At 47.4% G+C, this 230,686-nt stretch carries 200 protein-coding genes, 8 tRNA genes, 5 pseudogenes and 1 riboswitch (1 of these 214 cut by a window edge); of the genes and pseudogenes, 157 read left to right on the forward strand and 56 right to left on the reverse strand.

Annotation, left to right across the window (positions count from 1 at the left end):
- Nucleotides 1–132: 132 nt before the first annotated feature.
- The 8 genes and pseudogenes from RCO25_RS00005 to RCO25_RS00040 form a co-directional block, all read left to right on the forward strand.
- Nucleotides 133–963 (forward strand): annotated as a pseudogene (locus RCO25_RS00005) (extracellular solute-binding protein); the annotation flags it as partial.
- A gap of 89 nt (nt 964–1,052) precedes the next feature.
- Nucleotides 1,053–2,003: a carbohydrate ABC transporter permease gene (locus RCO25_RS00010; RefSeq protein WP_374992040.1), complete on the forward strand. Its 951-nt coding sequence runs from the start codon at nt 1,053–1,055 to the stop codon at nt 2,001–2,003.
- Nucleotides 2,000–2,839 carry a carbohydrate ABC transporter permease gene (locus tag RCO25_RS00015; protein ID WP_308994103.1) on the forward strand — a complete coding sequence of 280 codons (840 nt, stop codon included), beginning with the start codon at nt 2,000–2,002 and terminating at the stop codon, nt 2,837–2,839. Before RCO25_RS00010 ends, RCO25_RS00015 begins: the two co-directional genes overlap by 4 nt.
- 314 nt (nt 2,840–3,153) lie before the next feature.
- Nucleotides 3,154–4,014: an AraC family transcriptional regulator gene (locus tag RCO25_RS00020; RefSeq protein ID WP_308994104.1), complete on the forward strand. Its 861-nt coding sequence runs from the start codon at nt 3,154–3,156 to the stop codon at nt 4,012–4,014.
- 89 nt (nt 4,015–4,103) lie between these two features.
- Complete coding sequence (locus tag RCO25_RS00025) at nt 4,104–4,466, forward strand: VOC family protein (RefSeq protein WP_308994105.1); 363 nt, start codon at nt 4,104–4,106, stop codon at nt 4,464–4,466.
- A gap of 86 nt (nt 4,467–4,552) precedes the next feature.
- A complete protein-coding gene (locus tag RCO25_RS00030; RefSeq protein WP_308994106.1) occupies nt 4,553–4,966 on the forward strand; it encodes an NUDIX hydrolase in 414 nt (137 codons plus the stop codon).
- 126 nt (nt 4,967–5,092) lie between these two features.
- On the forward strand, nt 5,093–5,800 hold the full coding sequence (locus RCO25_RS00035; protein ID WP_308994107.1) for a DNA alkylation repair protein: 708 nt from the start codon (nt 5,093–5,095) through the stop codon (nt 5,798–5,800).
- A 457-nt stretch (nt 5,801–6,257) separates the two neighbouring features.
- Nucleotides 6,258–6,782: a P-loop nucleotide/nucleoside kinase family protein gene (locus RCO25_RS00040; RefSeq protein WP_308994108.1), complete on the forward strand. Its 525-nt coding sequence runs from the start codon at nt 6,258–6,260 to the stop codon at nt 6,780–6,782.
- 171 nt (nt 6,783–6,953) lie between these two features.
- On the opposite strand, the gene RCO25_RS00045 is transcribed toward RCO25_RS00040, so the two are convergent.
- A complete protein-coding gene (locus RCO25_RS00045; RefSeq protein ID WP_308994109.1) occupies nt 6,954–9,470 on the reverse strand; it encodes an S-layer homology domain-containing protein in 2,517 nt (838 codons plus the stop codon).
- A gap of 293 nt (nt 9,471–9,763) precedes the next feature.
- Between RCO25_RS00045 and RCO25_RS00050 the strand changes: the two genes are divergently transcribed.
- The 3 genes from RCO25_RS00050 to RCO25_RS00060 all read left to right on the forward strand — a co-directional run bounded on the left by RCO25_RS00050 (nt 9,764) and on the right by RCO25_RS00060 (nt 14,395).
- Nucleotides 9,764–12,058 carry an AraC family transcriptional regulator gene (locus tag RCO25_RS00050; RefSeq protein ID WP_308994110.1) on the forward strand — a complete coding sequence of 765 codons (2,295 nt, stop codon included), beginning with the start codon at nt 9,764–9,766 and terminating at the stop codon, nt 12,056–12,058.
- A 60-nt stretch (nt 12,059–12,118) separates the two neighbouring features.
- Complete coding sequence (locus tag RCO25_RS00055) at nt 12,119–13,717, forward strand: extracellular solute-binding protein (RefSeq protein ID WP_308994111.1); 1,599 nt, start codon at nt 12,119–12,121, stop codon at nt 13,715–13,717.
- A gap of 177 nt (nt 13,718–13,894) precedes the next feature.
- Complete coding sequence (locus RCO25_RS00060) at nt 13,895–14,395, forward strand: shikimate kinase (RefSeq protein WP_308994112.1); 501 nt, start codon at nt 13,895–13,897, stop codon at nt 14,393–14,395.
- A 109-nt stretch (nt 14,396–14,504) separates the two neighbouring features.
- Here the strand turns inward: RCO25_RS00060 and RCO25_RS00065 are convergent, their stop codons facing one another.
- Together RCO25_RS00065 and RCO25_RS00070 are read right to left on the reverse strand one after the other, a co-directional pair.
- Complete coding sequence (locus tag RCO25_RS00065; RefSeq protein WP_308994113.1) at nt 14,505–15,401, reverse strand: helix-turn-helix domain-containing protein; 897 nt, start codon at nt 15,399–15,401, stop codon at nt 14,505–14,507.
- 47 nt (nt 15,402–15,448) lie between these two features.
- Nucleotides 15,449–16,222, reverse strand: coding sequence for a phytanoyl-CoA dioxygenase family protein (locus RCO25_RS00070; RefSeq protein WP_308994114.1), 774 nt, complete (start codon nt 16,220–16,222; stop codon nt 15,449–15,451).
- A gap of 366 nt (nt 16,223–16,588) precedes the next feature.
- Here RCO25_RS00070 and RCO25_RS00075 point away from each other — a divergent pair, with 366 nt between their 5' ends.
- Nucleotides 16,589–17,515 carry a phosphotransferase family protein gene (locus tag RCO25_RS00075; protein WP_308994115.1) on the forward strand — a complete coding sequence of 309 codons (927 nt, stop codon included), beginning with the start codon at nt 16,589–16,591 and terminating at the stop codon, nt 17,513–17,515.
- Nucleotides 17,516–17,530: 15 nt separating this feature from the next.
- Here the strand turns inward: RCO25_RS00075 and RCO25_RS00080 are convergent, their stop codons facing one another.
- Entirely contained in the window at nt 17,531–18,037 is a 507-nt protein-coding gene (locus tag RCO25_RS00080) for a cupin domain-containing protein (protein WP_308994116.1), read from the reverse strand.
- 174 nt (nt 18,038–18,211) lie between these two features.
- On the opposite strand from RCO25_RS00080, the gene RCO25_RS00085 reads away from it, so the two are divergent.
- The gene (locus RCO25_RS00085) at nt 18,212–18,508 is read left to right on the forward strand and encodes a 4a-hydroxytetrahydrobiopterin dehydratase (protein WP_308994117.1); all 297 of its coding nucleotides are present in this window, start codon (nt 18,212–18,214) and stop codon (nt 18,506–18,508) included.
- 288 nt (nt 18,509–18,796) lie between these two features.
- Here the strand turns inward: RCO25_RS00085 and RCO25_RS00090 are convergent, their stop codons facing one another.
- The 6 genes from RCO25_RS00090 to RCO25_RS00115 form a co-directional block, all read right to left on the reverse strand.
- Nucleotides 18,797–18,931 carry a DUF6254 family protein gene (locus tag RCO25_RS00090; protein WP_308994118.1) on the reverse strand — a complete coding sequence of 45 codons (135 nt, stop codon included), beginning with the start codon at nt 18,929–18,931 and terminating at the stop codon, nt 18,797–18,799.
- Between the two features lie 89 nt (nt 18,932–19,020).
- Entirely contained in the window at nt 19,021–19,875 is an 855-nt protein-coding gene (locus RCO25_RS00095) for an SDR family oxidoreductase (RefSeq protein WP_308994119.1), read from the reverse strand.
- Nucleotides 19,872–20,963 carry a mannonate dehydratase gene (gene uxuA, locus RCO25_RS00100; RefSeq protein WP_308994120.1) on the reverse strand — a complete coding sequence of 364 codons (1,092 nt, stop codon included), beginning with the start codon at nt 20,961–20,963 and terminating at the stop codon, nt 19,872–19,874. Before uxuA ends, RCO25_RS00095 begins: the two co-directional genes overlap by 4 nt.
- 20 nt (nt 20,964–20,983) lie before the next feature.
- Nucleotides 20,984–21,661 (reverse strand): GntR family transcriptional regulator, encoded by a 678-nt coding sequence (locus RCO25_RS00105; protein WP_308994121.1) that lies wholly within the window; start codon nt 21,659–21,661, stop codon nt 20,984–20,986.
- Between the two features lie 154 nt (nt 21,662–21,815).
- Nucleotides 21,816–21,986, reverse strand: a complete 171-nt coding sequence (locus RCO25_RS00110; RefSeq protein ID WP_308994122.1) for a hypothetical protein — start codon at nt 21,984–21,986, stop codon at nt 21,816–21,818.
- 118 nt (nt 21,987–22,104) lie between these two features.
- The gene (locus RCO25_RS00115) at nt 22,105–22,986 is read right to left on the reverse strand and encodes an alpha/beta fold hydrolase (protein WP_308994123.1); all 882 of its coding nucleotides are present in this window, start codon (nt 22,984–22,986) and stop codon (nt 22,105–22,107) included.
- 217 nt (nt 22,987–23,203) lie between these two features.
- Between RCO25_RS00115 and RCO25_RS00120 the strand changes: the two genes are divergently transcribed.
- The 6 genes from RCO25_RS00120 (at nt 23,204) to RCO25_RS00145 (ending at nt 26,817) form a co-directional block, all read left to right on the forward strand.
- Nucleotides 23,204–23,368: a DUF1328 domain-containing protein gene (locus RCO25_RS00120; RefSeq protein ID WP_308994124.1), complete on the forward strand. Its 165-nt coding sequence runs from the start codon at nt 23,204–23,206 to the stop codon at nt 23,366–23,368.
- Between the two features lie 94 nt (nt 23,369–23,462).
- Nucleotides 23,463–23,870 (forward strand): YflT domain-containing protein, encoded by a 408-nt coding sequence (locus RCO25_RS00125; protein WP_308994125.1) that lies wholly within the window; start codon nt 23,463–23,465, stop codon nt 23,868–23,870.
- A 249-nt stretch (nt 23,871–24,119) separates the two neighbouring features.
- Complete coding sequence (locus RCO25_RS00130) at nt 24,120–25,253, forward strand: fused response regulator/phosphatase (protein ID WP_308994126.1); 1,134 nt, start codon at nt 24,120–24,122, stop codon at nt 25,251–25,253.
- A gap of 99 nt (nt 25,254–25,352) precedes the next feature.
- Nucleotides 25,353–25,967, forward strand: coding sequence for a hypothetical protein (locus RCO25_RS00135; RefSeq protein ID WP_308994127.1), 615 nt, complete (start codon nt 25,353–25,355; stop codon nt 25,965–25,967).
- Between the two features lie 80 nt (nt 25,968–26,047).
- A complete protein-coding gene (locus tag RCO25_RS00140; protein ID WP_308994128.1) occupies nt 26,048–26,380 on the forward strand; it encodes an STAS domain-containing protein in 333 nt (110 codons plus the stop codon).
- Nucleotides 26,377–26,817 carry an ATP-binding protein gene (locus RCO25_RS00145; RefSeq protein ID WP_308994129.1) on the forward strand — a complete coding sequence of 147 codons (441 nt, stop codon included), beginning with the start codon at nt 26,377–26,379 and terminating at the stop codon, nt 26,815–26,817. The genes RCO25_RS00140 and RCO25_RS00145 overlap by 4 nt, the downstream gene beginning before the upstream one ends.
- Before the next feature lie 73 nt (nt 26,818–26,890).
- On the opposite strand, the gene RCO25_RS00150 is transcribed toward RCO25_RS00145, so the two are convergent.
- Nucleotides 26,891–27,787, reverse strand: a complete 897-nt coding sequence (locus tag RCO25_RS00150) for a CheR family methyltransferase (RefSeq protein ID WP_374992041.1) — start codon at nt 27,785–27,787, stop codon at nt 26,891–26,893.
- Nucleotides 27,760–30,519 (reverse strand): response regulator, encoded by a 2,760-nt coding sequence (locus RCO25_RS00155; RefSeq protein ID WP_308994131.1) that lies wholly within the window; start codon nt 30,517–30,519, stop codon nt 27,760–27,762. The genes RCO25_RS00150 and RCO25_RS00155 overlap by 28 nt, the downstream gene beginning before the upstream one ends.
- A 161-nt stretch (nt 30,520–30,680) precedes the next feature.
- Between RCO25_RS00155 and RCO25_RS00160 the strand changes: the two genes are divergently transcribed.
- From RCO25_RS00160 to RCO25_RS00170, 3 genes are read left to right on the forward strand one after another with little or no spacing between them, the layout of a single operon-like run.
- Entirely contained in the window at nt 30,681–31,109 is a 429-nt protein-coding gene (locus tag RCO25_RS00160; RefSeq protein ID WP_308994132.1) for a DUF948 domain-containing protein, read from the forward strand.
- A 38-nt stretch (nt 31,110–31,147) separates the two neighbouring features.
- A complete protein-coding gene (gene rsbW / locus RCO25_RS00165) occupies nt 31,148–31,588 on the forward strand; it encodes an anti-sigma B factor RsbW (protein ID WP_308994133.1) in 441 nt (146 codons plus the stop codon).
- Nucleotides 31,585–32,367: a sigma-70 family RNA polymerase sigma factor gene (locus tag RCO25_RS00170; RefSeq protein ID WP_308994134.1), complete on the forward strand. Its 783-nt coding sequence runs from the start codon at nt 31,585–31,587 to the stop codon at nt 32,365–32,367. The genes rsbW and RCO25_RS00170 overlap by 4 nt, the downstream gene beginning before the upstream one ends.
- Nucleotides 32,368–32,445: 78 nt before the next feature.
- On the opposite strand, the gene RCO25_RS00175 is transcribed toward RCO25_RS00170, so the two are convergent.
- Nucleotides 32,446–32,586 carry a hypothetical protein gene (locus tag RCO25_RS00175; RefSeq protein WP_308994135.1) on the reverse strand — a complete coding sequence of 47 codons (141 nt, stop codon included), beginning with the start codon at nt 32,584–32,586 and terminating at the stop codon, nt 32,446–32,448.
- A gap of 4 nt (nt 32,587–32,590) precedes the next feature.
- A complete protein-coding gene (locus RCO25_RS00180; protein WP_308994136.1) occupies nt 32,591–32,947 on the reverse strand; it encodes a YtxH domain-containing protein in 357 nt (118 codons plus the stop codon).
- A gap of 423 nt (nt 32,948–33,370) precedes the next feature.
- Here RCO25_RS00180 and RCO25_RS00185 point away from each other — a divergent pair, with 423 nt between their 5' ends.
- The 14 genes and pseudogenes from RCO25_RS00185 (at nt 33,371) to RCO25_RS00250 (ending at nt 53,027) form a co-directional block, all read left to right on the forward strand.
- Nucleotides 33,371–33,964 (forward strand): hypothetical protein, encoded by a 594-nt coding sequence (locus tag RCO25_RS00185; protein ID WP_308994137.1) that lies wholly within the window; start codon nt 33,371–33,373, stop codon nt 33,962–33,964.
- Between the two features lie 35 nt (nt 33,965–33,999).
- Complete coding sequence (locus RCO25_RS00190; RefSeq protein ID WP_308994138.1) at nt 34,000–35,481, forward strand: methyl-accepting chemotaxis protein; 1,482 nt, start codon at nt 34,000–34,002, stop codon at nt 35,479–35,481.
- A 265-nt stretch (nt 35,482–35,746) separates the two neighbouring features.
- A riboswitch (guanidine-I (ykkC/yxkD leader) is annotated at nt 35,747–35,845 on the forward strand.
- Nucleotides 35,846–35,922: 77 nt separating this feature from the next.
- Nucleotides 35,923–37,284: an APC family permease gene (locus tag RCO25_RS00195; RefSeq protein ID WP_308994139.1), complete on the forward strand. Its 1,362-nt coding sequence runs from the start codon at nt 35,923–35,925 to the stop codon at nt 37,282–37,284.
- Between the two features lie 143 nt (nt 37,285–37,427).
- The gene (locus RCO25_RS00200) at nt 37,428–38,027 is read left to right on the forward strand and encodes a PadR family transcriptional regulator (RefSeq protein ID WP_308994140.1); all 600 of its coding nucleotides are present in this window, start codon (nt 37,428–37,430) and stop codon (nt 38,025–38,027) included.
- On the forward strand, nt 38,011–39,837 hold the full coding sequence (locus RCO25_RS00205; protein WP_308994141.1) for an ABC transporter ATP-binding protein: 1,827 nt from the start codon (nt 38,011–38,013) through the stop codon (nt 39,835–39,837). The genes RCO25_RS00200 and RCO25_RS00205 overlap by 17 nt, the downstream gene beginning before the upstream one ends.
- Before the next feature lie 33 nt (nt 39,838–39,870).
- Nucleotides 39,871–41,634, forward strand: coding sequence for an ABC transporter ATP-binding protein (locus tag RCO25_RS00210; RefSeq protein ID WP_308994142.1), 1,764 nt, complete (start codon nt 39,871–39,873; stop codon nt 41,632–41,634).
- Nucleotides 41,609–43,492, forward strand: a pseudogene (locus tag RCO25_RS00215) (ABC transporter ATP-binding protein). The gene RCO25_RS00210 and the pseudogene RCO25_RS00215 overlap by 26 nt, the downstream one beginning before the upstream one ends.
- Nucleotides 43,493–43,568: 76 nt before the next feature.
- Nucleotides 43,569–44,512 (forward strand): annotated as a pseudogene (gene cysK, locus RCO25_RS00220) (cysteine synthase A).
- Nucleotides 44,513–45,088: 576 nt separating this feature from the next.
- Nucleotides 45,089–46,021: an AEC family transporter gene (locus RCO25_RS00225; RefSeq protein ID WP_308994143.1), complete on the forward strand. Its 933-nt coding sequence runs from the start codon at nt 45,089–45,091 to the stop codon at nt 46,019–46,021.
- A gap of 136 nt (nt 46,022–46,157) precedes the next feature.
- On the forward strand, nt 46,158–46,850 hold the full coding sequence (locus RCO25_RS00230; RefSeq protein ID WP_308994462.1) for an ABC transporter ATP-binding protein: 693 nt from the start codon (nt 46,158–46,160) through the stop codon (nt 46,848–46,850).
- Nucleotides 46,834–47,859 carry an efflux RND transporter periplasmic adaptor subunit gene (locus tag RCO25_RS00235; protein ID WP_308994144.1) on the forward strand — a complete coding sequence of 342 codons (1,026 nt, stop codon included), beginning with the start codon at nt 46,834–46,836 and terminating at the stop codon, nt 47,857–47,859. Before RCO25_RS00230 ends, RCO25_RS00235 begins: the two co-directional genes overlap by 17 nt.
- A 58-nt stretch (nt 47,860–47,917) precedes the next feature.
- Complete coding sequence (locus RCO25_RS00240) at nt 47,918–50,797, forward strand: ABC transporter permease (RefSeq protein ID WP_308994145.1); 2,880 nt, start codon at nt 47,918–47,920, stop codon at nt 50,795–50,797.
- A 3-nt stretch (nt 50,798–50,800) separates the two neighbouring features.
- Nucleotides 50,801–51,685 carry an ABC transporter ATP-binding protein gene (locus RCO25_RS00245; protein ID WP_308994146.1) on the forward strand — a complete coding sequence of 295 codons (885 nt, stop codon included), beginning with the start codon at nt 50,801–50,803 and terminating at the stop codon, nt 51,683–51,685.
- Nucleotides 51,686–51,911: 226 nt separating this feature from the next.
- Nucleotides 51,912–53,027 (forward strand): NADH:flavin oxidoreductase, encoded by a 1,116-nt coding sequence (locus RCO25_RS00250; protein ID WP_308994147.1) that lies wholly within the window; start codon nt 51,912–51,914, stop codon nt 53,025–53,027.
- Between the two features lie 202 nt (nt 53,028–53,229).
- Here RCO25_RS00250 and RCO25_RS00255 read toward each other — a convergent pair whose 3' ends face one another.
- Nucleotides 53,230–54,162, reverse strand: coding sequence for an ArsR/SmtB family transcription factor (locus RCO25_RS00255; protein WP_308994148.1), 933 nt, complete (start codon nt 54,160–54,162; stop codon nt 53,230–53,232).
- A gap of 292 nt (nt 54,163–54,454) precedes the next feature.
- Here RCO25_RS00255 and RCO25_RS00260 point away from each other — a divergent pair, with 292 nt between their 5' ends.
- The 4 genes from RCO25_RS00260 to RCO25_RS00275 are packed head-to-tail and all read left to right on the forward strand — an operon-like array spanning nt 54,455 to nt 59,491.
- Nucleotides 54,455–55,216: an SDR family NAD(P)-dependent oxidoreductase gene (locus tag RCO25_RS00260; protein WP_308994149.1), complete on the forward strand. Its 762-nt coding sequence runs from the start codon at nt 54,455–54,457 to the stop codon at nt 55,214–55,216.
- A gap of 17 nt (nt 55,217–55,233) precedes the next feature.
- Complete coding sequence (locus RCO25_RS00265) at nt 55,234–57,105, forward strand: cache domain-containing sensor histidine kinase (RefSeq protein WP_308994150.1); 1,872 nt, start codon at nt 55,234–55,236, stop codon at nt 57,103–57,105.
- On the forward strand, nt 57,102–58,391 hold the full coding sequence (locus RCO25_RS00270; protein WP_308994151.1) for an ABC transporter substrate-binding protein: 1,290 nt from the start codon (nt 57,102–57,104) through the stop codon (nt 58,389–58,391). The genes RCO25_RS00265 and RCO25_RS00270 overlap by 4 nt, the downstream gene beginning before the upstream one ends.
- Before the next feature lie 14 nt (nt 58,392–58,405).
- Nucleotides 58,406–59,491: a LacI family DNA-binding transcriptional regulator gene (locus tag RCO25_RS00275; RefSeq protein ID WP_308994152.1), complete on the forward strand. Its 1,086-nt coding sequence runs from the start codon at nt 58,406–58,408 to the stop codon at nt 59,489–59,491.
- A gap of 109 nt (nt 59,492–59,600) precedes the next feature.
- On the opposite strand, the gene RCO25_RS00280 is transcribed toward RCO25_RS00275, so the two are convergent.
- A complete protein-coding gene (locus RCO25_RS00280) occupies nt 59,601–60,242 on the reverse strand; it encodes an HAD-IA family hydrolase (protein ID WP_308994153.1) in 642 nt (213 codons plus the stop codon).
- A 297-nt stretch (nt 60,243–60,539) separates the two neighbouring features.
- Here RCO25_RS00280 and RCO25_RS00285 point away from each other — a divergent pair, with 297 nt between their 5' ends.
- The 7 genes from RCO25_RS00285 (at nt 60,540) to bioC (ending at nt 67,474) form a co-directional block, all read left to right on the forward strand.
- Nucleotides 60,540–61,271 carry a class I SAM-dependent DNA methyltransferase gene (locus tag RCO25_RS00285; protein ID WP_308994154.1) on the forward strand — a complete coding sequence of 244 codons (732 nt, stop codon included), beginning with the start codon at nt 60,540–60,542 and terminating at the stop codon, nt 61,269–61,271.
- 231 nt (nt 61,272–61,502) lie between these two features.
- Nucleotides 61,503–62,876, forward strand: coding sequence for an adenosylmethionine--8-amino-7-oxononanoate transaminase (bioA, locus tag RCO25_RS00290; RefSeq protein ID WP_308994155.1), 1,374 nt, complete (start codon nt 61,503–61,505; stop codon nt 62,874–62,876).
- A complete protein-coding gene (gene bioD, locus RCO25_RS00295; protein ID WP_308994156.1) occupies nt 62,873–63,622 on the forward strand; it encodes a dethiobiotin synthase in 750 nt (249 codons plus the stop codon). The genes bioA and bioD overlap by 4 nt, the downstream gene beginning before the upstream one ends.
- A gap of 5 nt (nt 63,623–63,627) precedes the next feature.
- The gene (gene bioB / locus RCO25_RS00300) at nt 63,628–64,626 is read left to right on the forward strand and encodes a biotin synthase BioB (RefSeq protein ID WP_308994157.1); all 999 of its coding nucleotides are present in this window, start codon (nt 63,628–63,630) and stop codon (nt 64,624–64,626) included.
- 13 nt (nt 64,627–64,639) lie between these two features.
- On the forward strand, nt 64,640–65,818 hold the full coding sequence (gene bioF / locus RCO25_RS00305; protein ID WP_308994158.1) for an 8-amino-7-oxononanoate synthase: 1,179 nt from the start codon (nt 64,640–64,642) through the stop codon (nt 65,816–65,818).
- Nucleotides 65,815–66,615 (forward strand): alpha/beta hydrolase, encoded by an 801-nt coding sequence (locus RCO25_RS00310; protein WP_308994159.1) that lies wholly within the window; start codon nt 65,815–65,817, stop codon nt 66,613–66,615. Before bioF ends, RCO25_RS00310 begins: the two co-directional genes overlap by 4 nt.
- Nucleotides 66,590–67,474 carry a malonyl-ACP O-methyltransferase BioC gene (bioC, locus tag RCO25_RS00315; RefSeq protein ID WP_308994160.1) on the forward strand — a complete coding sequence of 295 codons (885 nt, stop codon included), beginning with the start codon at nt 66,590–66,592 and terminating at the stop codon, nt 67,472–67,474. The genes RCO25_RS00310 and bioC overlap by 26 nt, the downstream gene beginning before the upstream one ends.
- Before the next feature lie 40 nt (nt 67,475–67,514).
- Here the strand turns inward: bioC and RCO25_RS00320 are convergent, their stop codons facing one another.
- The 4 genes from RCO25_RS00320 to RCO25_RS00335 form a co-directional block, all read right to left on the reverse strand.
- Complete coding sequence (locus RCO25_RS00320; protein ID WP_308994161.1) at nt 67,515–67,901, reverse strand: hypothetical protein; 387 nt, start codon at nt 67,899–67,901, stop codon at nt 67,515–67,517.
- Between the two features lie 319 nt (nt 67,902–68,220).
- Complete coding sequence (locus RCO25_RS00325; protein WP_308994162.1) at nt 68,221–69,396, reverse strand: glycoside hydrolase family 130 protein; 1,176 nt, start codon at nt 69,394–69,396, stop codon at nt 68,221–68,223.
- A gap of 14 nt (nt 69,397–69,410) precedes the next feature.
- The gene (locus RCO25_RS00330; RefSeq protein ID WP_308994163.1) at nt 69,411–70,622 is read right to left on the reverse strand and encodes an AGE family epimerase/isomerase; all 1,212 of its coding nucleotides are present in this window, start codon (nt 70,620–70,622) and stop codon (nt 69,411–69,413) included.
- A complete protein-coding gene (locus RCO25_RS00335) occupies nt 70,619–71,593 on the reverse strand; it encodes a glycoside hydrolase family 113 (RefSeq protein ID WP_308994164.1) in 975 nt (324 codons plus the stop codon). The genes RCO25_RS00330 and RCO25_RS00335 overlap by 4 nt, the downstream gene beginning before the upstream one ends.
- Nucleotides 71,594–71,908: 315 nt before the next feature.
- Between RCO25_RS00335 and RCO25_RS00340 the strand changes: the two genes are divergently transcribed.
- The 5 genes from RCO25_RS00340 to RCO25_RS00360 all read left to right on the forward strand — a co-directional run bounded on the left by RCO25_RS00340 (nt 71,909) and on the right by RCO25_RS00360 (nt 77,933).
- Nucleotides 71,909–73,228, forward strand: coding sequence for an ABC transporter substrate-binding protein (locus tag RCO25_RS00340; protein WP_308994165.1), 1,320 nt, complete (start codon nt 71,909–71,911; stop codon nt 73,226–73,228).
- 94 nt (nt 73,229–73,322) lie between these two features.
- Nucleotides 73,323–74,213 (forward strand): carbohydrate ABC transporter permease, encoded by an 891-nt coding sequence (locus tag RCO25_RS00345; protein WP_308994166.1) that lies wholly within the window; start codon nt 73,323–73,325, stop codon nt 74,211–74,213.
- Between the two features lie 3 nt (nt 74,214–74,216).
- On the forward strand, nt 74,217–75,047 hold the full coding sequence (locus RCO25_RS00350) for a carbohydrate ABC transporter permease (RefSeq protein ID WP_308994167.1): 831 nt from the start codon (nt 74,217–74,219) through the stop codon (nt 75,045–75,047).
- Between the two features lie 177 nt (nt 75,048–75,224).
- Nucleotides 75,225–75,986, forward strand: a complete 762-nt coding sequence (locus RCO25_RS00355) for a response regulator transcription factor (protein WP_308994168.1) — start codon at nt 75,225–75,227, stop codon at nt 75,984–75,986.
- A 138-nt stretch (nt 75,987–76,124) separates the two neighbouring features.
- Nucleotides 76,125–77,933 (forward strand): ABC transporter ATP-binding protein, encoded by a 1,809-nt coding sequence (locus RCO25_RS00360; RefSeq protein WP_308994169.1) that lies wholly within the window; start codon nt 76,125–76,127, stop codon nt 77,931–77,933.
- Nucleotides 77,934–78,029: 96 nt separating this feature from the next.
- Here RCO25_RS00360 and RCO25_RS00365 read toward each other — a convergent pair whose 3' ends face one another.
- The gene (locus RCO25_RS00365) at nt 78,030–78,869 is read right to left on the reverse strand and encodes a LysM peptidoglycan-binding domain-containing protein (protein WP_308994170.1); all 840 of its coding nucleotides are present in this window, start codon (nt 78,867–78,869) and stop codon (nt 78,030–78,032) included.
- Between the two features lie 233 nt (nt 78,870–79,102).
- On the opposite strand from RCO25_RS00365, the gene lacZ reads away from it, so the two are divergent.
- Complete coding sequence (gene lacZ, locus RCO25_RS00370) at nt 79,103–82,210, forward strand: beta-galactosidase, LacZ type (RefSeq protein WP_308994171.1); 3,108 nt, start codon at nt 79,103–79,105, stop codon at nt 82,208–82,210.
- A gap of 50 nt (nt 82,211–82,260) precedes the next feature.
- On the opposite strand, the gene RCO25_RS00375 is transcribed toward lacZ, so the two are convergent.
- The 4 genes from RCO25_RS00375 to RCO25_RS00390 all read right to left on the reverse strand — a co-directional run bounded on the left by RCO25_RS00375 (nt 82,261) and on the right by RCO25_RS00390 (nt 85,058).
- On the reverse strand, nt 82,261–82,950 hold the full coding sequence (locus RCO25_RS00375; RefSeq protein ID WP_308994172.1) for an AIM24 family protein: 690 nt from the start codon (nt 82,948–82,950) through the stop codon (nt 82,261–82,263).
- Nucleotides 82,947–83,414 carry a hypothetical protein gene (locus RCO25_RS00380; protein WP_308994173.1) on the reverse strand — a complete coding sequence of 156 codons (468 nt, stop codon included), beginning with the start codon at nt 83,412–83,414 and terminating at the stop codon, nt 82,947–82,949. Before RCO25_RS00380 ends, RCO25_RS00375 begins: the two co-directional genes overlap by 4 nt.
- Before the next feature lie 132 nt (nt 83,415–83,546).
- Nucleotides 83,547–84,545 carry an aldose 1-epimerase gene (locus RCO25_RS00385; protein WP_308994174.1) on the reverse strand — a complete coding sequence of 333 codons (999 nt, stop codon included), beginning with the start codon at nt 84,543–84,545 and terminating at the stop codon, nt 83,547–83,549.
- A gap of 150 nt (nt 84,546–84,695) precedes the next feature.
- Nucleotides 84,696–85,058 (reverse strand): LytTR family transcriptional regulator DNA-binding domain-containing protein, encoded by a 363-nt coding sequence (locus RCO25_RS00390; protein ID WP_308994175.1) that lies wholly within the window; start codon nt 85,056–85,058, stop codon nt 84,696–84,698.
- Between the two features lie 166 nt (nt 85,059–85,224).
- Between RCO25_RS00390 and RCO25_RS00395 the strand changes: the two genes are divergently transcribed.
- The 7 genes from RCO25_RS00395 (at nt 85,225) to RCO25_RS00425 (ending at nt 98,170) form a co-directional block, all read left to right on the forward strand.
- A complete protein-coding gene (locus tag RCO25_RS00395) occupies nt 85,225–86,322 on the forward strand; it encodes a lactonase family protein (RefSeq protein WP_308994176.1) in 1,098 nt (365 codons plus the stop codon).
- A gap of 67 nt (nt 86,323–86,389) precedes the next feature.
- Nucleotides 86,390–87,619 (forward strand): MFS transporter, encoded by a 1,230-nt coding sequence (locus RCO25_RS00400; RefSeq protein WP_308994177.1) that lies wholly within the window; start codon nt 86,390–86,392, stop codon nt 87,617–87,619.
- A 140-nt stretch (nt 87,620–87,759) separates the two neighbouring features.
- Nucleotides 87,760–89,121, forward strand: coding sequence for a DUF2087 domain-containing protein (locus RCO25_RS00405; RefSeq protein WP_308994178.1), 1,362 nt, complete (start codon nt 87,760–87,762; stop codon nt 89,119–89,121).
- A gap of 35 nt (nt 89,122–89,156) precedes the next feature.
- Complete coding sequence (locus RCO25_RS00410) at nt 89,157–90,407, forward strand: MFS transporter (protein WP_308994179.1); 1,251 nt, start codon at nt 89,157–89,159, stop codon at nt 90,405–90,407.
- A 144-nt stretch (nt 90,408–90,551) separates the two neighbouring features.
- A complete protein-coding gene (locus tag RCO25_RS00415; protein ID WP_308994180.1) occupies nt 90,552–90,707 on the forward strand; it encodes a hypothetical protein in 156 nt (51 codons plus the stop codon).
- A 36-nt stretch (nt 90,708–90,743) separates the two neighbouring features.
- Complete coding sequence (locus RCO25_RS00420; protein WP_308994181.1) at nt 90,744–91,733, forward strand: S-layer homology domain-containing protein; 990 nt, start codon at nt 90,744–90,746, stop codon at nt 91,731–91,733.
- 242 nt (nt 91,734–91,975) lie between these two features.
- Nucleotides 91,976–98,170: an Athe_2463 domain-containing protein gene (locus RCO25_RS00425; protein ID WP_308994182.1), complete on the forward strand. Its 6,195-nt coding sequence runs from the start codon at nt 91,976–91,978 to the stop codon at nt 98,168–98,170.
- Nucleotides 98,171–98,343: 173 nt separating this feature from the next.
- Here the strand turns inward: RCO25_RS00425 and RCO25_RS00430 are convergent, their stop codons facing one another.
- Nucleotides 98,344–99,510, reverse strand: a complete 1,167-nt coding sequence (locus RCO25_RS00430) for an ROK family protein (RefSeq protein ID WP_308994183.1) — start codon at nt 99,508–99,510, stop codon at nt 98,344–98,346.
- A gap of 231 nt (nt 99,511–99,741) precedes the next feature.
- Between RCO25_RS00430 and xylA the strand changes: the two genes are divergently transcribed.
- Together xylA and xylB are read left to right on the forward strand one after the other, a co-directional pair.
- Entirely contained in the window at nt 99,742–101,055 is a 1,314-nt protein-coding gene (gene xylA / locus RCO25_RS00435) for a xylose isomerase (RefSeq protein ID WP_308994184.1), read from the forward strand.
- Between the two features lie 20 nt (nt 101,056–101,075).
- The gene (xylB, locus tag RCO25_RS00440; RefSeq protein WP_308994185.1) at nt 101,076–102,572 is read left to right on the forward strand and encodes a xylulokinase; all 1,497 of its coding nucleotides are present in this window, start codon (nt 101,076–101,078) and stop codon (nt 102,570–102,572) included.
- 97 nt (nt 102,573–102,669) lie between these two features.
- Here xylB and RCO25_RS00445 read toward each other — a convergent pair whose 3' ends face one another.
- Nucleotides 102,670–103,575, reverse strand: a complete 906-nt coding sequence (locus RCO25_RS00445; protein ID WP_308994186.1) for a helix-turn-helix domain-containing protein — start codon at nt 103,573–103,575, stop codon at nt 102,670–102,672.
- Between the two features lie 181 nt (nt 103,576–103,756).
- Between RCO25_RS00445 and RCO25_RS00450 the strand changes: the two genes are divergently transcribed.
- A complete protein-coding gene (locus tag RCO25_RS00450; RefSeq protein ID WP_308994187.1) occupies nt 103,757–104,164 on the forward strand; it encodes a hypothetical protein in 408 nt (135 codons plus the stop codon).
- 77 nt (nt 104,165–104,241) lie between these two features.
- On the opposite strand, the gene RCO25_RS00455 is transcribed toward RCO25_RS00450, so the two are convergent.
- Nucleotides 104,242–105,498: a BaiN/RdsA family NAD(P)/FAD-dependent oxidoreductase gene (locus RCO25_RS00455; RefSeq protein WP_308994188.1), complete on the reverse strand. Its 1,257-nt coding sequence runs from the start codon at nt 105,496–105,498 to the stop codon at nt 104,242–104,244.
- 63 nt (nt 105,499–105,561) lie between these two features.
- Here RCO25_RS00455 and RCO25_RS00460 point away from each other — a divergent pair, with 63 nt between their 5' ends.
- The 11 genes and pseudogenes from RCO25_RS00460 (at nt 105,562) to RCO25_RS00510 (ending at nt 114,409) form a co-directional block, all read left to right on the forward strand.
- Nucleotides 105,562–106,398 carry an alpha/beta hydrolase gene (locus RCO25_RS00460; protein ID WP_308994189.1) on the forward strand — a complete coding sequence of 279 codons (837 nt, stop codon included), beginning with the start codon at nt 105,562–105,564 and terminating at the stop codon, nt 106,396–106,398.
- Nucleotides 106,399–106,519: 121 nt separating this feature from the next.
- Nucleotides 106,520–108,184 (forward strand): ATP-binding protein, encoded by a 1,665-nt coding sequence (locus RCO25_RS00465; RefSeq protein WP_308994190.1) that lies wholly within the window; start codon nt 106,520–106,522, stop codon nt 108,182–108,184.
- A gap of 120 nt (nt 108,185–108,304) precedes the next feature.
- Nucleotides 108,305–108,757 (forward strand): GNAT family N-acetyltransferase, encoded by a 453-nt coding sequence (locus tag RCO25_RS00470; RefSeq protein WP_308994191.1) that lies wholly within the window; start codon nt 108,305–108,307, stop codon nt 108,755–108,757.
- Nucleotides 108,758–108,841: 84 nt separating this feature from the next.
- The gene (locus RCO25_RS00475) at nt 108,842–108,982 is read left to right on the forward strand and encodes a hypothetical protein (protein ID WP_308994192.1); all 141 of its coding nucleotides are present in this window, start codon (nt 108,842–108,844) and stop codon (nt 108,980–108,982) included.
- Nucleotides 108,983–108,997: 15 nt separating this feature from the next.
- The gene (locus RCO25_RS00480; RefSeq protein WP_308994193.1) at nt 108,998–109,393 is read left to right on the forward strand and encodes a DUF3905 domain-containing protein; all 396 of its coding nucleotides are present in this window, start codon (nt 108,998–109,000) and stop codon (nt 109,391–109,393) included.
- Nucleotides 109,394–109,471: 78 nt separating this feature from the next.
- Nucleotides 109,472–109,906, forward strand: coding sequence for a BrxA/BrxB family bacilliredoxin (locus RCO25_RS00485; protein ID WP_308994194.1), 435 nt, complete (start codon nt 109,472–109,474; stop codon nt 109,904–109,906).
- A gap of 15 nt (nt 109,907–109,921) precedes the next feature.
- Nucleotides 109,922–110,731, forward strand: a complete 810-nt coding sequence (gene nadE / locus RCO25_RS00490; RefSeq protein WP_308994195.1) for an ammonia-dependent NAD(+) synthetase — start codon at nt 109,922–109,924, stop codon at nt 110,729–110,731.
- A 139-nt stretch (nt 110,732–110,870) separates the two neighbouring features.
- Nucleotides 110,871–111,716 (forward strand): P-loop NTPase family protein, encoded by an 846-nt coding sequence (locus RCO25_RS00495; RefSeq protein WP_308994196.1) that lies wholly within the window; start codon nt 110,871–110,873, stop codon nt 111,714–111,716.
- A gap of 15 nt (nt 111,717–111,731) precedes the next feature.
- A complete protein-coding gene (locus RCO25_RS00500) occupies nt 111,732–112,118 on the forward strand; it encodes a ribosomal maturation YjgA family protein (protein WP_308994197.1) in 387 nt (128 codons plus the stop codon).
- Between the two features lie 20 nt (nt 112,119–112,138).
- Nucleotides 112,139–113,090: pseudogene (locus RCO25_RS00505) on the forward strand (hypothetical protein).
- A gap of 128 nt (nt 113,091–113,218) precedes the next feature.
- Nucleotides 113,219–114,409, forward strand: coding sequence for an MFS transporter (locus RCO25_RS00510; RefSeq protein ID WP_308994198.1), 1,191 nt, complete (start codon nt 113,219–113,221; stop codon nt 114,407–114,409).
- A gap of 67 nt (nt 114,410–114,476) precedes the next feature.
- On the opposite strand, the gene RCO25_RS00515 is transcribed toward RCO25_RS00510, so the two are convergent.
- A complete protein-coding gene (locus tag RCO25_RS00515) occupies nt 114,477–114,695 on the reverse strand; it encodes a hypothetical protein (RefSeq protein WP_308994199.1) in 219 nt (72 codons plus the stop codon).
- A 165-nt stretch (nt 114,696–114,860) separates the two neighbouring features.
- Between RCO25_RS00515 and RCO25_RS00520 the strand changes: the two genes are divergently transcribed.
- Complete coding sequence (locus RCO25_RS00520) at nt 114,861–115,205, forward strand: DUF3243 domain-containing protein (protein ID WP_308994200.1); 345 nt, start codon at nt 114,861–114,863, stop codon at nt 115,203–115,205.
- A 146-nt stretch (nt 115,206–115,351) separates the two neighbouring features.
- On the opposite strand, the gene RCO25_RS00525 is transcribed toward RCO25_RS00520, so the two are convergent.
- Complete coding sequence (locus tag RCO25_RS00525) at nt 115,352–116,500, reverse strand: SGNH/GDSL hydrolase family protein (protein WP_308994201.1); 1,149 nt, start codon at nt 116,498–116,500, stop codon at nt 115,352–115,354.
- Nucleotides 116,501–116,663: 163 nt separating this feature from the next.
- Here RCO25_RS00525 and RCO25_RS00530 point away from each other — a divergent pair, with 163 nt between their 5' ends.
- From RCO25_RS00530 to RCO25_RS00550, 5 genes are all read left to right on the forward strand, one after another.
- Nucleotides 116,664–118,295, forward strand: a complete 1,632-nt coding sequence (locus tag RCO25_RS00530; RefSeq protein WP_308994202.1) for a hypothetical protein — start codon at nt 116,664–116,666, stop codon at nt 118,293–118,295.
- A 144-nt stretch (nt 118,296–118,439) separates the two neighbouring features.
- The gene (locus tag RCO25_RS00535; RefSeq protein ID WP_308994203.1) at nt 118,440–119,501 is read left to right on the forward strand and encodes a DUF4198 domain-containing protein; all 1,062 of its coding nucleotides are present in this window, start codon (nt 118,440–118,442) and stop codon (nt 119,499–119,501) included.
- A 9-nt stretch (nt 119,502–119,510) separates the two neighbouring features.
- On the forward strand, nt 119,511–121,577 hold the full coding sequence (locus RCO25_RS00540; protein WP_308994204.1) for a CopD family protein: 2,067 nt from the start codon (nt 119,511–119,513) through the stop codon (nt 121,575–121,577).
- A 90-nt stretch (nt 121,578–121,667) separates the two neighbouring features.
- Complete coding sequence (gene acpS / locus RCO25_RS00545; RefSeq protein WP_308994205.1) at nt 121,668–122,066, forward strand: holo-ACP synthase; 399 nt, start codon at nt 121,668–121,670, stop codon at nt 122,064–122,066.
- A gap of 60 nt (nt 122,067–122,126) precedes the next feature.
- On the forward strand, nt 122,127–122,354 hold the full coding sequence (locus tag RCO25_RS00550) for a hypothetical protein (RefSeq protein WP_308994206.1): 228 nt from the start codon (nt 122,127–122,129) through the stop codon (nt 122,352–122,354).
- 105 nt (nt 122,355–122,459) lie between these two features.
- Here the strand turns inward: RCO25_RS00550 and RCO25_RS00555 are convergent, their stop codons facing one another.
- Nucleotides 122,460–122,816, reverse strand: a complete 357-nt coding sequence (locus RCO25_RS00555) for a c-type cytochrome (RefSeq protein WP_308994207.1) — start codon at nt 122,814–122,816, stop codon at nt 122,460–122,462.
- Between the two features lie 171 nt (nt 122,817–122,987).
- On the opposite strand from RCO25_RS00555, the gene RCO25_RS00560 reads away from it, so the two are divergent.
- The 5 genes from RCO25_RS00560 to RCO25_RS00580 all read left to right on the forward strand — a co-directional run bounded on the left by RCO25_RS00560 (nt 122,988) and on the right by RCO25_RS00580 (nt 128,065).
- Complete coding sequence (locus RCO25_RS00560) at nt 122,988–123,869, forward strand: AraC family transcriptional regulator (RefSeq protein ID WP_308994208.1); 882 nt, start codon at nt 122,988–122,990, stop codon at nt 123,867–123,869.
- A complete protein-coding gene (gene mutY, locus RCO25_RS00565) occupies nt 123,869–125,089 on the forward strand; it encodes an A/G-specific adenine glycosylase (protein WP_308994209.1) in 1,221 nt (406 codons plus the stop codon). Before RCO25_RS00560 ends, mutY begins: the two co-directional genes overlap by 1 nt.
- A gap of 28 nt (nt 125,090–125,117) precedes the next feature.
- Complete coding sequence (locus RCO25_RS00570) at nt 125,118–125,750, forward strand: bifunctional 4-hydroxy-2-oxoglutarate aldolase/2-dehydro-3-deoxy-phosphogluconate aldolase (protein WP_308994210.1); 633 nt, start codon at nt 125,118–125,120, stop codon at nt 125,748–125,750.
- Between the two features lie 19 nt (nt 125,751–125,769).
- Nucleotides 125,770–126,687, forward strand: coding sequence for an alpha/beta hydrolase (locus tag RCO25_RS00575; protein WP_308994211.1), 918 nt, complete (start codon nt 125,770–125,772; stop codon nt 126,685–126,687).
- Between the two features lie 193 nt (nt 126,688–126,880).
- The gene (locus RCO25_RS00580) at nt 126,881–128,065 is read left to right on the forward strand and encodes a transglutaminase domain-containing protein (protein WP_308994212.1); all 1,185 of its coding nucleotides are present in this window, start codon (nt 126,881–126,883) and stop codon (nt 128,063–128,065) included.
- A gap of 316 nt (nt 128,066–128,381) precedes the next feature.
- Here the strand turns inward: RCO25_RS00580 and RCO25_RS00585 are convergent, their stop codons facing one another.
- Complete coding sequence (locus RCO25_RS00585) at nt 128,382–129,536, reverse strand: virulence factor (protein WP_308994213.1); 1,155 nt, start codon at nt 129,534–129,536, stop codon at nt 128,382–128,384.
- A 267-nt stretch (nt 129,537–129,803) separates the two neighbouring features.
- Here RCO25_RS00585 and RCO25_RS00590 point away from each other — a divergent pair, with 267 nt between their 5' ends.
- The 8 genes from RCO25_RS00590 to RCO25_RS00625 all read left to right on the forward strand — a co-directional run bounded on the left by RCO25_RS00590 (nt 129,804) and on the right by RCO25_RS00625 (nt 141,184).
- The gene (locus RCO25_RS00590; protein ID WP_308994214.1) at nt 129,804–130,907 is read left to right on the forward strand and encodes an MBL fold metallo-hydrolase; all 1,104 of its coding nucleotides are present in this window, start codon (nt 129,804–129,806) and stop codon (nt 130,905–130,907) included.
- Between the two features lie 215 nt (nt 130,908–131,122).
- Complete coding sequence (locus RCO25_RS00595) at nt 131,123–132,190, forward strand: Gfo/Idh/MocA family protein (RefSeq protein ID WP_308994215.1); 1,068 nt, start codon at nt 131,123–131,125, stop codon at nt 132,188–132,190.
- Between the two features lie 236 nt (nt 132,191–132,426).
- Nucleotides 132,427–134,046 carry an ABC-F family ATP-binding cassette domain-containing protein gene (locus RCO25_RS00600; RefSeq protein ID WP_308994216.1) on the forward strand — a complete coding sequence of 540 codons (1,620 nt, stop codon included), beginning with the start codon at nt 132,427–132,429 and terminating at the stop codon, nt 134,044–134,046.
- 273 nt (nt 134,047–134,319) lie between these two features.
- Nucleotides 134,320–135,324, forward strand: a complete 1,005-nt coding sequence (locus RCO25_RS00605) for a LacI family DNA-binding transcriptional regulator (RefSeq protein WP_308994217.1) — start codon at nt 134,320–134,322, stop codon at nt 135,322–135,324.
- Between the two features lie 302 nt (nt 135,325–135,626).
- Entirely contained in the window at nt 135,627–137,024 is a 1,398-nt protein-coding gene (locus tag RCO25_RS00610) for an ABC transporter substrate-binding protein (protein ID WP_308994218.1), read from the forward strand.
- 207 nt (nt 137,025–137,231) lie between these two features.
- Nucleotides 137,232–138,314 (forward strand): carbohydrate ABC transporter permease, encoded by a 1,083-nt coding sequence (locus RCO25_RS00615; RefSeq protein WP_308994219.1) that lies wholly within the window; start codon nt 137,232–137,234, stop codon nt 138,312–138,314.
- A 1-nt stretch (nt 138,315) separates the two neighbouring features.
- Nucleotides 138,316–139,407: a carbohydrate ABC transporter permease gene (locus RCO25_RS00620; RefSeq protein ID WP_308994220.1), complete on the forward strand. Its 1,092-nt coding sequence runs from the start codon at nt 138,316–138,318 to the stop codon at nt 139,405–139,407.
- Nucleotides 139,408–139,516: 109 nt separating this feature from the next.
- On the forward strand, nt 139,517–141,184 hold the full coding sequence (locus RCO25_RS00625) for a glycoside hydrolase family 13 protein (RefSeq protein ID WP_308994221.1): 1,668 nt from the start codon (nt 139,517–139,519) through the stop codon (nt 141,182–141,184).
- Nucleotides 141,185–141,374: 190 nt separating this feature from the next.
- Here RCO25_RS00625 and RCO25_RS00630 read toward each other — a convergent pair whose 3' ends face one another.
- Genes RCO25_RS00630 through RCO25_RS00640 form a run of 3 tightly spaced genes read right to left on the reverse strand, consistent with a single transcriptional unit; the run spans nt 141,375 to nt 144,303 of the window.
- The gene (locus RCO25_RS00630) at nt 141,375–142,193 is read right to left on the reverse strand and encodes an ABC transporter ATP-binding protein (RefSeq protein ID WP_308994222.1); all 819 of its coding nucleotides are present in this window, start codon (nt 142,191–142,193) and stop codon (nt 141,375–141,377) included.
- Between the two features lie 54 nt (nt 142,194–142,247).
- On the reverse strand, nt 142,248–143,294 hold the full coding sequence (locus tag RCO25_RS00635) for a FecCD family ABC transporter permease (RefSeq protein ID WP_308994223.1): 1,047 nt from the start codon (nt 143,292–143,294) through the stop codon (nt 142,248–142,250).
- A gap of 1 nt (nt 143,295) precedes the next feature.
- Complete coding sequence (locus tag RCO25_RS00640; protein ID WP_308994224.1) at nt 143,296–144,303, reverse strand: FecCD family ABC transporter permease; 1,008 nt, start codon at nt 144,301–144,303, stop codon at nt 143,296–143,298.
- Between the two features lie 240 nt (nt 144,304–144,543).
- Between RCO25_RS00640 and RCO25_RS00645 the strand changes: the two genes are divergently transcribed.
- From RCO25_RS00645 to RCO25_RS00660, 4 genes are all read left to right on the forward strand, one after another.
- The gene (locus tag RCO25_RS00645; RefSeq protein WP_308994225.1) at nt 144,544–145,542 is read left to right on the forward strand and encodes an ABC transporter substrate-binding protein; all 999 of its coding nucleotides are present in this window, start codon (nt 144,544–144,546) and stop codon (nt 145,540–145,542) included.
- Nucleotides 145,543–145,691: 149 nt separating this feature from the next.
- Nucleotides 145,692–146,018 (forward strand): L-rhamnose mutarotase, encoded by a 327-nt coding sequence (locus RCO25_RS00650; protein ID WP_308994226.1) that lies wholly within the window; start codon nt 145,692–145,694, stop codon nt 146,016–146,018.
- A 215-nt stretch (nt 146,019–146,233) separates the two neighbouring features.
- Complete coding sequence (locus tag RCO25_RS00655; protein WP_308994463.1) at nt 146,234–147,151, forward strand: cation diffusion facilitator family transporter; 918 nt, start codon at nt 146,234–146,236, stop codon at nt 147,149–147,151.
- Between the two features lie 326 nt (nt 147,152–147,477).
- Nucleotides 147,478–148,497 (forward strand): C40 family peptidase, encoded by a 1,020-nt coding sequence (locus RCO25_RS00660; protein ID WP_308994227.1) that lies wholly within the window; start codon nt 147,478–147,480, stop codon nt 148,495–148,497.
- A 62-nt stretch (nt 148,498–148,559) separates the two neighbouring features.
- Here the strand turns inward: RCO25_RS00660 and RCO25_RS00665 are convergent, their stop codons facing one another.
- From RCO25_RS00665 to RCO25_RS00675, 3 genes are all read right to left on the reverse strand, one after another.
- Nucleotides 148,560–149,204 carry a YqaA family protein gene (locus tag RCO25_RS00665; RefSeq protein ID WP_308994228.1) on the reverse strand — a complete coding sequence of 215 codons (645 nt, stop codon included), beginning with the start codon at nt 149,202–149,204 and terminating at the stop codon, nt 148,560–148,562.
- A 457-nt stretch (nt 149,205–149,661) separates the two neighbouring features.
- A complete protein-coding gene (locus RCO25_RS00670; protein WP_308994229.1) occupies nt 149,662–151,077 on the reverse strand; it encodes an NAD-dependent malic enzyme in 1,416 nt (471 codons plus the stop codon).
- Between the two features lie 83 nt (nt 151,078–151,160).
- The gene (locus RCO25_RS00675) at nt 151,161–152,276 is read right to left on the reverse strand and encodes an MGDG synthase family glycosyltransferase (protein ID WP_308994230.1); all 1,116 of its coding nucleotides are present in this window, start codon (nt 152,274–152,276) and stop codon (nt 151,161–151,163) included.
- A gap of 202 nt (nt 152,277–152,478) precedes the next feature.
- Here RCO25_RS00675 and kapB point away from each other — a divergent pair, with 202 nt between their 5' ends.
- The gene (gene kapB, locus RCO25_RS00680; protein ID WP_308994231.1) at nt 152,479–152,874 is read left to right on the forward strand and encodes a sporulation phosphorelay system protein KapB; all 396 of its coding nucleotides are present in this window, start codon (nt 152,479–152,481) and stop codon (nt 152,872–152,874) included.
- Nucleotides 152,875–152,880: 6 nt separating this feature from the next.
- Here the strand turns inward: kapB and RCO25_RS00685 are convergent, their stop codons facing one another.
- Nucleotides 152,881–154,215, reverse strand: a complete 1,335-nt coding sequence (locus RCO25_RS00685) for a stalk domain-containing protein (RefSeq protein WP_308994232.1) — start codon at nt 154,213–154,215, stop codon at nt 152,881–152,883.
- Between the two features lie 421 nt (nt 154,216–154,636).
- Here RCO25_RS00685 and gltB point away from each other — a divergent pair, with 421 nt between their 5' ends.
- Together gltB and RCO25_RS00695 are read left to right on the forward strand one after the other, a co-directional pair.
- On the forward strand, nt 154,637–159,241 hold the full coding sequence (gene gltB, locus RCO25_RS00690; protein ID WP_308994233.1) for a glutamate synthase large subunit: 4,605 nt from the start codon (nt 154,637–154,639) through the stop codon (nt 159,239–159,241).
- A gap of 213 nt (nt 159,242–159,454) precedes the next feature.
- A complete protein-coding gene (locus RCO25_RS00695; protein ID WP_308994234.1) occupies nt 159,455–159,625 on the forward strand; it encodes a hypothetical protein in 171 nt (56 codons plus the stop codon).
- Here the strand turns inward: RCO25_RS00695 and RCO25_RS00700 are convergent.
- Nucleotides 159,588–159,956 (reverse strand): helix-turn-helix domain-containing protein, encoded by a 369-nt coding sequence (locus tag RCO25_RS00700; protein ID WP_308994235.1) that lies wholly within the window; start codon nt 159,954–159,956, stop codon nt 159,588–159,590. The two genes, RCO25_RS00695 and RCO25_RS00700, sit on opposite strands and share 38 nt — an antisense overlap.
- A 130-nt stretch (nt 159,957–160,086) precedes the next feature.
- Between RCO25_RS00700 and RCO25_RS00705 the strand changes: the two genes are divergently transcribed.
- The 5 genes from RCO25_RS00705 to RCO25_RS00725 all read left to right on the forward strand — a co-directional run bounded on the left by RCO25_RS00705 (nt 160,087) and on the right by RCO25_RS00725 (nt 164,590).
- Nucleotides 160,087–160,527, forward strand: a complete 441-nt coding sequence (locus tag RCO25_RS00705; RefSeq protein WP_308994236.1) for a PilZ domain-containing protein — start codon at nt 160,087–160,089, stop codon at nt 160,525–160,527.
- Nucleotides 160,528–160,573: 46 nt separating this feature from the next.
- Nucleotides 160,574–161,956, forward strand: a complete 1,383-nt coding sequence (locus RCO25_RS00710; protein WP_308994237.1) for a sugar phosphate nucleotidyltransferase — start codon at nt 160,574–160,576, stop codon at nt 161,954–161,956.
- An 11-nt stretch (nt 161,957–161,967) separates the two neighbouring features.
- Nucleotides 161,968–162,429 carry a S24/S26 family peptidase gene (locus RCO25_RS00715; protein ID WP_308994238.1) on the forward strand — a complete coding sequence of 154 codons (462 nt, stop codon included), beginning with the start codon at nt 161,968–161,970 and terminating at the stop codon, nt 162,427–162,429.
- A 453-nt stretch (nt 162,430–162,882) separates the two neighbouring features.
- Nucleotides 162,883–163,803, forward strand: coding sequence for an ABC transporter ATP-binding protein (locus RCO25_RS00720; protein ID WP_308994239.1), 921 nt, complete (start codon nt 162,883–162,885; stop codon nt 163,801–163,803).
- Nucleotides 163,796–164,590 (forward strand): ABC transporter permease, encoded by a 795-nt coding sequence (locus tag RCO25_RS00725; RefSeq protein ID WP_308994240.1) that lies wholly within the window; start codon nt 163,796–163,798, stop codon nt 164,588–164,590. The genes RCO25_RS00720 and RCO25_RS00725 overlap by 8 nt, the downstream gene beginning before the upstream one ends.
- Before the next feature lie 83 nt (nt 164,591–164,673).
- Here RCO25_RS00725 and RCO25_RS00730 read toward each other — a convergent pair whose 3' ends face one another.
- The 3 genes from RCO25_RS00730 to RCO25_RS00740 all read right to left on the reverse strand — a co-directional run bounded on the left by RCO25_RS00730 (nt 164,674) and on the right by RCO25_RS00740 (nt 168,583).
- The gene (locus tag RCO25_RS00730; RefSeq protein WP_308994241.1) at nt 164,674–165,120 is read right to left on the reverse strand and encodes a bactofilin family protein; all 447 of its coding nucleotides are present in this window, start codon (nt 165,118–165,120) and stop codon (nt 164,674–164,676) included.
- 5 nt (nt 165,121–165,125) lie between these two features.
- Nucleotides 165,126–166,139, reverse strand: a complete 1,014-nt coding sequence (locus RCO25_RS00735; RefSeq protein WP_308994242.1) for a peptidoglycan DD-metalloendopeptidase family protein — start codon at nt 166,137–166,139, stop codon at nt 165,126–165,128.
- A 182-nt stretch (nt 166,140–166,321) separates the two neighbouring features.
- Complete coding sequence (locus tag RCO25_RS00740; protein ID WP_308994243.1) at nt 166,322–168,583, reverse strand: O-antigen ligase family protein; 2,262 nt, start codon at nt 168,581–168,583, stop codon at nt 166,322–166,324.
- Nucleotides 168,584–169,109: 526 nt separating this feature from the next.
- Here RCO25_RS00740 and RCO25_RS00745 point away from each other — a divergent pair.
- From RCO25_RS00745 to RCO25_RS00815, 15 genes are all read left to right on the forward strand, one after another.
- On the forward strand, nt 169,110–169,895 hold the full coding sequence (locus RCO25_RS00745) for an ABC transporter permease (protein WP_308994244.1): 786 nt from the start codon (nt 169,110–169,112) through the stop codon (nt 169,893–169,895).
- Between the two features lie 10 nt (nt 169,896–169,905).
- Complete coding sequence (locus tag RCO25_RS00750; protein WP_308994245.1) at nt 169,906–170,649, forward strand: ABC transporter ATP-binding protein; 744 nt, start codon at nt 169,906–169,908, stop codon at nt 170,647–170,649.
- Between the two features lie 20 nt (nt 170,650–170,669).
- Nucleotides 170,670–171,545, forward strand: coding sequence for a glycosyltransferase family 2 protein (locus tag RCO25_RS00755; RefSeq protein WP_308994246.1), 876 nt, complete (start codon nt 170,670–170,672; stop codon nt 171,543–171,545).
- 1 nt (nt 171,546) lies between these two features.
- Nucleotides 171,547–173,784, forward strand: coding sequence for a glycosyltransferase (locus tag RCO25_RS00760; protein ID WP_308994247.1), 2,238 nt, complete (start codon nt 171,547–171,549; stop codon nt 173,782–173,784).
- A 70-nt stretch (nt 173,785–173,854) separates the two neighbouring features.
- A complete protein-coding gene (locus tag RCO25_RS00765; RefSeq protein WP_308994248.1) occupies nt 173,855–174,322 on the forward strand; it encodes a hypothetical protein in 468 nt (155 codons plus the stop codon).
- 21 nt (nt 174,323–174,343) lie between these two features.
- Nucleotides 174,344–175,087: a sugar phosphate nucleotidyltransferase gene (locus tag RCO25_RS00770; RefSeq protein ID WP_308994249.1), complete on the forward strand. Its 744-nt coding sequence runs from the start codon at nt 174,344–174,346 to the stop codon at nt 175,085–175,087.
- A gap of 15 nt (nt 175,088–175,102) precedes the next feature.
- Complete coding sequence (rfbC, locus tag RCO25_RS00775) at nt 175,103–175,666, forward strand: dTDP-4-dehydrorhamnose 3,5-epimerase (RefSeq protein WP_308994250.1); 564 nt, start codon at nt 175,103–175,105, stop codon at nt 175,664–175,666.
- Nucleotides 175,667–175,669: 3 nt separating this feature from the next.
- Complete coding sequence (gene rfbB, locus RCO25_RS00780; protein WP_308994251.1) at nt 175,670–176,692, forward strand: dTDP-glucose 4,6-dehydratase; 1,023 nt, start codon at nt 175,670–175,672, stop codon at nt 176,690–176,692.
- Between the two features lies 1 nt (nt 176,693).
- A complete protein-coding gene (gene rfbD, locus RCO25_RS00785) occupies nt 176,694–177,542 on the forward strand; it encodes a dTDP-4-dehydrorhamnose reductase (protein ID WP_374992037.1) in 849 nt (282 codons plus the stop codon).
- Nucleotides 177,543–177,550: 8 nt separating this feature from the next.
- Complete coding sequence (locus RCO25_RS00790; RefSeq protein WP_308994252.1) at nt 177,551–178,495, forward strand: glycosyltransferase family 2 protein; 945 nt, start codon at nt 177,551–177,553, stop codon at nt 178,493–178,495.
- Between the two features lie 92 nt (nt 178,496–178,587).
- A complete protein-coding gene (locus tag RCO25_RS00795) occupies nt 178,588–179,994 on the forward strand; it encodes an undecaprenyl-phosphate glucose phosphotransferase (protein ID WP_308994253.1) in 1,407 nt (468 codons plus the stop codon).
- Nucleotides 179,984–180,955, forward strand: coding sequence for a glycosyltransferase family 2 protein (locus RCO25_RS00800; protein WP_308994254.1), 972 nt, complete (start codon nt 179,984–179,986; stop codon nt 180,953–180,955). The genes RCO25_RS00795 and RCO25_RS00800 overlap by 11 nt, the downstream gene beginning before the upstream one ends.
- Nucleotides 180,956–181,107: 152 nt before the next feature.
- Nucleotides 181,108–182,532 (forward strand): cardiolipin synthase, encoded by a 1,425-nt coding sequence (gene cls / locus RCO25_RS00805; protein ID WP_308994465.1) that lies wholly within the window; start codon nt 181,108–181,110, stop codon nt 182,530–182,532.
- Between the two features lie 118 nt (nt 182,533–182,650).
- Nucleotides 182,651–182,833, forward strand: a complete 183-nt coding sequence (locus RCO25_RS00810) for a hypothetical protein (protein ID WP_308994255.1) — start codon at nt 182,651–182,653, stop codon at nt 182,831–182,833.
- 53 nt (nt 182,834–182,886) lie between these two features.
- Nucleotides 182,887–183,072 carry an H-type small acid-soluble spore protein gene (locus RCO25_RS00815; protein WP_308994256.1) on the forward strand — a complete coding sequence of 62 codons (186 nt, stop codon included), beginning with the start codon at nt 182,887–182,889 and terminating at the stop codon, nt 183,070–183,072.
- 298 nt (nt 183,073–183,370) lie between these two features.
- Here RCO25_RS00815 and RCO25_RS00820 read toward each other — a convergent pair whose 3' ends face one another.
- The gene (locus RCO25_RS00820) at nt 183,371–183,682 is read right to left on the reverse strand and encodes a dehydrogenase (RefSeq protein WP_308994257.1); all 312 of its coding nucleotides are present in this window, start codon (nt 183,680–183,682) and stop codon (nt 183,371–183,373) included.
- Between the two features lie 79 nt (nt 183,683–183,761).
- Complete coding sequence (locus tag RCO25_RS00825) at nt 183,762–184,211, reverse strand: cupredoxin domain-containing protein (RefSeq protein WP_308994258.1); 450 nt, start codon at nt 184,209–184,211, stop codon at nt 183,762–183,764.
- Between the two features lie 168 nt (nt 184,212–184,379).
- Here RCO25_RS00825 and uptA point away from each other — a divergent pair, with 168 nt between their 5' ends.
- From uptA to RCO25_RS00855, 6 genes are all read left to right on the forward strand, one after another.
- Complete coding sequence (gene uptA, locus RCO25_RS00830) at nt 184,380–184,988, forward strand: undecaprenyl phosphate transporter UptA (protein ID WP_308994466.1); 609 nt, start codon at nt 184,380–184,382, stop codon at nt 184,986–184,988.
- Nucleotides 184,989–185,054: 66 nt separating this feature from the next.
- The gene (locus tag RCO25_RS00835) at nt 185,055–185,621 is read left to right on the forward strand and encodes a thioredoxin family protein (protein WP_308994259.1); all 567 of its coding nucleotides are present in this window, start codon (nt 185,055–185,057) and stop codon (nt 185,619–185,621) included.
- A 19-nt stretch (nt 185,622–185,640) separates the two neighbouring features.
- A complete protein-coding gene (locus RCO25_RS00840; protein ID WP_308994260.1) occupies nt 185,641–186,294 on the forward strand; it encodes an MBL fold metallo-hydrolase in 654 nt (217 codons plus the stop codon).
- Nucleotides 186,295–186,317: 23 nt separating this feature from the next.
- Nucleotides 186,318–188,576, forward strand: a complete 2,259-nt coding sequence (locus tag RCO25_RS00845) for a Tex family protein (protein ID WP_308994261.1) — start codon at nt 186,318–186,320, stop codon at nt 188,574–188,576.
- Between the two features lie 101 nt (nt 188,577–188,677).
- Nucleotides 188,678–189,124 (forward strand): RrF2 family transcriptional regulator, encoded by a 447-nt coding sequence (locus RCO25_RS00850; protein WP_308994262.1) that lies wholly within the window; start codon nt 188,678–188,680, stop codon nt 189,122–189,124.
- A gap of 175 nt (nt 189,125–189,299) precedes the next feature.
- Nucleotides 189,300–189,971, forward strand: coding sequence for a nitroreductase family protein (locus RCO25_RS00855; protein WP_308994263.1), 672 nt, complete (start codon nt 189,300–189,302; stop codon nt 189,969–189,971).
- A gap of 184 nt (nt 189,972–190,155) precedes the next feature.
- Here RCO25_RS00855 and cmpA read toward each other — a convergent pair whose 3' ends face one another.
- A complete protein-coding gene (cmpA, locus tag RCO25_RS00860) occupies nt 190,156–190,299 on the reverse strand; it encodes a cortex morphogenetic protein CmpA (RefSeq protein WP_308994264.1) in 144 nt (47 codons plus the stop codon).
- Nucleotides 190,300–190,378: 79 nt separating this feature from the next.
- Nucleotides 190,379–190,741, reverse strand: coding sequence for a hydrolase/acyltransferase (locus tag RCO25_RS00865; protein ID WP_308994265.1), 363 nt, complete (start codon nt 190,739–190,741; stop codon nt 190,379–190,381).
- A gap of 130 nt (nt 190,742–190,871) precedes the next feature.
- On the opposite strand from RCO25_RS00865, the gene RCO25_RS00870 reads away from it, so the two are divergent.
- The 11 genes from RCO25_RS00870 (at nt 190,872) to RCO25_RS00920 (ending at nt 193,417) form a co-directional block, all read left to right on the forward strand.
- Nucleotides 190,872–191,351 (forward strand): SprT family protein, encoded by a 480-nt coding sequence (locus tag RCO25_RS00870; RefSeq protein ID WP_308994266.1) that lies wholly within the window; start codon nt 190,872–190,874, stop codon nt 191,349–191,351.
- 27 nt (nt 191,352–191,378) lie between these two features.
- A tRNA-Asn gene (locus tag RCO25_RS00875) sits at nt 191,379–191,454 on the forward strand.
- Between the two features lie 5 nt (nt 191,455–191,459).
- Nucleotides 191,460–191,550 (forward strand) — tRNA-Ser (locus tag RCO25_RS00880).
- Nucleotides 191,551–191,656: 106 nt separating this feature from the next.
- Nucleotides 191,657–191,731: transfer RNA gene (locus tag RCO25_RS00885), tRNA-Glu, on the forward strand.
- A 49-nt stretch (nt 191,732–191,780) separates the two neighbouring features.
- A tRNA-Lys gene (locus RCO25_RS00890) sits at nt 191,781–191,856 on the forward strand.
- A gap of 52 nt (nt 191,857–191,908) precedes the next feature.
- Nucleotides 191,909–191,993 (forward strand) — tRNA-Leu (locus RCO25_RS00895).
- A 179-nt stretch (nt 191,994–192,172) separates the two neighbouring features.
- Nucleotides 192,173–192,490 (forward strand): hypothetical protein, encoded by a 318-nt coding sequence (locus RCO25_RS00900; protein ID WP_308994267.1) that lies wholly within the window; start codon nt 192,173–192,175, stop codon nt 192,488–192,490.
- A 113-nt stretch (nt 192,491–192,603) separates the two neighbouring features.
- Nucleotides 192,604–192,678: transfer RNA gene (locus RCO25_RS00905), tRNA-Glu, on the forward strand.
- Between the two features lie 51 nt (nt 192,679–192,729).
- Nucleotides 192,730–192,805: transfer RNA gene (locus tag RCO25_RS00910), tRNA-Lys, on the forward strand.
- A gap of 55 nt (nt 192,806–192,860) precedes the next feature.
- A tRNA-Leu gene (locus RCO25_RS00915) sits at nt 192,861–192,945 on the forward strand.
- Nucleotides 192,946–193,114: 169 nt separating this feature from the next.
- Nucleotides 193,115–193,417 carry a Gfo/Idh/MocA family protein gene (locus RCO25_RS00920; RefSeq protein WP_308994268.1) on the forward strand — a complete coding sequence of 101 codons (303 nt, stop codon included), beginning with the start codon at nt 193,115–193,117 and terminating at the stop codon, nt 193,415–193,417.
- A gap of 98 nt (nt 193,418–193,515) precedes the next feature.
- Here the strand turns inward: RCO25_RS00920 and RCO25_RS00925 are convergent, their stop codons facing one another.
- Both RCO25_RS00925 and uraA read right to left on the reverse strand, forming a co-directional pair.
- On the reverse strand, nt 193,516–193,854 hold the full coding sequence (locus RCO25_RS00925; RefSeq protein WP_308994269.1) for a L,D-transpeptidase: 339 nt from the start codon (nt 193,852–193,854) through the stop codon (nt 193,516–193,518).
- Between the two features lie 339 nt (nt 193,855–194,193).
- On the reverse strand, nt 194,194–195,495 hold the full coding sequence (gene uraA / locus RCO25_RS00930) for a uracil permease (protein WP_308994270.1): 1,302 nt from the start codon (nt 195,493–195,495) through the stop codon (nt 194,194–194,196).
- 142 nt (nt 195,496–195,637) lie between these two features.
- On the opposite strand from uraA, the gene RCO25_RS00935 reads away from it, so the two are divergent.
- Both RCO25_RS00935 and RCO25_RS00940 read left to right on the forward strand, forming a co-directional pair.
- Nucleotides 195,638–196,066, forward strand: a complete 429-nt coding sequence (locus RCO25_RS00935; RefSeq protein ID WP_308994271.1) for an NfeD family protein — start codon at nt 195,638–195,640, stop codon at nt 196,064–196,066.
- A gap of 6 nt (nt 196,067–196,072) precedes the next feature.
- The gene (locus RCO25_RS00940; RefSeq protein WP_308994272.1) at nt 196,073–197,002 is read left to right on the forward strand and encodes an SPFH domain-containing protein; all 930 of its coding nucleotides are present in this window, start codon (nt 196,073–196,075) and stop codon (nt 197,000–197,002) included.
- Between the two features lie 260 nt (nt 197,003–197,262).
- On the opposite strand, the gene RCO25_RS00945 is transcribed toward RCO25_RS00940, so the two are convergent.
- Nucleotides 197,263–199,104 carry an extracellular solute-binding protein gene (locus tag RCO25_RS00945; RefSeq protein ID WP_308994273.1) on the reverse strand — a complete coding sequence of 614 codons (1,842 nt, stop codon included), beginning with the start codon at nt 199,102–199,104 and terminating at the stop codon, nt 197,263–197,265.
- Between the two features lie 240 nt (nt 199,105–199,344).
- Between RCO25_RS00945 and RCO25_RS00950 the strand changes: the two genes are divergently transcribed.
- Nucleotides 199,345–202,368 carry a carbohydrate-binding protein gene (locus RCO25_RS00950; RefSeq protein ID WP_308994274.1) on the forward strand — a complete coding sequence of 1,008 codons (3,024 nt, stop codon included), beginning with the start codon at nt 199,345–199,347 and terminating at the stop codon, nt 202,366–202,368.
- 98 nt (nt 202,369–202,466) lie between these two features.
- On the opposite strand, the gene RCO25_RS00955 is transcribed toward RCO25_RS00950, so the two are convergent.
- The gene (locus RCO25_RS00955; RefSeq protein WP_308994275.1) at nt 202,467–204,230 is read right to left on the reverse strand and encodes a sensor histidine kinase; all 1,764 of its coding nucleotides are present in this window, start codon (nt 204,228–204,230) and stop codon (nt 202,467–202,469) included.
- A gap of 15 nt (nt 204,231–204,245) precedes the next feature.
- Nucleotides 204,246–205,829, reverse strand: a complete 1,584-nt coding sequence (locus RCO25_RS00960; RefSeq protein WP_308994276.1) for a response regulator — start codon at nt 205,827–205,829, stop codon at nt 204,246–204,248.
- Nucleotides 205,830–206,022: 193 nt separating this feature from the next.
- On the opposite strand from RCO25_RS00960, the gene RCO25_RS00965 reads away from it, so the two are divergent.
- The 4 genes from RCO25_RS00965 (at nt 206,023) to RCO25_RS00980 (ending at nt 211,763) form a co-directional block, all read left to right on the forward strand.
- Nucleotides 206,023–207,012 (forward strand): ABC transporter permease, encoded by a 990-nt coding sequence (locus tag RCO25_RS00965; RefSeq protein ID WP_308994277.1) that lies wholly within the window; start codon nt 206,023–206,025, stop codon nt 207,010–207,012.
- A 23-nt stretch (nt 207,013–207,035) separates the two neighbouring features.
- Nucleotides 207,036–207,923, forward strand: a complete 888-nt coding sequence (locus tag RCO25_RS00970; protein WP_308994278.1) for a carbohydrate ABC transporter permease — start codon at nt 207,036–207,038, stop codon at nt 207,921–207,923.
- Nucleotides 207,924–208,023: 100 nt separating this feature from the next.
- Nucleotides 208,024–209,637 (forward strand): ABC transporter substrate-binding protein, encoded by a 1,614-nt coding sequence (locus RCO25_RS00975; RefSeq protein WP_308994279.1) that lies wholly within the window; start codon nt 208,024–208,026, stop codon nt 209,635–209,637.
- Nucleotides 209,638–209,708: 71 nt separating this feature from the next.
- Nucleotides 209,709–211,763, forward strand: coding sequence for an alpha-galactosidase (locus RCO25_RS00980; RefSeq protein ID WP_308994280.1), 2,055 nt, complete (start codon nt 209,709–209,711; stop codon nt 211,761–211,763).
- A 208-nt stretch (nt 211,764–211,971) separates the two neighbouring features.
- On the opposite strand, the pseudogene RCO25_RS00985 reads toward RCO25_RS00980, so the two are convergent.
- A pseudogene (locus tag RCO25_RS00985) lies at nt 211,972–212,630 on the reverse strand (transposase); the annotation flags it as partial.
- A gap of 610 nt (nt 212,631–213,240) precedes the next feature.
- A complete protein-coding gene (locus RCO25_RS00990; RefSeq protein WP_308994282.1) occupies nt 213,241–214,140 on the reverse strand; it encodes an AraC family transcriptional regulator in 900 nt (299 codons plus the stop codon).
- Nucleotides 214,141–214,301: 161 nt separating this feature from the next.
- Between RCO25_RS00990 and RCO25_RS00995 the strand changes: the two genes are divergently transcribed.
- From RCO25_RS00995 to RCO25_RS01040, 10 genes are all read left to right on the forward strand, one after another.
- On the forward strand, nt 214,302–215,606 hold the full coding sequence (locus RCO25_RS00995) for an alpha-L-fucosidase (RefSeq protein WP_308994283.1): 1,305 nt from the start codon (nt 214,302–214,304) through the stop codon (nt 215,604–215,606).
- A 35-nt stretch (nt 215,607–215,641) separates the two neighbouring features.
- On the forward strand, nt 215,642–217,279 hold the full coding sequence (locus RCO25_RS01000) for a hypothetical protein (RefSeq protein WP_308994284.1): 1,638 nt from the start codon (nt 215,642–215,644) through the stop codon (nt 217,277–217,279).
- Between the two features lie 10 nt (nt 217,280–217,289).
- Nucleotides 217,290–218,282 carry an aldose 1-epimerase gene (locus tag RCO25_RS01005; RefSeq protein ID WP_308994285.1) on the forward strand — a complete coding sequence of 331 codons (993 nt, stop codon included), beginning with the start codon at nt 217,290–217,292 and terminating at the stop codon, nt 218,280–218,282.
- Between the two features lie 89 nt (nt 218,283–218,371).
- Complete coding sequence (locus tag RCO25_RS01010) at nt 218,372–219,508, forward strand: Gfo/Idh/MocA family protein (RefSeq protein ID WP_308994286.1); 1,137 nt, start codon at nt 218,372–218,374, stop codon at nt 219,506–219,508.
- Nucleotides 219,505–220,407: a sugar phosphate isomerase/epimerase family protein gene (locus RCO25_RS01015; protein ID WP_308994287.1), complete on the forward strand. Its 903-nt coding sequence runs from the start codon at nt 219,505–219,507 to the stop codon at nt 220,405–220,407. Before RCO25_RS01010 ends, RCO25_RS01015 begins: the two co-directional genes overlap by 4 nt.
- Before the next feature lie 97 nt (nt 220,408–220,504).
- Nucleotides 220,505–221,602: a fatty acid desaturase family protein gene (locus RCO25_RS01020; RefSeq protein WP_308994288.1), complete on the forward strand. Its 1,098-nt coding sequence runs from the start codon at nt 220,505–220,507 to the stop codon at nt 221,600–221,602.
- Nucleotides 221,599–221,916, forward strand: a complete 318-nt coding sequence (locus RCO25_RS01025; protein WP_308994289.1) for a MocE family 2Fe-2S type ferredoxin — start codon at nt 221,599–221,601, stop codon at nt 221,914–221,916. Before RCO25_RS01020 ends, RCO25_RS01025 begins: the two co-directional genes overlap by 4 nt.
- A 37-nt stretch (nt 221,917–221,953) precedes the next feature.
- The gene (locus RCO25_RS01030) at nt 221,954–222,940 is read left to right on the forward strand and encodes an aldo/keto reductase (protein WP_308994290.1); all 987 of its coding nucleotides are present in this window, start codon (nt 221,954–221,956) and stop codon (nt 222,938–222,940) included.
- The gene (locus RCO25_RS01035) at nt 222,918–223,802 is read left to right on the forward strand and encodes a creatininase family protein (RefSeq protein ID WP_308994291.1); all 885 of its coding nucleotides are present in this window, start codon (nt 222,918–222,920) and stop codon (nt 223,800–223,802) included. The genes RCO25_RS01030 and RCO25_RS01035 overlap by 23 nt, the downstream gene beginning before the upstream one ends.
- Before the next feature lie 120 nt (nt 223,803–223,922).
- Nucleotides 223,923–224,996, forward strand: coding sequence for a Gfo/Idh/MocA family protein (locus RCO25_RS01040; RefSeq protein WP_308994292.1), 1,074 nt, complete (start codon nt 223,923–223,925; stop codon nt 224,994–224,996).
- 151 nt (nt 224,997–225,147) lie between these two features.
- Here RCO25_RS01040 and RCO25_RS01045 read toward each other — a convergent pair whose 3' ends face one another.
- Both RCO25_RS01045 and RCO25_RS01050 read right to left on the reverse strand, forming a co-directional pair.
- A complete protein-coding gene (locus RCO25_RS01045; RefSeq protein ID WP_308994293.1) occupies nt 225,148–225,927 on the reverse strand; it encodes a response regulator transcription factor in 780 nt (259 codons plus the stop codon).
- A gap of 30 nt (nt 225,928–225,957) precedes the next feature.
- Nucleotides 225,958–227,802, reverse strand: a complete 1,845-nt coding sequence (locus RCO25_RS01050) for a cache domain-containing sensor histidine kinase (protein ID WP_308994294.1) — start codon at nt 227,800–227,802, stop codon at nt 225,958–225,960.
- A 215-nt stretch (nt 227,803–228,017) separates the two neighbouring features.
- Between RCO25_RS01050 and RCO25_RS01055 the strand changes: the two genes are divergently transcribed.
- The 3 genes in view from RCO25_RS01055 to RCO25_RS01065 are tightly spaced (at most 36 nt apart) and all read left to right on the forward strand, a layout consistent with a single transcriptional unit that may run on beyond the window.
- A complete protein-coding gene (locus RCO25_RS01055) occupies nt 228,018–229,385 on the forward strand; it encodes an ABC transporter substrate-binding protein (RefSeq protein WP_308994295.1) in 1,368 nt (455 codons plus the stop codon).
- A gap of 36 nt (nt 229,386–229,421) precedes the next feature.
- Nucleotides 229,422–230,297 carry a carbohydrate ABC transporter permease gene (locus RCO25_RS01060; RefSeq protein ID WP_308994296.1) on the forward strand — a complete coding sequence of 292 codons (876 nt, stop codon included), beginning with the start codon at nt 229,422–229,424 and terminating at the stop codon, nt 230,295–230,297.
- A protein-coding gene (locus RCO25_RS01065; protein ID WP_308994297.1) for a carbohydrate ABC transporter permease crosses the window boundary here: on the forward strand, nt 230,294–230,686 show its start. The gene runs 429 nt beyond the window's last position; 393 of the gene's 822 nt are visible here — the first part of the coding sequence; it begins with the start codon at nt 230,294–230,296; its stop codon lies beyond the right edge, outside the window. Before RCO25_RS01060 ends, RCO25_RS01065 begins: the two co-directional genes overlap by 4 nt.

Here is a 230,686-nt window from a genome sequence, read left to right on the forward strand (position 1 = left end):
ACACTCTCACTTTACCAAACGAAGCGGTGTTTTTCTATTTTTCAATATCTGTATTGAACTCACCGTATATTTAGTCACATCATGCTGTTAAGCCGGTTTTCGCTCTGCGAAAGTTGAGTTAATAAGACGGCGGCTGACAAGCTGGGTGTACCGACCGACATTCAATGGGACTGGGACAGATTGTACGAGGAAGGGAAAAAACTGCATGAGAAGGACAACTCGAAGTACTTGATGCTTGCCGATCATGGCGTGTTGATGCAGGATTTCACGAATATGCTGAAGCAGCGTACGGGTGCGCAATGGATCAATGAAGATTTTACGTTGGGTTTCACGACAGAGGAAGCGACCGAAGCGCTCGCTTGGATCGATAAAGCGATGAAAGCGGGGGTTTATCAGCCGCTTGGTGAAGCGGATCTGTTTATCGGCAAGACCGAACAAAATACGAAGTGGATCAATCAAGACATTCCGATCATCTCGGCTATGAGCAGCACGCTTCAATCGCTTCGTTCCGTATTACCGGATGACGTAGAAATCACAACGGCGCTCCCGGTCATTGACAAAAACGCAAAAAACTCGGCTGTCTTGGTTCGTCCATCGCAATTGATCACCGTGAACGGCAAGTCGAAGCATAAGGAAGAAGCAGTTAAATTTCTTAACTGGCTGATGAACGACGCGGAAGCAGCCGTTATTCTGGGAGACGTTCGCTCCATACCTGCATCGTCCCCGGCACAGAAAGCGGCAGTCGAAGCAGGAAAGATCGACCCTTCGATTACGAATGCAGTCGAGATGGGACTGAAGAACGCAGGCATCGTCGATAACGCAATCGCAATGAACTCGGAAGTATCAGCTATTCTGCAGGATGTCATCGAACAGGTGGCCTTCGGCAAGTCCTCTCCGGAAGCGGCAGCCAAGGAACTTGCGAGCAATCTGGAGAAGAAGCTGACCGAGCTGAAGAGCAGATAGTTAAATGACAAATAGGTGAATTGTAATTTTAATTAGAGCGGTACGCCGGATTCGGCGGAATTTAAATGGGCAACATGATGCAATATGCTATGCTGCCGGCGTGCCAACTCTTGATAACGATCGGAAAGAAGGAGCGTGAGCCTGTGTTCAGAAGAAGAAGCAACTATCGCTATATCGGACTGTTATACGTTCTTCCATGGATTTTGGGGCTGCTCGTTTTTCAATTGTATCCGTTTATCGCATCGTTCTATTATTCCTTAACGGATTACAATATGGTCAATCCCCCGAAATACATCGGTCTGGACAATTATAAACAAATTTTCACAGCGGATCCCGGCTTCACGAAGTCGCTTAGCGTAACGTCGATTTATGTGATTCTTGCCGTTCCGGTCAAGCTGGCATTCGCGTTATTCATAGCATTGATCCTAAGCGCAAAGCTGAAGGGAATCAATTTGTTCCGAACGGTCTATTACTTACCCTCAATATTGGGAGGCAGCGTAGCCATATCGGTATTGTGGCGCTTCCTGTTCATGAAGGAAGGGGTTGTAAATAGTCTGCTTGCTAATTTCGGCATCAGCCCTGTAGATTGGCTGGGCAATCCGGATATCGCACTGTACACACTCGGCTTGCTATCCGTTTGGCAATTCGGCTCGTCAATGGTGCTGTTTCTGGCGGGTATACAACAGATTCCGGGAGATCTGTACGAAGCAGGCGCGATTGATGGCGCATCGAAGACCCGTATGTTCTTTAGAATAACGGTACCGCTGCTGACGCCAATTGTATTGTTCAATCTGGTTATGCAAATGGTTAACGCTTTTCAGGAATTTACCGGCGCATTCGTCATTACGAACGGTGGTCCTATGAAATCAACTTATTTGTATGCCTTGAAGCTATACGAGGAAGCCTTCACCTTCTTCAGGATGGGGTACGCGTCGGCGTTGTCATGGGTATTGTTCGCGATCATAATGATCGTGACCGGCATTATTTTCAAAACCTCTAACCGCTGGGTGTACTACGAAGACGGAGGTAAATCGAAATGATGCATGCTCGCTCGAACAAATGGCCTTCATATTTGCTGTTGATATTGTTAGGTTTTGTGATGGTATATCCGTTAATATGGCTGTTCGTATCTTCATTCAAGACGAATCAAGACATTTTTGGCTCCAGCAAGCTGTTCGCCGATACCTATGTCTGGAACTCCTATTCGTTAGGCTGGGCTGGTACCGGGCAATATGGATTTCAAGAATTCTTCTTGAATACAATGAAGCTCGTCGTGCCAACCGTCGTGTTCACGATCCTATCGAGCGTTATCGTCGCTTACGGATTCGCAAGATTCAACTTCCCGCTGCGCACGCCGCTGTTCTCCATCATGATGGCGACTTTGATGCTGCCGGATGCAACGGTGATGATTCCGAGGTACATCTTGTTCAATAAGCTTGGCTGGCTGGATACCTATCTTCCGTTTATCGTGCCATCGTTATTTGCAACTTCGGCCTTTTTCGTCTATATGCTTATCCAGTTTTTCAGAGGCTTGCCTCGTGACTTAGACGAATCAGCTACGATCGACGGTTGCAACTCGTTCATGGTTTTAGTAAGGGTACTCCTGCCGTTATGCAAGCCTGCAATTTTTTCTGTAGGTATTTTCCAGTTCATATGGACCTGGAATGACTTCTTCAATTCAATCATTTACATTAGCAGCGTTAAGAAGTTCACGGTTTCTCTTGGCCTGCGCCTATCGCTCGACGCTTCCTCTGCTGTGTCTTGGAATCAGGTGTTGGCAATGTCCGTCGTCAGCGTCGTTCCTTGTATTTTATTGTTCTTCTTGGCTCAGAAATATTTCGTTGAAGGAATTTCGACCACCGGATTAAAAGGATAAGAAGGCAAGAATGAATATTACAACCTTAGCCCGGTACTCAACCGGACTAAGGTTGTTTAGTTTTTTCTGAAAACGCTCGTTGTTATAAAACTGTAATGCTGGAATGATAGAGATAAATATAGACAAAGCGTAGTATTAACTTTGGAAGATTTATATAATATTGCTGAGCCAACAGGCAGTTTATTTTAATATCAAACGCAGTAAAAGGTTTACTGGAGCTGTTTTCATGTCAGCGTCTGTCAAACGACCGCACACAATGACAGGATGGTATCACCAAACCCTGATAACATGTTCTTAGAGAGGAGCTTTTGCGAATGGAATGGCTGAATCGAATGATGTCGGCGCTCGACTTGATGGAAGCGAAGATGGAAGAGCCGTTGGATATCGCAGAGCTTGCGAAGGCAGCGTACTCCTCACCTTATCACTTCCAGCGCATGTTTTATATGCTGACAGGCATGACTGTGGCTCAGTACGTAAGGAAACGACGTTTGACCTTGGCGGCGCAAGAGCTTGCTCTGTCCGGTCCGAAGGTGATCGATATCGCGATGAAATATTGTTACGATTCACCTGAGTCGTTCTCCAAGGCGTTCCGCAAGCTGCACGGCATTTCACCTTCTGACGCCCGGCATCCCGGCATTCAACTGAAGGCCTTCCCTCGCATCTCCTTCCACCTATCACTGAAGGGAGACAAAGAAATGGACTACAGAATTGTGCAAAAAGAGGCGTTTACCGTCGTAGGAAAATCGATCCAAACATCCACTATGGAGGGAGAGAATTCAACGGAAATCCCGAAATTTTGGCGAGATAGTCATGCGGACGGTACTGTCGGAAGAATTGCTGCCCTAGGAAAAACCGACGAAATGCTTGGACTCTGCTATGATACGCAGCAGGATAGCGGGGGCTTTAAATACGCGATTGCGGTAGAGATTGATGCGGCAGTGTCCGACAACGGGTTCGAATTAATACAGATTCCGGCAGCCACGTGGGCTGTATTTAGTTCCATCGGTTCGATGCCTGGTGCGATCCAAGAGGTTTGGGGCCGCATCTACCAGGAATGGTTCCCCACTACGGGATATGAACAGGCCGAGGGGCCCGATTTCGAGCTTTACCCGCCGGGAGATACGATGTCGGAAGATTATCGCTGCGAGGTATGGGTTCCGATTGTAAAAAAATAAAAACGAAGCCCGGTGTCCTGAACTTCAGGAAACCACCGGGCTTTAAACATCGGAATCTTTGGTTATTAGGCCTAAAAGGGAGGGAACTTGTGAAGGTTACTAAGCTTCGGCCATTTATTCCATCAGGCAAAGATTATAAACTTGCACAGAGTTTTTTTGAAGATCTTGGTTTTGAGAAAGTCTACTCCGACGACGGATTGAGTATCTTTCGAATTGGGGAACAGGAATTCTTTCTTCAAAATTTTCATAATCAAGAATTCCAAGATAACTACATGGTAGAACTCGTAGTTGAGGATTTAGACGGTTGGTGGTCACTCATACAAACCGTTGCTTTAGAGAAGAATTATCCTATTAAGGCAAAGGAACCCACAATGTATCCATGGGGAAAACGTGAGATCAATCTGATAGATCCCTCTGGTGTATGCTGGCATATTTCAGAAGTAAAGAAATAAAGATTACGAAAACGATCTTGAAATTGAACTATCGGGTAACTGTTAGTTTAACCATCAGGATATCTTTTTTGTTGGGTGGTTAAAAAATGGATGAAATCGCTTATGGAGGAATCGTTTTTAATAATGCCGGTGAGGTGTTGATGAGAAGTCCCAGCGGATTCTGGGGAGGGTACGTTTGGACTTTTGCCAAAGGGGGAAAGGATCCACAAGATCAATCTCCTGAATACACAGCATTGAGAGAAGTGCGAGAAGAAACGGGATATGTTTGTGAAGTTATTGCACCGATCCCAGGGGCGTTTGAATCAGATACCTGTGTTACAAAGTATTTTTTATTAAGACCAACAGGAAGAGTACATAATTATGATCATGAAACACAGGAAGTTCGATGGGTAAGCAAGGCAGAGGCATTTGAGTTAATAAGTCTGACTAGAACTGAAAAGGGACGATTAAGAGATACCAACGCTCTTAAAAGTGCCATAGAAGTATTGCAGTCATTTTAGGGCATCCATTAGCACCAATAAAGCAGTGAAGAGTCTGAAGAAGACAAATGCAGTACACTATCGCTGTCCAGTATGTGTTTATGATAAAATTAATAAAATCCTTCAAAAATAAGGAAGTGTTAAATAATGAATTTCGAAATGGTTATGCAGGAGCTTGAAGCTCTCGGCAAGGAACGAACCAAGAAAATCTACATATCAAATGGCGCGCATGAACCACTTTTTGGTGTGGCTACAGGTGAAATGAAGCCCATCGCCAAAAAAATTAAAAAAAACCAACCGTTGGCTGAGCAGCTTTACACAACGGGGAATTACGACGCCATGTATTTTGCTGGCGTAATTGCAGATCCGAAAGCAATGACTGAAGCTGATTTTGAGCGTTGGATAGATTCGGCTTATTTTTATATGCTTTCTGATTATGTAGTGGCAGTAACCTTGGCAGAAACAGATATTGCACAAGAAGTTGCCGATAAATGGATCGCAAGCGGCGAAGAGCTGAGAATGTCAGCGGGCTGGAGTTGTTACTGCTGGCTTTTGGGTAACCGACCGGACGGTGAATTTTCCGAAAGCAAACTTGCCAATATGCTTGAAATTGTGCAAAATACGATTCGCGATTCTCCCGAACGAACAAAATACGCTATGAATAATTATCTTTACACAGTGGGGGTATCCTATTTGCCACTCCATGATATGGCGGTCGAAATCGCAAAGGCAGTAGGTCCAGTAGAAGTGAATCAGGACAAGAAAAAAAGTAAGTTTATATTCGCTTCAGGAAATATTCAAAAGGCAGTAGATAAAGGGCAAATTGGTTTCAAACGCAAATATGTAAGGTGTTAAACTAATTAGAAAGGAGCACTTTGCTGCGGCAATTGCTCCTTTGCTTTATTAAGCTGACTGGCAGATTAGTTTGAGGAGGAGAATTTTATACTTATTAGAAAACTTATTGAGGAAGATCTAGAACACTGTATATCCTTATTTATTGAAATATTTAACCAACCTCCTTGGAATAATAAATGGACATTCGACGTTGCTAAACAATTGTTCAAAGACTTTTGAGAGACACCTATTGCAACGATACTCGGGAAAGAAAAGCAATGGTGGAGAGGTAAGGAATATTTACATTTGCACCAGCCTACAATTTCTATTTAAGAAGAGAATTCAAAGAAAATCAAACAGTAAGACTGTTGTATAAAAATATCTGAGGTCCTGATAAGTTATTCAACTAACGGGACACGATAGCAATACCGAAGAGATGTACTAGACAATGAAAAATAGGATCGAGAGGATTTTAGAAATGAAAGAAGAAGATAAAAAAAACATGATATATCTTATATCTGGTCCGTTGGGGGTTGGTAAATCCACGACTTCGAAAGAACTTGCTCGCAATGTTAAGCATTGCGTTCTTATTGAGGGTGATGTGCTTCTTCATATGTTTAAAGGTGAATTACAACATTCATGGGAAGAACGCTTAAGTCTTACATGGGAAAACATCTTGGCTTTAACGAGAAATTTTATTCAAAATGATTTAAATGTAGTAATTGATTTTGTAGTGGAGGATGAGCTTGATTGGTTTTGTAAACATTTATCAGATTTAAATGTGAGACTAAAGTATGTTGTACTGATAGCAGATAAAGAAAAGTTAATCGAACGTCTAAGCATAAGGGGGGACATTGATTCCTTAGAACGCTCTTTATTTTTATTGAACAAAATGCAAATGTCACATTCTAATAACAAATTTATTTACGACACCACCCTAAAACAACCAGCAGAGACGGTAGAAGAAATCATCAATAACTCTGGTTTTAATAGGTTTGGTTGAACTGACGAAACCAATACCAGTTAACAAAAGCTCCAGAAACGATACTATCGAATTGTCTCTTCAAGGCATTGAATGAGAGAAGGCTAATGCGAGGGTCTATTAATAAGACAAAGAGCGAGATGGCTCGTCGTTAAATGAGCCATCTCACTTTTCTTTGTTATTTAGGACTTTTTATAACCCTTCAATTAACGCCTTGATCGAGCTGTCGCTCTCTAGAGCTCGGATAATGAGCGTCACCGCTTCAGCGCGAGTAGTCGTGCTATTAGGTGCGAATAAAGAGGTTGAAATCCCTTGTACAAGAGTGGCTGAAGACGCCAGCTCAATTTCATTCGCAGCCCAGTAGGTGTTGCTCACGTCTGTAAAGTTGGTTGGCTCGCCGGTCGCTAACACGTCAAGGTTCAGCACGCGGGCAATGATCACCACCATCTCGGCACGGGAGATAGCTTCGCTAGGTTTAAAGCTGCCATCCGCATAACCGGTTACGACCTCCTTCTCCGCCAAGGCGCCGATGTAACCAATGGCCCAATTAGAGCCCGTATCGTTGAAGGTAGCCGAGGCTGGATTTAATGTCAGTGCGAATGCACGGGCAATTATGCCAGCGAACTCTGCCCTTGTGATAGACGCGTTCGGACGGAACGTATTATCCAAGTACCCAGTTATGATACCCAGCTTCACTGCTTTCGCAATGGCGCTGCTGCCCCAATGATTGCTAACATCGATGAACGATTTGTTACCATTATTCGTTGCTGCGATGGCGTCGCTCACCGCTTTCAGTACCGCTTCCCGGCTAACAACGTTGGATTGGAACGGATTCAATTTAGTCTCAGGCTTCTGTGTGCCTTCGGTCTCATTGTCGTCCGTGCCGTTAGAGGAACCTGAACCTGGAGTACCCGTCGAGGTAGTAAGGTTCAGCACAATCCGGTCGGATTGGTAAACAACCGTAGCATTATACGAGCTTGGCAAGCCATAAACCTTAACAGCGGAGAATTGTCCGGTCCGTTGATCCACGTCATGGCTGATCAAGGTGATGTCTCCCGTGCTCGGCACGTAGTTGTCTGTGAAGTTCACTTGCAATTTCCCGTTCACATTGACCGCACCATTTGCATCAAGCACATCACCTGCGCTGGCCATATTCAGTTCGAGAGTACCTTCGGCAGCTTGAGTGAAGCTTCCACCAAAAGTCATCTTGCCCGTTACATTCTCCATAAGTGTACCACCGTTATTCAGAACATCGCCGCTGCCGAACGCCGTCGCGGATTTTCCCTCGAGCGTACCGGCATTTAGCTCAGTGCCTCCGGAATACGCATTGCTGCCCGTCAGCGTCAAAGTGCCATTTCCTTCTTTCGTCAGCTTGCCTGCACCGGCGATATCGTTCTTCCAGCTATCTGTTGCATGGAAGCCGTCTTTGTAGGCATCCATCGTCACGGTAACGTTGCTGTTAAAGGAGCCATATCCATCTGCAGCAGCAAATAGATTCAGACGTCCCCATCCTTCTGGATCATCGAGCACCGGATAGCCAGACGGCAGGCCGGTTGTAGCCAGAACTTCGCGGCGCTGCTCGTCGCTCAAGTAAGGTTGGCGAGTCTCCAGCAGCACCTCGGCGCCCTTCGGAACGACTACGGCTTCCGTTGTGGAAGCGATTGGTGTGAATCCGTAGGTCAGACGCTCTGTATATTGCTCTTTATTCCTCTCGTAATCGCTGAAGCGATCTTCTGCCGTACCGGTTTCTTGCAGCAGAATCTCATGAGCCTGATCGTACGCGGCTTGCTTAAGCTCTGCATTATCCGGGTCCGCTAAAGTGGCGGCTGCCAGCGCCGTAGCCAAGACGCGTCCGCCCATGACATCAAGCGGCGAGTGCATGCCGGCAACGACCCGGTTGTTGCCCATCTCGGAAGCGCGGGTCAGCATCTCTTGGAACCGTTCAGGCACAGTATAAGCTAGTGCCAGCGAGGCGAGATATGAGGCGTTCGTATGACCGCTCGGGAAGCCGCCATCCGTTTCCGGCTTGGTGGTATTTCTCGCAGGAACCAGCGTAGGCACGATGACAGAAGTATCAAGCCAACGCCATGGACGCATATAGCTGTAAAAGTTTTTAGCCGGCGTAGTCGAAGCATAGTTGCCGCGCAGCGTGCCAATCAGGTCGACCATTTTGCCGAGCTCGGAGTCCGAATTGCCGCCTTTATTGGCACCGTTCCCGTCATCGTACTTGACCGTCGTGGCGTCGTCCGGGATGCTCGTAATCGTGGTGAACGTTCCTGTTTTCTCTCGGTACACATCTGCAAGCGTTCCAAGACCGTCAAAGGCACCGTAGGTTTGGTTGCGTCGGTCGTCGTAATAAGCTGCGATCTCATCTTCCTCCGTACGGGCTTCAGCTAGATCAGCCACGTACTGGATATTGTAGTCCAGAACTTCGCTGTTCAGCTTGGTGCCGTTATCCCACGAAGATCCTGGCGTCCAGAGATCCAGGAACCCGGACAGCACTCCAATCGTCGGGTTGGACTCGACCGTTATATTAGCGGAGGAGTTGTTCTTGTAGCTATCGACAAAGTGTCCCCATGCCGGAGCTTGGGGCAGTCCGACAGAAGATTCGGCCGGAGCGGCCATGGCGTAACTTCCTGCCACGGGATTGAGCAGCAATAACACGCCCATCGTAACAGATAACAGCTTTTTTTGGGATTTGACTTTCAAATCGAATCGACTCCTGTCTTTTGATATTTAGAACCGATTCATAGGAAGGGGTGAACGACCTGTGCCGCTCTGCATCACCTTGCCGAATGGGATCGGAATCGGTCTCAATGTAGCATTGGGGCGCGCCATACATCAATATAACAATTTCTCTTTTATATCAGTTTGGGAGGAATAGGGATAATATTTTACACTCACCTAATAAAATGCGGATAGTATTTTACATTGGTTTAATAAAGATGCAGGATAATTGAGTTAATGACGAAGGAAACTCTCAGAGGGATAAGGGGGACAATATGAAAAAATGGAATTCCGTATTTGCTAACCTAGCTATTTCCTATATATCCATTGTTCTCATCATCGTGCTCCTGCTCTGTTCTATCTTCTATGTTTACTTCTCGAGAAACTATAAGGAAGAGTTGCGCGACAGAAATCAGCTGATTCTGGAGAACACGGCCCAAACGATTGAAACGGCAGTGTTCCAAAGAGCTCAGCAGATTTATTTGGATATTTCCCTTAACCAAAACATAAATGTACGACTGCTTGCTGACTCTTCCTTACAGAGCAATCATAGCAAGGTGATTGACCTGCAAGAATTTCTTAAATCGGAGGTCATCAGCAACTCGGACGTCGTACAAGCCGTGCATCTGTATTACCCTGGACAAAATGTCATGTTATCGTCGCTCTATGGGTTGAATTTCAATGTCGACCAAGATAGCCGCATCGCTAACCTAGCGGACTGGATTGACGGGATGCGAAGCAATAAACAGAGCAGCCTCTGGACGCCGACGCGCTTGGTCCCTAAGGATATTTATTCGAACCTATCTGACGGTGGAAGCAATGCATTGATGACTTACGCACATAGCTATCCCTTCCAAGTGTCAGGCGAGAACAGCGACGTCATCATTGCGATTGACGTGAAGGAAAGTGCAATAAGCGCGATTATTCATAATATGATGCCTTCACAATATGAAGGTACGTTTATTCTGAATCATTCCGGTAACACGATATCGGATGCGGATAAAGGAAAACTAGTACAGGGTAATTATGACACCAGTAAGATCAGGGGGGAGGCCAAGAGCTATAGCGGAACCATTGACCAGAATTCCCACGTCGTTTCCTATCAAACCTTCCCATCGACCGGATGGAAAATTTTTAGCGTCGTGCCTTCCAGCTCTTTCTATGAAAAATCGATTTTCATACAAAAGCTGATCCTGAGCATCTGTTTGTTGGCCATTCTGGTAGGCATCGTATTGTCCGGAATTCTGGCTAGGGCGAATTACAGCCCAATCAAACGGTTGACGGCCAAAATAAGAGGGTTAATGGACCACTCGTCCGAGCATGTCACCAATGAGTACAGGCTGATCGACACGGCCTTCGTCAAGCTGAATGATAAAGTCAATAGCCTGGAAGAGACGCTGGAAGCCAATAGCTCGGTTATCAAGCACAATGTCGTCCTCAACTTGCTCCACAATTGCTATACGCGTGAGGAATGGGTTGAAGAACTTTCATTTCTAGGCCTCTCGAGCGAATACAATCGCTACTGCTGCTTAATTCTGGATTCGAGTGAAGCTTTCTCACGGTTAAGCTCCAGGAATATGCAATATGCAGTGTACCGGATTATCAACCAGTTGGAGGCCGCGTCCCTGTCTAATAGCCGCATCATTGCCGAAGCGCTTCCGGACAAGAAGGTTGTCATCATTGTTTGCGCTAATCAAGAGAGCGAGGATCTTTTGGAACAAATATCTCAATTTGTAATATCGGAGGGTCAAGAGCAGTTCTGCTTGGATGTCCAAATCTCGTGGGGTTGTTGGGTGCATGAGATGACCGATGTTCATAGGAGCTACATTGAGGCCCAAACCTTAATGAAATACGTTTATTTTCTGCCAGATACCTCCATCCTGAAGGATCGCAAGCTGCTCAATCGGGAGAACAGCCTGGATCAAATTCCGCAAGCTATTTTGGCAAAGTTCAAAGATAAATTGCACGCTCGGCAGCCGCAGGAGCTTGTAACGGCTATAGAGCAGTTGGTTACGATTATGCGGGAAGGAATGTATGCGGCAGATCATTGCCGCTTTGTTCTTGCCAATACCGTGTTCGTCTATTCCGATTATTTGAAGAGTGTTCGATATAAGCACCCCGAGCAGGAGAATCTGGATCTCTTCAACCAGTACGTCGGGCTGCACAATATCCTTTCTTTTCAAAAGTGGCTGGTGGATTCGGCAACCGGCTTTATCGCTCATATGGAGAATCGCAATAGCGAGCGTGCGGTCTCCAGTATAGAATTGGCCAAGCAATACATTCATGACCATCTCTCGGGGGATCTGTCCCTGGAGGCGGTCTCCACGAAGGTATTACTCAGTCCTAAATATTTAAGCACACTATTTAAGGAAGAGATAGGCGTCACCTATACCGAATATGTCACCAGTCATCGAATGGAGAAAGCCAAAGCCTTACTTGGGCAAAACAACATGACAATCGAGCAAATTGCAAATACGGTCGGCTACGCAACGGCTGCTTATTTTATCAAGAGGTTCAAAGAAATGCATGGGTGCACGCCGGGGAATTACTTGCGCAACATTGCTAAGTAAGTATAGTCGCTTCAGCCCGATGGAAGCAGGGGACTGATGGTAAGGGAGAGAGGTTGTCTGATGGCAAAGAAGGAATTACGGTGCAATATGATCATTTATCTTATTGGTACAGTTTTGTTGGGCATTGTTAGCGGCTGTGCAGGAACCACGTTGTCCCCCTCTGCAGCAGAAACATTGCAGGCCCCCACAGCTTCTGGCGCCACCCGGTATGATATCTCCTGGACGATGCATCAGAACCTTCCCGTCTCCGAAGATGCGGAGATGGTTCGGTATGTAGAACAGAAATTTAATGTCAATCTGGACTTCTGGAATCTGGAGAACAATAAATATGAAGCGCTTCTGGACATCAAGCTGGCTCAGGGCTCGATTCCCGATTTGTTCAGGATCAGACAGCCTCAGGATATTCTCAAGTATCAACAGCAAGGCGTGCTGGCCGATATTCCGGAGGAGATGCTGGATAAGTACGCTCCGAACATAATGAAGGCTATTAAGGAAAATGCGCCCGACTATCAGGATTATGGAAAAATTAACGGGAAATATTATGGCATTCCTGTCATTAATCCTACGAACATTTATCGGATCCCCATCGTCTATCGCAAAGATTGGTTGGATAAGCTCGGCCTGACGGTTCCTGAGACGCTGTCCGATTTCGAGAAGGTCATCTATGCATTCACGAATGAGGATCCGGATGGCAACGGCAAAAAGGATACCTATGGTCTGTCCAGCGAAGGCATGAACGTCGTCTTCGGCGCCTTCGGGCAGATCGTCTTTGCCGACCAGCTCTATTTTGGAGTAAAGGAAAAGGAGTTGGTTATTGGTGCCTTGCAGCCGGAGATGAAGGAGGCGCTACAATATCTTAGCAAATGGTATCGGGACGGTGTCATTGATCCGGAGTTTATTACTGGGGAGAACAAGGGAGGCTACAAGCATCTCTCTCATTCCTTTATCAATGGAACGATCGGCATGACATCCATGGGCAATTATTATCATTGGATTCAAGAAGGTGATTATCTAATATGGAATTCGAATGGCGAGGAGACTCCTGTAGAAGCGGCATTTAACGTGAAGGAATTAACCGCTATAAATCAGCACGCCCAAATCGTGTTCGGTCAGCCCTTTAGCGGACCGGATGGCAAACGAGGCTCAAAAGCCTATGATATGCTCATGAGCTTTACGGCGATCGGAGCCGACGCCGCCAAAGAGCCGGGCAAGATGGAGATGATCCTTCAAATCCTTGACTATGTCAGTGCAAATCCCGACCAGGACGAAGCTGCTTCAATGAAGTATGGGGTCCAGGGAACGCATTGGCAATGGGCTAACGCCTCCAGGGAAGATGTTATTCTGGTTTCTCCTTATGACAAGACGTTCAGCTATCAGAACACGATTGGTACCGGTTTAGGCATGACTGTTCCCCTTATGCCTACGGAACCAAGAGAGAAATGGGCAGCAACCTTGGGCTTAGATCAGGACGGAATCTACAATGCGTTGGAGGTAGCGACACCCTCCCTAATCCAATCGGGGCCTGAGTTAATAAAGCTAAAAAACAAAGCCTACATCTCAATTATTACAGGGGACAAACCATTGGAGTATTTCGACGAATTCGTTAAGGATTTTATGGCGGCCGGTGGAACTTGTGTGTTGCAGGAAGCAAATGACTGATATAGCCAGTAGACCATGATACCCAATTAACAGACAGCCGTTATAATCTCATTATTGCTTATGTGCTCAATATGGAATCGCTAAAGTGCAGTATAACGTTATTCTGTGAAGGATATTTTTGGGGAATTTCGAATGGTTTAACGACACTAATACCAGTTAACAAAAGTGAGGAAGAATATGAATATAGTTCTTATAGGTATGTCCGGAGCTGGTAAAAGCACTTTAGGAGTATTGCTTGCAAAAGCTTTAGGAATGGATTATGTGGATACAGATATTGTTATACAACAACATGAAGACAGGTTGTTACAAGATATCATTGATAATGATGGTATTGAAAAATTTATGGAAGTCGAAGAAAAAATTGTGTCTGAATTGCAACTGGAAAATTGCATTATATCTACAGGTGGAAGTGTTATATATTCAGAAAAAACAATGAATGTCCTTAAACAGGAGGGACAGATTATTTATTTACATGTTCCATATGAAGAAATCAAAAGGAGACTAAAAAACATAACAACCAGAGGCATTGTAATAAAAAAAGGAAATAGTCTTAAGGACGTTTACGAGGAAAGAGTTCCTCTATACATCAAGTATAGTGATAAAACTTTTGATTGCTCAAATAAGGATATAGAAAATTGTGTTAGTGAAATTATAGAGAAAATGAAGTCATTGCGATAATATCTCTTAACATTAATGACGAAATAAATCTAATCAGTGATATTAAATCATACTCTTCTTTGTAGTACTGTTCTCCGATTCATGCGACCTCTCCTATCGTGTAGATTTTTTACTTAGAGATCGTTCTATTTGGTTGCTTGCGCAGCTGACCGGGGGTAACCCCGGTCTTTTTTTTGAATTGCTTATTAAAGAAGCTAAGGTCGTCGAATCCGACATTCTGCGCAATTGTGGCGATTTTGTCGTCGGTGTACAGGATGGCTTCCTGGGCGATACTCAAACGGATTTCATTACGATATTCGATGAAGGTTCTCCTTGTGTACATCTTGAATTTGGCAGAGAACACAGACGCACTCATGCCGCAAATATGGCTAATTTGCTCCAACGTGAGAGGTTGGGCGTAGTGACGGTGGATGAAATCGACGATCATCTGCAGACTTTGTTCGTCGGGAACAGCTTCCTTGGGACGCTCCATCTGTTGATAGTAACGGCTTAAAGAGATAAACAGCTGGATCATGGATGTCTTGATCATCGTTTGGTAGCCTAAACTCCGGTTGTTCTGCTCTGCGATCAGTTTGTCCAGAATGCTGCTGATCTCTAGCTGCTGGCTCGTTCGCAGACTGAGCCGCGATACGAATCGTGCATTGTTGCGGAGGAAGGGTTCGACATAGAAGAAGTCGACGAAGGGCGTAACCGAAGACATGGTGTCCAGCTCGTTCTTGAGCAGAGATGGCATGAACAAGACGTTGCAGATAACGAGCTTCCCGGCGGGCCCGACCCGGTAGGCATGCACCATATCGGGCTCGATAATGAACACGTCGCCAGCGCGAATGGCATAGTAGTCCCCGTGGTTATAGCTGTGCTCACCGGAGCCTTCCGCCACGTACGCCAACTCGGTAAATTCGTGGGAGTGCTCGGCAACCGCTTCGTCCGGCGCAATGACGTAGTATCCTGCGTAAAACGGAAAGTCGGGGTTGTCGAAATATTGTTTGCTAAGAATCCGGGTCATAGGCTTCACTTCATTTCCGAAGAAGATCGCTTGTCGCGGCCCGCCGGTTATTTGGCCAGCAGGGGCAACGTTCCTGCTTTGATTCTAGCATTGATTTCGAGTCCCAGTCCATCAGTGACAATATGCTTCTTCCCGTTGTAGGTCGTTCCGTCCGGCATGTAGATGATTGCCAGCACGCGACGTGGCCTATCTGACTGATTGGAGTGGGCATAGTGGAAAGTCTGCCCGTGATGGAACGTGCAACTCCCCTTTTTCAACGGAACGACGACCGGCTTTACATGCTCCAGCTCCGTGCCGTTGACAAAATCGAAAATATTGTGCGGGTTAACTAGGTCGATGCCGGTTAATTTGCCGACTTTGTGCGAGCCGGGGATGAACATCATGCATCCGTTCTTCTCGTCGACGTCGTCGACTGTGATCCAAGCGGAGAGCGCGCCAGGTTCGTTCATTGGCCAATAGGGCAGGTCCTGATGCCAGGGAGTTGGCTTGGAATCGTGTGGCATTTTCCAGAGAGCGTGGTCGTGGAACAGGCGAACGCTCCCGCCACAAAGCTCCTTGGCCGCTTGGGCGATTCTGGCATGCAGCGAATATTTAGCCATGATGCCGTGGTCACGCCAAACGTTGACCTTCTGGTTAAGCACCTTGTAATAAGAGCCGGTGCTGACATCTGTTGCAATGGAAAGCTGAGAGCGTTCAACCATCGCTTCTTCCATCGCCTCTGTGAGCTCCGCGACCTCTTCTTGACTTAGGATATTGTCTACCTGAACGAAACCGTTCTTCTGATAGAATTCAATTTGCTCTTGCGTTACGACATGAGTCATCCGCCATCCATCCTTTCGATTGTTATGGATTTAGTGTACCACGGAGCCTCTGCCTGCTCTTGGGGGATCTTATCAGCTATTAGGTCAATCTTCTTCGGCGCATGATTACCGGTGGCTCGAGCAGCCCGGAGGGGATGAGCATATAGATTTCTTCACTATAACAGTTTAATACCAGCCACCAATAAAATTTGAATGGTAAAATAATGCTGTTGGTCACAAGTTTTATAAGGAAATCTAAGGTAGTAAGGCGGTATGGGGACCTAAATAAAATCAAACCGCTATGCAGTATCTGATGAGGTTGGGATGCCGGCTAAATTTACTCCAGTAATCAGAAGCAGACATTCTAAGGGAGAGGTGTGGGGATAGATGACTATTTACGAAAAACCAAAATTGGAGATACCAGAAGTAGAAGTTGTATTGAGTAAATATTTTGGTTCAGATGTATCTAGGGTAACGCAATTGAGTGGGGGGAATTTATGCGCTGTATTCTCCTTCTCGTCTAAAGAAAAGGAGTACGTCATCAAATTCAGTGATTTAAGCGGGGAATTTGATACGGAACGCTTTATCGCAGCTCTCTTATCGTCACAAGGCATCCCATTTCCTCATTGTCTCGGGCTAGGGAGCTTTAAATCATTGAACTACTTGATATCTGAAAAGATCAGTGGACATAATCTATCAAACTGCTCTCCTGAGCAACAACGCAGCATAATTCCAGAGCTTATTCGGATTTTGACACGAATGAATCATGTTGAACTAGGAGAAACAAACGGTTATGGAAAGATAGATTCGATTGGGAATGGTACATATCGTTCGTGGAAGGAACATGTAATTTCTTCTTTTTCTGAAGATGCAGCAATGACCTTCTGGGATGGGTGGTACAGCCTATTCCAAACCACCTGCCTTGAGAAAGATGTGTTTGATGAATGTTATAATCGTTTATTGGCTTACTCCACCTATAATGAACCGCATCGCTATTTTATCCACGGTGACTTCCATCAATGGAATATTTTATCGGATGGACAACGGATAACCGGAATTATTGATAGCAATTGCAAATATGGTGATTTTCTTGTCGATCTTGCAACCTTAGATTGGCATATGAAGGATCTCGGTGTGATCCAAGAATATCAGAATTATCAAAAACAAACGGGTATTATCATTCCTAATTTCAAGGAAAGATTAATTGGAGCCAGGTATTATAACGGTTTGATCGGATTACGTTTCTATGCGAAGATGGGGTGGAATGATACATATTTCCAACTTCGCAATGAACTTTTAAACTTGATCAATTGAGCTATTTTTAGACTTTTACTCTTTATGTTTCCATAACTCGATTAACGGACCCGCAGAGCCATAAACAGGATCCGTATCCGGTATAGGAACCTTGCGGATTTCTTCTAACACCTGCGGTCGTTCTCCATCTTCGCCGCGCCTCAGATTGTAATCCATGCCATTCGGGTAGGCACCCACGACTTTGAATTCAGGACTGGTATCCAAGCGTTTATGTCCCGTACCTGCAGGAAGGATGATGATATCTCCGGCATGGATCGTTAGGGTTTTTCCATGTTCGCCGCCTGCTTGGATCGTTGCTGAACCGCTTTGGACACCGAGCACCTCATGAGCGTTGCTGTGATAATGATGGTAACCGAAAACCCCGTTTGTCCAACTGTTCCGCCAATTATTGTTGTTGAATACAGCTTCGATTTGGTCTAATTTCTCTTTTAGAGCTCCTGGGTATAAAATAAGCGGCAAGCTCGGATGATTAGGAATGCGACCATCGTCTGCAAAATAATAAGTGTTAACTATTGGATTCATACCTTGTTTCACTCCTTAATTCACTAAGAGCAAATACCTGCATACTCCAGCAAGGCAAAGCTATAAGCCTTAAGCCTTTAGAACGTTTATTTCATGCTTATCCGTATTATACCCTATTGAACGAGTGAACTATCGTATAATAGTTGTAATTGAACGAGAGAGGGAGTGAAGACTTTGAAGCTTTCCGAGGCGGAAATCGAGCAAGGCTTGACGAAGATCGATGGCTGGAAGCGGGAGGACGGAAAGTGGCTTGTGAAAAAATATCGCTTCCCGACTTTTCCGGAAGCCATAACATTCGTGAACGAAGTAGCAGAAGCTTCAGAGCAGTTAAATCATCATCCTTTTATTTCCATTGATTATAAAATGGTGACGCTTCGAATGACAACTTGGCGGGACGGGGGCCTTACTGCACTTGATTTTCAAGCCGCTGCAGCCTTTGATCTGGTTTATACGCGTGATAAAGTTCAATAACGGTTAGAGTGAGAAAGCCTCCATCCCTATGTTAACAAGGGACGAAGGCTTTTATTCATATATAAGAATTTATAAGTTTTCACTTATAAATGTGCTTATATATCACCGCGAAACATCAGTTTTTGCCACAGAGGACGGCGACAGCCGTTTACGCTTGATCTGTAACGATTTATTAATTACATTTATAAATGCGTTTAGAAATGTCCGCGAAGCGGCTGCTTTTTGCCGTAAAGGACAGCGGCGAAAGCAGCCGCTTGCACATGTGACCGTTACTTGTTCGGCTGGGCCTTATGAATCTTGTTTGGCTTTCGTATCGTTGTCTTCTTGGCTCAGCTCTTCGAGTGACTTCACTTTGCCATGGGGCTGCTGCGTGTGCTTGCGCTGATGCCACGCATTTTCACGGCGGCTTTTGGATGATGTCATAACGAGATCCCCTCCTTTCCTACTGTAGGTTGGCATAATGCTGCCCATCTCATACAGGTTAGTGAGGGAATTTGAAGATCAGCTTAAGATTAAACGCCCGAATAGGCTAAAAATCCACCGTCAACCGGAATCGTTGTTCCGGTAACAAATCCGGATGTCGTCTCATCAGCGAGCCATAATAAAGCGCCAAGCAAATCCTCAGGCTTTCCGAAGCGGCGCATCGGCGTATGGGAGATGATTTTGCCCGAGCGCTCGGTCAATGAGCCGTCATCATGCAAGAGCAGCTTGCGGTTCTGCTCCGTTAAGAAAAAGCCGGGAGCAATCGCGTTAACGCGGATACCCGATTCCGCAAGATGTACCGCGAGCCACTGCGTAAAGTTGACAATAGCTGCTTTGGCCGCGCTGTAAGCCGGCACCTTTGTCATCGGGGAAGGGGCGCTCATAGATGAAATATTGATAATGACTGCGCCTTGGCGCTCAAGCATTTGCTCTGCAAAAATTTGTGTAGGAATCAGCGTTCCGACAAAGTTAAGATCCATGACGTTCCGGAAGCCATCCACACTTAAGTTAAACAGCGTGGTCATATTTTCCGCATGCAGATGTTCAGGCTTGAAGGTCTCGTTTGTCGTATTTGCACTCGGATGATTGCCTCCCGCGCCATTGATCAATATATCGCAGGGTCCGAGCTGCATAAGCACGGCAGCGCCGGCTGCTTTCGTGCTTTCCGCGTTTGTCACATCGCAAGCCACGGAAATGGCTGTTCCGCCGGCTGCTTTAATTTCCTCGGCAACCGCTGCCCCTTTCTCAGCCGTGCGATTCAGTATAGCTACCTTGGCGCCTTGACGAGCGAGCTCAAGCGCCATCACCCGGCACAATACGCCTGCGCCGCCTGTGATTACAGCTACTTTGCCAACAAATGATTCATGCTGCGGTAATCCTGTCATGATCGAACCTCCTGTTTTCCGGTAGATGCGGTTGAAAGTTGGCAAGCATCCCAAAGTCCCCACAAATACATAATGCCGAGCGCACGATCGTAAAGCCCATAACCAGGCCTGCATTGTTCATCCCAGATGTGCCGTCCGTGATCAGGCCTTGCATAGCCGGTAAACCCGATTTCATGATATGCCCTGACGATACCTGCAATATCAACCGAGCCGTCCTGCGTGCGGTGCGAGGTTTCGATAAAATCTCCGTTTTCGTAAACGCGGACGTTACGGATATGGGCGAACGGAATGCGGTCCGCAAACTCATGAATCATTGCAATAATATCGTTATCGGAATTGGCGCCAAGCGATCCGCTGCAAAGTGTAATGCCATTGTAAGGGCTGTCATAAAGCTTCAAGAAGGTTCTGAAGTTTTCTTGGCATGTCATAATGCGCGGCAAGCCGAATACCGGCCATGGCGGATCATCCGGGTGGATGGCCATTCGGATGCCGCTCCGAGCTGCAACCGGAATGATTTCATTTAGAAAATAGCGGAGGTTTTCCCACAAATGAGCTTCCGTAACACCTTGGTAAGCTTCAAACAAGCTAGTTAAATGCTGCAGCCGCTCGGGCTCCCAGCCTGGCATGGTAAGTGCCGAATTCGCATTTATCTCATCGACCAATTGGAAAGGATCGGCGTTTTCGATACGGCTGTTCTCATAAAATAACGCGGTCGCGCCATTACCCATTGGTTTATGCAAATCGGTGCGCAGCCAATCAAAGATTGGCATAAAGTTGTAACAGATGACTTTGACGCCAACGCTGCCCAGCTTCTCAATGGTCCGCTTGTAATTCTCGATGTACTGATCACGAGAAGGTAAGCCGAGCTTGATATCCTCGTGTACGTTAACGCTTTCAACGACATCAATATGTAAACCGGTATTCTCGGCTTGCTGTTTAACCTCCAGAATCCGCTCAATCGGCCATTCTTCACCGGCCGGCACGTCGTGGAGTGACCATACGATGCCGTCGGTTCCAGGAATTTGCTTAATATAGTTGAGGGGGACGGTATCATTACCCTCGCCGAACCATCTAAAAGTCATCTTCATGCGTATTTGACCTCCTGCGTTCATTTGTAATAATCCGGATACTTTTCTTTCAGAAGAGCTTGGTCAGCGATATTTAAAGAAAGATGTTCGGTCATTAATTGCTGAGCCGTTTGGCTGTCCTGTTTCTTTATCGCTTCTGCCATTTGGCGGTGCTGCTCATATAGAGGCTCCCAGTTATGGTCATCCACCAGCCTAAGCATGCGGCTTCGATTCAAATGCGCATTCATCTGCTGCATGATCGACCATGTATTGCTCTTACTGCAGCCGTCAAACAAAATACGGTGAAATGCCTCATCAAGCTCAAACATACTCTTGTCATCCTTGTCACGTACGCAAGCTTGCTGCTGACGTAGATTTTCTAAGAGCGCTTGCATGGATTGTTCAGGAAAATGCGAGCAAGCGAGCAAAATGACGGCTTTCTCCAGCTGCTCCCGCATAAACCTTGCCTCCTCAACGAGGACGGTGTCGATTAACGATACAAACGTACCGCGTTGGGGAAGAACCTGCACAAGCCCCTCCCCAGCAAGCCTAAGGAAGCTTTCCCTCACAGGCGTGCGGCTGACCTTGAACAGGAGAGACGTTTCGTTTTCCGAAAGCGGCGTTCCAGGCGGCAGCTCGAGCTTTAATATTTGTTCTTTCAACTGCATGTAGACAGCATCCCTGGTCGAAGCAGGCTGCGGAGGAAGATTGAAATTCATTTGCTCATTCCTTTCGGATTTACACTACCATACTACCATACAAGTTAATCGGAGTGAAGTATGTATACCTAAAAAAACAGAAAGCTGCCCCAAAAAGTAGATGGTCTACTTTCTGAAACAGCCCTTCAATAAGGTTGAAATCTGTTATTTTACGCTAATTGGCGGCACTCCAAGTTGTTTCATTACCGCTAATAGGACAAGCAGGGAATGTTTCTCCCTCTTGCAGCTTATTTTCCTTGCCTGATTCTGAAATGTAGTTACCAGCATGCTTAACAATTTCTCCCGTTCGATAAGAAGTATTCGTACTACTCTTTGTATTGCTCATAGTCACTAGCACCTCCAGTTATTTGCGGCGGACAGATAGGGGGATCATCCGCACATTCTTATATACCCGTTTAACTTGATATTGAAACAAGGTTCAGCCATCTAGCCATCCAGATGTCTTATTGAGGCGCCGGTAATTCCGTTTTTCCCTCGGTTCTTGTTTTCTCGCGTTCTTCCAATGTCTTCAAATAAGTAGACATCACCCGTGCAAGCTGATCAGAAACCTCCATGAGACTCATGTGTGCGACATCCTCGAACGTCGTTTCAAGAATATGCGGGTATTTGTAGGTCGTTTCCGGTTGATCCAGACTTGTAACCGTGAAGGTATCATCAGGTTTAATGACGGCATCCTCGGCACCCGCAACAAGTAAGACTGGATATTTAGCCAGTGCCAGCACATGGCTGCGGTCAGGACGCTGCATTATTCCCTCTAATGTAGCAATGACTGCGTTTTCTTCCATTTCTTGACCTACGCCAATGAGTTCATTGACCTCTTCGCGCATTTCACCCAGCTTCGCATCGGTGAACAAATTCGGGATAATTCCGTAAAGGTATTTTGAAATCCCTTTTTCACGAATCGCTTCAATATCCTCTAGTCGTTTTTCCTTTGTTACCTCTGAATCCGCAAGTACGGTTGAATGGATGAGCGCGAAGCCTGTAAGCTTTTCCGGGTACTTATCTGCAAAAGCAGCCGTTACGTAACCTCCTAAGGAATGTCCGAACATGACCACCTTCTCGATATGAAGCGCGGTTAAGAGCGCAGCTATATCCTCTGCCATTAGATCCATTGTGTAAGTCCCATCGGGAGCCGATGAGCCGCCGTGACCGCGAAGGTTCGGTATGATGACACGATAATCGTCACTGAGCGACGGACATATTTTTTGCCAGTATTGAGATGAGCCGCAAAGGCCGTGGAGCAATACAATGACTTTCCCATTACTACTTCCACATTCTTCATAGACTAAATCGATGCCGTTAACGTATACACGTTGTTTTTCCATCGATCATCACCAGCCTTTTCTATTATCGATTTGTTTGGTGTAGTCTCTTAACCTAATCCAGCGCTTCTGAAACATCAGAAAAAGGATGTATTTATTTCTTCATTAATAGGCGCCGTTTCGGGAACAGCGCTTATATATTCCCTGTTTCAAAGGGCTGATGGCTGGTTAATAACATGACAAGTTAACAAAAACAGTATTTCAGGGAAGGATGATTCCAATGTTAGGATGGGCATTATTGTTTTTCATCTTTGCAGTCGTCGCAGGCATATTCGGCTTTCTAGGAATTGCTTCCGCATTAGCAGGAATCGCAAAAATACTATTTGTAGTATTCATCGTTCTGTTTATCGTTTCTCTCATCGTTGGCAGAAGACGAGTCAGTTAACTTCGTTTAGGGAGATGTCGTCCATTTCTGGGCAATACGCTGGCTGCTGTAATGAAGCAGGACAACGACTAATATGAAAACAGGAGGAATTATAATGAATAATTTAAACAATCTAAACAATACGAAGGTACACACCGTAAATAATGTTGTCGAGGTTCAAGAACAGGTTTATAAGTTTCAAACGGAAGGTTATGCGAAGGACAAAATCTTTGTTCTGACCCATGATAAGGATCGTACAAAAAGGATCGTCGATAATACGGATGCCGAGAAAATCGGGATTGCCGAGGAAGGCTTTGGATCTGCGATTGCGAATATTTTCCGCTCGAACGGGGATGAGCTTCGTGCGAAGATGAGATCGCTCGGTATTTCTGAGCAGGAGTCGCAGCGTCTTGAACGCGAGATGGACCAAGACAAAATTTTGGTCATCGCTTGGGGAGGCAGGGAATATTCCGGAGAAGAATTTGACCCTGCCGTTTATTATTATCCTCACTACGTCGTTTAGGAGCTGGATCCTCTACTTCGCAGGTGATAATTCAAGACCTATCCGTGAGGGTAGGTCTTTTATTGGTATATAAGATTTTATAAGTTTTCACTTGTAAATCAGCTTATATATCTCCGCGAAACGAGCTTTTGCCGCCAAAGGACGGCTAAAGCCGTTTACGCTTGGTCATTTGTCCTATAAAAAGTTGACTCAGTTACCTGTTACGCTCAGAATATAGTTAGCAGGTAATGGAGTTAAAGGAGCCTAAATATGAGTATTATAATCGTAGATGATAATGCTACAAACCAGATTATTATTAAAGCTATTTTAAATAAGGAAGGCTATGAGGATCTAAAGATCGCTTCTTCGGCGATGGAGCTTTACGACTTATTGGACATAGATAGTGAATGCACGGCTGAAACGAATGTAGATTTAATCTTGATGGATATGATGATGCCTGAAATTGACGGGCTCGAGGCATGCAAACGGATTTTACAAGTTGAGCGCTTTAAGGATGTTCCGATTATATTTGTTACAGCGCTTGGCGATTCAAATAAAATGGCAGAAGCGCTTGATGCAGGCGCGAGTGATTACGTGATGAAGCCGATCAACAAGATGGAGCTGCTCGCACGTATTCGCTCATCCTTGCGATTGAAGCAGGAGATTGATTGGCACAAAGAAAGAGACAAGCAAATGAAGGCGAAGCTTGAGCTGGCCAAAAAAGTCCAAAGGAATGTATTAAGTCAGCCTATAAATGATGACAATATAGCAGTAAATGCGGTTTATCAGCCTTCTTCTGAGCTTGCAGGCGATTTTTATGCTTGGTACCGCATTGAGGAGAGCCGTTACGGTGTAATTTTACTCGATATGATGGGACATGGGATTTCGTCCTCTCTCGTATGTATGTACATATCCTCGGTTCTTAAAGATACCATCAAGCGAATTACAGAGCCGGACCTTGTAATGCAGGAACTTAATCGGTACATGAACCAGCTGTATAAGAAGGAAGAACTGCTTAATTACTATTTCACCGCTATTTACTTAGTGCTCGATACCAAGAACCGTATCATTGAATACGTGAATGCCGGGCATCCTCCAGGCAAAGTTCTCGCGGGCGGCCAAGTAACTCTGCTCACAGAGGGCTGCTGCGCAATTGGATTGTTTGATCGCATTGAAATTCAGAAAGGCGTCATTCCTTATGACGAGCCTATGAAGATCTTTCTTTACACGGATGGATTAAGTGAATCTATTGGAGATGATGAAGCAAACCTTGATTCGCTTATTGAACATCTGGCTCGTGAGGAGCCTTCCGAGCACGCCTCAATCGTGAGCGGGTTTGTCTCAGAGTATAATAACGAAATCCAGAAAGATGATATCTGTTTAGTGATGATCGAAACAAAATAAAATAAATGCAAGCAGCCTGTTTCAAACTCTCGGGTGCGGTTTAAATGTACTTATAAAGTAAGTAAGATGATGGACTATCCCGCATAGGAGGGAGATCATATGAAGAATTTTATTTTAATCGGCTGTTTAATTGGCGGGATCTTTGCTTTTCCAGATGATCTTGGACATGTCGCTCCTACGTATTCGTTAGCGATGGATTCAAGCTCTGTGGAGTCAGAAGCTCCTGCTAAATCAGCGAACAAAATAGTGACCGCTTCTATGCCTCCCTCAACCGTAATCGAGGTTACCTATGCAAAAGCAGAAGCAAGTGCTTCCGAGGTGGAAAAACCAAGCTTCAAGCTTCAAAGTGTTAATGGCGTATCGCTCTATGATGATCCAACAATCGTAGTCAAGAAGCTGGGAGAGCCTATGAAAATCACGAAAGATCCATACTTGAAGGAATTGATGACTTATCATTATCCGAATATGGATGTTGTCTTTAGTGATGACATGATTTATTCCGTTGAATTAGCTGAAGGAACAAAAACGCTGGACATTGATGGCGTTAAAATCGCAGCTACGATTGAATCGGTTAGAGAAGCACTTGGTGGGCCGGATTACATTACAGAGGATGGAATCGTATTCGAACGAGGTGATGCCTTGCTAAAGCTTTTTATTGATGCAGATACTGGCAAGTTGACGTCCATTCATTATTTCGATAGCTTCTCAATGTAGGAATTTATTTGTACTTCTTGTACAATGAGAAGAATCTTGTTCCTATTTATTATTAAACAAACGCGAGCGGAGTGAATTGAATGAAAGCTGAGCAATTTCAAGTGATACAGGAAGAGAAACAAGATCAATATATTCTTCATGTAAGCGGAGAGCTGGATTTGTCTATGGTGCCGCAGCTGCGAGCTGCTTTAGAGCCGGTGATGAACCGTACGGATAAGGCCTTGGTTTTAAATCTTAAACAATTAAAATATATCGATAGTACCGGAATTGGCATTATCGTTTCGGTGCTGAAGCTGCGTGATGAGCTAAAGGCTCCGTTTTTTGTACGTGAAATCCCTGCGAGCGTCAAACGATTATTTGATCTTACGGGCATTTCCAGATATCTAATAGAAGGGACAGAGGCTCAAGCATGAATGCCATTCGTTTACAAATACCGGCCCATGCAGACTATATCGATATGGTCAGAATCTGTCTTTTTGGAATCGCCTCAAAAATGAATTATGCCTTTGAAGAAATGGAGGATATGAAGGTAGCTGTTTCGGAGGCTTGCAATAATGCGGTTATCCATGGCGCCCAGGGTGCCACTGAGGATGTAATCGACATATACTTCGAGTCCAAGGATTCCGGTCTCACGATAAAAGTGAAAAACAGCGGACCTTCATTTCTTCCTCCAGCCGCGCTGGAGAAGGCTGCACCGCTGCCTGAGGTTGATGTAAGCGGGCTTAAGGTTGGCGGGCTGGGCATTTATTTGATGCAGGCGCTGATGGATGAGGTAGAGGTTAATGCATCTGAGAACGGCACAGAAGTCGTACTGACGAAATATTTGGATACTAAAGCAGCGCATCGGTAGGGCCTTCAGATTATTCCGATCATAAGAAAAGGGAAATGACATTATTGTCATTTCCCTTTTCTTATGATCGAATCTAGCCATTCGAGCTGAATTTCCTAAAAATACGCTCGGTCGGGTTAAAGTCCTCATATTGTGCTTTATGGACGGAAATCATCGATTCCATGTTTCCTAACGCCAAGAAGCCTTGACTCGCCAGGCTTTCATAAAACAAATCATGCACGCGGCGTTGGAGTTCCGTATCGAAATAGATCATAACGTTTCGGCATAAAATCACGTGAAACTCATTAAATGAACGATCCGTTGCCAAATTATGCTGCGCAAACATCATATTTTCTTTCATGTAAGGATGGAACATGGCAAATTCATAATCGGCTGAGTAGTAGGAGGAGAATTCCTTAGTGCCGCCAGCCTGCAGGTAGTTTTTCGTAAATGTCTGCATGCGCTTGATCGAGAATTTTCCTAACTTGGCGCTCTGGATTACTTGCTCGTTCATATCAGTAGCGTAAATTTTTGTTTTATCGAGCAAGCCTTCCTCCTGCAGCAGTATGGCCATCGAGTAAACTTCTTCTCCTGTCGCGCAGCCCGCATGCCATATTCGAATTTCGGGAAGGTCACGGAGCATAGGGATAACCTCATTGCGGAAGGAGGCAAAGAAGCTTGGGTCACGGAACATTTCCGTTACTTTAATTGAAAAATCATTTTGCAGCTTTTCCATAAACCCAGGTTCATGAAGCACCTTCTCCAGCAGCGAGGTTATCGTAGGCAGGCCTTCGAGATTCATCCGATGCTGAATGCGTCTGCGCAGCGAGGAACGCAGATAGTTCCTGAAATCGAAGCCATAGACGTTATAGATGCCATCCAAAAGCAGATTAATTTCTATGGCTTCCAGCTCATCAAATGATATTTCATCGAGAATAGGATCATCCTCATTCCACTGACTGCTCAATTCCCCACCTGCTTTGTCAGCCATACCCGCATAAGCGAGAACAACTGCTCCATATTTAGCGGTTTGCTGATATAATCCGATGCGCCGGCCTCCAAGCATTTCTCGCGATCGCTCTTCATTGCTTTGGCTGTAAGCGCAATAATCGGTGTATTTTTGATATCTGAGTCTTGGCGCATCGCTTTCATGGTTTCATAACCATCCATAATGGGCATCATAATGTCCATGAGTACAAGGTCGAAGTCTCTTTGTTTCTCAATGATTTCAAGAGATTGCTTGCCGTTATTAGCGACTGTAACATCTATGCCTTTGTTCTCGAGCGCTTTGACAACCGCAAATACATTGCGTGAATCATCCTCTACAAGCAGTACTTTCTTGCCTTTAAAGAGGGAACCTTCAAAATCCGTTGGTTCGGTTACTTTATAATCGATAACGTCGGGTGCAGAGACCGTTGTCCGTTCTTCCGTTAATGGCTCTGCGCCTGCGGCGACTTCCTGATTAAGAATCACGAGCTGTTCCTTCTCCATATTAGGGAGACTCGGTACCAAAAGGGTAAACGTGCTTCCTTTCTCAGGGATGCTCTCAAGGATTATGCGTCCATTCAGCAGCTTGGTAAACTCATTACATATGGACAAGCCTAAGCCTGTACCGCCGTATTGTCGATTCGTTTCGCCGTCTACCTGTTGGAAGGCTTCGAAAATAAGCTGTTGTTTATTTAATGGTATGCCTATGCCGGTATCGGTTACTGAAATAGCGAACACGTTGTTATCTAAGTGAGCAGGAATATATTTTTGAATGATTTGCTTTTCAGCTTTTTGAATCGTTAGGGTAACCGATCCTTTTTCCGTAAATTTAAAGGCATTGGATAAAAGATTTTTCAAAATTTGCTGCAGACGCTGACCGTCTGTGTACAGCAATGGCGGCACGTCATCCTTCAGATCGATATGGAAGGCGATGTTCTTGTTCTCAGCCACAGGGTTAAAGAGCAGCTGCATATGCTGAGGTATTTCACTGACATTCACTTCATCCTTCGTTAAAATAACCTTACCCGCCTCAACCTTGGATAAATCAAGAATATCATCAATGAGTGTTAATAAGTCATTTCCGGAAGTATGGATGACCGAAGCATACCCTTCTTCTTCAGAAGTCAGCGTTTTATTTTCATTTTCGGCGAGCATTTGCGAAAGTATTAAGATACTGTTTAACGGCGTCCGAAGCTCATGCGACATATTGGCCAAGAAATTGGATTTGTATTGCGAGCTTCTTCTTAGCTGCTTGGAGTAATTCTCTAGCTCTTCCTTCGCTTTTTCGAGTTCCTTGGTTTTCTGTTCGGCAAATAGATTTTGCTCCTCTAGATGCTCGGTAGTCATGCGCATTTCCTCTTGCTGCATTTGCAGCTCCTCGGACTGGGTTTGCAGCTCTTCCGTTTGTGTCTGAAGCTCTTCCGTTAACACTTGGGATTCGCTAAGCAATCTTTCCACTTCCATGCGCCCATCGACATTATTAATGGCGACGCCAAAATGGCTTTCAATTTGTTCCAGCAGCTTTAAATGCTGGGTAGTGAAGGATTCAACGGAAGCAAATTCAACGACAGCCGCCACCTTGCCTTCAAATTCAAAAGGAACGATGAGGATGCTCTTTGGTTCTATCTTTCCAAGGCCGGAGGTCAGGCGTACCGGATGATCCGGAGCGGTGTTCAATAAAAAAGTGCGTTTCTCGAGCGCCGCTTGGCCGATTAACCCTTCTCCGATACGGAAGCTATCATGGCCAGTCTCGTCCCCGTGAGCAGCATAGGTGGCTGTTTTGACAAGCCTTTGCTGCTCTCCGTAGCCTTTGCGAACATAAAATACGCCATAGGCCGCCCCCAGAATGGGTGCCAGCTTGGTGAGAAAGGAATCCGCTAAAGTTTTGATATCATTGACGCCTTGATTCATCGTCGCAATTTCAGCAACCTTTTCTTGTATCCAATATTGGTCATTTAGATTATCAAGCAGGTTGTTTGTCGCATCAGCAAGATCCTTGATCTCATCCCGGGTATTTACTTTAATCCGAGTCGATAAATCCCCGCCGGAGGCTGCGATACCGGAAATGGTTTTCACGACGTCTTTGATTGTTTTGACAATTGTGCCAGAAACATAGGAGACGATGATGAAAGCGATAATAGAAATGATGATCAGCATAAGATACAAGCTGATTACGAGCATATCGTTGCGGTTTTTTAATTGCAAAATATGATTTTTAGTTGTCGTTATTTCTTTTTGACGCATCGTTTCTAATTGTACTCGTAGGGCGTCAATATCCTGTTTCCCTTTATCCTCATTAAAAAAATCAATAATGCCTTGAGTATTATTTGCCTTTCGCATCGCAATGGTAGGTTCGCCAGCTGTTTTAATCCAATTTTGAATGGTCAGCTTAATTTCCTCGAGGTTTTTACGAGAAGAGGGATCATCCGCAAGATATTGAAAAAGCGTATTATAATTGGCTTCCCATTCCGCTTTCCCGCGGTTATACGGCTCTAAATAGATCTCGTTGCCGGTGATGACAAAGCCGCGCTGGCTTGACTCCATGCTGACAGCATTGTATCTGATGGTAGAAATAAGATTGTGGACTTCAATGTCGCGGGTGGTCATCGTTTCGATTTCGGTCTGTAAAGAGGAAATTCTATTGCTCACGACAAGGATAGCAGCGCCCAGACAGCATATTATCAGAAAATAGCCGATTAATATTTTCCAGCGGATATTTATTCGTAGATTATGCAATTTGATAGGCTCCTTTTATATAAAAGATCATTATTATCGTTCCCTCTATTATAACATGAATGATCCAAAGGACAATTTTCTTCCAACTATTGAATGATGCTCCTAGCCTGTTTCAAATAGACGGGCAGCGGGTAACTTATGAAAAAAAGGAAGTGATGAGAATGGATTTGTTAATGCAAATCAGTATTGCTGTAATAGCAATTGCGTTCCTAGTTCTATTGTATTCTCTTATTCAAACGTTGAAGGTACTGCGAGGCGCGCTGGATGAGATGCGTCAAACCGTGGGCTCACTCCGAACGGAGGTTACGCAAATTAGCGTCGAGGTGAAAGAGGCCATTCATAATACGAATGCGATGACGCTGGATGTTCGAACGAAGCTAAGCTCCCTGGATGTTTTATTCGCATCGGTTAATGATCTAGGGCATGCGTTGCATTCGTTTACCGGTGCTGCTAAGGAATCGGCGGCAAGCGTGGTAGCCTCAATCAAAGGGCATAACAATAAGCCCGTGGGGGAACCTGGATTAATCAGTACGGTGTATGATGGCGTTATTTCCACTATTAGGGTTTGGAACAAAGTCAAGAAAATATAAGCTATAATAGGAACATACAGGAGAGGACAGAAGAAACTATGAACTCATTCATTCATTTGACGATTCCTGCCCGGGCGGAATTTATTGATATTGTTAGGCTTACATTGTTCGGCATTGCGAACAAAGCAGGTTTTTCCTATGAAGAAATCGAAGATATGAAGGTAGCGGTAACAGAGGCTTGCACTAACGTAGTGCTTCATGCGTACAGTAATTCGCGGCACGGGGATATTGAAATAAGCTTTGAGCTTGAAGAGAACGGGATTACGATTCGGATCAAGGATGAGGGCAGCAGCTTTAAATATGAGCCGGCTGAGAGCAAGTCCGTCACTCTTCACGATAAGGAACTAAGCGAAGTGACTTCGGGCGGACTTGGGCTATTTATGATGCATGCGCTAATGGATAAAGTTGAGGTATTCTCCGGGAGAGGTACCGAGGTGATTCTCACCAAGCTTATTGGTAGGAAAGAGGAGATGGCATGAACGCGAATTCATCCTTCCTGGATCCAAAAGAAACCATTGAAAAAATGAAAGTGTATCAGGATACGAATTGCAATGATGTGGCTACGGAATTGCTGCAGCATTATGAACCAATCGTAAAGATGGCAGCCGCTAAAATGTCCCGAAGCCGTCCTGATCTCTATGAAGATTTGTATCAGGTGGGCCAACTGTCCATGCTTCGCTTGTTTAAGCAATTTGACAGCTCGCGGGAAATTCCGTTTGAGGGTTATGCGATGAAAAGCATCATCGGCCATCTGAAAAACTATTTACGCGATAAGTCATGGTATATCCAGGTGCCAAGACGAATCAAGGAAAAGGGCCTGCTCATTCAGCAGGCTATCGATCACTTAACGGTAGAGCTTGGGCATTCGCCCAAGATGGAAGAGATTGCAGGCCATCTTGGCCTATCGGTGGAGGAAACGATCGAGGTGCTTTCTTGCAGGGAATCCTATCATTATGTTTCGCTGGACACGCCTTTATCCAGCGAAGGGGAAAGCGCCGCTACAATAGGCGATCTCATTGGATCAGACAAAGACGATTATCAGCATGTCGATAATCGTCTCGATCTGGAAGAAGCGCTCGATCAATTGAAAACAGAAGAAAAGACCGTGCTGCTGCTCGCGTATCACAATGGTAAGTCGCAGCGTGATATTGCCGATGAGCTTGGCGTATCGCAAATGAGCGTATCCCGCATTCAGAAGCGTGCGATCGATAAGCTGAAGCTGCTGTTAGCGGATCAGCATCCGGAGTTCGGTACTTAATATCATTTTATTAATAATAAAAACCACCCTTTCCATCTCAACGATGGAAAGGGTGGTATTTTGTTTGTGCTTCAGCCGTTATTGAGCGGGATCGGGAACCATTCCGTTTTCGATAACCTCTGCATTCGTTTCCATTTTCTCCATGTCCTCACCGAGTTTAATCATTTCTTCCTCGGTAGGGGCCATTGAGTTTGTAGTCGTCTCGAGATCGACTTTCATTGCATTACCTCCCTGTGGTGGCAAGTCCATCCTTAACCTCTTCTTTTGTGGAGGAAAGAGAATCCATAATATTTTCATTTGATTTTTTAGCGTGATCCATCAAATCGCCGGCTTCGTCTTTAATGTTAGTTGCCAGGTCCTTTGTGTTTTGACCAGCCGTTGTTGCCAATTCTTTTGTTGTTTGTCCTACTGTAGTGGCAATATCCTTTGTTCTCTCGCTAATGGCTTTGAACTTATTCGAGAGATCCTCTCGAAGGTTTGCGCCTGTTTTTGGTGCAAAAAGCAGAGCCGAAATGGCACCGATGGCACCTCCTACAATTGCGCCTACCAATACGCCGTTACTAGAGTTTTCTCGTGACATTTAACATCTCTCCTCATTCTTTATTTGTTGATCTTGTTGATCAACTGTTTGGATTTCTTAGTTATATATAAACGAAACCACGCTTTTTGAAACAAAATCAAAAGGAAATGATTGACAATTAGCAGGTGTTGATGCTACGATTTGTTTCAATTTCGCACTTAACTGCTAGGAATTGTGTGAAATTAGCGGAAGCGAATAATGATGAATATTGCGGGTTATTCATTTTATATGAAATCAAAGGAGGACTTTTACAATAATTAAAAAGCGTATATGGGATGAGATGTGATGTTCGATTTAGAAAACATTATGATTATTCTGTGAAAATGGTAAATTTTTGAGTAAATTATTCCGATAAATAGGTTGCCTGCATATTTTACCTGCGAAGAAACCTACGAGAAAATAGAGAGAAAAAGGAGAAAAATCATGTTTAAACGAGTGGAGAACGAGCTGGAGTTAGCCATGTTTAACGGCATTTGGACAACCGTCTGGATGGAGAAGGGGTTTGAACTTGAATTTTCTAATCAGACTCTTGAGAGATTTATCGTTGTGACACCGGAAGGACATTATGTAGGAACCTCTGAAATTAAGCCCTATAGCTTAACTTCAAGCTCTATTAACGCTGCGGGTCCCTTTCAAACGAACCCCAAAGTCGTTGAAGCAGACGGTGCAGTTGCAGAGATCGATAAGATGGCTCTGCTTAGACCGTACCGCGGACGCTATATTTCAGATTTGCTTTCTTCGGCTGTGTATATTGCGGAGAAGCTGCATTTGAAATACTTTGTTTCGCTGCTGGAGCCGAAATTTCTGAGGGCGCTTCGAATTTCGTATCAGGTTCCGTTAGAGAAGGTGGGAGAGAAGGTTTTCTACAAAGGCGATGATGTCGTTCCGGTTTTGTTCGATATGGAGCAAATGTACCGTAACAAGCATCGCTATGATTGGCTTGTCTATCCGCTGGAGTCGGTCCTTGTTGCAAACGGAGCGGGAGGTGCTGGGCAAAGCGAAGCAATTAAGCTTTAGAAACGAATAGTTTACTCAGAAAAGGCGGAAATGTCATGAAAAGAGAATTGACAGAACTAGACAAACGAAATCGATTGTTAATAAAAATTCTATGGAGCCTCTTAGCTCTTGGGATCGCTACAGATCTGGCTATCGGACTCGGTGCGAACATGGTTCTCCTGTTGGCGGGTGTCGGAACATTTTTGTGCGGAGCAGCTACTTTCATGACATACCGTGGAATTTTAACGGGCTATATTAAATATGCCGTACCGTTTATTTTGACCATCATCGTCAGCTTATTGATTGTGTCGGACCCCAATCCGATTGTAAGCACCTATTTCTTGGTGTATGTGAATCTTGCAATCATTACATTGTATGCCGATTATAGGCCTATCATTTTGACTGGGGTACTCGGAGCTGCGTTAAGCACTTATCTGTTTCTTGATCCCGTGCTGCAGCCAAAGCTGTTTCCGGATGAATCGCTTGTCTACCTGTACCTGTACTTAATATTTGCGACGGCTGCTCTTGCATTCTCCGCCGGTTTTAGCGGTAAGCTTCAGCGGCAGGTGACGGACAAGCAGCGTGAAGCCTTAGCTTCAAAGGATATGGCAGAAGCGCTGCTGGCTAAGCTCAATTCCTCCATTCAGGTATTGACGGAATTCAGCAGCAGCCAACAGACGACCGTTCGTTCCACGGGTGATATCTCGAAAGAAGTAACCGCTACGTTCTCCGAAATGTCGGCAGCGATCGAGAAGCAAACAGGGACAATTCTAAACATCAGCGAATCCTCGCAGGTCATTGACGCTTCTGTGAAGCAGCTGTTGGAAGGAACGGAGCTTTTGCAGCAATACTCCGCAGACAATGCCGAATTAACCGTTCAAAATCGCGAGCAAATGACGGCTTTATCAAAAGAGGTCGAGAGCGTGCGTTCCATTATCACGCATACGGTTGAAATGATGGCGCAGCTCAACGAACAAAATGATCGCGTTAGTTCGATTGTCGGCACCATAGGCGACATTGCCGAACAAACGAATTTGCTTGCGCTGAACGCGGCAATTGAAGCAGCCCGCGCCGGCGAACATGGCCGGGGCTTTGCGGTAGTATCCGGCGAGGTTCGGAAGCTTGCGGATAACGCAAGAGAGGCAACGAAAGAAATATCCGATATTTTATCGGGTATCCGCTCTCAAATTAGCGCCGTTCACGAGCAGGTTGAAAACGGACAGGCTGCGGTAACGACAAGCAGAGATGTTTCAAAGCAGGTGCAGCAGCTTATCGATCGCATTAATGACAATACGGAGCTTGTCAAACGTCATTCTGATGCGGTAGGCAGCTCAGCCAATGAGCTCCATCTTCGGTATTCCAATATGGCGGATGAAATGGTCAATATTGCGGCTACGACGGAACAAAATATGGCTTCGGTAGAAGAAGTTCACGCCAGCATGGAGACGCAGGATATCAAAATCCATACGATGGTTGAAGAGTATGCGCAGTTGGATCAATTATTATCAGAGCTTAAGCAAATGGCAGAAAAGATTTAAAATCTTGCTTCGGCGAAATTCAAGGTAGCTTAACATAACCGCCTGAGTTGATAATAACGTCATTTCGCTAAATTTAAGTTAAAAGAAAGACCTATGTATCCCTAACACGGCCGCATAGGTCTTTTGGCATTTTATCATCATTCGAAAAACAAAATCTTTAAATACAGAACAGACTATGTTATATTATTTAACATAATCAAGACAATGTGAATAATCATTCGTATTTTAGGGTTGTTTGTCAGGTAACATGTCATAAAATCAAATAATAATAGTTTTCTAGGGTTCCGCGAACCATTTGTTCGGACTGGACCAAGAGGGAACGCACAGCTTGCTGTGTTCACGGAGGGATAAAAGCCCGGGAGGTTGTCTAACGACAATACCTCCCGGGCTTTTCTTGTTTTATTACCCACAAGAAATAAAAACAATATGGCAGAGGTGTAAATGATGGAAGAAAAAGTGACGTATAAAAAGACGTTAACGTTGTTTCAGGTTGTTGCCCTGGGTTTGGCGTGGATGTCGCCTATGATTTATTTTACCGTATACGGTCTTGCCTACGAAGGCTCTAAAGGCATGATGACGGGCTCGTACAGCATGGCGGCGGCAACTATTCTATTAACTGCAATAAGTTATATCGTAATGTCCAAAAGATTTACATCCTCTGCCTCGGCTTATACGTATGTCAAAAAGGCTATCCATCCGTATGCGGGCTTTTTGGTCGGGTGGGTCGTGCTGCTCGAATATATATTTTCCCCTGTCATCTCTTGCCTGACATTTGGTCTTTATATGCATGCGCAGTTTCCGGATATACCGGCATCGCTATGGATTATTGCGATCAATCTTATTTTTGCTGCCGTGAACATCGTGGGGATTAGGTTTTCGGCAGGCATCAGCAAAATATTTGTGGTTGTACAAATTTTGTTTATTGCCGTGTTTTGCTCTTACTTACTTAAAGGACTGGCCGGTGGCGCTGCAGCGGTTGCCGTACAGCCTCTGCTGCCCCAGGGTGATTGGGGAATCTCGACGATTCTGACCGGCGCGTCATTGGTCTGCTTTTCCTTTCTTGGCTTTGACACGGTTACCACCTTGGCGGATGAAACGATTAATGCCCGCAAAACGATACCCCGCGCCATTATGCTGATCGTTCTTATTGCATCCGTCATGTATATCGTCGTTTCCGCTCTAACAAAGCTGGTTTTTCCAAGTCTTGTTTTCTCGGATGCGGATGCAGCGGGCTTTGAGCTTATGAAGCTGGTCGGCGGGGCAGGGCTTCAATCGATTTTCATTTCGGTGCTTATCCTGGCTGTGTTTACGCAGGGGGTTATTGCCGTAACGAGCGCATCCAGATTGCTGCATGTTATGGGGACGGACTCGACGCTGCCCAAACGATTTTTCGGAAAGCTGCATGCCAAATATAAAACGCCGGTCAACAGTATTGCGGTTGTATGTATAGTATCCTTGCTTGCTCTGGTTCTAAACTTGGAAACGGCGATCAAATTCGTTAGCCTCGGCGCGTTAACGGCATTTGTGTTTGTGAACGGATCGGTCATTGTACAGTTGTATGTGAAAGAGAAAAAGCGATCTTTTAAGCAGACGATCGTTTACCTTGTTATTCCGCTTTGCGGCGCCTGCTTCGTTGGCTGGCTGCTCACGCTGCTTGATCGAACTGCCTTATACATGGGGCTCTGTTGGCTGCTTATCGGAGTCGCTTATCAACTGTACCGCTCAAGGCTGACGGTTACCGCTATTTTGCTTCGAATGGGTTTAGAGAAATCGCCATCTTCCGTAAAGCGGCAAAGGACATAAAAAAGGTTTGTTTTGGAAAACCGGAGGTTTAGCTTATAAAGCTAGGCCTCCTTTTTTTATACGCAACTAATGATTGCCAATTAACGATATATCGTATAGTATTCTAATTAATACGATATATCGTTAACGGAGGAGATTGCGGAATGACAGAAGTGTGGCAGCCAGAGGAACGATTATTTTTGCATCATGCAAATGAAAGAGATAACAGTGGTTCAGGCAGGCGCTATTTCAGCCGCGGCGGAGTAAAATATGCGCTGCTGGAGCTGCTGGGGAAAGAGAGCATGCATGGCTATCAAATGATGAAGGCGCTCGAAGAGCAATCGGGAGGCACTTATAAGCCAAGTGCAGGCTCGATATATCCAACCCTACAAATGCTGAGGGATCAGGGATTCGTGGAATCCTCGAAGCAGGACGGCAAGAAGATATTTGAAATCACGGAAGAAGGCAGGGTTTATTTGCTTGAGGAGAAGGAAAGCGCCGTTGATGCTTCAGACCGCCGGGAGTTTAGCAGCCCGGATGAAGAGGGAGTGCCATGTGATCGAAACAAGCCCAATCGGCGGTTAACGCCTGCGGGCAAGGAGCTGCTTCATTTACTGAAGGCAGCTGAGCGGACGGCCGTGAACGATGCCGGCAAAGCGGTGCAGCTCCGTATCGTGCTCGATCAACTGCGTCTCGCGCTTCGCCAAATCGCTGTTGAAGCAGAAAGCAATGGCGAGGGGGATGCCTATGAGCAACAACCTTAACTCTGCTCCCACGTTCAGGCAGGGCGGCGGCATGAGAAAATTTGGAACGGGCGAGAAGGCAAAGCCGGCAAGCATATACAGCATGTTCATACGGATCTATAAACATGCCCAGACGCAGCTGCCTCTATTGATTGCTGCGATAGCCTGTGTTATTGCCATTTCGCTGCTGGAATTCATCGTGCCGCAATTGACTCGTTATACGATCGACCATATTATCCCGAACCAGCTGTTCAGCAAGCTTATTCTGATTGGCGGAGGAGTATTGGGCTCGGCTGTCGCGTTAGGCGCCCTGCGGTATATCAGTACCTCGCTTATGGCCTCCGTCGGGCAAAAAGTGCTTTACAATCTTCGAAATGAGCTTTACCGGCATATGCAAAGCTTGGATGTTTCCTTCTTTGACCGCAATCGCACCGGCGATTTGATGTCACGCGTCACGAACGACGTAAGCATCCTCCAGCAGATGATTTCCTCCAGCATGATGCAATTATTTACCGATTTTTTTACCTTTACAGCCATTGCGATTTATATGCTTTGGATAGACTGGAAGCTTACGCTGCTGCTGCTTGCGACCTTCCCTTTTATGATTTTGACGACGAAAGTCTTTGGCAAGAGAATGCGATCGTCGTTCCGAACGGTGCAGGAGTCCGTGGCCGATGTCAGCGACCATTTGCAAAATACGCTGACCGGCATAAGGCTAATCAAAGCGTTTACCGCTGAGGAATACGAGTCGGAGCGGTTCTCCGAACGAACCCAGCGGAACATGGATGCGAATATTCAGGTGACCCGCCTGCGGGCTGCTTATGAACCTATTATCGATTTTCTTAATTTTCTTGGTCTCGCTATCGTACTGGTCTTCGGCGCATGGCTGGCTATGAAGGATCAGATGACAGTGGGCACCATTGTTGCGTTTATTGCTTATTTGCGTTTATTGCAAAATCCGGTTCGTCATTTTAGCCGCATCATGAACACGATTCAGCAATCGGCTGCCGCGTACGAGCGCATTATGGAAGTCATGAACACGAAAGCCGAGATCGTTGAACGGGAAAATGCAAGCAGTCTTCCTGTTGTAAGCGGGCATATCGTTTTTAATCATATCGATTTTGCTTATTCGAGCGATTCAACCGTGCTCAAAGATTTTCAATTGGAGCTGGAGGCTGGCAAGGTGACCGCGCTTGTCGGATCATCGGGTTCGGGCAAAACAACGATTGCGCATCTCATCGCTAGATTTTATGATCCGCAGTCTGGAGAAATAACGATTGACGGTTATTCATTAAAGGATGTCACGATAGCCTCACTTAGAGAGCAGATCGGTATTGTGTCGCAGGATATCGTCTTGTTTAACGGTTCGATTGCTGAAAATATTCGTTACGGCAATCATCATTCGACGGATGCCGAGGTTATCGCGGCGGCTGAAGCGGCGAATGCTGCCGGCTTTATCGATTCCTTCCCGCAGGGCTATGAGACGCAAATTGGCGAACGGGGAGTAAAGCTGTCAGGAGGGCAAAAGCAGCGGCTTTCTATTGCTAGAGCTATTCTGAAAAATCCCCGGATTATCATACTGGATGAAGCTACGGCTTCGCTTGATACAGAATCGGAGCAGCACATCCAGGATGCGCTGGCGCAATTGCTCCAAGGCCGGACCTGTCTCGTTATTGCGCATCGTTTATCTACCATTCAGAAGGCAAATCGGATTTACGTACTGGAGCAGGGGCAGATCGTTGAACATGGAACGCATGACGAGCTGCTGAACCTCCAAGGCCGTTACAGCCAGCTGTATGAATTGCAATTCCCGCAAACCGATGAAGCGTAACAAAAATACTCCATTTTAGGAAGTGATCGTTTTTTGAAATCAAAAAGAATACTGGCAGATTTTTTTCGGAAAACGTGGTATATCTACCTGATCTCGATTTTTTTCCATTTGATTTCTAACTTGATCAATGTTTTTTTTCCAAAGGTGCTGGGTCAGTTCACGGATAAGCTGCAATTGGGCGGATTAACGAGCAAGCTGATTGTGGACTACAGCTTGCTGCTGCTGCTGATTGGTGTCGGTCATGTGCTGTTTAACGGCTTAGCGATGTATTTGGTTATGTATGTGGGAAGAAAATTCGAGTTTCTTGTACGAAGGGGATTGTTTAAGCATTTTACCGACATGAGCGAAAAGTTCTATTCGAAGAATGGCGTCGGCAAGCTGCTCAGCTACTTTATGAATGATGTCACCGCGGTTCGCGAGTCCATCTCTATGGGCGTCAATTCGACCGCAAACGCGACGATGCTGCTGATCGCGGCGATAACCATGATGCTGCTGAGCCACATACCCTATTATTTAATATTGGCTTCTGTCTTCCCGCTGTTGCTGATCCCGGTCATCGTTGTCTATCTCGGTCCGATTATTAGAAAGAGGTCGCTCGAGGTGCAGGAAGCGCTGGGCACGATGACGGAAACCGCGGAAGAGCAATTCGGCGGGATAAGGGTGACCAAGAAATTTGCGGTCGAAGACATTATGAATGAGCGTTTTGGCAAAACCGTAGAGCAAATCAGGCATAAGCAATTGCGTCTGGTGCGGGTTTCATCATTCTTTCAGGCGTTGATTCCATTTCTGGGGGCAATCGCTTTAATTATCGGGCTTGCTTTTGGCGGCTATTTGACGATTACGAAGCAGATTACACTCGGTAATTTTGTTGCCTTAACGCTCTATATCCGAATGCTGATGAATCCGCTTCAGCAAATTGGTAACGTAATCAATTCCATTCAACGCTCGCGCGCTTCTCTGGAGAGGTTGAACGGCCTGCTCGCGCAGCAATCGGATATTGTCGAGCTGGATCATGCTAAGGCTGTAAATTTGGAGGATGCAGGGATCACTGTTCGGAATTTGACGTTCGCTTACGATCCAGGTTCGAATCCCGTCCTGCGAAATATAAGCATGAATGTGAAAGCCGGTACGACCCTAGGCATCATCGGCCGAACAGGCAGCGGTAAGACAACCTTGATGAAGCTGCTGCTCCGCACCTTTGATCCGCCTCCCGGCACCATCGTGTACGGGCAGACGGATGTGAGAGAGATGACGCTTGCGAGCTTGCGCAATCAAATTGCCTATGTACCCCAGGATGGCTTCTTATTCAGTACGACGATTAAAGAAAATATCGCTTTCTCTAACAGAGAGCTTGATCTTGACGCCGTTGAGGCTGCTGCTAAGCATGCCCAAATCTACGATAATATCATTGAGCTGCCGAATCAGTTCGAAACCAGGCTCGGGGAGCGCGGCTTAACCTTATCGGGCGGCCAGCGCCAGCGAACGAGCCTTGCGCGGGGAATCGTCAAGAATGCTCCTATTATGATTTTGGATGATAGCGTCAGTGCGGTTGACGCGGTGACGGAGAAGGGCATTATTGAAGCGCTCCAAACCGATCGAAACGGCAAAACGACGATCATTATTGCGCACCGCATCAGTGCAATTAAACATGCGGATGAAATTATCGTACTGGATGACGGTATGATCGTACAGCGGGGAACGCATGCTGAGCTGCTCATGCAGCAAGGACTCTATGCTACGCTTCATGCCATACAGGAGGAGGGGAGTCAACATGCGACCGGCACAAGCCATTCATAATTGGCAGGCGGATCAGAAGGGTGATCCTAATCAGCCGGAACAGAAGCCGGAATATGTATCTGCCTTCCGCACGCTGTTCGGCTATGCAAAACCGCATTTGTGGGCATTCATCGGCGTATTTTGCTGTACATTGATAGCCATTTTATCGGATTTGCTGCAGCCTTTTTTGATGAAAATTGCGATTGATGATAATTTATTATCCGGCAAAAACGATTTCAAAGGCCTGCTTACGATTTGTTTTATTTATTTTGGTTTATCTTTGTCGAGCTTGCTTTTTACTTATTTTCAAAACAATTTGCTCCAAAATATCGGCCAAAGCATCGTGTCGCGTATTCGCAAGCAGCTGTTCGGACATATTTTGAAGCAGTCGATGCGCTATTTCGACCGCATGTCGAGCGGCAGTCTCATTACGCATGTCTCGAGCGATACCGAGGCGCTGAACCAATTTTTTAATCAAGTGCTGCTGAGCCTGTTCCGAGACGGGTTGACCCTGATCTTCATTATCGTGATGATGTTTCAGCTGGACACGAAGCTTGCGCTGTATTGCTTAATCCTGCTTCCGATCATATGGGCAATCGCCATTGCCTTCCGTTCCTTCATGCGTACGACCTATCAGCTTGCAAGAACGAGATTGTCCCGTTTGGTGGCTTTTGTAGCGGAGAATTTGTCCGGCATGAACTTGGTGCAGGTGTTCCACCAGCAAAAGGAGCAGGAGAAACAGTTCAATGAGCGAAACGGCTTGTATTTCAAGGCGAATCTACGGGAAATCCGCACGAATGTCGTGTTTGGCCGGACCTTTGATATTTTGAGCAATTTATCGATTGCGTTCGTAACGTGGATCGGCGGTAATGCCGTGCTCGGGCAGCAGCTTGAATTTGGGGTGCTGTATGCATTCATTACGTATATCCGCCAGTTTTTTCAGCCGATTAATACGATCACGCAGCAGTGGAATACGCTCCAGTCGGCTACGGTGGCCGTTACCCGAATTTGGAGCGTGTTTGCGAATAAGCCGGATGTGACGGATCGCGAGCTGGACCATGTGGATCTGCGGAAGGAAGAGCTGGGTGAAGACGCTGATGAACATCAGGCTTCTATGTCGAACCTCTGCCTAGAGCAGGTAAAAGGCCGGATCGATTTTAACAGGATCTCCTTTTCCTACGAGGAAGGGATACCGATTATCCGCGATCTGGACCTGCACATTAATTCCGGCGAGCTCATTGGCGTGGTGGGGACGACCGGCGCAGGCAAAAGCTCGCTGATCAGCTTGTTATGCCGCTTTTAAGATGTGAAGGAAGGCAGCATACTTATCGATGAGACGGATGTACGAGACATTCCGCAAGCCACGCTGCACCGTCTGGTCGGGCTCGTGCAGCAGGAGCCGTACCTTTATTCGGGCAGCATTATCGAAAATATAAGGATGTTCGATGAGTCGATCTCCCGCGAGGAGGTTATTCGCGCCTGCGAATTTGTTGGAGCGGATACGATCATCAAGAAGCTGAAGGACGGCTACGAGACGAAGCTGTCGGAGCGCGGCAGCGGCTTGTCGGCAGGCGAGCGCCAGCTCATCTCCTTCGCTAGAATTATCGTTTTTAAGCCAAAGGTACTTATATTGGATGAGGCGAGCGCGAATTTGGATTCCCATACGGAGCAGCTGATTCAGAATGCTCTTCAAGTCGTGTCCCAGGATCGGACGACAATTGTCATCGCGCATCGATTATCTACCATCATGCAGGCCGACCGTATCATTGTCATGAGCCACGGTGAAATCGTGGAGCAGGGCAATCATCAAGAGCTGCTCGAGCATGATGGTCACTACAAGGAGCTTTATGAGCATTCGCAAGGAAATGTTGCGGTGTAGCTGCCAGTTAGCTACATCGCTCCACAAAGAATCGGCACGTGCCGCAGGGCCATTACTATAGCAGGAGGTAGATGTCATGAGTCTCGTTGTAAGCAACATTACCGATTTAATAGGGAGTACGCCGCTCGTTCGATTAAACAAAGTGGTGCCGGAAGGCAGCGCGGAAATTTATTTGAAGCTGGAGTTTTTTAATCCCGGCAGCAGCGTCAAGGATCGCATTGCGATTAGCATTATCGAAGAAGCTGAACGTGAAGGAAAGCTGAAGCCAGGGGATACGATTATTGAAGCAACAAGCGGCAATACGGGCATTGGCATCGCTCTGGTCGCAGCGGCCAGAGGCTATAAAGCGATTCTGGTTATGCCTGAGACGATGAGCTTGGAGCGCCGCAATCTGCTGCGGGCTTACGGGTCGGAGCTGGTGCTTACCCCGGGATCAGAAGGGATGAAGGGGGCGATTCGAACGGCGCAGGAGCTTCAAGTGAAGCATCCTGAATATTTTCCGGCGCTGCAATTCGAAAACCCGGCCAACGTGAAAATTCATCGTGAAACGACCGGTCCCGAAATCGTAAGAGCGATCGAGTCGCTTGATGGCAAGCTGGACGGCTTTGTAGCGGGGGTAGGTACCGGCGGCACGATCACGGGCGCGGGCGAAATATTGCGCGAGCGGTTCCCATCCATTCAGATTGCGGCTGTTGAACCGACCTCCTCCCCCGTTTTATCGGGAGGATCACCAGGGCTGCACAAGATCCAAGGTATTGGAGCGGGCTTCGTTCCATCGATTTTGGATACAAAGGTGTATGATGAAATCATACAGGTAACCAATGAGGATGCCTTCGAAACGGCGAAAGAGTAGCGAAGGAGGAAGGCATTTTAGGCGGCATCTCTTCAGGGGCGGCTGTGTTTGCAGCCATTCAATTGGCGCAGAAGCTGGGCACGGGCAAACGGGTTGTCGCGGTCATCCCGAGCAACGGCGAGCGTTATTTATCGACGGTGCTGTATCAGCAGGAGCAGCAGCTCTAAGCGTATTCAAAGATGAGAATCACGGACAGCTAACGGCTTCATACGCCGGAAGGCTGTTCGTTTTTTTGTTTATATCCGCAGCCATTAATCGATAATTGTTAGTCGTTAGTCGTTAGTCGTTAGTCGTTAGTCGTTAGTCGTTAGTCGTTAGTCGTTAGTCGTTAGTCGTTAGTCGTTAGTCGTTAGTCGTTAGTCGTTAGTCGTTAGTTGTTAGATCATGATAGATGGAATTTCTCCCTTTAAAATGATAGATTTCCGCTTTTAAAGGAAATTAGATGGAAAAGTTCCATCTAATTCTGTGCAATTAGGAGAGTCTGATGCGAAATTGATGAATTAACATGAAAAATTCCAGTTATTTCAAAATTTCAGCTGAATATAGCTAACTTAGCTGGAGAAATTCCAGTTAATCGATAGAGTGGGAAAATCAGAAATCTGATACGGGGCAACAGCATCAGTAAGACCGGCCTACAGAAAGCTTGCCTAATCGATCCGTAACCTATTAAAATGAGTGAAGCGAACATAGGGCCGCACTGGCCGCTTTCTCAAACTCTAGAATAGAAAGAAGCAGATGCAGCAATGAGTATTTTCCTTCATATCCTCATGACAAACGTACTTCCGATGGCCTTTATGATCGGTCTCGGCTTCATTATTCAAAGAGCGTTCAAGCTGGATATCAAAACCTTGTCCAAGTTGAACTTTTACTTGTTTTCGCCGGCAATCATGTTCGATCTGCTTTATAAAACCGATATTTCCGCGCAGGTGATCGGAAAAATCTTGTTTTTCTTCCTGATTTTCATGCTTGCGCAATATGTCATCGTTGAGGCTGTCATTCGAATTAGAGGCTACCAGCCCAGCATGAAAAGCGCGATGCGCAACAGTGTCTTGTTCTATAACAGCGCGAATTACGGCATACCGCTCAATCAGCTGGCTTTTGCGGGAAATGAAAAGACGCTCGCCATCCAGGTATTAATTATGATGGTGCAATCGCTGGTGCCGAACACGTACGGCATTTATAATGTCAATGCGCATAAAGCCGACATGCGCGCCATTTGGCGGACTATATTGTCCATGCCGATCATTTACGTCATTCCGCTGGCTTTCTTATTGCGGGGCTTCGAGGTGGCGATCCAGCAAACGCTGGCTACGCCGATCGAATATTTATCATCTGCCTTTATTGGCACGGCGCTAATTACATTAGGCGTTCAGCTTGGCAATATGGAATGGAAAATCAAACGCTCCCTTCTCATCGACGTCAGCTTATCGGGTATGCTGCGGCTTGTTGCGGGCCCATTGCTTGCTTGGTTGATTGTGTGGCTAATGGGACTCGATAAGCTGACGGCTGCTGCACTTATCGTTTCCTCTGCCGTGCCGACATCGCTAAGCAGCGTTTTGCTGGCGGTAGAGTTTGATAATGAAGCGGAATTTGCTTCGCAATCGGTATTTGTTTCCACGATTTTGAGCATTATTACGGTCACGGCTGTCATTTTCTTTTTAAAGTTGAATGTATAATGCCGGTAAAGTCTATTAGTCTAGCGAAGCTAGTCTGATAGGCTTATTTTTTTGCTTGTACATCAAGATGGGTGAGGTTAAAATGGAAAAAGATATAAATGTAAACGTTTTATTGGAAACGGAGGTTTACCTTAAAATGCTGCCAACGACGCATGATATCATTCATGCAAGCGCTTTAAAAAGAACGTTCGGACGTGGAATGGGAGCAGTCACCGTATTGAAAGAGGTGGATTTATCCATACCCGCCGGCAAGCTGATCGCGTTTAAAGGAAGATCAGGCTCCGGGAAAACGACGCTTATCAATTTGCTAAGCGCCTTGGACCGTCCCACAGAAGGGCAAATCACGTTTGCAGGCCGCGATTTGACAGCGATGTCGAATCAAGAGAGGGATAAGGTTAGACGCAATGAAATGGGACTTATTTTTCAATCCTTCGCTCTCATTCCTCTTATGTCTGCCTATGAAAACGTGGAATTCATATTAAGAGTTTCCGGTATGGCGGCGAACGGCCGGAAGGAAGCAGCCGTTGAAGCCTTGGAGCAGGTCGGCTTGAAGGGACGCATGCATCATCGGCCTTTCGAGCTCTCGGGCGGGGAACAGCAGAGAACCGCAATCGCAAGGGCGATTGCCCATAAGCCGAAGCTTCTGCTGGCCGATGAGCCTACTGCCGAGCTGGACAGCCGCACGGGCCTGCAAATTATGAAGGTATTTCGCGATTTGGTAGAGACGGCAGGCATGACGATCATCATGACGACGCATGATCCTGCCATTATGGAAATTGTTGACCATGTTTATGAATTGGAGGATGGACAAATTGTCGCAAAAGCTTAAGCCGCTGCTAGGCTGGTCATTCGCGCTGCTTCTTAGCGCTTCACTTACGGGGTGTTCCTTGCTTCCTGCTGAGGAGGAGGCATTAAAGCCGCCTCTCATCAAACCAGCGCAAGAAAATTATCGCACGGTCACAGTTGAGAAGGGGACGATTACGCAGGAAATTAAAGGAAGCGGCAGCCTTGAATCGACGAAGTCCGAGATTGCCCAGTTTACGGGCCAAGGCGGCCGAATCGCGAAGATGATGGTGACCGCCGGCGCACAGGTGAAGAAGGGCGATGTCCTTGTTCAGCTTAACGTTGACGGATTAGATATTCAATTAAAGGAGCAGCAGCTCGCGGTTGCGAGGGCGAAGCTGTCGTTTAAGCAAGCCAAAGCAGGCGCAGACAGCGATGCGATCAATATCGCTAAGCTACAAATGGAGATCGAGGAGCTAAAGCTGGAGAGGTTGATGGCCACCTTCAATAGCAAGCAGCTTGTTGCCGGTATGGACGGACAAGTTACGTTTGTTGAGGAACTGGAGGAAGGCGATTTTGTTGAGGCGTATCAGACGCTTGTCATTATTTCCGACCCCTCGAAGCTACGGGTTGCGCTCAGGGTTGAGGCAGGCGCAGAAATTAGCAGCGTAGATGTGGGTTTCCCTGCTGTCGTTACCTTTGGCACACAAGAGCTTCAGGGCAAAGTGGTACAAACGCCGTCATCGGCTCCAACGACCTTGAACGAGCAGCTGCAGGATCGTTATTCCAAGACGCTGTTCATCGAAGTGCCAAAAGTGCCGAGCGACGCGAAGATCGGGGCGTTTACCGATGTGAAAATTATTTTGCAGCAGCGCGATGATGTCTTGAAGATCCCTCGCAGCGGCGTGCGCAGCTTCCTTGGCAGAACATTCGTCAGAACGCTGGAGGACGGCAATAAAATTCGCGAAATCGACGTGGAAACGGGAATTAAAGGATCGACCGAAATGGAAATTACGAAGGGTCTCGAGGAAGGCGCGGTCGTCGTGCTGCAGTAATAGAACGAGCTTTTGCCGATTGCTTATCTACAGCCGTTGACGCTTGGGAGGTTTTGAAGTGGCTTTGTTTGTCATGATTATACGAAAAATGGTGCAAAATAAGTGGTTGGTTGCTAGTTTGTTTATCGGCCTGGTGATGTCAGTCGCACTCGTCAGCAGCATGCCGATTTACTCAGAGGCTATTTTGTCGCGGATGCTGGTCAAGGACTTAGAGAAGATGCAGACCCAGAAAGGCGTTTATCCCGGAAACCAATATAATAAATTGTTTTACACGAAAGAAACACCGGAGAAAATGAATAAGATCTATACGCAAGTGGACCGCTACATTCATGAGCAGGCCCAGGCCAGCTTTCAAATTCCGGTGCAGCAGCTTGTCGTGGATATGCAATCGAAATCAATGAAAATCAGGCCGCAAAACGATCCTGATCCGAGTTCGAAGAAGTCGGTTAAGACCATGACGCTGCGCTCTTTCTCTGATCTAGAAGAGCATATCAAGCTGACTGACGGCAGAATGCCGGCAGAGCAGCAGCCAGTCGACGGCGTTTATGAAGTGCTTGTTACGGAACGGGGCCTTATTCAATTCAAAACGGTTCTGGATTCGGAATTTTTTGTCGACGACGATAAAATTGCCGGGGAAATAAAGTTTAAGCCGGTAGGTGTTTTTCAGAAGAAGCTGGATGATGATCCGTATTTCAGAGATACGGACCTGAGCGAGCTGAGCGGAAGTTTTGTTATCAGCGACAAGCTGGCGCAGCAGCATCTCATGCAGGAAGCCCGTTTTCCGGTAGCTTCGGTAGGCTGGTTCTTCGTGCTGGATTATTCCAAGCTTGAGCTTAGATTCGTAGATGACTTCATTCAGACGACCAACAAAATCCGCAACGTGATGCTAAACAACGTAACGCTTTATCAGACCGTTTCGGAAACGCCGGCGCTCGACACTATCTCCAAGTATTTGGAGCGGGCGGAGCAGTTGAGAACGTTAATGTGGTCGCTGAATGTTCCCGTATTAATTATGCTCGGCTTTTATATGTTTATGGTATCGAATCTTATCGCCGACCGGCAAAAGAACGAAATTGCCGTCCTGCGCAGCAGAGGAGCGGCGCGCTGGCAGGTCATTACCTCCTACGCGGTGGAAGGCATTATTTTATGCGGCGTCGCATTTGGCATAGGTCCATTGCTCGGCGTAGCATTGACCGAATTGCTCGGCGCATCGAATGGGTTTCTCGAATTCGTGCAGCGCGTCCGCCTGCCTGTCAGACTGACGGAGGAGGCTTACCGCTATGGAGCAATCGCATCCGCTGCCTGCTTTGTCATTATGCTTATTCCGATTATTATGGCGACCCGCGTCTCCATTGTCGGACATAAGCAGCAATTAGCCAGACTTTTGAAATCTCCGCTATGGCATAAAATGTTTCTAGATGTCATTGCGCTAGCCCTGGCTATTTATGGATTATACACATTCAAAAAAAGGCTGGCCGATCTGCAAAGCTTAGGATTGAATGCCGATGATTTGAACATCGATCCGCTGCAGTTTGTCGTACCCGCGTTGTTTATTATGGGAGCGGGCTTACTCTTGCTCCGCTTGTATCCATGGGTGCTTAGGCTAGTGTACTGGATCGGTAAGAAGTGGTGGCCGCCATCCGTATACGCGACCTTGATCCAAGTCGGACGCTCCAGCACGCAATATCAATTTCTGATGATCTTTCTCATCATGACGATTGCGACAGGCGTATTCAGCGCTTCTGCGGCACGGACGATCAACAATAATACTGAGGACCGAATCAGGTATGGCAACGGCGCAGAGATCGTTTTGACGTCGCAGTGGACAAATGACGCCCCGCCTCCTCCAGCTCCAGGGGCGCCGCAGCCGGAAACACCGGTCACGCAAGCGCCTGTACATTATTTGGAGCCCGCGTTTGAGCCTTTTAAGACGATTAAGGGCGTGGAGCATGCGGCAAAAGTGTTCAAAAAAGAAACTGCCTTCAGCGTGAATGACAGCTCGGGGGCTGCAACGCTTATCGGCATTGATACCGATGAGTTTGGAGAAACGACTTGGTTTCGCGACAGCTTGCTTGATTATCCGATCAATGACTATTTGAATTTGCTCGCAGGCGACTCGCAAGCCGTGCTCATTTCAAAGACGCTTGCCGAGCAAAACAAGGTGAAGCCTGGCGATACGATCTGGGTGGGCTGGAGCGATGTGCCGCAGCAGCCGTTTAAGGTGTACGGCATTATCGATTATTTCCCTACCTTTAATCCAAACCCAGCCGTAGGCAGCGTGGATGCGAGCGATGAGTCGTCAACCGGTAACGCGCCTATGCTGATCGTAGGACATTTGCCGCGCATACAGGTGCAGCTTGCCCTCGAGCCATACGATGTCTGGATCAAGTTGAAGCCCGAGGTAAGCACGGCTGAGTTTTATGAAGGACTCAAGGAATCAAAGCTTCCGATTACGAACATCGTGAATACGAGAGAAGCGCTCGTGAATGCCAAAAATGATCCGTTTCTGATGGCGTTAAACGGAATTTTGACCTTAGGCTTCGTACTGTCAATTCTCGTGAGCTTTATCGGGTTTTTATTGTACTGGGTATTGTCACTGCGAGGCAGAACGCTGCAAAACGGTATATTGCGGGCGATTGGCTTATCGCTTAAACAGCTTATCGGAATGCTTGCGGTTGAACAGCTGCTAACCTCGGGCGTTGCCGTTCTCATTGGAATCGCAGTCGGAAACGTGGCGAGCCGATTGTACGTGCCTAATTTTCAAATTGCCTTTAATCCGAGCAGCCTTGTACCGCCGTTCAAGGTCATGTTCGACGCTTCGGATTTAATGCGCATCTATCTGCTTGTCGGCTTCATGCTGGTCATTGGGCTTGGCATACTGGCGTACATGCTGTCGCGCCTGCGTATCCATCAAGCGATAAAGCTAGGGGAGGATTGACGGATGATACATTGCGAAGGGCTTGTCAAAATATACAAAACAGCCGACCTAGAGGTATTCGCCCTGCAAGGCCTCGATCTTCATATTGAAAACGGCGAGCTGATGGCCATTATCGGCAATAGCGGCAGCGGCAAATCGACGCTTCTAAATATGCTGGGCGGATTGGACCGCCCAACGGCCGGCAAGCTGACTGTTGACGGAAGAGATATGCTGAAGTTTAAAGAGCGCGATTTCGTGCGTTATAAGCGGGAAAGCGTCGGATTCGTCTGGCAAAATAATGCAAGAAATCTTATCCCTTATTTGACGGCGCTTGAGAACGTGGAGCTGCCGATCCTCCTTACGGGGAGCCGCAAGCGTTGGCGGGCCAAAGAGCTGCTTGATGCGGTAGGTCTTAGCCACCGGGCTTCGAACAAGCTGTATGAATTATCGGGGGGAGAGCAGCAGCGGGTCGCGATCGCTATTGCGCTGGCGAATCATCCCAAGCTGCTGCTTGCTGACGAGCCGACCGGATCGGTGGATTCGCGTATGGCCAATCAGATCCTCGACTTGTTCCGCGAGCTGAATCGAACGATTGGCATTACCGTTGTCATCGTTACGCATGACCCTGAGCTGGCGAAGAAGGTGGATCGCGTAGCCGCTATCCGCGATGGCAAAATTTCTTCAGAGATGCTGCGTAAACGCTCGTATCTAGAAGAGCTGGCGGAGCTGGAGGAAGCAGATGAGGAAGAGGGAACCCATGTGGAGTATGCCGTGCTTGATAAAGCAGGCCGCTTACAGGTTCCGGCCAACTATCTCGAATCCATCGGCGTGAAAAACTCCAACAAGCTGCGCGTAGAGCTGGGAGAAGGCAGAATCGTGCTGCTGCCTCCGGAGGTGAAAGCTGAGTAAGAAAACAGAGGGAGATCAGCATGAGGCAAGGAAAATGCTGATCTGCCATTAAAGGCTGTGCGAGGCGGAAATCGACCTTTGCTCAGTCTTTTTTTTATGTTTATAAGCGGCTAGATGATAAAAATTAATTTTAATTATAGGACTGGGAATACAAGGGAATAAATGCTATTATAAAGAAGGGTAAACTGTAACTAAATTATATACCGAATATAGAGGAGGAGTCCATATGTCTAATGCCAAAAGTGAAACGTCGGTTGAAGCGTTGTTTAAGCCTTTCTCATCCAAAAATCTAGAGGTTGCCAATCGAATTGTTATGGCGCCGATGACCAGGGGGTATTCACCGAACGGAGTGCCCGGTGAGGATGTCGCTGCTTATTACCGTCGGAGGGCGGAAAACGGAGTTGGCCTGATCATTACGGAAGGAACGCTTATAAATCATCCCGCCGCAGGAGCGAGCCCGAATTGGCCTAGCTTTCACGGAGAGACTGCTTTAAGTCATTGGTCAAACGTAGTGAACGCTGTGCATGAGGCTGGAGGAAAGATTATTCCGCAGCTGTGGCATGTGGGATTGACGCGTAAAATTGGAGATCTTCCTAATCCGGAGGCATTGCCGATCGGACCATCGGGACTAAATCTTTCCGGAGAAAAAGTAACAGAGCCGTTAACGGAAAACGAGATTGCCGACGTGATCGCCGCGTTTGCGCAGGCTGCGGCCGATGCCGCTAGAATCGGCTTTGACGGCATTGAGCTGCATGGCGCGCACGGTTATTTAATCGATCAGTTCTTCTGGGATAGAACAAATAAGCGTACAGATCGTTACGGCGGTGATTTGGCAGCCCGTACACGTTTTGCAGTTGAGGTTGTGGCGGCGTGCCGCCGTGCTGTCGGAGCCGAGTTTCCGATTGTGCTGCGTTTTTCCCAGTGGAAGGGCGGACATTATACGGCGAAATTAGCCGAGTCGTCCCAGCAGCTTTCGCAATTTTTGACATCGCTCGTTGATGCGGGAGTCGATGTATTTCATAGCTCTACGCGCCGTTACTGGGAGCCTGAGTTTGAGGGTTCCGAATTGAATTTGGCAGGGTGGACAAAGAAGCTGACTGGAAAACCGACGATAACCGTCGGCTCAGTCGGTCTCGACAATGAGTTTGGAAGCAGCACAGGAAATACGGCAAAGCCATCTTCTTTAGCCGGATTACTGGAAAGGCTGGAAAACGAGGAGTTTGATCTCGTGGCAGTCGGCAGAGCGCTGCTGGCCGATCCGGAGTGGGCGGCAAAAATACGCGACGGTCGTACGGATGAGCTGCAGGATTTCGATACGAATGCTTTAAGATCTTTAAGCTAATATTGCGGACGGAAATCCAACGGTTTTCTCTATTACGCTGAAAAGAAGAGCTGTGCGCCCCCGAGGCGCACAGCTCTTCTTTTAAAATATAAGAAAGTATCAATTTTAACCTTATACAATGCTTATATTTCATCGCGAAACGAGCTTCTGCCGCTAAAGACGGCATCAGCCGTTTACGCTTGACGCTCTATTATAATCTTCTTTAGGCCAGCGTCCGATCTTCTTGAGCCACCTTCGTATAATAGAGCTTAAAGATGAGATCCTGATTATAGTTGCCAAAGCCAGACCCGAATAAGGTGAAACCCCCGATGTGCTCGGCATCCTCAAGAATGGCAATACGGAAGGTCCAGTGGCTGTTGCTGATGTCAATCTCGTCGAGACTAACATCGGAAAGCTTGAGACCGTCCATATAAGTCCCGTCTTTCTTAATAATAAGCCGCTTCAATAATCCAAATTGGTTGACATCGTCAAACCACCATGGGGGATTAAGCTTGCCCTTTCCGCCGTAATCGGCAGGACTCGTCCACATGCCGACTTTGACGCCATTAAAGAAGAACGTAAGATCCGAAGGCCAATTCATATTGGTAAGCGGTGCTTCCGACGAGATTTCCATTGAAATTTCGAGCTCTTCCGGATTTTCGCTGCTGAGAAGGAAGTTCGGAATTTTATATTCAATGTAGCCTTGTGAGAACCATAAAATTTTGGCGTTGACGCGGTCCGGATCAAGAAAGTAACGCGGATCGTCGAAGATGCCGATAACTTTCTCGGTCGTGCATATGCCGCAGGTAGGAACAATGCTTAGGTCGGTATAGTGGCCAATGGATACTTCCGTTCTTCTGGATTCGCGATGAACGACATCCTTGCGCGGAAAAGCGATTTCAAGTCCGTCCATGCTAAGGGAGCACACCTTCTGTGCGGCACCGCCTTTGCCTGGCGTCATTTCGGAACGGATAATGCCCGCCTTTTCCAGCTTCTTGACATGCATAGTCATAATCGCGCTGCTTAGCCCTAATGCTTCGGCAAGCTCACGAATGTTCATTGATTTTTTGGATAACAGATGAATAATTTGGATACGAACATTACTTGAAATCGCCTCAAATATGGGCAGGCTTTGCTCTGATAGCTCGATTTTCAATGGATAACCTCCGAATGAGCGATATTATTAATACATATGTGAATGATTAGTTGGTGTGTATAGACTGTAATATACATGAAAACAGTCTAAATCACAAGGAATATTGCTAGAAACACCCGGATTTCATAGCGTAAAAAGATAACCATATTATAAATTAATTCGTTATGTCGTTTACTTGTAGGCAAATCCGCCTTTTTTTTGAATACGCTTTATAAAACATTGATTTTTTGGTAGCATAATTTATGATAAATGATATAACAAATCTCTTTTCATAAGAAGGGTGAACAATTGCATGCAAATTAATCTATCGAATAAAACAGCATTAATTACAGGAGCGACCGGCGATTTGGGTCGGGTAACGGCACGTGCGCTTGCTAGCTGCGGCGCTAACATCGTGCTTCATTATAATAATAACGAAGCTAAGGCGAGAGAGCTTTTGCAGGAAATTACCGATCTCGGAAGACAAGCGATGATCGTGCAGGCGGATGTAACGAACGAGCAGCATATTAATGAAATGAAAGCAAAGGTAACCGCGGAGCTTGGACATGTAGATATCGTTGTCGCGAACGCGGTTATCCAATATCAATGGACAAGCATACTGGAGCAGCCTATTGCCGATTATGTCAGCCAGTTCGAATCCTGTGTGCTGCAAAGCGTCTATTTGGCCAAAGCATTCGTGCCTGCGATGATTGAACGGAAAGCAGGCAGGGTGATCGGCATAAATACGGAATGCGCGATGCAAAATTTTGCGAACCAATCGGCTTATACAGCCGGGAAACGCGGGATGGACGGCGTTTATCGCGTACTAGCCAAGGAGGCAGGGGAGCATCAGATTACGGTTAACCAGGTGGCGCCAGGGTGGACCATCAGCGATCGCGACCGTGCAAGCGGCATTGATGAAAACAATCCTTATGCGCAAAGCGTGCCGCTGAAGCGCAGAGGCACCGATCAAGAAATTGCCAATACGGTAGCATTTCTGGCTTCCGATTTGGCAAGCTTTATAACAGGCGCCTATATTCCTGTAAACGGCGGAAACGTCATGCCAGCCATCTAGAGAATGAGGGAGTGAGGATGAGTGTGAAAAAACGATTGTGGCGCATATGGGCGGCTTTTGGCGGAATGAGGATGGAGAGGAAGCTGTTTATCGTCTTCCTGCTTCTAATTACGCTGCCGCTGGCGTTTATCGGCTACATCTCCTATAGCAATTATTCACGCTCGATCGAGGAAAAGACGATTGTCTATTCAACCAAAATGCTTGAAAATATGATGGTTCGAGTGGATGATTACATCGAGGACATGGTTCGTATTTCTTCGATTCCGGCTTATCAAGACGACATAAAGCAAAATTTAATCCGCTCGAATGCTTATTATGATCAGCGGCAGCAAACAGCTGGAAATAACAGCAGCCAGCTGCCGGATGATTTTGACCAGCTGCTTCTCATTCAGCGGGGGATAGAAGGAAATATATCGTTCATCAATACGATAAAACGCGGTGCAAACTCCGTTTATATTTTTGATACGTACGGGAACGGCTACTATTCAACGGCAGGCGGCGGAATTCGGCTTAATGTAAAGGAGAGCTACGACTACTGGCGCGAGCGCGTGAAAACCTCGGGCGGCGAAGCATTGCTGTTCAGCACCCAGAAGTATACAAGCAATTTGCAGAGCGTCAGATATGCATTTACCGTCGTCCGCAAGGTCATCGACAAATCGCTTAAGCCGATTGGCTTGATTGCCGTTGATGCGAATATTAGCGTCATTGAAGACCAAATGAGCGAGCTAGATAAGGTAACGAACGGGAAATCGGTTATTATCGATGAGCTTGGGAATGTCGTATACGACAGCGACAAATCTCGCATGGCAACGAATATTGCGGATGATAGCGCGGTTGGACTGGCAAAGGGCGCCAAAGGCAGCTTTTATTTTGAACGCGACGGTGTAAACCAATTATATATTTATACGACATCGCCTAACACGAACTGGAAGGTTATGACCGCAATTCCTGACAGTGAGCTCACTAAGGATACGATTGTAATACGCAGAGTGACTTGGATTGCAACGATTGTTACTATAATCGTCGCGCTCTTCATTTCATTTGTCTTTTCGTTCGCGCTAACGAATCCGCTGCGCAAGATGATGCGCTTGATGAGAAATGTGCAGGAAGGCGATTTTAACGTACAGTTCCAGGTTAAATACCGTGACGAGGTTGGACAGCTGGGTACGCAGTTCAATCGGATGATTGTTCGGATCGATCATCTCATTCAAGATATTTATGTGATCGAGAAGAAGAAGAAGGAAGCAGAGCTGCATGCGCTGCAGAGCCAAATCAATCCGCATTTTATGTATAACACGCTGGAGTCGATTCGAATGGCAGCTGAGCTGAACGACGATCAGATCGCCGCGGATATGATTGCGATACTCGGAAAGCTGCTGCGTTACAGCATTAGTGACCTGCATGAGGAAGTTACCTTGGATAAAGAGCTGCTGCATATGCGTAATTATGTGGAAATGCTCAATTATCGGTATCCGAATCGCTTTCGCTTGGTTACCCGCGTGCCGGAAAACTTGTTAAGCTATCCCATTATTAAGCTTGTGCTGCAGCCGATTGTCGAAAATGCGATTTATCATGGCATGGATGACAACAAGCCGTCCATGCGGATCGAAATCAGCAGCGAGCAGACCTCCCAAATCATTTGGCTCCGGATCAAGGATGACGGGCTCGGCATGGACGAGGAGACTCTAGAGCGCCTAAATCGTTCTTTGGCTGGGGCAGAGGAAGCGGTTGTGAAACGGAAATCAGGCGGTATTGGCTTGAAAAATGTTAACGAACGCATCAAGCTCCACTATGGAAATACCTATGGACTGAAGGTAACGAGTGAATGGGGCATAGGCACCGAGGTGATTTTACAGCTTCCAATAGAACTAGGGAGAGAAGCAGAATGAACAAATACAGGTCCATTATAATGCTTGTGGTTCTGTTATGCGGCCTGTGTATCGCAGGCTGCGAGAACAATTCACCTGGCAACGGAGCGGGAACCAAACCTGAGAACCAGACCGAGCAGGAAAACCGGAATGTGACGCTTAGAGTGCTGACCAATCGCGTTGATCTTGTGGAGAACGGCGTATTCAAAAAATATGCAGATCAATTCGCCGAGCTCCATCCCGGCGTAACCGTGACCTTCGAAGGCGTGCCGAACTATGCGAGCGATATTATGGTCCGGTTGTCCACTCGCAATCTGGGTGATGTGCTGCTGCTGCCAAACAATATTAAAAATGAGAATTTGCCCGATTATTTCGAACCGCTAAATGACAGCCTGTTTGAAAATATCCGCTTCGCTGATTTTAAAGCTTATGCCGGAGCCCGTTACGGCATTTCTACGGGTGCTTCGACGACGGGGATCGTCTATAACAAGGATGCCTTTAGAAAGGCCGGAATCACGGAGATTCCTTTAACGCTGGATGCGTTTTATGCTGCTTGCGAGCAGTTGAAGAATGCGGGTATCCTGCCGGTATATTTGAACTATGGCGCCCAATGGCCGCTTATGACATGGGGCGAGGATTTGGTCAGCTATATGACAGGCGATGCCGATTATTTAAACAATATGGTAAACGAAGATGCGCCTTGGCAGATTGATAACCCTTGGGGTCAAGCGATTACAATCGTAAAAACGCTAATCAATCGCGGTTATGTAGAGAAGCAGATGATGTCAAATCAGTGGGAAACCTCCAAAACAGAGATTGCAAACGGCAGAGCGGCCATGTATTTAATGGGCAACTGGGTCATTAATCAAGTTATCGCTGCCGGAGCAAAATCGGAAGATATCGGTTTTTTTCCGTTTCCGTATGACAATAGCGATAAGCGTTATGCGCCATTAAGCCCGGATTGGTTTGTCGGCGTAAGCAAGTTTAGCGACAATAAGCAGCTGGCTGAGGCGTGGGTGAAGTTTTTTGTAAATGAGTCCGGCTATGTCGATGACTCCGGATTTTTGCCTGTCAACGAGGAGCAGCGGCCTTCCTTGCCGCAGTTCCAGCAGTTTTTATCTTATAATATCGAGCTGCTGGAGCGCCGGGTTCCGAATGATTTATTGCTCGAGATTGCGAATTCGGCGCAAATTTCTTTGTGGTCAGGCGATTTTATTCAGGAATGGATTGCCGCTCCTGATTTGCAGAAGGCATTCGATAAATACAACGAGCTATGGAAAGCAGCACGAACCATTACCGAAAGTTAAGGTGGAGTTTTGTAATGTCAAAGAAGGTCACGATGCAGCAAATTGCCGATTATTTGGGTGTATCCAAGTTTGTCGTCTCCAAGGCGCTCTCCGGTAAAGGCGGAGTCAGCGAGGCTACGCAGGAGCGGGTTATTCAAGCAGCATCACAGTTAGGCTATTTTTCCCAAAAGAACGCTTATGTTAAGACGATGAAGCTGGAGCAGCTGCCCAAAATCCCTGCTGCGGGTAAACAGTCGGTGCTCGTGCTGATGCCGAACATTCGCTTTCAGACGAAGGAGTCGCTCTATTGGGGACGCATTCTAGACGGCATAGCTTCCAGATTGGAAGAGGGCGGCTACGGCATGGTTATTGTCTCGGAGCAGAGCGTCGATCATTTCCTGCATTTCTTAAACCCTAACGGTATATTGGGGCTGGTCGGCGTGGGTGAAATCTCGACACCGCTGCTGCTGGAGGTGCATCGAATTGGCCTGCCCATGGTTCTCGTCGATCATGAGGACATGCTTATTCCTAGCGATACGGTATTTACGAACAATTATGAATCAATGTACCGCCTTACGAAGCATTTAATGGGCAAGGGGCATACGCAGCTATGCTTTATCGGTGATGTGAACTATTCACGAAGCTTTAAGGACCGCTTCTTGGGCTTCCGCAGCGCGCTGGAGGAGCAGACAGATGAAGTGTCCCGTTTCGCCATCAGCAGCGAATGTTATTTGCCGGTTGAGGGATTCGAGCATGAACAATTTCTAGAGCCGATTAAACAGTGGGCCATGAAACGGATAAAGGCGAAGGCCCTGCCTACCGCTTTGCTTTGCGCCAACGATATGATTGGAATTGGCGCGGTAAAAGCGCTGCAGGAGCTCGGCGTATCGGTGCCCGAGGAGGTATCGGTCACGGGTTACGACAATATTGATGACTCTTTCCGGATGACACCCGCTTTGACAACCGTGCATGTGCCTAAGGAAGCGCTTGGGAAACGTGCGGTTGATCGCCTTATCAGCCGAATCGAGAGCAAGCAGGAACCGATGGAGAAACTTCTGGTTGCGGGAGACCTGCTTTATCGGGAGTCTACGGGGCAGGTGAATCCAAGTTTTGTGAGCTAGCAGATGGAGAGAAAAGAAGACTGTCTAGAAAGGCTGATTGCCTTTTTTGGACAGTCTTCTCGTTTTATAGGTGGCGGAATGCCAGTGCTGCGCGGTGAAGACAGGCGCTTTATAAACTTATCGTCTGAAAAAGACCAGCAAATTCTTCAGGAGAATCGCATAAAAAGTCCGGTTTTGCTGCAGCCAGCAAGGTGGCGGAATCAAATCCCCACGTAACTGCAGCGATCTTCACCCCAATCTTCTTGCAAGCTTGTACATCACGTTGTTCATCGCCTACATAAAGCATGCGGCTGCGGTGAATCTGTAATTTTCGAGCCATGCTTGTAATTGCTTTATGCTTACCGAAAAGATTCGTGGCTGAATGAATGAAATCAAAGGAGGGAAACTCATTAAGGTCAAGAAACTGCTGGATATTTTCCGATGTGTTGGACGAAAGAATCCCAAACGAATAACCATTTTTTTTAAGTGAGAAAAGAACATCTCTTATACCCTCAACTGGCTGCAAGTGAACAGCTGCCTTCTTATATTCGCGTTTCCCTTCGATAACTAACGCTGGGAGCTTCCGTAGAGGAACATTTAGAGATCGTAAACGATCTGGAATAGATAAGCCTGAAAGATATGCAATATCTTGGTTACTAATTTTTCGTCCACCATAGCTTTCTGAAAGCTCATTAAAAAGTTGGATAGCCAGCTTTTTCGACTGAACAAGCGTTCCGTCAAAGTCAAAAATAAGATAGGGTTTCAACATCATACACCTAATTCCCATGTGTTTTTCATATTAACTTTACTAGACTCAATAAACATCTACAAGGCTGCTGATAGGATCGACAGCCTTTGTTCCCCCTAACGGTGTAAATAAAATCTATTAAGAAAAGGAATGAAAGAGGAGTACATAACCCGTTTCGAGGAACACCTGCAGGTTATTACGTTGAAGCAGAGAATATTCAAGAAGTGAAAGATAAGACCCAAAAGCGGGCTAAAGAAATACATCTTCGTGCATCCCCCTAATATCTTAGGCTATATACAAAGTAGGTCAGGAGGTATTCGTTTGGAATACAAAGGGTCATCCGCTTATGACAACACTGATTTTTTTGTTAACTACTTATCGAGAAGAAACCGCGCAGACAGTCCAAACAACATCATTGAAAAGCCTGTACTGCTTGAGCTTATTGGCGATGTCGCCGGTAAACAGGTGCTTGATTTGGGTTGTGGGGATGCTGGCTTCGGATACGAGCTGCTCAAGCTGGGATGCGGCTTCTATGAGGGTGTGGAAGGCTCGGTTAATATGGTAAATGAGGCGAGGAACAAAGTAGATTCAGCCAATAGCAAGATTCATCATGCTGTAATGGAGAGCTGGAATTATCCCGCTCAGCAATACGATTTGGTGATTTCACGGCTGGCATTACATTATTTGCAAGACCTAAAACTAACGTTTGATCAAATCCGCCGTGCATTAAATTCCAAGGGCAAATTTATTTTTAGCGTACAACACCCCGTCTTAACTTCATCGATGAAAAGTGCTGCAGCATCTGGAAAGAAGTCGGACTGGATAGTCGACGATTATTTTGAAATGGGTAAGCGTACTGAACCTTGGATTGGTGAAAGTGTAATCAAATACCACAGAACCTTCGAGGAATATTTTCAGTCGTTGAAGCGCGCAGGGTTTCAAATTGAGGATGTTAGAGAATGCACGCCGAATCACCAGATGTTTAACAGCGAGGAAGAGTATCAGAGAAGGATGAGAATCCCGCTTTTTCTTGTTTTCAGCTGCACAAAATAATTCCAAACCAGGATCGGGAAATACAGATTCTGTGACCATCCTATAAATACTTCCAAAGAACCCTTCTGCAGCTATTGCAGAAGGGTTCTTTGATGAATAGGGGAAGTGCGGAGCCAATTCAATCTTTCATTTTGAATTCTCTTTACAGGGGCGTTCTTGATTGATAGAATAATCTCACCTAATTGTTAACCTTCAAAATTAAATTTTGGTTAACAATTAAATGATAGATGGATGGTGATCATTGTGGCAACGGATTACGAACGGCTTGCATCCCTAAACAAGAACCACTTATGGCTTCCTTTTACTCAAATGAAAGACTACAACAGCTCTGACCCGCTTGTTATTGAACGCGGTGAAGGCATTATGCTGTATGACGTCCATGGAAGGGCGTATTATGACGGGTTCTCATCCGTTTGGCTCAACGTGCATGGACATAACGTCCCGGAGCTGAATCAAGCGATTACGGAACAGCTCGGGAGAGTCGCTCATTCCACCCTTCTCGGGATGGCCAATGTACCGGCAATCGAGCTTGCAGAGAAGCTGGCGGAGATCACGCCAAAAGGTTTAAACAAAGTATTTTATTCCGATTCGGGGGCAACGGGCGTTGAGATAGCGATCAAAATGGCGTTTCAATACTGGCATAACAAAGGGATAAGGAGCAAGAAGACATTTATCACCATGAATCAAGCGTATCACGGAGATACGATCGGTGCGGTAAGTGTCGGTGCGATTCCTCTATACCATGATCTGTTTCGCCCTATGCTATTTCCCTCGCATGTGATCCCTTATCCCTACGCCTATCGCCATGAGGGAGGTGAGGCTCAGGCATTGGAGGCTACGCTAACCGCGCTGCGTCAATTGCTAGAGACCCGGGCAGATGAGATTGCGGCTCTTATTGTAGAGCCGATTGTACAAGGAGCAGGCGGCATCGTTGTCATGCCGCCTTACTGTTTACGAGAGATGGCTGCGCTTTGCCGTAAGCATGGCGTGCTGCTTATCGCCGATGAGGTAGCGACCGGATTCGGCCGAACGGGCGAAATGTTCGCTTGTGATCTCGAAGACGTATCGCCTGATTTGATGGTGATCGGAAAAGGGCTTACCGGCGGCTATTTGCCTGTGGCAGCGACGCTTGCGACCGATGAGGTATATAACGCGTTTTATGCAGATTACCAAGAGCAGAAAACATTTTTTCACGGTCATAGCTTTACAGGGAATCCGCTCGGTTGCGCCGTTGCTTTGGCCAGCCTGAAGCTGTTTGAAGAGCGGAGCATTATAGAAGGAGTGAGAGCAAAGGCGGCATTCGTCGAGCATAAGCTCGCAGACCTGAAGGATCGCCCGCATGTCGGTGAAATCCGGCAAAAGGGACTGATGATCGGAATTGAGCTCGTCCGCGATAAAGCATCACGCGAGCCGTATGATTGGGCAGAGCGGGTAGGCGTTCGGGCAAGTCTGCGTGCCAGAGAGCTCGGGATGTTAACAAGACCGCTTGGCAATGTGATGGTTTTCATCCCCCCGCTAGTCAGTACTGAGGCCGAACTCGAAGCCATGACGGATATTTTGGCGGAATCGATTGTTAGCGTTACCGAAGGCGGTTCAGTTACATGAGCTGTATAAACGCTGAAACAACGATACGCGGAATATTTGTGACAGGAACGGATACCGGCGTGGGGAAGACGGTTGTGACGTCAGCCATAGCCGCAGTGCTTCGCGCCGAAGGGATGAATCCCGGTGTCTGGAAGCCGGTCCAGTCGGGAGCATCGATTGGCAGCGGAGTGACCGATGCTGAACGGCTGCTGCAAAGCACGGGAATCGATGACCGGCCGGAGGCGGTGGCTCCATTTTCATTTGAAGCTCCGCTTACGCCGCTGCTCGCAGCCAAGCAAGCAGGTGTGACCCTTACGCTAAAGGAGCTGATCGCCGCCGGCATCCCGCTCGCCAGCCGTTATGAGGCGCTAATTATTGAGGGAGCGGGCGGTGTCGCTGTTCCGCTAACCGATGACGCGCTGGTAGCTGACTTGATCTCGGAGCTTCAGCTTCCTGCGCTCATCGTAGCCCGTTCCGGCCTCGGTACGATTAACCATACGCTGCTGACGGCGTCATTCCTGCAGCATCGCGGAGTACCGATTGTAGGCGTCATCCTGAACGATGGCGTAATAACGGAGCCGCATGACGATCCGAGCGTGGCCACGAATACGGAACTAATCGAGCGTTACAGCGGCCTGAGGGTGCTCGGCCGAATTCCCCGCATGCACCGGGAAGAGCCTGGAAATACATGGATACATAAAGTGAGAAAATCAGTGCAATTCGCGCCTATTAGACAGGCAATAAAAGTCCAAACTATGGGAGGATAATAGAGATGAAAACAATTACGGCGGATATGGAATGGCAGTCGCTTGCCCAAAAAGCATTGAATGGAGAATGTATCACGATAGAGGAAGGGCTCGCAGTGCTCGACTCCGAAAACGATGAGGTATTGCCGCTGATGCATGCTGCGTTTAGAGTGAGAAAACATTTTTACGGAAAAAAAGTGAAGCTGAACATGATCATCAATGCGAAAAGCGGGCTTTGTCCCGAGGACTGCGGATACTGCTCGCAATCTATTGTTTCTACGGCAGCGGTAAACAAGTATACCCTGCTTAATAAAGAAACGCTGCTGGACGGCGCCCGTGAAGCGATGGCACGCCAAGCCGGAACTTACTGTATCGTAGCGGCAGGTAAAGGCCCGACAGACAAGGAGCTGGAACAAGTGGTGGACGCGGTTAGAGAAATACGTGAGACGATGCCGCTAAAAATTTGCGCATGCCTGGGCATTCTGAAAGACGGGCAAGCAGAACGTCTTGCTGAAGCTGGCGTACATCGCTACAACCACAACCTGAACACCAGCAAAGCCAACTACCCATCCATCACGACGACCCACACCTATGACCAGCGTGTCGAAACCGTAGAACAAGTAAAGGCATACGGGATGTCCCCGTGCTCCGGCGTCATTATCGGCATGGGTGAGACAAACCAAGAAATCGTTGAAATGGCTTATGCGCTTCGCGAGCTGGATGCAGATTCGATTCCGATCAATTTTCTGAACGCGATTCCGGGAACTCCTCTGGAAAATGCAGGGCGTACGCCGTCGATGAAAGCATTGAAGGTACTGGCTTTGTTCCGTTTCATCTGTCCTTCCAAAGAAATCCGCGTGGCGGGCGGTCGCGAGGTCAATCTTCGTACACTGCAGCCTTTGTCTCTGTACGCTGCAAATTCACTGTTTGTAGGTGACTATTTGACAACGGCAGGGCAAGACGTTTCGGCCGATCATCAAATCATTGAGGATTTGGGCTTTGAGATTGAATTAAACGCCCTTTAAGGCGGTGCCGACCATGAACTGGATGGAAAAAGAACTTGAATTATTGGCTGACGCCTCATTGGAGCGTTCCTTGCGCGAGTGCAGTCCGGTCTCCGAATCTCCCGGTTATACGATGCGCGGAGATCGAAAACTGCTCAACTTGTCCTCCAATGATTACCTTGGTCTCTCGCAGCATCCTGCAATAATTGAAGCGATGCGCGAGGTACTTCTCGCCGAAGGCGCCGGATCAGGTGCTTCCCGTCTTGTGACAGGCAACCGGGTGTCGTACAGCCGCCTTGAAGAGGCTCTGGCCGAATGGCAAAACCGCGAAGCGGCACTAGTTTTTGCAAATGGCTATATGGCTAATTCCGGTGTTATTGGCTCATTAGTAAGCAGAGGTGACGTTGTGTTCAGCGATCAATTGAATCATGCAAGCATTGCGGACGGCGTTATACTCAGCCGTGCGGAGCATGCCCGGTACCGTCATAATGATATGGAGCATTTGCGCGCGTTATTAGATAAGCACCGGGATAGACGGAGAAAGCTGATCGTAACCGATGCGGTTTTCTCCATGGACGGCGACCAGGCGCCATTGCGCGAGCTCGCTGCGCTCAAACGCGAGTACGGTGCGATGCTGATGGTAGATGAGGCGCACAGCGGGGGGATTTACGGGAAACGCGGCGAGGGTTTATGCCATGAGCTTGGACTGCAGGAAGAAGTGGATATTCATATGGGGACGTTCAGCAAATCATTCGGTGTCTACGGCGCTTATGTTTGCGGAAGCCGCATGCTCATTCGATGGCTGGTCAACAAGGCTAGGCCGCTCATCTATTCGACTGCTCTTCCTCCCACTATCACAGCAGGTGTATCCGCGGCATTAGCTTTGGTACAAGACGAACATTGGCGCCGCGAAAGGCTTTTCGCTGCCGGCAGGTCATTTCGTTCCTTGCTTGGCTCTTCTGGTTTTAAAATCATTGCCGGAGACTCTCCGATTGTGCCTGTGATCGTCGGTGATAACGATGCGGCTCTGCGCTTTAGCGGCGCTCTCGAATCTGCTGGCATTGCTGCAGTGGCCATTCGGCCGCCTACCGTTCCTGCGGGTACGGCGCGAATCCGCTTCTCGTTATCAGCCGTCCATACGGATAAGGAACTAACCGATGCAGCTTCGCAAATTCGCATCATAGGGCAGCAATTAGGAGTGCTGAGTCCATGATGGCAGCAGCTGCCCAATTAAAGAATCAGCAGCAGGAGGCAGTCGGCACGATCTTGTGGCTGACAGGCTGGAGCATGCCGGAAACGGTTTTCGATCGGCTTCGAGAGCAGCTGCCCGATTTTCATCATATATTCGCTGATTATAAGGAGGCCGATTCTCTAGAGAAAATGCTGATGCTGACTGAAACGGCGGTGGAAAATTTCCGATCTTCGCGTGCATTAAACTGCAATACAAGGGGGTATGGTCCGCTGTTGATCGGAGGCTGGTCGCTCGGCGGATTACTGGCACTGAAATTAGCGGCCAAAGGCTGCGTAGATGGCCTTGTGTTGTTTGCGGCAACCGCTCGTTTTACCCGTTCAAAGGAAGAGACGGACCTCGGCTGGCCGGATGTATTTGTTAGACAGATGATTAAAGGGCTTATGAACGACCGGCAGTGCGTTGAAATGAAATTTCGCCGGAATATGTTTACCGGGGCCGAATGGGAATCTGGATTGGGTAATAGCCTTCCTGGTAACGGCAGTTGGACAGCCTCGGCATTAATTGCCGGACTCCAGCTTCTGCGAAGCGAGGAATGTTTGTCTCAATTGCCGGAAATTAAATGCCCGGTTCTTCTTGTCCACGGCACGGCGGATCAGATCTGCCCTTTCGGAGCTGCGTCAGAGCTTGCTGAGAGAGTACCTCAAGCGGAGCTGCTTGCGATACCCGGCGGCGGGCATGTTCCGTTCTTGGGAAGAGAAACAGACATGGCTGAGAAACTGAGGAGATGGTGGGATGAGCAGCAGAACAGCGGCTATTAAGCGTCAATTTAACCGCAGCTCGGCGGGTTCGTATGACGTTCACGCCCATGTGCAGCGCAGCATGGCAAACCGGCTAGCCAAATCTCTTAAGGATAGGGAGCATGTGAGTGATAGAGACTGGTCTAATATTCTTGAAATCGGCTGCGGCACGGGCGCTCTGACTGAAATGCTGGTGAAGGATTGGTCCAATGCGTCGATTACTGCACTCGACATTGCGCCCGATATGATCAAAGCAGCAGAGCAACGTCTTCTATGGAATGCAGTAAACCAATCCGATAGCAGCAAAGAAAAGACGACAAGTGTAAGCTTTCTTCAAGCAGACATTGAAATATGGGCTCCTAATGCTCCGTCAGCCTCGTTTGATCTCATCGTCTCGAGTGCCTGTTTTCAATGGCTGAGCAATCCGAAGCAAACACTGGACCATCTTCGCCGGATGCTTCGTGCCGGGGGCTTGCTGTTGTTCACCACCTTCGGGCCCGATACGTTCCATGAGCTGCATAAGGCTTTTCATGAAGTTTACCGAGCCAATGGAATGGAGCCGCAGCGGCACGGACTGTCGTTCCAATCGGCAGACCAGTGGAAAAGCCTGCTCAAGGAATCAGGTTATTCAAGCATCCAATATGAGCATTCCATCCAGACGGAAACGTATGCTTCCGTAAGAGATTTTCTGATTTCGGTAAAAGCGATGGGTGCAAGCACTTCGGAAGCCGTTGCCATGCGCGGCCTCAGCTCGCGACGCCTGTTCGCTGACATGTATAAGGTGTACGAGGAGCAGTTCAGCTTAAATGGAGGCATTGCTGCCAGTTACGAGCTTCTATTCCTACACGCTTGGGCAGAGGGGAAGAGCAGCTATAACTAAGAGGTTTTTTAGAATTCCCACAGAATAATTATGATTACGTCTACCATGGTATAGCTGGTTTTACGATAGCTTCATAGTATCTGCAATGTATTAAAAATGAATCTTTTCGAGCACAAACTGTGCCGGTATTTTTTAATAGAACGTAAAGAATAGCCGTAGAGTTCAAGCAGCAAACATGTAAAGCGGGCGGTATGTAGAGGTTGCCGAAAAGTTCTCGACAACCTGCTGCTAAGTTAGCTGCTATTTCCATGTTAACCGTTGCTTTGGTTACCGCGTGAACCATTGCTTTGGTTACCGGGTGAACCATTGCTTTGGTTACCGGGTGAACCGTTGCTTTGGTTACCGGGTGAACCGTTACTTTGGTTACCGCGTGAACCATTGCTTTGGTTACCGGGTGAACCGTTGCTTTGGTTACCACGTGAACCATTGCTTTGGTTTCCTGGTGAACCGTTACTTTGATTTCCTTGCGAACCGTTGCTGCGGTTTCCCGATTGATTTCCAGTTGAACCTAGTTCTGGCATATAATCAACTCCCTCTTTAGAATCTATACATGCTATGTAGCGAATCTATCAAAGGATCTAGTCGTACGCTCATTTATTAATAGAGAAGATATGAACGCTTCTAGATGGCTTTGAAGTTCCAAGAGGAGAAGGGGGAAGTCATAAGTGAGAATACATAAAGAAGAGGGAGCTCTTCCTAAGCGTCTGTTAAGACGATAGGAAGCACTCCCTCTTTTGGTTGAGAAATTAAGATTGCAGCTGCAGGTTGCGATCAATCAAAGCGATGCGCTGTTCTACGCAAGCGTGCGAACGAAGCGGATCTTCCGGTGTGTTCAAGCAATAGTCAAGCAGCTGATCGACTGTCGTTGCGGCTACATGGCAGCGCGTATCGGAGGAGGCGTAATAAATAAATACGTCGCCATTATCCTGTGCGATGACGCCGTTACAGAAGGCAACATTCGATACGTCGCCTACGCGTTCGATGCCTTCAGGCGCAAGCAAATGCCCGCCTGGGCGGTGCGTAACCTTGTTTGGCTCATGTAAGTCGGATAGGAAGGCGTATAACACATAACGGAGGCCTGCCGCAGTGTTGCGAACGCCGTGAGCGATATGAATCCAGCCTTTATCCGTCTTGATTGGAGCAGGGCCTTGGCCGTTCTTTACTTCTTTTATGGTGTGGTAGTGACGCTCGTCGATAATAATCTCGCGTTCCACAACCGCATTTTCAATCGTATCGGATAGTCCCCAGCCAATGCCGCCGCCTGAGCCCGTGTCGATGAACCCATCCTGAGGACGAGTGTAGAATGCATATTTGCCTTCCACAAATTCAGGATGAAGCACGACGTTACGCTGTTGGTTCGATGCGGTTTTCAGATCGGCAAGGCGTTCCCATTGCTTCAAATCCTTCGTTCTTACGATGCCGCATTGCGCGATAGCGCTCGAGAGATCTCCCTTCGGCGCGGATGGATCTTTTCTCTCCGTGCAGAACAATCCGTAAATCCAGCCGTCTTCATGCTGAACGAGACGCATATCATAGACGTTTACATCAGGAACGCTTGTCTCCGGAAGCAGGATCGGATGATCCCAGAAGCGGAAGCCGTCAACGGGGCTGTCGCTTTCAGCAATCGCGAAAAAGGACTTGCGGTCATTGCCTTCGACACGTGCGACAAGGTGGAATTTACCGTTTAAGAAAATCGCACCGGGATTGAAAACGCAGTGGATGCCAAGGCGTTCCATGAAAAAGGGATTTGTTTCGGGATTAAAATCATATTTCCAAATAAGCGGAGCATGCGCTGCCGTGAGAACAGGATGCACATAACGGTCAAATACGCCGTTGCCAAACGTTTCAGGCTCGTTTTTGCGTTGAACAAGCGCCTCAATGCGCTCAGTCAGCAATTGCTTGCGTTCATTAAATTTGCTCATAAGAATAACCTCCATTAGTGTGTTGTGGATAATCCGTTCAGACGTTCGATCATTTCAAAGCAGGCGCGTCCATTGTGATAAGGACATTTCCAAGGGCTGACCTTTTGAACGTTATCACTTGGCGAACCATCTCGATTTACGCTCCAGTGCCATTCCCCATGTTCCTTGTCAACGATAAAGCGCTCGATGAAAGCCCATGACCGAACGGCAGCCTCGCGATATTTCTCTTCGCCTGTCATTTGGTAAGCATTATAGAAGCCAACGACCGCTTCTGCTTGCGGCCACCAATCTTTATGCGCATCAAGCAAGCCCTCCGGGCCTGCTTCGTTTAACAGACCGCCATCGTCGTCCACGCCTTCGTTCAGCGTAGCATCAGCCATTCGGATTGCTGCTTCTTTCGCTGCGGCAAGCAGAGCTTCGTCACCTAGCACCTCGGCAGCTTCAACTAACAGCCAACTGCCTTCGATATCATGGCCGAATGAGATATGCTCGGATTTGTAGTTCCATTGCTCATCGAAAAATAAAATGAAGTGCGCGTTAACCGGATTAATGATGTGCTTGATCGTTATTTCGATAAGCTCCTTCAGCTTGGAGCGAAGCTCGTCTGATTTCCATACCCGGTAAAGGTTCGTATAACCCTCCATGACATGAAGATGCGTATTCATGGACTTCTTTTCGTTTAAATCCTTCTCGCTTAGGCTGTTATCGTCGGTTTCCTGCCATTCGCGCGTCAGCGCTTCGAAATAGCCCATAAATTGATCATCATAGCTGTAACGCTCAAGCGTGTGAAACAAATCGATCGCTTTCTGAAGCGCAGCCTTATTGCCGGTTGCCCGGTAATATTCGGAGTAAGCGTAGATAGCGAAGGCTTGACCGTATACTTGTTTTTTCGTTTCAGCAGGCTGGCCTGCCGCATCAACCATCCAGTACAATCCGCCGTATTCCGGATCTACGAAATGCTCATTTACATATTCATAAGCGCGATCAGCGATGTTTAAATAGTGCTCATTTCCCGTAATCCGATAGGCGGAGGCGAAGGTCCACAAAATGCGCGTGTTAAGCACTAGGCTTTTGCCTGCTTCAGGAATAATCGTAAGATCCCGGCTTATGTAGCCGTAAAAGCCGCCGTTCTTCTCATCGACGGTATGCTTCATCCAGAAACCGAGAATGTTCGATTCCAGCTCCTGCTTGATGCTGGCTAACCACTGCTGGTTATTTTCGCTCATTTAACAGAACCTCCTACGGCTTTCTTTGAAATTTTCGCCCCGTAATAGCTGCGGACGGTTTGCTCAGCTTGTTTGCCGTACATGCAGTAATCATCGTTTGCGGCTGCTTCGCTTTCTTCATATAACCGTGACGGCCAATCCCATAGCATAAAGCCGCCGACCCAGTCACGCTTATCGGAATGAGCAAACATCGTCTCGTAGAAAAGGCGCTGCACCTCTTCGCTCGGCGCTCCTGGAAGCCCCCAGTCATTAGGGATATGCTGCGAGCCTTCACGGCTAGGGCAGCCTGCTTCCATGAAGAAAAAGGGCTTGTCGTATTCAGTTATAACTTTTTCAATACGGTCAAGCTGCTCTTCCCAAGAATCGATAGGGTAGTAGCCGCTTGAGGAAATGACGTCAACCGCATCCCACCATTTGATTTGGCCTTCTTGGTATTTATCGCAGTTGTAAGTAACAATCCCGGAGTAAACCTTGCGAACTTCGGCAATTAACTGACGCCATTCGGATTCACGGCGATCGGTTTGTACCATCTCGCAGCCTATGCAGTACATTTCACACCCGGTTTCTTCGGCAATTCGTGCATAGTGCAATATAAATTCTGTATAAGAAGCGAACCAATCAGACCACTTGGGCTCACAGGGAACATCGAGATCGAAGAAATTGATATGCGCACGCCATGTCCCGTCAGCACAATTGACGACCGGTTTCAAGCAAACGTTAAGATCAAGCTCTTTCGCTTTGCGAATCGCATAACGAACCTCTTCATCGGTAACCGTAGGCTCTTCACGAAACTTAATTTCAGTCGCGTGCGCATGATCCTGAAGAGCGCCCAGCGCGATAGCTGTCCAGTTTACGTTTAAGCGTTCGGCCATGAGCTCCATGGAACGATCTGCTTGTTCTCCAGACCATGTGCCGCGGATGCCGGTCCAGCCCCATGTCATACCGCCAATATAGGCTGTTTTACTAGTCATTTGAGTCGCCTCACTTTAATTTGGTATTTTTGTTATTGCTAATTTATGATTTTGTTATATAACAAGTAAACATGATTCGAGGGATGTTTGCAATACCTTTCTTCGTATGGGGCTTATTATATAATTTAGCTTCATTTAATAACGGCAAAATGTGCGGATGAAAACAGAAAAACGAGTAAAATAGCCAAGGGTAGCGTTTTCACTCGATGTCAGTTTAAGACTATAAATAATATTTTAAACCATTTTAGAACTGTTTTTTATGAGGTATTATCGTAATGTAAGCGGAATCAAAAAGAGCTGAGGGGGATTTAAAAAATGAAAAAAGTCATTTCGTTAGCGCTTGTTTCTGTGGTTATGCTAACATCGTTAGCGGCGTGTGGAGGCAATAACACAAATTCGAACGGAAATACGACTACTAACAAGCCGAGCACGAACGACACAGCTGCAAATAAGCCGGAAAACGGCGGTACCGAAGAAGCTTCAAAAATTACGGGTGATGTTGTTTTCTTAACAAACCGTACAGACATGATCGATAAGCAGTACGTTGATTATGAGAAACGCTTTGAAGAAAAATATCCTGGCGTAGATCTTAAATTCGAAGCGATTACTGATTATGATAAAACATTGAAAATCCGCATCGCTTCAGGCGATTTCCCTGATGTTGTGTTTGTGCCGACGATTCCAAACGCAGAGCTGGCTAATTATTTTGCTCCGCTTGACGATATCACGTTTTCCGGCGACATTCACTTCAAAGATTTGAAAGCAAACGAAGGCAAAATGTACGGTATTTCTTCCGGCGCCTCGACAGTAGGCATCGTGTATAACAAAAAGGCTTTCGAAAAAGCAGGTATCACGGCTCTTCCAAAAACATACGATGAATTCCTTGCAGCATCGCAAAAGCTGAAAGACGCAGGCATCGTGCCGCTTGCTTCGAACTTCAAAGACAAATGGCCGCTTGATGCTTGGGTATATGATGTACCAACGCTTATCGGCTCTGCTTCCGATCACCAAAACAAACGTGCTGAAAGCGACACGCCTTTCACGCTTGACAACGCATACGGAAAATCATGGAGTATCCTGCGTGACTTGTATACAAAAGGGTTCCTGGAAACAGACGTAAACTCGACGAACTGGGAGCAATCGAAAAAAGACGTAGCATCCGGTAAATTCGGTATGTACCTGCTTGGCAACTGGGTAATCAACCAAGTTATCGAAAATGGCGCGCCTGCTGAAGACGTTGGTTTCTTCCCATTCCCTGCCGACAACTCTGGCGAAGCAAAAGCTCCACTTAACCCAGACTTCTTCTACGCGGTTAACAAAGGCGGCAATGTAGAAGCAGGCAAAGCGTTCGTTCAATGGATGATAGAAGAATCGGGCTTCGACGATTTCGCAGGCTTCATTCCTACGCTGAAGGACAAAGAATCGAAGCTTCCTCAGCTTGCTGAGTTCAACAGCTTTAACCCTAAATTCTTCGAGCCGGCAGCACCGGTAGATGCTGCTACGCAAATCCAAAACAAAGCGCAGCTTGATCAAGGCGCAGTTGTTCAAGAGTTCGTATTGTCTAAAGATCCGCAAAAGGTTCTCGACAAAGTGAACACGGCTTGGGCGAAAGCGAAAAAAGATCTAGGTCTGTAAGAATAAGGATGGCATGCAGGATGGATGATCCGCTAAGCGATTATCCATCCTGCGCAATCCGATTAGAAAGACGCAGGGAGGATGGGATTGTTCCATGTTTAGCAGATTGCCTTTCAAAACACAAAAGAACTTTGTAATCATTGGATTTGTCGCATTGCCGCTGCTGCTGCTGCTGACATTCGCCTATTATCCGGCGCTTGAACTCATTCGTTTAAGTTTTACAAGCTGGGACGGATTAAGTCCTGATAAGGCATGGATTGGTTGGTCAAATTATAAAGAAGTATTTGCTAATCCTGAAATCTTCGGTGTCTTCAAACATAACTTTGCCTATTTCGCTGTAGGAATCGTACAAAATATTGCCGCGATTTATTTTGCGGTGGTGCTAAACAGCAAGCTTAAAGGAAAAAACTTTTTCAGGCTGCTGCTATTTTTACCGTACATCCTAAACGGCGTTGCTGTAGCATACTTATTCGGTTACGTATTTGATACAACAAACGGATCATTGAACTATCTGCTTGGACAGCTTGGTTTTGATGCTTTGTCGAAAACGAGCTGGCTCGGTAACGGATCGTTCGTAAACTACACGCTTGCTTCCATTGGCTTCTGGCGTTTCATGGGCTTTAACATGGTTATTTATTTGGCCGCGCTTCAATCCATACCGAACGATATCTATGAAGCAGCTTCAATAGACGGCGCAAACGGGTGGCAAAAGTTTATCAGCATTACGCTTCCTAACATCTATAAAATTATAGAGCTTAATTTGTTTCTGACCGTTACCGGGGCGCTCGAGGTATTTGATCTGCCTTATATCTTGACCAAAGGCGGACCGGCGGGTTCAAGTGAAACCTTCGTTATGAAAATCGTCGAGACGGCCTTCCAATTTAACAATTATGGCTTAGCATCCGCGATGAGCGTAGTCTTGCTGCTCTTTGTTATTATTGTATTGTCGATTCAACGCTTTTTATTGAAAGGAAAGGGGGAGTAATCGATGAATAAATCCAATAAGCTATGGGACACAATCAAATATATCAGCCTCGTATTGGCGGCATTTGCGATTTTATTCCCGCCTTATATCATCGTCGTCAACGCGTTTAAGACGAAGGATGAATTCCATGACAAATCGACCATTGCGATGCCGGACAGCTTTCTTTATTTGAAAAACTTTGCTCAAGCCTTCAAGCAAGCCGATATGCTGCATGCATTCGGAAACACGTTATTCATCATCGCAATAACGCTAATCTTAAATATTTTGATCGGATCAGCGTTTTGTTATGCAGTCGGGCGCTTCAATTTTAAGTTTAAGGGACCGATTGTTGGACTGTTCTTATTTGCTACGATTATTCCGGCTATTACAACGCAGGTCGTCAACTACAAAACGATTCAAGCGCTTGGCTTGACGAATAATCTAATGGGTCCCGTACTAATCTATGTCGGCGCGGATATCTTGCAAATCTACATTTACCTGCAATTCATTCGGAACATTCCGAACGAGCTGGATGAAAGCGCAATGCTGGAGGGAGCTTCATTAATCCGGATTTTCCGCTCGATCATCTTCCCATTGCTTGCTCCGGCAACGGCGACTATCATTATTTTGAAAACAATCAGCATCTATAATGATATGTTCATTCCGCTGCTTTACTTGCCTAGGGCCGAACATGTTGTCGTCTCCACATCGCTCATGCGTTTCTTTGGGGTTAACAGCGGTGATTGGCAAATGATTTCATCTGCCATACTCATTATTATGATACCAACGGCAATCATGTATATTTTCTTGCAAAAGTATATATTCGCGGGTGTAACAAGCGGTGCGGTTAAATAACCGCCCGCTTTTTTTCAAATATAAGAAAGTATAAATTTTAACCTTATACAATGCTTATATTTCATCGCGAAACGAGCTTTTGCCGCTAAAGATGGCGTCAGCCGTTTACGCTTGCGTTGCAGCGGTACCGAATTTAGCGCAAACTAGAAGAGGCGCACGCGAAAGGAGCGAACAGGCATGAACATTATAATCGCGGATGATGAGGAATTTATACGATTAGGCCTTGAAAAAATACTAACGAAAATGGATTTGGACATTACGGTCATCGGCTCGTACAGCAACGGAATGGATGCTTGGGCGCATATTTCGAAGCTTGGCGAAGGTGAGTTGGATGTGCTTATTACCGATATAAAAATGCCGATGATGGACGGCTTGAGGCTCATCGAGCATTTGCGCGACAAGACGATAGCGACGATCGTGCTCAGCGGCTTTAGCGAATTTGAATATGCCCGAAAGGCGCTGCGCTACGGCGTGCGGGATTATTTGCTCAAGCCGGTCGATAAAGCGAATCTATATGACCTCCTGATTAAGATTAAGCAAGAGCGCGATGAGAGCATGCTTGCAGGAGATATGAACGAGCCTATCCTGCCGCAGGAGTCGATTTCAAAAGAAAAAGAACATCATGTCATCGAGCAGATGAAATCCATACTAGAGCAGGAATACGACAAAAACTTCGAAATGGAACGAATGGCCGAGACGGTTGGCATGAGTGCCAATTATTTGAGCCGTCTATTCAAGCAGGAAACGGGCATGACGCTGACGGATTATTTAATCGATATTCGGATCGAGAAGGCAAAGCAGTTTCTGACGGATCACCCGAATTTAAAAAACTATGAAATATCGCAGCTGGTGGGCTATAGCGATCCGGTCTATTTCAATAAGCTTTTCAAGAAGATGACGGGAGAAACGCCAAAGGATTATAAAGGCAAGCATCGATAGCCATTTAGCCAAAATGAATATAATAAGTGCAAAATCCAATATTTACAGCAGCACAATATGAGCGTAATATTGTGCCGTAGCGCTTCGAATGAACACGTGTTTACGAGCGAGATGAGCTGCAGAGGGATGGAGAGCGCAATGTCAGAGAGGGTAGAGAAAGCAAGGCTTGGAGCGGCTGCAAGAGGCCTGGCCAGCACATTTGAAAATGCATCTTTAGAGGAGGACGCGAGTCCGTTAAGATTTTTGTTATCGCTATACAAAGGGAATTTCGCCAACCTGCTGGTTTCCTTATTGTTTTTATTGATTAAGAGTGCGCCAGTCTACGTGCTGCCGATCGTAACCGCGAATATTATAAACATCGCTACGAATCCGGGAAAGTATCCGATTAGCGGCATCTGGGTTAATTTTATCATTATATTAATTGTTATCTTGCAAAATATACCGACGCATGCCGCTTACATATCCTTTCTAAGCCGCGCGGTAAGATACGTTGAAGCGGGGCTGCGAAGCGCGCTGGTGCGGAAGCTGCAGCAGCTGTCCATTAATCAGCATCGCGAACTGCCGGCGGGCAAGCTGCAATCAAAGGTGCTTCGTGATGTAGAAGCGGTTGAGATGATGTCTAAGCAGTTTATGATCGCATTGGCTCCTGCCGTCGTGAACATCATTGTATCGTTCGTCATTACGCTTAACAGCAGCTGGATCGTGTCCTTGTTTTTTGTGCTGACGATTCCGATGTCCATTACGATCGTAACCATTTTCCGCCGCAAAATTAGAAAGTCGAACAAGGAATTCCGCAAGGAGATCGAACAAATGTCGTCGCGCGTCTCGGAAATGGTGGAAATGATTCCGATCACTCGTGCGCACGGTCTGGAAAAGGTAGAAATTGCGCGTATAGATTCTACTCTGCGCAACATTCAGGGCAAGGGTTACCGCCTTGATCTGGTTGAAGCTTATTTTGGCTCAACGAACTGGGTTACCTTTCAGATTTTTCAAGTGCTTTGCCTGATCTTTACGGCTTATCTTGCTTACCAAGGCGAAATACAAGTAGGCGATGTAGTTATGTACCAAGGCTTCTTTTCTATGATTTTGGCTTCGGTTACCGGTCTCATTAACATTTATCCGCAAATCGCAAAGGGTCTGGAGTCCATTCATTCGATTAAAGAAATATTGGTATCGACGGATATTGAAAACAACAGCGGCAAAAGAAAGCTGGATGGCGTGCGCGGCGAATTTTCGTTCCAAGGGGTCGAGCTTTCGTACCCGGGGAGCGAGCATCATGTGCTGGAGGACGTTACGCTGAATGTGGAGGCAGGCGAATGCATCGCCTTTGTTGGCGCATCGGGCGCGGGCAAATCTACGGTGCTCAATCTCGTAATCGGCTTTCTTCAGCCGACAGGCGGGAAGGTGCTGATGGACGGCATCGACTTGGCTGATATCGACCTTCGCAGCTATCGCAAACATTTGGCTGTCGTGCCGCAGACGAATATTTTGTTTTCGGGGACGATTCGCGACAATATTACGTACGGACTTCGCGATATCACAGATGCGCAGGTTAAACGTGTCGTTGAGATGGCTAACCTATCGGAGTTTATCGGGCTGTTGCCTGACGGATTGGATACGATGGTTGGGGAGCATGGCGGCAAGCTGTCCGGCGGACAGCGCCAGCGTATCGCAATCGCGAGAGCGCTTGTGCGCGAACCGAGCATCATTATTTTGGATGAGGCGACCTCAGCACTTGATAATGAATCGGAATTTCATGTCCAGAAGGCGATGCAGGAGCTTATTAAGGGCCGCACCACCTTTATCGTTGCTCACCGATTGTCGACGATTCGCGATGCTGACCGTATCGTAGTCATGAAGCATGGACGTATTGCCGAGGTGGGCACCTTCGACGAGCTGATGGCAAGCAAGGGCGAGTTTTATAACCTGAAGCAGCTGCAGCTGTAAGAGGGCATATCGGAGGATAAAGAAAGGTTGATCAGGACATCGAGCCCGATCAACCTTTTTTGAATGATAAGACATTATAATTTTATCCATATTCGGTTACAACGACCACCATTTGAGAAACAGATAAGGATCAATCGCATGATAGCTCGGCGATTGTTTGTAGATGCCGAAATGGAGGTGAGTGACGAATTTTCCTTCCGTTCCTTCAGGGCCGTAGCCGGTGCTACCCACATAGCCGATCAATTGACCGGCAGCAACTTTGACGCCTTCCTTTATGCCGGTCGCGTATTTGGATAAATGCGCGTAATAAAACTCGGTATTGTCGTCGACGCGAACCGTTATCCGCCAGCCGCCGTATTCATTCCAGCCTGCTTTGACAATCGTACCGCCCATCGCACTGTATACCGCTGTTCCTTTGGGCGCTAAAATATCCACACCTTCATGAGCGCGTACCGCAGTACCGTCTGCCGACCACGAACGGGCTTCCGCATAGCTGTTCGAGAATGGCGTATATTTACCTTTTGCGATCGGAAACACGCCATTCAAATATTGCTTAGGCGATTTGGGGATTCGAATGCTCAGACCTGTCCAAATGTTGTTTGGGTCGGGCAGTTGGGGATTAGCCGCGATCAGCTTAGGAAGCGGAACATTGTAGCGCTGCGCGATTTTCCACATCGTATCATCTGTGAGAACGCTTGCAGAAGTAAATTCTGGCGGATCAGGCACAAGCAGTCTCTGTCCAATAATGAGCGAATCCGAGGTAAGTCCGTTTAGTTTTTTCAATTGCGCGGCGGTCGTGCTGTACTTGGTGCCGATTATCCATAGGGTATCGTTTTTCTGAACCGTGTAGGATGCGGCAGATGCCGTGAAAGGCAGAGCGGTTATGAGAGCTAACATGGCGGTACTGCAAATGAGCTGTTTCATTCTCTTTTTCATGCTGATTGATCCTCTCTATGTAGAAGAATGGCCTGCTTTTCCATTTTAATAGAGAAAGCGCTTTATATTTAGCGGTAAATACTGGTCGCCTACGGCTGCGCTTAGGACTTCGCTCCCCTAAAATATATTCATATTTTGATAGGTCATATTAAAATTCTTTTATTAAACGTGTAATCGGAATGCATTATAATGTGAATATCATTTAATAAAACAATAACGAGGTGCATACATTTATGCGGAAAAAGCTCATTTATACGCCGCCGGCTAACGGTTATCCGGAGTGGAACAACAATCCTGAAATCTATCGAATCAACCGCATGGACGCGCATGCTTCGTTAATGCCCTTTGACACGCTTGAAGAAGCCTGGGAAGGAAGCCATAACAAATCCTCTAACTATTTAACGCTGAACGGCGAGTGGAAATTTGCGTTTGCGGCTAATGCGGAAGCCCGAATCGCCAACTTCTATGAAGAAGGCTTCGATCACAGCGAGTGGGACAGCATTACGGTGCCTGCCCATTGGCAGCTGCAGGGCTATGATTATCCGCAGTATACGAATGTCAAATACCCATGGGATGGCAACGAGGATATTAAAGCGCCGTTTGCCCCGACTGCGTACAATCCGGTTGGCTCGTATGCGCGGACATTTACGGTGCCGGAGAGTTGGGGCGGCAAGCCCGTGTTTATCAGCTTCCAAGGCGTCGAGTCGGCATTTTATGTGTGGCTGAACGGCGAGCTTGTCGGATTTAGCCAAGATACGTTTACGCCATCTGAATTCGATTTAACCCCTTATCTCGTTCAAGGCGAGAACAAGCTTGCCGTAGAGGTCTATCGCTGGAGCGATGCAAGCTGGCTGGAGGATCAGGATTTCTGGCGGATGAGCGGAATTTTCCGCGATGTGTATTTGTATACGACGCCTGAGACGCATATTTACGATTATTTTGTGAAAACAGAGCTGGATGAGCAGTTCAAAGATGCGGAGTTCATCGTTGATGCTAAGCTTCTCAATTATTTCGTTAAGCCGCTAGGGGCCATTACAGTCGAGGCTGCGCTTTACGATGCGAAGCGCGTTCCCGTATTTGAAGCGCCGTTATCGATCCGGACGGAGGTTGCGGGAGAAGGGCTTACCGCCGTGCAGCTGCGCGCAGCAGTAACAAATCCGCTAAAATGGAGCGCGGAGCAGCCGAATTTGTATACGCTTATTCTCAGCTTGAAGTCGGAGGATGGAACGCTGCTCGAGGCGATCAGCTGCAAGGTGGGCTTCCGCAAGTTCGAAATCAAGGATGGGCTCATGCAAATCAATGGGCGGCGCATCATGTTCAAAGGGGTGAACCGTCATGAGTTCTCCTGCGATACAGGCAGGGCGATTAATGAAGCGGATATGCGCAAAGATATATTGCTGATGAAGCAGCATAACATCAATTCCGTTCGGACCTCGCATTATCCGAATAATTCGCTCTGGTATAAGCTGTGTGACGAATACGGCTTATATGTTATCGATGAGACGAATCTGGAGACGCATGGCGCATGGTCTTATGGCCAGCAGGAGCTGGGCGCGACGGTTCCGGGTAGCTTGCCTGAATGGACGGGTGCGGTGCTGGACCGCTGCAATTCGATGTTCCAGCGTGACAAGAACCATGCGTCGATCGTCATTTGGTCGCTCGGCAACGAAGCGTTTGGCGGCGACAATTTTGTTAAAATGCATGATTTCCTGCGTGAAGCGGATCCTTCCCGCGTCGTTCACTATGAGGGCATCTTCCATTGGCGCGCCTCGGAAGCCGCTTCGGATATCGAAAGCCATATGTATACGAACCCGCAGGGTGTTGAACAATACGCGCGCAACAATCCGAAGAAGCCGTTTATTTTATGCGAATACAGCCATGCCATGGGCAACTCCTGCGGGGGCTTGCATGTGTATTGGGAGATCTTCGAGAAATATCCCGTTCTGCAGGGTGGCTTCATCTGGGATTGGATTGACCAAGCGATTCGCGTGACTGATGAAAACGGCACTTCGAAAATGCTGTACGGCGGTGACTTTGGCGAGTCGCCGCATGACGGAAATTTTTGCGGGAACGGCCTTATTTTCGCTGACCGTACGATATCGCCAAAGCTCCAAGAAGTGAAGAAGGTATACCAGAACGCGAAGTTCGAAGCGGTTGATTTGAAGCGCGGCGAAGTGAAAGTGTCAAACCGCCATTTATTTAGTACGCTCGATCAATTTACGTTTGCTTGGCAGGTAGCGGTGAATGGCGAAGTTGTGGAAGCGGGCAAGCTAGAAGCTGCGACACAGCCGGAAGCAGAGGAAACGCTGGCGATTCCTTATACGCTCCCACTGCTGACGAGGGCTGAAGATGAGGCTGTGCTTACGGTTCAGCTTCTATTGAAGGAGCAAACGCTTTGGGCGGAGGCAGGGCATGAGATTGCATTTGAGCAATTCGTGCTGCCGGCCCCTGTTAAGCTATTCATCGGTTCCGGAGCAGCTAAGCCGGCGATCCAAGCGGAGCAAACGGCTGAAGGGCTGCTCGTACGCGGCAGGAGCTTTACCGCGAAGTTCGACCTATCGAACGGAAGCCTTGCATCCTACAAATGGAAGGGCACTGAGCGGCTGTCCAAAGGTTTAACGCCAAACTTCTGGCGCGCTTATACGGATAACGACCGCGGCAATAAGCAGCATGAACGCTGTGCCACCTGGCGCGATGCGGGTGCTGAGCGAATATTGCGTGCCATCACATGGGAAGCACAGGAAAGCAGCCTGACCATTCGCGTGCAATTCAGCTTGCCAACGACTTCCGTTTCCTTGTTGTCGTTGATTTATACGGTTAACGGCGACGGAGAGATTAGTGTGTATGAAGAGCTGCAGCCGGGTGCAGGTTTGCCGGAAATTCCTGAGGTCGGCATGCTGTTCCATATGCCTGCTGCCTTTGATCAAGTAAGCTGGTACGGCAAAGGGCCGGACGAGACCTACTGGGACCGTCAGACCGGCGGCAAGCTAGGGCTTTATGGCGGCAAGGTTCGAGATCAGCTTGTGCCTTATATCAGGCCGCAGGAATGCGGGAACAAAATGGACGTCCGCCATGCTGCCGTAACGAACGCGCAGGGCGAAGGGCTAGTGCTTAGAGGTGAGCCGCATTTTGAGCTGAACGTACTGCCATACACGCCGTCCGAGCTGGAAGCGCATGACCATATCTATTTGCTGCCGGAAAGCGATAAAACCGTCGTCCGAGTAAATCATAAGCAAACAGGTGTTGGCGGACATGACAGCTGGGGACAGCGCCCCGAGAAGGAATATATCTTATATGCGAACCAAGTTTATACGCATCGGTTTTCGATTCAGGGCATTTAAATAAAGAAGAGGCTGGTCTGCCGTCTGTTGACGGAGGTCCGGCCTCTCTTTTATTTAATGTAGATTCCGCCAAAGGGCAGAACCTCGCGAAGAATACGCTTGAGAAAACCTCCGTTCTGGAGCTGCTCCTCAAGCTCGGCATCCCGTGATCCGGTTTGGATAAGCACAGGACCCGTGCCGCGAATTTCCCATTGGACATTCATATGCTGGCTGGCAAGCTTATTGCCATAGACCGAAAGCTGGATAGAGGCATGCTCCGGGTAAGCGACCAGTGCGCCTGTCTCTACGTATAGCGGACGATCCGGCTGAAGCTGAATCGATTTCACGTCACCGGCCGTAATAATGCCCAGCCTGCCGGGACCGGTGAAGCGCATACGGACAAATTCTTTCGATATCCATGCGTTTTTCAGCTTCTGTACAACGGATTTGAGCTTCATGCCTTCCGAGAAAAAGATGACGTGACGGAAGTCGAACAGCAAATCGCTCTTCTCTTCGATTTGAACTGTTTCAAGTGAGCAGCCTGCCGGCAAACCGATAATGAACTCGGACGGACCCGAGAGGATGGAGCGGATCCATCGTTTTTTGCGGTACATGCCGGCAAGGTCCATGAAGCGGTCCTCGCGATTGTGGGGATCGCCTTGATAGGCGATAATGGATTTGGGATGCAGCACATGAAGCTTGTCCTCAGCTTCAAGGCAGATATGCACATGCCCAGTCTGGGCTGGAACGGTGATGTTCATCCGCTAATTCCTTTTCCGCCGGTGCTTTGCTGCTTACGCCATACCATATATCGCCATACGCGTATAGATACGATATAAGCAATAAAAACAACAGCGATAACAATAACCGTGTTGATGAGCTTGCTGATCAAGGACTGGCGGTCATGCTTCATCCGGTCCATTTCGGCTTGCAAATCGGCGTTCTGCGAAATAAGCTGTTCGTTTTGTGCAAGAAGCTCTTGCTGCCTGAGCGCATACTCCTCTGCTGCTTTGGCCGACTCCTCAAGCTTCTTCTGCTGCACGGCAAGAGCTTCCTTCGCTTCGATATACTGCTGCTCCAGCTCGCTAATCTTTTCCGGGGTATTGTAAATGTCTTTGATTCGATCAAAGAAGCCCGCATGTGCGGCAGGCTGCGGAATGGCTATATGAATAAAGGATAAGAAACATACAATGGCGAGAACTTTCCAAACGGGCTGTCGCATCATAGTCTCCCTTCAATTTTCGACATAATCGGAGCTGATGCTTTTATTTTACAGCCTTTCTCGACATTAGTCACTCTTGTCCTTATATCAAAAAAAGGATAGCAGCCTGATACGCTGCCATCCTTTGGGTATGTCCTATTTTCTAACGTACAAGCGGCTCGTTTCTTCCCAAATTCCGCCTGGCTCAAGCGAGACAAGCCCGATTTGCTCAGCCGGCAGATTAATATTCGGCGCGTTGACAAGATTGAGCTGCGGCTCTGGACAGAAGAAACCTGGCGTTGCATTGTTGTTCCAGATCATCCACTGCTTGTAGGCTGTTCCAATATCGTAAACAAGCGTTACACCATTTCGAGTGTCGGTAAGCTCCATCGCATTGCGGCCGTTTTGCGGCTCGGTTGTGTAATGGTTGTCCATCGACTCCCAGAAAGGCGAGATCCCGGTTGTTTTCATGGCTTCCTCGTCCGCAACAAGCGGCTGGTAGTTACCTGTCGGCAGCATGCGCTCGTTCAGCTCCCAGCGTTTGCCGGTTGTGAGGGTGAAGCGGTAATCGTCAGCTGTGCTGTTCGGAGCGAACGGCGCGTTGATCGTCGTATGGAAAGCAATCAAGCAAGGCATCGCTTCCGTTCCTTCATTATGTACCGATACATGCTGAAGCAATCCGGTATCATTCAAAGCGTAACGAAGCTTCAAGGTGAAGCGGTGAGGCAAATAAGTATATATCGGGTGAGTCTCATCGATTGAAATTTTGAGAGAAACGTAGCTTTCGGTTTTGTTTGTGCCAAAATCCTCTACGCTCCATGCAGCTGTATGGAAAAATCCGTGCAAATGATTGCCGGTTTTGGCTTCGTTAACAGGAAAGTTATAAGTTCTGCCGTTCCAAGTGAAGGTACCATCTTCATAACGGTTGGGCGGGAACAGCACAGGAATGCCGTGAATGCCCGGATTAGCTCTAAAGCCGTCCATTTCCTCAAGCGATGGCTCGCGCAGGAATGTATAGTTGTTTACTTTATCGCGGAAAGCGATGAGGTTGGCACCAACTGCCGGCAATACTGCTGCTTCATAAGCTCCCCATTGCAGCCACACAGCTTGTTCGTCATTGAATAATTGTTCGAATGCTTGTCCTTGCGTAGACATGAAAATCCTCCTAAAAAGTATTTGAAAAAAGCTTAACACGTCAAAGCATGAGCTGGAAAAATCATATTCAACCTAAGAATAGCAGGACAGAGCAAAACAAACAACCGCCCTATTCCGCATATTGCTGAATGAGGGCGGTTGTTTATGCGTTTATGGCGTTATGCGTAAGTCTTTGCTTGATGCACGCTGCGAGAACAGCTGTTGAATGACGTATTGCTTGCGGCGATTGACTGAAACCTGTTTGGATTCGGAAATATCAGAGCCGAAGAAAATGGTGCCGCCCTCGATCGTCTTGATTTTTCCGATATTAATGTAGCAATTGGAGCTGATCGGATAGAAGCTGCTTTCATTCGTTAGCTGAGCAATCTGTTCGGCAGTCATTCTCTTCTTTATATTATAGTTTCTGCCATGGAAGCTTACGAGTCCCTGCATACCGAGTTTAAAGTAAAGTACATCCGACTCCAGCTCAAAATCCTCATACACGTTCCGTTCGCTCAGTACAACATTCATCATCTCAATTTCCCCCTTTAGAAATGTGAACCACTGAATTGTTAGCGCTTACATTGTAACATGTTACAATAGTATTTGTGAAGTCTTTTATAAAAAAAAGACATTGTTTGCTAGAGCGGCATGTGCTATGGTCACTGTAATGCCAAAAAGTCAGAAAGGTTGGGTATATATGAGCAATCAAAATGGACAACCGACATCGAGTAAGATCCTCTATATCGGGTCATATGGAGCGGCGGAAGATGCGACCGTACATGTTTGCGCGTTTGATGAAAAGACAGGCGAGCTCACTGTCATTCAGCGGTTAACCGGTCTGGAAAATGCTTCGTATTTAGCATTTCATCCAAATGGAAAACATTTGTATGCAGCCAGTGAGACGGAGGTGACAGGAGACGCAAGCGGAGGCTCCGTAGCTGTATTTGAGATTGATGGACAATCGGGAACGCTGACGGCCACAAGCAACCGCGTACTTACGCACGGCGCACATCCCTGCTATATCAGCACGGATAAGACGGGGCAGATGCTGTTCGCAGCTAATTATACGGGCGGCAACGTTGCTTTGTTTCCAATAAAAGCAGAAGGCCAGCTAGCCGAGGCAGCAGCTGTAGAGCAGCATTCCGGCGAGCTGGGCCCGAATGCGGCAAGGCAGGATGCCCCGCATGCGCACTGCATCGTGCCGCTCGGAGATTCTCCCTATGTATGCGCCGTCGATTTGGGAATTGACGCTGTCGTCATCTATCGATTCGATGAAGAGAAGCTTTCGCTTACTCCGCATGGGATCAGCAAGGTACACCGCGGGGCCGGACCTCGACATTTAATTTTTCATCCGGCAATGCCTGCCGGTTACGTGATGAACGAGCTGGATTCCACAATCACGGTGCTGAAGGTGGATGCTGAGCAGGGCGTATTGACGGCAGGGCAAGCGATTTCGGCGCTGCCGGCAGATTACATCGGCTATAATGATGCTGCTGATATTCATTTGGGTCCGTCAGGTCGTTATTTATACAGCTCTAACCGCGGTCATAACAGCATCGCTGTGTTTGCCGTTAATCAAGTAACAGCGGAGCTTACGCTAATTCAACATATTGATTGCGGCGGCGAGTCGCCGCGAAATTTTGCCATTACACCTGATGGCGGTCATTTACTGGTGGCTCATCAGAAAACAGGGAACATTGCAGTCTTTACGGTAGATGGAGAGAACGGGCTCTTAGAGCAGAGTGCTTCGTCGCTTCAATTGCCAAGTCCGGTTTGTATTAAATTTGCAAAATAATAATGGCCAGCATGATCCGAACTAGGAGATGAAGGCTTTTCGTTAAGAAAGGCAGGTCCTGTTTATTATGTCAGCACCGCTTACAACAAGTCGCATCAACAAAGAAGCGATAAAATCAGCTACCGTATATTCCATATTAATATGCATCAGCTCCGTCCATCTCATGAATGATATGATGCAGTCGGTCGTATCCGCTTTATTTCCTGTTTTAGAGCAATCGCTGCGGCTAAGCTTGGCGCAAATCGGCTGGATTGCTTTTACGCTCAATATGACCTCGTCGGTCATGCAGCCTGTGGTTGGCTTGATTTCGGATAAAAGACCCGCGCCATGGATGCTTCCGGTCGGCATGTTCTCAAGCATGATTGGGATGGCAGGCCTAGCCTTTGCCCCGAATTTTTACTTAGTGCTGCTTGCGGTTGTGTTTGTGGGTCTTGGTTCGGCGGTATTCCATCCGGAGGGCTCGCGCGTCGTGCATTTGGCCGCCGGCCCCCGCCGAGCGTTCTCCCAATCGATTTATCAGGTCGGCGGCAATTTTGGTCAAATGCTTGGGCCTCTTATGACGATGCTGATCTTTTTGCCGTTTGGCCAAAAGGGCGCAATATGGGGTACCTTGCTCGCTGCTACAGCAATCATCATCCTGTTAAAAGTCGTGCCTTGGTATAAGACGCAGCTAGCGGTGCAGGATGGCAAAAAACAGCAGCGAAAAGCCGCAGGCAGTATGAAGGCTGCCCTTTCGCCTAAGGTGATCGGATTCGCGCTTGCGATACTGTTCGCCATCGTTTTCGCCCGTTCATGGTATGCTGCCGCCATCGGCAATTTCTATCAGTTTTATGTGGTGGAAACGTACGGCTTGTCCATCAAGCATGCGCAAATCCCGCTGTTCTTGTTTATGGCTGCGGGCGTAGCCGGTACGTTTCTTGGAGGAATTCTGGCGGATCGGATCGGACGAAAAAAAATGATGCTTTTATCCATTCTCGGGGCCGCGCCTTTTGCGTTGGCACTTCCGCATTTGCCGCTTCCTTGGGTTTATCCGTTAATCGTATTGCTCGGCTTCATCCTGCAATCCGGCTTTTCCGTCAGCGTCGTATACGCGCAGGAGCTTATGCCTGGCAAGGTAGGAACCGCATCGGGACTTATCACCGGTCTTGCGTTTGGAATGGGCGGCCTCGGCGCAGTCGTGCTTGGCTATTTGGCGGACAGCCGCTCACTTAGCTTTGTGATGATCGCTTGCAGCGTTCTGCCGCTTATCGGATTGCTGGCGTTTCTGCTTCCTAAGGATAGAAAAGAAGCAGCGTAAGAATTTTATGAAAGAACAGCCGTTTTAAGGAGCAATCCTTAGGGCGGCTTTTTTTATATAAAAGTAACGATTGATAAAAAGCAAACATAATTATATAATGTTTATTAAATAAGCAAACGAAATAAAGGGGTGTTTGTATAATGGAGAGCGAAGAACGGTTTTGGGCATCGTCGATAGAAGAGCTGAAGCTAGGTTATTTGTATGAAGAAGCGGAAGGCAATTATTATTGTCTGATTTGCGGAGAGCGCTTTGAGGATGGGGAGGTTTTTCGCCATGAGCAATCCGGACGGTGGTACGAGGCTCGTAAATATGCTGCCCATCATGTCCAGCAGGAGCATGGATCGATGCTCGATTATTTGCTGGAGCTGGATAAGAGGCAGACGGGACTGACCGATTTGCAAAAAGAGCTTATACGCGGATTTGCCGATCAACTGTCCGATCAAGAAATGATGGCCCGCACGGGCGTAGGCAGCGCTTCAACCATACGAAACCACCGTTTCGTGCTGAAGGAAAAGGCGAAGCAGGCGAAGCTGCAGCTCGCGATTATGGAGATGATGGAGCTGGGTTCTGCTGCGGCACCGCGCTTCGTGCCTGTGCACCTTACCGCCACACAAGTGGATGAACGATATGTGATTACGGAGGACGAATACGCGGCGCTGCTAAAGCAATATTTTCCGAAGGGACCTGAAGGCCCGCTAGCCTCATTTCCTCGTAAAGAAAAGCGTAAAATTGCGATACTGCGGCATATTTCTTCTAATTTTAAAAGCGGAACGCGCTATACGGAGAAGGACGTGAATGAGCGGTTAAGCCGCTTCTGGGAAGAGGATTACGTAACTTTGCGCCGTTATTTGATCGAATACGGGTATTTGGATCGTACGGACGATGGCCGGTCGTATTGGGTGAAGGGTACAAACATCGGGGAAAAGCAGCTTGAGCAGTATACGGTAGAAGCTTCAAAGGAGCATAGTGAATCTTCGAAGGCGGGCAGCAAAGGGAAAAAAGGAAAGTCCGGAAAGGCGAAGCCGAAGGGGACTTTACCGGAGCAAGTGGATGAACGAAAGGAGGAGTCAAATATGGATAAGGAAAAGCGTAAGCAATTGACGGTGGAATATCAGGAACGCGAACGGCTGATGGGTGTTTTTCAAATTAAAAATAATGCCAATGGTAAAGTTTATATTGGAGGCTCGACCAATCTAGATGCGCTGTGGGGAAAAGAGCAGTTTGTTCTTAATATTGACGGGCATGCGAACAAAGAACTGCAAAAGGAATGGAAGCAATATGGCAGCGAAAATTTTTCGTTTCTCGTTCTCGAGACCGTTAAATTGGATCAAAAGATTCGTTATGATTATAAAGACGTTACGGATCCTGAGGGCCGGCAACCCGTTGATATGGTACGCCAATACAACCGGGAAGTCGCTGAATTAAAGGAGCAGTGGGTAGAGAAGCTAAGGCCTTATGGCGAGAAGGGTTACCATGGCGCAGGTGAGAACGCAAAGGATTAAAGATTACTGTTTAATGAGGGAGCGTGTACATTAACATGTCTGCAAAAGGAATAAAGGGAGCCGGAGCTGGAAATAGCTTGCTCCGCAATACTTTTTTTCAAACGATCTTGCTGTCAAACGTACTGCTGCAAATCGGAATATGGGTACGGAATTTTGCTATCCTAATGTACGTGACAGATAAGACAAACGAAGACCCGTTCGCCATTAGCTTAATGGGCTTTGTGGAATTTTTGCCGATTTTCGTATTCTCGTTCATCGGCGGGACGTTTGCGGATCGCTGGAAACCGCGCCTTACGATGATTTGGTGCGATTTCTTATCCGCGTTATCCGTATTTATCGTGCTGATTACGCTTCTATACGGATCATGGCATATGGTTTATTTTGCCACGTTTGTGTCCGCGATTTTATCGCAATTCTCGCAGCCGTCCGCGATGAAGCTGTTTAAGCAGCATATTCCGGCGGAGCAGCTGCAATCCGCAATGGCGATGTTCCAGTCGCTTATGGCGATATTTATGGTGCTAGGACCGTCCCTAGGCGTGATTTCGTATCAAAAATTCGGCATTGAAATTTCAATCGGCGTAATGGGCGTAGCCTTCTTGTTATCGGCTGTCGTCTTGTTCCGAATCCCTCGCGACCGTGAGGTGGAGAAAACGGATGCCGTTGTTGAACGCCAATTCTGGCAGGAATTAAAAGCCGGCTTTGCTTACGTATGGCGCAGTCCGGTACTGAAAGCACTGGGTGGAACGTTTGCGCTAGCAGGAACGGCTGTCGGTATCGCGCAGACACTCGGCTTGTTCATCGTGCTAGAGCGCCTGGGGCAGCCGAAGGAGTTTTTGCAATACATGCTGATGGTTAACGGAATTGCAATGCTCGTTGGCGGCGGTGCAGTCATGGTCGTAGCCAAGAAGGTTGCTCCGCAAAAGCTGCTGGCGATTGGGTTGCTAATCAGCTCGCTGACGATGATCGGTACAGGATTATCAACAAGCATTCCTTTAACGCTGGTGCTGCAGTTTATAGGCGGACTAGGCTTCCCTATGATTCAAATCGGTATTAGCACCATGATTCTGCAGTGGTCAGAGGAAGCCTATACGGGCCGCGTGAACGGCGTACTTACCCCAATGTTTATGGGCATGATGGTTATCATGACGCTGGTTGCCGGTCAGCTCAAGCTGGTATTCCCGCTTGTCGGCATCTATACCGTAGCAGGGTCCATTATGTTCTTAGGAATGCTGCTCCTTGTTCCATTGTTTAAGCAAAAGCCGCTGATCGCCCAAACGAACTCCTAGCAGCTTCGGGATATTGACAGAAACTTCCTTGTGAAGTAACATCTATTTTAGTTGATACAAGGTATGGCGAAGCACGCTTACACCCTCGTAAGAGGGAGGGGCGTGCTTTTTTTGTTGTTTCGGTGCTGTCCTTGGGAGAGTGGCATGCCGAAAAGGGGAGGAAGCGAGCTGTTGGTTTTGAGGAATGTTGGGGTCAGAGAGGATGAGGTAGAAGGGAAAAGAAGGAAAAAGCTAAGCGCAGCAAGAAATGATAGGAAGGCTGTAAAAAAATGTGTATTTTTGACGAAAAAAGACGTTTGATCATATGCAGATTAATAAATAATGGGAGTGGTTGATATGATGCAAAAAATAGGACGAGTATTTCTAGCGCTGACATTACTGGTGACGATGCTGATGGGTGCACAAGCAGCTTCCGCTGCGGCTGCGTTTACCGATATGAAAAAGCATTGGGCAAAGGAAGAAATATCGGCAGCTGTGAATCAAGGTTGGATTAATGGCTACAATGCAAAAACCTTTAAACCGAATGCCAACATGACGCGGGCTGAATTTCTAAAATCGCTGGTAGCAGCATTGAAAATAAAAGCAGCCGATTCCGATACGCCGTTTGTTGATGATACCGGTTGGTTTCGTGCTTACATTGCTACAGGGTTGAAGCAATCGATAATTAAGGTTGGAGATTATGAAGAAAATAATTTTGAACCAAATAGCGTGATTACGCGTGAGGAGATCGCGCGAATGACGATTCGGGCGCTTGGTAAGGATGCAGAGGGCGTGAAGTCTGGGTATTTAGCTGTGGCGAAGAAGCTTGAGATTATGCAGGGGTATCCAGATGGTACGATGGGCGGGGACAAAAATGCTACTCGTGCGGAGGCTGTGGTGATGGTTATGAATACGTTGACTGCGAAGAATCCTCCTGCACTAGTGGTGGCTTATCCAAAAACAAAGGAGCAGCTAAATACTTTAATTCAATCTCTTCCTAGTTTTAAAGGCACTACAACGTATGGCCGAAATGGGATTATATTAGTTAACAGTAAAGGTTCTGATAATTTCGCAGATAATACACTAGTTGTAGAATATGACAGCAATTTGAAAGCAACCATCATTAACGTTGCTGATCCAACTACAGAAAATCAATCTATTGTTAAAGATCTTTTTAAAACATATTATCCAAGTTCATTCGAAAAGGCTTATTCCGCGTATATAAAAGTTAGCAAAGCGGCAGATTCAGATGACAGCTCCGCAGTTAAAACAAAATACGATAATCGCAGCTTCGAAGCATATAAAGGTATTAATACGAAGAGAGTTGTAATATGGATTGGAGCGTGAATATCGTGAATTCTTTTAATCAAAAAAATGCTCTAATTGCTTTAGTTTTTCTGCTTTTCTTTTCGCTAATTTCGTATCAACAACCAATACAAGCTGCCGGTATTCAAGATTGCCCTTTACCAACCAGTTATGATGCCGATTCGTTAATTTTAATCGATCAAAATAACATTCCTACATCAATTAACAATAGTAAATACAAGCTGAATGGTAACTATCTATCAAATAAATGTGGCTTAGGTTCTATGGCTGTTGTATATGGATCACCCGCAAGTGTAGCTGATAACCAGTTTGATCAAGGACAATGGCGTTATCTCGGGTACGATATTAATGGAACTGTTTACCGTAACTGGTTATTCCGTAGTGATTCGAGGGCGACTTTAAACGTTACTAAAAACTGGGTAAAAGAACCTTGGAAAACTTCTACTGGTATAAGTAAAAGGATACAAGCAACACCTGAATTAACAGCAAACCCAGACGCAGTAAAATGGTTGGAAGCAATTGTTGATCCCTACAAAGAGACTCCAACTTTTATTCAAAGCTACAATAAACGAACTGGTAAGGGATGGACAGGGGATACGTTGATAGATTATGTAATTATTCAACAAATACCTACAGATTTTAGTCCTGGCATTGTCCAGATGTGGAATATATGGCAACCTGACGGATCTTGGTGGTATGAGATGTTTTATATTCCTCCATTAAATAAGTTGGAGATTAAAACACAACCCGATCTGATTATTAGTGCTATAGCCAATCCACCCGACGCCTGGCTCAGCGAATCTGTCCCTATTAAAATTACAACAAAGAACCAAGGGAAAACAGACAGCGGTCCCTTCACAGTGGGCATTGTCGGAACAACAACAAAATCGGAGGTCATCTCAAACATACCTCCCGGCCAAATCAAAACCGTGACCGTCCATGTTTCCTCTAACGTAAGCGGCATAAAAAGCTTCACAGCAAAAACAGACTTCGGGGAAGCTGTAACCGAGTCAAATGAAAATAACAACACGAAAGACTTTAAAATCGCTTTTAACAAAAAGAATGAACCCACCATTCCAATAGCCGTCATCTCCCATAATGAAGGCGATCATCGAACAACCCCCGAAATGACCATTAAGCCGGCGGCAGAGCCGAAGCTTGATGACAAACTCTCCTATTCACCAGGCAAGGAAACCATCACCATCCGAGAATGGAAATATAAGACCCCAACAGGTACCACGATTTTCACAAAACCGTTCGCAAAGGATTTTACGATTGAAGGAACATACCTCGTAGAGCTTCGCGTAACGAATAGCGCTAAAAAGGTATCTGAGTGGGCACAACTGACCATTCGTGTAGGAGAACCAACACCGCCTAGTCCTACTTTACCGCCGCGACCGGAATTAAAAGCAGGCCTTCGATTCGTTCCTGACATTATTTTTGCAGGGGAAACGTCATCACTGCTGAATAGCTCGTACGGATTTGACAGCTACGAATGGAAGTTTTCAACCAATTTAGATCCTATATTCCCGGATAAGAGTAAATACGAATACATCAATCAAACCTTTACGCAGGCAGGCACTTATCGAGCGACGATTAAGGTGAGTGACAGCAGCGGATCCTCTTCGGCAGAAGCTGCATTAACGGTGATCGATCCGAAGCCCATTGCCATTGTTGCTGGCGCTACAAAAATCATAGAAGGAAGAGCATTTCCTTTTCCTTATCACTTAAATAACTCTTACACCCCGCTAGCCGAGCGAGATGTGACCATTGATCACAGCAGATCAGAAAAAAGGTACAAAAGAGTAGGAGATGTTGGTTATACCATCGATTTTCCAACAACGAATAATTTGGCAGTAGGGCAGTATTCCCTCGAAGGAAAGGTATACGACACGACGGGAAGAGTTAGTGAGTGGGCAGATTTAGTAGTGGAAGTTGTTCCTGACCTGCCTCCGGCAATCGAAGTGACAGCGCCTGAAGAAACGTATCGCAGCAGCAGTTTCATGCTTTACATGGAAGCAGAAAGTTCAGATGCGGATATTCTGGAACATTTATTTATTGAAGAGAGATATGACCAGGATGATGACGGTAATTTTGAGGAGGAAGCTTGGACAACGCTTTATGACGGTGCCTTCAAAACAACGCATTCTCTCAGCTATACAACCGTTGGCAAACGGCAATACCGTGCTGCCGTTACAGAGGATTACGGTAAATCAGCGGCCTCTTCACTTGCAATGACGGATGTTCGCAACTATGCGCCTTCGGTTAATTTTAACGTTTTTGGCGTCACGCAGCAGCCTGAACAAGGAGAAGAGAGTGGACCACCTGTCATAAACTATACAGCACAATCCATTTTTCGCTCATGGTCATCTAAAAAGCCGTATGTAGGCGGAGGTGCAGATAAGCTTGCTTGGAAAGCAGACGCAGCGGCAATTAGCACGAAAAATGGACAAATGGTCAATTTCAATCTGAAATATCCAAACGCGGGAAGCGGGCTTAACTCACGCAATAAGTATGCTTTAGCTAGTGATCTTCAATCGAAAACGAGATGGCAAGTCCAGCCCGTAGGCTCTAACGGATACTATGACCAGGACTACGGATTAGCTTCAAATTCAATTTTTAACCCTAATCGGCTGTACACGTACCATAAAACCAAAAGAGTGAATGCAGAAGGAACAGCCTATGAAAATGTCTTTTCCTATACCGAAAGAGATGCTGTAACAGGGGCTGTACGAAGACCTTCCTTTAATTTAGAAGATTCACTCAGCGGAGAGCTGATGCCGGATGAGAAGTTCTATTCAAAAGAAGTCATCAACAAGAACAGCATCAGAATTACCGTTCACGACAATCATGGGAAGAAAGTAGATGTGTTTTCTTTTGGGCTAGTCGGAGTCGATTCCCGGAACTTTACGTATTCGCTTTTTGAGATGACGCCGGATTTAAAGTATCTCGTTATCGGTATGACTCATTTCGGAGCATTTAATGACGATACCTATTACTATAAATATTCTCTCGAGAATCGCCGCTTGGAATGGGCAGCAGCAGGATCCTCCGTGTCCAGATATGAAGCGAATGGGAACTATACTTTTTTTAATAAAATGTCCGTTGATCCGAGTGGCACAATTTATATATCCGGAAAAGTTATAACTAAAATCACACCGAACGGGTCGCGAGTGGACTCGCAAGTCGTATCGGGCACGGGAGATGGTTCGACGGTTTCGGTTAGCGACGATGGAAAATACTTATACCGTTTAAATTTTGGTTCGCAAAGCGGCGACAGCCACGATATGTATTTGACGACTTACAACGCCGTAGACTTAAGCATCGTGAGTACTTATAAAAACTTCCTAATGAGGTCGATCTATACGAGTGTTGCTCCTTATTCCTATAACCCAATCGTGCGGGAAGACGGTACGGTGGTCATATCCGATTATAATAAAGTGTATTTTTTCTCCCAAACGGGCGCATTTTTATTTAGCTCGGATATACCGAATTCACCGTTCTTGGAATTTTATCAAGCAGGACTATTGCCAAACGGAGATCTATTCAGTCCTTATTTTGATAGGATGACCTTCCGATATGGCATTTACAATATTACGTCTAGAACATCTATGGTCCAAGAGGGCGCCAACGGAAATCAGTATTACGGAACTAGCGGTGCAATAGGAACGCCTATACTGCCGAACGGATCTATATTCTTTATCGAGAAGACTTCTCCCATTTCTGTCCTGCCGTTTGTTTCAGCATCAGGCAATGCCAATCTTCAGGATGTAGATGCAAACACCGTAGGCATCTTCGATGATAATTGGGGCGGATTGCTCTATGATTCAGGAAGCGTCATGAAAAATTATGCGTTAGAATTCAGCGTCAGCGTGAACGACATTAAGAATTATAAACCCATCGGCGCGGGCTTCCACATTCAAAATGAAAAAAATATGTACGCGGTAGAATGGAGCAAGGACAAGATTACGCTCTACAAAGCTGTAAATGGTTTGAAAACTACCTTGCAATCCGCATCTTTAGCTCGTTCACCGTTTACTGCGTATCCGTTCAAGGTTGAAGTTGTAAATGGTACGCTGCGTGTTTTCGTTAACTACGCCAAGGTTATCGAGATAACCGATGGTACGTTTACAAAGGGCGCTGCAGGCTTAATGTCACTTGGTCAATCTTCAGCTTCGTTCTCGAACGTGAAGAAAACCAACTTCGGCGATACGTATACGCAAGAAACTTATGATACCGTGCTGGTCAACGACCCAATATCCTACGAGAAGCTGTTTAACGATATTGAAAAAGACCCCATGACGGTTGAAGAATGGAGCTACAGCCATAATCCGAATTTTTTCGAAAATCCGGAAGGGTTAAGCGTTCATAGCGGCCAAACGTACGGAACGACGATCAACGCCTTAGCAAAGGCAGGGGTGTATGAGATTAGTTTTCGAGCAAATGACAATCCCGGGTTAGCGGCTTATGGCAAATGGTCGGAGCCCGTCAAAAAGCTGCTCTATGTCCATCGAAGGCCAGTTGCCAAACCTGAAGTCAGGTTCACCGGAAAGGTGTACGCGGAGGGGGAGTCCCTAGATTACGAAACGCTTGATGCTTCTTATGATCCCGACATTGCGCACATTCTATCGGACAAGCTGTTTAGAACACGCTGGGCTGATGAGTCAAGCTGGAAAACAGGCAAGCGTGAGTATTACAATCGTCCTGGCGTGGAACTTATCGTGCAGGAGCAAGTCCGAGATCTACACGGCGCATGGTCATATTGGGGGCAATACATCGTTTATAAGGATGCTTTATCGACTGTAAACCAAACCAAGCCAGTAATGACGATCACTTATCCTTCTGGATCAACGGCAGCAGCACCAACTGTTTTGGTCAAAGAGCCGGTTATCAAATGGACATACGCTGATGCCGATAACGATCGGCAGGAGCAATATCGTTTATCCTTAACGTATGCTGATCATAATGAAACGGCGTTGTTCATCGAGCATGAAGGCAGCGCGCTATCATATCCGGTATTAGAGGGCACAATTGAACCAGGCCGCGTTGTGCGGGTGCAAGGTCAGGTCTACTCATCGGGTGTTTGGTCTAATCTAAGCAATAGCAAATACTTTGTGCTGGATCTCCCGCCGCAAACGTTTTTGCTTTCTTTTAATGGCCCGGATGCAGACCACCCCATCTATACGAATTCAAATCGTCCGCAGCTGCGAACCTTTACCGTCGATCCTGAAATACACCCGATTACGTCCATTGATTACGAAGTTTACCGTGCAGCAAATGGAACCAAGGTCGTTGATACTGAATCGTCCATAATGGCAGCAAGCTATACACCGGCAGCTCTTGCGGAGGGACTGCACTATTGGAAAGCGAGAGCAAACGACAGCTACATATGGGGGCCTTATTCAAGCAACGGCTTTTTCTTTGTAGACACGGTCAAGCCTGCCGACGTAAATGAGCAATTAGAAGTGGAGCCGACGGCGGTATCGGTAACCTTTAATGCTTTTAGCGATGCGGAGCCATCTTCCGGGCACGCTTCCCGAGCCTTTTATTTGCAAAAGGTGAACGCGAACGGGAGCGTAACGAACATCGATTTGAATGGTGACGGCCAATCGGAATACAGCATGCCGTTAGCGCTTGAACGTCAGTCCATTCGGGTCACCGGACTTGATGCCGGACAGGAATATCGTCTAACGGTTATCGATGCTGATCTTGCAGGTAATGAAGGGATCTTCGCCTACATTCATTTCGTGACCAATCGTTCGCCAGCAGGCGATTTTGACTGGTCTCCAAAGCCAGTATATGTGGGAGATATGGCTTCATTTATGTCAGACGTAAATGACCCAGACAGCAATACACTTTCGATTCTGTACGAGCTGACCAGCCCGCTTGGAGCAAAAAGCAGTTACAGCTACACCGTGAACGGTCCTGCTTATCCAGCACGAGGGCCTTCTCTAAGGCTGACTGATGACGGCACTTGGACGATGAAAATGACCGTAAGCGATGGCATTGCTGATCCGGTGAGTGTTACGAAATCGCTGCAGGTGCTTCCGCTTCAGCTCTTCGGTTTTGTAAAACATACGGAGCTTTGGGAGCAGCATCGCAAGGCATTCAACGTAAAAGCATCCGGGAAGGAAGATGCACCGCGGGGCTTTGCTGTATTTTGGGCAGGCGAAAAGTTTGTGCTCGAAGCGGATACGACCATGACGGGAACCGCGACGAGAGCAGATCGGGTAGAGGTGCGGATGGGCAGTTATGAAGCTTCTTTAAAACCGATAGGTCTCGCACAAAATAAGTGGAAAGGCGAGCTTTGGGAGGAAGAATTCGCAAAGCTGCTAAATGGTACGATCTCATTCATTTTTACTGCTTACTATAATAATGGAACCGTGATTACGACTCAGGTTGACGTATGGATCGATGGTCAAACGTTACAAATCGTAAGCGTACATCGCATCCAATAAATCAAATGATCAAAGTGGCTATTATTCACGCAAAAAAGACCGGAGGCTCCGGTCTTTTGCTATTAGTATTGGGCGGTTGCCGCCTCGATTTCTTACATAGGGTTCATGTGGTTATCTGCTTTGAATCACGCTTCTTCATAAGAAGCTTTTGAACAAACCAGTCGTCATGTCAATCATTGTCCGCTTTTGATCTTTTCAAAAAACGCACTGATCGCGTAATAAGCCGCACCGCGAACAGCGGATTGATCCTGCAGCTCGGCGAACAGAATACGCATGCGTTCCCGGTGGTAAGGGAGCGTGCGTTGATCGACGGCTGCTTGAACAGCGGGCTCCAGCCATTCCGCCGCCCGGCTCATCCGATTGCCGATGATGACCACGTTTGGGTTAAAGACGTTGACGATATTGGCAATGCCTGCGCCCAAATAATCACCAATGGAGCGGATGAGCTCGATGACGCGCTCATCGCCGGCAGTTGCGGCCAGCAGCAGCTCCTCCAGGTTCTCGAAGCCGAGCAGCGCCGCTCGCTCCAGAAGCGCGTTCTCGGAGGCATATAGCTCCCAGCAGCCACGGTTGCCGCAGCTGCAAGGCTTGCCGTCATACTCAATTGAGAGATGGCCAAGCTCGCCGGAGAAACCGGAAGCCCCTTTGTATAGCTCCTTATTCAAAATAATTCCGGTCCCGATTCCTATCCCGACACTGACATAAATCTGGTTGGGAATCCCGCGGCCGGCTCCATATTTCTGTTCTCCCTGCGCGCCGGCGTTCGCTTCGTTGTCAATGGTAACCGGCAGGCCGAAACGTTCTTCAAGCTGCCGCTGCAGCTCGACCTGATGCCACTTCAAATTCGGAGCAAACAGAATGATGCCATTGTCGTCCACAATACCCGGAACGCCGACGCCGATTCCTACAATCCCGTAAGGACTCTCAGGCGCTTCGTTCATAAGCAGCTCAATACAGTCTGTTAGCTGCGCGATTGCCAGCTCCGCATCCTGCTGCTTAAGACCGCGCTGATGCTCGGCAATGACATTGCCCTCCATATCGACGAGCAGTCCGCGGATATAATTGACGCCAAGATCGATGCCGACAGCATACCCAGCCGTACCGTTAAATAGAAGCATGACGGGCTTTCGTCCGCCGCTGGATTGTCCAGGTCCGTTTTCAAGAACAAGATGGCTGTCGATCAGATCTTGAACGAGGCTGGATACCGTTGCTTTATTAAGTCCGGTGAGCTCGGATATTTGCGCCCGCGAGAGGGGGGCATGCACCAGTACGGCTTCGAGTACAATAGCCGTATTTATTTTCTTGATGAGCGCTAAGTCTCCTGTTGGTTTGATTTTCAAAAAAGAAAGCCTCCGTCCAAGTCACAATATCTATCATTGTATCACGAAATATCGAATATACAGCCTGCATGCTCCACATACTGAATACGGCGCTGCAAGCAAAAATTAGGATAAGGCTAGTTTAACACAAAAACTTAGTTTGTTTAATAGACAAACTAAGTTAAGGCGTGTTATTCTAAATGTAAGCACTAACAAAAATATCGAATTCCGTGAAGGAGGATTTTGTTTTCTATGAGCTATTTCAAAAACATTAATACAATCCAGTTTGAAGGTAAGGGCTCCGATAATCCGCTGGCATTCAAACATTATGATCCTAACCAAGTCATTATGGGCAAAACAATGGAAGAGCACCTTCGCTTCGCGGTTGCATACTGGCATACTTTTAACGCTAATGGTACAGACCCTTTCGGCTCAGCTACTATGGTTCGCGGCTGGGATCAATATAACGGCCTTGACCGTGCGAAAGCGCGCGTTGAAGCTAACTTCGAATTCATGAATAAATTGAACATTCCTTTCTACGCATTCCACGATGTGGACATTGCGCCAGAAGGCGAAACTTTGCAAGAAACGAACAAAAACCTGGATGTAATCGTTGCTCTATTGAAGGACAACATGAAATCCTCCGGCAAAAAGCTGCTATGGAACACGGTTAACATGTTCTCCAATCCGCGTTTTGTACACGGCGCAGGAACAACTTGTAACGCTGATGTTTATGCTTATGCTGGCGCGCAGTTGAAAAAAGGTCTTGAGGTCGGTAAAGAGCTTGGCGCAGAAAACTATGTATTCTGGGGCGGCCGTGAAGGCTACGAAACGCTTCTTAACACAGACATGGGCTTTGAACTTGATAACCTTGCACGCTTGTACCATATGGCAATCGCATATGCTAACGAAATTGGTTTCGATGCGCAATTCTTGATTGAGCCAAAACCGAAAGAGCCAACGAAACACCAATATGACTACGATGCAGCAACAACGATCTCCTTCTTGCAAAAATACGGCTTGAAAGACCACTTCAAACTTAACCTTGAAGCAAACCATGCAACGCTTGCAGGCCACACGTTCGAGCACGAAATCCGTACTGCTGCAATCAACGGCATGCTTGGATCGCTTGATGCGAACCAAGGCGACTTGCTGCTTGGCTGGGATACGGACGAGTTCCCAACTGACCTTTATTCTACGACATTAACGATGTTCGAAGTATTGAAAGCTGGCGGCATCGGCCGCGGCGGCGTTAACTTCGATGCGAAGGTTCGTCGCGGTTCGTTCGAAGCAGAAGATCTGTTCTTAGCGCATATTGCTGGTATGGACAGCTTCGCTTGGGGTCTTAAAGCGGCTGCGAAATTGACGGAAGAGAAAATTCTCGACAATATCGTAGACAACCGTTACCGCAGCTTCAAAGAAGGTATTGGCGCTGAAATCGTGTCCGGCAAAGCGACGCTTGCATCGCTTGAGCAATATGCATTGCAAAACAATCCGATCAAGAACGAGTCCGGTCGTCAAGAACGTATCCGCCTTATACTGAGCGAAGTTATTTTCAGCGTTTAAGTCGGGAGGATCATGGGCAAATGAGCTATGTAATCGGTATAGATTTAGGTACGAGCGCCGTTAAAGTGCTGCTCGTCGACCGCAATGGCACGGTAGCTGGGGAAGCATCCCGCAGCTACCCGCTGTTCCACGAGCATTCCGGATGGAGCGAGCAGCGGGCGGATGATTGGGTAGACGGAACCGTAGAAGCGCTGCGTGAGCTGACGTCTGCTGCCGGCATCGATGCCAGCACGATAGAGGGAATCAGCTTCTCCGGCCAAATGCACGGTCTTGTGCTGCTGAACGGTGAAGGAAATCCGATTCGCAATGCGATCCTGTGGAATGATACCCGCACGACGGAGCAATGCCGCGAAATCGAAAGCAAGCTTGGCGACAAGCTGCTTAGCGTAACGCGCAATCCAGCCTTGGAGGGCTTTACGCTTCCCAAAATTCTTTGGGTACGCGAGCATGAGCCTGAAGCCTTTGCGAAAGCGAAGCTTTTCCTTCTGCCGAAGGATTATCTTCGTTACCGCTTAACCGGCGAGCTGCATATGGATTACTCCGACGCTGCGGGCACGCTTCTTCTTGACGTGGCTGGCAAAGCATGGAGCAAAGATGTGTTAGACGCAATTGAGCTTCCTGCGAGCTTCTGCCCGCCGCTGGTTGAATCGCATGGCCTTGTCGGAACCTTGCTGCCGCAATTTACGAAAAGCACAGGTCTTCCGGCAAACACTAAAGTGTTCGCGGGCGGCGCTGACAATGCGTGCGGCGCGATCGGCTCAGGAATTTTATCCGAAGGCTTGACGCTTTGCAGCATCGGTACGTCGGGAGTTATTCTCTCCTATGAGAATGATAAAACGAAGGATTTTGCGGGCAAGGTACATTTCTTTAATCACGGCAAAGAAGATTCCTTCTATGTGATGGGCGTCACGCTGGCGGCAGGCTACAGCCTCAGCTGGTTCAAGAAAACATTTGCTCCGAATGAGAGCTTTGACCAATTGCTTGAGGGCGTGCGCGATGTGAAACCGGGAGCGGGCGGGCTGCTGTTTACCCCGTATCTTGTCGGCGAACGTACGCCTCATGCGGATTCCGTTATTCGTGCGAGCTTCATTGGCGTAGACGGTTCCCATGAGCGGATCCACTTTGCTCGTGCGGTAATGGAGGGAATTACCTTCTCGCTTAACGAGTCGGTCGACATGTTCAGACAAGCGGGAAAAACGGTTGATACGATTATCTCTATCGGCGGCGGCGCTCAAAATCCGGTATGGCTGCAAATGCAAGCCGATATCTTTGATGCGAAGGTCGTTGCGCTTGAGAATGAACAGGGACCTGGACTAGGTGCTGCTATGCTTGCTGCATACGGCGCCGGCTGGTTCGAGAGCCTGGAGTCCTGCGCAGATAAATTCGTGAAGCATGCGGATTCTTATTCTCCGCAGCCTGATGCGGTTGCTGCTTATGCCGGAATCTTTAAAGTTTACCAGCAGGTATATGCGCAAACTAGCGCTTTGAATGAAGCGCTAGCGCCATATCGCGGCTAACTATATAAACAAGAAGGGACTGTTAACCTCTTAGGAGGCGAACAGTCCCTTTTTGATGTTTGCTATTGCTCCGGGATGCCGCTCATCAGAATAGCGATCAACGCTTGAAGCTGCTCCATATCATTTCCGGCCTGACCCCAAGCTCACCAGCAATCAATTCAGCCGTAAGGCGCTGGGGCTTTTTTATTTTTCCGTTGCGAATTTTGGAAATGGTCGTAAGAGAGATAAGCGTAGACTGGGCGAGCGAGGTTACGGATATATTTTTGCTAAGCATAAGCATGCGGAGCTTATAGGAGGGATCTTCCTCCTTGCTGTTCGCGTAAAGGCTGGTTAGCACGACAACAAAGTTTTTAAAGCTCCGGTTGCCGTTGTAAAAAGGCTGAATAACGGCTTCAGTGCTGTAACAGCGATCGCCAAGCTTTAGCTGGAAGTCGACGGTTTCGGTCGTACGATTGGTTTTGGCAAAATCGAGTACCCGTTTCAGCTTATTCCGCTCATGTTCGGCAACGAGATCAAATATCGATTTGTTTACATATGAAGAAGAAGGCTGCTGCACAGGGGCGTAATAATGTTTTAAGCTCATTATGTTAAAACGCTCATTGACGATTGAAGTTACCATGATTTTATTATGTAAAATATATTCATCTATCCATTTTGCCTCGCGCAAATCTTTGCAAATGAGAACGTATACAGGACGTTCTCCAAGCTGAAGCTTACGGCAGGACATACGTACGTCCGCCGGAGTAGAGGCTTTCGTTACCAACTTGCATTCGAGCAAGGAAGAGACGGCTAACTCATCGGTAAGCTGATGAATGGCTTGTTCGAAGGTTAACGCTGTGTCCTGAACGGAATTGATCGTAGATGGATCAAGAAGCATAAGATCTGATTTCTTAAAGCCGGAAAAGACCGCAAAGGCTTGATTGACATCGCGAATTGACCAACGGGATTCGTCGGATTCGACGATGAGCATAGGTTCAGAAAGCAAATAAAATAAATGATTCATCGATGACACCCTCCCATCCGTTTGCGTAGTGATGATACACATGTAATGATTATGTCATAAAACCTAACATATTGACATAGTTATTTGTGAATAAATCATGTCATGTTATTTTTTATTCCTTGTTACATGTATTTTCATAAATTGGACAAGCTATACCAAACATGAGAAAGGATGATCGTAAATGTCTGCGAACTCAGCCCTACTATTTGATTTTAACGATGCGCAAAGCGCAGCGCTCGCTTGCGAGACGCTTCGGGAGCTCGGCTATGAAACGGTTCTCCATGATGGCAGCCGCATGCATGTACATATTGAAGGAAGCGATTTGACTTCTGCGCTCGAAATTGCGCAATCGCATGGGGGGCAGCTTGCCCAGCAAGCCCAGATTGATGCCGATGCAGTGACGGATAGCGCCTATTCTCTTGACGCCATTGCGATACCTGCGCATCTCGTAAATGAGGATTGGGTTTTGTCCGATGGGGAGTCAAATCCAGAGGGATTGCGCAATCGTGATGAAGATGCGGATTACAATGAAGAGTTTCTGCCGGACCCCGGCACGTATGATCACTTTTCGGGTGATGTGCGGATATAAACTGCTGTTTGCACAAAACGCAAACAAGGCTGTCCGTTGTCTAATGACAAGTGCGGACAGCCTTTTTGGCGTATGGATTATTGGAGCACCGCGTTTAGCCCCGCCGTATAGCCAGTGGAAAAAGCCGCGGTAATGTTATAGCCTCCAGTGTAGCCGTGAATATCTAATATTTCGCCGCAAAAATAAAGCCCGTCCATCAGCTTCGATTTCATCGTTTTTGGATCGATTTCCTTTAAATGAATACCCCCGCCTGTAACGAATGCGTCTTCTATAGAAAGCGAGCCGTATACGCGTATAGGAAAATGCTTAATGAGCTGCGACAAAGAGATCCAGTCATGCTTGGGAATGTTGTCATAAGTAAGAGCCTCAGGCAAACCAGCCTTTTGAAGCAAAATCGGAATCATTTTTTCGGGTAAATAGCTCTTTAACACGTTTTTAATCGTTTTTTTGGATTCGAGCTCGGCGAGCTTCAGCGTCTCTTTGTAGACCTCATCCTTGCTCTTGCTTGGCACGAGATCGATCGCTACTTCGATATTTCCGGTGTTATATTGCTTAAGCGCTTTTACCACAAACTGACTGCAGCGCAGCACGATAGGGCCCGAGATGCCGAAGTGGGTAAACAGCATGTCGCCATGATGCTCAATAATTTGCTTGCCCTTCGGATTCCAAACGGATAGTCCGACATCCCTTAGAGAGAGTCCTTGGAGCTCTTTGCTCACAATAAAAGGTTCATTTGATGTGAGCGGAACCTCGGTTGGAAATAGCTCCGTTATGGAATGCCCGGCTTTCTCTGCCCATGCGTAGCCATCGCCGGTCGAACCGGTTTGAGGCACTGATTTCCCGCCTGAGGCAACAATAACGCTCCTGCTGTGGAAAGTTTCGCCTGATTTTACGCGCACGCCCGTGACTCTTCCGTCTCCGAACATGATATGATCGACAGGAGCGTTCAAAATAATTTTGACGCCTTGCTTGCGAACTTGATTAACAAGCGTGTCTACGACCGTTTTTGCCTTGTCCGACACGGGAAACATTCTCCCGTTATCTTCTTCCTTGAGAGCAATCCCGAGATTCTCAAAAAAGGCAATGATATCCTTGTTGTTGAAATTAGAAAAGGTGCTGTGAAGAAAACGCCCGTTTCCCGGAATATGCTTGATAAGCTCGTCCAAATCTTTATTGTTCGTCACATTGCATCTGCCGCCGCCGGAGATGCCAAGCTTGCGGCCTAATTTTTCTCCTTTGTCGAGGAGAAGCACCTTAGCGCCGTCCTTGCTTGCGGCAATGCTGGCCATTAATCCGGCTGATCCGCCGCCTATTACAATTGCATCATACTGCATCGCGTTCCACCTGCTATATTTATTAGTAGATCTATAATACCACAAAAGAAAGGCGGCGTTAGGATGCTTCGTGAGGAATGGCAAATAACAGGTGCAAAAGGAACCGTATTGTTTCTTAGGGAGTGGAAGCCGGAGACAGCGGCGGTCAAGGCGGCCGTTTGCCTCGTTCACGGCATGGGAGAGCATGGCGACCGATACGCGCATGTCGCGGCTCGCTTCACGGAGGCGGGCATTGCCGTTATTGCGCTTGACCAGCAAGGGCACGGCCGCTCATCAGGGAAACGGGGACATTTGTACTCTCTCGGCGCAGCAGTAAGCGATGCCGCTTTAATGATCGAGGCAGCTGCATCGAGGCACCCTGGCGCGCCTATTTTCTTGTACGGTCACAGCATGGGGGGCAATGTCGCGCTGAACTGCGCGCTGCGCCTTCATCCTGAAGTGCAGGGACTGATTCTGACTAGCCCTTGGCTGCGGCTTGCCTTTAAGCCGAATCCGGCAGTGGAATGGTTTGGGCGCAGGCTTGCTTCTATTATGCCGGCGCTGCAGCAATCGACTGGCTTAAATCCGGCTGATTTGTTCCGTCCCGGCTATGAAATGGCGGCTCCTATTGCAGAGGATCCGTTATGCCATACAAAAATTACGCTTCAAGCCTTTAAGGAAATCACTTCAGGCGGAGAGTGGGCGCTTGCTAACGCAGGAAACCTGCAGATTCCGCTGTTGCTTATGCATGGAACCTCCGACCGCGTGACTTCCTTGGAGGCCAGCCAGCTGCTTGCGGAGAAGCTTGGCGGAAAATGCCATTTTAGGCGCTGGGACGGTGGATATCACGAGCTTCACAATGATATTGAAGGCGAAAAGGCGATTCAAGAGATAATAAAATGGTTGGAAGAACAATTGTAAATACATGTATTTTATGTTTTAATCGGACTAATAGATTCTAAATATTTGGTAACGCTTTATTACTTCAACATAACTAAATATGTGGCATGCATTCGAAGCGCGGCAGGGGGAACCGATCGTTTTGTTAAAGGAATTGCTGTTACAATTCATTGTAGCTTTATTACCCGTTTTCGCTTTCCAGCTCTGGTATAACAAAGAGCAGGGCTGGAAGGGAATGCCGATTTTCATGGGTATTTTTTGCGGTGCATCGATGATATTGTGCATGCTGACGGCAACAAGTGTATTTGGCTATGAAGCTGATTTTCGTCTTATTCCGTATTTGATTGGCTCGCTTTATGGAGGATTGCCAACGTTGGCTGTATTATCGGCAATCTATGTTGGTATTCGGATTCCAATGCTGGACAGTGTATGGGAATTGTTCAGCTTCATAACGTTTATTATTGTTTTCGCAACGCTAATCGTATTATCGATTCATCATTTTCAACAGGCTTCAGCCCTTCTCAAGAAAAGAAAAGGCCTGCAATTGATGTCAGGGATGATGCTTTATTACATCATTACGATTACGGGATTCATTTCATTTAGTAAAGAGACATGGACGTTTGAGATGTTTTTGGCGCTCTTGATTTCAACAACGGCGACATTGACCGCAACCTGGTTGTTTATTTTTATGATTGAAAGCGTAAAGGAGAAGCAGCTGCTCCATGAAGAAGTAAAGCGAATTTCGGTTAATTATCGGAATGAAGTAGAGAAGCTGCAGCTGTTCATTGACGAGACCTCGTTCGGGGTAATCGTCGTAGATTGCGCAGGGCGAATCACACATTCTAACGCTTTGGCGAAGACCGTGTTTAATCTGCATACGAATTTCATAGGTGATAAGGGGCTGCTTGGCGTCGATTTTCCTCTTATATTCCAGCACGGGCATGGCGACACTTGCGTGAAGATGTTAGTTCAAGCGCTTAACGGTAAGAAGTCTTCGCTAGTTCCATTCGTCAATAACGATAAGATTTTGCTTTTAACGACAATTCCGCTCAGGACATCGGTAAATGAGCATGCAGGGGCGGCGCTTCTTGCTCAGGACGTGACGGAGCTGCGCCATCTTCAAGACGAGGTTGGCCGAATGGAGAGACTAAGTTTAGTCGGTCAAATGGCTGCCAGCATTACGCATGAAATCCGTAACCCAATGGCTGTTATCCGCGGCTTTGTCCAGCTCATCCAAGAACGAAGTCCGAAGAGCCAAGAGGGGTACTTCCGCATTATTATTGAGGAGCTTGATCGCGCCAATATGATTATCAGCGACTTTTTGTCACTTGCTCAAAATAGAGCGCTTATCATGGAGCCGTCATCCTTGCACGAAGTCATTAACGAGCTTGTGCCGCTGCTTCATGCAGATGCGAATTTGCGCGGACAATCAATCGACGTCAGCCTTTGCGAGCATCTGCCGTTGATAATGATGAACGATAGGGAGATCAAGCAGCTGCTTCTCAATATTGCCCGTAACGGTATGGAGGCAATGGGCAATAAAGGATCCTTAAATATTAGCACCCGCTGCACCGGGAGCAAAGTCGAGCTGCGTATAGCGGACCAAGGAGTTGGCATACCGCCGGAGCAGATGAAGCACTTGTTCGAGCCGTTTTTCACAACAAAGACGCAGGGAACAGGGCTTGGGCTCCCGTTATGCTTAAGTATTGCAGAAAGGCATAATGGACGGATTGATGTGGAATCGCAAGAGGGGGAGGGAACGGCTTTTATCGTTACCTTCTTCCTGCCGGAGGCTCGCGCTTGCTAATGGATTAATCGCATGAAATGCGGACTGTAAATGAACCTTTGTTCATTTACGGTTTTTTTTGTAACCGAAGTTCGTTGATGCAGGTGCTGGGTAAAATTAAAGGAAGCAGAGGAGATTAATGTGGAAATACGAAAGCTGCTTGCAACAGAGCAGCCACCGATGGAGCTGCTTCTGTCAGCGGATCCTTCCGCTTTGCTGGTTGAGGAATATTTGAAGCGCGGGGAATGCTGGGTAGGTATTATTGATAAAGAAATCATAGCCGAATATGTCCTGCTGCCGACAAGGCCGGAGACCGTGGAAATTGTGAATGTTGCCGTAGATGATACTCACCAAGGGCAAGGGCTTGGCAAAAAAATGGTGATTCATGCGATTAAGCAGGCGAAGCAGCTTGGTTATAAAACAATTGAAATCGGAACGGGGAATTCGGGGGTAAGTCAGCTTGCCTTATATCAAAAATGCGGTTTTCGCATGACAGGCATTGACCGGGACTTTTTCATTAGACATTATACGGAAGCGATATTTGAGAACGGGATTCAGGTTGTTGATATGGTCCGTCTTTCTCAGGATTTATAAGGAAGGGCTCTCCTGCGCATACTACCTTTGGAAGCTAACCTGTTCTATCGGTTAGATTTTTTAAAATGGGAGGAGGCGTTAGTGTTGACACAGCATAATGAAGAAAAAAGCCGTTCGGCTGAGCAAGCTCAGCAGGACGCTAAAAACGCAGCAGATAACAGCAAGTCGCCGGAGTCCGCCGGTTATGACAAAAAGCTCGATGGACCTAATCGTCCATCCGTCTAGGATGGAGGTAGTCTTGTGACTGATCATAAGCATGAGGCGAAGTTGCATGTCGACGATCCGGCGCTCGATCCGTATGAAATTGAATTTTTGCCGCAGTTTCGTGAAGGCCGCGGAAGCCGAGCTCCGTTTGTAAATCAATATGGCATCGTGATCGGCGATCATAACTATGAGTCACCTGATTCGCCGTTGTCGCAGTGGAGCGAGGATACGGACCCAGCCATAATGGCAGGCGATGAATGGGTTCATCCCTATAAGGACATCGGCTTTTTGACGGCCGAGAACCGGGATATTTTCGAGAAGGGCCTGCCGCCGCAGGGAGACATATTCACGCATCCCGATAAAAATACGGCATACGGGTTGGAAAAACCGGAGGATTCTCCAATATTAGATGAAAAAGAACAACCGGAGTGAGCGCGCTCCGGTTGCTTTATTTTGACTACGGACGGTATAATAGTAGCTAAAATAAAGTAATTAAAGGAGTGTGTTTCGATGTCGATGTCATTCGAGAGATACATGTTAGATATGGTACAGCCTATGCGGGACGATCTTACCCGTATTGGCATTCAGGAGCTTCGCACGCCTGAAGAAGTAGAAGAAAAATTGCCAAACGCAAAAGGCACGGCGCTTGTTGTCGTGAACTCGGTTTGCGGTTGTGCGGCAGGCCAATGCCGTCCAGGCGTAGCAGAAGCGCTGCAGCATGATATCACGCCTGACCATTTGTATACTGTATTTGCAGGACAGGATAAAGAAGCAACAGCGAAAGCTCGCGAATATTTTGCTCCATACCCGCCATCCTCCCCTTCGATCGCTTTGATGAAGGACGGAGAACTAGTACACTTTATCGAGCGGCACCAGATCGAAAATCGTTCCGCAGCGGATATTGCAGCCGATCTGTCTGACGCTTTCGATCGGTTCTGCCGATAACTTAGGACGGTGTCTATGAGCTTACAACAAGAAATTATTGAAAGACTCGGCGTAAAGCCGGAAATTGATCCAGAGGTCGAGATTCGCAAACGGGTTGCTTTCTTGAAGCAATACGTAACGCAATCGGGCACGACGGGATTGCTGATTGCGATCAGCGGCGGGATCGACAGCGCGGTTGCAGCCGGACTTTGCAAGAAAGCTACGGATGAGCTTAGCGCGGAGACAGGCCGGGAGTATATGACGCTTGGCGTGTTCCAGCCTTATGGCACGCAATCCGACATTGCTGACAGCTATGCGGTTGCTGAAGCTTTCCAACTGAAGCATCGTGCGGAGACGAATATTGCGGAAGCAGTGGACGAGATCGCGATTGAAGTGGAGCACAGCTTCAAATCATTAGGCATTCCGCGTCATCTGAGCCGTGGAGGCAAAGGGAACGTGAAGGCAAGAACGCGTATGGTCATGCAGTACGCGCTTGCGTTTGATTTAAACCTGTTAGTTGTCGGTACAGACCATGCGTCTGAAGCGATTACGGGTTTTTACACCAAATGGGGCGATGGCGCGGTGGATGTTACTCCGCTCAGTACGCTTAACAAGCGCCAGGTCCGCCAGCTAGCCTCACATATTGGCGTACCGCAAAGCGTGCTGGATAAGGCGCCTACTGCAGGCCTGTGGGACGGACAAACCGATGAGGATGAGCTGGGCATCACCTACGGTGACAACAGCGATTATCTCGAAGGCAAGGAAGTTAATGCGGAAGCGCGAGAAAAGCTTGAAAAACAATATTTGAAAACCGAGCACAAACGTTCCCCGATTCCGGGTATTTAACGTCTGCACGGGTTTACTTACGATACGAAGACTGTCCTAAGACCGAGCAATCGGAGCAGGCAGTCTTTTTTCTTGCAGTAATTACTGCGTAAGAAGGAGTATATAGCAGTATAGAGAATTAACTAAGCAGTGAAAGGAAATGTTTATGGTAAATACCAAGCTGATTTTAGTGGAAGGCTTGCCCGGCTCTGGCAAAACGAGTACCGCTCGCTTCGTACAGAAGTTATTGGATGAACAGCAGATACCGAATCGATTATTTTTAGAAGTAGATTTGGAGCATCCTGCCGATTACGAGTCAGTGGCTTATTTTACGGAGGCGCAGTTCAAGGCCCTCCAGCAAAGATATGCGAATAATGAATACCTGCTCAGTCAGTATTCCGAAGCGGAAACGGGCGGTGTTCTGTTGTATTACGGCAAGCTTATGAAGGTGACGGATGCTTTCGAAGCTTTCGAAGGTGAGGACTTCGGCGCTTATGACGTATACAGCCTGCCTCTTGAGAAGCATCAGCAAATCATCCGAAAAAGGTGGAGCACATTTTCAGAGCGGGTCATGAGCGGAGATTTAGTGTACATATTGGAATGCTGCTTTTTGCAAAATCCGTTAACGGTCATGCTGGTACGTGATAATCGGACCGAAACGGATCTAACCGATTATATCCATTCCTTATATGGCTGCATACAAGCGTCGAACCCTAAGTTGATTTATTTACAGGATGAGAACTTTAAACAGTCCTTCTCCAGCGTAATCGCGGAACGTCCAGAGGAGTGGTTAACCTTTATCACTTGGTATTATACTGAGCAGGGCTACGGGAAAGCGAATAACCTTAGCGGAGCAGATGGATTGCTTGAGGTGCTTGAACAACGCAAGAAAGTTGAATTAGCGATTTTAGAAACGCTTCCGATGGATCAGATTATGCTTAATAAAACCAGCTTGGACTGGGATGCCATACATAAACAAATCAGCTTGTTTTTGCAATCTGATTAAGAGGATGTGTAAGGATTGACAGCAAGGGCTCCTTATTTCATTGCGATGGTTACCGCGTTGATACTCGGGTACAGCTCTAGAAGCTTTGCCGAGACGCTGCCGGAATTCGTTGCCACGCATTTTGGTGACGCGCTTTGGGCAAGTATGGTTTATTTTGGCACTCGAACGGTTTGGCCGACGATGGAAATCATTAGGTCTGCACGGATAAGTTTTATCTTTTGTTTTGGCATCGAGTTAAGCCAGCTGTATCAGGCGGAATGGATCAATGAGCTCCGAAGCACGTTTTTGGGGGCTTTAGTGCTCGGCAGCGGTTTTTTGACAGTGGATTTAGTAAGGTATACAGCGGGAATCGCGCTGGCGATAGCGGCAGACAGATGGTTTGTTCGCAAACGAACGATTTAACATAGGGAGAGTGGATGAGCATGCCGGATCAAAAATTGTTGGAGGAGGGGCTTGCCATCCTGTCGCAATGCAAAAAAGAAACCGGCGATATTTGGCATGCCCATTTCGGCGCGGCGGCTATCGCCGGTTATTTTTTTGCGAAAGATAATAAGCTGCCTGGCGAGTTGTCCATTAACATAGAATCGCAAGTAATAGCGATGCTCGAAAAACAGCGCTTAAACGAGTTTAAACCCTCGCGTTCCCGTTGCGGGTTTGAGTATGCGGAGACGATTATTCTTGGAGCGCTGGATAAAACGATCGACGATCTCCACTGGGTTGGTCATAATGTCATTTATAGCGCGGTCGGCTTGCTGGCGATCCGCGAATTAAAAGGCTGGGGAACCGAGCAGGAGCTCATGGGGATATCGGAGCTCATAAGCTCATTCCATAAAACGATTCCGGGGCGGTCATGGATTGGCTATTCGACCTCCGAGGTGAAAAAAATCATGCTGACGGAGAAAGATCAATTCCGGGGCGTAGAAAACCCGAATGAGCTTTCTCATTTCGTGCTTGAGCAATTAGCGAATTTTCCTGTCATTTACCGGGCAGAGTCGCATCATGACTTGATCGGCCACATGCTGACTTTTTCCCATGCATTGAACCTTTTAGATGACATGGGCTGCCGCTCGTTTTTCCATAGAGGTCTAGTGCCGCTGTTCAAGCTGATTAAAAGTGCTCCAAAGCAGCTGCCGGATGAAACCGGGAGATCCGGTAGTCCTGCATTCTCCAGTAGATCGCCTGCCGCTGCAACAAGCGGTTCGATCCTCATTTTTACCCACCGAGCTCGGCTACTGGGCTGAGGATAACGACGCAAAGCAATGGGATTTTGGGCATGTCTTTAAATTTCCTTTCAGCTTTTACGATCATTTAAGGAGAGCTGGGAGCGGTAAAGCTTCCTCCGTCGAAAATTTTCGTTATATTATCGGCCAATGATCCGAGGTAGGGGGACGGGCTGGCGAGTCAGCTCCCAATGAATGGGCGGTTGTCAGGCTCGGACTTCACGTATACAATGTGTAAGGTGAAAAAAAGATCATTTGTTTAGGTAAGGGAGTGCATCAGGTTTGTCATCAGGTGCTATTGCTTCAGCTTCACTTTCTATTTTTCGTTTTCGATTAATAACCCTGCTGCTCGTCGTCGTTGTTGCGGGAATGAGCCAAGGGCTTCTGCTGCCTCTGCTGTCGATTATGCTGGAGGACGCGGGCGTTTCGTCAGATATGAATGGCATAAACTCAGCTGCTATGTATATTGGGATCTTCTGTACGATGTTTTTTGTGGAGAAACCAGTTTTGCGCTTTGGTTACAAAAAAGTAATCGTAGCAGGCATCGCGTTAGTTACGGTTGCCAGCCTCATGTTCCCGTTTACTCATTCATTGGCGGTTTGGTTCGTCTTGCGTCTACTGGTTGGCGTCGGCGACAGCTCGCTTCATTTTGCGACCCAGCTATGGATTGTAAGCTCCAGTCCTGCGGATCGGAGAGGCAGATATATATCGTTATACGGCATGGCGTATGGACTTGGCTTCAGCCTAGGACCGCTCGGCATTAACTTGCTTCCGCTTGGCAGGGCTGTCCCGTTTATTGTCTCCTGTATCTTCTTCATTACAGTGCTTTTGCTGGTGCTGCGGATGAATAATGAGCTGCCCGAACGGTCAGTAAGAGATGCGGCGACCGAAAACCGATTCGTAAAAACCTATCGAATCGCTTGGTTCGTGCTCATTCCGGGCTTTCTATACGGCTTGATGGAAGCTTCAATGAACAGCAGCTTTCCGCTTTACGGCTTGCGAATTGAACTGGGCCAGCATTGGATTTCGCTTCTGCTTTTGTCATTCGGCGTCGGAGGCCTAATCCTTCAGCTTCCGCTTGGCATTTGGAGTGACCGTATTGGGCGGAAGCCTGTGCTGATAGCATGCGGCATAGTGGGTTCCCTTGCGTTCTTCGCCATTCCGGCTGCCGGAAGCAATACGGCACTTTTGTTTGTTTTATTCGCTGTTGCCGGCGGGGCGGTAGGTTCGTTTTATTCTTTGGGACTTGCGTATGCGGCGGATATATTACCTCGTGCCATTTTGCCGGCGGCAAATGTCATTGCATCCATCCATTTCAGCATTGGCAGTATCATGGGACCCACTCTCGGAGGCTACGGCATTCGCTATGTTTCCTTGTACAGCATCTTTTTGTTTATGGGTGCCGCATTTCTCGTTTTTGCGCTGCTTGGTTTCGGTTTTCGTCCGAGCGAACAGGCTGTTGAGGCGAAGTAGCTTTTGTTTATACGATAAAGAGGACGCCGGATTCATTCGGCGTCCTCTTTGCTGTTTGTTCACGCTTTTACTTATATTTATTCCCGCTGGATGACTTATGCTTCGTCTCTTCCTTGCGCTTCTCGTCTTCTACCTGAAGTTTGAGGTCTTCAAGGGGAATCGGGTCGACCGTTTGCTGACTTTTGAATTTATCGAACAAGCTCTCATTCTCCGTCGGGTACTGCTCGGGGTGATCGCGTATGCCCTTCTTTACCGCGCCGTCTGCATCCTTCTCAAATTCATTCATGCTTGTCCACCTCTTTTCGTTTGATTACCATGTATTTACCCATTTCGGAGCGGGGTCAAACAGGGGACTCCCTGGAGTGGCGCGATTTGAAGCAGATGTTTGGTTCAGGTCATGAAGGGGTATAAATAGACCGATACCAAATTTACCATACCGGGAGGAATATATATGTCAGAAATTAAACATGTTGTGGATAAAGATGGAGAGCTGGAGCTTGGGAATATCGATCAAACCTTGGATCGTATGAACGCGGAGACAAAAGATGATATTTTACAAAATTTCGACCAATTCAAAGGTTATCTTGCCAAACGAATCGAGCTTGCTGAAAATATTGGTTTAAATGAGGAGCAGCTAGCATTAGTAGCGCAGAAGGTAGCGGGATACTTAGCGAAGCATGAGGAGCCGCGCAACCGCGAGGAAAAGCTGCTGCAGGAGCTGTGGAAGGTTGGCAACGAAGAAGAGCAGCATAAGCTGTCCCATCTGCTCGTGAAGCTGGCGCATGCTAAGGCGTAAGCACAATTGCACCTACTTATACTTTGCGCAGGCAAAGGCATAGGGCAAATAAAAAGGAGGCTGTCCCTGAAGGCGTTATGCCTTTCGGAGACAGCCTCCTTGCTTTTAGTCATTGCCGCCCGTAAGCTGAAACCCAGTGGCCTCAGCTATTTCGTATGCTTCAAATACCAGGCCAAGAAGGCTTCTGCAACCGCAGTGCCCGCAAGGCCGTTCGGATGGGGATCGTTATGCGGACTCATATAGGCGCTCTGCAGCAGCTGGTCATTCGGTGCTGCTTGCCCTAGCACCTTAGCGATGTCGAAGATACCGGCTGCTCCGACTGCTGAGCCTCCACGGATCCAATCGTTTACGGTGCGCCACACAAGCTCGTGTTCACCTTCGAAGTTGAAAGCAGGCAGCGTGCACAGCCAGATGGCAAGATTCGGTTTGTTGCTAAGCAGCTGCTGGATGATCGCCGTTAAATCAGCTATCAATTGCTCAGCGCTGCGATTGGCTGTTCCGATATCGTTAACGCCAAGACAGATAACCACTTCGTCGCCTTGTTTTGCTTTGGATAACCACGCGCTATCATTGACTAAATCATAAGCGCGGGCCCAGCCGCTGCCAATATTCCATACCCCGATATCAGCACCCAAACCAGCTGCAATTTTTGCGGCCCAGAAGGCATAACCATCCTGCTCCGTCCGTACACCCTGCGTTATGGAATCCCCGAGAAACACGATTTTCTTCGATACGGCCTTCTCGTACGCAAGCAGAGAAGGAAGGACCTGACGATTGCCAGCAGGCACAAAGAGGTTTTCTGACGCTTGCCCAGCAAGGTCTCCCTCTGCTTCATATGCGCTTGCAAGCAAGGTCTCCGTATTGAACGGGATTCCATTCTCAAAGCCGTCTACCGTAATGGACCAGCTGAATGCCAGAAAATGATGTTCGGGTATATTCACCGACACCTGGTCGCTCCAAAACTGCTCGCCCTTCTCCACATTCTTTGAGGTCTCTCCGCCAAACGTGACACGTCGCTCGCTGCCTTGAGTGACGCTGCCATCCGGCTGCATGCCGCCGTCAGCCACGAAGCAGGATTCGATCCGCCACTGTCCGCCTTGATCATTGGCCTTTGATTCCGAGCCGTCCGCCCATGTCGAATCTACGGTATTGCTATGCCAAAGCTTGAACAATAGCCCGCCATATTCCCGCGGCCGGATATAGGTACGGAAGGTCAAGGTCGTTGCTTTCTCTGGCCTCCACATAAAATTTGATGCACTGGACAAAGAGGTAAGCGAGGTGTAGCTTGTATGCAAAATTTTCAGCTCCTTAAACGATCAATTCGTCTCCCACGGGGAGAGACAGCATTCTCTCAAAACTATCATTATTTTTAATAGAAAACAATGCTGAGGTTTCGCGCTAGCAGTTGAAATTATATATGATTAGAAGAAAAATATAACATTTAGGGAGACCGGGACTATGGGCTTTACAGCCAGGCAATACGAGATTGTGCTAAAAATAGCTACTGCAGCGCAGAAGCAGCCTGTTCTAAGCAGCGGACTATGGTTTCATCACGATATTCGCGATAACTTTTATTATGCGTCCTATTTGTTCTCAGCTGCAGTGGAGCAGCCGGAGCAGCTGACCTTCGAGGCGAAGAGCGCCAAAGAAACGGCCGAAGCCATATTACTGGAGGTGCTGGCTCTTCAGGACCAAAATCCAAGCAGCGTCACCTATGGACATTGGCCGCTAAACTTAGGTACGTCACCGCGAGCCGCCGCCCCGAATATTTTGCCCGTGGAGCTGATGGGCAGCTTGATGGCTTTTTTCGCGAGCCGCTACAGGTCTCATTTTGACTCAAAGCTTCAACAGTCGTTTGATTCCGCGCTGAATCATGTTTATCAAAGCGGTTTTTATCGTCAAAATAATGTATTCGGTCATCACGATGCTAAATACACAGCAGCTAAGCTGATTTACGGCGAGTGGTTCGAGGATGCTGCTTTATTAGAAGACGGAAGAAGCAATCTCCAGCTCACCTTAGCCCATGTCCGCAAGCATGGCATGTCCGAATACAACAGCTTACCTTGGTTTTGGCATTGGGTGCAGGCATTCACATGCGCGTGGCATCTAATCAAGGATCAACCGATCAAGCAAGAGCTTGCCGACATGCTGGATTTTCTATGGAAGGAGCGAGCGGAGTTTTATTTGAAAGGGGCTTTTGTCGGCGCTCATTGCCGTGCGCAAAAGCATGATATCCCGCTTGACGGCAACGTCCTGCATGATTATGTGCAATTTGGCGATTTCGAGCTCCCGGCGCAGCTGCCTCGGACGGAGTATGCCGGCTTCCTGATCTACGAAGCGCCAGAAGACGTGCGTGATCAAGCGATCAACCGAAGCGAGCCTGCCGAGGTGAAGAAGAGCATTACGAAGCATTCGGATGCGGGAACGCATGTGCTGCACAGCTATGCGTATATTACCGAGGAATTTGCGGCCGGCGGGATGTGGGAACGATACGCGGAGTTTGATAACGAACAGCATCGCTGGGATATTTCTTTGCCGCTGGGACAGCAAGCCGGTGTGAATCAAGCGTATTTCTTCCACCCCTCCGGGCGAAATGCGGGCGAAGATCCGAGACATCAAACCGAGAATACGGAAGTTTTATTTTATAAAAATACGATTGTCGCGCTCTATTCTATTCCGGAAGGCATCGAGAATCGTGTGATCGGAATTTTGCCAAATATGGAATGGATGCAAGAGCCCGGCATACTGCTTGGACAGGCGAATCATCTCTATTGGTCAGTCTACCTGATGCAGCTCTATGAGCTTGAACGTCTGTCCGACCGCTGCGTTGTGACAAGTGAAGGGGCGCATAACGGCGTCATAATTGAAGTGACTAGCCAAAACGAGGCGAAGCAAAGGGGCATAGACAGCTTTGAGGCTTTTGCTTCTGAGGCAAGACGAAATTCGCCGGCATGGTCAACGGAGGAAAAGCTGAGCGTTCATTATGTAAGCCGTGATGAGACGAAGCTTGAGCTTAGCGTGGGCAGTCAGGGCGGCAGCGATAAAAGAATAAACGGAAATACAGTTGATTTTTCTGAATATACGCATTGAACTTGAGCTTTTAATGTTTACATTCGTGCAGCCGGAAGGCCTTCACACATCGTTCACAGCTCAATAGCTCTAAAGAGTCATGTGCTGCAGGACCTCCATTGATACAATTTGGACAGTTAATCCAAATCAATGGAGGTTTTTTGAATGTCATTTAAGAAAAAAATCGCAGGCGCTGCTCTTGCGGCAGCATTGACGTTAAGCGCGGCAGTTCCTGTATTCGCGCATGACGGATGGTCACAGACAAGCGCTCCAATCGTCGCGCAAAACCAAATCTCCTACGTGGAGCTTATGTACGGAAACCACTCCAATGAGCACAAAAGCTACCGATTAGAGGGGCAGTGGGGCAGCAGCTCGAAGGTATACGTAACTACGCCGGCTGGCGTGAAGTCGGATATTACGGGCACGCGCTTCTATACGGGTGAGCCGGCTACGGAGGAAACGCCTGCACTAAATAATTATTTTGTCGCCTCCTTTAAATCGAATATACCTGGAGCGTATATTATTTCTACGGAAGCAGACAGCGAGTTTAAAGGGGCAACGGCTGCAAGCCGTACGTTGCGCAGCGCAAAATCATTTGTAGCCATTGGCGATATTCCCGTTCTTGACCGGGTGAAAGCATTGAAGGGTTTCTCCAAGCAAGTTAGCCCGGACCGAGCTGAGCTTATTCCCGCGTTTAATCCGGCTGCGGTTACACCGGACGAGACGGTATCGGTGCAGCTTCTCCTAAAGGGCAAGCCGCTTGCAGACACAGAAGTAGATATTATCCGACGCAGCAATTCGGAGGCTGCAGAGCTGAGAACGGATGCCAAAGGCGTGATTACCTTTAAAACAGGGGCGGCCGATTATTATTTGTTACGCGCGAAACCGAGCACGGCGGAAGCCAAAGAAGGCGAGTACAGCACAACAAATTACGAAGCAACCATGACCTTTACGGTTCAAAATAAATCTGTAAAGCTTCCTGGCTCGGCGGCCTCGGCTAAACCGTTTATTTATGTAAATGGAAATGCTGCGGCTGCAAGCAGCTTAACCATTGCGCAGGGCACGACGAAGGTAGATGCTTCCTTTATAAAACAGCATGTGGATGCGGCGTATAAAGGAACGGGTCTTGTATCGCTTCGTTCCGCAGCAGAAGCGGCAGGCGCATTCGTTGAATATTTCCCTGCAGTAGGCGGAAATCAAGCAGCGGTTGCGGTCTATACGAAATAAGGCTTGCTTATGAAAAAACGAATAAATTGGATAACTGTGTTTATTATGATGTGGGCATGCATGCCGGGCTTAGTCTCGGCGCATGCCTATATTGCGCAATCGGCCCCCTATCAGGATGCAGAGCTGACAGAATCGCCAACGGCCATACGAATAAAGTTTACGGAAAAAATCGATACGAAGCTGAGCAGCATTTCGCTTAAAAGGATCGATAACGGAGCAGCTATTGAAGGTGAATTAAGCGGTGAAGGCGACCTGACGCTTATTTATACGATTCCAAAGCTGGAAAATGGCGTCTATGAAGCGAGCTGGCAGGTGCTTTCGCTGGATTCGCATATGACGGACGGCTCCTTCCAATTCGCAGTCGGGGTGAAGCTGGAGCACACGAAGCCGGATGATACGGTATCTTTGGACGGAAACGGGAACAACGGCGCTGAAAACGGCACAGGCAGTGGAGCGGCAGCGACGGATAAGCCGGCATCTACAGTGAAGCCCGAGCCTACGAAGAAGCCGAGCAGTACGCCGAGGCCGACAGCTGTGGCAAAGCCTTCCGCTGCACCGACAGCGGCTAGCGACGCAACTGTTATGCCGAGCTCCTCGTCTGCTGATTCGGACAGCACCGCTAAACCGGCATCGACGCCGGATGCTGCGGCAGCCGGAAACAGCGGGAGCGGAAATGGCGGCGATGCCAGTCCGTTAGCTGCGGGCGCCGAGCCCTCGGATTCTACTCCGCCGCAGACTGATGCAGCAGGAGGCAACCAGCCTAGCAGCCATGGCGACCACAGCGGAAGCAGTCATGCCGAGGAGGGGGAGCATGAACATGCGGGCGGCCACGGCAGCATGGTCACTCTGCGCGTGCTTGATATTTTAACAAGCGTGCTTCTTATGGGCATTTTGTTCTTTCGTTATGTTATTTGGAGAGATGGCGAGAAAAAGGTTCCGTTCGGCTTTTCACTGCGTGCCGAACGGATGGGTATGGGCGCGGCCGTATTCGTGTGGCTGATTTCGGGTTTAACGCGATTGTCTATGCTGTCTGAGCAATTTGGCGGCGTCTCCCTATATGAGCTGGCTTCCGGAACGATGATTGGCAAAATGGCAACGCTTAGAACAGCGCTCGCCATACTCGCGCTTTTGCTCGCATTCGCGCCAAGCCGAGAGCGTCGATGGGCTAACCCGATTAAGAGTGCTGCGGCGTCAGCCATTATCGTGACTTTCCCTCTGACGGGGCATGCCTATGCGGCAGTAGAGGGCGCAGCAGCAGCTATTTTAGCCCATACGGTTCATATGGCTGCTGCAGCAATATGGTTCGGCGGTCTTGCGGGCCTGCTGTCGTTAACCTTTGAGAAGGATGCCGCTGAGCGATTGAATCAAGCAGCAGTGCGCTTCTCGGTGTGGGCGCTGCCGAGCATGGTTTTCATTATGGCAAGCGGGATATGGCTGGCAGCAGCTAGGCTTTCGGCATGGGAGCAGCTGCTGGCGGAGCCTTATGGCAGGCTCATTGCCGCCAAAATCTGTTTCATGCTGCTTGTGCTCGTCATCGCCGCTTTTCACAGACTTGTTTTCATGCCGCGCATCGCGCAGGGCAGTGCTGGAAGGGGCTTGCTGCTCGGCATTCGGGCCGAGGTGCTGCTTGCGGTCGCCTTGTTTGTGCTGGCTGGCTGGTTATCTTCAACCTCTCCTCCAGCTGATGCTGCTCAAAAGCTTGCCGAACCGATTTATTGGCATGTGATGGGCGACAAGGCGCATATGAGCATGCGGATCTCAGAGAATGAACAGTCGAAGGAACAATCCGCAAGACTCGATGTCTGGCTGCCAGAGGGGCAAGGAGCGGCGGCATCGATTGTGGCTGTTGTCGTTCCTAAGGAAAATAAGAACGAGGGGGAAGTGATGATTCCGCTTAAGCTTCAGCCTCGCGCAGCCGAATTATATGAATATCCCGGTTTTACAAAATATACGTACCTGGCATCCGGTGAGTTTATCGATGATAGACATATAAGCTTAATTACGATAGACGTGCTGGATGGAGAGGGCAACAGCTTCCATTACGAACGCGTGATAGGGGAAGGGGTAAAGGAATAATAGGATCCGAAAGCTTGGTAAAAGAAGCTATCCTTGACTTCGTTCATGCCTTCTGCTAATCTCACCTTCAGGGAAAAGGCGGGTGTTAGTATGATCATCGGCATCGGACATGACTTATCGGATATTACGAGAATAGCCAAAGTGTTAGACGGGCGCACGGGCGGAAGATTTCTGGAGCGCGTGCTCTCCGGGGGCGAACGGGAGCTTGCTTTGGGTTATACGGGAGAGCGGCTCCATCAATTTACAGCGGGGCGTTTTGCGGCAAAAGAAGCAGTCGTCAAGGCATTTGGCTGCGGAATCGGCAATGTCATTGGATTTACGGATATTGAGATTTTGCGGGGGAGCTGCGGCAAGCCGGAATGCTATTTATCCGCCGCTGCTTGGGAGCGTTTGAGGCTTCGGCCGGAGGATGTACGAATCCATGTCACGATTACGCATGAGCGTATGCTTGCTTCCGCATTTGCTGTTGCAGAACGGATAACGGAGTAACCTTTTGCCTATACTTGGAATGTAATATACCAAGTTAGAAGTCGAGAGGGGATGTCGGCAATGAAGGAGCAGCGGCAGCAGAAGACGAAGCGTCGTTTTAAGACGGGGCAATGGGTCGAATATGACGGCTTGTATTCGGACGATTGGGGCGGAGATCTGGTTCTGGTGCAGGGAGATTTGTTCCCGGTGCACCCGCAAATGGGCGAAACGAATTGGACGTACGCCGGTCAGTCCGCACATCACTTCATGAAATCTCCCAAAATAAATGGTCACCATATTGGTTATTAGATTATAATGAACAAAAGGGATGCCAGCGGCAGCTTAGTCTGCCGGGGCATCCTTTTTGTTTCTGGATAAGCATTTAACTGTTCTTCGTTATGAATAACCTCATCGTTACTTTTTGGCTGCGAGCCAATTAGAGAGGCCAGTTATTTGCTCGGCGGTCAAACGGTCTTTAAAGGCTGGCATCGAGCCCTCGCCTTGTTCAATCTGCTGCGTAATATCCGAAGCGCTCATACGCTCGCCAACCTTTTGAAGGTTGGTAGCGGGGCCTACTCTGCCCTGAAGCCCGGTACCATGGCAGCTAACGCAATTTGCCTTATAGACCGAGACAACCTCAGCAGGCCCATCAAGTGCGCTGTTTTTGCCTGCAGCTCCATTCCCGCTGCCACCGCAGGCTGTTAAGGCAAACACCAGTATCATGGATACAAGTAGGGTTAGGAAAAAAATGAGTTTTCGATTGGCGAACAATGAAATCGCCCCTTTCTTTTGATGTATAATTATGGGAATAATGGACTTATAAAGGCAATTCACAAGACGTCCATATGAATTTGAATCGTTAATTCGTATAATAGAGAAGGTTGAAACCTTACACGAAAATTATTTATTTATTATATCGCAGTTTTACTTACAGGAGAATTCATGAAACCAACAATAGATAGTATTTTACAAAATCAATTGAATAAACTCCAAGCCGAGGTTATTATGAGCGCTTATACCGAAAGCGTTCCAGGTTGGTCCGAACAAAAATCCGAGCCTGACTTCTACCGCTTCTGTTTTACGGAGAAGGGAAAATGCTGGCTTGTAATCGAAGACGAAAAGTATATTCTGCAGCCGGGAACCCTTTATCTATTTCCGGCGGGAACGCTGCAATCCTTTGGTACGGAGGGCAGCGAAACGTTTGGACGTTATTGGTGCCACTTTCGTTTAGAGCTAGGCGATATTCAAGTCATTAATTCCTTGCAGCTCCCGCCATTCGTTAACGTGCAGGACAGGCAGGCGATCAAGGAGCTATTTGACAAAATGGAAGCGTACCAGCACTCCCATACCATCACAAGGGAGCTGCGGCTGAAGGCCGTTTTGCTGGAGCTGCTTGCCTTTTATTTGGATGAGGGTCATGTTCAGAGAGAAAATCTGCATGATCCCGGCTCCGAGGAGAAATGGAACGTGGTTCTTGCCTACATTGAAGCGAATTTGCATGAGAACATACAAATCGAAGAGCTCGCGAAATTCGCCTTTTTGCATCCGAACTATTTTATTACTTCCTTCAAAAGCATCATGGGATGCTCGCCGATCCAATATGTAACGAATCGCCGGATTGCGATCGCCAAGGATCTTCTTATGGAAACGGAACTACCGGTGGTGGCTGTGGCAAAGCTGGTAGGCATGAAAAACCACTATTTATCAAGGCTGTTCAAGAGATACACAGGTGTCACGCCTGTTCAATACCGCCGCATCGGCAGACTTAACGGCAGCAATCTATTGGAGCCGGACGCATCAACATGTGAGGAGGAAAACAGCTAGTGGGACAAGAGGAAGTCAAAATATTTTTTAGTACAGAGCTGCTTAATTGGTATCGGCTGATCAAGCGTGATCTGCCATGGCGGCTCAATCGTGATCCCTACCGCGTATGGGTATCCGAAATAATGCTTCAGCAGACGAGGGTTGATACGGTTATTCCGTACTATAACCAGTTCATGAGTAAATTTCCGACCGTAAGGGCGCTTGCGGAAGCGCCCGAGACAGAGGTGCTCAAGAGCTGGGAGGGACTTGGCTATTATTCGCGCGCGCGCAATTTGCAGGCAGGAGCTAAAGAGGTAGTGGCGCGTTACGGCGGGATCGTACCGGACGATAAAGCTTCGGTAGCGGGATTGAAGGGCGTAGGTCCTTATACGAGCGGAGCGATTATGAGCATTGCGTTTAACCGTCCGGAGCCTGCAGTCGATGGCAACGTGATGCGCGTACTCTCCCGATATTTTTGCCTCGAGGATGACATCGCGAAGGCGTCTACGCGAGTGGGCATTGAGAAGCTGGCGGCCTCAATTATACCGGAAGGCGCTGCTGGCGATTTTAATCAAGCCCTAATGGAGCTTGGAGCGTTAGTTTGCACGCCAAAGTCGCCGAGCTGCCTGCCATGTCCCGTGATGGAGCATTGCGCGGCGCGGCTTGCGGGCCGAGAGACGGAATTGCCGATAAAGACAAAGGCGAAGCCGCCGCGTCCGGAATATAGGGCGGCAGCTATTGTCGTAGGCAGCGGCGTGAATGCAGGCAAGGTGCTCGTAAGGCAGCGTCCGGATACGGGGCTGCTTGCTCAGATGTGGGAGCTGCCGCATTTGCTGCTGCCGCCGGATAAGACGGAGTGGCTGGCGGAGTCGGCGCCGAAGGAGCAGGGCGAGCTGGCCGAGATGATCAGCCGCATGCTTGAGGAAGATACGGGGCTGCTAATAAGGCCGCGAGGCTGGTTTATCGACGCTGATCATATTTTCAGCCATATTCATTGGAAAATGCGGTTTTATTTGGCTGATTTAGGCGAAGAGACGAGTACGCTTGAGGATGCGGCAGCCGCATCTGAGCTTGGTCGTAATCTCATAGCGGCTGAAGCAAACGCCGGTTATGAGGCGGCGGCTGCTCAAGGTTTGCAAGCTGACGAGCTGAGCGCTTATCGATGGATCGGCAAGGATGATATGGAAACTTTGCCGTTTCCGAATTTATTTTTGCGCATGTTAAAGCATTTTTGGGAATAAATGAATGTACAGGCTGGAGGAGAAGAGAATGGGTCAAATGCTTGAGCTGCTGCTGCAGCACAAAATCGTAGCGATTTTAAGGGGAATTGAAGACCGGCATGCGGATGATACCGCGCAGGCTTTAATTGACGGCGGTATTTATATGATGGAAATTACGATGAACACGGAAGGCGCGGCGGCAATGATCAATCGTTGGCGCACGAAGTTTGACGGCAAAGCGGCAGTCGGCGCGGGCACGGTAACGGATGTAGCCCTTGCCGAGCAAGCTGTTGCCGCAGGAGCTCAGTTTCTCATTTCTCCAAATTTAGATGAGGAAGTCATAGCTTACGGCCGCGAGCAGGGCCTCTCCGTCTGGCCCGGCGTCATGACGCCGACCGAAATCGTGAAGGCATGGAAGGCTGGAGCAGATGCCGTGAAAATATTCCCAATGGGAACGCTGGGCATTGGCTACCTGCAGGAAATTCGCGGTCCGCTCAATGAAATACCGATGATCGCCACCGGCGGCGTTGATTTGCATAATATTGCCGACTATTTTAAAGCAGGTGCGAATGCAGTCGGAATGGGCAGCAAGCTTGTCAATCTAGAGTGGGTTCGGGAAGGCAAATTCGATCAAGTAACGGAAAGGGCGCGGCAATTCGTGGAAGCCGTGCGAGCTTTGTAGAGAAAGGAAGGTTTCTTGGATGAACTTGGTCTCATGGTTATTATCCATCTTCTTGCTCATCATCGTGCTGATGTCCGCGCTGGTTTGGCGAATGGGCGCCCGCAGCCAGACACCGCGGAAGCTTGCGAACGGCAATGCTCCTGATATCGGGACGCAGTGGCAGTCCGTATCCTTTACAAGTCACGGCTCCAAGCTGGAGGGCTGGCTGCTGCAGCCTTCCGCAGGTGTTTTAACCCGGGAGGGGCTTGCTCCTCTTATCGTCATTGCACACGGCTGGGGCTCTAATCGGTCGAGAGTGCTCCGATATGCCAGACCGATCTACGAAGCGGGCTTTGCCATATGGATGTATGACGCGCGAAGCCATGGCGACAGCGACTCCATATCGGCGCCTTCCGCGCTGATGTTTCGTGATGACATGTTGTCTGCGGTAGAAGCGGTCAGGAAGCTGCATGGCATTGATCCAGATCGGATCGCGGTGCTCGGGCACTCGCTGGGCGGCTTCGGCGCGATCCTCGCGCTTGACCAAGGGATGCGGGTCAGCGCGGTCGTAACGGATTCTATGCCTGTTCGGTTTGAGACGATGATGAAGTCGGAGCTGCGGCGCAAAAAAATACCGATCTTCCCGTTAGCCTATCTGATTCCGCAGATTTGGCTCATCCGTGCACGCATTTCGCGAGCGCAATTCAAAGCAGCAAGCATACCGCTTGTGCTGAAGAAGCGAGCCGGGAGCTCGGAAGCAGGACGCACGCCTGTCTTGATGATTCATTCCAATGGCGATGATTTTATAAGCGCGGAGGATCTGAGGAAACTGAAGGGCGAGCTGCCTGAGGGGCTCATAAATACGCTCTTTGTATCGACGAACGGCCACAGCGGGTCGGAGCAAGACCCTGTATTTTGGGAGAGCGTCCTGCCTTTCTTAAAAAATAATAATTTATAATTTTCCGTATATAAAATTGCTTATATATCTAGCTTCTATCAAAAAGGAAGCCCGCGGCACGAGGCTGCAGGCTTCAAGAGAGAATATATATAATAAAGGGGGGTCATGAATTCATTATATAAGCATAAGATGAAACCAAGATGAGAGAAATATTACAGTTTGATTACATAGCTGTAAAACGTAGGAGGTTCGAATGCATAGAGTAGGATCCAAACTGATGGTGGTAGTTGTCATAATAGCTGCAGCGTACTTCCTGGACTTAAAGCTGGATTTTTTTCCCGCTGCGACAGAGACGGAAGAGGTGACCGCTATGGATGAGACGAATAAGCTGGAGCGGCTGGAGCAAGAAATCGCTAAGCAGTTCCAAGCACGGTCCGAGCGTTTCTCGGTAACGTACACAGGGGACAAGCAGGAGCTTTCGAGCAAGATGACGGAAATCATTCGTTTAGCCCTCGGGCATGACGACTACACAGCCTACATCCTTGAATCCTACATCTATACGATTCGAAGCTGGGGAAATAAATCGACCATTGCTCTAGAAGCCAGATACCGCGAGACGCTAGAGCAGACTGCTGCGGTAGACCAGGTGGTTGCCAAAGTACTGCAGGAGATTATCGAGCCGGGAATGAACGGCCATGAGAAAATTAAAGCGATCCATGATTGGATTGTAAGCCATGTGGAATATGATCAGTCGCTGACTCATTATACGGCTTATAACGCGGTAACCTTGGGCGAGGCCGTGTGTCAGGGCTATGCGCTGCTCGGCTATAAGATGCTGAAGGACGCGGGTCTGACGGTATTAATTGCGGAGGGTACGGTGAATACGGGGGAGCATGCGTGGAATATGGTACAGCTGGACGGCGCATGGTACCATTTGGATTTCACTTGGGATGATCCGGTCAGCGCTAAGACAGCAGGCAAGGAAGCGCAGGAGAAAGCTGCTGCGACGGGCGAGAGTACGATAAGATACAATTACTACCTGCGGACGGACGAAGAGCTGCGGGCGGATCATCAATGGACTAAGTCGTATCCCGCGGCGAAGGTTTCTTATGCGGATACGATACGCGAACTTGAACAGCAGGGCTCTGCGTCTGAGCGCAATCGCTTCAGCAAGCTTAAGCTTGCCATAGGCTTGCACTGGCTTGATCCGGAATACACCGTGTCGAGCGCGGAGCAGCTAAACCAAGTTATTCAGACGGCGCTGGAATCAAAGACGGCCAGCTTGGCGTTTCGTTTTGAGGAAGGCGATCAATTTCCAGCAGCGCTCAAGGCAGCCTTCAAGCGTGTAAACGTGGCCGTAGGTTACCGGGCAAGCTATGAGCCATACGCGGGAGACGATTCGCTGCTTGTCCGCCTGCAGCTGGAATATGCGAAGTAGAGCTGAATAAGCAAATGGAAGAGGCGCAGAAATGCGCCTCTTTGTTTAAAATATAAGAAAGTATAAAATTCAACCTTATACGTTGCTTATATTTCACCGCGAAACGAGCTTTTGCCGCCAAGGACGGCGTCAGCCGTTTACGCTTGATTTATAAGAATTTATAAGTTTTCCCTCATAAATCTGCTTAGATATCACCGCAAAACGATTGTTTCTGCAGCAGAGGAAGGGAACTGCCGTTTACGCTGGTGATTAGCATGCTTCAAACACAAAAAGTGGGTGCAGCTCTGCACCCACTTTTATACGTATGGTAAGCGGTCTACTGCTCGTTGTTTCTCGCAGCCGTCATTTGCTGCCAAACAGAGCCGGCGGCTTCCTCGCCGCGTTCAATCCTCTCAAGCGCCATTTGGGCTTGAAGCTGAATTTCGAACTCGCTGTCCTTCGCTGCTTCCCGCAGCGCCTCGATGGCCGTCTCGTCGCCAGCCTCGTAGAGAAAGCGGGCTGCACGCCAGCGGACAAGCTTGTTCTTGTCGCGCAGGGATTCAATCATCGGCCCTATAGCAGCAGGGTCACCATGGTCCGATAGCGTATCGCCGGCAGTCCGTCTCACGGACGTAGACGAGTCACGCAGCGCAATGAATAAATAAGGCAGAGCTTCAGGCAATCGCAGATCGCCGAGATAAATGACAGCCAGCCTTCGAATCGAAGTGTTCTCATCCTGGATTGCCTTGGCAAGCAAAGGTAATCCTTCAACGGAGGAAACGTACCGCTCAAGCGCAGCATAACGTACCTGCCAATCGGTTGAGGCGAATTGCTCCTCTGCCTCTTCGAGGGTTAGCGGAGCCGGCCTTACAACCGCCGGCGCAGCTCCCTCTTCTAAACCGGACTGGCCTTGTTCGATAGCTGCTTGAACGAGCGTTTCTAATCGTTCGCTCGGATAGGAGGCCTCGAGCTCGCGTACGATCTCAGCCGCGATCTCCTCGGGCTCGCCGTATCGGACGCCGAATTCCTCCAGCTTGCGCTCACGGATCATGCCAGAGCCGGCTGCAAGACTAACAGCCTCTCCAAACTGCGCTGGAAGCGCCGAGCGAGCTTCGGTATCTCCCATGCGTACGCGTACTTGCATGGGAATCCCGCGATACATTTGAACCAGTACCTGCGCTTCGCCATAGCTGGTTGATGGTCCTTTGCTTCCAGTCTGTTCACCGTCAGCATTATCCTTCTGCAGCAATTGTCCGGCTTCGGCCAAAATAGCGGCCCAATCCGCACCGGGCTTGCGGTCAAGCGCAATAAAATCAGCGGTGCGGAACAAGCTTCGCACGCCTTTGATTTGAAGCAGCTGCCGGAGCAACTCTGGCGCATCGCTTGCTTCGCTGGTTTTATAAGTAAGCCTGCGTCCGCGCGGCAGCATCTCATCGACGTTCAGCTTCATGGAGTTAGGACTCGGCGTGGGCTCTATAGAAATTAGTTTCATAAGGAAACCTCCTGAATTGATAATGGGGTAAATGAAAATTTCCAACTTTTAAGTAACATTTGCTGCGTCGAAAGCGTAGTCTTATGTGTAAAACTTATATAACCAAGTGTACCTGATTTTAAGTTGGGATGCTAACGATGGAACGGAAGGCTGACTCGGTTTATTTTGCAATATGAGTTTTTTACGTATAAATAACATATTTGCATTGTAAGCTGTCGGCTTGGTATCTTATAAAAACAACGGAATTTTGCGAGGAGGGATGGACGGTTGAGGTTAAAACGATTTGCAAACATAGATCCTATCGAGCAGCACACATCGCTTAAGCAATTCAAGAGATGGCGTCAAGAGCGCATTCGCAGGCAAAGAATGAAGGATTATTCATTCACCGTTCCGAATGTCGAACCTGATATCGCATATCTGGAGGATAACCGAAAGTGGCCTTCCATCACTTGGGTGGGCCACTCGACCTTTTTCATACAATTCGGCGGGTTGAATATTATAACGGACCCTGTTTGGTCCACCCAAATGGCATTCCAAAAAAGACTTTCTCCGCCGGGCATTCCCATTGAGGATGTGCCGCCGATCGATGTTGTCCTTATATCTCATTCCCATTATGATCATCTAAATATAAATTCGCTGCGCAGGCTGGTCGGTTCCAGGCATTTGCTTGTGCCGGCGGGACTTGGCGCAAAGCTTAGGAAAAAGGGCTTCTTTCGTATCCATGAGCTGCATTGGTGGGAATCCGTTATGTTAAACGGGGTCAAATTCACCTTCGTGCCTTCTCAGCATTCCACTAGGCGCAATCCCTGGGATTCGAATAGCTCGCATTGGGGCGGCTTCGTCATTGAACGCCCGGCTTCGCGCAGCGGAAAGCTTGCAGGCCGCGTTAGCGGATTGGCTGCAGAGGATAAAAGAGCTGGCGATTCGGAGGTCCGAGCACAGATCGCAAGCACGGCAGAACCGGCTTCGGAGCGTCTGCATCCGTTTTTCAACGAGCGGGGCCAAGCAGAACGGCCAATCGTATCTGATTTTCCTACGATCTATTTTGCCGGAGACAGCGGCTACTTCCAAGGCTTTAAAGAGATCGGACGACGCTATCCCATTGACGTCGCGCTTCTGCCGATCGGTGCATACGAGCCGGAATGGTTCATGGCGCCGCAGCATATTACGCCAGAGCAAGCGCTCCAGGCATTCGAGGATCTGGATGCCAAATGGTTCGTGCCCATGCATTATGGCGCTTTCAAGCTAGCCGATGATACGCCTCGCGAAGCGCTCGACCGGCTGGAGGCAGAACGCAGAAAACGCGGAATCCCGGATGAGCAGATTCTTATATTGCCGCACGGGGAGACCTGGCGTTTGTCGGGAAAATAACAAACGCGGACAAATGCGCGCCAAATTCGCACAATGACGGCAGTGGGCGAATTAGGTATACTGGTTTAGAGTATATTTCGGAAAATGATTACGAAGCGAGGTTTGCATGGGCAAATCTATGCTTAATCTTACGAGGCAAGGTTTGCATGCGCAAACCTAAGCTTAATCTTACGAAGAGAGGTTTGCATACGCAAACCTTGAAGGAGGAGCAATAAATGAATCAAGCTAACATACGTCTAGGCGTGATCGGCGCAGGCGCGATCGGCAGCATCCACATGCAGACGTTCAATAAGGTGGAAGGCATCGACGTCGTAGCAGTTACGGATGTGTACCTTCCGCTTGCCGAGCAGCGCGCCGCGGAGCATGGGATTCAGACGGTTCATGTAAGCCCGCAAGCGCTGCTTGAGGATCCGTCTATCGATGCTGTTGTCATCGGTGTACCGAATAACTACCATGCGGCACTTGCGATAGAAGCGCTTAAGCATGGCAAGCATGTTCTTCTCGAGAAGCCTATGGCCATTAATTCGGATGCTGCACGCGAGATCGTAGACATAGTCGAGAAATCCGGCAAAATTTTGATGATGTCGCATCAAATGCGCTGGACAGGTTTGAGCCGGGCGCTTAAGCAGCGTATCGACAACGGTGACGTAGGTCAAGTCTATAACGCGAAGGCGGGCTGGTTCCGCAAGAAAGGCATACCTGGCTGGGGTTCTTGGTTCACTCGCAAGGATCAATCCGGCGGAGGACCGCTTATTGATATCGGCGTTCATATGCTTGACCTGTCCCTTTACTTAATGGGCAACCCGAAGCCGGTATCCGTTTACGGTACCACTTATGCGGAATTTGGACCCAATCGCCAAGGAATCGGAAATTGGGGAACACCGAATTGGGACGGATACTATGACGTAGAAGATCTTGCTTCAGCTTTAATCAAGCTTGATAACGGAGCGACATTGTCACTTGAAGTAAGCTGGGCGGCGCATGCGGCATTTTTGTCGGAGGAGCCTTTTATCCATTTGATGGGAACACAAGGCGGTGTAGGTATGGTGGGCAACTACGGCAAGTACGTCACGCATGCCGAAACCGGCGTTGCTGAAATCGATATCGAGCCGCTTGACGGGGAAGAGGATCGGATTCTTATGAGCCGGCACTTCGTTGAGTGCATCCGCGAGGGTAAGCAGCCGATTACCTCGGCGCTTTCGGGCTATACGAATAATCGCATTCTTGACGCCATCTATGAATCCTCCCGCACAGGCAATGAAGTTAAGCTGAACTGGGATTAAGGCAGCAGCTTTACGATAGTGTGCGAAATCATAAGCCTTCCCTAAAGCATTGACGGCCTGTTGATTGCTTAGGGAAGGTTTTTGTGCATACCCATTATGAAAAAAATAATAGCTTTCTTGCAGCGCAGCTTGCCTATCAGGCGGGAGCAAGGGAAAAGAAGGTTCGGTTTCAGCGGATACTGTGGTATAATAGTTCGAGATAAAGTGATTTTGTAGTGAAGGACGGGATTAAACGAATGATTAGCACAAGTGGCATAACGCTCCGTTACGGGAAGCGGGCGCTTTTTGAAGATGTAAGCATTAAGTTCACGCCAGGTAACTGTTACGGCTTGATCGGCGCTAACGGCGCAGGTAAATCGACCTTTCTAAAAATATTATCCGGTGAAGTAGAACAATCGCACGGAGAAGTGCATATAACGCCGGGCGAACGGCTAGCCGTTCTAAAGCAGAACCATTATGAATATGATGAGTCCGTTGTTCTCGAAACGGTTATGATGGGGCACAAGCGCCTTTACGAAGTAATGAAGGAGAAGGACGCCTTGTATGCTAAAGCGGACTTCACCGATGAGGACGGCATGCGTGCCGGCGAGCTTGAAGCGGATTTCGCTGACATGAACGGCTGGGAAGCAGAGTCGGAAGCGGCAGAGATGCTTAACGGCCTTGGTATTACACCTGATCTGCATGACAAGAAAATGGCAGAGCTAAGCGGCAATGAGAAGGTTCGCGTTTTGCTTGCGCAAGCATTGTTCGGCGCACCGAACATTCTATTGCTCGATGAGCCTACCAACCACTTGGACATCGAGTCGATCCGTTGGCTGGAAGATTTCCTTGCTGATTATCAGGGCACGGTTATCGTTGTCAGCCATGACAGGCATTTCCTGAATACCGTATGTACGCATATCGCGGATATCGACTTCGGTAAAATCCAAATGTATGTAGGTAACTACGACTTCTGGTACGAATCCAGCCAGCTTGCCTTGCAGCTGATGCGCGGAGAGAACAAGAAGAAGGAAGACAAAATCAAAGAGCTTCAAGCGTTTATTCAACGTTTTAGCGCGAATAAATCGAAAGCGAAACAAGCAACGTCAAGACAAAAGCTGCTTGAGAAAATTTCGCTTGACGATATTCGGCCGTCAAATCGTAAATATCCGTTTATCCTCTTCAAAGGGGAGCGCGAAGCGGGCAAGCAGCTGCTGCTCGTTGACGGCTTGACTAAATCAATCGATGGCGAGAAAGTGATCGACAATCTGACGATCGCGCTTAATAAAGGTGATAAGGTCGCTTTTGTTGGCCCGAACAGCTTGCCTAAAACCTTGCTTTTCCAACTGCTTGTTGGCGAAGTTGAGGCGGATGCAGGCAGCTACTCATGGGGCGTAACAACGTCTCAGGCTTATTTCCCGAAAGACAACTCGCCTTATTTTGACGGGGTAGATTTGAATTTGGTGGAATGGCTTCGTCAATATTCGAAGGATCCGGATGAAACTTTCATCCGCGGCTTCCTTGGCCGTATGCTTTTCTCAGGCGATGACGCGATGAAGAAAGCCAGCGTATTGTCAGGGGGCGAGAAGGTTCGCTGCATGCTCTCCAAGATGATGCTTGAGGGCGCAAACGTATTTATTCTCGACGAGCCAACGAATCACTTGGATCTTGAATCCATTACGGCACTTAATAACGGTTTGACAGATACGGATTGCACCGTTCTGTTCACCTCGCATGACCATCAGTTCGTTCAAACGATCGCTAACCGCATCGTTGAGATTACGCCAAACGGCGTGATTGACCGGATGATGACCTATGACGAGTACCTGGAAAGCGCTGAAGTAAAAGCACTTCGTGAGCGTATGTACGCAGTATAATCCAAGAATTTATAAGAGCGTCCGGTTGTAAGGGGAAACCTTGCGGCTGGTCGCTCTTTTTATTTTGAAGTTAATGAACATTAATAGCCGGGATAGGAAGAGGACTGGCAGTAGGAATTTATGGTTGCAAAGCATGCGGATTAGGATTATACTATCGTTGAAAAGGTTTTCAGAAAAGCTTTTCAGAATGCGCTTTCAAAAATAAAAACATATAAATCGAGTATACTAGTTCAGGATCCATACATCCTCGTTCAGCAAGAAAGGCGTGCAGCTATGAAATCAACCATACGTGATGTCGCAAAATACGCAAATGTATCCATTAGCACGGTTTCCCGGGTTATGAATGCTCCGGATACGGTAGTGGAGGAAAAGCGTGCGAAAGTATTAGAAGCCATCGAAGCGCTTCAATACCAGCCGAATGGATTTGCGAGAGGGTTAATTTATAAAAAATCTGATACCCTCGGCGTGATGATCCCGGATATTGAGAACCCTTATTATGCCGGCTTAATTCGCGGGATGCAGGATGCTGCTGTGATGCTTAATCATAGTCTTATGATTTGCAATACGGATCGCGATAAGAAACGGACCATTGCGTATGTGCAAAATTTTTTCGAGAAGCAAGTAGATGGCATCATCTTTGCGAGCGACTCTTTGCACGTGGAATATTACGAGGAAATGCAGCGATACCGACTTCCCTTCGTGCTTGCCTCAACCAATGCGCCGGAATATGATATCCCTTCCGTGGACATTGATGATGAACAAGGAGCATACGAAGCGGTTAAGTATTTATTGGAATCGGGTCATCGCCAAATCGGCATGATTAGTTTTCCATTAGGTGAAACCATCTCCGGCGTGCCGCGCTACTCTGGTTACAAGAGAGCCCTGAGCGAGTTTGGAATAACGACTGACGAGGCAGATGTCGAGTTTGCAGAACATCGGTTTGAACATGCGTATGACGCGGCAGAGCGCCTTTTATCACGTGATCGGGAGTTTACGGCCATCTTTGCAGCATCCGATGAATTTGCAATGGGAGTCATCTCTTATTTACGGGAACATGGAAAATCGGTGCCTGACGATATGTCTGTTATCGGCTTTGACAATATTCGCATGGCGCAGATGTTCATTCCGAAGCTCACAACGATTGACCAGCCTACCTATGATATCGGATATCGCTCCGTTCAGAAACTGCATGAGCTCATAACGACTGGCGAAGTAGCTGAACTTAGAGAAAAGCTTCCGCATCATTTGATCGTGCGGGAATCAACCAAGACCAAATAAGCAAGAAGCAAAGGACAGTCTTTTATTGATATAAAGAACCGTCTAAAGATCCAGTGGCAAGGAAAGCTTTCAATAACGAAAGCTATTTTCCTTGTTTCTGAAAAGCTTTTCAGAATGAATATAAGCGATTACTTATCGGGACGTAATGATTAGGAATACGTGTGGGCATAAAAAGAGCCTGATTTGGCATTTTAAAGGGGGTGATGACACAATACGAATGCTTACTTTTTTCGGATGTTTCGAAAGGGTCATGAAGGTGTAAGGTAATTACTGAATTACTTAAATATGAAAGGATGAGGTCTATGTTCTCGAAAAAAACAAAGAAAGCAATGCCTGCCTTTATTTTAATGTTAGTCGTTGCGATGACGATTACGGCTTGCGGCGGGAAAAATAATACAAATAACGGGGCTAATGCACCTACTGATAAACCAGAAACAACGGCCGAAGGCGGAAATGCCGGAGCAGCTGGCGACAGTGCGCTGGCTCAGGCGTTGAATGGAGATTTCAAAGGTAAAAAAGTAACGATGTTCGGTCCGTTCACGGATGCGGATGAAGTGAAGTTTAACGAAAGCATCAAAGCATTCGAGGAGAAATCCGGCATCGATATTGCTTATGAAGGATCAAAAGAATTTGAAGCTACAATCTCTGTTCGCGTGAACGGCGGCAACGCGCCTGATATTGGGGATTTCCCGCAGCCGGGTTTGCTGAAAGGGTTTGTTAACGCCGGTAAGGTTATTGATGTGAAATCTTTCCTTAGCGATGAGTACTTGAAGACGCAATACAATCAAAGCTGGCTCGACATGGCAACCATGAAGGGCGCTAGCGGTGACGTTATGGCAGGAATATGGGCGCGAAGCAGCGTGAAAAGCTTAGTATGGTACAACAAAAAGGCTTTTGCTGATGCGGGATATACGGTGCCAAAAACTTGGACGGAGCTTATGACTTTAACGGATCAGATCGCAAAGGACGGGGATCCGGCCTGGAGTATCGGTATCGAGAGCGGTACAGCTACAGGCTGGCCTGCAACCGACTGGATGGAGGATATCATGCTCCGTACGACGACACCGGAAAACTATGACAAATGGGTATCCGGCGAGCTTCCTTTCACAGATCCGGTAGTCAAAAATGCTGCAGAAAAAATGGCTGAGATTTGGTTTAACGAAGACTATGTATATGGAGGACGTAAATCCATTGCTACAACCTCATTTGGGGATGCCGTAAAACCGCTATTCGATAATCCGCCAAAAGCTTGGCTTCACCGTCAAGCGGGCTTTATCACAAGCTTCTTCCCGGAAGGTTTGACAGCTGACGATTATGATTGGTTCCCATTGCCTGCGATTGATGAGCAATATGGCCAACCTGCGCTGATCTCGGGCGATATCTATGCCATGTTCAATGATCGTCCAGAGGTACGTGCGGTAATGGAGTTCTTCTCGACAGGAGAATCGTTGAAAACATGGATTCAAACTGGCGGCGTAACGGCGCCAATGAACGATGCAGATCCTTCCTGGTATCCGAATGATCAAGAGCGCAGAATGGCTGAGTTTGTGAAAACGGCCGATACGATACGTTTTGACGGTTCCGACTTAATGCCGGGCGCTGTCGGTGCAGGAACATTCTGGAAAGGTATGACAGACTGGGTAAGCGGAACGGTAGATCTAGATACGGCCTTGAAAGAAATCCAAGCCGGCTGGAAGTAATAAGTGCTAAAAGGATCTTGAGGGGCTGTTAGCCGGATGGCGAAAGCCCCTTGATCATCTAAAATCTGTCGTGGTAAGCACATGCTTACGAAGTAAGGTTTGCTTCACAAACCTAAGCCTATGCTTACGAAGTAAGGTTTGCTTCACAAACCTAAGCACATGCTTACGAAGTAAGGTTTGCTTCACAAACCTTTGAGGAGGATTCATATGGAACTACAGGCTAGGAAAGGCAATGCTCTGCGTCTACTGTTGATATCCGTGCTGGTGCCAGTTTTGAATATTGCCGTTCACGGGTGCATTTTTTTGTTCTTTCGCGATTCTAGCTTGCCGCCCGTACTCAATGCGATATTAGCTGTCCTATGGGGAGCGCTAGGCATTTATTCGATTTACTACTCCTTTAACTGGGTAGTCGAACAATATCCGGATCAATGGAAGCGAAGAATATTGCCTTTTGTATTTGTTGGTCCAGCAGTGCTGCTGCTTGGCTGGCTGTTAGTTTTTCCAACGCTGCGGACGCTATATTTAAGCTTTTTTGATGCAGGTTCGGTTAACTTCGTAGGCTTCGCCAACTATGTTGCCGTATTTACAGATCGGCTGCTCATTATGGCGCTTCGCAATAATCTGCTGTGGGTATTTTTTGGTACGTTAGCCTGCGTAAGCTTGGGCCTGCTTATTGCTATTCTGGCTGACCGAAGCAGCTTCGAGAAGTTGGCTAAGGGGCTCATCTTTATGCCGATGGCTATCTCATTCGTTGCCGCAGGCGTCATTTGGAAGTTTATTTATTACTACCAGCCAGGCAATGAACAAATTGGTCTGCTTAACGCGATCGTCGTAAAATTCGGAGGGGAGCCGCAGGCTTGGCTCAGTATGATTCAACCCTGGAACAACCTGTTTCTGATCGTCATTCTGATTTGGATGCAAACGGGCTTTGCAATGGTGATATTCTCAGCAGCGATTAAGAGCATTCCGGAGGATACGCTGGAGGCTGCCCGGATGGATGGCGCAGGCGAAGTCCGGATTTTCTTCAAAATCATGATCCCTTACATTGCAGGCACGCTGCTGTCGGTGACAACGACGATCATTGTTTTTACGCTGAAAATATTCGATGTGGTTATGATCATGACAGGCGGACAATATGAGACGGATGTTGTAGCCACGCAGTTCTACCGTCAGCTCTTTATGTACCAAAATGCAGGCTACGGTTCGACCTTAGCGATTGTATTGCTAATAGCGGTCATTCCGGTCATTATCATCAACCTGCGTCAGTTCCGCAGAGAGGGGGGCTTCTAAGATGAGCAAGAACAAAAAAATTCGCAAGTCCAAATGGCTCGTGAATACGGTGCTCGCCATCATCTGTCTCATCTGGACGATCCCGACGCTCGGTCTGCTCGTTTCTTCGTTCAGGCCTGCCGCTGACATTTTGTCAACGGGCTGGTGGAATATTTTACCGCATCGTGATTGGCAAACCTCTGAGCAAATTCAGCTGCCCAAAGATACCGATCTTCGCGAGCCGATTAAGGTGAACGATGTTACCTATTCGGATGATCAGCTGCGAGCAGGTGTAGAGGTTGGCGGAGAGCGGCTGATTTGGGAGAACCGGCGAGCTCGGCTCTTGAATGTCCAAGATAAGCAGTGGACGGTCATTTCCCGTTTTACGACTCAGAACTACGAGACGGTGCTTGGAGGGAAAACCTACTCCATCACGATGCCGGACGGCACGACAAAAACAGAGAAGGGCAGCGGGATGTCGCGTTCCTTCTGGAATACGATTGCAGTTACCGTTCCAGCGACCGTTATTCCGATCTTTATTGCTTCCTTTGCCGCTTATGCTTTTGCATGGCTTCGCTTCCCGGGCAGGAAGACGCTGTTTGTTATCGTCATTGCTTTGCTGGTTGTTCCGCTGCAGGTGGCGCTTATTCCGATTTTGCGTGACTATACGTCGCTAGGTCTTAATGGGACTTATTTTGGCATATGGCTCGCGCATACCGCATTTGGGTTGCCTCTGATTACTTATTTTATGTACACTTCAATCAGCCAGCTCCCGAAGGATTTGTTTGAATCGGCGTTTATGGACGGGGCAACGAACTTTACGATCTTTAGCAAGCTGATTTTGCCGCTGTCCGTTCCAGCGCTTGCTTCGATCAGCATCTTTCAGTTTTTATGGGTATGGAATGATTACTTGGTATCGCTTATTTTCCTCGGCAGCCAGCCGGAGGTACAAGTTTTGTCCATGAACATCGCGAATATGGTCGGTTCGAGAGGGAACGATTGGCATCTGCTTACAGCTGCCGCATTCGTATCGATGCTGATGCCTTTTGCCGTATTTTTCGGATTGCAAAGATATTTTGTTCGAGGCATGTTAGGCGGTTCGATCAAGGGCTAGAGTAAGATTATATCGCAGGAAACGAATGGCGCAGCGCTTGGACCGGTGTCCGGGCATGCGCCATTACCGTATAGACAAAAGATGTTCGACGAGTAAAGGAGAGAGCGACATGGAGGTAAAGCCGGCTTGGTGGAAGGAATCGGTCGTATATCAGGTTTATTGGCGGAGCTTTCGAGATACGGATGGGGACGGAATCGGTGATCTAAAAGGCGTGATTGAGAAGCTGGATTATATTCAATCGCTCGGTGTAACGATGGTATGGATTAATCCGTTTAATGAATCGCCGGATAAGGATAACGGCTACGACGTATCCGATTATTATGCGGTAATGAATAAGGCCGGCACAATGGAGGACTTTGATTTATTGGTGGCGCAGACCCATGCGCGTGGGATGAAGCTGATGATGGATGTCGTCGTAAACCATACCTCGGATCGCCATCCGTGGTTTATGGAATCGCGCTCATCGGCCAGCAATCCGAAGAGAGATTGGTATATTTGGCAGGATGGAAAGGACGGCGAACCGCCAACGAATTGGCGCTCCTATTTCAATCCGTCAAGCTGGGAGTTGGATAAGGCAACAGGGCAATATTATATGCATTCCTTCGCGATCGAGCAGCCTGATCTGAATTGGGCGAATAAAGAGATGCGGTATGAATTATACAAAATGCTGCGCTTCTGGCTTGATAAGGGAGTGGACGGCCTACGGCTTGATGCCCTGGCACTGCTGGCAAAGCCGAAGCTGTTGACGGATGTGGAGAACCCCCGCGATATTCGATATTTGATGCATAATCCTGGACTTCATGAATATTTACAAGAGATGAACCATGAGGTTTTTAGGCACTATGATATGATGACCGTCGGTGAAATTGCCTTCGCTACGCCAGAGACAGGCCCCTTGTTCGTTGATGAGGAGCGTCAAGAGCTGAATACACTGTTCCATTTCGAGGTTGCCGATGAAATGCCGGAGTGGGATATGCTGCGTTTCAAGCGAATTCAACGATTGTGGGCAGAAGCGCTGGCAGGCCGCGGATTTGGCTCACAATTTCTGAACAACCATGATCATACGAGGCAGGTATCGCGCTTTGGCAATGATCAAGAGTACCGGGTGGAATCAGCTAAGCTGCTTGGCATGATGATACATACGCTCCCGGGTATCCCCTATATCTATCAGGGAGAAGAGATCGGAATGACTGGCGTAAGGTATGATACGATCGGTGATTACAAGGATATCGCTATGCTTAATAAATATGTCGAAGAGATCGGCAAAGGAGGAGATCCGGCAGCGGTGTTCCGCGCTTTGCAGCCCCTTAGTCGGGATAACTCCAGAACTCCGATGCAGTGGAATGACGGTCCAAATGCAGGCTTTGGCAGTGAGGAGCCTTGGATTAAGATTAATCCGAATTATACGGAAATCAATGTACAGCAGGCGGAAAGTGATCCGAATTCCGTCTTGTCGTTTTACAGAAAACTTACAGCACTGCGTAAAAGCAATCCGGTTATGGTCTATGGAGATTTCACTGATATCAGCGGAGAAGATCCTCATCTTTATGTTTATGTACGCGAATATGAGGGATCGGAATGGATTGTGCTGTTGAACCACAGCAACGAGTCGAGTACGTTTACTTTTTCGGAGACGTATTTCGGCAATGATTTGATTCACTTGGAGCTTGAGCTGGTGCTGGGCACCTATGAGCAGACAGCTGACAGCTGGAGCTGTGAGAAGCGAAGCATGGAGTTAAGGGCGCATGAGGGAAGGATTTATAAGGTTGTTTCCTAGCATACCCGGTCAAGCGTATAAGGAAAACAAAGAAAGAGCCTGCTCCGTTATGAGACAGGCTCTTTCTTAATATATAAGAATTTATAAGTTTTCACTTATAAATGTGCTTATATATCACCGCGAAACGTCAGCTTTTGCCACAGAGGACGGCGACAGCCGTTTACGCTTGTTGGAATGAGACCGCAGGAATTCACGAATACATGATTTCTTTAGCAATCGGCAGCTTTCTGCCCTTTCCGTATGGTATGCAGAGCGGCGTACCGAAGATCGGGTCAGCTGTAATTTGGCATTCCATATCGAAGACGTCACGGATAAGCTGTTCATTCATGATTGCCTCCGGACTTCCTTGCGCGTGAATGCGGCCGTCTTTTACGGCAACGATATGATCCGCGTAACGGCAAGCGAGATTAATATCATGCAGCACCATTACGATTGTGCGTTTCTCTTGCTCGTTTAATTCGAACAACAAATCAAGTATTTCAATCTGATGTGCCATGTCGAGATACGTTGTAGGCTCATCCAGCAAAATGGTGGGTGTATTTTGCGCCAGGGTCATCGCGATCCAAGCACGCTGGCGCTGACCGCCGGAGAGCGAGTCCACCGAACGGGAGGACAGCTCGTCCATATGCGTTACCGCAAGCGCCTTTTTCACCATCTTCTCATCCTCGTGCGACCATTGCTGAAGCCAGCTTTGGTAAGGATAGCGTCCTTGCTTCACAAGCTGATGGACGGTTAACCCCTCAGGAGCGATAGGGCCCTGCGGCAGGATGGCGAGCCGTCTAGCGATTTCCTTGCTCGAGAGCTTGGCAATTTCAGTGCCGTCAAGCAAAATAGAGCCTTCCTGCGGTTTTAAGAGGCGCGCAAGGGAACGAAGCAGCGTCGATTTGCCGCAGCCGTTACTGCCAATGAACACCGTAATTTTTCCCGAAGGAATAAGTAAATCTAGATGATTGAAAATCTCCTTTTGTCCGTAAGACAAAGTAAGGTTTTTCGCTTGAATGGAGGACACGAGAAGCACTCCTTCTGTTTTCAAATTTATTTTAAGTGAATGCCCCAGCGACAGTTACGACCCGTTGCGGTGACGATAAAGCAAATAGATAAAAAAGGGTGCTCCGATCGCCGCTGTAAATACGCCGGCGGGAATATCGAGCGGAATAAAGGCTACTCTTGCCACAAGATCAGATAATAATAACACGAGAGAGCCAATGAGAGCAGAAACCGGGATAACGCCTCCGTAGGAGGGGCCAACAAGCTTGCGTGCAATATGCGGAGCCATTAGGCCGATAAAATTGATTGCACCTCCGATGGAAACCGCTGCCCCTGCAAGCGCTACGCTGATGATGAGTAAAATGGTCCGTTTAACCTGCACGGAACTGCCGACGCTCGTAGCAACCTCGTCACCAAGCTCCTGCACATTAAGATGCCGGGCATAAATAAGTGCAATTGGAAAAAGCACGATAATCCAAGGAAGCAAGGCTTTCACATCTCTTTCCCAGGAGACGCCGTATATGCTGCCTGTCATAAACGTGAAGGCTTTGACGGCGACGGCAGTAGGTGTAAAGGATGACGTTAAGATGAGCATATAAGTAAAGGCTGTTAACGCAGTAGCCATACCGATGCCGATTAGCACGAGCCGAAGCGGCGTGATGCCTTTGCGGTAAGCAAACAAATAGATAAGGAACGCGGCGCCGAATGCGCCTAGAATAGCGCTCAGCGGCATGAAGCGAATGCTGATATGCGAGAAGTACAAGATGAATATGACAGTGCCTAATGAAGCTCCTCCTGTTATGCCAATGATGTCCGGAGAGGTCAGCGGGTTGCGTACGATACCCTGAAGCAAAGCGCCGGATACGGCGAGAGCCGAGCCTACCATTACGGCAATCAAGACCCGCGGCATTCGAAGCGAGAAGATAATCATCGAATCAGAAGAATCCGCGCTCCCAAAAAACGCGCGTATTACAGTAAAAGGGCTGATCGTTTTGCTCCCAAGTCCTACGCAAATGATGACCGCGGCCAAATTAGCGAGAAATAATAAAATAACCATCATGACGGTGCGGCGGTCTACTTGAAATGAATGTCTGCGGCCTCTAATGGTAATCCATTTATTCATATTAGGCACGGCCTCCTCTTCTGGCGATAAAGACGAAGAAAGGAACGCCAATGATAGCCGTCATAATCCCAACTGGAACTTCCTTCGGAAATGAAATATACCGTGATCCGATATCGGCTGCCAGCAGCAGAACGCTGCCATACACTGCGCAATAAGGAATAACCCAGCGATAGTCGATGCCGACCAAATAGTGCATCAGGTGAGGAATGATAATGCCTACGAAAGCAATTGGACCGGCCATAGATACCGAGCCTCCCGCAAGTAAAACGATAACGATTCCCGCGGCTAGTTTAATATAGACTGTTTTTTGCCCAAGCCCGACGGCTACGTCTTCTCCAAGCGTAAGCACATTCATATGTCTGGCAAGGATGAAGGCACCGATCAAGGCGATCCCCATATAGGGAGCAGCAGCTGTGAATATATGCAAATCCCGACCGGCGACCGAACCAACAAACCAATATAGCACCTGATCGAAAGTTTGTCCGCTCGTAAGCAGAACACCTAATGAAAGGGAAGAAAAGAACGCGGTTAATGCTGCTCCTGCAAGCGTAACCTTAAGCGGTGTCAAGCCGTCATTGCCGATGGATCCCAACGTATAGACAAGGGCCGCTGTAAAAGCAGCGCCGATGAAGGCAAGTGTCGCATATGTCGTTAAACCGCTAGCTCCGAAAAAAGCCGAGCCGATTACAATGAAAAAGGCAGCTCCTGCATTAATGCCGAATAGACTGGGTGAAGCCAGCTGATTTCGTGTTATGCCTTGCATTAGCGATCCGGCAACAGCCAGGCCTGCCCCTGCTGCGGCAGCGATAAGCGCACGCGGCATCCTCGCTGTCTGAATAATAAGATGCTCCTGCGAGCCATCGAATGCCCGATACGAAGCCAAGATGGTCCGCCAGCTGATATTGGTCACTCCGAAAGCGATGCTGCAAACGATACCCGCGGCAAAGAGAAGCAGTCCCACGATAAGCCCTGCCGTTCTTTGAGCACGAGTATGTAATAATGTATCCATAATGTCCTCTTTCCTCAGTTGCAAGAATGATGAAATATTTCTTAAATTGTTACATGTGCTAACGCTAAAGTATCGTCGAATAATAGGATTACTACTACAACATTTTAGGGGATCGCTTTAACACTGTCAATGATGTTGAAAATCATTATCAATAATTGTTGACATTCTCTTGAGTCGCTGGTATAGTTTCGTTTGGGATAACAATGAGAATGATTTTCAACACAAGGGAGAGAAAACACAATGTATCATTTATTAAAGAAGAAATTAACTTGGACAGCAACCACGGTATTGCTTGCGCTAGCCGTAGTCGTATCGGGATGCGGTCAATCCGGGTCAAACAATAGCAATGAAAATGCTGCTGCAACAAATGAAGCGGGAGCGTCGAACACGGCGGAAGCAAGAGTCATCACACATGCAATGGGCGAGGCCAAAATTGAAGGAACGCCTGAGCGTATTGTCGTCTTGACGAATGAAGGAACGGAAGCTCTTCTTGCACTTGGCGTTAAGCCGGTTGGTGCCGTAAAATCATGGACAGGAGAGCCGTGGTACGAGCATATAAAAGCGGATATGGAAGGCGTAACTGTAGTAGGTGAAGAGAGTCAGCCGAACATGGAGCTAATCGCGAGCCTTAAGCCAGATCTTATTATCGGTAATAAATTGCGCCAAGAAAAAGTATACGATCAGCTAAATGCTATCGCGCCTACCGTCTTTTCTGAAACGCTGCGCGGTGCATGGCAGTCTAACTTCAAATTGTACGCGGACGCTATTGGCAAAAAGACGGAAGGTGACAAAGTCATTGCTGACTATGACAGCCGTGCTGCCGACTTTAAAAGCAAAGCAGGCGATAAGCTGAACCAAAAGGTTTCGGTCGTTCGTTTTATGGCAGGAAAAACCCGGATTTACTTAGAAGATACCTTTACGGGTATTGCTTTCTCGAAGCTAGGCATTACTCGTCCGGTTAGTCAGAAGTACAAAGATACCTTTGTTGAAGAAATTACGAAGGAACGCCTTCCTGAAGTCGACGCGGATATGCTTTTCTACTTCACTTACGAGACCGGTGACGGCAAAGGAACGGAAATGGAAGAAGAAATGCTGAAGGACCCGCTATGGCAAAGCCTTCAAGTCGTGAAGAACAATAAAGCGATTAGAGTCAGCGATGCGATTTGGAATACAGCTGGCGGTGTAATAGCTGCAAATCTAATGCTTGATGAGATTTATAAAATTTATGAAATCAACTAACAGAGATAAGAATGAACAGTCGGATAGGTATCCGGCTGTTTTTTTTGTGAACGGGGTTCCCCGCTTAGACTCGGTAATATTAACCAAAAAAGTACACGCTTATGCTATAATCATGCAATAAGAAGCGGCATGAAAGGTGGTTTTCTAAAATGACTGGCAGCAATAAATTTGCATGGACTTGGACGATTAAAGAGGAATGTCTTGATGAGTATGTCCGCATGCACGGTAAGCCGTGGCAGGAAATTATGGAGGAGCACAGCAAGGCGGGTATCCGCAACTATTCCATTTTTCAAAATGGTAACCAGTTTTTCTATTGCTTCGAATGCGATGATGTTGAGGCGGCATTTGCCTACATTGCAGGCAGCGAGGCTTGCGGGCGTTGGAATGCCATTACGTCGAAAATGGTGCAGGGCTCCTTTGATTTCCAAGAAGCTGAGCCAATTAAGCGAATGAATGAAATATTTTTCTTAGCATAGCCTTGGACCTATGAACGCTCTAGACCTTTGTCTAGAGCGTTTTATTTTGTATGCCCAAGCTTGAGCGGCGCAGTGAATTGTTGCGTCAATGCATAAAAGTACGCACCTGGTAAACACTGTTTCTCTAGACCCACACGGGGTCGTTCGGGTATGATACCCATAGGTTACGAGAGCTTGAAAATACATACGCTTTTACGCTTGGGAGGGTATTGAAACTGAATCAGTATGATGAGATTAAACAGGGCGAGAAGGGTGCCTGGGTTAGTATCGGCGCCTACTTGGCGTTATCTGCGCTGAAGCTCGGTGCTGGCTACTGGTTTGTGTCGGGGGCTCTCGTTGCAGACGGCTTTAACAACTTGACGGATATCGTCGCATCGGCAGCCGTATTGATTGGCTTGCGCATCTCGCAAAAACCGCCGGATAAGGATCATCCTTATGGCCATTTCCGCGCGGAGACGATAGCTGCGCTTATTGCTTCCTTCATTATGGCGACGGTGGGCATTCAAGTTCTGATCAGCGCAGTAAAATCATTGTTTGCTTCGGATCATCATATACCGAATTTAACCTCGGCATGGATCGCATTGTTCGCGGCAGTTTGTATGGGCGGCGTTTATATTTATAATAAGAAGCTGGCTCTTCGCATTAACAATCAAGCCTTGCTGGCTGCCGCTAAAGATAATTTATCGGATGCGCTTGTCAGTATCGGCGCGGCAATTGGTATTATAGGTGCTCAGTTTGGGCTTCCGTGGCTGGATCCTGTTGCTGCGCTTGCAGTAGGGGCAATTATTTGTAAAACGGCGTGGGAGATCTTCTATAGCTCTACACATGCGTTAACGGATGGTTTCGATGAAAACGAGCTATCCTCGCTGCGCACGACAATTGCCAAAACAAAAGGTGTTAAAACAATAAAGGATATTAAGGCCAGAGTTCATGGAAGCCATGTGCTTGTGGATGTGATTGTTCAGGTTGATCCCGAACTGACGCTTATTGAAAGTCACCGCATCAGCGACGAGATTGAACATCTAATGGGCCGGAAGCACAATATAATGAGTGTTCATGTTCATGTTGAACCTCATGAGCTCGTTGAAAATATTGAAATCATTACGACTGAAAGCATTGAAAACAATCGGTAATTGTTACCAATGGAATTCGTGTGAATTTTTGGTGAATATAAAGTCCCGTTTTGTTGTTTGGAGCTAAAGACCCAATCATGTGAGGGAATACTTAAATAATCTTAGAAACATCGTAGTAAATCATATAGACAATAGGCGTAAAGGCATTTCCTAAATGGAAATGCCTTTTTTGCATTATTTTACAGTGAGTTTATATGTCTTTCAACTCATTTCAAGGTATTGGTAAATAGGCAGATTGGACGATACTTGTCTCTCCCAAACGAATTTACAATGAGAGCAGAAACCGTTACACCTACACGGTTTAAACACCAAGGGAGGCGTGCAGAGTGCACTACACTATGAAACAAAGGATAGCAACGGCAACGTTAACGGCCGCATTATTGTTTAGCTCGATTTCTGTCCCGGCTGCACTGGCAGCTCAAGCAGGCGAGGTACAATCCAGTGTCAATATGCGCACCTCACCGTCTACTTCAGCTTCAATCATTCGCAGCTTAAAGAAAGGCGAACAAGTAACGATTATTGAAAAAGTCAATTCATATTGGTATAAAGTTAAAGATTCCTCGGGTAAAACAGGATACATATCCACCTCTTCTCAATATATAGAGCTGACAAGCCCGGCACCTGAACAATCCGGCAATGCAGTTGTCAAGGCATCCGTTTCTTTCCGAAAAACGGCTTCTACTTCGGGAGAGCGGATTCGGTATTTAAAAATAGGCGAGAAGGTTACCATTCTTGCGAAAACAAACAGCTATTGGTATGAGGTAAAGGACAGCAGCGGTGTTCGGGGCTATGTGAGTACGCAAGCCTCATATCTAAGCGTCACGGGTACTATTCCTGATAGCGGCTCAGGAAATACCGGCGGCAGCGGAGGAGACAACACGATAACTAAACCGGAAGGAACGAAGGCTGAAGCAGTCGAGAAAATGATTGCAGCGGGTATGAAGTATTTGGGTACGCCGTATGAGTACGGTTCAAGCCGTAACACAACAACAACCTTTGATTGCTCTGACTTCGTTAGGCAATCCTTCCTTGACGGGCTTGGCGTGAAGCTGCCCGCTGATTCGCGTCAGCAGGCGCAGTATGTAAAGGATAAAGGGCCGATAAAGACGAATTGGAAAGAGCTCGAGCGCGGCGATCTGGTATTCTTCATGTCATACAAAGGCTCAAAGCCTTCTTCTTATATGGGAATCGACAAGTCATCGGCGACGATCACACATGACGGTATCTATTTGGGCGACGGGAAAGTATTGCACACTTTCTCTAACGAAGGAGGCGGTGTTACAATCAGCAATATAGCAGGCACTGCATGGGAATACCGTATCGTATTTGGCGGAAGCGCGTTGTAATTCAAAAAAAACCGGTCAGGGAGAAACCCAGACCGGTTTTTATTATAGGAGTTCTGTTTCATTTATGAATCAATTTGTATGGCAGTACTTTCTGCTTGTTTTACGGAATCGGATAACTTTGACTCCGTTTGTTTTTCCTGCAGCGCTTTTTTCTTATTGCGTTTTTTGCGGATAATAAGATACACAACAACGATGGGAACGGCTCCTATGAAAATATATAAAGAAACATCCTTTACCATGCTTTCTGCGGCACGGCCATAGAAGTAGAACAGCAACCCGACAATATAGAACTTCAATCCCCGCCCAATTGCCGCGTAACCGATCAATCTCCATAACGGGAAGTTTAAGCACCCTGACAATATCGTAAAGACTTTAAATGGTATAGGTGTGAATGAACCGATAAGAATGGCTGTTTCGCCATTTTTCTGAAACTTTTCCGTGGCAGCGTCGATCCATTCTTTTTTCAGAAATTTATAGAGGACGGATTTGCCCATGACCTTTCCCAGATAATACCCGACGGGTGTACCTAAGAGACAGCCGACATAACCGACGGTAGCCAGCCATATTGCTGTAGTTGGATTGAGTAAGCTTAATGAAACTTGAAGGAAAAACGCGGGAATGGGAAAGATAACTGCGTCTAAAAATGCATGAATAAATAATCCCAGAGGCCCGAAATCTTCTAAAAATTTGACTACAGCTTGAAACATTACCAGGCTCCCTTTCCGTCAACTAACCTGCACATAAAGCCTGCTTAACGAGATACCGTGTGGAAATTCCCTTATTTGCTAATATATGCTGCAGTTTGTTGTAAAAGCGCTTTAGCGCTTGATATTTTAATTATAGCATATTTAATACGGTTAAGAAGATGATAGTTGTCATGTGTTTTTAGCTAAGTTTATTGTATGGTTCAGAGATAGAAGCGCATGTTATCCAAGTCCGGCACATAAGAACGAATACGTGTATGCCCGCTCACAGGTTTCAAGCACTTTTTTATAACTGTGCGGCTAAGCAATTTTCGAGCCGTTTTATGCTCAAAGTCCAATAGTCGCAGACGCCTTTAGGAGTGATGGCCTAGTTTAGTTTTATTGCAAGCCGAAAAAACGCCGCTAAAATACGGGGGATACCCATATTTTAGCGGCGTGTGCTTCACGACATTTACAGCGGCTATTCCCGAATTTGACGGCGAGAGACACCGCTTTGCTGCGCGGCCTGGATAACACGGCGGCGAACCTCTTCTACAACACGGGTGTTAAAGACGCTAGGCACGATGTACATAGGGCTCAGCTCTTCATCGCTAATCACTGAGGCAATGGCCTCTGCGGCTGCGAGCTTCATCTCTTCATTAATGGTAGCAGCCCGGCTGTCGAGAGCGCCTCGGAAAATGCCAGGAAAGCAAAGCACGTTATTGATTTGATTCGGGTAATCCGAACGGCCGGTTGCGAACACCGCAACGATGTCCTCAGCCAGCTCTGGTCTTATTTCCGGCTCAGGGTTAGCCATTGCGAATACGATAGGATCCTTGGCCATCGTTTCGATATGGGCCCGCGTCAATATTCCGCCAGCCGATACGCCTATAAACACATCCGCTCCGTTTAATGCTTCAGCCAGCCCGCCGCTTTTCCGTTGAGCGTTCGTATTCTCTGCGTACCACTGCCACATGGGGTTGTCATACTCGCGGTCGGCGGTCAAAATACCTTCGCGGTCTACGCCGACAATATGCTGGGCGCCACCTGCAAGCAGCATTTTCGTACAGGCCGTTCCTGCCGCTCCGATACCGCAGATCACGATGCGAGTCTCACTCAAGGTGCGGCCTGTCAGTTTAAGAGCATTAAGCAAACCAGCATATAGGACAACGGCTGTGCCGTGCTGATCGTCGTGAAAGACGGGAATATCGAGCTCCTTCCGAAGCCTTTGTTCAATCTCGAAACAGCGCGGTGCAGATATATCTTCAAGATTAATGCCTCCGAAGGCAGGAGCCAGGTTTTTTATGGTGGCGATGATGGCTTCCGTGTCCTGCGTGTCGAGACAAATCGGGAATGCGTCAACGTCAGCAAATTGCTTGAACAGCATCGCTTTCCCTTCCATGACAGGCATTGCAGCATAGGGCCCGATATTTCCTAGACCAAGCACGGCGCTCCCGTCGGATACGACGGCCACCATGTTTCTTTTTATCGTAAGCGTATATGCTTTTGACGGTTCATCAAAAATAGCCTGGCAAACCCTGGCGACATCTGGCGTATAAACCCGGGATAAGTCGTCACGGTTCTGGATAGGGGTTTTGGGCTGAATCGTAATTTTCCCACCCAAATGAAGCAGAAAGGTGCGGTCGGAAATATGGACTAAACGAATGCCAGGTAATGATTTCAGTGCCGCCGTGAGCCGTTCGGCTGCGCCATGCTCTGCAATTTTGACCGTTAAGTCGCGCAAGCTTTTGTTTTTGTCTGTATGTATGACGTCAATCGCGATGATGTCGCCCTTGGCTTGCTCAATGGCTGTAGCCGCACGTCCAAACTGCGCGATATTCGTATCGATTTCAATCCTCAAAATAATTGTTTTACCGTCTGTCATTAGTGAACTCATACTAAACAGCTCCCTTCATCAGTTATACTATTTGGATAAGGGTACACAATTTATGCTTCGATCCCGTTTAAAAAAGAAAGCCGTCACTGCATTAGTCGCAGGACGGCGTTCGGACAATTCATGGGGTCATATTGTTGATTTCGTTTGGATAGCAGACCGTCCCTGAATTGACCAGAGGCGTAAGGCTCGTGAATGAGCGAGAACCATCGATCGACGGTATCGTTCGAGTCGAGCATTTCGCCAAAACCGTTGCTAATGAAATATTCGCAGTTCTCTTCCTCTTGACCGGGGATTGGTTCATAAAACAGCATTGGAATTCCTTTGCTCATGCCCTCCGTACAGGTCATTCCACCAGGCTTCGTTATGAGCAGATCGGACACATCCATCAGCTTGTTCACTTCCCGGGTGAAGCCCAAAATGTGGATGTTCGGATGCTGAAATAGCGGATCAGAAAGCATCTTTTCCTTCATCTTTTCATTCGAGCCCACGCAGTAGATGAGCTGAGTGCTTTCCCGCCATTTCGTCATGTATTCGAGGGCATTATCCTCATACATAATTCCCCAGCCGCCGCCCATGATGAGTACGGTCGGCATGTTTTTTAATTGATACTGCTCTCGTATTTCCTCTTTATCGTATGTATGCCAGAAATTCGGATGTACGGGGATACCCGTCACTTCGATTCGATCTTCCACGATGCCCTTCTCGATAAGCCGGTCTTTCACGAGAGAAGAGGAAACAAGGTATCGGTTGACCTCCTTGTTTACCCAAGAGCCATGTGCATCGTAATCTGTTATAAGCGTGTACAGCGGCATGTCCAGCCCTAAACGCTTAAGTCTTGCCACAACCGCATTCGGACCCGGATGCGTACAAATAATCAAATCCGGTTTCAACTGGTAGATGACCTGTGACGTTTGGGTATAAAACATGCGATGAAGCGCAAGCTGAGTAAGGCGATTAAATGATTTTTTATAGTTGCTGCGGTACATAAGACCGACCATCTTAGGCTGTTTGCTTACTGTTTTGCGATATGCAGATATAATCCATGGACCAAGCACCGGATTAAGAAATTTTCCAAGCTCGATGACGCGGGTCTGAATCCCCGGACTTAACTGCTTTAGTCCGACAGCGAGCGCATAGGCAGCTTGAGTATGACCGGAGCCAAAGCCTTCAGAGAGCAGAAGCACTCTTTTCTTACGCATTCATTCCACCTACTTTTCTAATTCCATATTACGATGCAAGTGCGAGTAATACAAGTTTTATCCATCAGGGTTGCGAATAGCGCTTAGGATAATTTATCCTTAAAGGAAGTAGCGCGTATAATTATAATATGTATCCCTAGAGTCAACTATATTTACATATATTTTACAAGTGATAATAAAATAATAAGTGAGGATGATATTAATGGAACCGATAAATCAGAACGATCAAAATTTTAAAATAGGGGATAACGTTAAAGCCGAGGTGCGCTCCGGACATTATGTCGGGGAGCTTATCGAAATAAACGGATCTCGCGCCCTAGTCAAGATTTTGGCTGTACTAAAGCATCCGGAGCAAGGCGATCTTCATAATCCTTACAATCCGGACGTCCCTATGTTCCACGAAAGACGCGCGCTTAGCTATACGGAGAAAACAACTGTTTTGCTCCGCGATGTGAAGCCGTATTCAGGGACAATTCCAGAGTACGGCGTGTCGCTAAGGGCTGCTGCAGAAGCAGAGATTGCGGCTTTGGACCGATTACACCGTTGGTCGGCCAAAGGACATGAACAAATGCAGCAGCTTTTGAAGGAATACAAGTAACCTTTTTTATTTATTAATGAAGACCGTTTTTAAAGTTTCACGAAAGACGACCTGGAACTGCAAGCCTTCGGACAAAGCGGAAAGCGGAACATACAGGATTCTCGCCTTGCCGGCCGTATGAACGAAGGCAGGCGGTGCAAGCAGCGGTTTGGGGTCGCCATTAACACGAACAATGTCTGAGCCTACGGTAATATCAACGGTACTGTTCTCAAGCTTAACCGTAGCGGTCCGTGAGGCTGCGTTCCATAATATCGTTGCGCCCATGGCCTCCGCGATGCTGCGGAGCGGTACATAGGTTCGATTTTGGACAAGAAGCGGTTTATTTGTGCTAATCATTTCTTTGCCATTAAGGACAATTGAAACGAGTTCCCCGTCTTCTTTTGGTTTTACCGCGCGATAATCTCCCCAAATGGCCTTTGCAAAAGCTTTCCCCATTGCCGCATAGCCAGCCTTGCTAGGATGTATGTCCCCATCGGCAATCGATGTGTAGGCTAACTCATTATCGATAAAAGCAGACGCCGCATTTGCTATTTTCACTTGCTCGCCTTCTTTCGTCAGTCGACCGACAATTTCGTTAAGCCGCTCACGCTGCTTTTTAACGCTTTCCTCAAGAAACAAACGGTCAGCCTCAGGGTATAATGGAAAAACGAATGCGCCGATCCTTACGGGCTTTGGAATAGGCAAATATTGATCAGCTACAACAATCTTAGCCTTCGGCTGCAGGCTTAAGATCAACCGAAGCGATGCCTCAAGCTCTGTTTCGTAAATGTCCAGAGCTTTGTTCAGTACAGCTGTCGCTTCAGCTTGGCCAGCGCCTTCCTCGAGCTTCTCCAGCACGGCATACATATCGTTGCCGCCGATTGTCATAAGAATGAGGTCAGCATTGCCTAAAGCGGATCGAAGCAGCTTTGATTCGGCGAATATTCGGTCTGCGCGCGGATCTGGAAGGCTGCTCTGAATATCTGAGCTTTTTACAGTAACTCCATTGACTACGGCATCCATCCAGCGCTTAAGGCCTGCTGTCCGGAGCCCAAGCAAGCCGTAGTTTAAATAGTCTGAACGGAGTCCATGGAAGAGTGCCTGCTCGTAAACATGCTCTACGAAGCCGTAAGGGACCGCATGCTCGGTAAACCCATGCTCGTAGCCGGCGGTTACGGAATCCCCAATCGCAACGATATGATAGGTCTTGGTGTCAGTTGCTTTGCTTGTTTGTGATGCAGCGTGGATGCTTGAGGAACGGGTTGAGGGAAGAAAGGAAGTAAAGGCGTTTACCATCAAGCTCGAGATGATAACGGACGCCAATACGCGGAATGATACTTTCCTTAACTTGCTATACAACATCTACACTTCCTTCTGATAAAATATAAGAAAATATAAGCAGTGAACTGTGCTATGCTTATATTTCGCGTTAAAACGGGGACAGCTCAGCAAGAGGACAGTATTCAGCGATTGCGGTTGTAGTAAAATAGTGCAAATAATTATGAAAATATTAAATTGATTCCGCTATGGCCTAATGTTAAAATAATATAATAATCGCAATGTCGCGGTATAGGCCCGGTATATGGTCAATTAGACGGAAGCGCTCTTTGGCAGAGCTGCAGCCGTTTAGCTTACGAATGGCAAGGAGCAGGCCGATGCGCCTCGCTGACTACCATTCTATGATAAAACAAGCCAAAAATGAAGCGTAATGCGTATTCATCGGTGCTTATTTTCAACACGTTCACGCTTACCCAAAAATCTTCTCATAGAAAGGTTGCACACAATGAAAGAACATATTTTGGGATTGCCGCCGAAGCAGGGGCTCTATGATCCGCAATTCGAGAAAGATGCTTGCGGCATGGGCTTTGTGGCTAACATCAAGGGAATAAAATCACACAAGGTTATCCGCCAAGCGCTGATGCTGCTCGAGAATATGGAGCATCGCGGCGGTCAAGGCAGCGAACCGAATACCGGAGATGGAGCAGGTATTTTGCTTCAAATTCCGCATGCATTTTTTGCAGCTGAATTAAAGAAGCAAGAAATTGTACTGCCTGTTGAAGGACATTATGCCGTAGGTATGATTTTCATGCCGCAGGATGAAGCTGCCCGCGTCGCTATTGAGCATGAAGTGGAATCGATTGTTCAAGAAGAGAACCAATCGGTAATCGGTTGGCGTACGGTTCCAACGGATGACAAGAAGCTGGGTGAATCCGCATTAGCTGTTAAGCCTTATGTCCGTCAGCTTTTTATCGGCATGAATGATAGCTTGAAAGACAATATGGCATTTGAACGTAAATTATACGTGATTCGTAAGCGTTCTGAGCTTGCGATTCGTTATGCCGGCAAAGAAGGCGGCAATATGTTTTACTTCTCGAGCTTATCCTCGAGAAAGATTGTTTACAAAGGAATGCTTACGACTGAGCAAGTTCGCTCGTTCTACACCGAGCTGAACGATGAGTCGGTTGTATCGGCAATGGCGCTTGTTCACTCTCGTTTCAGTACGAATACTTTCCCAAGCTGGGAACGTGCGCATCCATTCCACTACATGATCCACAACGGCGAGATTAACACGCTTCGCGGTAATGTGAACTGGATGCATGCTCGTCAAACTTTGTTTGCAACAGAGTTGTTCGGTGACGATATCGAGAAAATCAAGCCCGTCATTAACCCTGACGGCTCTGATACGGCGATGTTTGACAATACGCTCGAGTTCCTATTCTTGTCTGGCCGCTCCATGGCACATGCTGCAATGATGATGGTGCCAGAGCCTTGGTCCAATCATGAGAACATGAGTGATGAGCGCAAAGCTTTTTATGAATACCACAGTACATTGATGGAGCCTTGGGACGGACCGGCTGCGCTTGGCTTTACGGACGGCGTGAAAATCGGTGCGGTGCTTGATCGTAATGGACTACGTCCGGCACGTTACTATGTAACGAAAGACGATCATATTATTCTCGGTTCAGAAGCAGGTACCGTTGAAATTCCGCCAGAAGATATCTTGTACAAAGACCGCTTGCGTCCGGGACGCATGCTGCTTGTCGATACAGAGAAAGGCCGCATCATCTCCGATGAGGAAGTAAAAGCGGAAATCGAGACGGAGCATCCTTACCGCGAGTGGCTCAATGAGCATCTTGTTGATTTGGAAGATCTGCCGGAAGCGCCTGAGCTGCCAGAACCAAACCATGCTACGGTTCAAATGAGACAACAAGCTTTTGGCTATACTTTCGAGGATGTTCGCAAAGTGCTGGAGCCAATGGCTGGCAGCGGCGCGGAGCCGATCGCCTCGATGGGCTACGACGCACCGCTTGCGGTATTGTCTGAGCGCCCTCAGCGTTTGTACAATTACTTTAAGCAACTGTTTGCTCAAGTTACGAATCCTCCGATTGATGCAATCCGTGAGGAAATCATTACTGCGACAGGCACGACCATTGGTCCTGAGCGCAATCTCTTGAACCCTGAGCCTGAAAGCTGCCGTCATATTAAATTGGATACGCCAATTTTATCGAATGAGCAATTCGCAAAGCTGCGCCATGTTCGCCGTCCAGGCTTTCGTTCCATAACGCTTCCGATCTTCTTCCCTGCGAATGAAGGAGAAGCGGGCTTGCGCGGTGCTCTTACACAAATGTGTGAAGCGGCTGACCGTGTCATTGCGAAGGGTCATAACCTGCTTATTCTATCCGACCGCGGCGTCGATAAGGATAATGCTGCAATTCCAGCCTTACTTGCGGTTTCGGCATTGCATCATCACCTTATTCGTCAAGGCACACGCACGAAAGTAGCTATCCTACTTGAGTCGGGTGAACCGCGCGAGGTGCATCACTTTGCCTTGCTGCTTGGTTACGGCGTAAATGCAGTTAACCCTTATCTTGCTTTCGAAACGCTTGACGATATGATCCGTCAAGGCATGCTTCGCAGCGTATCGCATGACAAAGCAGTGAAAAACTTTATTAAAGCAGCCACCAAAGGCGTTATTAAAATATTGTCTAAAATGGGAATTTCGACGATTCAATCTTACCGCGGCGCGCAAATTTTCGAAGCGCTCGGCTTGAAAGAGGATGTCATTAACGAGTACTTCACATGGACGCCTTCCCGCATCGGCGGTATCGGCCTTGACGTGATCGCGGAAGAAACGTTGAAGCACCATAACCGTGCATTTGCTGAGCAAGAGGGCGGCGAGAAGGAGCTTGACTCCGGCGGCGATTACCAATGGCGCAAAGACGGCGAAGACCATTTATTCACTCCGCAGACGATTCATACGCTGCAAATGGCTTCCCGTGCAAATGACTACAAGCTTTACAAAAAGTTTTCGGCACTCGTACAGGGTGAAGACAAGAAACATCTAACGCTTCGTTCCTTGCTTCAATTCAAGGAAGGACGTCAAGCGATTCCGATCGAAGAAGTTGAATCACTTGAATCCATCGTGAAACGCTTCAAGACCGGTGCGATGTCGTTTGGATCGATCAGTAAAGAAGCGCATGAGAGCCTGGCTATTGCGATGAATCGTCTAGGCGGCAAATCGAACACAGGCGAAGGCGGAGAGGATCCTGCTCGTTTCATTCCTGATGCGAACGGTGATTCCAGACGCAGTGCGATTAAACAGGTTGCATCGGGTCGTTTCGGCGTAACGAGTAACTACTTGGTAAATGCAGACGAGATACAAATTAAAATGGCTCAAGGCGCTAAGCCCGGTGAAGGCGGTCAATTACCTGGTCTTAAAGTATATCCTTGGGTAGCAGAGGTTCGTGGCTCTACGCCGGGCGTAGGTCTCATCTCGCCGCCGCCGCATCACGATATTTACTCAATCGAGGATTTGGCGGAGCTTGTTCATGATTTGAAAAATGCTAATCCGCGCGCCCGCATCAACGTGAAGCTGGTATCCGGAGTTGGCGTAGGAACGATCGCAACTGGTGTAGCGAAAGGCCGCGCAGATGTGATCATGGTAAGCGGCTATGATGGAGGTACGGGCGCTTCACCAATGGGCTCCATCCGTCATGCGGGTCTGCCATGGGAGCTTGGTCTTGCCGAGACTCACCAAACGCTCATGCTTAACAAATTGCGTGACCGCGTAGTTCTTGAAACAGACGGTAAAATGATGAATGGCCGCGACGTTGCGATTGCTGTGCTGCTTGGCGCTGAAGAATACGGCTTCTCGACTGCTCCGTTGATTGTGCTTGGCTGTATCATGATGCGTGTTTGCCAGCTGGATACTTGCCCGGTAGGCGTTGCAACACAAAACCCTGATCTTCGCAAGAAATTCATGGGTGATCCGAGCCATGTGGTTAACTACCTGCGCTTCATTGCTGAAGAGCTTCGTGAGATTATGGCAGAGCTAGGATTCCGTACCATCCAAGAAATGGTTGGACGTGTTGATATTCTTGAAACGAAACAGCTTCTCGAGCATTACAAAGCAAAAGGCATCGACCTTTCAGGCTTGCTCTATGAAGCGGATCTTCCTCAAGATGCAGTACGCTATAATATTCAAGAGCAAAACCATGGCCTTGAGCTGTCGCTTGATATGCAGAAGCTGGTTCCTCTCGCGCAACCAGCGCTTGAGAATGGTGAGCGTGTACGGGGCACTTTCCCGATCCTGAATACGAACCGTGTAGTCGGAACGATTTTGGGCAGTGAGGTTACTCGCCGATACGGTGCGGTTGGATTGCCAGAAGATACGATTTCTTATCACTTTGTTGGAACGGCTGGTCAAAGCTTTGGCGCATTCGTACCGAAAGGTATTACGTTATCTATCGAAGGCGATTCGAATGACTATGTCGGAAAAGGTCTTTCCGGCGGTAAAATCATCGTAGCTCCTTCTCCGAAAGCGACGTTTGTAGCCGAAGAGAATGTCATCATCGGTAATACTGCGCTTTATGGTGCGACTAGCGGTCAGGCTTATATCCGCGGTGCTGCAGGCGAACGCTTTGCCGTTCGGAATAGCGGAGCTAATGTTGTTGTCGAAGGCGTGGGCGATCACGGCTGCGAATACATGACAGGCGGACGCGTCGTTATTCTTGGAAAAACGGGCCGTAACTTTGCAGCCGGTATGTCAGGCGGAGTCGCTTACATCTATGATGAGAATGGCGATTTCTACAACCACTGCAATTTAGAGATGGTATTGCTGGAGCGTCTCGAGGATTCACTGGATATTGCTGAGCTGCGCGGTTTAATTGAATCGCATGTTCAATATACAGAGAGCGCGATCGGTTCCCGTCTATTAAACGATTGGGATGTATCGCTATCGAAATTTGTTAAAGTTATACCGAAGGACTACAAACGTATGCTTGAACAGATCCGTAAGGTCGAGGATACCGGTTTAGTAGGCGAAGCAGCATTGCTTGCAGCCTTCGAAGCGAACAAAAGAGAGCTTGCAAGAGCAGGCGGCAAATAATAATTCAAGCTATAAAATTAATATGATCGAATAAAGGGACTGTCCCTGAAGTAGCATGTGCTGCTTCAGAAGACAGTCCCTTTTATTTTTCGACAAAATGCCACTAAATTAGAAAAAAGACGCGCCCACTAACCGACATATTCCATCCGGCGACTCGGGTATAATGATGTTATTATTTCTATCATTACTATTATTTTACTAGGGGCCAATCCTATGTTGAAGGATGAAGTAGAGATGACGAATGAAGAGGCTGCCCAGCATTCAAGCGTCATTGTACTCGAAATAGATGACATACTCAGGCAAATCGGGATTTCCGAAGCAAAATGGCGCTCCTGTATTGATCAAGCTAATGTTCTAATCGTTCGGCCCGTATCAGAGAAATAAACCATTTCGTTTCTTCGGCAGTGAGTGTTCTTCCATCGATCGTTAGATGGTATTTATTTAGCAGTTCATCATCAGAAAGTTCGAGGTGATCGACGAACTGCCGTACATCATTCGTTAATTTTTGCTGGGGAATTAATGTTCTTCCTACCAGATAGTCGACGGTAACCTGAAATAAATCAGCGAACTTCGATAATGTCTCGGAATCGGGTTCTCTTCGATTCTTCTCGTAATGAGATAATGCTGCGCGTGAGATACCAAGCGCGGTTGAAGTTTGCAATTGGGTCCATCTTCGCTCATCCCTCAGCGCTGCAAGCCGATTACCGATACTCATCAAATTCCTCCTGTATTAAAAAAGCGATTACTTCTATTTTAGTACGGAACCGGAAGATTTGCATGTAATAAAGATCATTCATTAGGAATAAGGCTCAAATTAGCAATTAGGTATGATGGAGGAATGGAGCATGGCGACGAATTCAAACGATATATCGCGCGCCCACATCAGGCTTCGCTTCACAGAAGGCGTAAAGGCAGAACTTAGGCTGGTCAGTAAAGACGGTCAACAGTTAACACCATCAACTACAACAGTGCTTCTGCTTAATCTAAGTCAAAATGGCTTATGCTTTTTATCAGGATTGCATTTGCCCGTTCAGCATAACTATTTCGTAGAATTTCGGATGACGATTTCAAATGTGCAAATTATTGTTAGAGGACGTATCGTGTGGAATTCGAAGCAGGACAATCAATTTGCCCACGGCGTATTATTTGAATGTTCCAATACGCTTCGCTCTTTAATCATTGGCGTTATGAATCAAGAGATCTTGGAGAGACAGCCGCAGCAGCAAAAAATCCATTATTTATACAGCCGATTATTGAATACGAAGAGAATGCATTACAGCGGTTAGGAATACAACGATATATCAGTGAGGCTTGTTAGAAGGGGGACATTCTTTGAAAATCATATTGTTATCAGGCGGATCTGGAAAGAGATTATGGCCCTTATCGAATGGTAATCGTGCAAAGCAATATTTATCTGTTTTGGAAGGACCGCAAGGCGGTATGGAGTCGATGCTCCAACGACTTTGGCGACAGCTGGATGAGGCCGATTTGCAGGAGCATGCACGGATATCGACCTGTCGTCAACAGCTGGATATGCTGCAGAGACAATTAGGAGCGAAAACACCAGTCATTATTGAACCCGAACAAAGAGACACTTATCCGGCAGTAGCGCTTGCTGCGGCTTATTTGTATTCAATAGCAGGCGTATCATTAAGTGAAACGGTCATCGTCATGCCAGTAGACGCATATGTTGATAGTGAATTCTTTTCATGTATTAGAGGACTCCCTAAGCTGATTAGAGAGAGCAGCTCGGAGCTGCTAATGCTGGGGACTAGGCCAAGCTATCCATCGGAGCAGTACGGATACATCATTTCGGAAGCATGCCGTCATAGTGAGGATGAGGGCATGTATGAACAAGCAGTGAAAACATTTAAGGAAAAGCCTTATGAGGCTGAGGCCCAATCCTTAATAAAAGACGGTGCGTTATGGAACAGCGGCATCTATGCTTTCCAGTTAGATTTTATGATTACACTGTTGATGAATCGTAATTTACCTATTCATTATGATGAGTTATATAAACAATATTATAAAATGCCAAAGGCAAGCTTTGAAGCTGAGATTACGCAAAAAACAAGCTCACGGTCCGTTATTCGCTACGATGGGGGCTGGAAGGATCTTGGGACATGGAAAACATTATCGGAGGAAATTGCTTTTGACAGGCTGGGGATTGGAGAAGTATCGAGCGATAGCGAGCAATCACAGTTTATTAATGAACTGGATATTCCAATCTCGATAATCGGTTTAAATAATGTGATTGTAGCCGCGAGTCCAGATGGCATTCTTGTTACTAGCAAGAATGCTGATTCCGTGCTAAATGCGAAGCTGCAGGCAATGAATGAGCGCCCTAAATATGAGGAACGACGGTGGGGCCATTCGAGGGTAATAGAAACCGCAGTTCTAGCATCAGGATTACATAGCGTTACAAAACGGGTTTTTATTGCAGCAGGGCAAAATACAAGCTATCAAATGCATTTTAAACGAAGAAAGGCCTGGACGGTTCTATCCGGCGAAGGCGTTCTTATTTTGGATGAAATGTACCGGCACATTGCACCGGGGGATACGATTACGATACCGGAGCGAGCGAGGCATAGTTTGCGCGCAACAAATAATATGGAGCTAATAGAGGTGCAAACAGGTGAGCAAATCAAGGACGATGATGTCATTAGACTCGGAATCACCTGGGATGAAATTACTAGTCAAATAAATACGGTATAGGAGACTAGAAGATGGTGGTTCGGAATGAGCTGGCTGTCATAATTGCGAAGGTCATTGCTAGTAGAGGCTTCATTGATGTAACATGTTACGGTAACGCAATGTATCCATTTTTGAGGGATGGAAATGTGTCGACTTTCGTTCGTGTGCGTGAAGAGGATCTGCAGATTGGCGATGTGTGCTTGTTTGAAAACAAAAAAGGACAACTTTTGCTATATCGTATGATTGATTTGGATGATGAACAGCAGCCAGCAATTTATACATTCCGAGGTGATACTTGCGATCGACCGGAGCTACCGGTTCCGTTTTCTCATATTATAGGAAAGCTTAAGGCGGTTCATAGGGATGGCAGAGTCTTATATGCTAATCACTGGCGCTCACGTTTGATTGAAGCGGCGGTGCTTCAAATTCCGTATTGGCCCAAAATTTCTAGATGGATTGCAAATCGACGTTATGATCGAACTTCTGCTATTTAATGCAGCTTGACTAATTTAATATAGAAGTTGATACAATCATTACGAAAGAGAGAGGAAGCGATCTATCGGATGATATGTTCAAAGGACCGTTTTTATTGTGTTAGTTGCGGGGAGATGCTTTCTAATCCTGAAGCGGATATTTTGTTCCGAACAGGTTTTTTCCGAGTGGTACATCCAATGGGTTATTGCTTAACATGCAGCGTGGAGCAGGATAGGCTGGATGCTATAGTAGGAACGGCGGGTAAGACCAGTAACTATGACTATAAAATGTTCCTTCGTGCAGATGCGAAAGTTGCCGAACATGTTATACAGCCCTATCGAACGAATGATAATACGAGCCTCTGCCCTACAGTTCATCTGTAGAGCGGAGGTGTTTTTTTATGCAAACTTCCAATTGTTTCCTGAATCGTTTATAATGAATAAGATTTGGATTTTTGAAGGAGGAGCACGGATATGGAGCAGCCCATTGTTAAATTGCAAAACGTAACAAAAAAAATCGGCAAAAGAACGATAATTGATCGGTTGACGCTCGATTTATCGCTTGGAGAAGTATTTGGTTTTCTCGGCCCCAACGGATCAGGCAAAACAACTACGATTCGTATGATGGTTGGCCTAATGTCGCTTACGGATGGTGAGATTACCATTGGCGGATATAGCATTACCAAAAATTACGAAAAAGCCATCCGCCATGTCGGAGCCATTGTAGAAAATCCTGAGATGTATAAATATTTGAGCGGTTATGATAACTTAATTCATTATGCGCGTATGATTCCAGGGATTACAGAGCATCGCGTCCATGAAGTGGTGAAACTGGTTGGACTTGAAGAACGGATCCGCGATAAAGTGAAAACCTACTCGCTCGGGATGCGCCAACGGCTGGGCGTTGCGCAAGCTATTTTACATAAACCGCAGCTTCTCATATTGGATGAACCGACAAACGGATTAGATCCGGCGGGTATTCGCGAGCTTCGTGATTATTTGCGAATGCTTTCTAAAGAGGAAGGCATAGCTGTATTCGTATCAAGCCATTTATTGTCTGAAATGGAGCTCATGTGCGACCGCGTGGCCATTATTCAGAATGGAAAGCTAATCGACGTCAGAACCATTCGGGGCGAGCATGCGGCGAAAATAAACAATCGCGTCGTTATTGAAGTAGATAACCAGCGCAGCGCGCTGGATGTTCTGCTTACTGCCGAAATATTGGGTGAGCCCGAAGGAACGAATGCTATCGCCGTTGAAGCTGACAAGGAAGGCACGGCTAATATTAATTCCTCGCTCGTAACAGCGGGTGTTAAAGTTTACGGTATTCGTGCGCAGGTGAAAACACTCGAAGATCAATTCTTAGAAGTGACGGGAGGGGGACGAATTGGGTAATTTTTGGCCGCTTGTTCAAAATGAGAATATGAAAATTTACCGTCGTCCTCGCACATGGGTGATGACCGGAATATTGATCGTATTAGTTCTAACGATATCGATATTATGGTTGATTTTCGGCGGAAGAGATACATCGATGTGGGATGTCGCGTTTATGGAATCATCCATCTTGTTTTTGCTGGTAACGATTTTTACGGTCGTTATTGCTGCCGGCGGAGTAGCGGAGGAGTTTACAAGCGGAACGATAAAATTGCTGTTGATCCGACCTTGGTCACGTTCGAAAATATTATTGTCCAAATATATTTCTATTATGATATTTGCGCTATTACTTGCAATTCTGCTCTTCGGAAGCACGCTCCTGGTGAATTGGATTTGTTTTGGCATAAATGCATCGCCCGATATTAAGCCGACCTTTGTAGGAGAAGAAGGATCAGACGCTCTTTCATACATGCTGAAGTATTACGGCTTAACGTTAATTTCACTAGTTGTCACAGTAACGCTGGCTTTCATGCTCTCGACTATATTCCGCAGCAGCGGTCTGGCTATCGGCATGGCATTGTTTCTCTTGCTTGGCGTTAACAGCTTTATCGCATTAATTGCCATGCTGGATTATAAATGGATCGATTACCTGCTGTTCATTCATTTAAACCTGACCCAATATCTAGACGGGAACCCGATGAGGGAAGGCATGACCATGGGGTATTCCATTGGCGTGCTCGGTGTTTATTATGTGATCTTTATCGTTTTAACCTGGTATATCTTTAGTAAGCGTGACGTCGCTTCGTAAAAGCCGGATTTAAAGAAAAAAGCCGTCCTGCCCGTGCTGCTTCTCGTTGAAGCAATACAAGCAAAGGACGGCTTTTTTTTACGTTATCCTGCCTGTCGTGATTTCTCTTTGGATTCCTTGCCTGTTAATTCTTTGCCATGAGGCTTAGAGGTATCGTTTTCTATAAGCGAACGATTTTTGGAGTCTGATGAGGACTCCATTTGGCAGCTTCCATTTAGACTGCCCCCATCATGAATGATGAGTGAATGAGCTGTAACGGCGCCTGTCAACATGCCGGAGGCGGTAATGGTAAGCCGGCCCTTTGTGATAATATCGCCAAACACTTTCCCGGCAATGATGATATCACGAGCCATAATATTAGAGCGGGCAAGACCGCATTCTCCAATGATAACATCCGCGTTGCATTCAATGTCCCCCCGGTGCTCCCCTTCGATACGCAGGCTGGTTTCGCAAATCATCTTGCCCTCGCTTAACGTGCCTTGGCCGATTAATGTATCGGCAGCTGCTAGCCGCTTATTGTCTTTAAACATGAAGGTTAATCCTCCTTAATTAAACTTAGATAAGGTATGGGGTTAACAGGCTCATCTTTATGCATGATTTGAAAATGCAAATGGGGACCCGTGCTTCTGCCGCTTGAGCCTAATAAGCCTATTTTTTCTCCTCGGACGACGAAATCGCCTTCCTTGGTTTCAATTTCTTTCAGGTGCATATAAGCGCTCTGCAGTCCTGCCAGATGATCAATCACGATGTACGCCCCTAAAGAGCTGTTATAACCGGTTTCTGACACCGTTCCATCCGCCGCGCTGAACACTGGATCGCCGAGCTTTCCCGTTATGTCTATGCCGGCATGGAAGGCAGCACGCCCAGTTAGAGGGTCTCTACGGTAGCCAAATCCTGAAGATAGCAGTTTGGACCGTGTAGGCCATACGGAAGGATAAGCATCCACAGAAATGCGTGTCGTTTGTGCCAGCTCAAGCGTTAAAGCCATGGACTTCTCCATCGTATCCGCGATTGCGTTCAGCGAGGTTAACGTAAGACCGGTTTTGTGAACGAGTAAAGAGAGCGGTTTTGATTCCATTATGTAGTTGTAGCTCTGATTGGATGCGTTTTGTTGGAGAGACTTTGATTGTGCTGACGGGATGGTATTGGGAGTCTGTACTTGATAGGTAGAGGAGTCCAATCGGTCTCCATAGTTATTAATAAATTGCTTGAGATGGGACTCTAGCTGCTGCAAAGCTTCCATTTTCTTTTTCATCTCGTTTGCTTGCTCGGAAAGCCCAACCAATTCTTGCTGCAACGAATGAATGGTTTCATCCTTGCCAGATAGTGTTTCTGAAAACAAAAGATCATGCTCCGACAATTTTTCTTCCAAATGATTCTTTTCATAATGCGAGTTTAATTGAAGTCCTGTAATGCAGCCCGAAACAGCAAGTACGACTGCCGTAGGCGCAGCAAAAACCGAACGCTTGGAGACATGAAACTGTTTGACCGTTTTGTCAGCGCCTCGCAGCACGACAAAGGACCATTTTGGCTTTCTTGCTCGTTTCAATAGCATACTCCTTTCTCAATTGGTTACGTATAAAACGATCGTGACGTTCTATTGCTATTTATTCTTTTATTCTGAGACGCAATAAAACATGCCTTAAAACTTACTCATAAAAAGAAAGACTGCCTGCTGCGCACGGAATGTGCGAGCGGGCAGTCGATGGAAACATAGAAGAGGAATCATAGCTAGTTTGCAGCTGCTAGCTCTATCTGGGCGATAGCATTCTGAATAGCTGGAGTGAATGCAAAGGATCGTCCCTGCTGTTGTTCTGGCGGAAGAGCAGCAAGCTGCTCGATCCTTCTCTTTATTTCAGTAGAAAGTTCATTAATATGGTCTGCATATTCTTTAGCTTTTGTGTCATTTTTCTCCGTTGCTGCCGTCTGATTCGCTTTGGCGTAAGAGGTTATCGCAGCTTCATAAAGACCTATGTCCCAAGGGAATTTAGTAACGCCCTCATCGATAACCGCGAGAGATTCCTCGAAGAGGCCTTTCGCTTGCAGCACGCGATATTGGGATAAAAGGAGGGTGCGGTTATAAGGATCCGATTCCCTAGCTTTATTCAGCGTGCTTAATGCTTCATCAAGATAAGAAACCGTACTCGTCTGCGTATAAGCCTGCTCCAACCAATTCGCTTTCGTTAGTGAAAAGGTTGATTGCTCAGGCGATGCCGCAATGGCCTCATTAATCATAGGCAGAAGCTGGTCCAGTGAAGTTTGCTGCTGGACGGCTAACGTATAAACCTTATTATATTTTTGAAGGGCATTTTTTTCTAGAATAGCGACGACAAGCAGAAACAGAGACAATATGGCGAGAATCGACGGATATGCAATTTTTAGCCATGGACGATCTGCTTTCGTTTTCATACGTTCAATTGTAAGCTTACCGCTAAATGGGGCAAGCATGCAGCCGAGCGAGATAAAGACGATTGCGCTGATATAAATATAACTCATATCGAAATCGATCGCGCTGTGGACAAGAAGTGTCATTGAAAAAATAAAAAAGATGAAATGACTGCCTCGCAGTTCTGGGTAACGTATGAATGATCGGATGTATAAGCCATAAACGAACACTAGTAATGCTATTAAAGCGATTAATCCGATCCAACCGCTTTCTACTAGTATTTGAACAAAAAAGCTATGTGCTTGTCTGCTCCAATAAGGATTATTCTGATATTGCTCGAACATCGCTTGCCAAGCACCGCCGCCGCCGCCTAACAGCGGATAATCCTCCGCAAAATGGAGACCATCCTTGTAAAAGGTTAAGCGCTCGAGCACGCTGTGCTGCTGAAGGTTAATGTTCTCAAAGCGAGCAGCAATTTTATCCGGGAGCAACCCACGAATGGCACTGCTGCCGAGGATGCTGCCAGCTGCAACGGTTGCTAGAATGATCGTGGCGACAGGTACAGCTGCAAAGGACCATTTATAGGTAGACAACTCCACCAATTTTGTTTCCAGAAGAGAGCCGACCTTGGTATGATAAAGCATGATTAGTCCGGTTGTAACGATAATTCCTAGAAGAAGGAGTCCCCAGCTTTGCAACGGCAATGAGCTGAACAGGGAAATCGGGCTTTGCGCTTTCGTTTCTGTCGGCTGAACCAGCTTAGAGATCGCATCAGCATTCGTTGTAAGCTTACCTAATATCGCCATGGAAACAAGTGCGGATAAACCCATAAATATGATATATGCGATTTGTTTCGATAAGCGCAGGAATGGCAGCAATAGGAGTGTCATCACAGGAATAACGATAATTGCGCCTCGTGAATAGGTGAACATGAATGAAATCCAGATCGGTACAAGCATAGCAGCGTGAATTATGCGTGCGGAAGGACGTATGCAGTGCGCAGCGTAGTATAGACTGACCAAAAACAATGCGGCCAAGAAGCCGGCATAAGTATTTGAATATTGGAATACGGATGCGAGTCGATACCCGTCGTGGGCGAGCCATAACGCATCCCTATAATAGATTTGTCCAAATAGATTGAGTAAACCAAACAGGACGATTAAATAGGATGAGAGCATGAGTGCATACTCGATTGTTTTACGAGTAAGCTTAGCCTCTGCAAGATAGAGACTGGATATAAAAAGAGCTGCTAGAAGAAAAAATACGAGTGTCATGAACTTCGCGTAATAACTAGAAACCGCTTGGAACGAAGAAAGCCAATAAATGAAAGGAAGGATCATGACGGCAATCGACAAAATTCCTCTATAGCTGCCGTGCTGTGACTTGCGATAAACAAATAAAGCCGTAACAAGCAGCAGTACAAATCCGAAAATGACAGCTCCATAAATGGCCCCATCAAAGCTCAATTCATAGCCATTAAACAATCCCTGCTTGTAGGGGAAAATAACTAAAAATAGGGCAATTCCAATCGTCCCTATCCACTTTAAAAGCGTTAAATCAGCGGCTGCAGCCGGCGTACTGCTTTTTGATTTCTTTTGTGCGCTCATGCATATATACTCCTCATCCATCATTATGTAGATCTGAAACGGTTAGCTCCTGTTTGTATTTTAGCAAATGGTGGAATGGATTACTATAATGGAAAGTTTTAAATTGTATGTATTTAACAAATTTACGGGGGTTGAGAGGGTGTCGAATAGGTGGCGATTTCGGGGAGATTCTACATTTTATCGAGTTTTGGAGACACAATTAGGTATGAATATGGGAGGAACTTTGGTAAGATAACTAGGGTGTATTGAGACATTTTAAGAAGATCTTTTTATGATAGATTTTTCTGTACATGATTTATTTAGGGAAGCTGATCTTTTAAATATTTGAATGTTTTAGGAGTGTGTATAATGCTTCAATTGGATAGTATCGAAAAAATATTTTTGAATGCGTACTTATATTTAGTTTGGTTTTTGTTTTTAATAAGTTTTAAGCGTTTTGCATCTATCAAGCGATTTATTTTGCTATTAAGATATTGCGTTCCAAATTCATTACAATTAACAGTAAGCATGAAATAGGAGTGTAAACATGAATGAAATTAGAAATAATCTATTAAATTTTTTGAAATATAAAGATCTATTATTTCTGCTTGTCGCGAAAGATATTAAGATCAAGTATAAAAGATCTTTTTTGGGAATTCTATGGAGTTTACTCAATCCATTGCTAACAATGGCAATACTAACCTTGGTGTTTAGAGAATTATTTCGTTTTAATATTGAATACTTCGCAGCTTATGTTATCAGTGGTCAAGTGCTTTTTTCTTTTTTTTCAGAGTCGACTTCACTTGCGATGTCTTCTATCTATTCTTCGGGTCAAATCATAAAGAAAGTGTATATTCCTAAATATATATTTCCTTTATCTAAGGTACTATACTCATTGGCCAATATGATGTTTTCATTTGTTGCCGTAATTATTGTTTGTATAGCAACAGGAGTCGAATTGCATTTCACGGTAATATACAGTTTTTTATCCATTATTTACGTTGCAATTTTCAGTGTTGGTGCGGGATTAATTCTCAGTTCAGTAGTAGTTTTTTTTCGAGATATCGAACATATATATGGGGTTTTCATTGCTGCTTGGATGTATGCTACTCCTATAATTTATCCAATGAATATTATGCCTGACAAATATATGTTCTTATTTTATTGTAATCCAATGTATTATTTTGTGACACATTTCAGAGAAGGACTTCTTTATGGAAATGCTCCTGTGTTTGAACTCAATGTTCAATGTCTAATATATTCGCTTGGTACTTTTATTATTGGACTATATGTGTTTAGGAAAAACCAAGATAGATTTATATTATACATTTAAGGAGTTTAGTATGACTAACAAAGAAATTATTGCAAATATTGAAGATGTTTCTATGCAATTTAATTTATCTAATGAAAAAATCTCAACAATGAAAGAATATTTTATAAGAAGATTAAGGGGAAAGATATCATATAATGAGTTTTGGGCGTTAAAGAATATTAGCTTTCAGATTAATCGCGGTGAGTTATTCGGAATTCTTGGTCTTAACGGGGCGGGGAAAAGCACTTTGCTTAAAATTATTGCTGGTGTGTTAAAGCCTACATATGGCAGTATTTCGGTGAAAGGAAAATTAGCACCATTAATTGAACTTGGCGCTGGTTTTGATGCTGAACTTACAGCGCGTGAGAATATTTTCTTGAATGGAGCAGTCCTTGGTTACAGTAAAAAGCAAATGAGAGAAAACTTTGATGAGATTGTTTCTTTTTCAGAGCTTGAGGAGTTTCTAGACGTTCCTATCAAAAATTTCTCATCAGGAATGTATGCAAGATTAGGCTTCTCGATTGCAACAGTAACAAAACCAGATATTCTTATTGTGGATGAAATATTATCCGTTGGTGATTTCAAATTTCAACAGAAATGTGAAAGTAAGATCAGACAAATGATAAGCGACGGTACGAGTGTAATATTAGTATCACATTCTCTTGATCAAATACGAAATATGTGTAGCAGGGGACTAATACTAGAAAAAGGAGAAATGGTAACTATAGGTGATATTGATGAAGTATGTAACTTTTATTATCAGAAATATAGTTAAATGTGGAGACGGGGAAAGATATGTATTTATACTATAAAGTACTTATGGTTCTAATACGTATTAAGTTATTTTTGTCAAAGAAAAATGTGATAAATAACGAGAAATGGTATACAAGGTGGATCGTTTCAAATGAGACACATTCGTCTACCATGCTTGCTGAAATAAATGAATCTCTAGAATATAAGCCATTAATATCAATTGTCTTACCAGTTTATAATGTCGATGATGTGTATCTAAAGGAATGTATTGAATCAGTAAGAAACCAATTATATCAACATTGGCAATTGTGTATTGCAGATGATTGTTCAACCTTTCCCCATGTAAGAAAAACACTCGAATATTATTGTGACATGGACGATAGAATTCAAGTTGCGTATAGGGATAAAAACGGTCACATATCTGCAAGTACAAATACGGCTATTAGTCTGGCTAATGGAGAGTTTATAACATTCCTTGATAACGATGATCTATTATCTCCTTTAGCTTTATATGAAATAGTAAAAACTATAAATGGGAAAGAAAATCAAGTGGATTTTCTTTACAGTGATGAAGACAAATTACTAAATGGAAAAAGAATAAGACCCTTTTACAAAAAAAAATGGAATCCAAAGCTGCTTCTGCATTTTAACTATATATGTCATATTGCTGTTTATAGAAGGGGTTTAATAGAGGAACTTGGTGGGCTGAGAGAAGGCTTTGAAGGTGTTCAAGACTGGGACTTGGCGCTTCGTGTTCTAAAAAAAACTGATAGAGTCACTCATATACCTAAAATTCTATATCATTGGAGAATAATTGATTCATCAACAGCATCCTCTGAGCGTGCAAAACCTTATGTTAAGAAAATGAAGAAAAAAGTAATAAAAAGCTATAAAGAAAATTATTGGCGGAGGGGATAAAATGGATATAGATATGTTAATAAAAAAGAGTGCGGCTACGCTGAAATATGAAGGTGTTGGTCCTTTTATAAAAAAAACATATTCCTATACAAAAAGGAAAATATCAGGTGTTACATTTGAAGTTAATAATTATAAAGACATTTTGTTTATTAATGGGTGTGGGCTTCCGCATCCTGCACGTTATAGGGTAGATCATCAAATTGAACAATTGCATTTTAATGGTTACTCTTGTGATTCTGTATTTTATGAAAATTTGTCTATAGAACAAGTAAAATACTACAGAGCTTTTATTTTTTTTAGATGTCCTCATACAGAAGTTGTTGAGGAGTTTATTAATAAGGCGAAATATTTCAATAAAAAAGTTTTTTTTGATATTGATGATCTTGTTATCGACGAAAAATATGTAAAAGAAATAAAATATCTAAAATCAATGAGTGAATATGAATATAATTTATATATAACTGGCGTAAATCGAATGAAAAGAACACTCGAATTGTGTGATTATGCAATAACAACGACAGATAGGCTTTCCAAGGAATTAAACCACTATGTACCAGAAGTGTTCATTAATCGGAATGTAGCTTCTGAGAAAATGGTGGAGGTATCCCTAAAAGCGCTTGAAAAAATGGAAGGATTAGATTCCAAGTCTGAAAAAATAATTTTAGGCTATTTCAGTGGAAGTATAACGCATAATGATAATTTTAATTTAATTCTACCAATAATCAAGAAGATTTTTGAGGAAAAACCGAATGTCTATTTGAAAGTTGTAGGCATTCTAGATATTCCAACTGAGTTGGAAACCTTTAAGAATCGTATACTAACAGAGAAATTTATGGATTGGACTAAGCTTCCAGAAGTTATCGCTAGTGTGGATATTAATATTGCTCCTTTAGAAGAAAGTATATTTAACGAAGCAAAATCGGAAAATAAATGGGTCGAAGCTTCATTAGTAAAAGTAGCTACTATTGCAAGTAATGTAGGTGCTTTTAAAGATATGATTACAAATGGTGAAACAGGGCTTTTATGCAATACGACTGAAGAATGGGAAGCAGCCTTAAGGCTGCTGGTTGATAATAAGAGTTTTCGTAAAATCATTGCATCAAATGCTCACAAAGAAGTATTGGATAATTGTGTAACTGCGTATACTGGGTATGAATTATTTGATTTTATAGAATCGCGATTGAACGATAACATATGTTTTGTACTACCATCCACACAAGTTAGTGGAGGTGTAAATGTCGTAATTAAACATTGTAATATATTGAGAAATGCAGGATTAGATGTTCTTATTCTCTCGATGGGGGAGGAACAAACCAATATTATAAATAACGATGGAGAAATAAATGTTATTTCCCATCATAAGTCTGCTCTCCATGCCTATTTAAGAAAATGTGTAGCATCATTATGGACAACTGTTTCTTTTGTTAATACATATTCTAAAATTAAGGAAAAATATTATTTAGTTCAAGGTTTTGAAACCAATTTCAGTGATTTTGGTAATGTAATGAGAATTTGGTCTAACCTTACATATAACTCATTTAGTAATATGAAATATCTAACTATTTCAAAGTGGTGTGAAAATTGGTTGAAGAAAAAATATAAAAAGGAAGTTTTCTTTGCACGTAATGGCTTGGACCTTTCTTTGTTTTTTCCTGTCGAAAAGGATTTTACGAACAAAATAATAATTCTAATCGAAGGAAATGGTAATAATCCTAATAAAAACACAGACGAAAGTTTTAAGATAACGAACAAATTAGATCCGAATAAATACGAGATATGGTATCTTTCAAATGACGGTAAACCAAAAGATTGGTATAGATATGATAAATTCATTAATAAGGTTCCATATGTCGAGGTAGCTGAAATTTATCAAAAGTGTCATATACTTTTAAAATCAAGTAAGCTAGAGAGCTTTTCTTATCCTCCATTAGAGATGATGGCCACAGGTGGGATAGCTATTGTAGCGCCAAATGAAGGGAATATCGAATACTTAGAAAATAATGTGAACTGTTTATTATATGAGCCAGGAAATATTGAAAAAGCAGTTGAGATGATTACGCTAGTAACAACTGACGATGCACTTAGAACTAGAATTATTAAGGAAGGAATAATTACAGCAAAAAGTAGAAGTTGGACGATATTAGAGGATGAGATATTAAATCTTTATAATGTTAATAGAAAAAATAATAACGGAGAATCCGAATTCTATGAAACTAAAAAATATCAAATTGCTAAGTAAGTTTATATTATTAGTCATATTATGTATAACGTTCTATGTGTTTTTTGGAAATCTAGGGAAGATTCGGATTATGATTGATCAGACGAATGACACTGAAACGATTGGTGAGATTTTTAAAAACTCAATTGTTAATCAAACCTTTGTTTCAGAGCAGAATAATATAAATGGTATTTCTATTAAATTGGCAACATTTACTCGTGTGAACAAAGGTCATATAATTATTGGCTTAGAAGATTCGAATTCTGGAAGGACAATCTATGAGTCTAAGGTTAATACAGAGAGTATAAGTGATAATGATTATTATAAAATAAGGTTTCCACCAATTAAAAATTCAAATGGTAAGAAATATAATATCTATATAAAATCACTTGATGGTATTCCAAACAATGCGATTACACTTTATACGAGCAAAAATGACGTATATTCAAAAGGTAGCTTTTATATTAATGGGGTAATGAAAAACGTGGATGCCACATTTCAGGTTGTTTATAATAAATCAATATTTAACTACCTTTTGGATTTTAAAAGCTTTTTATAATAATCATCGTGGGAGGTTAACATGAAAGGTGTAATTCTAGCAGGCGGGACAGGCTCCCGTCTATTTCCATTAACTAAAGTAACAAATAAACATTTACTTCCTGTCGGGAGGTATCCAATGATCTTCCACTCTATTGCGAAGCTTAAAGAATCAGGCATCATTGATATTCTCATTGTAACTGGTAAAGAACATATGGGCGATGTTGTCAATTTACTTGGAAGCGGTACAGAGTTCGGCGTATCATTTACATATAAAGTTCAAGATGAAGCTGGAGGTATTGCGCAGGCACTTGGATTAGCTCAGAACTTTGTTAATGGCGATCAAATGGTCGTCATTTTGGGCGATAATGTTTTTGAATATAGTATTGTTCCGTTTGTCAGCAATTTTAAAAAGCAGAATACAGGAGCTAAAATACTTATTCAAGAGGTTCACGATCCTCAGCGTTATGGTGTGCCTGAATTGAATGGTGGGAAAATTGTCTCTATTGAAGAGAAACCTAAGCATCCAAGGAGCAATTTTGCTGTTACAGGTATATATATGTATGATAGCAAAGTTTTTGAAATAGTAAAAACACTCAAGCCATCCGGCCGAGGTGAACTCGAAATAACGGATGTGAATAATGCATATATTGATGCAAATGAGCTCAGTTTCGATATTCTACAGGGTTGGTGGACAGATGCGGGTACTCATGCCTCATTGACTAGAGCGAATGAGCTCTCGAAGGACTTAACGTTCGGTGAGGAATTTGGAAAACTAAAATTATAATAGAACAGGTGACCTATGAAAATAATAGTTTCTAAGCTTCCAGGCGTAAAACTGATTGAACCTGCTGTTTTTGGCGATCACCGTGGCTTTTTTATGGAAAGCTATAATGAACAAGTGGCTCATGAGAATGGGATTCCACATGCTTTTATTCAAGACAATCACTCGTTATCTGTAGAAGCGGGAGTACTTCGCGGCTTGCATTATCAATTATCACCAAAAGCACAAACGAAGCTGGTTCGTGTTACTTCAGGTGCTATTTATGATGTCGTTATGGATATCCGCAACGGCTCGCCAAGTTTTGGACAGTGGCAAGGCTTCATTTTAAGTGCGGCAAACAAAAGACAACTACTTGTACCTCAGGGATTTGCACATGGCTTCTGTACACTAGTTCCGAATTGTGAGGTTCAATACAAGGTTGATGCGCTTTATTCCCCCGAACACGACAGAGGGATTGCTTGGAACGATCCCGCGCTAGCGATCGACTGGCCGACAACCAAACCGATACTTTCAGATAAGGATAACAAGCATCCAGTGCTGGCTGACGCGGAAATCAACTTTGTTTTTGAAGGGGGAGTTTGATTCATGAAATTACTAATTACCGGCGGTGCCGGGTTTATTGGCAGTAACTTCGTTTTATATATGATTCAAAATTACCCGAGTTACGAAATCATAAATGTTGACGCACTGACATACGCAGGCAATCTCGAAAATCTGCGGTCCATAGAGCAGCATCCTAACTACACATTTGTAAAAGCTGATATAGCGAAGCGGAGTGAATTAGAGCCCATATTCCAAAAAGGAATCGATGCAGTGATTAACTTTGCAGCGGAATCGCATGTTGATCGCAGCATTTTACATCCGGAGATTTTCGTGCAGACGAACATTCTAGGTACGCAAACACTGCTTGACCTCACAAAGCAATATAATGTTACCAAATTCGTGCAGGTGTCTACCGACGAGGTATACGGTACGTTAGGCGAGAGCGGGCTCTTTACCGAAGATACGCCAATTGCTCCTAATAGTCCTTACTCGGCTAGCAAGGCAGGCGCAGATTTGCTTGTTCGTGCCTACCATGAGACCTTTGGACTAAACGTCAATATTACGCGCTGCTCTAATAATTATGGTCCTTACCAATTCCCGGAGAAGCTTATTCCATTAATGATACAGAACGCGCTACAAGATAAACCGCTTCCTGTTTATGGCGATGGCCTGAATGTGCGCGATTGGCTGTATGTAGAGGATCACTGCAGTGCTATTGATCTGGTTCTGCATAAAGGCCGCATTGGTGAAGTTTATAACGTAGGAGGACGGAATGAGCGGAACAATCTTCAGGTGGTCCGTACAATACTTGAAGAGCTTGGAAAACCCGAAACACTAATCTCCTATGTGAAGGACCGCCTTGGGCATGATCGCCGCTATGCCATCGATGCAGACAAAATTCGTAATGAGCTAGGCTGGCGGCCGAAGTTTAATTATGAGGACGGAATCAAAGAAACGATTCGTTGGTACCTCAGCAACACCGAATGGATGGAGCAGGTAGCTTCAGGTGTATATCAGCAATATTATGATATCCAATACAAGGATCGCCTGGAGGCGAACGAATAACATGTCTAAATTGAAGATCATAATAACAGGCGCGAACGGACAGCTCGGACGCGAATTGGCCGAGTGGACGACAGAAACAGCCGAAATCATTGGATTTGGCCGTAATGAACTGGATATTACAAGTCTGCCAGCATGCCGCAATATATTTACGCTTCACCAGCCTGATGTCGTTATTCATTGTGCTGCTTATACTGCAGTAGATAAAGCCGAGTCCGAACCGGATGAGGCCTTTCGTGTGAATGCGTCGGCAACGCGTAACGTAGCAGTTGCTTCACGTGAAGTAGGCGCTAAGCTTTGTTATATAAGCACGGATTATGTATTCGATGGCACGGGTACAACACCTTACAATGAATATGATCAAACGAATCCTAGAACCGTCTACGGGAAGTCGAAATATGCAGGCGAACAGCTGGTTCAGACGCTGCACGATCGATATTACATCGTGCGGACATCGTGGGTTTTTGGGAAATATGGCAATAATTTTGTGAAAACAATGCTTAAAATGGCAGGGGAACGCGACCAGCTTAAGGTGGTGGCGGATCAAATCGGATCGCCGACCTATACCTATGATTTATCAACATTTTTAATTGAGCTTGTACAAACGGAATATTATGGAATCTATCATGCATCTAATAGCGGAATCTGTTCTTGGTATGATTTTGCCAAAGCAATCTTCGAGGATAGTGGTTCAAACATATTACTAGAACCTTGTACAACGGCTGATTTTCCTAGGCCGGCGCCTAGACCGGGATATTCGGTCATGGATCATTCTGCTATTCGCAGTAATGGTCTTAACGTACTACGGCCTTGGCGAGAAGCGTTAAACCACTATCTAAAAGACAGTGAGTGATAAAAGTTATGCCAACCGCAAGTGTTTGTATCGTAACTTATAATAGCGCGAAAGATATTGAGAGCTGCTTAGAGGCTGTTTTGAAGCAAACCTTCCCGGTTGAAAGCATTGTCGTAATTGATAATGCTTCAACTGACGGAACGGCAGAGCGTGTAACGCGATACTCGAAGCAGGTGCAATTCATAGCGAATGAAGTGAATAACGGGTTTGCCGGAGGCCAGAATCAGGCTATTCGTCAAACCCGTTCGGATTATGTACTCGTTTTAAATCCAGATGTAACAATAGAACCTAATTATTTATTTGAGATTATTAGTTTTATGGAACAAGACAAAGCGGTTGGGAGCGCGACTGGCCAGCTTGTTTTTTCGTCAAATAAGGATGTAATGGATAGCGCGGGTTTAGGCATGAAACGAACGAGAAACGTTTTTGACCTTGGCGCAGGAGAGCCTGTTTCTAATTGGAATTCGAAACAAGCTGTATTCGGCGTGTCGGGTGCTGCGGCAGTATACCGAACAACAATGATAAGGGATATTGAATTCGAAGGCGAATTTTTTGATGAGCAATTTTTTGCTTATAAGGAAGATGTTGATGTTGCTTGGCGAGCTCAGACGCTTGGCTGGAAGTCATATTATTTTCCTTCGGCGAAAGCAGTACATCATAGAGGTTGGAAGAAGGGGGGGCGTAGCAGCATCCCACTGTTCGTGAGACAGCATTCCTATCAGAATCGTTTTTTTACTCTTTTGAAAAATGAATCGATAGGCTGGCATTCCATAGTAATAGGACCGTATATTTTAGCGACTGAGGTTATTAAGCTTGGTTATATCGTATTGAGAGAGCCGGGTCTTCTTCATTGCTGGCCAACTATTCTCCGCTCATTTCCGAAAATGCTCAAGAAACGCAGATGGGTTAAGACTAAAGCCAAACAAAATAAAGGTAAATCCAAATCAATTTAAGGATTGGAAAAATATAGGGTACTGCTTGCGTTCTATCTTTGGTAAAATGCAGATAGAGTCGAAATCTAAGAGAATGAGGGTGGAAACGGCGAATGCTAAGGCAAAACCAACGGTTCCTGACACAATTGTATATGTTGGCTGACCTATTTTGCGCATTTGTCGTATTTATGGCAGCGTATTGGCTTAAATTTTATAGCGGTCTGCTGCCCAGCTTCAACTCGGTTTCGTTTTCTACTTACTTGCTGTGGGGGACGATTTATTCCTTCTCCGCGGTTCTTATCGGATTCTATTTTCAGTTCTACTCACCCAAGCGACGAAAAAACTACTCCTATGAAGTGCTGCGAATTTTACAGATCCAAACGATAAGTTTTCTAGGGTTGCTCAGCTTGTTTTTCTTCACTCGTGAAGTACATATTTCCCGGGAATTTTTAGCGATCTTTTTTGTAATGAATTTCTTTGCCATTACAGTCTATCGATACTGGGTAAAATCGATCCTCGCATCGTTCCGCCGTAAAGGCTTTAATAAACGTTTTGTTCTAATTGTCGGCGCCGGGTCCGTGGGCCGCAGCTTTTATACCAATTTACAGCAGCATCCTGATCTTGGCTATGAGATAGTTGGTTTCCTCGACGATTATCAAACGGAGCATGCGCCGGAGCATCAGCATATGAAGCCGATTATCGGCATGCTAAATGATTTAAAGATGAAGCTGGAGAAGGCTCCGATTGATGAAGTAATCATTGCGCTGCCTCTCGAGGCACACACGAAATATGCCGAGATCATTGAAGTGTGCGAACGTACTGGCGTAAAAACACTTATTATCCCAGATTTCTTTGATCTACTGCCTGCGAGGCCTTTCTTTGATAACTTTGCAGGTATCCCTCTTATTAACGTTAGGGATATTCCGCTGGATGAGCTAAGCAACCGCATACTCAAACGTTGGTTTGATATCGCTTTTTCAATAGCGGCAATCATGATAACCTCGCCGATTATGTTGTTTACCGTTATTGCTCTTAAGCTGACCTCTCCCGGTCCGATTTTGTTCAAACAGGAGCGAATGGGGCTTGATCGAAAGACCTTTTACATGTTTAAGTTCCGCTCCATGCATGTTTCGGCTGATTCGGTATCGGATACGCAGTGGACGGTTCAGAATGATCCGCGCCGAACCAAATTCGGCAGCTTCCTAAGGCGTACAAGCCTGGATGAGCTTCCACAGTTTTTCAACGTGCTGCTTGGACATATGAGCGTTGTAGGACCGCGTCCTGAGCGTCCTTATTTCGTTCATCAGTTTAAAGAAGAAATTCCGAAATACATGATTAAGCACCAGATTAGGCCTGGGATAACCGGCTGGGCACAAACGAATGGATTACGAGGCGATACCTCGATAAGAGACCGCATTAGATTTGATATTTTCTATATCGAGAACTGGACGTTCTTCTTTGATATCAAAATTATTTTCAAAACGGTTCTGAAGGGCCTGATTAACAAAAATGCTTATTAACAGCAAAGCAGTATGCCGAGTATCCGTTATTATTCCTACATTAAACGCAGGTCCGGACCTAAAAGAGCTGTTCAAGAGGCTGCAGCAGCAGTCTCTTCCCCCTTACGAAATCATCGTCATAGACTCCTGCTCGGATGATGGAACGGCGGAGCTGGCGCGTGAGGCTGGCGTACAAGTACTATACGTGCTGCGAAGCGAGTTTGATCACGGCGGTACACGAAACCGCGCTGCTCAGCAAGCCAAGGGTGACATTTTGATGTTTATGACTCAGGATGCGATGCCTTATAATGAAAAGCTCATCGAGGAGCTGACGAGGCCGCTCATCGCAGGGGATAAGGCTGTTTATGCTTATGCCAGACAGCTTCCAAGGCCAGGAGCGAATGAGTTGGAGCGCCTTGCTAGGCAGCATAACTATCCAGCTGAGTCCAAAATGAAGTCCTACGAGGATTTGGATGAGCTCGGGCTTAAGACGTTTTTTTGCTCCAACGTTTGCTCAGCCATTCGGCGCGAGGTTTTTGAAGCGATGGGCAGTTTCCAAGAGCCGGTTATATTTAATGAGGATTTATTTATGGCTGCGAAATGCATCTTAAACGGCTATCGGGTAGCTTATTGCGCTGATGCTGCTGTTTTTCATTCGCATGATTATTCCGTTGCGGAGCAATTCAAAAGGTATTTCGATAACGGGATCTCCATGCGCTGCAACACCTGGATTACGCCATACAGCGCAGTCGGCAAGGCAGGTTCGAACCTCGTGAAGCTGCAGCTGAAGGAGCTGCACGTAACCCGTCAATGGCAGCTTATACCGTTGCTTGTTGCGGAATCTGCAGCGAAGCTGCTTGGTTACAAGCTGGGCATGAATTATCGTTTGCTTCCCGCATTTATTACGAGAAGATTAAGTATGCATCGCCTTATCCTAACTCATATCGAGAAGCAATCCCCGGGAATTACAATGAGGCAATAATCATCTCATAGCCACTGCTCGCAAACCCTTCTGATTCGTATGAATCAGCGGGGCTTTTTTTATTTGACGAAGTATACGTTTCTAAGCGCACGTTCAAACTAGAGACACTTGTCAGACCGTCTGGCTAGGAGGAAACGAGGTGTTTATTGATAATGTGGTACATCGTGCTCACTTCTGCGCTTCTCGTTTATATTTTACAATTAGCTGCTGTATTTATTATGGAGCATCGGCGTCCAGCACAGCTGACTGCATGGCTTCTGATCACCTTTGCATGCCCGATAATTGGATTTATCGCTTATCTCATACTGGGCAAAGACTTCACAAGAAGAAAACGGATAGAACGGTTTAAGGAAGAGACTGTACGATACGCGAATCAAATATCCGAGAAGGTTACGAGGGCTGAACAGATAGGAAACCAGCAGCTCCAGAAGCAGGAAAAACTCTACGCGATGCTAACCGGTCTTGTTCCATTTCCAATTACCCGTAACAATAAGACAGTCGTTCTGACGAACGGACATGAGACCTTTGAAGCGATTCTCAGTCACCTTGAACTCGCAGAGCATCATATACATATGGACTACTATACGATTAGGGATGATGAGATCGGCAGACGTTTTTTGGAGGTGCTTTCGCGAAAAGCAAGGGAAGGCATAGAGGTTCGAGTCGTTTACGACGGAATTGGCAGCTTGCATTTAAGTGCTGCCTTTGTTGAAGAGCTGCGTCTCGCAGGCGCGGAGACGAGCTGCTTTTTGCCGCCGAAGGTTGCTTTATTTGACAGGAAATTGAATTATCGAAACCATCGCAAGATCGTTGTTGTTGACGGCAAAGTTGGTTTCCTCGGCGGCATTAATATTGGTGATGAATATTTAGGCAAGGAACCGAAGCTTGGATTTTGGCGAGATACGCATCTGCAGCTGCATGGCGATTCCGTTTACTACTTGCAGGAGCTATTCATGAACGATTGGGCTTTTGCAGCGCATGTGGAGCTGAATGGTCAGGAGTATATGCCGAAACATTCGGCCATGGGGAATGAACATGTGCTGATTGTTTCAAGCAAGCCGGGTCAGCATAATCATCAAATCGTTGAGGTTATGTTTGCGGCGATAAATACGGCATGCTCCAGAATTTATATTACCACGCCGTATTTTATACCGGATCCCAGCTTAGTGATGGGGCTAAGGACGGCAGCGCTCGGCGGCGTAGATGTCAGGCTAATCATTCCTGGAATAGGCGACTCGAAGCTCGTGCTGCTCGCAACTTTGTCTTATATTCAGGAAATGCTTGAGGCGGGAGTAAAGGTATACCGCTATCAAAAGGGGTTTATTCACGCGAAAGTGATGATTGTTGATCAAATGCTTGCGACAGTTGGGACGGCGAACGTGGATCTGCGCAGCCTGCTTAGCAATTTTGAGCTGAATGCGGTGCTTTTTGATGAAGGGACGATTAAAAGACTGGAAGCCGACTTTCTAGAGGATTTAAAGAACTGCAGAGAGCTGGACCTCAAGACGTTCATCCTCAGGCCGAAACGTCAAAAGATGACCGAGGCTTTGCTCCATATGTTATCTCCGCTGCTGTAACGGATGCATGTTCATCCGCGTTTTCGGGCATATTTTTTGTGATGGCTTAAACAGATGCCGTCAAGGCCTATAAGACTAAGGCTTAGCAGTTGCAAAAAAATAGGGGGAGGGAATGAACGTGAGCGAAACGAGCAATGATCCAAAACAAGCAGCGGCGGAACCAAAACATGAGGGCCGAGATGATTATTTTATGGATATCGACAGAATGGTGAATGAAGGATTGGGCGGCGGAAATGTCACGCTCCAAAATGGCCTTATTGACGAATCAACGACAGACTCGATGGAACCGGAAACTAGATAACTTACCGTTATTGAGTGGTTATTTTACCAAAAAGCGAAGGAGGTGCTTATCTAATGGATACAACGCGCGCAAAGCAGATCTATGAATCGGAGCAGACCTTTGCGGTCATGCTGGATGCGGATTCAGTCTGGATTGAAAATGTCGATGAAGCGAACGGGATGGCGACAGTTATGGTTAACAACAACCCAGTCAATACGAAAACCGTATCAGTTGACCGGTTGAAGGAAATCGATAAGTAAGGCTTAACCAGTACCTTTTTGAAATGCCGTATTGAGTCGAATGGACCATGCCCGCAGCATGGTTTATTCGGCTTTTTTATATGGCAAATATGAAATTTTATCCTAAAATGAAGGGTGGCGACAGTCGTATGCGCTTGTAGGTAGAAAGAACTGGATTTCAGAGAGGGCGATGAGTCAGCATCATCCTGATTCGTTTGGTTAATATGCAGGACAAGCTTGATGTCGAATTGATCTAGCATCACGATCACAAAAAAAACCTGGCCTCCAATCGGGCAGTCAGGTTTTTTTGCGAACAATTTTAGCCGCCGTAAGCTTCCCGGAATGCGGCGCATAGCTGGTCCCGGTCAACTTCCCAAAGTTCCGCGATTTCGGCGCTGACATTCTCGTCCCACCAATCGGACTGCACCTTGCGATTGCTCTCGTTTTCGACGATCCATTTCAGGTTGAGAATGACTTTTTTGAAATAAACAGCTTCAGCCTGATCTATTTTTTCCTTCGATACCCAAATCTTCATCCGCTTGATGGTGCGGTATAGTTCATTGCTGCAGGCTCTGCGAATTTTTCGGGCGGTCGGATAGCCGGCAGTATGCTTTTGTGAGTTTGCTTTCATTTTAAACCGACTCCTCTCTATCCCATATGTATGCGGATAGGAAGGAGTCGGTCACTATCTAAGGAGGCTGCGGCTTCGCTTAATCGTTGACGATGATGTACCCGACCATTGGACCACCGTGACGCATATCGGTATGGGTCAAGCATTCAATGGGATAAGTCCCCGCCTTCTCGGCGGTGAAACGTACAACGGTTGTTTTCCCTTTGGTGACCTCGCCGCGAATGCCAAGCTCTTCAACGACGAATGGATGGCTGTTTCCGTTCACCCCGGTAATGTGAAGCTCGACGGGCTCGCCTTTGTTTACGACAATCGTGCCGGGGTCCCAGCGGTATACCTCCAGCTCTTTGCCGTCGTCGGTTTTCGTGCTGTATTCCCCGGTTACAAGCTGAAAGATACGCGGCTCTGTCACCTGCGCATTAACCTCCCGCGAGCGGTCCCAGCTCAAGTAAACACCGGTTAAAATGATTAAGACGGCCACAACGATAAACAATTGAATCTGTCGTTTGCTGACAATAAAAACTTTAGCCATGAAACGCTCACCTCATCCATTCGTATCATTTAAGGCTAGTCTATGCAAGGGCTTGTCAGCACATGACAAAAGTGGATGGCTGTCCGTATCGTATGTTAGAATAGCTTCAGCGCAGGAGTTTGCAAGTGAAAGCCATATTTTATGAAGGAAGGCGGATTGAGAGCAGGAATGGATTTTATTCATGAATTATTGGATGGCGTGTTGCAATGGGTGGAGAGTTTAGGGTATTTCGGTATTTTAATCGGACTATTAATTGAGGTTATTCCGAGTGAAATTGTGTTAGGCTTTGGAGGTTACCTCGTATCGCAAGGTAAGATTAGCTTCTGGGGAGCAGTTCTGTTCGGCACGCTTGGAGCGGTCGGACAAAACTGGATTTTATATTGGATTGGCCGTTATGGCGGAAGACCGATCGTGGAGAAATACGGGAAGTATATCAAAATCAAACAGAAACATGTCGATATTTCCGAAAAATGGTTTAATAATTACGGAGCGGGAATTGTGTTTACGGCACGCTTTGTTCCCGTTATGAGACAGGTTATTTCTATCCCTGCCGGCATGGCGCGCATGAACTTTGCTTTATTTACGCTCCTTACAGCGCTGGCATCCCTGCCATGGTCCATATTGTTCGTATATTTAGGAAGCACGCTTGGCGAGAATTGGGATAAAATCGATGAAAAAGCGGCTCCATATGTTCAGCCTGCCATTTTGATCGCCATTGCGCTGCTGATCGTGTACGTCCTCTTTAAATTTGTGCGTTCGCGCCGCAAATCGGTATAATGATTGCTGTAAGCATCCTTATTATTTTGAGTAACCATTAAATAAATAGATGAAAGAGGGATTTCAATGAGCAAAAGCGTAGCAGAAAAGCTCGGCAAAGGCATCAGCCCGCAGCAATTTATCGACGGCATGACCAAAAACAAAGAGCAGTTTCTGGATTGGTCCGAAAAATTCGCATGGACCGATGAGAGCGACAAGGAGTATTTCGAGTCGCTGAACAATCGTGATGATCTTCGCGTGTTGATTTTGATGGCTGATTGGTGCGGCGATGTCGTACGCAATATCCCTGTTGTTTTTAAAGCGCTTGAAAATAGCGGAGTTCCGACAGAGGTGCTTATTATGGAAGAGCATCTGGATACAATGGATCAGTTTTTGACAATGGGCGGCCGTTCCGTCCCTGTCGTTATTATTGCGGATACAGGCGGGGCTGTGCTAGGGCAATGGGGGCCGCGTCCTAGTCATGTTCAGGAAGCAATGATTGCTTTCAAGCAGGAAAACACAGACCGCGATGCAGTTGATTATCAAGAGAAACTTGCGGTAACAAGGCAAGAAATGGGTCGGCGTTACGGTGAAGGTACAGCTTACCAATCCGTGATCGTGAAAGAGCTCCGCACTTTGTTGGAGTCGTTTTAAGAAAGCCATGAGTATAAATATGCGAATCGAGACATTTACACTTGGGCCCATACAAACCAATGCTTATCTCATTTCGGTGACGGAACCGGCGGCTAACGAAGGCGAGAAGCCTTTGGAGCAGGCTATTGTTATTGATCCGGGCATGAATCCCAAAAAGCTGCTGGAGCGGCTGGAGGGTGTGAAGGTGGAGGCCATTCTGCTGACACATGCCCATTTCGACCATATGGGCGGCGTTGATGAGCTGCGCAAAGCCGCTGGCTGCCCGGTCTACATACATGATCTAGAGGCGGATTGGCTAACCGATCCTCGCAAAAACGGTTCAATGAGATGGCAGGATGTGACGCCTCCTCTCTCAACGGATCCTGCTGAATATGCGTTAGCAGAAGGCCAAACACTGAAGCTGCTCGGCTTATCCTTCCGCGTTATGCACACGCCGGGCCATTCTCCCGGCAGTGTCAGCTTCTTGTGCGGCAACCATCTTTTCTCAGGCGATGTATTGTTCAAAATGTCGGTTGGCCGGACGGACCTGCCAGGCGGACGCGAAAGGGATTTGTACGATTCCATTCGTTTGAAGCTGTACAAGCTGAGCCCGGATGTCATCGTTTACCCGGGACATGGCGGACGTACGACAATTGGATTTGAAATGGCGAATAACCCCTATACGGGAGCATGATGCATAAGAAAGGGGCATGACGTTTGGCGGATACGAAGGTTCAGCATTTTACAGAGGAATCAGAGGAGAGCGCAGGGAAATCGAAGCTGACAGCAGAACAAAAGGCAGCCGAAAGCCAGCGCATCATTGCGGGCATTGCCGCGCAGCTATCGATCCCGGTAACAAAGGTGAAATCGGCAGTTAGCCTGCTTGATGAAGGCAATACTATCCCTTTTATCGCTCGGTACCGTAAGGAAATGACCGGTGAGCTTGATGAGAACGATTTGAGATCGATTGAAGAAAAGCTGCAATACATGCGAAATCTGGAAGAGCGCAAGCGTGAGGTTATTCGTCTTATTGATGAACAAGGCAAGCTTACGGAAGTACTGCGAGCGGATATCATCAAGTCTGTGAAGCTGCAGGAAATCGAGGATCTCTACCGTCCGTACCGGCAAAAACGCAAAACAAGAGCCAGCGTGGCAAAAGAGAGAGGCTTGGAGCCTTTATCCGAGTGGCTGTGGTCGCAGCCGCGCAGCGGCGATCCCCTTGCTGAAGCAGCCCGTTATGTTAACGCTGAGAAAAACGTGCCCACTGCCCAGGATGCCTTGAACGGCGCGATGGATATCATAGCTGAAAATTTGGCGGACGATGCTTCAATTCGGGCTTGGGCGCGGAAGTTCACTTTCGATCAAGCCGTTATGAAGACAGAAGCAAAAAACGCAGCTGAAGAAACGGTTTATGAAATGTACTACAGCTATCAAGAGCCGGTTCGTAAGCTGCCTCCGCATCGCGTGCTTGCGATTAACCGCGCCGAGCGCGAGGATGTGCTGCGTGTCACCTTTGATGTGCCTTCAGAGCGAATCCATGAGCATATCAATCGCAAGGTGCTCCGAAACGGTACAGCGCAGCCAGTGCGCGATGTGCTGACTGCTGTCATCGAGGATTCGTATAAGCGTCTGATCTCGCCGTCGATTGAGCGCGAGGTGCGCGGCGAGCTTACCGAGAAAGCAGAGGAGCATGCCATTTCGATCTTCTCCGAAAATTTGCGAAATCTGCTGCTTCAGCCGCCTGTAAGGGGAAATATCGTGCTTGGCGTGGATCCGGCTTTTCGCACGGGCTGCAAGCTTGCCGTCATTGACGATATCGGAAAGCTGCTGGAGGTAGCGGTTTCTTATCCAACGCCCCCTAACAACAAGGTAGCGGAAGCAGAGAAGCTGATTAACGGCTTAATCGACAAGTATAAAGTGGAATTGATCGTTATCGGCAACGGCACCGCATCGCGTGAGACAGAGCAGTTTATCGCTGCCTTAATAGGGAAGCGTAAGGCGGCTGGAGCGGGCGGACCGGAGCTCAAATATATTATTGTCAATGAAGCGGGCGCAAGCGTCTATTCGGCGTCTAAGCTTGCTCAAGAGGAGTTTCCGTCGCTTGACGTGGCAGAGCGCAGTGCGGTTTCGATTGCCCGCAGGCTGCAGGACCCGCTTGCTGAGCTCGTTAAGATTGAGCCTAAGGCGATTGGGGTCGGACAATATCAGCATGACGTAAGTCAGAAACGACTGGATGAAACGCTGGGCGGGGTCGTGGAATCCGCGGTTAACCATGTCGGTGTGGATGTTAATACGGCATCTGCTTCGCTGCTCTCCTATGTAGCAGGTATAAATGCAACGATTGCGAAAAACATCGTAAAATACCGCGATGAGAACGGCAGGTTCGTAAAGCGTGCCCAGCTTCAAAAGGTGCCAAGGCTTGGCGCAAAATCCTATGAGCAATGCATCGGATTTCTAAGAATTGCCGAGCCGGTAAATCCGTTAGACAGCACGCCAATCCATCCGGAGTCCTACGAAGTGGTAGACAAGCTGTTCAGCGAGCTTGGTCTTGGACTGAAGCAACTAGGCTCTGAGGAGCTTAAGGCGAAGCTGGCAGAGCTTGACACCGAACGCGTTGCCCCAACGCTTGGCGTGGGTGTTCCAACCTTACGGGATATTATGGACAGCTTGCTTAGACCGGGACGTGACCCGCGCGAAGAGCTGCCTCCTCCGATTTTTCATACGGATGTTTTGAACATCGAGGATTTGTCCCCAGGGATGGAGCTTCATGGCACAGTGCGCAACGTAATCGATTTTGGTGCTTTTGTTGACATAGGCATCAAAAATGACGGACTCGTTCATATCTCGCAACTGAGCGACAAATTCGTCAAGCGTCCGATGGACGTCGTTTCCGTCGGCGACACGGTTACCGTCTGGGTGCTTAGCGTGGATCTTAAAAAAGGGCGCGTAAGCTTAACGATGCGCAAGCCTGATTAACCTATCCATACAAAGGGTTTGCCTGTTATCAGGCAGACCCTTTATACTTAAAATAAAGCTTTGGACATCGCAAACTACCCTAAAAAAGGAGTGAGATGACTATGAAAGCAAACAAAATCAGCGGTACAGCTCACCCTAAATGGTTTGGGTTGGCGCTCCAGGCTCTCGTTATCTTATCGCGGAAGTCAGACACGTATCCGAGCGCGGCCATTGCCGATTGTTTGAAGTCAGAAGCGACGCAGCTGCGAAGAGTGATGGCCAAGCTGTCCGGAGGGCAAATTATCGAAACGAGGGAAGGCCGTGATGGAGGCTATAGGCTCAAGCGTCCACCCGAGACGATTACACTTGCCGAGGTTTATATTGCCCTTAAGGTTGGAGAGCCTCTTTGCAGCGGTATGCTGGAAACAATTGGCATCCATGATTCCGGGCTAAGCATGAAATCTGCCTTTATGGATATTGCGAATGAAATCGAGCAAAATACGATTGAAACGCTGAAGCAGTATACGATTGCACAGCTTGCAGAAAGAACGATATCTTATTCGATTTAGAGAGTAAATGGAATAAAACTAGTTGATTGACAAAAACAACAGCACGAATTATACTGTGTATATAAATTGTACAGTTAGTCAGTCATTAACTGTGCGGATCTACACACAGTAAAATTTTGGAATCAACTGAGTTGGATTTTGCACAGATAAAAATAATCCTTTGGAGGGAATCATAATGTCATCAACACAAATCGATTCACAAGTAACAGTTCAAACAACGGAGCAATCCGCAGGCTTTTTCAACGTCCTTAACAGCCGTCGTTCTGTTCGGAAATATGAAAGCAACGTCGTTATTTCGGAAGAAGAAATCCGTGAAATATTGGAAATTGCTACAAAAGCACCTTCTTCTTCAAACATGCAGCCGTGGCGTTTCCTAATTGTGACAGATCCTGAGCTGAAGCAGAAATTACAGCCAATCGCATTCAATCAACAACAAGTGGCTGAAGCATCAGCAATCGTAATCGTGCTTGCTGATTTGGAAATGTACAGCTTGTCCGATAAAATCTATGGCGCTTCAGTTGAAGCTGGGTATATGACGCAGGAAGTTGCAGATAATTTCATCGCTAACTCCACGAAGATGTACTCCGGGCTGCCTGCAGAGCGCTTGAAAGAAATCGTTGTATTTGATACAGGTCTTGTAGCCATGCAAATTATGCTGACTGCTCGCGCAAAAGGATACGATTCCGTACCTATGGGCGGTTACAACCGCGATCAAGTGAAAGAAATGTTTAACATTTCGGATCGATATTTGCCGACCTTGATGCTTCCGATTGGTAAAGCGGCCGTTGAAGGCCATCCAACAACGCGCTTGTCGCTTGATGATATTACTTTTTTTAATAAGTTTTAAGAAAAAGGCAGCATACAAAGAACCATAAATAAACCGGCCTCTCCTTTTAAGGGGGCCGGTTTTATTTTATACAATATAAGTAGTTATGAGCGCTCTTTTATAACTCAGCTTATATTTCACCGCGAAACGTGTCTTCCCATAGGGTAGTCAGACGTTTGCGATTATGTGATCCGAAAGGGAGCAATTATTGAAATACGGTGTCATTGCTTTCTTCCTTCGGACTTTGTTTATTACGGTAGAAATACCAGCAGTCATTAAGGAGCTTGATTTGTCTGCGATCTTTTTTCTGAAAAGCGCGCATCAGTTGGTTGCACAGCCACTGTGGCATACGTATCGTCCTCCTCCCGGGGCCTAACTTGTTGTAATACTAGAATATGGGAAAGGGCGAGTGTCCGTGCAGGTCCAAACTAATTGCTCAGTTCTTCTTCGTACTCCTCATACCACTGTTCGAGCTGCGCTTGCAAAGCGCGTATTTCCGTCAAAAGAGAAATGAGCGGATAGGATTTCTCCTGCACGCCTGCAAAATCCTTCTCAAGGCTGTTGATGTAATCCAGGCCTGATACGATGCTGATTGACGAATCATGCAATTCGACGTCGTTGCATTCCGCAACTGCGTAAGGAAGGCTAGGTACATGGTCAGCCGTCAATTTATCGATTTCTTTATGAAGTCGAAGATTGAGCGCGCTTAGCTGATAAGCGTGCGAATCGGGCATTTCAACAAAAAAGATTCTGTCATTTTGTTTCAATAGGACATAGCGCATTGTTGCCATAATGGTTATTGGTCTCCCCTCGGTATGCTACCGTGTTTCTTTTGCGGATTTTCTACGTATTTAATAATTCCTACTTGACAGTGTAGCCTATCGCGGCTTTAAAATTCAAGTAGTTGGGGGAGAATAATCAATGAATAATGAGGCTTTGCAGCAATGGGTTGAGCAGCTTTCAATGACCTTTTTTGGTCGTCCATTTTTACATGTTGCAACGTTTAACGCTCGTTTGAAGGCAACAGGAGGACGTTACTTTACACGCTCACACAATATTGAGATCAGTCCGCATCAGCTTACGGCTTTTGGACGCGAGGAAACCGAGAAAATTATAAAGCATGAGCTTTGTCATTATCACCTGCATATTTTGAAAAGGGGATATCAGCATCGAGACGCCGATTTCAAAAAACTGCTTGCCCATGTCGGCGGTTCACGTTATTGTCAGTCGCTTCCTGAACGCGCGCAGCGCAAGCCGCAGCCATTTCGTTACAAGCTCATTTGCACCAAATGCGGGATGGAATATTTACGGAAACGGAAAGTTGACCCGGCCAAATATGCATGCGGAAAATGCCGTGGAAAATTACTGCTGAATTTGATTGACAATCAAAAAGCTACGTGATATATTATTACTTGTCACTTTTACTTTTCCCTGATAGCTCAGTTGGTAGAGCACTCGACTGTTAATCGAGTTGTCACAGGTTCGAGTCCTGTTCGGGGAGCCAGATTTGGAGAGATACCCAAGTGGCTCAAGGGGACCCTCTGCTAAGGGGTTAGACTGCGTAAGTGGTGCGAGGGTTCGAATCCCTCTCTCTCCGCCACAATTTTTTCACAAAAGTTTGCAACGGCAAGACCGTTCATCCGGTCTTTTTTATTTGCCAATGAGGTTGCAGCATTGTGAAATGGCTTTTTTGAAGTGATCTATACGGCCCGTTGGTCAAGTGGTTAAGACACCTCCCTTTCACGGAGGTAACAGGGGTTCGAGTCCCCTACGGGTCACCAATTTCTCAAAGTGTACTAGCTCTTAAGAGCTTGATTACAATGACAGCGAGAGCCATTAGCTCAGTTGGTAGAGCACCTGACTTTTAATCAGGGTGTCGAAGGTTCGAGTCCTTCATGGCTCACCATTTCTTAGCATGACTAAGAAAATGGGAGTGAAGGATGTCAACTTATAAATGTGCGGTAGTGGTGGAACGGCAGACACGCTATCTTGAGGGGGTAGTGTCCCATGGACGTGCAGGTTCAAATCCTGTCTACCGCACCATAACTTACTTCTTGCCGATGTATATAGGTGAACTTAGAAGGTGTCATTTTAAAACACTTTTCTGATAGATGATGCCACTTTATATTCAGATCATAAATCTGACTAGAGAGTGGTTTTTTCGTTATAAGTTACTCGAACCGTCCAAACAGATGCATCATTAGAGATGAGGAGCTGTAAACATGAAAATAAACTTAAACTTTACGAACAAGGGACAAGCGGCGATTGGGAAATTCAATAACGAGGAATTGCTTGAGATTTTTGCGCGGTACAGCAACACATTGATGAAGAAATATTCGATCGAAGTAACGGTACCGGCAGAGGGCAATGAAGCGATTATCGAAAGAGGCACATTGTCGGTATACGTAGACAAAATCGAATGCGATGTAGAAACCTTCTTCAAAGAACTGGGAAGAGACGTTAAGGTTCCTTTGAAGAAAAGACTTACGCCTGAGGACAAGTTGGATAACGTATTTAAAGCCGAGACGATTGAGTCTTAATCGCTGCTTTTTCAAGGAAATAAAGATTAATAAAAAAAACGCTTGTACTTCGGCGAATATGCTGATATAATCATTTTTGTTGTCTCACACAACACAGATTTTATTGTTAGAACGGCCCGTTGGTCAAGTGGTTAAGACACCTCCCTTTCACGGAGGTAACAGGGGTTCGAGTCCCCTACGGGTCACCAATTATCCTCAAAGTGTACCAGCTCTAATGAGCTCGATTGTATTCACACCGAGAGCCATTAGCTCAGTTGGTAGAGCACCTGACTTTTAATCAGGGTGTCGAAGGTTCGAGTCCTTCATGGCTCACCATTTGCTCAGCATGTCGAAGCGAGTGGGGCTTTATAATCCTTCGAACTTCAAATGTGCGGTAGTGGTGGAACGGCAGACACGCTATCTTGAGGGGGTAGTGTCCAATGGACGTGCAGGTTCAAATCCTGTCTACCGCACCATACCTAATAAATTCAAAGCCTTGCGAAAGCAAGGCTTTTTTTGTGCTCTTACAAAGGATATTGCCTAATTAAAAATCGCAAAGTAGCGTTGTTTTTCCACAAGCTATGCATACATTTGGGAACGCTTCATTGGTAAGCTGGTTGCATGAACCTTAAGGAGGATGCAGCCATGCTTAAAGTAGCCATTATTGGCGCGGGTGCAATATCTAACGCACACATTGAGGCGTATTTAAACTTCCCGGAGCGCTGCCAGATCGTAGTAGTAAGTGATATTTATGAGGAGAAGGCGCAAGCTCGCATTCAGCAGCATCATTTGGAGGCGGAGGCCGTATCCGATAATACGCAGCTTCTGAAGCAGGATATTGACATCGTATCGATTTGTACGCCGCCATACACGCATGCAGAGCTTGCTGTCGCCTTTCTGGAGGCAGGCGCGCATGTGCTGGTGGAGAAGCTGATTGCATGCTTATAAAAAGCCTGGATGTAAGACAGGAAAAGCACATCCTTGCTTAGAAATTGGTTATGTGCTATTAGTTTACCATATTAATACGAGCTTTTTTGGCAAAATGGCTAAGGCCTGATGGTGACGCGGGTGTGGATGGGCACGATTTTGGACAGCGCCAGGACATCGTCGTTATACATCCGAATACAGCCGAGCGAAACCATATGTCCGATCGAAGACGGATTGTTCGTGCCATGGATGCCATAATGGGGCTTCGATAGTCCCATCCAAAATGCGCCGAACGGACCGCCGGGATTGGCCTGCTTATTGATAATCGTAAATTCGCCGGTTGGTGTCTGGGTAACCATTTTTCCGATGCCAACAGGAAATGAACGCGTGACGATATTTCCATCGAGAAGATGCAGCTTACGATCAGATAGATCGACGATGATGCGATAATCAGGCATGATGGCTTCACTCCTTTTCTCATATGTTATGTAGAGGTGCGGAGGTTTGCCTCATGAAAGTGAACGCTCGTGAATCAAAGCTGCCGGTAACGGCGTAACGACGGCTTTGTTAAGAAGGAATGGAATTAGAGTAATCTCGGAACAAAATGTAAATGATTATCTACAGGAAATAAAGGGGGAATTTTAGTTGCCCAGAACGATAACGCAAAGGGGGGCCTCAGCAGGCCCCCCTTTGTTAAAATATAAGAATTTATAAGTTTTCGGGCTTATCGGGATTCTTATATTTCACCGCGAAACGAGCTTTGGCCGCAAAGGACGGCGACAGCCGTTTACGCTTGTTTAATGACCCGAAGCTTCATGGTCGTTAGATAGCTTTAGCACGTCAAACACTTTGAACAGCAGGCTAAGCACAATAGCAACTACAGTTGCGAGTGCCATCCCCGAAAGCGAGAAATCCCCGATTGTAAGCTTCACGCCGCTAAGTCCCGTAACGAGTACGACGGTCGTTAGGAACAGATTAGTTGGTTTGCTGTAGTCCACCTTGGATTCAACAAGCATCCGGAAGCCGGAAGCAGCGATTACGCCAAACAGCAGCAGGGAAACGCCGCCCATAACCGGTTCAGGAATGCCGGAGATCAATGCAGAAAATTTACCCGAGAACGAAAGCACGATGGCAATGACTGCTGCGCCTCCGATGACAAACGTGGAATAAACCTTCGTAATCGCGAGTACGCCGATATTTTCCCCATAGGTCGTGTTAGGCGTGGAGCCTACGAAGCCTGAAATAATGGTCGAAACCCCGTTGCCCAGCATCGAGCGGTGAAGACCCGGGTCCTTCGATAGGTCTTTATCCACGATATTTCCCGTTACGACAAGATGGCCGATGTGCTCAGCTATAACGACAAGCGCGGCAGGCGCAATCGCGATGATAGCCGTCCACTCGAATACAGGGAAGGTGAAATGCGGCAATTGAACGAAGCTGTTTTCCGAAAGGTTGCTGAAATCGGTAAAGCCCATGAAATAGGCAAGCACATAGCCTGTGATAATCCCGATAAGAATCGGAATGATGCGCATAAAGCCGCGGAACAGGACAGAACCAAGCACAGTGACTGCAAGCGTAATCGTTGAGAGGGCTACAATTTTCGGATCCGGAGACCATACGGCCGCATCGCCGTCAGCAGGCATAATCCAACCGGCCATCCGCGCTGCGACAGGAATTAGCTCTAATCCGATAATCGCGACGATTGCGCCCATGGCTGCCGGTGGAAATACGATGTTGATCCAGCCAGTGCCGGCCGCTTGAATAATTAACGCGACGATCGTGAAGATAACGCCGGATATAATAAATCCGCCAAGCGCCGCTGCATAATTTCCACCACCTGCGGCTTGATCGCCGATCACGGCGCCGGCGGGTGCAAGGAAAGCAAAGCTTGATCCAAGATATGCGGGGATTTTGTTATTGCAAATCCATAAATAGAGCAGCGTTCCGATCCCGTTCATAAGCAGGCAGACAGCCGGATCGACGCCGAGAATATTCGGAACAAGCACGGTGGAGCCGAACATGGCAAAGAGATGCTGCAGGCTCAGCAGAAAGCTTTGCAGAGCTGGCGGTCGATCAAGGACCCCGATTGTGTTTTTCATGATGAAAATTGCCTCCAATGATATGTTGTTTGTAAAAAGACCCTTGATGATTCTACATACTCAGTATCGGTTTGGCAAGTGTTTTCTTAATCATAGGATGATCATGTTCGAATATATTAATGAAGAAGGAGGCGATGGCAGGATGGAATTGTGGACGATATGGCTCATACTCGCCGGTATTTTATTTGTTGTTGAGATGCTCACGCTTACTTTTTATTTGCTATGGCTGGGAATTGGAGCTATAGTTGCGGCTGTCATCGATTGGTTTTGGCCGGGCTCCTTTGTCGCCCAGCTGGCAGCCGGCTGTATCGTCGTTCTTATTCTGACGGTCTTTACGGGTTCAATTACTCGTCGCATCCATTCCTCACGCGGCTATAAGGATGCGGTAGACGATCTCGTTGGGAAGCAGGGGATTGTGCTTGAGGAGGCTGGAGCGGGAGCACCCGGTATCGTCAAAGTTGGGAATGAAACATGGAGCGCAGTATCAAATACGCCACTCGTAAAGGGGGAGCTGGTTCAGGTCATAAGCCGCGGAAACGCGGTGCTCCAAGTCGAGAAATGGGGAGGCTAATCGTTCATGGGTTATGTTGTAGCCATCATTATAATAGCAATAGTCGTTGTGTTTACGGCCTTATCAATTAAAATAGTACCGCAGCAGCGAATAGGCGTAGTCGAGCGTCTCGGTAAATTCAATCGGCTCTTAACACCCGGCGTAAATATTCTTATTCCGATTATCGATCATGTGCGGACGTATCATGATCTGCGCATTCAGCAAGCGAATGTACCGCCTCAAACCGTTATTACAAAAGATAACGTTCAAGTAAAAATTGATACGATTATTTTTTATCAAGTAACGGGGCCGGAACAAGCTACATATGGCATATCTGATTATGTTTACGGCGTTCGAAATATTAGCACGGCAACCATGCGGCAAATTATCGGTAAAATGGAGCTGGATGAGACATTGTCCGGACGCGAGAAAATATCGTCGGACATTCGGATCGCGCTTGATGAAGCGACGGAGAAATGGGGCGTTCGCATTGAGCGGGTCGAGGTTATCGACATCCAGCCGCCTGTCGACATTCAGGATGCGATGGATAAGCAGATGAAGGCAGAGCGGAGCAAGCGGGCAATGGTGCTGGATGCGGAAGCGGCGAAGCAGGATATGATTTTACGCGCCGAGGGTGACAAGCAGAGCAAAATATTGAAAGCCGAGGGAGATAAGGAGGCTCGAATACGTCAAGCAGAAGGCCAGCGCCATGCGCAGGAGCTTGAGGCGCTCGGGGAAGCGAAAGCTATCCAGTCGATTGCCGAGGCGGAGAAAAGCCGGATTGAGCTTATACGCTCCGCGGGCCTGGACGAGAATATTCTCACTTATCGTTCGCTTGAGGCTCTCGCGGATATCGCAAAAGGCCCGGCGAACAAAGTGTTTATTCCAACCAGAGCGGTCGATACGCTGGGCAGCATCGGCGCCATTGGCGAGATGCTCAGAGCAAGCAAAGAGTAGGATTCTATCTAATGAAAACAGCTGGGCAAAACAATCGTTTTGCTCAGCTGTTCTTGTTTATATATAAGAATTTATATGTTTTCACATATAAATGTGCTTATATATCTCCGCGAAACGACTGCTTTTGCCACAGAGGACGGCGACAGCCGTTTACGCTTGATTCGGCATGATATAGAGTGAATCGATAAAGAGAAGAATGATCTGCTCGCGCAGCGTGCAACACGTTTAACATTCCCGGTCAAACACCCAGAAACGTTCTTCTAATTCGTTCGTTTAGAAGCCAGCTTGTTCAAATCCGCGAGCATGGCTTTATATTCCGTTGAAGCCGTATATTCTTTGATGAAAACCTTCCACTCCTCGATAGATGCCGCGCCCATAATGACCTTGAGCTTGAACTGCTCCAGTTTATTGTTTAGCTCGGTATTTTTTCCTGAACTCCACAGGCTGCCGGCCTCTGGCAGGGTGATGGCGGAGTAGGAGGTTTTTCTCCATTCCGTGACGGCCGATTCATATTCGTCTCGAATGCCATCCGATAGTTTATCAAGCCTGCTGTTGTTTTTGAGCATATCGGTTTGTCCGAATAAGCTGTTTACCGCCTCTTGATCTGACTGCTGCCAGCCCTCGATTGCTTCCCACCCGCCATTTTCAGTTTTCTCCAGTCCATAGTCCAGCCAAGCCAAGATCTGCTTCGTGTCCAGCTTCGAGGTTTTGGCTACAATGTAGGTCCCGTTGCCCTGCGTCGTCCAAGGCGCAATCGGGGAACTGGCCGAAGAAGCGCGAATACTTTTCAGCGGGAGCCAAATTGCATCTTTGCCAGTCAGGCTAGCTGCTTCGTTTATGCTCATCGAGGCGAGCCCTGCTTTGTTGCCGCGAAGCTGTTCGTTTGATTGTTCTCCAGACTTTACCGCAAACTCTTTGTCTATCAAGCCTTCATTATACGCGCGGACAAGCCATTGCAGCGCCAGCGTCTCTTCATCGCTAACCGCATGGTCAACAACGCTTCCGCTTTTAACCGAGAAGCGGTCCGGACTGCCCGTATAAGCATGCTCGATCCATGATAGTGTGCCAAGACCCGTTCCGTCCAAATAACCAGTAAGTCCTACGGTGTCATGCTTTCCGTTGCCATCCGGGTCAAGCTCGGTGAATTTTTTCAGCGTAAGAAACAGTTCCTCCATCGTTTGCGGCTGGGCTAGCCCAAGCTTATCCAGCCAATCTTTGCGGATCGCGGGGAAGGCGGCATTATGCGGATCGCCCGGCCGAGGCACGCCTAATATTTTTCCGTTAATGACCCGGCTGCCAGCCCCGTTTTGAGCCAGTGCCTTAAGTCTCGGAAAAGCTTCGAGCTGGGAAGTCAAATCACTGGAAAAGCTCGCAATCAGCTCATCCTGAAAAATGTAAGGGTCATCAAGCAGCATGAGCGAGGTCGGATCCCCGGCGGCAATCATGACCATCGTTTTCTCGCGGTAATATTCCGGACCTACCTGAACGAAATCAACGTTCATCTTCATCGCTTGCTTTAAATCATTAAACAGCCTGTCAGTCTGTTCAATGATGCCGTTATCTGCTTTCGTCATGACGCTTAACCTTGGCAATGCCTGAGGATCACTGACAGAAGCATAATGGTGCTGGGCGTTCCACTCCACGCGCAGCCCGCTGGCTGCGGCAACAAGACGAAGCGGTATCCAAAACGTCTGCTGATCAAGGAAGGGGGCGACTGGAAGCCCTCTCAACAATGTTCCGCCAATTTCAGCTTGAGCAAGATTTTCTTGGAAAATAAATGTCGGTTTGTTGTCCTGGACAGCTATCAGCTTCCGCTCTTTGGCCCGCCACTCTATTTTATAACCAAGTCCCTCCAGCATGCTTTTGCCTGGCACCATAATGGTCCCTTTAATTAAACGCGGCTGCAAAGACAAAGCGATTGGCAGATCTTGAAAATAAACGTTCACGGCTGTTCCGGGAAGGTTATGTATTTCGGCGCTTAATGTAGATCCATTCGGAATGCTTTCGGCTGCCGCAGGGTATGGAATGCCGGTTAATAAAGTTGCGGCCAGCGCTGCGGTCATGGCGGTTAGGGTTGTCTTGCGAAGCTTTTTTCGACTCATGAGATAACCTCTTTTCCATAATTAGTATTTACTAATAGACGTGTGGAAACAGGAAAGGTTTCGCATTCATTTTTTTATCCTAAATGGATCTACCCTCGAAGTTCACTTCTAAGGCGAAAAGGTTAAAGTCTGTCGGTTTCGAGTACGAATCGTAACATTCTTGGCTAGTATGGCAGGAGGCCTCCGCTTTAAACTTAGGAAAGAAAGCGCTTTACAAAAAGGAACGAGGAGGAATAAATAATGAACAAAGTGAAATACGGCAGAGGCATGGGAATGTTGTTGGCGATGCTTCTACTATTTCAAACCGCGCTCTTTGCCCCTATGGCAATTGCGGAAGCTCAGACGACGGAAACGGATGGGGCCGTCTATGCATTTGAGGCCGAGGCGGCAGGCAATTTGCTAAGCGGCAAGGCGGAGGTGAAGGCTTGCGAGGCAGCCGTTGGCTGCTCGGGTAATCAGCTGGTCGGAAGCTTATGGGGAGGATCGGCGCTGCAGTTCAACGATGTCATTGTTGCGGATGCCGGTGTTTATACGATGACTGTGCACTACATATCGGGCGATCCAAGGTCCTTTGCCGTTAGCGTAAACGGCGGTGTAAGCGACCGCTACGATCCGCCAAAAACCGCGGATTGGAATACGCGGGGCGCCTATGAGCTTCAGCTTGAGCTGAAGCAAGGAGCAAACACCATTACGTTCGATGACGAAGGAAGCTACTCTCCTGACATTGACCAAATCGAGCTGCGCTGGGCGGGTTCAGGCACTGATCCGAACGAGCCGCCCGATGGCAGCGGACAAGTCTATGAGGCAGAAGCAGCTGCTAATTTGCTAACGGGCAATGCTGCTGTTCGCTCATGCAAAGCGGAGACAGAATGCTCCGGCGGCAAAAAAATAGGCGATATCTGGGGGGGCTCAACGCTTCAATTCAACGAGGTAACCGTAACGTCTGCCGGTATTTACACTTTGAAGTTGAGCTATATTTCCGGTGATCCCCGGCCCATTGCGATCAGCGTAAATGGCAGCGAAAAGGAAACCTATTCACCGCCGCAGACCGCAAGCTGGGATACCGTCGGCACATTCAGCGTCGAGGTACAACTGCAGGAAGGCAGCAATACGATTTTGTTTGACGATAACGGGGGATGGTCACCGGATATCGACAGTATTGAAATCATTGCCTCCGAATCTCCCGGAGAGGAACCGGGTGATATCGATGGCATCACCCAAATCGGCGCAGAGGTCGATTCCGAAAAGTTCGGCTCCATTAAAGTGGAAGAGCATGAGACTGGCGTAACTTTGTCCAATGGCATTTATAAAGTAACGTATAATACGGAATCCGGCCTTTCGGCATTCGATTGGAACGGCAAGACGATCGCCAAGGGCTTATACAGCAGTATTTTGCTCGATAAGCAGCTGGACAGCAAGAGCTATGCTGAGCACCGGTTTGCCATGAACAAAATCGAGAAAATAAAGGACGGCCATGGCAAAGGCATTCGAGTAACGATCGAAAACCGCCAATCCGGCCTTCCGACGATGATGCAGATTTATCAAATTTACGAGAAATTGCCATATTTCCTCGTTAGCCAGCAGGTTAAGGGCGAACAGGCGCTAAGCACAAACGAAATGTCGCCGGTTGTCTTAAACGCCGCCGGGGGCATCGATATCGGCAGCTATTCAGACAACCGGGTGCTGGTCGTTCCCTTTGATAATGATGCATGGTCGAGGTATCAATCGCGAACGATCAATACGAGCTTGAACACGAACAACTATATCAGCTCGGAGCTGACGGCCATTTATGACAATATGAGCCGCAGCGGCCTCGTTATCGGTTCAGTGACCCATGATCAGTGGAAAACAGGCGTGTATTGGAGCGGTTCGAACGACCGATTGAATAAACTGAAGGTATACGGCGGATTTACTTCGTCTGCCTCGACACATGATACGCTTCCGCATGGCCAAATAACGGGCAAGACATTAACATCGCCGCAAATTCTCATCGGTTATTATGCGGATTACCGAGATGGTCTGGAGAGCTTCGGCCAAGCGAACGCAGCAGTTGCTCCTCCGCTGGCATTCAAGCATGACGTTCCGAAGGGAGTCCCTGTAGGCTGGAACAGCTGGGGCGCCTACGAAAGCCATTTAAGCTATGACAAGGTTGTGGCTGTGTCCGATTTCTTTAAGAAAAACCTGCAAAAGTCTTCGTTTGCGAACAAAGGCAATGTCTATATTAATATGGACTCCTATTGGGACAATCTGTCTGAGCAGCAGCTTCAGCAAGCAGTCAAAGTCATTAACAATAACGGACAGAAGGCCGGCATTTATTATGGGCCGTTCGTCTATTGGGGCGACAACATGGAGCAGCCAGTCGAGGGCACGAATGGGAAGTATAAGTATGGCGATATTATTTTGAGGGATGCAAGCGGCAATCCTTTGCCTAAGGTGGACGGCGCTTACGCAGTCGACCCGACTCATCCAGGCTCCAAGCAAAGAATCGAATATTACTTCAAGCGTTTTCTGGATTACGGATTTGAATACATCAAGATTGATTTTCTAAGTCACGGTTCCTTTGAAGGCAAGCATTATGATCCAAAGGCTCAGACGGGAATTCAGGCGTATAACCAAGGAATGGCCCATATCAATAAGGTGCTGGACGGCAAAATGTTCATCAGCGCATCGATTGCACCGTTATTTCCGAGCCAATATGCACACGCCAGACGCATATCCTGCGATATTGACGGCACGCTGGGCAGAACCGAATACCAATTGAATAACCTTACCTACGGCTGGTGGCAGAACGGAACGATCTATCCGTATACTGATCCCGACTATATGACGCTGGCAAAGGGCGGTTCCTATGCTGCCTCGCAGACGCGGGTTAATTCCGCCGTTATTTCCGGTACGGTATATTTAAATTCTGATGATGTCAATGATCCTGCAGCGCAGGAACTGATGAAGAAGCTTCTGACGAACAAGCAGGTGAATGAGGTTGCGCTGAAAGGCAAGGCCTTTAGAGCAGTCGAGGGCAATACGGGCACGTCAGCCGCGGATACGTTCGTTATGAAGGATGGGAAGGATTATTACCTCGCCGTATTTAATTTCACGAATGAGACGGCTGCAAAAACCGTGGATTTCGCTAGGGCAGGCATACCGTCGGCTTCGAAAGCAAAGGTGACTGACCTCTGGACGAACGAATCGAGCCAGGCTGTCGGATCGATGAAGGTAGATTTGCTTGGTGCACAGTCGAAACTTTACAAAATTACGGTAAAATAAAACGGCAATCGTCGAAGGCCTCGATCAATAAACGCAATAGAAAAAAACCTCGAGCAGCATAATGCTCGAGGTTTTTTTGCAAACCAGTCGACTAGCCATTATCGTCCGGGAATACGAATCGTAACGGTGGTGCCGATGCCGAGCCTGCTGAAAATCGAAACGCCGTAAGCGTCACCGTACAACAGCTTGATTCGATTATCCACGTTGCGGATACCGTATCCCGATAAAGCGTCGCCTCTAGACGGCAGCGCTTGGTCAGCGTTTCTGCTTTCCTGCACGCGCATGCCCATTCCGTCATCGATAATTTTGAACACGATGTCCTGTCCATCGCGGCTGGCCTTAATCATGATATTAATTCCAAGCTTGTCATCCCAGATGGCGTGATTCATCGCATTTTCCACGAATGGCTGAAGCGTCAGCTTGACGATCGGGCAGGGCAGTACTGATTCGTCGATTTGATAATGCACGCGGATTAGATCCGCGAAGCGAATTTGTTGAATCGCCACGTAGTAACGGGTAAGCTGCATTTCCTCATGAATCGATATTTGGTTTTTGCCTTTGTTCAAGGATATGCGGTAAAACTTAGCGAGATCGGTGACCATTTTATTCATCCGCTGATCCGAATTTCGAATCGCAAGGGAAGAAATAGAAGCGAGCGTGTTGTATAGAAAATGCGGATTTATTTGCGCTTGCAGCACATTCATCTCCGCTTCCTTCTTATCGATTTCCTTCTTGTACACATCGGAAATCAAAGTGCTGAGCCGCTGGGACATTTTCCGCAGCACGTTGCCGAGCTGTCCGATCTCGTCCCTGCCGAGCGGCCGGATGTCGATATGCTCGAATTCTTCCCTTTCGATGCGGCGGATGATGCCGACGAGATACTCGACCCGCTTGGTGAACAGCCTCGCTGTAATATAAATGAGCAAAGCCATAATGCCGAAGCTGATCAAAGCCAGGATGAAAATCCGTTTTGCGGTTTGATTAGCTTTTGCCAGAAAGCTGTTGTAGGGAATGAGCGCAACGCTCTTCCAGCCGAATTTGGTCGTATTATAGACCACCAGCATTTTCTCCCCGTTATAGGTGCTGTCGAATCGGCCTTGCAGCTTGTCGGGAAAAGAATCCGGCACGAATTTCTTAAGCGGGCGGTTCAACATGCTTTTGTCTTTTGCGGACATAATGAAGCCCTGATCGTTAACGATTAAAACGGTTTTCTCCGCCGTCTCCTTCTCCATGAGCCGGAAGATGTCCGATTCCAATATATTAATGGTTAAAATACCGTATGCGTTATCGAGATTGCTTATGTTCAGCATGCGCGTCAACGTAAACATAGGCGGCTGATCGACAGCGGGCGGCGTGGATACGAACCGTACATTTCCGTAGGTATCGAGCAGCGAGCGATAGATTGCCGAGCTTCTAAAGGCATCGTCTATTCGTTTAATATAGATGCCGTCGGCGGGCAGCGAATCGTTGTTAATATAAATGGATAAAGAATGAATATCGGGGTTCGTAGTCAGCATGTTGGAAAACGTATTATTGATGTACTGATAGGCATCTACGAACAGAGAAGGGTCCTGCGTATAGTTGTTTGTCAAGTAAGCGCGCAGCGTATTGTTCAAATACATGGTTGCTGAAAGCTTCGTGTACGTATCCAGCTTATTTTCCAAATTGGAATTGATTTGAGCGACAGATGCGACAGAGCTCGTATACATTTGATTAGAGAGCTCACTCTTAATGGTTTGATAAGAATATAAGACAAAAAACAGAAGCGGGAGAATAGCGCCGAGCAAAAACATCAGAAACAGCTTTTCTCTCAGCCGTAAATTCGTAAAAGGCTTGGTCATCCAGCCTGCTAGCCTTTTCATGCTTCTCACCCCAGCCTATAGATACATTTTTCGATATTCATTCGGGGTACTGCCTCTATGCTTATGGAAGATCGAACAGAAATAAGAGACATTCTCATATCCCACGCTATGTGCAACCTCGCGAACCTTAAGCGCTTTATCCTTCAGCAGCTCAGCCGCCTTGTTCATTCTGAACCTCGTCAAATAATCGAGAATCGTCTCGCCCATCTTTTCCTTGAAAATCGTTCGGATATAGTTGGGAGACAGATAGACCTCCTTGGCAATTTCTTCGACCGTGAGGGGCAAATGATACCGTTCCCCAATCAGCTTCACGATTTGTTCGGCTATTGCTTGATTTCGGTCTATATCCCGCTCGTTTGCCGCTTTCCTCATCTCATCGCAGAAATGCATGACATAAGCCTGCATATGAGCTGCCGAGCTCATGGACGAAATCTCCTTCCAATGATCCACAAGCAGCCACTCTTTGAGCGAGCCCGCCAGCAGCATAGAGAAATGCTGTTCTAAGGCGGTTAACAGCCGAATAATGGCTCGGATTGCAAAATTCCGATCAATCCGTTCTTCTCTGATCGCCCCGAATAAAGATTCAACGTGCAAGCTGATTTGCTCCTTATCTCCGGATTGAATGGCGGAGGAAAGCTTTGCCGCGATTTGCTCGCTCTCATCATCCGTTTGTTTGGTCGGCTTCAGATCTTGCGGAGAGAGAACGGCGCCGCTTTGCTCATAAAACTTCACCTCATTGCAGGCCTTAGCTTCTGCGCAGGCATCCCAAATCGCCCGAAAACCCAAATGCGGGGCAGACAAGCCTATCGTAATCTGCGAGCCGGCGGATGGATCCCAAGCCAAGTGCGCGCGAAGCAGTTCCCAGTAGGCTGCTGTCGATTGCACATGCTGCCGCTCGTCCTGCCATTGAAAGAGTACGTAAAAGGCGTGAGGGTCATCTTCAACCATAATAAACGAATCCAGCCTTTGCCTTGCAGCCGTTCGAAATAGCTCGATTCTGTCGGTCGATGCACTGTCAGCGGGATACGGATCGGTGCCGGGATAGGCCGGAGGAGGATCGAAGGTTGCGTAAACGGCAGCAAACGGTTTATTTTCCGCAAAATCAACTGCGCTAAGCTTCCATTGATTTGTCCATTCCTTGCGTTTCCCCTCGTTAGGCTCGCGTAGGATACGCATCAGCAGCTTCTCCCGCACCCAATCCCCGCCTTGATCCGCCAATTGATCCTCTTCGCATTTTTTCTTGACCTTTTCGAGCAGGGCAAGAAGCTCCTCCATGTCTATTGGCTTCAATAAATAACCGGTCGCTTCGATGTTGAGCGCGGCCTTTATATATTGAAACTCGTTATGCCCGCTCAAATATATAATTTTTATATTTTTGTCGATTTGCTTCGCTCTTCTTCCGAATTCCAGCCCGTCCATAATCGGCATGCGGACATCCGTAAGAATGATGTCGGGCTTCAGCTCAGCGAGCTTACCGAGCGCTTCTTTGCCGTTGCGGGCCGTACCCGCGACCGAAATTCCGATTTTATCCCACGGGACATAATGCTCAATCGTTTCCAATTCAATGGCTTCGTCGTCCACTATCAAAATACTGTACATGAAAGTCCCCACCTTTCTATCTCGAGCAACGGGATGTTTTACTAGTTTATCCGCTATAACGTTTTTCAACAATGGAGCGCTCCGAACTGTGTCAATTTGGGATACGAATCGTTAAATGCTTGTATAGAATGGGCCGGTCAGCCGACCTATAATGAAGTCACAAAGCAGCGAAAGACTGGCAGGAGGCTATAACATGGAATCGATATTGAAAGCGGAACCAAGTAAATCCGTTCCACCGAAGCACAAACGAGGCATAGGAAACTCTACGGTATGGGGGAGGCTGAAGGAGCAGCGGCTATTGTATTTGCTAATGCTTCCGGCTTTGGTTGTTACGCTCTTATTCTCCTATGTACCTATGTTTGGCCTGTATATGGCCTTCATTAATTATTCGCCGGGCGGCGGCTCGTTTTTTGGACAGTTTTTCACGACGGAGTTTGTTGGCCTTGACTGGTTTAATTACTTTTTCACGAACGGCGATTTCTACCGGGTGATGCGAAATACGCTGGCTCAAAGCTTCTTGTCTCTGTTGTTCGGTTTTCCGATGCCGATCATTTTGGCTCTTATGATTAACGAGCTCCGCAATGGCTGGTTCAAGCGGACGTTCCAGACGGTTTCCTACATGCCTCATTTTATTTCATGGGTCATTGCAGCAAACATTATCATTACGGTGCTGTCGTCCGGAGGCGTGCTCAACAACCTATTGACAGGGCTTGGATTCATCGAGGAGCCGATTCAATTTATGCAGAAGGGTCCTTTGTTCTGGTGGATTATCGCGTTCTCGAACACTTGGAAGGACATGGGCTTTAACGCGATTATGTATCTGGCCGCCATATCGGCGATTAACCCTGAGCTGTACGAGGTGGCGAAGGTGGACGGGGCAAGCCGCTTAAAGCAAATGCTGCATATCACGCTGCCTTCGATTAAGCCGACGATTATTATTTTAGCCATTCTAGCGGTAGGCGGCATCTTGAATGCGGGCTTCGATCAGCAGTACTTGCTGCAAAATAATACCGTGCTTCAATATTCGGAGGTTATCGATACGTACACGTACAAATACGGCCTCCAAAATGGGATGTTCTCTTACGGCGCAGCAGTCGGTTTATTCAAATCGGTCGTCGCTTTCATCCTCGTCATTAGCGTCAACACGATGGCCAAAAAAATGAATGAACAGTCGTTGTTCTAGGATCGACGAAAGGGGAACGCAGCATGGCAAAATTCAAAAATGATTTTCTGTTTATGTCCATCGTTTACTTATTCATCATCGCGGTATTTATCGTAACGTTTTATCCTTTCTGGAACATATTTATCATTTCGCTTAACAGCGCTGAGGATACGCTGCGCGGGAATTTATATTTGTGGCCGAGGGATTTCAGCTTGGCCAGCTATAAGCAGATTTTATCCGACAGCGAGATTTGGCTCGCCATCAAGGTAACGGTGCAGCGGACGATCATTGGCACGCCGCTCGCGGTCGTCGTTATCAGCATGGTCGCCTATGCGCTCAGCAAACGCGAGCTTGTCGGAGGTCGGTTCTGGTCGCTCTACTTCGTATTCACGATGTATTTCGGCGGCGGGCTCATCCCTTATTATATGGTGCTGAAGAGCCTTCATCTGATCGACAGCTTCATGGTATTCATTCTGCCGAGCATGATGAACGTGTTCTACATGATCATCGTACGCACCTTCATGCAGCAGCTGCCTCAGGAGCTCGACGAGTCGGCGAAGATAGACGGCGCGAACTACTTGCAAATTTTCTTCAAAATAATATTGCCGCTGACGACGCCCGTGCTTGCCACGATCGGGATGTTTACGGCGATCATGCACTGGAATGCCTGGTTTGACTCCTACGTGTTTACTTACAATTCAGACCTTAAGACGCTGCAGGCGGTGCTGGTCAAAATATTAAACCAATATCAAACGAGCTCGATGGTCGGCGATGCGCAGCAGCTGGCCGATGCCTCTAAGCGGCTTGCGGTCTCGCCGGACACGATTAGGATGGCAGCTACGATGGTGGCCACGCTTCCGATTTTGATGGTTTATCCGTTTCTGCAAAAGTATTTCGTTAAGGGCATGACGCTGGGCGCTGTGAAAAGCTAAAGCCGCGATATTCTTGCTGGAGGTGATGGGGGCCTGTAAGGCCAATGCTTTTGGGTGGAGATGTACTATAATAAGATCACATATAAGGGGGACTTCTACTATGCGTATTAAAAAATGGCTCGTTCTATTTCTCGCCGTTATGGTCGTCGGTTCTGTATTATCTGCCTGTGGCTCGGGCAATACGAAAAACGGCGGCAATGCCGCTGTAAATGAAACCGGTTCTGAGAAAGGATCAAAAGAACCGCTCACGCTAACTTTCTTTGATAAAAATACAGGCGATAAGTTCAGCAATGAGGTTGCTGCGGAGATTACGAAACGGACGGGTATTACCGTTGAAATTCAACAACCGACCGGAAATCCGGCGGAGAAGCTTAATTTGATGCTGGCGAGCGATGACCTTCCCGACATTATTTTATTCGAGCGCAGCAGCGATTTGGTCAACAAATATATCGAATCGGGCGCCATCATTCCATTAAACGATTTGATTGAATCACATGGTCCTGATGTTTCCGAGATGTATGGCGACGTGCTGAACAAGACCCGCTATAAAGACGGTAAAAACTATTATCTCTCCAATTGGTACGGCTTTGAGAGCGAGCCGGTATTCGGCTTCAATATCCGCAAGGATATTATGAAGGAGCTGGCGCCGGATAAAGCAGAGGGCGGCGTACCGTTCACCGCATCGGAATTTAAAAAATTGCTTCAGGATTTCAAAGCGAAATATCCGATGATGGACGGAAAAGAGACGATTGCCCTGTCGATGGACGGAGAAAACTTCGGCGGCTCGCTTGGCACCTTCAAAGGGATGTTCGGCATGATGCCTTTCTTCGAGGACAACGGCAACTTGCAGTTTGATGTAAAAGATCCGAAGTATCGCGATATGATTCTTTATATGAATGATTTGTACCGCTCGGGCTTGCTGGATAAAGAATGGGCCATCAACAAGAAGCAGGTTTGGGAACAAAAGCTGGCGACAGGCACGGTACTTTCCACTACAGGCGCTTACTGGGATGCTGGGGGAGCTAATACAATCCTGAAGAAAGATCGCGGTGAGGAATCGCAGCTGTTTCCTTACAAGGTTGTCGCAGACGGCGTAGATCCGGCAAAAACCACCTACGGCGGACGCAGCTCGCTTGGCTGGGATGCGATTACGATTACGAAGAAAAATAAAAATCCAGAGCGTACGATGGAGTTCATGAACTTCCTGGCAAGCGAGGAAGGCCAATATTTGCTCATGTGGGGCATCGAGGGTAAGCACTGGGATATGAAGGACGGCAAGCATACGCCTCGTCCGGAAGTGCTTCAAGGCTTCAAGGATGATTGGAATGCGTATACAAAGGAAACGGGCATTCGCAAATGGACTTGGTTTATCAAGAACGGAAAAGGCTCTGACGGCATGCCTTATGATTTGGCAGGACGCTACGAGCGCGGAGCGGTCGATCAAATGGCGCTCAAAAACATGTCCGATTCCGTCTACGATTCCGTGCTGTACGACGGTTTAGGACCACAGGGAGGCACGCCTGAAGCGCTTAATGAGCAGAAGGTGAACGATATTGTGAAGCAGGCTTTGACCAAAGCGATCATGGCAAAAACGGCTGAGGAAGCGAGCAGCATTTTCGATAAAATGCTGAGCGATATGAAAGCGGCTGGCGACGAAAAGGTTGAAGCGATTTATACAAGCAATTACAAAAACCGCGTAGAGCTTTGGAAATAACGACTAGCAGAGCGTGTAGGAGGGCCGGCGCAGCCGGCCTTCTTTCATTCTAATACAGGAGCTGATAAAGAATGATCATGGGAGTATTCAAGCTGGAGCAAAGCAAGGACGAATTTGTCGTCGATAACGGCATTATACAGGCGAGGGCAAATGTAGCGGACGGAAGCGTATCGCTGCGATGGAGCAGCGGCGAAGCATTGAACGGTCTTTATGCAGAAGCACGTTATGGCCTGGAGCAATTACGTTCCACGTATTACGGCAAGCATTACGTAAAGGAAACGGAAGCGCAGCCGATTACGGACGGCTTTGGCAGCGGCATCCGCTGGACGTTTGTGCACGAGGAGCTCGGTAAGCCCGTGCTGCGGCAGCATTTCCGCATGTATGAGCAGCTGCCTTATTTATTGACCGAGCTTGAGGCGGAAAGTGAATTCGATTGGGAGACGAATGAGCTGACTCCGCTGGCTGCTTACTTAAATGACGGGAGCGTGGTTTCCTTTGCGGAAGGCACGGATCCAAGCGAAGAGATAAGAGCGATGTTTATCCCGTTTGATAATGATAAATGGGTGCGTTATGCCTCTCATGCCATTCCATGCAGCGTGCACAGCTACGAAGCAACGGCGATCTACCGCTCAACCAGCAGGAACGGCTTTGTGCTTGGATCGGTTACGCATGACCGGTGGAAAACGGGCGTAGTCGTGGAAGGCACGTTCGCGGAAGCGGTTGGCAGGCTTCGCGTATATGGCGGAGCGGCGGACATGCAGACCAGGGATACGGTTGCGCACGGCGCTATTCGGGGCAGAAGCATTACATCGCCGACGATATTCGTGGGAGCGTTTGAAGACTACCGCGGCGGGCTTGAAGCGTATGGGAGAGCTAACGCGGTATTGTCCCCTGCCCTGCCATGGGAGGGCGGCATTCCGATGGGGTGGAACAGCTGGTCTGCCGTTATGAGCAAGCTGGATTACGACGTTTATACGCACACGTCAGATTTTTTTGCCAAGGAACTGCAGCAAAACGGCTTTTCGGATGACAACGACAGCTTGTACGTCAATTTTGATGCTTTTTGGAACAGCTTGCCTGAGGAGCAGCTCAAAGACGCCGTACGACGGGTGAAGGAAAACGGCCAAAAACCGGGCATCTATTATACGCCGTTCGCTTTCTGGGGAAGCGATCCGGATACGCCGGTTGAAGGAACGGAAGGCAGGGTGCTTTACCGGGAAATTCTGATTAAGGACCAGGCTGGACAGCCGCTGCCGAAGCTGGATGGAGCCTTTCCGATTGATCCGACGCATCCCGAAGCGCAGGAGCGGATCAAGCGGAGCCTGGACAGCTTTGTTGAGCTTGGCTTTGACTACGTGAAGCTGGATTTCTTGACCCACGGGGCGATGGAAGGCGGATTCCACCAAGAGAGTGTGCGTACGGGAATTCAAGCTTACAATATCGGAATGGCGCTTATCCGCGATACGCTTTCGCCGGAGCGGGTTGGCCGTCCTTTTCTGATCAATTTATCGATAGCGCCGTTATTTCCGCATGGCTATGCGCACAGCCGCCGCGTTTCCTGCGACGCCTTCGGGACGATTAACGATACCGAATACATGCTAAACGCGCTTACTTACGGCTGGTGGATCAATGACAGCCTATATCGTTTTAACGATCCCGATCATGTGGTGCTTTACAAAAGCGACAATCAGCGCTCAACCAGCGAGCATGAAGGGAGAAGCCGGCTGAACAGCGCCGTGATTGCCGGCACGTCGCTGCTGCTCGGTGATGATTACCGCGTGTTGGAGGCTGCTCGGCGGGCAAAGGAATGGATGACGAACCGCGAGGTCATGGCGCTAGCGCGGCGCGGCGAAACCTTTAAGCCGGTGGAGGGAAGGAGCGGCAGCAAAGGCGAGGACCTGTTTATGCTGAGAAGAGAAGAGGGCACATATGTTGCCGCCTTTAACTTTGACGAAGAAAAGGAAAGCGTGAAGCTCGTCTCATTTGCAAGACTCGGTTTAGATTCCTCTAAGGGGATAGTGGTCCGGGATTTATGGAGCGGTCAAGAGCAGCGCATCGAGAGAGAGAGCGTGGAGCTCCGCATTGAGCTGGCGCCAGCCGAGTCCAAGCTTCTGCTGCTCAAATAAACTCGGCTTGCGGGATTGAACGGCATCCTAATACCCGCGTCCATAGAGGCAGTCTAGAAGCAGACTTGTGAAGCAGGGCCCTTTTGGATAAAAAAAGATAGATACAAAGGAACGTGAAGGGCTGTCCCAAAAGTAGTAAGCTCGCTGGAGAGAGAGCTCGCTTTGAACAAAAATGTTGGAAAACATGAAAAAATAGCGCTACAGTGGGCTATTCCTGTAGCGCTATTTTTCTATTCTGGTCTATGGCTGCTTGATTAAGTAGTTTATGGGCAAGCGAAAGCCACCCGACCTCTAGGCTTACTTTTGGCAAGCCGCGAAGCAGGAACCGCCGGAATCCCCGGTTATTCTTCATCTGCCCGAATACACTTTCAGGTTCAATCATTCGTCTCACCGACAGCGCATAACCTTCCTCGCTGCGCAGCTTTTCCCGCACCTGCTGCTTGTAACGCATGTATCTCAGACTGACTCGAACCTCTCGGTCGCCTTGCGCCTTCGTACAAGCGGATTTGATGGGGCACCCTTCACAGCTCACACTGTGGTAATGGCGATGTCGGATTTCAAATCCACTTTCTGTTGTATCTTTACTTTCATAGCGAAAGACAAGGTTCCGTCCATTCGCGCATGTCCACGTATTTTCTTCCTCGTCGTAATACCAATTGTCAATCTTACTAATGTCCGTTTGCCATTTCTTCGATTTTTCCTTATGATACGTGCTGGATTTGACCAACGCCTCAAGCTCTTCCTGTTCTAGGTAAGCCTAGTTCTCTTCTCCGCCCTATCCAGCATCTGCGATGATGGTTCCGGCAGCTTTCCAAGTGCGGCTTTCAATTTCTCTAAATGCGGTTTCAAGCATCGTGTATCCGTAGGGCTTTAGTCTCGCAAATCCAGGGCATCCTCTTAGCCGCCAGCCGCTCCGGTACACTGCAGTTTCTGCAGCAGAATTACGGAATACGCTTCTTTATTTTAGCTACAATGCATTTACTACAGCAGAATAGACGCCACACGTTCCTAATCGCTCAAAAATAGGCACTCATTGCAGAAACTGCATTATACACCTCGATCCAACTCGTTTTTTGTCCATACATTGCAGAAACTACAACGTAGAACTCTGACCGTACTTTTATTACTCTTAGCTTCTGCAAGACCGTACGTCCAAAAATTTTCAAAAAACATTTAGACCGAGAACCCCATTACACCCGATAGAAATCGTCCGCGTTGCTGCAGCAATCGCCGCATGCTCAAACTTAAATCGACGCCTTCCGTATGTCGCTAGGCAACAACGCCAGATCACCAAGAAACCATTTGTTTTCACAAGCGTAAACGGCTGTCGCCGCCCTCTGTGGCAAAAGCTGTCGTTTCGCGGAGATATATAAGCCCATTTATAAGTGAAAACTTATAAATTCTTATATATTGAAAAAAGGGCTGTCTCTCGGGTCTTAAGACCTTTTGAGACAGCCCCTTTTTCCCGTTTCCCCCACTACGACAACTCCTGTCCATTTATGCTCCGCTTCCGGCATTGCGAAGGAGAAAACCTCTTGTACTGTCTAAACATCTGGCTGAAATAGTTGACGCTGCCGAAGCCGACGTTAAACGCGATTTCCGTGACCGGGTCGGAAGAATGGATCAATAATTGCTCTGCAGCATTAATCCGGAGCAAATTAACGTATTCCACGAAGGTTTTGCCCGTCATTTTCTTAAAGGTTCTGCAAAAGTGGTATTCGCTCTGATTGACGATGCCGGCCGCTTGCTGCACGGTCAGCTTCTCCGGATAATGCTGCTCGACAAAGGCGATAAGCTCTTTGAACTTCTCGGTTAAATCTGTGTCGATCGGAACTTCGGAGGCAGTTGGGCCTTGCAGCTGGTGATGACGGGATAAATGAACCAGCAACAGATGTAGCATGGAGCGGATTGCGAGACGGTAGCCTTGGCGCTGCTGCTCGTATTCGGCGATCAGCTGCTTGACGATGCCGGCGATGAATGGATAATGCGCATCCTTAACTGACAGGTGAATGGGAAAAAAACTCTTTCCGGTTATATAAGGATTCGTGATCTGCATGTGATAGGCGTCGGCCATCGAGCTTCCGGCCAAGGAGGAATGAAAGACCACCGCGTAATATTCCACAGGAGCGTCATCTTCAGAAAACCCCGTATGGATCAGCCCTTTGTTTACGAACATAATGTCGCCCGGTTCCGGTCTGACCGTCTCGGAGCCAATATAGAAAATTGCGTTCCCGCGGATAAAATAAATGATTTCCCAATCGTCATGCCAGTGCAAGTGCAGGATCTCCTTGCCCTTCGGAATGATATGGAAAACGTCCAGCGGAAAGCCGGGCTCTTGGTGAGGCACGTCTTGTTTGATTTGATGAGGATTTGTCATGACGCAGTCCCTCCGAAAAGCAAGATTCCTTAACTTTACAGCAATATCAGATAGAGAACTCTATATTTGAAGCACCTATAATTATAGACAATCAGCCGCTGGAATGAAAGCGTTAACTAAAGTAAGGAAGGTCAAATCTAAGGTCTATAGGGGGTTATTGCATGGCGTTCGACGTTGAGTCGACAACAGGAGATTCAAGCTGGTATACGCATGATAGATTCGGCATGTTCATTCATTGGGGCTTATATTCGCTGGGAGCCAGGCATGAGTGGATGAAAGGCCGGGAATTTATGACAAATGAGCAGTACAACAAATATTTCAAGCGCTTCGATCCGGATATGTACGATCCCGAGCTATGGGCTTCTCTGGCGGCTGATGCCGGCATGAAATATTTTGTCATCACCGCCAAGCATCATGAGGGATTCTGTTTATGGGATTCCAAGCTGACCGATTATAAAGCGACGAACACGCCGGCAGGCCGGGATCTGTTGACGCCGATGGTGGAAGCCTTTCGTTCAAAAGGCATCAGACCGGGACTGTATTATTCCTTATTGGACTGGCATCATCGGCATTATACGCTCGACGTTAAGCATCCGCTCCGTTACAACGAGGAGTTTCTCGAAGACCAACGGAACCGCGAGTGGCAGCAGTATGTCGATTATTTGCATGGGCAAACGAGGGAGCTGCTGACGGAGTTCGGCAAGATCGATATGATGTTTTTTGACTTCTCAATCCCGCCGGAGCAAGGCTTCCCGGGCAAAGGCAAGGAAGAGTGGCAAAGCGAGAAGCTGGTGAAGCTCATCCGTGAGCTGCAGCCGCACATTCTGCTGAACGACCGTCTGCAGGTGAAGGGGGATATTACTACGCCGGAGCAATATCAACCGCGTGAGTGGATTCAAATGAACGGCAAGCGTGTAGTCTGGGAGGCATGCCATACTTTCAGCGGCTCATGGGGGTATTACCGTGACGAGGAAACGTGGAAGAGCGTAGACACCCTAGTGAAAATGTTAATTGATACGGTAAGCAAGGGCGGCAACCTGCTGCTTAACGTCGGGCCGACCGGACGCGGCGAATTCGACGAACGGGCTATCGACCGGCTGAAAGGCATCGGCGAATGGATGAAGCCTCACAACAAGTCGATTTATGGATGCACCGCAGCGCCGGAGGAGTTCCAATGTCCCGAAGACTGCCGATTTACGTACAATCCGGAGAGCAAGCGCCTCTATCTGCACATTTACAGCTGGCCTTTCAAGCATATTCATCTGCGCGGTTTCTCCGGCAGGGTGGAATACGCACAGCTGCTGAACGATGCCTCGGAAATAAGAATGGTGCAAGGCGAAGAGGAGATGACGATGGAAGCGGGAGCGTTCAACGAAGGCAGGTCGCGCGATATTTTGACGCTGCAGCTGCCGGTCAAGAAGCCGAACGTAACCGTGCCCGTCATTGAGCTTTTCTTGAAAAACTAAGCCGGAAACGACGGAACGTACATGGAGATGAGACGATGAGTAAACCGAAGCTGGGATTGCAGGGGCCGGTTATCGCCTGGCAGGACTCGTGGGCGGGGCAGGCGTCAGATGATATCATGCGCACGGGCACGGGCAGCGTGTATCCTTCCCAGGATGATACGCCGCCCCCCGGGCGGTTCGTCGAGGCGATGAAGGAGCTTGGCGCCGAGTTTTATGTGCACCATATGTTCCCCAGCCTGGCCGGCCAATCGGAAATGGTTCGTGATATGGCGGCACACGGCATGGAGGTGTGCTTAGGAAACGAGTACGGCAATATTAACGGCCCTTACGTAGAAGGAACGAACCGTTACGACGTGCCGGATGATGCGCTGCTTGAAGCGGCTCGCAGCGGCAAGCTAATCGGACTGCTGTACGATGAACCCGAGCATTTGCAAATTAATGCGTCGCAATACCGCAAGGATGAGTTTCTGCCGCATTGGGGAGGAACGGAAGGCAAGTCGCTTGCGCAATCACAGGAACGGGTAACCGAGGCGGTTGCGGCGAGAGTGACTCGCGTACGCGGCGTCCTGGCGGGAGCCGGACTGGACCCGGACCGGGTGCCGCTCGTATCTGAATTCGTGTTTCCGACCTTGTTCCATACGAAAGCCCGCGGCGGAATGGCCGTTTGCCCGAAAATTATGAAAGAGTCGTTTCAATCGCTGCAGCTTTCCACGGCTCTTGGCGCGGCGAAGCAATATGGCCGGGCAATGTGGATTTGCGCCGACCTATGGGGACCGGATGCTGGACCATGGTTCACCCGCACCTCCGGATTTCCAGGTCATTCGCCGGAGGAATACGCTTCGGCTCTGCGAATGGGCTATTATATGAGCCCGACCCATCTGTTTACGGAAAATATCGACGTTTTGCTGCAGTACGAGAACGACCGGTTCCGCAAGACGGAATTCGGGGACGTATGGGATGAGTTCGTGCGCGGCTTCGTTCCGGAGCATCCCTTGTCCTGGACGCATGGCCAGGCCGAGCCCGATATCGTTGTCATCCATTCGGATGACAGCAACTATGGGCAGAACGAAAGGTTATTCGGCAATCGCGGACTGACCGCTCCGGCTTCGACGCAAAGTGTATTCCATTTGTGGCATCTTCTCAGTCACGGTACCATTCCCGCCCATGGAAGCTGCATGCATATTCCCGGCTATTCGTTTCCTCGGCACCGGTTGAAAAATGAGGTTCCGAAGGATCGCTTTCCGCTGAAGGAAGGCTGGGCGTTTCCCTTGGAGGAGCGAGTGCATCCGCTGCATTATCCGGTCAACAATGTGCTTGTATTTGACGATACGGTACAAGAACATCAGCTTGGCTGTCCGAAGCTGATACTGGTTGCCGGCGACCGGATATCGGAAGAGTCTTTGAAGGCGGTTCGCCGCCGGGCGGAGTCGGGAGCAACGGTCATTATTGCACGATGGCTGTCATCGGATCATTGGCCCGCAAGCGGCCGCGCCGGCGAAGGCAAATGGCTCGTGACCGACAGCTTTTTAACGAATGACCTCGTAAAGGAAGCGGTTCAGCCGTTCCTCGGCAGTCCCGATTGCTGGATGCAGCGCTTCGGCGGCACGGAGGTACGGATGTATAAGGCGGACTCGCATGGCTTTACGCTTGATTTTGAAATAAGAAAGGGGTGAACCGTACGACATGAGCCGGTATGCCGCGACATGCGAAATCAGGGAAGGGCTTAAGGTCATCGTATTGACCGATGCGGCCTGCAAGGCGACGGCGGAATTGCTGCCGGCGGCCGGCAACAATCTTTACCGCTTCGAAAGCAAGGGGCATCCGGTTATTATGCCGCCGGTCAGTCTTCTATCTTTAAAGAATGAACCGTTCGATGCTTTCAAATACGGCACGCCTATTTTATTTCCGCCCAACCGTGTAAAGCGAGGCCGGTTTTCGTTTCGCGGACGCCAGTACAGCCTGCCTTTGAACGAGCCTCCAGACAATCATCTGCATGGCGAGATTTCTTCCAGAGGCTGGGAGGTTATTAAACAGGGAGCAAGCGATCATGGCGGAGCTTCGGTCACCAGCTGTTTTCATTACGCCTTGCATCCGGAGCTGTTAGAATATTTCCCGCATCCGCTTTCGTTTACCGTCACCTATCGCCTCTTCGAAGGACGGCTGATGATGGACACGAAAATCCGGAACGACGGGGAGGACGAGGCGCCTTTCGCGTTTGGGCTCCATCCTTACTTTTCTATTCCTTTTAAGAGCGGGGAGCAGCTTGCATTGAAGGTTCCGGCTGCCTCGGAGTGGCCGGTAACGAATGAGGCGTTCGTTAGGGGAACGCCGGCAGTTACGCCATTCAGTCAAGCGTTGAAGGAAGGTGTCAGCATGACAGATTATCCGCGGCTCGGCTGCTCGCTGCTGGCACTGGAAGACGAGGAAGCGGACCATACTTGCCGAATCGAAATGAAGGACAGCGGGTATGCGATCACCTACCGCATCGACCGCAAATTCCCGTTTCTCGTTTTATTCCGTCCCGATTGGGCCGAGGCCTATTCGCTGGAGCCGTATACGAGCGTCACCGACGCGTTCAATCTGCCCTACGGCCACGAGCTGACGGGAGCCCGGGGAATCGGGGCAGGGGAAGAAATCCGTTTTGCAACCAGCCTAGCGGTGGAAGCCTTGGTTTAAGAATAGGGTTTCCATGCGATTGGAAGATCAAATCGCCCGCGCAGCGGACTTGTTCACCCTAATTTTTAAGAGCGGAGGAGGACTGTCATATGGAAGCTGTCGATTTGAATTTACCCATCAATCCGGAAATGCCTAGGCGCAAAGATTACCGGATCGGCTGCATCGGTTCCGGGTTCATTATGAGGGATTGCCATCTCGTGGCGTACAGGGACGCAGGATTTCACCCGTACGCCATCAGCTCGAGAACGCATGGAAATGCCAAAGCCGTGGCGGAGCTGCGCGGCATCCCCCATGTGTACGAAACATGGGAGGAGCTGATCCGGGATCCGCAAATCGAAATCTTGGATATCGCTGTTCCACCGGACCGGCAGCTGGAAATCGTTCGGGAAGCCGTCAAGCAAGCTCATATTAAAGGGATCCTTTGCCAAAAGCCTCTTGCCATGAATATGCGGGAAGCGTGCGAAATCGTGGAGCTGTGCGAAGAGGCGGGCATCAAAATCGGCGTCAATTCGAATATGCGTTACGACCAATCCGTGCGGGCACTGAAAGCGGTACTCGATAGGGGGTATCTCGGAGAGCCGGTTCTGGCGACGATCGAAATGCGGGCTATCCCGCATTGGCAGGATTTTCTTCACAAGTATGAGCATGTTGAAATTCTCAATATGGGTATCCACCATATCGATGCTTTCCGTTATTTGTTCGGAGATCCCGAGAGGATTACCGCCGTTGCGCGCAGGGATCCCCGCATCGCCTTCAAGCATATCGACGGCATTTCCCAATATACGTTCCAGTACGGCAATGAGCTGCTAGCAACCAGCCTGGACGATGCGTGGGCGTGGCCGGGCGAAGGGACTGAGCAGGATATTTACATCAAATGGAGAGTCGAAGGACTGGATGGCGTAGCTCAAGGGACGATCGGCTGGCCAACCTATCCGGAAAGAACGCCAAGCACGCTCGAGTTTACGACCAAGCGGTCGCCGGGCAAATGGCACCGTCCCGCATGGGAGCAGGTATGGTTTCCAGATGCATTCCAGGGAACGATGGCCCAGCTGCTGCGCGCGGTCGAAACGGATACGGAGCCTGAAATCGGAGGAAGGGATAACCTGCATACGATGGCATTGGTGGAGGCGTGCTATAAGTCTATTGCCGAACGGCGCACGGTAAAATTTTCTGAGACGGCAAGCAAAATCAAATCCTATACGTTTGAGGGAGGCAGTCCGCTATGATTTCAGTAGGTATTTTCAACGGGTATTATCCATATACGCTTTCGGAAACGATCGCCAAAATTCAAAAAGACGGATTTTCCTGCGTTCAGCTCGATTTGTCGTTCAAGGACATGGACCTTTCGCTCGATTCACTTACGCAGGAAAAGGCCCGTCATATTCGCGACGCGTTCCGGGAAGCCAACCTGCCGGTCGTTTGTATTTCTGGATACACCAATATCATTCATCCGGATCCAAGGAAGCGGGCGGAAAATATTGAGGGCTTGAAGACGCTGCTGAAATTTGCCCGCGATCTGGGCTCGCCCTACGTAATCAGCGAGACGGGAACGTACAATACGGAAAGCGATTGGGTATGGGATCCGAAAAACGGTACCGAAGAAGCTTATGAGACGGTATGCGGGGAACTTGAGAGTTTGGCAAAATTTGCGTATGAACACGGTTCTATGTTTTTGGTGGAAAACTACGTCAACAATGTCATCGGCTCGGTCGACCAGCTGGCCCGCTTATTCTCGGATGTCAATCACCCGGGCCTTGGCCTTCTGATGGATCCTACCAACTATTTCACGGACAAAAATATCAATCAAGTCGACGAAGAGCTGAACCGCATCTTCAATACGCTGGGTGACAAAATCAAGATCGCTCATGCGAAAGACTGCAAGCCTGCCGTAGATACCTCAGAGAAGCATGCGGCGATCGATGCGGCTGAATCGCATACGTTTCGCGGTGCAGGCGGTGTGGAACTCCCCGCACCCGGCCTTGGTATCTTGAATTATGACCTGTATTTGCAGCGCCTCTCCAAGCTTCATCCGAATATACCGATCATCATCGAGCATCTGGATGAGCAGGACATCCCGCGCGCGAAACGGTTTCTCGACGGCAAATTAAAGGAAAACGGCTGTTAACTTGCCGAATCCTGAGTTTGGTCGGATCGGCGGGTAAGCCCGATGATTTCCGGGTTTATCCGCCGCCTATTTTCCCAGCAAAAAGGAGGAGCGATCCATGGCTTCCGTCAACAGGCAAAAACGGGATTACAGCATCACCGGACCCGAAAACCAACGTGCGCATGAACGAGGGCTGGTCGCGGCTGAATGGTATACATGCCCGATTCCCCGCCAGCGCATGAAAGAGTTGATGAAAAGAAAGAACGGACCGGCTATCCGGGATACGCTCATTTGGTTCGGTTCGCTTCTCATTGCAGGTTATATTGCTTATCTGGCATGGGGATCGTGGTGGGCGGTTCCGGCGTTTTTGGCTTACGGCATTCTCTATGCGACGCCCGGCGATTCCCGCTGGCATGAGTGCGGGCACGGAACCGCGTTTAAGACGCCATGGATGAACGAATTCGTGTACCAAATCGCTTCCTTTATGGTATTGCGGTCTGCTACGCCTTGGCGATGGAGCCATGCCCGCCATCATACGGATACGATCATCGTTGGGCGCGACCCGGAAATTATTACGGAAAGACCGCCGGTCTGGAAGATTCTAATTATGCAAATCTTCCATCTTTACGGCGGTCCGATTGAGCTGAAACGGTTTATGCTGCATACATTCGGCAAGCTGGATACGCAGGAAAAGGAGTATATTCCCGTCTCTGAGCATCGCAAAACGTTCCGCGAGGCCCGCATTTACATGCTCATCCTGCTGGCGGTCGCTGCCGCATGCGTGTATGCAGGGAGTATACTTCCCGCTATGTTTTTGTTTTTGCCTTCTTTTTACGGAGGGATCGTCGTCATTTTATTCGGCATTACGCAGCATTTGGGACTTCACGAGGACGTGCTTGACCACCGTTTGAACACCCGCACCATTTATATGAATCCGGTATTGCGGTTTCTGTACTGGAACATGAACTATCATGTCGAGCATCATATGTTCCCGATGGTTCCCTATCATGCGCTGCCGAAGCTCCATCAAGAGATGAAAGCCGATTGTCCGGCTGCGCGTCCCGGCTTGTTCGCCGCCTTAAAAGAAGTGATTGCGGCTCTTCGGAAGCAAAAGCATAATCCCGCTTATGTTGTAGAAAAACCGCTGCCGGTTACCGCACACCCCTATATGCGCGGCGTACGGCAGGATACCAGCCTAAGGAGTGAAGTGCAATGAGGACCGGAACATGGATCGAAGCCTGCGCGGCGGATGTTATTGATGTGGAGGATGTGATCCGTTTTGACTTTGAGGATCGCACCTATGCGATATACAGGACGGACAATGGGGAATACTTCGCCACCGACGGATTCTGCACGCATGAACGGATTCATTTGTCGAACGGCTTAGTGATGGGCAACGTCATTGAATGCCCGAAGCATAACGGCCGCTTCGACATTTCTACCGGCAAAGCGAAGCGGGCGCCGGTATGCGTCGATTTAAAAACGTATCCCGTGAAGGTTGAAGCAGGTAAAGTGTTTATTCAAGTCTAGCTTTTGCCCGCCAATCTAGCAGGAAAGGAACGAATCGATGAAATATAATGTGTTCGGCCGCACGGGAAGGCAGGTATCACGCTTAGGCTATGGCGCAATGGGCCTCGGGGGCTCATTCGGTGCCTATGAAGAGAAGGCCCTGGTCCGCTCCGTCATTCACAGCTTGGAGCGGGGTGTGACTTTTATCGATACCGCGCGCAACTATGGGGAATCGGAGCGGATTTTAGGCCTGGCTTTGCGGGAGTGGAGCGGGGAAAAGCCTTTCCTTGCTTCCAAAATCCAGTCCAAAGGTCCGGGAAACCTGGGCTGGGGCATTCCGATCCCGGTGGAGACGGCGTATCCGAGAGGCTGGCTAAGGGAAAGCACGGAAGCTTCGCTTAGGCAGCTTGGCATAGACACCATTGATTTGATGCAGCTTCATCAATATTGGCCGCAGTGGGATAGCTCGGACTATTGGATGGATGAGCTGCTTGCGCTCAAGCTGGAAGGGAAGATCGGCGCAATCGGCATTTCATTGCCCGACCAGCGCCATGATATTGCGCTTCCGATCGTGCAAAGCGGTAAAATTGATTCCGTCCAAACGGTGTTTCATATTTTTGACCCGCAGCCGCTCGACTGCCTGATTCCGGCTTGCGAGCAGAACAACGTCGCGCTCATCGCGCGCTGCATATTGGACGAGGGCGGATTGACGGGGTTCCTGAAAGAGGACACGGTGTTCGAAGACGGCGATTTCCGAAAATCTTATTTTGATTATATGCCCCGCAGCTTGTATATCGAGCGTGTCAATCGGCTGCGGGAAATGTTCATACCTGCATATGCCAGCAGTTTGGCGGAGCTTGCCATTAAATTCGTTTTGCATCATTCGGGGGTAACCACGGCCATCTCCTCGATGCATGTGACAAAGTTTGCGGACGAGAACATCGCCGCCGTTGATCGCGAGCCTTTACCGGAAAGCGTATTTGAGGAAATCAGACGCCATCACAGATGGGTGAGAAATTTTTATGAAACCAAATACTGGGTCTAAGACGTTGTGGGCGGAGCTGCTGCCTAATGAATTCAAACAAAGAATAGCGGAATGTCCGGTCGTCTATTTGCCCCTTGGCCTTTGCGAGCCGCATGGGCAGGTCAGCGCTTATGGACTGGATACGATAAAAGCGGAATGGCTCTGCCTGGAAGCAGCCCGGCAAGCCGGAGGCATCGTCGCCCCTTCCATGGGCTATCACATTCATGAAACAGGCTACCATGCCGGCTGGCTGGAACAGACGGTAGGTGAGCAGCAACCGCATATGACGGCCATGCCGCCGGGCATTTATCTTTCCTTTTTTCTGTATCAGCTCAGGGCGTTCGTGAATGCGGGGTTTAAAGCGATTGTTGTGATCTCCGGGCACAGCGGGGGAAATCAGGCGGATTTGCGGAAAGCGGCCAGTCTATTTATGAAATACGTTCCAGTCCAAGTATGGGTAAGAAGTGATCCGGAGCTGGTCGAAGGATTATACGAAGGCGACCATGCCGGCAAATACGAGCTTTCGCAATTAATGCATATCCGGCCGGATTTGGTCGATATGAATGCCAAGCGTTACGAAGAGCTGCCGGGTTACGGCGGGCGCCTGGCGATTGGGGCAGATGCGCTTGAAGCGAATGCGGAATGGGGAAGAGCGATCATGGAGGCCTGCTTAAACCGCTTATGCTCCGAAGTTTCCCGAATGAAGGAAGAGGCAGAACGAACCGTTGTGAAGCAAGATGTTCCTTACTCAACGATCGAATCGGTTCTAAAAGAGCTCATGCAAAGCACCGACGAATGGGTGACGGCTAGCCCTTGGAACGGGCAAACAGCCGTATCCGAGCACTCCCGGTGGAAGCCGTATGAATATTATCGGGTGACGTGATAAGGGAATCTATGACGAATGCGCTGCCTGCCGATACATCCCGATCATGTTATAAGTAAAACAGTTATGCATAACGATTCCAAGTAGAGCTTGGCCATAGAACAAGGAGGAAGCAGACCTATGAAAACTTACAAACTGGGCGTTGTCGGATTGGGCGAAGGCCGAAGCATTATGTCGGCTGCTTTAAGCAGCAAGCGTTGGGAGCTTGAGATGGTGTGCGACATTAATCCGTCGATGTGCGAACTGCGCGCAGAGGAGTTTGGCTTCAACCGCTGGACGACAGATTACGGCACGCTGCTGGGCAATCCCGATATTGACGTGATAGCGATCTATACGCCAGACCAGCTGCATCTTACCCACATTACCCAAGCGCTGGAGGCGGGTAAACACGTCATCTGCACCAAGCCGCTGCTCACCTCGCTGGAAGGCTCGAACGAGCTGCTGGAGACGGTGCGGAAGTCCGGAAAACGTGTATTCGTCGGTCAGAGCTCGCGCTTCTTCGAGCCGATGATCCGGCAGCGCGCGGACTTTGAGAAGGGGCGGCACGGCGACGTTCAAACGGTTGAGGCCCATTATATCGCGGACAGCCGCTGGTTTCTGGACAAACCGTGGAGCCGCCAGCGCGGCTTCAGCTGGATGTACAATTTTATGATCCATGCCGTCGATTTGGTGCGCTGGTATTTGCCTGGGGTGACCGAGGTAACAGGCTTCGGAAATGTGAGCGAAACAAGCCGCAGCTACGGCCTGGACACATGGGATACGATGCGCTTCCTCGTCCGTGACGACCAAGGCAGAATCGGCCAAATTTCCGGCAGCTACACGCTCCCGGCGTTAGGATCGGATGTCGAGCCCGGCATCGGCTGCGTAATTCGAGGTACGAAGGGATCTTCGCGGGCGGAATACTCTAATTTGCGTTACCATACGCATTTCGCTGGGGAAGGGAAAGTAACGCATTCCTTCGAGGAAATGCATGATTACTATTTTCGCTTCGAGGGCAAGAGCCACCATGCCGGGGAATACCAAAATTACATTGAATATTTTGCGGAATGCCTGGATACGGGAGCCGTCCCGCTGCCGGATGTAGAGGAAGCCGTGCGGACGCTGGCACTGATGGCGGCCATGGAGCGAAGCATGAAGGAAGGCGGCAAGCCGATTAGCATCGAAGATATTGTCCGCGAGAACGCATTGGCTTGAACCGCTGATATTACGCGGATGAACGTCTTAGTCTATAACATCTCGTATGCTGACCATGCGGGATGGCTAGCTGCATTTGATGTATTTAAATCAACGATAATGGCCAAATCATTGGTTTATCGGGATTTAGTTACATGGAATGCAGTTATTTTTATTGTTTTTTTTGATTTTCGTTCAAATAATCCTTCGGCGTGCATCCCGTCATTTGCTTGAAGATCCGGCTGAAATAAAACTGGTCGGGGTAACCGACCTGTTCCCCTACTTCCTTGACGGATAAATGCCGGCGGTTGGCCAGCAAATATTTGGCTTCATTGATGCGAAGCGCCATCAGGTAGCGGGAAGGAAGCTCGCCCGTGTGTTTGATGAACAGCTTGCTCAAATAAGAGGCGTTGAAGTTGAAATTACGAGCGATTTGCTCCAGGCTCACTTCCTTCTGAAAGTTGTCCCTGAGGAACTGCTGTACCCTCCTTACGATTTCCTCGGTGCTTATGCCTGGATTTTGCATGCCTTTCATGTTTTCTTTGTAGGTGGATTCTTCGCGTTCAATAGCGGTTTTCACTTTTGCGAGTACGCGCTGCAGCTCCTCCGCGGAGATGGGCTTCAGCAAATAGTCGGTAACGCCAAATTGTATGGCTTGGCGCGCGTATTCAAAATCGGCATAGCCGCTCGTAATGATTTTGCAGACGCGGGGATGATACAGGTGCATATGCTTGATGAGCTCCATACCATCCATGACAGGCATCCGGATATCCGTAACCAGCAGATCGGGCTGTCCAGATTGGACGAGCTCGAGCGCATCTTTCCCGTTTTGAGCGGTGCCGATGACCTTAACCGCCTCGTCGAGCCCTTCGATTTTGCGGGCCAGATTGTTGCGGATCAAATCCTCGTCCTCAGCGACAATCACTCTGATCTGCCTTGTATCCTCCATCATGACGACCTTCTTTCCATATGGATATGGGGGTTATATCGTTCCGCCAATCACTACCGTGGCGCCTTCCTGCGGCCTGTTCTCAATCCGGAAAACCGCGTCGGCGCCAAACGTCAGCTTCATCCTGATATAAATATTAAGCAGTCCCATACCGTCGAGCTTCAGCATCGGGACGGCGTTTGTCTCGTCGATTTCGCGGATTTTGCCATAAAGGAGGTTCAGGCTTTCTGCGGAAAAACCGTTCCCGTTGTCCGATACTTCGATCTGCCATCTGTTGTCATACATGAAGCCGACGATGCGGATGCTCCAAGGAGGCTCCTTCTGCGTGCCGAATTTCACAGCGTTCTCGACAAGCGGCTGAACGATGAGCTTCGGACAATTCAACAGCAGAATCCGCTGATCGATATCGAGGTCGAATTGCAGTTTTTGGCCGTAACGGATTTGATTGATTTCCAGAAATTTTTTCGTATGAAGCAGCTCAGCCTCCAAATTGGAAACCGAGTTATCGGAGGAGATGTACCGGAGGAAGCCGGACATGTTCTCCGTCATGGACACGATTTGCCCATTCATATTTTCTTCCGCCATCGCATGAATCGTTGCCAGTGTGTTATACAGAAAATGCGGGTTCATCTGCGAATTCAGCGCCACCAGCTTGGCCTGCAGTTCCTGTGATTGCGCCAGGAGCAGTTCATCCATCGATTGCTTCAGCCGCGCATTCATCTTCAGGAATGACCAGTGCAGCTGATCTAGTTCACTCAGTCCGCTGTTCAGCTCTTTGGAAAAGGCTTTCGTGCTGCCCAAATCCTCGAGACTCATGTTCCGGACGGTGCGGTGGATTTTCATAATCGGTAAAGTGATTCGCTTGGCGGCCACGAAGGACAGAACGATCGCGAACAGAAGAATGACAGCCGCAATGAGCACGGTGCGCTTGGTGAACACGCCTATCGGAGCAAGCAGCTCCCGTTCGGATACGGCGATCGTCGTATGCCAGCCCGTTATGTCCGAATGGTGGCTGGTCAGCAGTTCCTTCTCCTTCGTTACTGGATTTAGAAACGTGCTGAGAGAATCTGGCATGCCGGAGACGCCTCCGTCTGCGAGTCTGATATAAGCGGCGCTCTGTTCCGACTCGTCCCCAAGCGGATAGATGATACGGCCGTTGTCGTCATATACGATAACTTTTGCCTGGTAAGGATTCTGCTTCGTGAACTCGATCGCGGTTTTGAAGATGCGGTTATAGTATTGTTTTACTTCGACAATGCCCATGGGCGCGTTATAATTATCATAAAAAAGCCGGAAGAGCGAAATGGAATACTGCTTCTCCCTCGACGAGATAAAGCGGGACATTTCCTCGTCGAGCACGGGCTGGCCGATGATTTTCCCCTTCTTATTGTCCATAACGGACCGGAACCATGACTTGTCCTCCGGTTTGTAGGAACGCTCTCCATTGTCGAAGCCGTTGCCGTAGGCTTTGTTATTGAAATCATAAAGGTAAAGCTGCTCGACCGGTCTTGAGGGCCCGATGGCCGCGGTCAGAATTTCGGACAGCTCCTTGGCGTTCTCGACCTGGATGCCTACTGGCGGGCCGCCTAATGCGTCTGCCGGATGCGCATTTTCCAAATCGGACATATACTTTTTGAAATTGTTTTTGACCAAATTGGAGTACATCACATCAAGCGAGACATCATTCATTTTCGTTATTTCGGAATCGATCTGCCCCTGCATGGACTGGCCCATGCTGCCGAGCGAATCGGTTGCGCCCGCCCGCAGCAGGTCCGATGCCCACCAGTAGAACCAGATCACCAGCACGGTGAAAAAAACAATAATGATCAGGGAGTAGGTCATGAACAGAATCGATTGTATGTTTCTGAATTTATTCACGCGCATATCCTCCGGAAGCTGTCTTAGGCGTAGCATAACTGTATTGTCCGTCCCGGCTGGCGATTTGTCAAAAACTTTTTGAAAGCGCATTCGGTAAAATAAAGACAAAATAGGAATCCGTTTTCTCCATGGAAGATTAGCATGCCTGCTTTTATAATGAGGACGAAAGAGAAATGAAAGCGGATTCAATTATGATCACTAAGGGGAGCGATGTTATGAAAAGACGATTATGGATGTTGTCCGTATTTTTGCTTGCCATTGTATGGATTGCAGGCTGCAGCGGGAACGGCTCCGGCAATGCGAAGAACAATGAAACGCCGACGAATGCCGCGAACACAAGCAACGGAAAAGAGACGGGGGAAACGCCCGCCAAACAAAACATAACGCTTACTTATCTTGCAAGCCAAGGCTGGATTTTCGATGCCGAAATGGAGCTCGCCAAAAAATTCGAGGAGCAGACGGGCATCAAAATCGACTATCAGATCATCCCCGCCGATCAATACTTCAATGTGCTGAAAACAAAGTTGAACTCGAAAGAGGGCCCGGACATCTTCGGCGGCCAAAGCGGCAAGAGCGAAATCAGTCTTAACTACAACGTAACGGAAAATGCAGTTGATTTGAGCGACCAGGAATGGACGAAGCGCGAGGATCCGCTTTCCCTCGAGCAATTGTCACTGGACGGCAAAGTATACGCGCTTACGATCTGGGATACGGGCAACAGCTTTGTTATGGTCTACAACAAAAAGATATTCGAACAACTTGGCCTGGCCGTTCCGAAGACCTATGAGGAATTCAAGCAAGTCTCCCTGAAAATCAAAGAATCAGGAATCACGCCGATCTACGAGCCGATAGCGGACGGCTGGCACCATGTGCTGTGGTTCTCCGAACCGGGCCCGAGGTACGACGAACTGACGCCTGGGCTGTATGACGATTTGAACGCCAACAAGAAGAAATTCGCGGATGATCCGTCGATGCTGACTGCGCTTACCCAAATGAAAGAAATGTACGATCTTGGTTTTTTTGGCGACAACACCTTCTCGGATACAGGCGCCGATACGGGGAACAAGCTGGCAAGCGGCGAATATGCGATGTCGCTTTCCGCTCAGAGCGTCGTCGGCGATATCGTGAAAGCAAATCCCGAAATGAAGGAAGAGGACTTCGGCTTTTTCGTCATCCCGCTCGCCGACAATCAATTCTACTACATTAATCCGGGCGGTCCGAGCAAATTCATCTATTCGCAAGGCAAGCATATCGATGCGGCCAAGCAATATCTGGCGTTCCTGGCACAGCCGGAAAATCTGCAGTTCCTGATCGACAATACCCCGTCGTTTACCAATTTGAACTTCCCGGGGCTGAAAGACAAATACAGCGACGCGCAGAAGGAGCTGTTCGCTGCGTATCCGAAGAAGGGTACGGATGTTCAAAATATCGTGAACTACGTCAATCCGCAGTGGATGGATATGGGCAAAGACATCGCCGCCATGTTCGCAAACTCGATGGAACCCGCCGATATTTTGAAAAGCATCGATAAGCGCAGGGCAGACATGGCAAAAGTAGCGAAGGATTCAGCCTGGGCCGAATAAGCCGTTAGAGAAAAAAGGAGTGGGGATGAATGCAGCATGAGGAATAAAATCTATCCATCCTATTTTACTTGGGGCACGCTCGTCTTTTATTTGATCTTTTTTATCGTGCCGAGCCTGATGGGCTTTTACTACTCTTTCACCGACTGGAACAGCTATTCCGATGTTGTCAACTTTATCGGGCTCGACAACTTCAAGGTGCTGTTCTCGGCCGATGAGAATTACGTCAGCTTTATCGCCAATACGGTCAATTTCACGATATCGACGGTAGTCCTGAAGACGGTGCTGGGTCTCGCATTTGCGCTCGTGCTGAACGAAGGCATCCGCATGAAGGGGTTTCACCGGGTCATGATCTTTATGCCGTCGATCGTGCCGATGCTGGTCGTGGGACTGATGTTCAAGTCGATCCTGAATCCGGCAACCGGGCTGCTTAACGAATCGCTGCGCTTTATCGGGCTGGATGCGCTGGCGCAAAAATGGCTGGTGGACGTGAACTGGGCGTTCAAGTCCATTATCGCCGTCGATACGTGGAAGGGCGCCGGCTACATTATGATCATCCTGCTTGCCGGGCTGCAGTCTATTTCCAGGTCCTATTACGAAGCGGCGGAGATTGATGGGGCCAATGCGTGGCACAAGTTGAAATACATCACCATTCCGCTGCTTATGCCGGCGCTGGTCGTGACCACGGTGCTAAACATGCTGCACGGCCTGAAGGTGTTCGAGGTCGTCTACGTTTTGACGAACGGGGGGCCGGGCTATGCGACGGATGTGCTTTATACGGCTATTTTCAAAGAGTTTTCGATGGGACGTTACGGGGTAGGAACCGCACTTTCCTCGCTGCTATTCCTATTCATGACAGTTATCGGCTACTTTATCATCCGGTTAATGGCCAGGGAAGGAGCGCATGAGCAATGAAGAAGAATCCCCTGCAATACGCACTGAGGAACGGCTTTGCCTGGGTGCTGAGCATTATCATGTTCATCCCGCTCCTGCTCATTCTGGTCAATTCCTTCAAGGACCGGGTCGGGGCAAACTCGATGAGCATGAAGCTGCCGAAGACGCTGCATTGGAGTAACTATGCGACCGTCATCGAAGAAGGGAAGCTGGTGCAGTCGTTTTTCAACAGCCTGTTTTATACGACGGCATCGACCGTGCTCGGCATTGCGCTGGCCTCCATCGCCGCTTATATTTTTGCCAGAAACGCAACGAGGCTGAACCGGTTCCTGTATTTCTTCGTCATTATGGGAATCGCCATGCCGATCAATTTCGTTACCTTGACCAAAGTGATGCAGGTTACGCAGCTT

It is taken from the genome of Paenibacillus sp. LHD-38 (assembly GCF_031157315.1).
Lineage (GTDB): Bacteria > Bacillota > Bacilli > Paenibacillales > Paenibacillaceae > Pristimantibacillus.

Excerpts from the sequence above, each read along its gene's own strand:
- RCO25_RS00720 (WP_308994239.1), top strand. The coding sequence starts at position 162,883 with ATGGAGCAGCCCATTGTTAAATTGCAAAACGTAACAAAAAAAATCGGC.
- RCO25_RS00620 (WP_308994220.1), top strand. The coding sequence starts at position 138,316 with ATGAGCAAGAACAAAAAAATTCGCAAGTCCAAATGGCTCGTGAATACG.
- RCO25_RS00570 (WP_308994210.1), top strand. The coding sequence starts at position 125,118 with ATGGGTCAAATGCTTGAGCTGCTGCTGCAGCACAAAATCGTAGCGATT.
- RCO25_RS00840 (WP_308994260.1), top strand. The coding sequence starts at position 185,641 with ATGCGAATCGAGACATTTACACTTGGGCCCATACAAACCAATGCTTAT.
- RCO25_RS00515 (WP_308994199.1), bottom strand. The coding sequence starts at position 114,695 with ATGAATGAATTTGAGAAGGATGCAGACGGCGCGGTAAAGAAGGGCATA.
- RCO25_RS00270 (WP_308994151.1), top strand. The coding sequence starts at position 57,102 with ATGAACAAATACAGGTCCATTATAATGCTTGTGGTTCTGTTATGCGGC.
- RCO25_RS00865 (WP_308994265.1), bottom strand. The coding sequence starts at position 190,741 with ATGGCAACAATGCGCTATGTCCTATTGAAACAAAATGACAGAATCTTT.
- RCO25_RS00135 (WP_308994127.1), top strand. The coding sequence starts at position 25,353 with ATGAAGAATTTTATTTTAATCGGCTGTTTAATTGGCGGGATCTTTGCT.
- RCO25_RS00015 (WP_308994103.1), top strand. The coding sequence starts at position 2,000 with ATGATGCATGCTCGCTCGAACAAATGGCCTTCATATTTGCTGTTGATA.
- RCO25_RS00955 (WP_308994275.1), bottom strand. The coding sequence starts at position 204,230 with ATGAAAAGGCTAGCAGGCTGGATGACCAAGCCTTTTACGAATTTACGG.
- RCO25_RS00960 (WP_308994276.1), bottom strand. The coding sequence starts at position 205,829 with ATGTACAGTATTTTGATAGTGGACGACGAAGCCATTGAATTGGAAACG.
- RCO25_RS00115 (WP_308994123.1), bottom strand. The coding sequence starts at position 22,986 with ATGGAAAAACAACGTGTATACGTTAACGGCATCGATTTAGTCTATGAA.
- RCO25_RS00090 (WP_308994118.1), bottom strand. The coding sequence starts at position 18,931 with ATGACATCATCCAAAAGCCGCCGTGAAAATGCGTGGCATCAGCGCAAG.
- RCO25_RS00040 (WP_308994108.1), top strand. The coding sequence starts at position 6,258 with ATGAAAGAAGAAGATAAAAAAAACATGATATATCTTATATCTGGTCCG.
- acpS (WP_308994205.1), top strand. The coding sequence starts at position 121,668 with ATGATCATCGGCATCGGACATGACTTATCGGATATTACGAGAATAGCC.
- RCO25_RS00740 (WP_308994243.1), bottom strand. The coding sequence starts at position 168,583 with ATGAGCGCACAAAAGAAATCAAAAAGCAGTACGCCGGCTGCAGCCGCT.
- RCO25_RS00800 (WP_308994254.1), top strand. The coding sequence starts at position 179,984 with ATGCTTATTAACAGCAAAGCAGTATGCCGAGTATCCGTTATTATTCCT.
- RCO25_RS00030 (WP_308994106.1), top strand. The coding sequence starts at position 4,553 with ATGGATGAAATCGCTTATGGAGGAATCGTTTTTAATAATGCCGGTGAG.
- uraA (WP_308994270.1), bottom strand. The coding sequence starts at position 195,495 with ATGAAAAACACAATCGGGGTCCTTGATCGACCGCCAGCTCTGCAAAGC.
- lacZ (WP_308994171.1), top strand. The coding sequence starts at position 79,103 with ATGCGGAAAAAGCTCATTTATACGCCGCCGGCTAACGGTTATCCGGAG.
- bioC (WP_308994160.1), top strand. The coding sequence starts at position 66,590 with ATGAGCAGCAGAACAGCGGCTATTAAGCGTCAATTTAACCGCAGCTCG.
- RCO25_RS00990 (WP_308994282.1), bottom strand. The coding sequence starts at position 214,140 with ATGACAAATCCTCATCAAATCAAACAAGACGTGCCTCACCAAGAGCCC.
- RCO25_RS00075 (WP_308994115.1), top strand. The coding sequence starts at position 16,589 with ATGACTATTTACGAAAAACCAAAATTGGAGATACCAGAAGTAGAAGTT.
- RCO25_RS00225 (WP_308994143.1), top strand. The coding sequence starts at position 45,089 with ATGAGTATTTTCCTTCATATCCTCATGACAAACGTACTTCCGATGGCC.
- RCO25_RS01060 (WP_308994296.1), top strand. The coding sequence starts at position 229,422 with ATGAGGAATAAAATCTATCCATCCTATTTTACTTGGGGCACGCTCGTC.
- RCO25_RS00140 (WP_308994128.1), top strand. The coding sequence starts at position 26,048 with ATGAAAGCTGAGCAATTTCAAGTGATACAGGAAGAGAAACAAGATCAA.
- RCO25_RS00540 (WP_308994204.1), top strand. The coding sequence starts at position 119,511 with ATGAAAAAACGAATAAATTGGATAACTGTGTTTATTATGATGTGGGCA.
- RCO25_RS00390 (WP_308994175.1), bottom strand. The coding sequence starts at position 85,058 with ATGATGAATGTTGTACTGAGCGAACGGAACGTGTATGAGGATTTTGAG.
- RCO25_RS00245 (WP_308994146.1), top strand. The coding sequence starts at position 50,801 with ATGATACATTGCGAAGGGCTTGTCAAAATATACAAAACAGCCGACCTA.
- RCO25_RS00550 (WP_308994206.1), top strand. The coding sequence starts at position 122,127 with ATGAAGGAGCAGCGGCAGCAGAAGACGAAGCGTCGTTTTAAGACGGGG.
- RCO25_RS00575 (WP_308994211.1), top strand. The coding sequence starts at position 125,770 with ATGAACTTGGTCTCATGGTTATTATCCATCTTCTTGCTCATCATCGTG.
- RCO25_RS00330 (WP_308994163.1), bottom strand. The coding sequence starts at position 70,622 with ATGAGCGAAAATAACCAGCAGTGGTTAGCCAGCATCAAGCAGGAGCTG.
- RCO25_RS00325 (WP_308994162.1), bottom strand. The coding sequence starts at position 69,396 with ATGAGCAAATTTAATGAACGCAAGCAATTGCTGACTGAGCGCATTGAG.
- RCO25_RS00485 (WP_308994194.1), top strand. The coding sequence starts at position 109,472 with ATGTCGATGTCATTCGAGAGATACATGTTAGATATGGTACAGCCTATG.
- RCO25_RS00765 (WP_308994248.1), top strand. The coding sequence starts at position 173,855 with ATGATTGATCAGACGAATGACACTGAAACGATTGGTGAGATTTTTAAA.
- RCO25_RS00205 (WP_308994141.1), top strand. The coding sequence starts at position 38,011 with ATGAGCAACAACCTTAACTCTGCTCCCACGTTCAGGCAGGGCGGCGGC.
- RCO25_RS00975 (WP_308994279.1), top strand. The coding sequence starts at position 208,024 with ATGCGTATTAAAAAATGGCTCGTTCTATTTCTCGCCGTTATGGTCGTC.
- RCO25_RS00195 (WP_308994139.1), top strand. The coding sequence starts at position 35,923 with ATGATGGAAGAAAAAGTGACGTATAAAAAGACGTTAACGTTGTTTCAG.
- RCO25_RS00940 (WP_308994272.1), top strand. The coding sequence starts at position 196,073 with ATGGGTTATGTTGTAGCCATCATTATAATAGCAATAGTCGTTGTGTTT.
- RCO25_RS00395 (WP_308994176.1), top strand. The coding sequence starts at position 85,225 with ATGAGCAATCAAAATGGACAACCGACATCGAGTAAGATCCTCTATATC.
- RCO25_RS00965 (WP_308994277.1), top strand. The coding sequence starts at position 206,023 with ATGGAATCGATATTGAAAGCGGAACCAAGTAAATCCGTTCCACCGAAG.
- RCO25_RS00455 (WP_308994188.1), bottom strand. The coding sequence starts at position 105,498 with ATGCAGTATGATGCAATTGTAATAGGCGGCGGATCAGCCGGATTAATG.
- RCO25_RS00870 (WP_308994266.1), top strand. The coding sequence starts at position 190,872 with ATGAATAATGAGGCTTTGCAGCAATGGGTTGAGCAGCTTTCAATGACC.
- RCO25_RS00335 (WP_308994164.1), bottom strand. The coding sequence starts at position 71,593 with ATGACTAGTAAAACAGCCTATATTGGCGGTATGACATGGGGCTGGACC.
- bioA (WP_308994155.1), top strand. The coding sequence starts at position 61,503 with ATGGTGATCATTGTGGCAACGGATTACGAACGGCTTGCATCCCTAAAC.
- RCO25_RS00695 (WP_308994234.1), top strand. The coding sequence starts at position 159,455 with ATGTTGAAGGATGAAGTAGAGATGACGAATGAAGAGGCTGCCCAGCAT.
- xylB (WP_308994185.1), top strand. The coding sequence starts at position 101,076 with ATGAGCTATGTAATCGGTATAGATTTAGGTACGAGCGCCGTTAAAGTG.
- RCO25_RS01055 (WP_308994295.1), top strand. The coding sequence starts at position 228,018 with ATGAAAAGACGATTATGGATGTTGTCCGTATTTTTGCTTGCCATTGTA.
- RCO25_RS00265 (WP_308994150.1), top strand. The coding sequence starts at position 55,234 with ATGAGTGTGAAAAAACGATTGTGGCGCATATGGGCGGCTTTTGGCGGA.
- RCO25_RS00385 (WP_308994174.1), bottom strand. The coding sequence starts at position 84,545 with ATGTCTACGCAAGGACAAGCATTCGAACAATTATTCAATGACGAACAA.
- RCO25_RS01000 (WP_308994284.1), top strand. The coding sequence starts at position 215,642 with ATGAGTAAACCGAAGCTGGGATTGCAGGGGCCGGTTATCGCCTGGCAG.
- RCO25_RS00175 (WP_308994135.1), bottom strand. The coding sequence starts at position 32,586 with ATGAAAGTCGATCTCGAGACGACTACAAACTCAATGGCCCCTACCGAG.
- RCO25_RS00755 (WP_308994246.1), top strand. The coding sequence starts at position 170,670 with ATGTATTTATACTATAAAGTACTTATGGTTCTAATACGTATTAAGTTA.
- RCO25_RS00820 (WP_308994257.1), bottom strand. The coding sequence starts at position 183,682 with ATGAAAGCAAACTCACAAAAGCATACTGCCGGCTATCCGACCGCCCGA.
- RCO25_RS01040 (WP_308994292.1), top strand. The coding sequence starts at position 223,923 with ATGAAAACTTACAAACTGGGCGTTGTCGGATTGGGCGAAGGCCGAAGC.
- rfbD (WP_374992037.1), top strand. The coding sequence starts at position 176,694 with ATGTCTAAATTGAAGATCATAATAACAGGCGCGAACGGACAGCTCGGA.
- RCO25_RS00670 (WP_308994229.1), bottom strand. The coding sequence starts at position 151,077 with ATGAGTTCACTAATGACAGACGGTAAAACAATTATTTTGAGGATTGAA.
- nadE (WP_308994195.1), top strand. The coding sequence starts at position 109,922 with ATGAGCTTACAACAAGAAATTATTGAAAGACTCGGCGTAAAGCCGGAA.
- RCO25_RS00935 (WP_308994271.1), top strand. The coding sequence starts at position 195,638 with ATGGAATTGTGGACGATATGGCTCATACTCGCCGGTATTTTATTTGTT.
- RCO25_RS00460 (WP_308994189.1), top strand. The coding sequence starts at position 105,562 with ATGCTTCGTGAGGAATGGCAAATAACAGGTGCAAAAGGAACCGTATTG.
- RCO25_RS00580 (WP_308994212.1), top strand. The coding sequence starts at position 126,881 with ATGCATAGAGTAGGATCCAAACTGATGGTGGTAGTTGTCATAATAGCT.
- RCO25_RS00605 (WP_308994217.1), top strand. The coding sequence starts at position 134,320 with ATGAAATCAACCATACGTGATGTCGCAAAATACGCAAATGTATCCATT.
- RCO25_RS00340 (WP_308994165.1), top strand. The coding sequence starts at position 71,909 with ATGAAAAAAGTCATTTCGTTAGCGCTTGTTTCTGTGGTTATGCTAACA.
- RCO25_RS00650 (WP_308994226.1), top strand. The coding sequence starts at position 145,692 with ATGACTGGCAGCAATAAATTTGCATGGACTTGGACGATTAAAGAGGAA.
- gltB (WP_308994233.1), top strand. The coding sequence starts at position 154,637 with ATGAAAGAACATATTTTGGGATTGCCGCCGAAGCAGGGGCTCTATGAT.
- RCO25_RS00145 (WP_308994129.1), top strand. The coding sequence starts at position 26,377 with ATGAATGCCATTCGTTTACAAATACCGGCCCATGCAGACTATATCGAT.
- RCO25_RS00415 (WP_308994180.1), top strand. The coding sequence starts at position 90,552 with ATGCCGAAAAGGGGAGGAAGCGAGCTGTTGGTTTTGAGGAATGTTGGG.
- rfbC (WP_308994250.1), top strand. The coding sequence starts at position 175,103 with ATGAAAATAATAGTTTCTAAGCTTCCAGGCGTAAAACTGATTGAACCT.
- RCO25_RS00125 (WP_308994125.1), top strand. The coding sequence starts at position 23,463 with ATGAATAATTTAAACAATCTAAACAATACGAAGGTACACACCGTAAAT.
- RCO25_RS00375 (WP_308994172.1), bottom strand. The coding sequence starts at position 82,950 with ATGAACATCACCGTTCCAGCCCAGACTGGGCATGTGCATATCTGCCTT.
- RCO25_RS00715 (WP_308994238.1), top strand. The coding sequence starts at position 161,968 with ATGGTGGTTCGGAATGAGCTGGCTGTCATAATTGCGAAGGTCATTGCT.
- RCO25_RS00320 (WP_308994161.1), bottom strand. The coding sequence starts at position 67,901 with ATGGTTCACGTGGTAACCAAAGCAACGGTTCACCCGGTAACCAAAGCA.
- RCO25_RS00750 (WP_308994245.1), top strand. The coding sequence starts at position 169,906 with ATGACTAACAAAGAAATTATTGCAAATATTGAAGATGTTTCTATGCAA.
- RCO25_RS00850 (WP_308994262.1), top strand. The coding sequence starts at position 188,678 with ATGAAAGCAAACAAAATCAGCGGTACAGCTCACCCTAAATGGTTTGGG.
- RCO25_RS00665 (WP_308994228.1), bottom strand. The coding sequence starts at position 149,204 with ATGTTTCAAGCTGTAGTCAAATTTTTAGAAGATTTCGGGCCTCTGGGA.
- RCO25_RS01025 (WP_308994289.1), top strand. The coding sequence starts at position 221,599 with ATGAGGACCGGAACATGGATCGAAGCCTGCGCGGCGGATGTTATTGAT.
- RCO25_RS00700 (WP_308994235.1), bottom strand. The coding sequence starts at position 159,956 with ATGAGTATCGGTAATCGGCTTGCAGCGCTGAGGGATGAGCGAAGATGG.
- RCO25_RS00095 (WP_308994119.1), bottom strand. The coding sequence starts at position 19,875 with ATGACAGGATTACCGCAGCATGAATCATTTGTTGGCAAAGTAGCTGTA.
- RCO25_RS00835 (WP_308994259.1), top strand. The coding sequence starts at position 185,055 with ATGAGCAAAAGCGTAGCAGAAAAGCTCGGCAAAGGCATCAGCCCGCAG.
- cls (WP_308994465.1), top strand. The coding sequence starts at position 181,108 with ATGTGGTACATCGTGCTCACTTCTGCGCTTCTCGTTTATATTTTACAA.
- RCO25_RS00310 (WP_308994159.1), top strand. The coding sequence starts at position 65,815 with ATGATGGCAGCAGCTGCCCAATTAAAGAATCAGCAGCAGGAGGCAGTC.
- RCO25_RS00995 (WP_308994283.1), top strand. The coding sequence starts at position 214,302 with ATGGCGTTCGACGTTGAGTCGACAACAGGAGATTCAAGCTGGTATACG.
- RCO25_RS00405 (WP_308994178.1), top strand. The coding sequence starts at position 87,760 with ATGGAGAGCGAAGAACGGTTTTGGGCATCGTCGATAGAAGAGCTGAAG.
- uxuA (WP_308994120.1), bottom strand. The coding sequence starts at position 20,963 with ATGAAGATGACTTTTAGATGGTTCGGCGAGGGTAATGATACCGTCCCC.
- RCO25_RS00625 (WP_308994221.1), top strand. The coding sequence starts at position 139,517 with ATGGAGGTAAAGCCGGCTTGGTGGAAGGAATCGGTCGTATATCAGGTT.
- RCO25_RS01035 (WP_308994291.1), top strand. The coding sequence starts at position 222,918 with ATGAAACCAAATACTGGGTCTAAGACGTTGTGGGCGGAGCTGCTGCCT.
- RCO25_RS00280 (WP_308994153.1), bottom strand. The coding sequence starts at position 60,242 with ATGATGTTGAAACCCTATCTTATTTTTGACTTTGACGGAACGCTTGTT.
- RCO25_RS00105 (WP_308994121.1), bottom strand. The coding sequence starts at position 21,661 with ATGAATTTCAATCTTCCTCCGCAGCCTGCTTCGACCAGGGATGCTGTC.
- RCO25_RS00920 (WP_308994268.1), top strand. The coding sequence starts at position 193,115 with ATGCTTAAAGTAGCCATTATTGGCGCGGGTGCAATATCTAACGCACAC.
- RCO25_RS00970 (WP_308994278.1), top strand. The coding sequence starts at position 207,036 with ATGGCAAAATTCAAAAATGATTTTCTGTTTATGTCCATCGTTTACTTA.
- RCO25_RS00855 (WP_308994263.1), top strand. The coding sequence starts at position 189,300 with ATGTCATCAACACAAATCGATTCACAAGTAACAGTTCAAACAACGGAG.
- RCO25_RS00950 (WP_308994274.1), top strand. The coding sequence starts at position 199,345 with ATGAACAAAGTGAAATACGGCAGAGGCATGGGAATGTTGTTGGCGATG.
- RCO25_RS00060 (WP_308994112.1), top strand. The coding sequence starts at position 13,895 with ATGAATATAGTTCTTATAGGTATGTCCGGAGCTGGTAAAAGCACTTTA.
- RCO25_RS00160 (WP_308994132.1), top strand. The coding sequence starts at position 30,681 with ATGGATTTGTTAATGCAAATCAGTATTGCTGTAATAGCAATTGCGTTC.
- RCO25_RS00925 (WP_308994269.1), bottom strand. The coding sequence starts at position 193,854 with ATGCCTGATTATCGCATCATCGTCGATCTATCTGATCGTAAGCTGCAT.
- RCO25_RS00120 (WP_308994124.1), top strand. The coding sequence starts at position 23,204 with ATGTTAGGATGGGCATTATTGTTTTTCATCTTTGCAGTCGTCGCAGGC.
- RCO25_RS01005 (WP_308994285.1), top strand. The coding sequence starts at position 217,290 with ATGAGCCGGTATGCCGCGACATGCGAAATCAGGGAAGGGCTTAAGGTC.
- kapB (WP_308994231.1), top strand. The coding sequence starts at position 152,479 with ATGGAACCGATAAATCAGAACGATCAAAATTTTAAAATAGGGGATAAC.
- bioF (WP_308994158.1), top strand. The coding sequence starts at position 64,640 with ATGAACTGGATGGAAAAAGAACTTGAATTATTGGCTGACGCCTCATTG.
- cmpA (WP_308994264.1), bottom strand. The coding sequence starts at position 190,299 with ATGCCACAGTGGCTGTGCAACCAACTGATGCGCGCTTTTCAGAAAAAA.
- RCO25_RS00065 (WP_308994113.1), bottom strand. The coding sequence starts at position 15,401 with ATGACCCGGATTCTTAGCAAACAATATTTCGACAACCCCGACTTTCCG.
- RCO25_RS00445 (WP_308994186.1), bottom strand. The coding sequence starts at position 103,575 with ATGAATCATTTATTTTATTTGCTTTCTGAACCTATGCTCATCGTCGAA.
- RCO25_RS00530 (WP_308994202.1), top strand. The coding sequence starts at position 116,664 with ATGGGCTTTACAGCCAGGCAATACGAGATTGTGCTAAAAATAGCTACT.
- RCO25_RS00585 (WP_308994213.1), bottom strand. The coding sequence starts at position 129,536 with ATGAAACTAATTTCTATAGAGCCCACGCCGAGTCCTAACTCCATGAAG.
- uptA (WP_308994466.1), top strand. The coding sequence starts at position 184,380 with ATGGATTTTATTCATGAATTATTGGATGGCGTGTTGCAATGGGTGGAG.
- RCO25_RS00825 (WP_308994258.1), bottom strand. The coding sequence starts at position 184,211 with ATGGCTAAAGTTTTTATTGTCAGCAAACGACAGATTCAATTGTTTATC.
- RCO25_RS00420 (WP_308994181.1), top strand. The coding sequence starts at position 90,744 with ATGATGCAAAAAATAGGACGAGTATTTCTAGCGCTGACATTACTGGTG.
- RCO25_RS00050 (WP_308994110.1), top strand. The coding sequence starts at position 9,764 with ATGAAAAAATGGAATTCCGTATTTGCTAACCTAGCTATTTCCTATATA.
- RCO25_RS00130 (WP_308994126.1), top strand. The coding sequence starts at position 24,120 with ATGAGTATTATAATCGTAGATGATAATGCTACAAACCAGATTATTATT.
- RCO25_RS01010 (WP_308994286.1), top strand. The coding sequence starts at position 218,372 with ATGGAAGCTGTCGATTTGAATTTACCCATCAATCCGGAAATGCCTAGG.
- RCO25_RS00355 (WP_308994168.1), top strand. The coding sequence starts at position 75,225 with ATGAACATTATAATCGCGGATGATGAGGAATTTATACGATTAGGCCTT.
- RCO25_RS01020 (WP_308994288.1), top strand. The coding sequence starts at position 220,505 with ATGGCTTCCGTCAACAGGCAAAAACGGGATTACAGCATCACCGGACCC.
- RCO25_RS00055 (WP_308994111.1), top strand. The coding sequence starts at position 12,119 with ATGGCAAAGAAGGAATTACGGTGCAATATGATCATTTATCTTATTGGT.
- RCO25_RS00790 (WP_308994252.1), top strand. The coding sequence starts at position 177,551 with ATGCCAACCGCAAGTGTTTGTATCGTAACTTATAATAGCGCGAAAGAT.
- RCO25_RS00745 (WP_308994244.1), top strand. The coding sequence starts at position 169,110 with ATGAATGAAATTAGAAATAATCTATTAAATTTTTTGAAATATAAAGAT.
- RCO25_RS00815 (WP_308994256.1), top strand. The coding sequence starts at position 182,887 with ATGGATACAACGCGCGCAAAGCAGATCTATGAATCGGAGCAGACCTTT.
- RCO25_RS00615 (WP_308994219.1), top strand. The coding sequence starts at position 137,232 with ATGGAACTACAGGCTAGGAAAGGCAATGCTCTGCGTCTACTGTTGATA.
- RCO25_RS00560 (WP_308994208.1), top strand. The coding sequence starts at position 122,988 with ATGAAACCAACAATAGATAGTATTTTACAAAATCAATTGAATAAACTC.
- RCO25_RS00600 (WP_308994216.1), top strand. The coding sequence starts at position 132,427 with ATGATTAGCACAAGTGGCATAACGCTCCGTTACGGGAAGCGGGCGCTT.
- RCO25_RS00595 (WP_308994215.1), top strand. The coding sequence starts at position 131,123 with ATGAATCAAGCTAACATACGTCTAGGCGTGATCGGCGCAGGCGCGATC.
- RCO25_RS00520 (WP_308994200.1), top strand. The coding sequence starts at position 114,861 with ATGTCAGAAATTAAACATGTTGTGGATAAAGATGGAGAGCTGGAGCTT.
- RCO25_RS00200 (WP_308994140.1), top strand. The coding sequence starts at position 37,428 with ATGACAGAAGTGTGGCAGCCAGAGGAACGATTATTTTTGCATCATGCA.
- RCO25_RS00450 (WP_308994187.1), top strand. The coding sequence starts at position 103,757 with ATGTCTGCGAACTCAGCCCTACTATTTGATTTTAACGATGCGCAAAGC.
- RCO25_RS00070 (WP_308994114.1), bottom strand. The coding sequence starts at position 16,222 with ATGACTCATGTCGTAACGCAAGAGCAAATTGAATTCTATCAGAAGAAC.
- RCO25_RS01030 (WP_308994290.1), top strand. The coding sequence starts at position 221,954 with ATGAAATATAATGTGTTCGGCCGCACGGGAAGGCAGGTATCACGCTTA.
- RCO25_RS00645 (WP_308994225.1), top strand. The coding sequence starts at position 144,544 with ATGTATCATTTATTAAAGAAGAAATTAACTTGGACAGCAACCACGGTA.
- RCO25_RS00020 (WP_308994104.1), top strand. The coding sequence starts at position 3,154 with ATGGAATGGCTGAATCGAATGATGTCGGCGCTCGACTTGATGGAAGCG.
- RCO25_RS00685 (WP_308994232.1), bottom strand. The coding sequence starts at position 154,215 with ATGTTGTATAGCAAGTTAAGGAAAGTATCATTCCGCGTATTGGCGTCC.
- RCO25_RS00250 (WP_308994147.1), top strand. The coding sequence starts at position 51,912 with ATGTCTAATGCCAAAAGTGAAACGTCGGTTGAAGCGTTGTTTAAGCCT.
- RCO25_RS00260 (WP_308994149.1), top strand. The coding sequence starts at position 54,455 with ATGCAAATTAATCTATCGAATAAAACAGCATTAATTACAGGAGCGACC.
- RCO25_RS00795 (WP_308994253.1), top strand. The coding sequence starts at position 178,588 with ATGCTAAGGCAAAACCAACGGTTCCTGACACAATTGTATATGTTGGCT.
- RCO25_RS00185 (WP_308994137.1), top strand. The coding sequence starts at position 33,371 with ATGTTTAAACGAGTGGAGAACGAGCTGGAGTTAGCCATGTTTAACGGC.
- RCO25_RS00360 (WP_308994169.1), top strand. The coding sequence starts at position 76,125 with ATGTCAGAGAGGGTAGAGAAAGCAAGGCTTGGAGCGGCTGCAAGAGGC.
- RCO25_RS00180 (WP_308994136.1), bottom strand. The coding sequence starts at position 32,947 with ATGTCACGAGAAAACTCTAGTAACGGCGTATTGGTAGGCGCAATTGTA.
- RCO25_RS00980 (WP_308994280.1), top strand. The coding sequence starts at position 209,709 with ATGATCATGGGAGTATTCAAGCTGGAGCAAAGCAAGGACGAATTTGTC.
- RCO25_RS00945 (WP_308994273.1), bottom strand. The coding sequence starts at position 199,104 with ATGAGTCGAAAAAAGCTTCGCAAGACAACCCTAACCGCCATGACCGCA.
- RCO25_RS00535 (WP_308994203.1), top strand. The coding sequence starts at position 118,440 with ATGTCATTTAAGAAAAAAATCGCAGGCGCTGCTCTTGCGGCAGCATTG.
- RCO25_RS00610 (WP_308994218.1), top strand. The coding sequence starts at position 135,627 with ATGTTCTCGAAAAAAACAAAGAAAGCAATGCCTGCCTTTATTTTAATG.
- RCO25_RS00635 (WP_308994223.1), bottom strand. The coding sequence starts at position 143,294 with ATGAATAAATGGATTACCATTAGAGGCCGCAGACATTCATTTCAAGTA.
- RCO25_RS00730 (WP_308994241.1), bottom strand. The coding sequence starts at position 165,120 with ATGTTTAAAGACAATAAGCGGCTAGCAGCTGCCGATACATTAATCGGC.
- RCO25_RS00640 (WP_308994224.1), bottom strand. The coding sequence starts at position 144,303 with ATGGATACATTATTACATACTCGTGCTCAAAGAACGGCAGGGCTTATC.
- RCO25_RS00230 (WP_308994462.1), top strand. The coding sequence starts at position 46,158 with ATGCTGCCAACGACGCATGATATCATTCATGCAAGCGCTTTAAAAAGA.
- RCO25_RS00675 (WP_308994230.1), bottom strand. The coding sequence starts at position 152,276 with ATGCGTAAGAAAAGAGTGCTTCTGCTCTCTGAAGGCTTTGGCTCCGGT.
- RCO25_RS00190 (WP_308994138.1), top strand. The coding sequence starts at position 34,000 with ATGAAAAGAGAATTGACAGAACTAGACAAACGAAATCGATTGTTAATA.
- RCO25_RS01045 (WP_308994293.1), bottom strand. The coding sequence starts at position 225,927 with ATGATGGAGGATACAAGGCAGATCAGAGTGATTGTCGCTGAGGACGAG.
- RCO25_RS00705 (WP_308994236.1), top strand. The coding sequence starts at position 160,087 with ATGGCGACGAATTCAAACGATATATCGCGCGCCCACATCAGGCTTCGC.
- RCO25_RS00110 (WP_308994122.1), bottom strand. The coding sequence starts at position 21,986 with ATGAGCAATACAAAGAGTAGTACGAATACTTCTTATCGAACGGGAGAA.
- RCO25_RS00365 (WP_308994170.1), bottom strand. The coding sequence starts at position 78,869 with ATGAAAAAGAGAATGAAACAGCTCATTTGCAGTACCGCCATGTTAGCT.
- RCO25_RS00410 (WP_308994179.1), top strand. The coding sequence starts at position 89,157 with ATGTCTGCAAAAGGAATAAAGGGAGCCGGAGCTGGAAATAGCTTGCTC.
- RCO25_RS00380 (WP_308994173.1), bottom strand. The coding sequence starts at position 83,414 with ATGATGCGACAGCCCGTTTGGAAAGTTCTCGCCATTGTATGTTTCTTA.
- RCO25_RS00150 (WP_374992041.1), bottom strand. The coding sequence starts at position 27,787 with ATGGCTGACAAAGCAGGTGGGGAATTGAGCAGTCAGTGGAATGAGGAT.
- bioB (WP_308994157.1), top strand. The coding sequence starts at position 63,628 with ATGAAAACAATTACGGCGGATATGGAATGGCAGTCGCTTGCCCAAAAA.
- bioD (WP_308994156.1), top strand. The coding sequence starts at position 62,873 with ATGAGCTGTATAAACGCTGAAACAACGATACGCGGAATATTTGTGACA.
- RCO25_RS00760 (WP_308994247.1), top strand. The coding sequence starts at position 171,547 with ATGGATATAGATATGTTAATAAAAAAGAGTGCGGCTACGCTGAAATAT.
- RCO25_RS01015 (WP_308994287.1), top strand. The coding sequence starts at position 219,505 with ATGATTTCAGTAGGTATTTTCAACGGGTATTATCCATATACGCTTTCG.
- RCO25_RS00425 (WP_308994182.1), top strand. The coding sequence starts at position 91,976 with ATGGCTGTTGTATATGGATCACCCGCAAGTGTAGCTGATAACCAGTTT.
- RCO25_RS00400 (WP_308994177.1), top strand. The coding sequence starts at position 86,390 with ATGTCAGCACCGCTTACAACAAGTCGCATCAACAAAGAAGCGATAAAA.
- RCO25_RS00350 (WP_308994167.1), top strand. The coding sequence starts at position 74,217 with ATGAATAAATCCAATAAGCTATGGGACACAATCAAATATATCAGCCTC.
- xylA (WP_308994184.1), top strand. The coding sequence starts at position 99,742 with ATGAGCTATTTCAAAAACATTAATACAATCCAGTTTGAAGGTAAGGGC.
- RCO25_RS00900 (WP_308994267.1), top strand. The coding sequence starts at position 192,173 with ATGAAAATAAACTTAAACTTTACGAACAAGGGACAAGCGGCGATTGGG.
- RCO25_RS00275 (WP_308994152.1), top strand. The coding sequence starts at position 58,406 with ATGTCAAAGAAGGTCACGATGCAGCAAATTGCCGATTATTTGGGTGTA.
- RCO25_RS00010 (WP_374992040.1), top strand. The coding sequence starts at position 1,053 with ATGCTGCCGGCGTGCCAACTCTTGATAACGATCGGAAAGAAGGAGCGT.
- RCO25_RS00770 (WP_308994249.1), top strand. The coding sequence starts at position 174,344 with ATGAAAGGTGTAATTCTAGCAGGCGGGACAGGCTCCCGTCTATTTCCA.
- RCO25_RS00080 (WP_308994116.1), bottom strand. The coding sequence starts at position 18,037 with ATGAATCCAATAGTTAACACTTATTATTTTGCAGACGATGGTCGCATT.
- RCO25_RS00035 (WP_308994107.1), top strand. The coding sequence starts at position 5,093 with ATGAATTTCGAAATGGTTATGCAGGAGCTTGAAGCTCTCGGCAAGGAA.
- rsbW (WP_308994133.1), top strand. The coding sequence starts at position 31,148 with ATGAACTCATTCATTCATTTGACGATTCCTGCCCGGGCGGAATTTATT.
- rfbB (WP_308994251.1), top strand. The coding sequence starts at position 175,670 with ATGAAATTACTAATTACCGGCGGTGCCGGGTTTATTGGCAGTAACTTC.
- RCO25_RS00345 (WP_308994166.1), top strand. The coding sequence starts at position 73,323 with ATGTTTAGCAGATTGCCTTTCAAAACACAAAAGAACTTTGTAATCATT.
- RCO25_RS00170 (WP_308994134.1), top strand. The coding sequence starts at position 31,585 with ATGAACGCGAATTCATCCTTCCTGGATCCAAAAGAAACCATTGAAAAA.
- RCO25_RS00495 (WP_308994196.1), top strand. The coding sequence starts at position 110,871 with ATGTTTATGGTAAATACCAAGCTGATTTTAGTGGAAGGCTTGCCCGGC.